The organism is Streptomyces sp. NPDC001787 (assembly GCF_040297465.1).
Taxonomy (GTDB): domain Bacteria; phylum Actinomycetota; class Actinomycetes; order Streptomycetales; family Streptomycetaceae; genus Streptomyces.
The window spans coordinates 1-230,686 of record NZ_JBEOZE010000011.1 but is presented as its reverse complement, the minus strand read 5'-3'; the positions used below and the strand labels follow the sequence as shown (position 1 = coordinate 230,686).

192 protein-coding genes (1 of these 192 cut by a window edge) are annotated in these 230,686 nt (G+C 71.4%); 92 read left to right on the top strand and 100 right to left on the bottom strand.

All coding sequences use genetic code 11. From position 1 onward, the window contains the following. Positions 1-425, top strand: partial view of a response regulator gene (locus ABT170_RS18220; protein ID WP_351868452.1) — the 3' portion only. 238 nt of this gene lie to the left of the window's left edge; only the last 425 of its 663 coding nucleotides appear in the window; the start codon falls outside the window, past its left edge; its stop codon occupies positions 423-425. A 73-nt stretch (positions 426-498) separates the two neighbouring features. Here the strand turns inward: ABT170_RS18220 and ABT170_RS18215 are convergent, their stop codons facing one another. The 8 genes from ABT170_RS18215 to ABT170_RS18180 all read right to left on the bottom strand — a co-directional run bounded on the left by ABT170_RS18215 (position 499) and on the right by ABT170_RS18180 (position 8,131). After that, positions 499-1,110 (bottom strand): response regulator, encoded by a 612-nt coding sequence (locus ABT170_RS18215; protein ID WP_329946252.1) that lies wholly within the window; start codon positions 1,108-1,110, stop codon positions 499-501. Further along, positions 1,107-2,291, bottom strand: coding sequence for a sensor histidine kinase (locus ABT170_RS18210; RefSeq protein ID WP_351868479.1), 1,185 nt, complete (start codon positions 2,289-2,291; stop codon positions 1,107-1,109). Before ABT170_RS18210 ends, ABT170_RS18215 begins: the two co-directional genes overlap by 4 nt. 14 nt (positions 2,292-2,305) lie before the next feature. Then, positions 2,306-3,061 carry an ABC transporter permease gene (locus tag ABT170_RS18205; protein ID WP_351868448.1) on the bottom strand — a complete coding sequence of 252 codons (756 nt, stop codon included), beginning with the start codon at positions 3,059-3,061 and terminating at the stop codon, positions 2,306-2,308. Beyond that, positions 3,058-3,990: an ABC transporter ATP-binding protein gene (locus tag ABT170_RS18200; RefSeq protein WP_351868446.1), complete on the bottom strand. Its 933-nt coding sequence runs from the start codon at positions 3,988-3,990 to the stop codon at positions 3,058-3,060. The genes ABT170_RS18205 and ABT170_RS18200 overlap by 4 nt, the downstream gene beginning before the upstream one ends. Positions 3,991-4,169: 179 nt before the next feature. Beyond that, positions 4,170-6,176, bottom strand: a complete 2,007-nt coding sequence (locus ABT170_RS18195) for a hypothetical protein (protein ID WP_329946256.1) — start codon at positions 6,174-6,176, stop codon at positions 4,170-4,172. Between the two features lie 175 nt (positions 6,177-6,351). Then, complete coding sequence (locus tag ABT170_RS18190) at positions 6,352-6,816, bottom strand: DUF6113 family protein (protein WP_329946257.1); 465 nt, start codon at positions 6,814-6,816, stop codon at positions 6,352-6,354. Next, positions 6,813-7,808, bottom strand: a complete 996-nt coding sequence (gene mshB, locus ABT170_RS18185) for an N-acetyl-1-D-myo-inositol-2-amino-2-deoxy-alpha-D-glucopyranoside deacetylase (RefSeq protein ID WP_351868441.1) — start codon at positions 7,806-7,808, stop codon at positions 6,813-6,815. Before mshB ends, ABT170_RS18190 begins: the two co-directional genes overlap by 4 nt. Positions 7,809-7,936: 128 nt before the next feature. Further along, a complete protein-coding gene (locus ABT170_RS18180; protein WP_003966517.1) occupies positions 7,937-8,131 on the bottom strand; it encodes a hypothetical protein in 195 nt (64 codons plus the stop codon). A 165-nt stretch (positions 8,132-8,296) separates the two neighbouring features. On the opposite strand from ABT170_RS18180, the gene ABT170_RS18175 reads away from it, so the two are divergent. Next, entirely contained in the window at positions 8,297-10,414 is a 2,118-nt protein-coding gene (locus ABT170_RS18175) for a S9 family peptidase (protein WP_351868437.1), read from the top strand. 91 nt (positions 10,415-10,505) lie between these two features. Here the strand turns inward: ABT170_RS18175 and ABT170_RS18170 are convergent, their stop codons facing one another. The 13 genes from ABT170_RS18170 to ABT170_RS18110 form a co-directional block, all read right to left on the bottom strand. Then, positions 10,506-11,663, bottom strand: a complete 1,158-nt coding sequence (locus ABT170_RS18170) for a hypothetical protein (RefSeq protein ID WP_329946260.1) — start codon at positions 11,661-11,663, stop codon at positions 10,506-10,508. A gap of 358 nt (positions 11,664-12,021) precedes the next feature. After that, positions 12,022-13,308, bottom strand: coding sequence for an ABC transporter ATP-binding protein (locus ABT170_RS18165; RefSeq protein ID WP_351868434.1), 1,287 nt, complete (start codon positions 13,306-13,308; stop codon positions 12,022-12,024). Then, positions 13,298-14,275: an ABC transporter ATP-binding protein gene (locus tag ABT170_RS18160; RefSeq protein ID WP_329946262.1), complete on the bottom strand. Its 978-nt coding sequence runs from the start codon at positions 14,273-14,275 to the stop codon at positions 13,298-13,300. The genes ABT170_RS18165 and ABT170_RS18160 overlap by 11 nt, the downstream gene beginning before the upstream one ends. Before the next feature lie 13 nt (positions 14,276-14,288). Further along, complete coding sequence (locus ABT170_RS18155) at positions 14,289-15,266, bottom strand: ABC transporter permease (RefSeq protein WP_329946263.1); 978 nt, start codon at positions 15,264-15,266, stop codon at positions 14,289-14,291. Further along, complete coding sequence (locus tag ABT170_RS18150) at positions 15,259-16,182, bottom strand: ABC transporter permease (protein WP_329946264.1); 924 nt, start codon at positions 16,180-16,182, stop codon at positions 15,259-15,261. The genes ABT170_RS18155 and ABT170_RS18150 overlap by 8 nt, the downstream gene beginning before the upstream one ends. Before the next feature lie 108 nt (positions 16,183-16,290). Then, positions 16,291-17,922 carry a peptide ABC transporter substrate-binding protein gene (locus tag ABT170_RS18145; protein WP_351868430.1) on the bottom strand — a complete coding sequence of 544 codons (1,632 nt, stop codon included), beginning with the start codon at positions 17,920-17,922 and terminating at the stop codon, positions 16,291-16,293. A gap of 153 nt (positions 17,923-18,075) precedes the next feature. After that, entirely contained in the window at positions 18,076-19,218 is a 1,143-nt protein-coding gene (locus ABT170_RS18140) for an ABC transporter ATP-binding protein (protein ID WP_329946266.1), read from the bottom strand. Beyond that, positions 19,211-20,269, bottom strand: a complete 1,059-nt coding sequence (locus tag ABT170_RS18135; protein WP_329946267.1) for an ABC transporter ATP-binding protein — start codon at positions 20,267-20,269, stop codon at positions 19,211-19,213. Before ABT170_RS18135 ends, ABT170_RS18140 begins: the two co-directional genes overlap by 8 nt. An 11-nt stretch (positions 20,270-20,280) precedes the next feature. Continuing rightward, the gene (locus ABT170_RS18130) at positions 20,281-21,234 is read right to left on the bottom strand and encodes an ABC transporter permease (RefSeq protein WP_329946268.1); all 954 of its coding nucleotides are present in this window, start codon (positions 21,232-21,234) and stop codon (positions 20,281-20,283) included. Beyond that, complete coding sequence (locus ABT170_RS18125) at positions 21,227-22,156, bottom strand: ABC transporter permease (RefSeq protein WP_266923438.1); 930 nt, start codon at positions 22,154-22,156, stop codon at positions 21,227-21,229. The genes ABT170_RS18130 and ABT170_RS18125 overlap by 8 nt, the downstream gene beginning before the upstream one ends. 131 nt (positions 22,157-22,287) lie before the next feature. Further along, a complete protein-coding gene (locus ABT170_RS18120; protein ID WP_329946269.1) occupies positions 22,288-23,904 on the bottom strand; it encodes a peptide ABC transporter substrate-binding protein in 1,617 nt (538 codons plus the stop codon). 511 nt (positions 23,905-24,415) lie between these two features. Continuing rightward, a complete protein-coding gene (typA, locus tag ABT170_RS18115; RefSeq protein WP_266923434.1) occupies positions 24,416-26,290 on the bottom strand; it encodes a translational GTPase TypA in 1,875 nt (624 codons plus the stop codon). A gap of 358 nt (positions 26,291-26,648) precedes the next feature. Then, positions 26,649-29,147 (bottom strand): ABC transporter family substrate-binding protein, encoded by a 2,499-nt coding sequence (locus ABT170_RS18110; protein ID WP_351868423.1) that lies wholly within the window; start codon positions 29,145-29,147, stop codon positions 26,649-26,651. Positions 29,148-29,433: 286 nt separating this feature from the next. On the opposite strand from ABT170_RS18110, the gene ABT170_RS18105 reads away from it, so the two are divergent. The 5 genes from ABT170_RS18105 (at position 29,434) to ABT170_RS18085 (ending at position 34,840) form a co-directional block, all read left to right on the top strand. Then, the gene (locus tag ABT170_RS18105) at positions 29,434-29,670 is read left to right on the top strand and encodes an Rv0250c family protein (RefSeq protein ID WP_329946271.1); all 237 of its coding nucleotides are present in this window, start codon (positions 29,434-29,436) and stop codon (positions 29,668-29,670) included. Between the two features lie 9 nt (positions 29,671-29,679). Continuing rightward, entirely contained in the window at positions 29,680-30,576 is an 897-nt protein-coding gene (gene sdhC, locus ABT170_RS18100; RefSeq protein WP_502970533.1) for a succinate dehydrogenase subunit SdhC, read from the top strand. Between the two features lie 73 nt (positions 30,577-30,649). After that, on the top strand, positions 30,650-32,566 hold the full coding sequence (locus ABT170_RS18095) for a fumarate reductase/succinate dehydrogenase flavoprotein subunit (protein WP_351868420.1): 1,917 nt from the start codon (positions 30,650-30,652) through the stop codon (positions 32,564-32,566). Next, on the top strand, positions 32,563-33,339 hold the full coding sequence (locus ABT170_RS18090) for a succinate dehydrogenase/fumarate reductase iron-sulfur subunit (protein WP_329946273.1): 777 nt from the start codon (positions 32,563-32,565) through the stop codon (positions 33,337-33,339). Before ABT170_RS18095 ends, ABT170_RS18090 begins: the two co-directional genes overlap by 4 nt. Positions 33,340-33,769: 430 nt before the next feature. Continuing rightward, complete coding sequence (locus ABT170_RS18085; RefSeq protein WP_329946274.1) at positions 33,770-34,840, top strand: LacI family DNA-binding transcriptional regulator; 1,071 nt, start codon at positions 33,770-33,772, stop codon at positions 34,838-34,840. Positions 34,841-34,875: 35 nt separating this feature from the next. Here ABT170_RS18085 and ABT170_RS18080 read toward each other — a convergent pair whose 3' ends face one another. Then, complete coding sequence (locus ABT170_RS18080) at positions 34,876-35,862, bottom strand: acetylxylan esterase (RefSeq protein ID WP_351868416.1); 987 nt, start codon at positions 35,860-35,862, stop codon at positions 34,876-34,878. A gap of 235 nt (positions 35,863-36,097) precedes the next feature. Between ABT170_RS18080 and ABT170_RS18075 the strand changes: the two genes are divergently transcribed. The 7 genes from ABT170_RS18075 to ABT170_RS18045 all read left to right on the top strand — a co-directional run bounded on the left by ABT170_RS18075 (position 36,098) and on the right by ABT170_RS18045 (position 45,638). Beyond that, positions 36,098-37,342, top strand: a complete 1,245-nt coding sequence (locus tag ABT170_RS18075) for a sugar ABC transporter substrate-binding protein (RefSeq protein ID WP_329946276.1) — start codon at positions 36,098-36,100, stop codon at positions 37,340-37,342. A gap of 5 nt (positions 37,343-37,347) precedes the next feature. Beyond that, positions 37,348-38,337 carry a carbohydrate ABC transporter permease gene (locus ABT170_RS18070; protein WP_329946277.1) on the top strand — a complete coding sequence of 330 codons (990 nt, stop codon included), beginning with the start codon at positions 37,348-37,350 and terminating at the stop codon, positions 38,335-38,337. Further along, positions 38,334-39,233: a carbohydrate ABC transporter permease gene (locus tag ABT170_RS18065; protein WP_329946278.1), complete on the top strand. Its 900-nt coding sequence runs from the start codon at positions 38,334-38,336 to the stop codon at positions 39,231-39,233. The genes ABT170_RS18070 and ABT170_RS18065 overlap by 4 nt, the downstream gene beginning before the upstream one ends. 207 nt (positions 39,234-39,440) lie before the next feature. After that, entirely contained in the window at positions 39,441-40,643 is a 1,203-nt protein-coding gene (locus ABT170_RS18060; protein ID WP_351868412.1) for a glycoside hydrolase family 1 protein, read from the top strand. 389 nt (positions 40,644-41,032) lie between these two features. After that, on the top strand, positions 41,033-42,556 hold the full coding sequence (locus tag ABT170_RS18055; protein WP_351868409.1) for a glucoamylase family protein: 1,524 nt from the start codon (positions 41,033-41,035) through the stop codon (positions 42,554-42,556). Positions 42,557-42,681: 125 nt separating this feature from the next. Further along, positions 42,682-44,802: a TPM domain-containing protein gene (locus ABT170_RS18050; RefSeq protein ID WP_351868406.1), complete on the top strand. Its 2,121-nt coding sequence runs from the start codon at positions 42,682-42,684 to the stop codon at positions 44,800-44,802. Between the two features lie 122 nt (positions 44,803-44,924). Then, the gene (locus ABT170_RS18045) at positions 44,925-45,638 is read left to right on the top strand and encodes a PspA/IM30 family protein (RefSeq protein WP_351868403.1); all 714 of its coding nucleotides are present in this window, start codon (positions 44,925-44,927) and stop codon (positions 45,636-45,638) included. Between the two features lie 28 nt (positions 45,639-45,666). Here the strand turns inward: ABT170_RS18045 and ABT170_RS18040 are convergent, their stop codons facing one another. The 6 genes from ABT170_RS18040 to ABT170_RS18015 form a co-directional block, all read right to left on the bottom strand. Next, complete coding sequence (locus tag ABT170_RS18040) at positions 45,667-48,240, bottom strand: SpoIIE family protein phosphatase (protein ID WP_351868474.1); 2,574 nt, start codon at positions 48,238-48,240, stop codon at positions 45,667-45,669. A 193-nt stretch (positions 48,241-48,433) separates the two neighbouring features. Next, entirely contained in the window at positions 48,434-48,961 is a 528-nt protein-coding gene (locus ABT170_RS18035; RefSeq protein WP_329946283.1) for an ATP-binding protein, read from the bottom strand. 207 nt (positions 48,962-49,168) lie between these two features. Beyond that, positions 49,169-49,570 (bottom strand): (deoxy)nucleoside triphosphate pyrophosphohydrolase, encoded by a 402-nt coding sequence (locus ABT170_RS18030; protein ID WP_329946284.1) that lies wholly within the window; start codon positions 49,568-49,570, stop codon positions 49,169-49,171. Between the two features lie 62 nt (positions 49,571-49,632). Then, a complete protein-coding gene (locus tag ABT170_RS18025; protein WP_329946285.1) occupies positions 49,633-49,833 on the bottom strand; it encodes an SPOR domain-containing protein in 201 nt (66 codons plus the stop codon). A gap of 535 nt (positions 49,834-50,368) precedes the next feature. Then, positions 50,369-51,121, bottom strand: a complete 753-nt coding sequence (locus tag ABT170_RS18020) for a GntR family transcriptional regulator (protein WP_266927771.1) — start codon at positions 51,119-51,121, stop codon at positions 50,369-50,371. A gap of 519 nt (positions 51,122-51,640) precedes the next feature. Continuing rightward, entirely contained in the window at positions 51,641-53,224 is a 1,584-nt protein-coding gene (locus ABT170_RS18015; RefSeq protein ID WP_329946286.1) for a S8 family peptidase, read from the bottom strand. A gap of 235 nt (positions 53,225-53,459) precedes the next feature. On the opposite strand from ABT170_RS18015, the gene ABT170_RS18010 reads away from it, so the two are divergent. Further along, complete coding sequence (locus tag ABT170_RS18010; RefSeq protein WP_351868399.1) at positions 53,460-54,554, top strand: pyridoxal-phosphate dependent enzyme; 1,095 nt, start codon at positions 53,460-53,462, stop codon at positions 54,552-54,554. A gap of 85 nt (positions 54,555-54,639) precedes the next feature. Here the strand turns inward: ABT170_RS18010 and ABT170_RS18005 are convergent, their stop codons facing one another. Then, positions 54,640-55,122: a cupin domain-containing protein gene (locus tag ABT170_RS18005; RefSeq protein ID WP_329946288.1), complete on the bottom strand. Its 483-nt coding sequence runs from the start codon at positions 55,120-55,122 to the stop codon at positions 54,640-54,642. Positions 55,123-55,224: 102 nt separating this feature from the next. Here ABT170_RS18005 and ABT170_RS18000 point away from each other — a divergent pair, with 102 nt between their 5' ends. The 3 genes from ABT170_RS18000 (at position 55,225) to lanL (ending at position 61,022) form a co-directional block, all read left to right on the top strand. Further along, positions 55,225-57,888 (top strand): discoidin domain-containing protein, encoded by a 2,664-nt coding sequence (locus tag ABT170_RS18000; RefSeq protein WP_351868395.1) that lies wholly within the window; start codon positions 55,225-55,227, stop codon positions 57,886-57,888. A 283-nt stretch (positions 57,889-58,171) separates the two neighbouring features. Continuing rightward, positions 58,172-58,354: an SflA family class IV lanthipeptide gene (locus ABT170_RS17995; RefSeq protein ID WP_266923395.1), complete on the top strand. Its 183-nt coding sequence runs from the start codon at positions 58,172-58,174 to the stop codon at positions 58,352-58,354. Position 58,355: 1 nt separating this feature from the next. Next, positions 58,356-61,022, top strand: coding sequence for a class IV lanthionine synthetase LanL (lanL, locus tag ABT170_RS17990; protein ID WP_351868392.1), 2,667 nt, complete (start codon positions 58,356-58,358; stop codon positions 61,020-61,022). A gap of 97 nt (positions 61,023-61,119) precedes the next feature. Here the strand turns inward: lanL and ABT170_RS17985 are convergent, their stop codons facing one another. Further along, on the bottom strand, positions 61,120-63,309 hold the full coding sequence (locus ABT170_RS17985; protein ID WP_351868389.1) for a DEAD/DEAH box helicase: 2,190 nt from the start codon (positions 63,307-63,309) through the stop codon (positions 61,120-61,122). Positions 63,310-63,494: 185 nt separating this feature from the next. On the opposite strand from ABT170_RS17985, the gene ABT170_RS17980 reads away from it, so the two are divergent. Beyond that, positions 63,495-64,616 (top strand): PP2C family protein-serine/threonine phosphatase, encoded by a 1,122-nt coding sequence (locus ABT170_RS17980; protein ID WP_329946292.1) that lies wholly within the window; start codon positions 63,495-63,497, stop codon positions 64,614-64,616. 78 nt (positions 64,617-64,694) lie between these two features. Here ABT170_RS17980 and ABT170_RS17975 read toward each other — a convergent pair whose 3' ends face one another. From ABT170_RS17975 to ychF, 3 genes are all read right to left on the bottom strand, one after another. Beyond that, on the bottom strand, positions 64,695-68,084 hold the full coding sequence (locus ABT170_RS17975; protein WP_351868386.1) for a S8 family serine peptidase: 3,390 nt from the start codon (positions 68,082-68,084) through the stop codon (positions 64,695-64,697). A gap of 359 nt (positions 68,085-68,443) precedes the next feature. Then, entirely contained in the window at positions 68,444-69,487 is a 1,044-nt protein-coding gene (locus ABT170_RS17970; protein ID WP_329946294.1) for a helix-turn-helix domain-containing protein, read from the bottom strand. A gap of 403 nt (positions 69,488-69,890) precedes the next feature. Then, a complete protein-coding gene (gene ychF / locus ABT170_RS17965) occupies positions 69,891-70,979 on the bottom strand; it encodes a redox-regulated ATPase YchF (RefSeq protein WP_266923379.1) in 1,089 nt (362 codons plus the stop codon). A 369-nt stretch (positions 70,980-71,348) separates the two neighbouring features. Here ychF and ABT170_RS17960 point away from each other — a divergent pair, with 369 nt between their 5' ends. Then, a complete protein-coding gene (locus tag ABT170_RS17960; protein ID WP_329946563.1) occupies positions 71,349-71,891 on the top strand; it encodes a DUF6542 domain-containing protein in 543 nt (180 codons plus the stop codon). A gap of 45 nt (positions 71,892-71,936) precedes the next feature. On the opposite strand, the gene ppgK is transcribed toward ABT170_RS17960, so the two are convergent. Further along, the gene (gene ppgK, locus ABT170_RS17955) at positions 71,937-72,674 is read right to left on the bottom strand and encodes a polyphosphate--glucose phosphotransferase (RefSeq protein WP_329946295.1); all 738 of its coding nucleotides are present in this window, start codon (positions 72,672-72,674) and stop codon (positions 71,937-71,939) included. A gap of 38 nt (positions 72,675-72,712) precedes the next feature. Continuing rightward, positions 72,713-73,702 carry a 4-hydroxy-3-methylbut-2-enyl diphosphate reductase gene (locus ABT170_RS17950; RefSeq protein ID WP_351868382.1) on the bottom strand — a complete coding sequence of 330 codons (990 nt, stop codon included), beginning with the start codon at positions 73,700-73,702 and terminating at the stop codon, positions 72,713-72,715. Positions 73,703-73,789: 87 nt separating this feature from the next. On the opposite strand from ABT170_RS17950, the gene ABT170_RS17945 reads away from it, so the two are divergent. The 4 genes from ABT170_RS17945 (at position 73,790) to ABT170_RS17930 (ending at position 77,670) form a co-directional block, all read left to right on the top strand. Beyond that, on the top strand, positions 73,790-75,178 hold the full coding sequence (locus ABT170_RS17945; protein ID WP_329946297.1) for an APC family permease: 1,389 nt from the start codon (positions 73,790-73,792) through the stop codon (positions 75,176-75,178). Between the two features lie 210 nt (positions 75,179-75,388). Continuing rightward, positions 75,389-76,600, top strand: a complete 1,212-nt coding sequence (gene xseA, locus ABT170_RS17940) for an exodeoxyribonuclease VII large subunit (RefSeq protein WP_329946298.1) — start codon at positions 75,389-75,391, stop codon at positions 76,598-76,600. A 43-nt stretch (positions 76,601-76,643) separates the two neighbouring features. Further along, positions 76,644-76,898 carry an exodeoxyribonuclease VII small subunit gene (locus ABT170_RS17935; RefSeq protein ID WP_329946299.1) on the top strand — a complete coding sequence of 85 codons (255 nt, stop codon included), beginning with the start codon at positions 76,644-76,646 and terminating at the stop codon, positions 76,896-76,898. Positions 76,899-77,079: 181 nt separating this feature from the next. Further along, complete coding sequence (locus ABT170_RS17930) at positions 77,080-77,670, top strand: malonic semialdehyde reductase (RefSeq protein ID WP_329946300.1); 591 nt, start codon at positions 77,080-77,082, stop codon at positions 77,668-77,670. A gap of 163 nt (positions 77,671-77,833) precedes the next feature. On the opposite strand, the gene ABT170_RS17925 is transcribed toward ABT170_RS17930, so the two are convergent. Further along, complete coding sequence (locus ABT170_RS17925) at positions 77,834-78,364, bottom strand: DUF4245 domain-containing protein (protein ID WP_329946301.1); 531 nt, start codon at positions 78,362-78,364, stop codon at positions 77,834-77,836. A 160-nt stretch (positions 78,365-78,524) separates the two neighbouring features. On the opposite strand from ABT170_RS17925, the gene glpX reads away from it, so the two are divergent. Further along, on the top strand, positions 78,525-79,556 hold the full coding sequence (gene glpX / locus ABT170_RS17920; RefSeq protein ID WP_266923364.1) for a class II fructose-bisphosphatase: 1,032 nt from the start codon (positions 78,525-78,527) through the stop codon (positions 79,554-79,556). A 105-nt stretch (positions 79,557-79,661) separates the two neighbouring features. Here glpX and ABT170_RS17915 read toward each other — a convergent pair whose 3' ends face one another. Both ABT170_RS17915 and ABT170_RS17910 read right to left on the bottom strand, forming a co-directional pair. Continuing rightward, complete coding sequence (locus tag ABT170_RS17915; RefSeq protein WP_266923363.1) at positions 79,662-80,033, bottom strand: WhiB family transcriptional regulator; 372 nt, start codon at positions 80,031-80,033, stop codon at positions 79,662-79,664. A gap of 157 nt (positions 80,034-80,190) precedes the next feature. Beyond that, positions 80,191-80,871, bottom strand: coding sequence for a DUF1707 SHOCT-like domain-containing protein (locus ABT170_RS17910; RefSeq protein ID WP_329946302.1), 681 nt, complete (start codon positions 80,869-80,871; stop codon positions 80,191-80,193). A 220-nt stretch (positions 80,872-81,091) separates the two neighbouring features. Here ABT170_RS17910 and ABT170_RS17905 point away from each other — a divergent pair, with 220 nt between their 5' ends. Then, positions 81,092-82,759: a fumarate hydratase gene (locus ABT170_RS17905; RefSeq protein WP_329946303.1), complete on the top strand. Its 1,668-nt coding sequence runs from the start codon at positions 81,092-81,094 to the stop codon at positions 82,757-82,759. A 69-nt stretch (positions 82,760-82,828) separates the two neighbouring features. On the opposite strand, the gene ABT170_RS17900 is transcribed toward ABT170_RS17905, so the two are convergent. After that, complete coding sequence (locus ABT170_RS17900) at positions 82,829-83,944, bottom strand: LuxR C-terminal-related transcriptional regulator (protein WP_351868375.1); 1,116 nt, start codon at positions 83,942-83,944, stop codon at positions 82,829-82,831. A gap of 268 nt (positions 83,945-84,212) precedes the next feature. Between ABT170_RS17900 and ABT170_RS17895 the strand changes: the two genes are divergently transcribed. The 5 genes from ABT170_RS17895 to ABT170_RS17875 all read left to right on the top strand — a co-directional run bounded on the left by ABT170_RS17895 (position 84,213) and on the right by ABT170_RS17875 (position 96,661). Beyond that, complete coding sequence (locus ABT170_RS17895; protein ID WP_443034387.1) at positions 84,213-85,469, top strand: MFS transporter; 1,257 nt, start codon at positions 84,213-84,215, stop codon at positions 85,467-85,469. Then, entirely contained in the window at positions 85,414-88,665 is a 3,252-nt protein-coding gene (locus ABT170_RS17890; RefSeq protein ID WP_351868372.1) for a type I polyketide synthase, read from the top strand. The genes ABT170_RS17895 and ABT170_RS17890 overlap by 56 nt, the downstream gene beginning before the upstream one ends. Continuing rightward, complete coding sequence (locus ABT170_RS17885; RefSeq protein WP_351868370.1) at positions 88,662-94,574, top strand: MupA/Atu3671 family FMN-dependent luciferase-like monooxygenase; 5,913 nt, start codon at positions 88,662-88,664, stop codon at positions 94,572-94,574. The genes ABT170_RS17890 and ABT170_RS17885 overlap by 4 nt, the downstream gene beginning before the upstream one ends. Beyond that, complete coding sequence (locus tag ABT170_RS17880; protein ID WP_351868367.1) at positions 94,571-95,872, top strand: M18 family aminopeptidase; 1,302 nt, start codon at positions 94,571-94,573, stop codon at positions 95,870-95,872. The genes ABT170_RS17885 and ABT170_RS17880 overlap by 4 nt, the downstream gene beginning before the upstream one ends. Before the next feature lie 66 nt (positions 95,873-95,938). Then, a complete protein-coding gene (locus ABT170_RS17875; protein WP_329946308.1) occupies positions 95,939-96,661 on the top strand; it encodes a thioesterase II family protein in 723 nt (240 codons plus the stop codon). 113 nt (positions 96,662-96,774) lie between these two features. Here the strand turns inward: ABT170_RS17875 and ABT170_RS17870 are convergent, their stop codons facing one another. Beyond that, positions 96,775-98,310, bottom strand: a complete 1,536-nt coding sequence (locus tag ABT170_RS17870) for a ricin-type beta-trefoil lectin domain protein (protein ID WP_329946309.1) — start codon at positions 98,308-98,310, stop codon at positions 96,775-96,777. A 106-nt stretch (positions 98,311-98,416) separates the two neighbouring features. On the opposite strand from ABT170_RS17870, the gene ABT170_RS17865 reads away from it, so the two are divergent. From ABT170_RS17865 to ABT170_RS17850, 4 genes are all read left to right on the top strand, one after another. Continuing rightward, a complete protein-coding gene (locus ABT170_RS17865) occupies positions 98,417-99,820 on the top strand; it encodes a class II fumarate hydratase (protein ID WP_329946310.1) in 1,404 nt (467 codons plus the stop codon). Between the two features lie 144 nt (positions 99,821-99,964). Further along, positions 99,965-100,651 (top strand): cytidylyl-2-hydroxypropylphosphonate hydrolase, encoded by a 687-nt coding sequence (gene fomD, locus ABT170_RS17860; RefSeq protein WP_266923344.1) that lies wholly within the window; start codon positions 99,965-99,967, stop codon positions 100,649-100,651. 370 nt (positions 100,652-101,021) lie between these two features. After that, positions 101,022-102,953 (top strand): SpoIIE family protein phosphatase, encoded by a 1,932-nt coding sequence (locus ABT170_RS17855; RefSeq protein WP_329946311.1) that lies wholly within the window; start codon positions 101,022-101,024, stop codon positions 102,951-102,953. 188 nt (positions 102,954-103,141) lie between these two features. Beyond that, positions 103,142-104,605, top strand: coding sequence for a catalase (locus tag ABT170_RS17850; RefSeq protein ID WP_351868362.1), 1,464 nt, complete (start codon positions 103,142-103,144; stop codon positions 104,603-104,605). Positions 104,606-104,689: 84 nt separating this feature from the next. Here ABT170_RS17850 and ABT170_RS17845 read toward each other — a convergent pair whose 3' ends face one another. Continuing rightward, positions 104,690-106,924, bottom strand: a complete 2,235-nt coding sequence (locus ABT170_RS17845; RefSeq protein ID WP_351868359.1) for a transglycosylase domain-containing protein — start codon at positions 106,922-106,924, stop codon at positions 104,690-104,692. A gap of 222 nt (positions 106,925-107,146) precedes the next feature. Between ABT170_RS17845 and ABT170_RS17840 the strand changes: the two genes are divergently transcribed. From ABT170_RS17840 to ABT170_RS17820, 5 genes are all read left to right on the top strand, one after another. Beyond that, positions 107,147-108,127: an SPFH domain-containing protein gene (locus ABT170_RS17840; RefSeq protein ID WP_351868356.1), complete on the top strand. Its 981-nt coding sequence runs from the start codon at positions 107,147-107,149 to the stop codon at positions 108,125-108,127. Continuing rightward, a complete protein-coding gene (locus tag ABT170_RS17835; protein ID WP_351868353.1) occupies positions 108,124-108,498 on the top strand; it encodes a type II toxin-antitoxin system antitoxin in 375 nt (124 codons plus the stop codon). The genes ABT170_RS17840 and ABT170_RS17835 overlap by 4 nt, the downstream gene beginning before the upstream one ends. Positions 108,499-108,588: 90 nt before the next feature. Then, positions 108,589-109,113: a PadR family transcriptional regulator gene (locus ABT170_RS17830; RefSeq protein ID WP_329946316.1), complete on the top strand. Its 525-nt coding sequence runs from the start codon at positions 108,589-108,591 to the stop codon at positions 109,111-109,113. Then, on the top strand, positions 109,110-109,796 hold the full coding sequence (locus ABT170_RS17825; protein ID WP_329946317.1) for an ABC transporter ATP-binding protein: 687 nt from the start codon (positions 109,110-109,112) through the stop codon (positions 109,794-109,796). The genes ABT170_RS17830 and ABT170_RS17825 overlap by 4 nt, the downstream gene beginning before the upstream one ends. Then, on the top strand, positions 109,793-112,186 hold the full coding sequence (locus ABT170_RS17820; protein WP_329946318.1) for an ABC transporter permease: 2,394 nt from the start codon (positions 109,793-109,795) through the stop codon (positions 112,184-112,186). Before ABT170_RS17825 ends, ABT170_RS17820 begins: the two co-directional genes overlap by 4 nt. Positions 112,187-112,242: 56 nt before the next feature. Here the strand turns inward: ABT170_RS17820 and ABT170_RS17815 are convergent, their stop codons facing one another. Then, on the bottom strand, positions 112,243-113,208 hold the full coding sequence (locus tag ABT170_RS17815; RefSeq protein ID WP_329946319.1) for a hydrogen peroxide-inducible genes activator: 966 nt from the start codon (positions 113,206-113,208) through the stop codon (positions 112,243-112,245). A 132-nt stretch (positions 113,209-113,340) separates the two neighbouring features. Between ABT170_RS17815 and ABT170_RS17810 the strand changes: the two genes are divergently transcribed. Next, positions 113,341-113,895 (top strand): peroxiredoxin, encoded by a 555-nt coding sequence (locus ABT170_RS17810; protein WP_003966619.1) that lies wholly within the window; start codon positions 113,341-113,343, stop codon positions 113,893-113,895. A 12-nt stretch (positions 113,896-113,907) separates the two neighbouring features. Next, positions 113,908-114,441, top strand: coding sequence for an alkyl hydroperoxide reductase (locus ABT170_RS17805; RefSeq protein ID WP_329946320.1), 534 nt, complete (start codon positions 113,908-113,910; stop codon positions 114,439-114,441). A 96-nt stretch (positions 114,442-114,537) separates the two neighbouring features. Here the strand turns inward: ABT170_RS17805 and ABT170_RS17800 are convergent, their stop codons facing one another. From ABT170_RS17800 to ABT170_RS17785, 4 genes are all read right to left on the bottom strand, one after another. Continuing rightward, positions 114,538-115,941: an AI-2E family transporter gene (locus ABT170_RS17800; protein ID WP_351868347.1), complete on the bottom strand. Its 1,404-nt coding sequence runs from the start codon at positions 115,939-115,941 to the stop codon at positions 114,538-114,540. A gap of 144 nt (positions 115,942-116,085) precedes the next feature. Further along, a complete protein-coding gene (locus ABT170_RS17795) occupies positions 116,086-116,790 on the bottom strand; it encodes an aggregation-promoting factor C-terminal-like domain-containing protein (RefSeq protein ID WP_329946322.1) in 705 nt (234 codons plus the stop codon). A 391-nt stretch (positions 116,791-117,181) separates the two neighbouring features. Beyond that, entirely contained in the window at positions 117,182-118,504 is a 1,323-nt protein-coding gene (phoH2, locus tag ABT170_RS17790; RefSeq protein ID WP_266923318.1) for an RNA 5'-3' helicase PhoH2, read from the bottom strand. A gap of 396 nt (positions 118,505-118,900) precedes the next feature. After that, positions 118,901-119,662: an isoprenyl transferase gene (locus tag ABT170_RS17785; protein ID WP_329946323.1), complete on the bottom strand. Its 762-nt coding sequence runs from the start codon at positions 119,660-119,662 to the stop codon at positions 118,901-118,903. A gap of 220 nt (positions 119,663-119,882) precedes the next feature. Here ABT170_RS17785 and mgrA point away from each other — a divergent pair, with 220 nt between their 5' ends. Together mgrA and ABT170_RS17775 are read left to right on the top strand one after the other, a co-directional pair. Then, positions 119,883-120,920 carry an L-glyceraldehyde 3-phosphate reductase gene (gene mgrA, locus ABT170_RS17780; RefSeq protein WP_329946324.1) on the top strand — a complete coding sequence of 346 codons (1,038 nt, stop codon included), beginning with the start codon at positions 119,883-119,885 and terminating at the stop codon, positions 120,918-120,920. Between the two features lie 308 nt (positions 120,921-121,228). Next, on the top strand, positions 121,229-122,419 hold the full coding sequence (locus tag ABT170_RS17775) for a winged helix DNA-binding domain-containing protein (RefSeq protein WP_351868343.1): 1,191 nt from the start codon (positions 121,229-121,231) through the stop codon (positions 122,417-122,419). Between the two features lie 39 nt (positions 122,420-122,458). Here the strand turns inward: ABT170_RS17775 and ABT170_RS17770 are convergent, their stop codons facing one another. The 3 genes from ABT170_RS17770 to ABT170_RS17760 form a co-directional block, all read right to left on the bottom strand. Next, positions 122,459-122,902 (bottom strand): hypothetical protein, encoded by a 444-nt coding sequence (locus ABT170_RS17770; protein WP_329946326.1) that lies wholly within the window; start codon positions 122,900-122,902, stop codon positions 122,459-122,461. 204 nt (positions 122,903-123,106) lie between these two features. Further along, positions 123,107-123,973 (bottom strand): class I SAM-dependent methyltransferase, encoded by an 867-nt coding sequence (locus ABT170_RS17765; RefSeq protein ID WP_351868341.1) that lies wholly within the window; start codon positions 123,971-123,973, stop codon positions 123,107-123,109. Between the two features lie 213 nt (positions 123,974-124,186). Next, positions 124,187-125,116, bottom strand: a complete 930-nt coding sequence (locus tag ABT170_RS17760; protein ID WP_351868338.1) for a prepilin peptidase — start codon at positions 125,114-125,116, stop codon at positions 124,187-124,189. Between the two features lie 105 nt (positions 125,117-125,221). Between ABT170_RS17760 and ABT170_RS17755 the strand changes: the two genes are divergently transcribed. Then, on the top strand, positions 125,222-125,599 hold the full coding sequence (locus ABT170_RS17755; RefSeq protein ID WP_329946329.1) for a DUF192 domain-containing protein: 378 nt from the start codon (positions 125,222-125,224) through the stop codon (positions 125,597-125,599). Between the two features lie 590 nt (positions 125,600-126,189). Here ABT170_RS17755 and ABT170_RS17750 read toward each other — a convergent pair. Beyond that, positions 126,190-126,783 (bottom strand): hypothetical protein, encoded by a 594-nt coding sequence (locus ABT170_RS17750; protein ID WP_329946330.1) that lies wholly within the window; start codon positions 126,781-126,783, stop codon positions 126,190-126,192. 430 nt (positions 126,784-127,213) lie between these two features. Between ABT170_RS17750 and ABT170_RS17745 the strand changes: the two genes are divergently transcribed. Continuing rightward, positions 127,214-129,235, top strand: a complete 2,022-nt coding sequence (locus tag ABT170_RS17745) for a hypothetical protein (RefSeq protein WP_329946331.1) — start codon at positions 127,214-127,216, stop codon at positions 129,233-129,235. 47 nt (positions 129,236-129,282) lie between these two features. Next, a complete protein-coding gene (locus tag ABT170_RS17740) occupies positions 129,283-129,873 on the top strand; it encodes a hypothetical protein (protein ID WP_351868334.1) in 591 nt (196 codons plus the stop codon). Between the two features lie 343 nt (positions 129,874-130,216). Here ABT170_RS17740 and ABT170_RS17735 read toward each other — a convergent pair whose 3' ends face one another. From ABT170_RS17735 to ABT170_RS17670, 14 genes are all read right to left on the bottom strand, one after another. Then, the gene (locus ABT170_RS17735) at positions 130,217-130,846 is read right to left on the bottom strand and encodes an OmpA family protein (RefSeq protein ID WP_351868331.1); all 630 of its coding nucleotides are present in this window, start codon (positions 130,844-130,846) and stop codon (positions 130,217-130,219) included. A gap of 8 nt (positions 130,847-130,854) precedes the next feature. Beyond that, entirely contained in the window at positions 130,855-131,472 is a 618-nt protein-coding gene (locus ABT170_RS17730; protein ID WP_351868328.1) for a hypothetical protein, read from the bottom strand. 32 nt (positions 131,473-131,504) lie between these two features. Next, complete coding sequence (locus tag ABT170_RS17725; protein WP_351868324.1) at positions 131,505-132,116, bottom strand: pilus assembly protein TadG-related protein; 612 nt, start codon at positions 132,114-132,116, stop codon at positions 131,505-131,507. Next, on the bottom strand, positions 132,116-132,346 hold the full coding sequence (locus ABT170_RS17720) for a Flp family type IVb pilin (protein WP_351868321.1): 231 nt from the start codon (positions 132,344-132,346) through the stop codon (positions 132,116-132,118). The genes ABT170_RS17725 and ABT170_RS17720 overlap by 1 nt, the downstream gene beginning before the upstream one ends. A 200-nt stretch (positions 132,347-132,546) precedes the next feature. Continuing rightward, positions 132,547-133,611 (bottom strand): response regulator, encoded by a 1,065-nt coding sequence (locus tag ABT170_RS17715; protein ID WP_351868318.1) that lies wholly within the window; start codon positions 133,609-133,611, stop codon positions 132,547-132,549. A 21-nt stretch (positions 133,612-133,632) separates the two neighbouring features. After that, complete coding sequence (locus ABT170_RS17710; RefSeq protein ID WP_351868316.1) at positions 133,633-134,961, bottom strand: sensor histidine kinase; 1,329 nt, start codon at positions 134,959-134,961, stop codon at positions 133,633-133,635. A 49-nt stretch (positions 134,962-135,010) separates the two neighbouring features. Further along, positions 135,011-135,898 carry a DUF5936 domain-containing protein gene (locus ABT170_RS17705; RefSeq protein WP_351868313.1) on the bottom strand — a complete coding sequence of 296 codons (888 nt, stop codon included), beginning with the start codon at positions 135,896-135,898 and terminating at the stop codon, positions 135,011-135,013. A 22-nt stretch (positions 135,899-135,920) separates the two neighbouring features. Continuing rightward, positions 135,921-136,865: a type II secretion system F family protein gene (locus tag ABT170_RS17700; RefSeq protein WP_351868310.1), complete on the bottom strand. Its 945-nt coding sequence runs from the start codon at positions 136,863-136,865 to the stop codon at positions 135,921-135,923. Positions 136,866-136,875: 10 nt separating this feature from the next. Next, on the bottom strand, positions 136,876-138,213 hold the full coding sequence (locus tag ABT170_RS17695) for a TadA family conjugal transfer-associated ATPase (RefSeq protein ID WP_351868307.1): 1,338 nt from the start codon (positions 138,211-138,213) through the stop codon (positions 136,876-136,878). Positions 138,214-138,319: 106 nt separating this feature from the next. Then, positions 138,320-138,751 (bottom strand): TadE/TadG family type IV pilus assembly protein, encoded by a 432-nt coding sequence (locus tag ABT170_RS17690; RefSeq protein WP_351868305.1) that lies wholly within the window; start codon positions 138,749-138,751, stop codon positions 138,320-138,322. A gap of 3 nt (positions 138,752-138,754) precedes the next feature. Beyond that, positions 138,755-139,141 (bottom strand): TadE/TadG family type IV pilus assembly protein, encoded by a 387-nt coding sequence (locus tag ABT170_RS17685; RefSeq protein ID WP_329946340.1) that lies wholly within the window; start codon positions 139,139-139,141, stop codon positions 138,755-138,757. 174 nt (positions 139,142-139,315) lie between these two features. Beyond that, on the bottom strand, positions 139,316-140,605 hold the full coding sequence (locus tag ABT170_RS17680; RefSeq protein WP_329946341.1) for a CpaE/TadZ family protein: 1,290 nt from the start codon (positions 140,603-140,605) through the stop codon (positions 139,316-139,318). A 7-nt stretch (positions 140,606-140,612) separates the two neighbouring features. After that, on the bottom strand, positions 140,613-141,320 hold the full coding sequence (gene cpaB / locus ABT170_RS17675; RefSeq protein ID WP_329946342.1) for a Flp pilus assembly protein CpaB: 708 nt from the start codon (positions 141,318-141,320) through the stop codon (positions 140,613-140,615). Between the two features lie 406 nt (positions 141,321-141,726). Next, complete coding sequence (locus tag ABT170_RS17670) at positions 141,727-142,593, bottom strand: hypothetical protein (protein WP_329946343.1); 867 nt, start codon at positions 142,591-142,593, stop codon at positions 141,727-141,729. A 692-nt stretch (positions 142,594-143,285) separates the two neighbouring features. Here ABT170_RS17670 and ABT170_RS17665 point away from each other — a divergent pair. Further along, positions 143,286-144,980 (top strand): chitinase, encoded by a 1,695-nt coding sequence (locus tag ABT170_RS17665; protein WP_502970531.1) that lies wholly within the window; start codon positions 143,286-143,288, stop codon positions 144,978-144,980. Positions 144,981-145,130: 150 nt separating this feature from the next. Here the strand turns inward: ABT170_RS17665 and ABT170_RS17660 are convergent, their stop codons facing one another. The 4 genes from ABT170_RS17660 to ABT170_RS17645 form a co-directional block, all read right to left on the bottom strand. After that, on the bottom strand, positions 145,131-146,606 hold the full coding sequence (locus ABT170_RS17660; protein ID WP_329946344.1) for a GntP family permease: 1,476 nt from the start codon (positions 146,604-146,606) through the stop codon (positions 145,131-145,133). A gap of 122 nt (positions 146,607-146,728) precedes the next feature. Next, positions 146,729-147,139, bottom strand: coding sequence for a RidA family protein (locus tag ABT170_RS17655; protein WP_329946345.1), 411 nt, complete (start codon positions 147,137-147,139; stop codon positions 146,729-146,731). A 6-nt stretch (positions 147,140-147,145) separates the two neighbouring features. Next, positions 147,146-147,904 (bottom strand): IclR family transcriptional regulator, encoded by a 759-nt coding sequence (locus tag ABT170_RS17650; RefSeq protein ID WP_329946346.1) that lies wholly within the window; start codon positions 147,902-147,904, stop codon positions 147,146-147,148. Continuing rightward, positions 147,901-149,010: a sugar kinase gene (locus ABT170_RS17645; RefSeq protein ID WP_351868295.1), complete on the bottom strand. Its 1,110-nt coding sequence runs from the start codon at positions 149,008-149,010 to the stop codon at positions 147,901-147,903. Before ABT170_RS17645 ends, ABT170_RS17650 begins: the two co-directional genes overlap by 4 nt. Before the next feature lie 138 nt (positions 149,011-149,148). Here ABT170_RS17645 and ABT170_RS17640 point away from each other — a divergent pair, with 138 nt between their 5' ends. Together ABT170_RS17640 and ABT170_RS17635 are read left to right on the top strand one after the other, a co-directional pair. After that, positions 149,149-150,441 carry an alanine racemase gene (locus ABT170_RS17640; protein WP_351868293.1) on the top strand — a complete coding sequence of 431 codons (1,293 nt, stop codon included), beginning with the start codon at positions 149,149-149,151 and terminating at the stop codon, positions 150,439-150,441. Positions 150,442-150,458: 17 nt separating this feature from the next. Further along, positions 150,459-152,093, top strand: coding sequence for an N-acyl-D-amino-acid deacylase family protein (locus tag ABT170_RS17635; protein WP_351868290.1), 1,635 nt, complete (start codon positions 150,459-150,461; stop codon positions 152,091-152,093). A gap of 31 nt (positions 152,094-152,124) precedes the next feature. Here ABT170_RS17635 and ABT170_RS17630 read toward each other — a convergent pair whose 3' ends face one another. Beyond that, entirely contained in the window at positions 152,125-152,973 is an 849-nt protein-coding gene (locus ABT170_RS17630) for a siderophore-interacting protein (protein WP_351868287.1), read from the bottom strand. Between the two features lie 82 nt (positions 152,974-153,055). Here ABT170_RS17630 and ABT170_RS17625 point away from each other — a divergent pair, with 82 nt between their 5' ends. Continuing rightward, the gene (locus ABT170_RS17625) at positions 153,056-153,904 is read left to right on the top strand and encodes a TetR/AcrR family transcriptional regulator C-terminal domain-containing protein (protein ID WP_351868284.1); all 849 of its coding nucleotides are present in this window, start codon (positions 153,056-153,058) and stop codon (positions 153,902-153,904) included. Positions 153,905-153,955: 51 nt separating this feature from the next. Here ABT170_RS17625 and ABT170_RS17620 read toward each other — a convergent pair whose 3' ends face one another. Continuing rightward, on the bottom strand, positions 153,956-154,834 hold the full coding sequence (locus ABT170_RS17620) for a S1 family peptidase (protein WP_329946352.1): 879 nt from the start codon (positions 154,832-154,834) through the stop codon (positions 153,956-153,958). Between the two features lie 427 nt (positions 154,835-155,261). Between ABT170_RS17620 and ABT170_RS17615 the strand changes: the two genes are divergently transcribed. From ABT170_RS17615 to ABT170_RS17605, 3 genes are all read left to right on the top strand, one after another. Continuing rightward, a complete protein-coding gene (locus tag ABT170_RS17615; RefSeq protein ID WP_329946353.1) occupies positions 155,262-156,074 on the top strand; it encodes an arylamine N-acetyltransferase family protein in 813 nt (270 codons plus the stop codon). Between the two features lie 377 nt (positions 156,075-156,451). Then, the gene (locus ABT170_RS17610) at positions 156,452-157,663 is read left to right on the top strand and encodes a pyridoxal phosphate-dependent aminotransferase (RefSeq protein WP_329946354.1); all 1,212 of its coding nucleotides are present in this window, start codon (positions 156,452-156,454) and stop codon (positions 157,661-157,663) included. A gap of 81 nt (positions 157,664-157,744) precedes the next feature. Then, positions 157,745-158,158 (top strand): SCO4983 family protein, encoded by a 414-nt coding sequence (locus ABT170_RS17605; protein WP_351868279.1) that lies wholly within the window; start codon positions 157,745-157,747, stop codon positions 158,156-158,158. 64 nt (positions 158,159-158,222) lie between these two features. Here ABT170_RS17605 and ABT170_RS17600 read toward each other — a convergent pair whose 3' ends face one another. Next, positions 158,223-159,953, bottom strand: a complete 1,731-nt coding sequence (locus ABT170_RS17600; RefSeq protein WP_351868276.1) for an Ig-like domain repeat protein — start codon at positions 159,951-159,953, stop codon at positions 158,223-158,225. 324 nt (positions 159,954-160,277) lie between these two features. Then, entirely contained in the window at positions 160,278-162,113 is a 1,836-nt protein-coding gene (locus tag ABT170_RS17595) for a phosphoenolpyruvate carboxykinase (GTP) (RefSeq protein ID WP_351868273.1), read from the bottom strand. A gap of 211 nt (positions 162,114-162,324) precedes the next feature. On the opposite strand from ABT170_RS17595, the gene trhA reads away from it, so the two are divergent. Continuing rightward, positions 162,325-163,014 carry a PAQR family membrane homeostasis protein TrhA gene (gene trhA, locus ABT170_RS17590; RefSeq protein WP_329946358.1) on the top strand — a complete coding sequence of 230 codons (690 nt, stop codon included), beginning with the start codon at positions 162,325-162,327 and terminating at the stop codon, positions 163,012-163,014. Positions 163,015-163,130: 116 nt separating this feature from the next. Here trhA and ABT170_RS17585 read toward each other — a convergent pair whose 3' ends face one another. After that, a complete protein-coding gene (locus ABT170_RS17585; protein ID WP_351868270.1) occupies positions 163,131-165,152 on the bottom strand; it encodes a thioredoxin domain-containing protein in 2,022 nt (673 codons plus the stop codon). A 402-nt stretch (positions 165,153-165,554) separates the two neighbouring features. On the opposite strand from ABT170_RS17585, the gene ABT170_RS17580 reads away from it, so the two are divergent. Continuing rightward, a complete protein-coding gene (locus tag ABT170_RS17580) occupies positions 165,555-168,773 on the top strand; it encodes a tetratricopeptide repeat protein (protein ID WP_351868267.1) in 3,219 nt (1,072 codons plus the stop codon). A 107-nt stretch (positions 168,774-168,880) separates the two neighbouring features. Here the strand turns inward: ABT170_RS17580 and ABT170_RS17575 are convergent, their stop codons facing one another. Together ABT170_RS17575 and mca are read right to left on the bottom strand one after the other, a co-directional pair. Next, positions 168,881-169,117: a hypothetical protein gene (locus tag ABT170_RS17575; protein ID WP_329946361.1), complete on the bottom strand. Its 237-nt coding sequence runs from the start codon at positions 169,115-169,117 to the stop codon at positions 168,881-168,883. 1 nt (position 169,118) lies between these two features. Then, entirely contained in the window at positions 169,119-170,000 is an 882-nt protein-coding gene (gene mca, locus ABT170_RS17570; RefSeq protein WP_329946362.1) for a mycothiol conjugate amidase Mca, read from the bottom strand. A gap of 98 nt (positions 170,001-170,098) precedes the next feature. Here mca and ABT170_RS17565 point away from each other — a divergent pair, with 98 nt between their 5' ends. Further along, positions 170,099-170,509: a DUF4307 domain-containing protein gene (locus ABT170_RS17565; protein WP_329946363.1), complete on the top strand. Its 411-nt coding sequence runs from the start codon at positions 170,099-170,101 to the stop codon at positions 170,507-170,509. 182 nt (positions 170,510-170,691) lie between these two features. Then, positions 170,692-171,189: a transcription elongation factor GreA gene (gene greA, locus ABT170_RS17560; RefSeq protein WP_266923244.1), complete on the top strand. Its 498-nt coding sequence runs from the start codon at positions 170,692-170,694 to the stop codon at positions 171,187-171,189. A gap of 153 nt (positions 171,190-171,342) precedes the next feature. Here the strand turns inward: greA and ABT170_RS17555 are convergent, their stop codons facing one another. From ABT170_RS17555 to ilvA, 3 genes are all read right to left on the bottom strand, one after another. Continuing rightward, positions 171,343-172,197 carry an ABC transporter permease gene (locus tag ABT170_RS17555; RefSeq protein ID WP_329946364.1) on the bottom strand — a complete coding sequence of 285 codons (855 nt, stop codon included), beginning with the start codon at positions 172,195-172,197 and terminating at the stop codon, positions 171,343-171,345. Further along, the gene (locus ABT170_RS17550; RefSeq protein WP_329946365.1) at positions 172,194-173,183 is read right to left on the bottom strand and encodes an ATP-binding cassette domain-containing protein; all 990 of its coding nucleotides are present in this window, start codon (positions 173,181-173,183) and stop codon (positions 172,194-172,196) included. Before ABT170_RS17550 ends, ABT170_RS17555 begins: the two co-directional genes overlap by 4 nt. 142 nt (positions 173,184-173,325) lie before the next feature. After that, positions 173,326-174,555 carry a threonine ammonia-lyase gene (ilvA, locus tag ABT170_RS17545; protein ID WP_351868260.1) on the bottom strand — a complete coding sequence of 410 codons (1,230 nt, stop codon included), beginning with the start codon at positions 174,553-174,555 and terminating at the stop codon, positions 173,326-173,328. Positions 174,556-174,711: 156 nt separating this feature from the next. Between ilvA and ABT170_RS17540 the strand changes: the two genes are divergently transcribed. The 4 genes from ABT170_RS17540 (at position 174,712) to ABT170_RS17525 (ending at position 176,341) form a co-directional block, all read left to right on the top strand. Further along, positions 174,712-175,242: a MarR family winged helix-turn-helix transcriptional regulator gene (locus tag ABT170_RS17540; RefSeq protein ID WP_329946367.1), complete on the top strand. Its 531-nt coding sequence runs from the start codon at positions 174,712-174,714 to the stop codon at positions 175,240-175,242. A gap of 83 nt (positions 175,243-175,325) precedes the next feature. Then, on the top strand, positions 175,326-175,820 hold the full coding sequence (locus ABT170_RS17535) for a sigma factor-like helix-turn-helix DNA-binding protein (protein WP_329946368.1): 495 nt from the start codon (positions 175,326-175,328) through the stop codon (positions 175,818-175,820). Then, the gene (locus tag ABT170_RS17530; protein WP_329946369.1) at positions 175,817-176,077 is read left to right on the top strand and encodes a hypothetical protein; all 261 of its coding nucleotides are present in this window, start codon (positions 175,817-175,819) and stop codon (positions 176,075-176,077) included. The genes ABT170_RS17535 and ABT170_RS17530 overlap by 4 nt, the downstream gene beginning before the upstream one ends. A 72-nt stretch (positions 176,078-176,149) precedes the next feature. After that, on the top strand, positions 176,150-176,341 hold the full coding sequence (locus tag ABT170_RS17525) for a DUF1059 domain-containing protein (protein WP_329946370.1): 192 nt from the start codon (positions 176,150-176,152) through the stop codon (positions 176,339-176,341). A gap of 92 nt (positions 176,342-176,433) precedes the next feature. Here the strand turns inward: ABT170_RS17525 and ABT170_RS17520 are convergent, their stop codons facing one another. Continuing rightward, entirely contained in the window at positions 176,434-177,579 is a 1,146-nt protein-coding gene (locus ABT170_RS17520; protein WP_329946371.1) for a cystathionine gamma-synthase, read from the bottom strand. A 66-nt stretch (positions 177,580-177,645) separates the two neighbouring features. Between ABT170_RS17520 and ABT170_RS17515 the strand changes: the two genes are divergently transcribed. The 4 genes from ABT170_RS17515 (at position 177,646) to ABT170_RS17500 (ending at position 181,058) form a co-directional block, all read left to right on the top strand. Continuing rightward, a complete protein-coding gene (locus ABT170_RS17515; RefSeq protein ID WP_351868254.1) occupies positions 177,646-178,749 on the top strand; it encodes a hypothetical protein in 1,104 nt (367 codons plus the stop codon). A gap of 195 nt (positions 178,750-178,944) precedes the next feature. After that, on the top strand, positions 178,945-179,616 hold the full coding sequence (gene msrA, locus ABT170_RS17510) for a peptide-methionine (S)-S-oxide reductase MsrA (RefSeq protein WP_351868251.1): 672 nt from the start codon (positions 178,945-178,947) through the stop codon (positions 179,614-179,616). 196 nt (positions 179,617-179,812) lie between these two features. Beyond that, entirely contained in the window at positions 179,813-180,451 is a 639-nt protein-coding gene (locus ABT170_RS17505) for an ATP-dependent Clp protease proteolytic subunit (RefSeq protein ID WP_329946374.1), read from the top strand. Between the two features lies 1 nt (position 180,452). After that, positions 180,453-181,058 (top strand): ClpP family protease, encoded by a 606-nt coding sequence (locus ABT170_RS17500; protein ID WP_329946375.1) that lies wholly within the window; start codon positions 180,453-180,455, stop codon positions 181,056-181,058. A gap of 134 nt (positions 181,059-181,192) precedes the next feature. Here the strand turns inward: ABT170_RS17500 and ABT170_RS17495 are convergent, their stop codons facing one another. The 3 genes from ABT170_RS17495 to ABT170_RS17485 all read right to left on the bottom strand — a co-directional run bounded on the left by ABT170_RS17495 (position 181,193) and on the right by ABT170_RS17485 (position 183,559). Next, positions 181,193-181,609: a helix-turn-helix domain-containing protein gene (locus tag ABT170_RS17495; RefSeq protein ID WP_329946376.1), complete on the bottom strand. Its 417-nt coding sequence runs from the start codon at positions 181,607-181,609 to the stop codon at positions 181,193-181,195. 146 nt (positions 181,610-181,755) lie between these two features. Further along, positions 181,756-183,135, bottom strand: coding sequence for an NADP-specific glutamate dehydrogenase (gdhA, locus tag ABT170_RS17490; protein ID WP_329946377.1), 1,380 nt, complete (start codon positions 183,133-183,135; stop codon positions 181,756-181,758). 253 nt (positions 183,136-183,388) lie between these two features. Continuing rightward, a complete protein-coding gene (locus ABT170_RS17485) occupies positions 183,389-183,559 on the bottom strand; it encodes a hypothetical protein (protein WP_329946378.1) in 171 nt (56 codons plus the stop codon). 199 nt (positions 183,560-183,758) lie between these two features. Between ABT170_RS17485 and ABT170_RS17480 the strand changes: the two genes are divergently transcribed. Both ABT170_RS17480 and ABT170_RS17475 read left to right on the top strand, forming a co-directional pair. Next, on the top strand, positions 183,759-185,462 hold the full coding sequence (locus ABT170_RS17480) for a DUF8823 domain-containing protein (protein WP_502970530.1): 1,704 nt from the start codon (positions 183,759-183,761) through the stop codon (positions 185,460-185,462). A 346-nt stretch (positions 185,463-185,808) separates the two neighbouring features. Next, the gene (locus ABT170_RS17475; protein ID WP_329946379.1) at positions 185,809-186,312 is read left to right on the top strand and encodes an RDD family protein; all 504 of its coding nucleotides are present in this window, start codon (positions 185,809-185,811) and stop codon (positions 186,310-186,312) included. A 168-nt stretch (positions 186,313-186,480) separates the two neighbouring features. Here ABT170_RS17475 and ABT170_RS17470 read toward each other — a convergent pair whose 3' ends face one another. Beyond that, positions 186,481-187,749, bottom strand: a complete 1,269-nt coding sequence (locus ABT170_RS17470; protein ID WP_329946380.1) for a L,D-transpeptidase — start codon at positions 187,747-187,749, stop codon at positions 186,481-186,483. Positions 187,750-187,982: 233 nt separating this feature from the next. After that, the gene (locus ABT170_RS17465; protein ID WP_351868244.1) at positions 187,983-188,468 is read right to left on the bottom strand and encodes a hypothetical protein; all 486 of its coding nucleotides are present in this window, start codon (positions 188,466-188,468) and stop codon (positions 187,983-187,985) included. A 108-nt stretch (positions 188,469-188,576) separates the two neighbouring features. Here ABT170_RS17465 and ABT170_RS17460 point away from each other — a divergent pair, with 108 nt between their 5' ends. Then, positions 188,577-188,882, top strand: coding sequence for a hypothetical protein (locus ABT170_RS17460; protein ID WP_329946382.1), 306 nt, complete (start codon positions 188,577-188,579; stop codon positions 188,880-188,882). Positions 188,883-189,013: 131 nt separating this feature from the next. On the opposite strand, the gene hutH is transcribed toward ABT170_RS17460, so the two are convergent. From hutH to ABT170_RS17435, 5 genes are all read right to left on the bottom strand, one after another. Further along, on the bottom strand, positions 189,014-190,564 hold the full coding sequence (hutH, locus tag ABT170_RS17455; RefSeq protein ID WP_329946383.1) for a histidine ammonia-lyase: 1,551 nt from the start codon (positions 190,562-190,564) through the stop codon (positions 189,014-189,016). Positions 190,565-190,640: 76 nt separating this feature from the next. Next, entirely contained in the window at positions 190,641-191,795 is a 1,155-nt protein-coding gene (locus tag ABT170_RS17450; RefSeq protein WP_351868241.1) for a GGDEF domain-containing protein, read from the bottom strand. 101 nt (positions 191,796-191,896) lie between these two features. Then, positions 191,897-192,709 carry an enoyl-CoA hydratase/isomerase family protein gene (locus ABT170_RS17445; protein WP_351868238.1) on the bottom strand — a complete coding sequence of 271 codons (813 nt, stop codon included), beginning with the start codon at positions 192,707-192,709 and terminating at the stop codon, positions 191,897-191,899. Positions 192,710-192,829: 120 nt separating this feature from the next. Next, positions 192,830-194,029: an adenylate/guanylate cyclase domain-containing protein gene (locus ABT170_RS17440; protein ID WP_329946386.1), complete on the bottom strand. Its 1,200-nt coding sequence runs from the start codon at positions 194,027-194,029 to the stop codon at positions 192,830-192,832. 182 nt (positions 194,030-194,211) lie between these two features. After that, positions 194,212-195,075: a biotin--[acetyl-CoA-carboxylase] ligase gene (locus ABT170_RS17435; RefSeq protein WP_351868235.1), complete on the bottom strand. Its 864-nt coding sequence runs from the start codon at positions 195,073-195,075 to the stop codon at positions 194,212-194,214. 146 nt (positions 195,076-195,221) lie between these two features. Here ABT170_RS17435 and ABT170_RS17430 point away from each other — a divergent pair, with 146 nt between their 5' ends. The 4 genes from ABT170_RS17430 (at position 195,222) to ABT170_RS17415 (ending at position 197,913) form a co-directional block, all read left to right on the top strand. Continuing rightward, on the top strand, positions 195,222-196,802 hold the full coding sequence (locus tag ABT170_RS17430; protein ID WP_329946388.1) for an acyl-CoA carboxylase subunit beta: 1,581 nt from the start codon (positions 195,222-195,224) through the stop codon (positions 196,800-196,802). Positions 196,803-196,816: 14 nt separating this feature from the next. Continuing rightward, complete coding sequence (locus ABT170_RS17425) at positions 196,817-197,023, top strand: acyl-CoA carboxylase epsilon subunit (RefSeq protein ID WP_351868232.1); 207 nt, start codon at positions 196,817-196,819, stop codon at positions 197,021-197,023. 114 nt (positions 197,024-197,137) lie between these two features. After that, the gene (gene mmpB / locus ABT170_RS17420) at positions 197,138-197,266 is read left to right on the top strand and encodes a morphogenic membrane protein MmpB (RefSeq protein WP_266923195.1); all 129 of its coding nucleotides are present in this window, start codon (positions 197,138-197,140) and stop codon (positions 197,264-197,266) included. A gap of 35 nt (positions 197,267-197,301) precedes the next feature. After that, a complete protein-coding gene (locus ABT170_RS17415) occupies positions 197,302-197,913 on the top strand; it encodes a Maf family protein (RefSeq protein WP_329946390.1) in 612 nt (203 codons plus the stop codon). A 61-nt stretch (positions 197,914-197,974) separates the two neighbouring features. Here the strand turns inward: ABT170_RS17415 and ABT170_RS17410 are convergent, their stop codons facing one another. Continuing rightward, a complete protein-coding gene (locus ABT170_RS17410; RefSeq protein ID WP_329946391.1) occupies positions 197,975-198,442 on the bottom strand; it encodes a hypothetical protein in 468 nt (155 codons plus the stop codon). A gap of 352 nt (positions 198,443-198,794) precedes the next feature. Here ABT170_RS17410 and ABT170_RS17405 point away from each other — a divergent pair, with 352 nt between their 5' ends. Together ABT170_RS17405 and ABT170_RS17400 are read left to right on the top strand one after the other, a co-directional pair. After that, entirely contained in the window at positions 198,795-200,549 is a 1,755-nt protein-coding gene (locus ABT170_RS17405; RefSeq protein ID WP_329946392.1) for an acetyl/propionyl/methylcrotonyl-CoA carboxylase subunit alpha, read from the top strand. 160 nt (positions 200,550-200,709) lie between these two features. Further along, positions 200,710-201,276, top strand: coding sequence for a TetR/AcrR family transcriptional regulator (locus ABT170_RS17400; RefSeq protein ID WP_443034388.1), 567 nt, complete (start codon positions 200,710-200,712; stop codon positions 201,274-201,276). 131 nt (positions 201,277-201,407) lie between these two features. Here ABT170_RS17400 and ABT170_RS17395 read toward each other — a convergent pair whose 3' ends face one another. Together ABT170_RS17395 and ABT170_RS17390 are read right to left on the bottom strand one after the other, a co-directional pair. Then, positions 201,408-202,367: a DeoR/GlpR family DNA-binding transcription regulator gene (locus ABT170_RS17395; RefSeq protein WP_329946394.1), complete on the bottom strand. Its 960-nt coding sequence runs from the start codon at positions 202,365-202,367 to the stop codon at positions 201,408-201,410. Positions 202,368-202,543: 176 nt separating this feature from the next. Then, positions 202,544-203,983 (bottom strand): NAD(P)H-quinone dehydrogenase, encoded by a 1,440-nt coding sequence (locus ABT170_RS17390; RefSeq protein WP_329946395.1) that lies wholly within the window; start codon positions 203,981-203,983, stop codon positions 202,544-202,546. A gap of 239 nt (positions 203,984-204,222) precedes the next feature. Here ABT170_RS17390 and ABT170_RS17385 point away from each other — a divergent pair, with 239 nt between their 5' ends. From ABT170_RS17385 to ABT170_RS17375, 3 genes are all read left to right on the top strand, one after another. After that, the gene (locus ABT170_RS17385; protein WP_073718187.1) at positions 204,223-204,660 is read left to right on the top strand and encodes a gamma-glutamylcyclotransferase family protein; all 438 of its coding nucleotides are present in this window, start codon (positions 204,223-204,225) and stop codon (positions 204,658-204,660) included. Positions 204,661-204,789: 129 nt separating this feature from the next. Next, positions 204,790-205,614 carry a purine-nucleoside phosphorylase gene (locus tag ABT170_RS17380; protein ID WP_329946396.1) on the top strand — a complete coding sequence of 275 codons (825 nt, stop codon included), beginning with the start codon at positions 204,790-204,792 and terminating at the stop codon, positions 205,612-205,614. 241 nt (positions 205,615-205,855) lie between these two features. Next, positions 205,856-207,496, top strand: a complete 1,641-nt coding sequence (locus ABT170_RS17375) for a phospho-sugar mutase (RefSeq protein ID WP_329946397.1) — start codon at positions 205,856-205,858, stop codon at positions 207,494-207,496. A gap of 46 nt (positions 207,497-207,542) precedes the next feature. Here ABT170_RS17375 and ABT170_RS17370 read toward each other — a convergent pair whose 3' ends face one another. Then, positions 207,543-208,226 (bottom strand): PH domain-containing protein, encoded by a 684-nt coding sequence (locus ABT170_RS17370; RefSeq protein ID WP_351868223.1) that lies wholly within the window; start codon positions 208,224-208,226, stop codon positions 207,543-207,545. A 158-nt stretch (positions 208,227-208,384) separates the two neighbouring features. Here ABT170_RS17370 and deoC point away from each other — a divergent pair, with 158 nt between their 5' ends. The 3 genes from deoC to ABT170_RS17355 are packed head-to-tail and all read left to right on the top strand — an operon-like array spanning position 208,385 to position 211,681. After that, entirely contained in the window at positions 208,385-209,332 is a 948-nt protein-coding gene (gene deoC / locus ABT170_RS17365; RefSeq protein ID WP_329946567.1) for a deoxyribose-phosphate aldolase, read from the top strand. Positions 209,333-209,337: 5 nt separating this feature from the next. Further along, on the top strand, positions 209,338-210,777 hold the full coding sequence (locus tag ABT170_RS17360) for an aldehyde dehydrogenase family protein (RefSeq protein ID WP_329946399.1): 1,440 nt from the start codon (positions 209,338-209,340) through the stop codon (positions 210,775-210,777). Next, positions 210,767-211,681, top strand: coding sequence for an aldehyde dehydrogenase family protein (locus ABT170_RS17355; RefSeq protein ID WP_329946400.1), 915 nt, complete (start codon positions 210,767-210,769; stop codon positions 211,679-211,681). The genes ABT170_RS17360 and ABT170_RS17355 overlap by 11 nt, the downstream gene beginning before the upstream one ends. A gap of 114 nt (positions 211,682-211,795) precedes the next feature. Here ABT170_RS17355 and ABT170_RS17350 read toward each other — a convergent pair whose 3' ends face one another. After that, positions 211,796-212,242: a hypothetical protein gene (locus tag ABT170_RS17350; protein ID WP_329946401.1), complete on the bottom strand. Its 447-nt coding sequence runs from the start codon at positions 212,240-212,242 to the stop codon at positions 211,796-211,798. A gap of 64 nt (positions 212,243-212,306) precedes the next feature. On the opposite strand from ABT170_RS17350, the gene ABT170_RS17345 reads away from it, so the two are divergent. Further along, the gene (locus tag ABT170_RS17345; protein WP_351868217.1) at positions 212,307-213,008 is read left to right on the top strand and encodes a uridine kinase family protein; all 702 of its coding nucleotides are present in this window, start codon (positions 212,307-212,309) and stop codon (positions 213,006-213,008) included. Positions 213,009-213,221: 213 nt separating this feature from the next. Here the strand turns inward: ABT170_RS17345 and ABT170_RS17340 are convergent, their stop codons facing one another. Beyond that, positions 213,222-214,022 (bottom strand): SigE family RNA polymerase sigma factor, encoded by an 801-nt coding sequence (locus tag ABT170_RS17340; RefSeq protein ID WP_351868214.1) that lies wholly within the window; start codon positions 214,020-214,022, stop codon positions 213,222-213,224. A 182-nt stretch (positions 214,023-214,204) separates the two neighbouring features. On the opposite strand from ABT170_RS17340, the gene afsQ1 reads away from it, so the two are divergent. The 5 genes from afsQ1 to ABT170_RS17315 all read left to right on the top strand — a co-directional run bounded on the left by afsQ1 (position 214,205) and on the right by ABT170_RS17315 (position 218,151). After that, complete coding sequence (gene afsQ1 / locus ABT170_RS17335; RefSeq protein WP_266927752.1) at positions 214,205-214,882, top strand: two-component system response regulator AfsQ1; 678 nt, start codon at positions 214,205-214,207, stop codon at positions 214,880-214,882. Then, the gene (locus ABT170_RS17330) at positions 214,879-216,432 is read left to right on the top strand and encodes an ATP-binding protein (RefSeq protein ID WP_329946404.1); all 1,554 of its coding nucleotides are present in this window, start codon (positions 214,879-214,881) and stop codon (positions 216,430-216,432) included. The genes afsQ1 and ABT170_RS17330 overlap by 4 nt, the downstream gene beginning before the upstream one ends. Then, the gene (locus ABT170_RS17325; RefSeq protein ID WP_351868211.1) at positions 216,429-217,070 is read left to right on the top strand and encodes a hypothetical protein; all 642 of its coding nucleotides are present in this window, start codon (positions 216,429-216,431) and stop codon (positions 217,068-217,070) included. The genes ABT170_RS17330 and ABT170_RS17325 overlap by 4 nt, the downstream gene beginning before the upstream one ends. A gap of 233 nt (positions 217,071-217,303) precedes the next feature. Then, positions 217,304-217,852: a VanZ family protein gene (locus ABT170_RS17320; RefSeq protein ID WP_329946406.1), complete on the top strand. Its 549-nt coding sequence runs from the start codon at positions 217,304-217,306 to the stop codon at positions 217,850-217,852. Between the two features lie 92 nt (positions 217,853-217,944). After that, positions 217,945-218,151, top strand: a complete 207-nt coding sequence (locus tag ABT170_RS17315; protein ID WP_329946407.1) for a PspC domain-containing protein — start codon at positions 217,945-217,947, stop codon at positions 218,149-218,151. 95 nt (positions 218,152-218,246) lie between these two features. On the opposite strand, the gene ABT170_RS17310 is transcribed toward ABT170_RS17315, so the two are convergent. Further along, positions 218,247-218,540 carry a hypothetical protein gene (locus tag ABT170_RS17310; protein ID WP_329946408.1) on the bottom strand — a complete coding sequence of 98 codons (294 nt, stop codon included), beginning with the start codon at positions 218,538-218,540 and terminating at the stop codon, positions 218,247-218,249. Between the two features lie 135 nt (positions 218,541-218,675). Next, on the bottom strand, positions 218,676-219,830 hold the full coding sequence (locus ABT170_RS17305) for an adenosine deaminase (RefSeq protein ID WP_329946409.1): 1,155 nt from the start codon (positions 219,828-219,830) through the stop codon (positions 218,676-218,678). 103 nt (positions 219,831-219,933) lie between these two features. Here ABT170_RS17305 and ABT170_RS17300 point away from each other — a divergent pair, with 103 nt between their 5' ends. Further along, complete coding sequence (locus ABT170_RS17300; RefSeq protein WP_329946410.1) at positions 219,934-220,692, top strand: dienelactone hydrolase family protein; 759 nt, start codon at positions 219,934-219,936, stop codon at positions 220,690-220,692. 98 nt (positions 220,693-220,790) lie between these two features. On the opposite strand, the gene ABT170_RS17295 is transcribed toward ABT170_RS17300, so the two are convergent. Continuing rightward, positions 220,791-221,744 carry a LysR family transcriptional regulator gene (locus ABT170_RS17295; protein ID WP_351868206.1) on the bottom strand — a complete coding sequence of 318 codons (954 nt, stop codon included), beginning with the start codon at positions 221,742-221,744 and terminating at the stop codon, positions 220,791-220,793. A gap of 62 nt (positions 221,745-221,806) precedes the next feature. Between ABT170_RS17295 and ABT170_RS17290 the strand changes: the two genes are divergently transcribed. The 3 genes from ABT170_RS17290 (at position 221,807) to ABT170_RS17280 (ending at position 225,102) form a co-directional block, all read left to right on the top strand. Then, positions 221,807-223,135 carry an MFS transporter gene (locus ABT170_RS17290; protein WP_329946412.1) on the top strand — a complete coding sequence of 443 codons (1,329 nt, stop codon included), beginning with the start codon at positions 221,807-221,809 and terminating at the stop codon, positions 223,133-223,135. A gap of 161 nt (positions 223,136-223,296) precedes the next feature. Continuing rightward, positions 223,297-224,013: a L,D-transpeptidase family protein gene (locus ABT170_RS17285; RefSeq protein ID WP_329946413.1), complete on the top strand. Its 717-nt coding sequence runs from the start codon at positions 223,297-223,299 to the stop codon at positions 224,011-224,013. 93 nt (positions 224,014-224,106) lie between these two features. After that, entirely contained in the window at positions 224,107-225,102 is a 996-nt protein-coding gene (locus ABT170_RS17280) for a sigma-70 family RNA polymerase sigma factor (protein WP_351868202.1), read from the top strand. Between the two features lie 49 nt (positions 225,103-225,151). Here ABT170_RS17280 and ABT170_RS17275 read toward each other — a convergent pair whose 3' ends face one another. After that, positions 225,152-225,535, bottom strand: coding sequence for an STAS domain-containing protein (locus ABT170_RS17275; RefSeq protein WP_351868466.1), 384 nt, complete (start codon positions 225,533-225,535; stop codon positions 225,152-225,154). A gap of 241 nt (positions 225,536-225,776) precedes the next feature. Between ABT170_RS17275 and ABT170_RS17270 the strand changes: the two genes are divergently transcribed. Then, positions 225,777-229,112: a S8 family peptidase gene (locus ABT170_RS17270; RefSeq protein WP_329946415.1), complete on the top strand. Its 3,336-nt coding sequence runs from the start codon at positions 225,777-225,779 to the stop codon at positions 229,110-229,112. Positions 229,113-229,246: 134 nt separating this feature from the next. Here ABT170_RS17270 and ABT170_RS17265 read toward each other — a convergent pair whose 3' ends face one another. Further along, entirely contained in the window at positions 229,247-230,524 is a 1,278-nt protein-coding gene (locus tag ABT170_RS17265; RefSeq protein WP_329946416.1) for a thymidine phosphorylase, read from the bottom strand. Between the last annotated feature and the right edge of the window lie 162 nt (positions 230,525-230,686).

Below are 230,686 nucleotides of genomic sequence, written 5' to 3'. Positions count from 1 at the left end.
TCGTCCTGACGACGTTCGACGACGACGAGTACGTCTACGGGGCCCTGCGCGCCGGTGCTTCCGGCTTCCTGGTCAAGGACATGGCGCTGGACGGCATCCTCGCCGCGATCCGGGTCGTCGCCGCCGGGGATGCCCTGATCTCGCCGAGCGTCACCCGCCGTCTGATCAGGGACTTCGCCGGTATCCCGGCCGCGCCGTCCGCCGCCGCGAAGCCGCTCCCCGCGGTCACCGAGCGGGAGCGCGAGGTGCTGACCCTGGTCGGGAGCGGTCTGTCCAACACCGAGATCGCCGAGCGGCTCAACATCAGCGTCGCCACCGCGAAGACGTATCTGTCCCGGCTGCTGGCCAAGCTGGACGCCCGGGACCGGGTGCGGCTGGTGATCATCGCCTACGAGGCGGGGCTGGTGTCGGCCACCGGCCGGTGAGCCGCCCGGACCCGCGCGACGGGACCGCCGCGGCCGGGCCCGTCGCCCGCCCGGCCCGTCGCCCGCCGGCCCGCTACAGCCAGCCCTTCTCGCGGGCGATCCGGACGGCCTCCGCCCGGTTGCGGGCCACCATCTTCTGGATGGCCGTGGAGAGGTAGTTGCGCACGGTCCCCTGCGAGAGGTGCAGCGCGCTCGCGATCTCCGCGTTGGTGGAGCCGTCGGCCGCCGCGCGCAGCACATCACGCTCGCGGTCGGTCAGCGGGCTCGCCCCGTCGGCGAGCGCGGCGGCGGCGAGGGCCGGGTCGATGACCCGCTCCCCGGCCAGCACCTTGCGGACGGCTTCGGCGAGTTGGGCCGCCGGAGCGTCCTTGACCAGGAAGGCGTCGGCGCCCGCCTCCATCGCCCGGCGCAGATAGCCGGGGCGGCCGAAGGTGGTGACGACCACGATCCTGACCCCGGGCAGTTCGCGGTGCAGTTCGGCGGCGGCCTCGATCCCGGTCATCCCGGGCATCTCGATGTCCAGGAGCGCGACATCGACGCGGTGTTCACGGGCGGCGGCCAGGACCTCGTCACCGCGGGCGACCTGGGCGGCCACCTCGATGTCGGGTTCCAGGCCGAGCAGGGCCGCGAGGGCCTCGCGGACCATGGACTGGTCCTCGGCGAGGAGAAGCCTGATCATGCTCATTCCGCGGATCCTAGTGCGACCGGGACCCGCAGCGTCAGGGCGAACCCCTTGCCGCCCGGGGCCGGATCCGTGGACAGGGTGCCGTCGACCGCGGCGAGCCGTTCGGCGATGCCGCTGAGGCCGTTGCCCGCCCTCGTACCCGACGGGCCCCGGCCGTCGTCGGCCACGCACAGTTCGAGGAGCGGCCCGGCGAGGGTCTGGCGCGGGGTGAGGGTGACCGTGCAGTGGCGGGCGCCGCTGTGGCGCACAACATTGGTGACGGCCTCCCGCAGCCCCCACGCGAGCACCTCCTCCTGCTGCCCGGGTACGTCCTCGGGGGCCTGTGCCGGGACGGCGGCGGCGATTCCGGCGGCGGCCAGCGCCGTACGGGCTCCGGCCAGTTCGCCGGGGAGCGTGGGGCGGCGGTAGCCCGTCACCGCGTCGCGCACGTCCACCAGGGCCTGGCGGCTGACCTGTTCGATGTCCGCGATCTGGGCGGCGGCCCGGTCCGGATGGTCCGGCAGCATCCGGCCGGCCAGCTCGCTCTTGAGCGTGATGAGGGAGAGCGAGTGGCCCAGCAGGTCGTGCAGATCACGGGCCAGGCGCAGCCGTTCCTCGTTGGCGGCGAGCTGGGCGACCGTCGCACGGGCCTCGCGCAGCTCGATCGTCGTACGGATCATCTGCCGTACGCCGGTCATGGCGAACCCGCCCAGCAGCGCGGGGAAGACGAGAGCCGTGATGACCTCGCGCGGATGGTCGCCGGTCAGGCCGATGAGCACCAGCACCCCCGTTGTGAGCGGGATCAGCCGGGCGGCGAGCCGCATCGGGAGCGTGGCGCCCGCGGAGACCGCGACGTACACGAACAGCACCAGCCAGGGCGTGCCGAGCGTCAGCGAGAGGGTCACCGCCAGGGCACCGAGGAACGCGATCGTCGCGAGGACCTTGGTGCGGGCGAGCGCCTTGGAGGTGTGCCGGAAGACCAGGACCAGGTAGGCGGCGACGAAGACGACCAGACCGAGCGCGCCGAGCGCGCGGGCCCACGCGGTGTGGTCGCCCTTGACCACGTCGGTGACGGGCGCGCCCATGAAGGCGAGCCAGATGCCGATCCACAGCAGCTTGACGAAGAACTGCCGGCGGTCCTGGGGCGGGCGGCCCGGCCCCGCGTACGCCTCTTCCACGCCGCTCTCCCCCGCACCGCTCACACTGCTCACGCCACTCACGCCTTCAGGGTGTCCTTCCGGTAGAGCCGGGCCGCGCCGCCCGCGAAGAGCAGGAAGTAGCCGCAGAGGATCGCGATGTCCCTGGCCTCCGGCGCGCCGCCCGTCCCGACGGACCGGCCGACAGCAGCGTACGCATGGGTGGGCAGCCATACGGAGATATTCTGGAGCCACTGCGGGAAGGTGGCGGTCGGCATCCACAGCCCGCCGAGGATCGAGAGCCCGAAGTAGAGGATCATCGTGATCGGGCGGACCGCGTCACCGCCGGCGAGATAGCCGATGGCGACCCCCAGCGCGGCGAAGACCAGCGACCCGGCCCAGATGAGACCGGTCAGGGCGAACCACTGCCAGGCGTCGAGGGTGACGTGTCTGACGGACGCGGCGACGACGAACACCACCACGACGCAGGGCAGCGAGACGATCGCGGCACCGGCGGTCTTGGCCAGGACATAGCCGATGCCGGGCAGGGCCGTCAGCCGCAGCTGGCGCACCCAGCCCCGCTCGCGCTCCTTGGCGATGCGTTCGCTGTTCCCCATGAGCACGGCGGTCAGCGCGCCGAAGGAGGCCATCGAGACCATGAAGAAGGCCTGCGTCGTCAGGTCCGAGCCGGGCACGGTGCCGGTGGTGTTCCGGGTGCCGGAGACCAGCAGGTAGATCACCGACGGATGGATCACCGAGAAGAACATGAACTTCTTGTTGCGCAGGGTGCGGGTCACTTCGAGCCCGATGAGGGCACCCGGGAAGGAACCGGTCATGCGGCTTCGGCCTCCTCGGCCCCGGTGAGGGCGACGAAGGCCTGTTCCAGGCCGAGCCCGGTGACTTCGAGGTTGCGGGGGTGGAGCCCGAGGCCGTACACCGCGTGCACGGTCGCGTCGGCGTCGTGCGACCGGATACGGACCCGGTCGCCGGTGATGTCCAGGGCGGCGAGCGCGGGCAGCGAGCGCAGGGCCGCCGGGTCCGCCCCGTCCTCCAGCTCGAAGGAGATCCGGCGGGCCCCGGCCCGGGCCTTGATCTCGGCCGCGCTGCCGTCGGCGAGGAGGCGGCCCTTGTGCAGGACGAGGACACGGTCCGCGATCGCGTCGGCCTCTTCGAGGTAGTGGGTGGCGAACAGGACGGTACGGCCCTGGCCCGCCCGCTCGCGCATGGTGGCCCAGAAGGCCTGGCGGGCGATGACGTCCATGCCGGTGGTCGGCTCGTCGAGGACGATCAGATCGCTGTGCCCGGCGGTGGCGAGCGCGAACCGTACGCGCTGTTCCTGGCCGCCGGAGAGCTTGTTGACCATCCGTCCGGCGATCCGTGCGACCCCGGCCCTGGCGAGCACCTCGTCCACCGGATACGGCTCGGGATGCAGCCCGCAGACGAGGCGGACCAGTTCCCCGACGGTGACGTCCTCCATCAGGCCGCCGCTCTGGAGCATCGCGCCGACCCGTCCCGCGGCGATCGCCTCCTGGGGACCGGTGCCGAAGAGCCGGACCGTACCGGAGTCGGGCGTGCGCAGTCCGAGGAGCAGATCGAGGGTGGAGGACTTGCCGGCGCCGTTGGGGCCGAGGAGCGCCACGGTCTCGCCGGGGTGCAGGTCCAGTGTGAGCCCGTCGACGGCGGTCACCTCCCCGTAGGCCTTGCTGACGCGGTCGAACCGTACGGGGACGGCTCCGGCGGTGCGCGCGGCGGCTGTTGGTGTCATGTGCCCAGGCTCGCCGTCGGGGGGCGCGGGCGGCAGGGCCGGCTGTCGTGGATGCGGGATGACAGATGTCATGCCGGGCCGGCGACGGGGCGTACGACGCCGCCCCCGGCCGGAGGGTTCCGGCCGGGGGCGGGGCGGGTGCGCGAGTGCGTACGCGGGTGCTTACGGGCGGCGGGCGGTCAGCCCTGGCCCGTCAGATCGATCGTGACGGTGCGCTCGGCCGCGGTCTTCCCCGCCAGTGCGGTCTTCATGGCCTGGGCCACGTCGTCCGCGCTGACCTGGTGCTTCTTGCCGTCGCCCTTGACCGCCATGACACCGTCGAAGACTCCGTCGCACAGGGTGTCGATGGCCTGCTTGTCGTAGTGGTCGACGAGCCGGCCGTCGACCGCCTTCATGGACAGGATCTTCGGCAGGGACCTCGTCGGGCCGAACAGGATCTCCTTGGGACCGGCCTTGATGAGGATCAGACCGGACATCGCGGGCTCGGCGAACTCCTTCATCGCCCGGTCCAGTTCGGCCTGGGTGATGGTGGGTTCGTGCGTGGCGACGGGCAGTTCGACGACGCCCGCCTTCCCGGTCTGCACCTGGGCCCGGTAGGCGTCCCGTACGGAGATCAGGGACTGGCCGACGTCCAGCGCCTTGCCCGCCTTGCCCGGTACGGCGACCGCCTTGTCCGGCTCGAACTTGATCGTGCCCTCGGTCACGGAGCCGGAGACGCCCGCCAGGTCGGTCAGCGCGACCCCGAGCTTCTCCTCGTCGACCGGGATCACCGGGTCGGCGGGACGCTCGCCGCCGAACAGGGAACCGATCACCGACACCGGGTTGTAGTCGCTGCCCGCGGCGGCACGCACGGTCGCCTGGCTGTCCAGGGTGAGACCGGCCTTCTCCGGGACCAGCGTCTCCTTCTTGCCGTCCACGGACAGCTGGAGGGGAGCCTGGGCACGCTTGCCGAGGGCGGCTTCGAGCTTGCCGACCGCCTCCTCCTTCGTGCCGCCGCCGATGTCGACGCCGAGCACCGTGGTGCCCTTGGGAACCTCGGAGTGGTTCATCACGAGCCCCGCGCCGTACGCGACACCGAGCAGCACGACGGCACCCGCACCGAGCAGGACCAGCTTGGAGCGGCCCTTCTTGGCGGGCGCGGCCTTCGGGGCCGGGCGGGCGGCGGGTCCGGGCGCCGGGACGGACGCACCGGCGGGTCCACTGCCCATCGGGCCCGGTCCCGTGCCGTCGGCTCCGGCGGGCCTGCTCGGGAACGACGAGCGGGGCTCGCTGGGCACGACGGGGATGCCGCTGGTGAGCGTGTCACCGGAGACATGGCCGCCGGGTCCGGGCTCGGGGGCCGGGGCCTGCGGGGTCAGTATCGCGGTGTCGTCCGACATCCGCGGCGGTACGCCGCCGGGGGCACCGGGCACCATCGGACCGGGGCCCGCCGGGCCGCCGATGCCGTGGGCCCCCCCGAGGTCGGGGGTCAGGAACGAACTGCCGGTGGCCGGGCCCGTGGTGGGACCGGACGGGCCCGGGGTACGCACCCCGAGGTCCGGGGTGGCCCTGGGGCCGCCGCCGGGAGCCCGGTCGCCGAACGCGTCCAGGGCGCTGGCGCCGGACTGCGGGCCGTCCGAGAAGTACGGCAGGTCGGCACGGGGCGGGGTGGCGCCCCCGGCCCCCGTACCGGCTCCGGCGGCGCCGGTGTCACCGCCGCCGGAGGGGGTGGCGGGGCCGGCCACCGAGGTGGTCGTCGGGGTCTTGCGCGGGGCGAACCAGTCGCTGCCGCTCTTCTCCTTGCCCGGCCTGGCGGCGGGCGGCTCGGCGGCGCCGTCCCGCGCCTCCGTGTCCGGGCCGCCGGACGCCGCGGGCGCGAACCCGGGCGGGAGCGTGCCGGGACGCACGGTGCCGCCCGTGCGCTCGGACTCGGGGCGGGCGCCGGAGGTGTCGCCCTCGCCCATCGGCGTACGCATCACGACCGGCGGGATGGGGCGCGAACCGGGGATGTTGATCCGGATACGCGTCGTCAGCGTCGTCTCGGTCCTGGGTTCCTCGGGCCGGGGCGGGTCCGCAGGGTCCGGGGTCTCGCCCGGACCGTCCTGCGACGGATACTGGCGGGATCCGTACGGCGGCGTACCCGACGGGTACGCGGCTCCTCCGCGCCCCTGGGGCCCGGAGGACGAACTGTCAGTTTCACGACTCAAAGCAGGTTCTCCCGATTGGCTCCGCCGCCCGTACTTCCCCCATGCCGCAGGCCAGGGGACGGCTCGGCGCGCGCACCACCATACTGGCCGCCGCCGAGGGACACTTCGCGACCGGGGGAAACCTCCACCCCCGCATCACACCCGTGAATGTCATTCCGGGATCGGACATCGCACATCACGTACCGGACCGGCCCGTGTCGGTGACCGATCGGGGCAGCCTGGAGGTAGTGGCGCAGATCACAGCGACGGCCGTCCCGCCGAGCAGGAAGAGCGTCAGGCCGAGTTCGTCCCCGAAGACGTAGTCGCCCTCGGGCCGTCCGCCCAGCAGGACGATCACCGCGACGAGCCAGCCCGCGCCCGGTGCCAGCGCGCCGAGCTGGGTCCCGAACAGCGTCCGGCCGCCGTAGAAGACTCCCGCGGACGCGGCCAGGGCGAGCAGCAGTCCGCCGGGGAACCAGGCCGCCTGGACGAACGATCCGGCCAGCGCGACCAGCGCCCCCAGCACCGCGAGCCCGGCGTAGGCGGCGATCCGGGAGGGGTTCAGCGGCGCGGCGAGACCGGTGGGCCGCGGGCTCCTGGGCGGTGCGTCGGTGCGCGGCGAACGTGCCTGGGCCCGCGCCTTGTCCTTGCCGTTGCTCATGCCCGCGCTCCCGGTGCCGGTGCCGTGTCCGGCACGCCTTCCGGCCCGTGCGCCGTGCCCGACGGTCCGTGCTCCGGGTCCGGGGATCCGTGCTCCGCGTCCGGCAGACCCGCGAAGAGGTCCGTCTCCCGGGCCTCCGCCCCGGCCCCCGGAACCCCGTGCACCAGCTCGTAGTACTCCGTCGTGAAGACGGGCTGCCCGAGGTCGTTGGAGAGGGCGAAGAAGGGGCCCTGGAGCGCGATCTGGGTGGCATGGGCGCGCAGGGCGGCCGTCTTCGCCTCCGCGTACGCCGAGCCGTCGATCTCCGCGGTGATCCGCGCGTCCTCGACCACACCCGGTACGTCGTCGACGGCGGCGATGCCCGCGAAGGCGTCCGGGGCCATGGCCCTCAGCCGCTCGAAGCCCGCCTCGGCCACCGGCCGGGGCACCCGGTTCCAGTAGATCTTCGCGATCGCGTGGGGTGCGGCGGTTCCGGGGCCGGTGCCGTACGCCGGGTCGGCGGCGAGCTCCGCGGCGCGCGTCGCGACCCGGTGCGCCTGGATGTGGTCGGGGTGCCCGTAGCCGCCGTCGGGGTCGTAGGTGACGAGGACCTGGGGGCGGACCTCCCGGATCACCTCGACGAGCGGGGCGGCGGCGTCGTCGACGGCGGTGTCCCAGAACGCGCCGGACCGGTGGTTCTGCGCGGCGCCCATCATGCCGGAGTCGCGGAACCGTCCCGGGCCGCCGAGGAAGCGGTGGTCGGACACGCCGAGCTCCCGCATCGCGGCGGTGAGTTCACCGATGCGGTGGGCCCCGAGTGTGTCGTCCCGGTCGGCGGCGAGGTGGGCGAGCGCGGGCGGGATGATCTCGCCCTCCTCGCCCAGGGTGCACGTCACCAGCGTGACGTGGGCGCCCTCGGCCGCGTACCTGGCCATGGTGGCGCCGTTGTTGATCGACTCGTCGTCGGGGTGCGCGTGCACCAGGAGCAGCCGGCGCGCGGGAAGGTCCTTCATGAGGACCACCCTACGAGCCCGGCCCCGGGTCCGGGGCCCGGCGTCCGGGGCTGGGGCTCAGATACCCGGCATCGACCGGTGCGCGGGCAGAAGCCGAGCGCACACGGTCAGAAGACGGGCGCGCACGGTCAGAACTTGATGCTGCCGATCATCCCCGCCACGTTGCTCGTCAGATCGGAGATGGTCGGCGCGATGGACGAACTCGCGATGTAGAACCCCAGCAGCATGCAGACCACCGCGTGTCCGCCCTTCAGTCCGGATTTCCGGATCAGCAGGAAGACGATGATCGCCAGCAGCACTACCGCCGAAATCGAGAGCGCCACGGCGGTTCACCTCCATCAGTACGGTCGGGACGGGCAGCACACGTGGAGCCAGCAGGTTCATACCCACCGAGCGCTACGGATCATAACTATCCGTGCCAAGGCATTGATCGGGGCACAGCAGCACGAGGGGCGCACGAACCGTTCCCCGGGGCTAAGTTCGGAGCCATGACCTCGCAGAAGCTGTCCTTCCCCCGCCAGCACGCACGGACCCAGCGGTTCACTCTCGGCGCACCGCGCGCGTTCACCGTCTCACCGGATGAGACGCGGGTGATTTTCCTCCGCTCGTCCTCGGGCACCGACCGGACCAACCGGCTCTGGGTACTGGACCCGGCGACCGGCGAGGAGCGCCTGGCCGCCGACCCCGAAGCCCTGCTGGGCGGTTCGGCGGAGAAGCTGTCGCCCCAGGAGCGGGCCCGCCGTGAGCGGACCCGGGAGGGTTCGGCGGGCATCGTCGGCTACGCGGTCGACAGCGCCGCCGAGTTGGCGGCGTTCGCCCTCTCCGGAAAGGTGTACGTGGCCGAATTGCGGGCCGGGACGGCACGGGCGCTGCCGGTGCCGGGTCCGGTGATCGACCCGCGGCCCTCCCCCGACGGACGGCACATCGCCTATGTGACGAAGGGTGCGCTGCGCGTCGTGAGCGCGGCGGGCGAGGACGACCGGGCGGTCGCCGAACCGGAGGCCCCGAACGTCACCTACGGCCTGGCGGAGTTCGTCGCGGCCGAGGAGATGCACCGCTTCCGGGGCTTCTGGTGGTCGCCGGAGTCGGACCGGCTCCTGGTGGCCCGCGCCGACGACAGCCCCGTCCAGCGTTGGTGGATCGCCGATCCGGCGCATCCGGACAGCAGGCCCGCCGAGGTCGCGTACCCGGCCGCGGGGACGCCCAACGCCGATGTGCGGCTCTTCCTGACGGACCTGGACGGGGCCCGCACCGAGGTGGTCTGGGACCGGGCGCAGTACCCGTATCTCGCCCAGGTGCACTGGTCGTCGGCGGGCGCCCCGCTGCTGCTGGTGCAGGCCCGGGACCAGCGCGGCCAGCGCTATCTGGCGGTGGACACCGAGAGCGGTGCGACGCGGACCGTGCACGTCGACGAGGACCCGGTGTGGCTTGATCTTTTCCCCGGAGTGCCCGCGTGGGCACCGGACGGGCGGCTCGTACGGATCGCCGACGAGGGCGGCGCACGGGTGCTCGCGGTGGGCGACCGGCCGCTGACGGGGGCCCAGTTGCACATCCAGGCGGTGCTGGACATCGGTGAGTCGGACGTCCTGGTGTCGGCGACGGCGGGCGAGGAGGCGGCCGTCCCGGAAACCGGGCAGAGCCATGTGTACCGGGTCAACGAGCTGGGCGTCGAGCGGATCTCCGAAGGCGAAGGGGTGCATTCGGCGGTCCGGTCCGGTGCGCTGACCGTGCTGGTCTCGGCGTCGCCGGAGCGGCCGGGGGCCACCGTGGAGGTGCTGCGGGACGGCAAGCGGATCGCCCGGGTCGCGAACTTTGCCCAGGAACCGGTGCTGTCCGCCCGGGTGACACTCACCGAGGGGGGCGCACGGCGGATTCCGTGCGCCGTGCTGCTTCCCACGGGTTATCAGGAGTCGGACGGTCCGCTTCCGGTTCTGATGGATCCGTACGGGGGGCCGCACGGCCGCCGGGTGGTCGCCGCGCACAACGCGCATCTGACGTCCCAGTGGTTCGCCGACCAGGGGTTCGCGGTGGTCGTCGCGGACGGCCGGGGCGCACCGGGCCGTTCGCCGGGCTGGGAGAAGGCGGTCCGGGACGACTTCGTGCTCACGCTCGACGACCAGATCGAGGCACTGCACGCGCTCGCCGGGCGCTTTCCGCTGGATCTGTCCCGCGTCGCGATCCGCGGCTGGTCCTTCGGCGGCTATCTCGCGGGGCTCGCGGTGCTGCGGCGCCCGGACGTCTTCCACGCGGCGGTGGTGGGCGCTCCGGTCACCGACTGGCGGCTGTACGACACCCACTACACCGAGCGCTATCTCGGCGACCCCGCCGAGCAGCCCGAGGTGTACGCGCGCAACGCCCTGATGACGGACGACGGGCTGTCCGAACCCGCCGACGAGATGCGGCCGATGATGATCGTGCACGGTCTGGCGGACGACAACGTGGTGGTCGCCCACGCCCTGCGGCTGTCCTCGGCGCTGCTCGCCGCGGGCCGTCCGCACGAGGTGCTGCCGCTGAGCGGGGTGACGCACATGACCCCGCAGGAACAGGTGGCGGAGAACCTGCTGCTGCTCCAGGTGGACTTCCTCAAGCGGTCCCTGGGCCTCTGAGGCCCGCCCGGGAGCCCGGCCGGGCCTCCTTGGGGCCGCCGCAGGGCCTCCCCCGGGCCTCCGGGCGCCCTCGGGCCTCCCGGAGGCCCCGTCACCAGCCGGGCGGCGGGGAGGAGGGCGGCGGCGGGCCGTAGCCGGGCGGACCGGCGGGCGGGGTGCCCGGTGCGGCGGAAGGTCCGCCCTGCGGGTGGCCGGGGACGGGCGGGTAGCCGTATCCCGGCCCCTGCCCGGCCGGCGGCGCGTATCCCGGTCCGTACCCCGGTCCGGCTCCCTGACCGGGCGCGGCGCCGGGGCCCCAGCCCTGGCCCCAGCCGCCGGGGCCGTAGCCCTGGTTCCCGCCGGGGACCTGCTCGACGCCCCCGCGGGCCAGGGCGATCAGTGTCACCGCCCCGGCGAGGACCGAGAAGAACATGGTCAGCATGTTCAGCTGGAGCTCGGTCCCCATGTCGGCGAAGTCGTCCAGCATGTCGTGGTGGACCGTGCGGGCGACGCCCAGGGCGCCCGAGGAGAGCACGAACCCGCCGGCGATCAGGCCCAACGGCCGGGTGTGGACCGCGTGGACGAGGGCGCTGAAGGCGGCGACCAGACAGAGCAGGGCGACGGACACGCTGCTCCAGCCGGGCGGCGCGTCGGTCAGCGCCACCCGGATCCGTTCCCCTCCGGTGTACCAGTCGGGGTAGACCGAGGACGGCAGGGTGAACGCCTGCCGGACCTCCCACGCGAGGTAGACCGCCCCCATGGCTCCCAGCACCAGGAAGGCGAGGGCCGAGGCGCCCCGGCCGGGACGGGTGGGCCGCTCCCCGCCGGTCTCGTCCGCGGGACGGCGGCCCGCCGCACCGGTGACGATCAGCGCGAGCGCCGCCGCCAGGGCCACGAAGGTGCCGATCATCGCGCGGGTGCGCAGCTCGTCCGCGTAGGAACCGTCCATCCAGGAGGCGCCGATGATCCAGATGCCGGGGAGCCGCACGACCAGGGTGACCACCCCGGTGGCGACCAGCACCGAGGCGGCGACGGAGGACCGCAGCGCGGCGACGGCGGCCAGCGCGTAGACCACGAGCAGCACGGCGCCGTCCTGCGAGGTCGCGGGCACTCCCTTCGGCCGGGAGTCCATATAGCCGGCCCAGTACTCCCACAGCTCGGCCGGTCCGCCGAGGGCCCTGAGGTCGCGCACTATCCAGCCCGCCGCGATCAGCGCGAGCACCGCGCACAGCACAGCGCCGGTGATTCTTGCTCCCCGTGTCAACGTCACACCGGCGATACTCCACTGCCCCGTGGAGATGAACAAGGGGATCCGGAGGGAATCGCGTTCAGGGGTACGGGAACGGGCAACCGGCCGGGGCGACATGACGACACTCCGGCCGGTTCACGGCACCCGCACGGCCGTACGCTGTTCATCGTGGGGCGTTCGTATATCGGTGCGGCGACAGTCGAGTTGCCTCTGTGTTAACGCATTTGGTGCGTGTTCATCGCCGTTTGCCGCCCGGCTCCGCATTCCGGTTCGGAACCGTTCGGGATTCCGGCCGGATTCCGCCCGGATTCCGGCCGCGAGATATCCGTCCGGCGGCTCCCCGTAATCCGCGGACCGTTTCCGGCATTGACGAGCGGGGTCACGGTCCGTTTTCCGGCTCCGGCTCGGAAGGGTCCCCGTCCTGCGGCGGCCGGCCCTTCCTGAGCGCCGTGCCGGGTGCCTCCACATCCGGGCCCGGGGTCCCGTCCTGAGTCCCGCCCGGGGTCCCGTCCTGAGTCCCGCCCTGGGTATCCAGCTGCCCCTCCGGCGGCACCACCCGCTTCTCCTCCGCGAAGTGGCACGCCGAATCGTGCTTCGCCGGACTGTCCACCAGCCGGAACACCGCCGGGACCGCCAGCAGCGGCACCTCCAGCTCGCACCGCTCCTGGGCCTTCCAGCACCGGGTGCGGAAGCGGCAGCCGGACGGCGGGTGCGCGGGCGAGGGCACGTCGCCGTGCAGGATGATCCGCTCGCGGTACTCGCGGGCCATCGGGTCCGGCACCGGGACGGCCGACAGCAGCGCCTGGGTGTACGGGTGCGTGGGGTGGTCGTAGATCTCCGCGTCGGTGCCGATCTCGACGATCCGGCCCAGATACATCACCCCGACCCGGTCGGAGATGTGCCGGACGATCGACAGGTCGTGCGCGATGAACACGAAGCTGAGGTTGAACTCCGTCTGGAGCCGGTCCAGCAGGTTGACCACCTGTGCCTGGACGGAGACGTCGAGCGCGGAGACCGGCTCGTCGGCCACGATGATCTCGGGGTTGAGCGCGAGGCCGCGGGCGATGCCGATGCGCTGGCGCTGACCGCCCGAGAACTGGTGCGGATAGCGGTTGATGTACTCCGGGTTGAGCCCGACGACGTCCAGCAGGTCCTGGACCTTCTGGCGCCGGCTGCCCTTGGGGGCGACCTCGGGGTGGATCTCGTACGGCTCCCCGATGATGTCGCCGACCGTCATCCGCGGGTTCAGCGAGGTGTACGGGTCCTGGAACACCATCTGGATGTTGCGGCGCACGGCCTTCAGCGCCCGGCCGGACAGCTTGGTGATGTCCTCGCCCTTGTAGCGGATCGCGCCCGCCGTCGGCCGTTCCAGATGGACCAGCATCCGGGCCACGGTCGACTTGCCGCAGCCGGACTCCCCCACGATGCCCAGGGTCTCGCCGCCCGCGAGATCGAAGCTGACCCCGTCGACGGCCTTGACGGCCCCGATCTGCTTCTTGATCAGGATGCCCTGGGTCAGCGGGTAGTGCTTGACGAGGTCGCGGACCTCCAGGATCGGGTCGCCGTTCGCGTACGCCGTCCGCTCCCGGGCCTTGGACAGCAAAGTGGCGGCCACCTCGCCCTCCTCGCGTGCTTGCTTGCGTCCGCCGGAGTGGTCAGCGTGCATCGAGCGTCTCCTTCCAGAAGTGGCAGGCGCTCTGACGGTCCTCGGCCACGTCGTACAGCGGCGGCTCGTCGGTGCGGCACACCGCCTGGGCCATCGGGCAGCGGGGGTTGAAGGCGCAGCCGGGCGGGATGTGCAGCAGGTTGGGCGGCAGGCCCTTGATCGCGTACAGCTCCCGGCCCTTCTGGTCCAGCCGCGGGATGGACCGGAGCAGGCCCTTGGTGTAAGGGTGGGCGGGGGCCCGGTAGATCTCGTGGACCGGGGAGGTCTCGACGATCCGGCCCGCGTACATCACGGCGATCTTGTCCGCGACGTCGGCGACCACGCCGAGGTCGTGGGTGATCAGGATCAGGCCCATGTTCAGCTCGCGCTGGAGCTCGGCGAGCAGATCCATGACCTGGGCCTGCACCGTCACATCGAGCGCGGTGGTGGGCTCGTCGGCGATGATCAGGGAGGGTTCCAGGGCCAGCGCCATGGCGATCATGATGCGCTGGCGCATACCGCCGGAGAACTGGTGCGGATAGTTCCCGACCCGCTCCTTGGCGGCCGGGATACGGACCCGGTCCATCAGCTCGATGGCCTTGGCGCGGGCGTCCTTCCGGGACATCCCCCGGTGCACGACGAACATCTCGCCGAGCTGCTCGCCCACCGTCAGGACCGGGTTCAGCGATGACAGCGCGTCCTGGAAGATCATCGCCATCTCCTGGCCGCGGACCTTGCGGCGCTCCTCCGGCTTGAGCTTCAGCAGATCGCGGTCCTTGAAGAGGATCTCGCCGCCGCCGATCCTCCCGGGCGGCATGTCGAGGATGCCCATGATCGCCTGGGCGGTGACCGACTTCCCGGAGCCGGACTCGCCCAGGACGGCGAGCGTCTCCCCCTCGGAGACCGAGTAGTTGACCCCGTTGACGGCCTTGGCCACGCCGTCGCGGGTGTGGAACTCCACGTGCAGATCGCGCACTTCCAGCAGCATGGCAACGGGCTCCTCAGCGCAGCTTGGGGTCGAGGGCGTCGCGCACCGCGTCGCCGAGCATGATGAACGCGAGCACGGTCACCGCCAGCGCTCCGGCGGGCCAGAGCAGCATGTGCGGGGCGTTGCGGATGTAGTTGGAGGCGGCGGAGATGTCGATGCCCCAGGACACGGCGGGGTCCTTCAGACCGACCCCCAGGTACGAGAGGGTCGCCTCCAGCGAGATGTACGTACCGAGCGCGATCGTCGCGACGACGATGACCGGGGCGATGGCGTTGGGGGTGATGTGGCGCAGCATCATCCGGGAGTTGGAGGCGCCCAGCGCGCGGGCGGCCTGGACGTAGTCGTTCTGTTTCGCGGTGATCACCGAGCCGCGGGCGATACGGGCGATCTGGGGCCAGCCCAGCAGGACGATGAAGCCGACGACGGGCCAGACGGTGGAGCTGGTGACGACGGAGAGGAAGACGAGGCCGCCGAGGACCACCGGGATGCCGAAGAAGACGTCGGTGATCCGGGAGAGGATCGCGTCCCAGAAGCCGCCGAAGAAGCCGGCCAGGCCACCGAGCACGCTGCCGAGGATCGCGACGCCGAGGGTGGCGCAGACGCCGACGGTCACCGAGGTCCGGGTGCCGTAGACGACCCGGGTGTAGACGTCGCGGCCCTGCGGGTCGAAGCCGAAGGGGTGGCCCGGTTCGGAGCCCTTCTGGGCGTCGTCCAGGTTGGCCTGGAGCGGATCGCCGCTCGCGATCAGCGACGGCCAGATGGAGATGATGACCAGGAAGAGGATGACCAGCCCGGAGATGATGAAGACGGGGTTGCGGCGGAGGTCCCGCCAGGCGTCGGACCACAGGCTGTGCGGTTTGCCGGACGGGCCCGTTCCCTCGGGTCCGCCCGGTGTCTTCTCCAGGGTCACCCCCTCCTCCAGGGCGAGATCCATCGCGCCGCCGGCTCCCGCCGGGGAGATCGCTCCGTCCGATGACAGCGGCTCAGGCATAGCGGATCCTCGGGTCGAGTACGGCGTACAGGAGGTCGACGATCAGGTTGGCCGCCAGGAAGACGAGGACCAGGACGGTGACGAACCCGACGACGGTCTGGGAGTTCTGGCGCAGGATGCCCTGGTAGAGCTGATAGCCGACGCCGTGGATGTTGAAGATCCGCTCGGTGACGATCGCCCCGCCCATCAGGGCGCCCACGTCCGTGCCGATGAAGGTGACGACGGGGATCAGCGAGTTGCGCAGCAGGTGCCGGACGACCACGCGGCGCCGGGGCAGCCCCTTGGCCACGGCGGTGCGTACGTAGTCGGCGCGGGCGTTCTCCGCGATCGAGGTCCGGGTGAGCCGGGTGACGTAGGCCAGCGAGACCGAGGCGAGCACGAGTCCGGGGATGAGCAGTTCGTTGACGGGGGCCTCGGGTGACACGGAGGGCTTGATGATGCCCCATTCGACGCCGAGGAGGAGCTGGAGCAGCAGGCCGGTGACGAAGGTCGGGACGGAGATGACGACGAGGGTGAGGATCAGCACGGTGGTGTCGATGGGGCGGCCCCGGCGCAGGCCGGTGACGACGCCGAGGCTGATGCCGATGACGATCTCGAAGACGATCGCGATGATGGTGAGCCGGATGGTGATGGGGAAGGCGGTGGCCATCAGCTCGGTGACCGGCTGCCCGTTGAACGCGGTGCCGAAGTCGCCGGTGAAGACGTTGCCCATATAGGTCAGGTATTGCTGCCAGACCGGCTTGTCGAGGCCGAACTCCGCCTCCAGTTGCGCAGCGGTGGCCGGGTCGCACTGGCGGTCGCCGCAGAGGCCCGCGATGGGGTCGCCCATCACGTTCACCATGAGGAAGATCAACAGCGTGGTGCCGAAGAAGACGGGGATCATCTGCAGCAGCCGCCGGATCACATAACGTCCCATGAGGGGCTCCGGGGGTCGGGGCGAACAGGCGGGGGGAAGGGGACCGTGGCGTGCCCCGGGCCGGGCGGCGGAGGCGCTCGGGACGCCCCGCCACCCGGTGTCAGCGGGTCACTTGACCTTGATCTCTTCGTAGACCGGGACGCTGAAGGAGTTCAGCGCGACGTTGGAGACCCGGTCCGAGTAGCCGGCGCTGCCGTTCTGGTACCAGAGCGGGATGACGGGCATCTGCTGGACGAGGATCCTCTCCGCGTCCTGGAAGGTGGAGACGGCCTTCGCCTTGTCGGTCTCGGCGTTCGCCTGGTCGACCAGGTCGTCGAACTTCTGGTCGCTCCACTTGCCGTCGTTGGACGGGGCGTTGGTGTAGTACACCGGCTGCAGGAAGTTCTGGATCAGCGGGTAGTCCATCTGCCAGCCGGCGCGCCAGGCGCCGGACAGCTTCTGCTGGGAGACCTGGCTGCGGAAGTCGGCGAAGGTGCCGACCGGGCCGCCGACACAGGCCTTGTTGTTGCCCATGACGTTGTTGATGCTGTTGCAGACGGCGTCGACCCATTCCTTGTGGGAGCCGGTGTCCGCGTTGTACGAGATCTTGAGCTGGCCGCCGGGGATGCCGCCGCCCTCCTCGATCAGCTTCTTGGCCTCGGTCTTGTCGTACGTGCACTCCTTGCCGCACAGCCCCTTCTTGAAGCCGCCGTCCGCGCCGAGGACCGGGGAGGTCCAGTCGGAGGCGGGGGTGCGGGTCTTCTGGAAGATCTGGTCGGTGATCTGCACCCGGTTGATCGCCATCGACAGGCCCTGGCGGACCTTGGCCCCGTCCGGGGTGTCCCAGGCCTTCTCGTAGAAGGGGAAGGCGAGGGTCTGGATGATGCCGGCCGGGGTGTTGATGTAGCGGTCGCCGAGGTCCGCCTTGACGTTCTTGAGCTGGGAGGCGGGCACATCGTCGACGAGGTCGAGGTTGCCGGCCGTCAGGTCGGTGTAGGCGGTGTTGTTGTCCGTGTAGACCTTGAGGTCGATACCGCCGTTCTGCGCCTTGTCGTCGCCGGGGTACTCGTCCCACTTGCGCAGGTTCATCGACGAGCCCTTGGCGTACTTGTCGATGGTGTACGGGCCGTTGCCCACCGGCTTGGAAAGCCAGGCGTCGTGGTCCGTGAAGAACTGCTCGGGCAACGGGGCGAACGCCGGGTAGCCGAGGGTGTCGGGCCACAGCGAGAACTTCTGGCTGAGCTTGGCCGTGAAGGTCCTGTCGTCGACGATCTTGAGCCCGGTGAGGGAGGCCGCACTGGCGGCACCGCTCTCCGGGTGCACCTTGTCGTAGCCGTCGATGTACTGGAAGAAGTAGGCGTTCTTCTGGTTGTTCTTCAGCGCGGCGCCGTAGTTCCAGGCGTCGACGAAGGACTTGGAGGTGATCTTCTCCCCGTTGGAGAAGGTCCAGCCGTCCTTGATCGTGATCGTGAAGTTCTGCGAGTCCGTCGTCTCGATCTTCTCGGCGAGCATGTCGGTGGCCTCGCCGGTCTTCGGGTCGTACCTCTTGAGACCCCGGAAGACCATGTCGAGGACCTTGCCGCCCTGCACCTCGTTGGTGTTCGCGGGCTCCAGCGGATTCTGCGGATCGCCCCAGGAGGAGCTCACGATCCCGTCGGCGCCACCACCGCCACTGTCGCTGTCCCCGCCGCCGCAGGCCGTCGCTGTCAGGGCGACAGCCACCGCACATGCGGCCCACCTGGCCTGTGTGGCTCCGCGCATGAAGTGCCTCCTAGAGTCCATTGAGTAGCTCAATGCCCTATATCACCCCATTTGACGGCCTATCGCATTTTCGCTTACCCCGTACGGGCACACGCGAAGGCGCCCGGCCCCCCAAGGGGGACCGGGCGCCTTTCGCTCACGTACGCCGGAGGGTCACGCCGCGTGCACGACGTCCCTCTCCTCGGCGAAGTGGCACGCGGACTCGTGCGCGGCCGGGGTGGTCGAGGACGCGAAGCGCTCGGGGATGGCCAGCAGGGGCATCTCCGTGGCGCACTTGTCCTCCGCCTTCCAGCAGCGGGTACGGAACCGGCAGCCGGACGGCGGGTTCGCCGGTGACGGAACGTCACCGCTCAGGATGATCCGCTCACGGCCTTCGCGCGCCGACGGGTCCGGCACCGGGACGGCCGACAGCAGCGCCTGGGTGTACGGGTGCGTCGGGTGGTCGTAGATCTCGGTGTCCGTACCGATCTCGGCCATCTTGCCGAGGTACATGACGCCGACCCGGTCCGAGATGTGCCGCACGATCGACAGGTCGTGCGCGATGAAGAGGTAGGACAGGTTGAACTCGTCCTGGAGCTTCTCCATCAGGTTGATGACCTGGGCCTGCACCGACACGTCGAGCGCGGAGACCGGCTCGTCGCAGATGATGATCTCCGGGTTGAGCGCGAGGCCGCGGGCGATGCCGATGCGCTGGCGCTGACCGCCGGAGAACTGGTGCGGGTACCGGTTGATGTACTCCGGGTTGAGCCCGACGACGTCCAGCAGCTCCTGCACCCGGCGGCGGCGGTCACCCTTCGGGGCCACCTCGGGGTGGATCTCGAAGGTCTCCCCGATGATGTCGCCGACCGTCATCCGCGGGTTCAGCGAGGTGTACGGGTCCTGGAACACCATCTGGATGTTGCGGCGCACGGCCTTCAGCGCACGGCCGGACAGCTTGGTGATGTCCTGGCCCTTGTAGAAGACCTCACCGGCGGTGGCGCGCTCCAGCGTCATCAGGAGCTTGGCGACCGTGGACTTGCCACAGCCGGACTCGCCCACGATGCCCAGGGTCTCGCCCGCGTAGAGATCGAAGGAGATCCCGTCGACGGCCTTGACCGCGCCGACCTGCTTCTTGAAGAGGATGCCCTGGGTCAGCGGGAAGTGCTTGACCAGGTTGCGCACCTGGAGGATCGGCTCCCCCTGGGAGACCGGCGCGTCGATGGCGGCGACCGCCTCGGCCTCGGTCGCGGCGTGCACGGTCTCGACGTCGGAGACGTTCGGGGTGGCGTCCACCGGCTCCTTCTTGAGCTCAGCCATGGATCGTCTCCTTCCAGAAGTGGCACGCGCTGCCGCGGCCGTCCAGCTCGGTGCCGTCCTGCTCGGTCACCGGGAGCAGGGCCGGGGTGTCCGTACGGCAGATGTCCTGCGCCTTCGGGCACCGCGGGCTGAACGCGCAGCCGGAGGGGATGCGCGTGAGGTTCGGCGGCAGACCCTTGATCGCGTAGAGCTCCTGGCCCTTCTGGTCCAGGCGCGGGATCGAGTCCAGCAGACCCTTGGTGTACGGGTGCGCCGGGCGGCTGTACAGCTCGCCGACCGGTGCCGTCTCCACGATCCGGCCCGCGTACATCACGGCGATCTTGTCCGCGACATCGGCGACCACGCCGAGGTCGTGGGTGATCAGGATCAGGCCCATGTTGTACTCGCGCTGGAGCTCCGCGAGCAGGTCCATGACCTGGGCCTGCACCGTCACGTCGAGCGCGGTGGTCGGCTCGTCCGCGATGATCAGGTCCGGCTCCAGGGCCAGCGCCATGGCGATCATGATGCGCTGGCGCATACCGCCGGAGAACTGGTGCGGGTAGTCGGAGATACGGGCCGCGGCGGCCGGGATCTTGACCTGGTCCATCAGCGCGATGGCCTTGGCCTTGGCGGCCTTCTTGGACAGGCCCTGGTGGACCCGGAACATCTCGCCGAGCTGGTAGCCGACGGTCAGGACCGGGTTCAGCGAGGAGAGGGCGTCCTGGAAGATCATCGCGATCTTCCGGCCGCGGATCTTCCGGCGCTCCTCGTTGGACATCTTGAGCATGTCCTGGCCGCGGAAGAGGATCTCACCCTGGGTGATCTTGCCGGGCGGCATGTCGAGGATGCCCATGATGGTCTGCGCGGTCACGGACTTGCCGGAACCGGACTCGCCGAGCACCGCGAGCGTCTCGCCGGCGCTGACGGTGTAGTTCACACCGTTGACCGCCTTGGCCACACCGTCGCGGGTGTGGAACTCCACGTGCAGATCGCGGACGTCCAGCAGCGGACCGTCGCCCTTGACGGAATCCCGCGGCTCGGGGACGTGTGCCGTCTTGTCGATGATAGTCACGAACGCCTCCCTCAGCGCATCTTGGGGTCGAGGGCGTTGCGGACCGCATCGCCGAACATCAGGAAGGACAGCACCGTGACCGAGACCATCACCGAGGGGATGACCAGGACGTACGGAGCATTGCGGAGCTGGTCCTTCGCGGAGGACACATCGATGCCCCACGAGACCGTCGGCTCGGCGAGGCCGATACCGAGGAACGACAGGGTGGCCTCGGCGGCGATGTAACCACCGAGCGCGATGGTGGCGACCACGATCACCGGAGCGATGGCGTTCGGCAGGATGTGCCGCGTCAGGATCCGGGTGGTGGAGGCGCCGAGCGCCTTGGCGGCGACCACGTAGTCGGACTGCTTGATCGTGATGACCGAGCCTCGGGCGACACGGGCGATCTGTGTCCAGCCGAGGAAGGCCATCGACAGGATCACGACCCAGACCGAGCGCTCCTCGAAGCTGGTCAGGATGACCATGGCGCCGACGATGAACGGAACACCGAAGAAGACGTCGGTGATGCGGGAGAGGATCGTGTCGATCCAGCCGCCGAAGTAACCGGCGATCATGCCGACCACCAGGCCGGTGACGGTGACCGCGATGGTCACGACCACACCGACGGTGATGGAGGCTCGGGCCCCGTACACGACACGCGCGTAGATCGAGCGGCCCTGGACGTCGTAGCCGAGCCAGTCGGGGGCGAAGAAGTTGCCCCACTTCGGGTGCTGGAGGTAGTGCTCGGCCAGGTTGGCGTCCCGCGGCGAGGCGCTGGTGAACAGGCTCGGGAAGATCGCCATGACGGCGAGCAGCAGGATCAGCGCCATCGAGATGATGAACAGCGGGTTGCGGCGCAGGTCGTGCCAGGCGTCGGACCAGAGGCTGCGCGGCTTGCCGGGAGCGGGCCCGGAGTCCGTCACGGCGGGCGCTTCCACGCCGGTGGCCGGAGCGTCGGTGCTCTTGAGTGCGGTGGTGTCAGGCATACCGGATCCTCGGGTCCAGGACCGCGTAGAGCAGGTCGACGAGCAGGCTGCAGACGAGATAGACGATGACGAGCAGCGTCACAACGCCTACGACGGTGGCGCCCTCACGCTTGGCGAGCGCCTCGAAGACGAGCGATCCGACGCCCTTGATGTTGAAGATGCCCTCGGTCACGATCGCGCCGCCCATCAGGGCACCGATGTCGGTGCCGAGGAAGGTGATGACCGGGATGAGCGAGTTGCGCATCAGGTGGACGCCGATGACGCGGCGGCGCGGCAGGCCCTTGGCGACTGCCGTGCGCATGTAGTCGGCGCGGATGTTCTCGGCGACCGACGTACGCGTCAGACGGGCCACATAGGCGAGGGACAGCGACGCCAGGACGATGGCCGGCATGATCAGCTCGGTCGGCGTCGGGTCGATGCTCACGTTCGGGTTGGCGATGCCCAGCTTGAACGCGACGAAGTACTGGACGAGGAAACCCAGCACGAAGGACGGCATGGAGATCAGCACCAGCGTCAGGCCGAGCAGACCGCGGTCCCGGAGGGACTCGGCCTTCAGCCCGGCGATGATGCCGAGGGAGATGCCCGCGACGACCGTGAAGACGAAGGCGAAGAGCGCCAGCTGGATCGTGACCGGGTAGGCGTCGGCGATGACTTCGGAGACCGGACGCTGCGTTCCGATCTGCGTGCCGAAATCGCCCTGGAACAGATTGCCCAGGTAGTTCAAATACTGCTGCCAGATCGGCTTGTCGAGCCCGTACTCCGCCTTCAGCGCGGCGATCTGAGAGGGATCGACATGCTGTTCACCGGCCAGCGCTCTGACGGGGTCGCCGGGCAGTGCGTACATCATCAGGAAGACCAGTAGGGTCGACCCGAGGAAGACCGGGATCATCTGGAGCAGTCGTCGTGCGACATAGCGCCCCATGGGTGCCTCCGTGTGGGGATAACTGCGGCTCGGGGGCCGCCTCTTCGCAGAGACGACCCCCGAGCCTCCGGCACCGCTGAGGGGCAGCTGTACCGGATAACGGCCAAGTGGGGAAATGACCCGCCGGCGTACTACTTGGTGGTGACGCCGGTCAGTTCGAGGTCACCGTGGAAGTCGACCTTGACGTTGTCGACGTTCTTGCCGTGGCCGCCGTTGATGGCGTAGTACCAGAGCGGAATGGCCGGCATCTTGTCGACGAGCTTCTTCTCGACCTCCTGGTAGGCGGCGACCGAGGCCTCGAGCGAGTCGGCCTTGTCCCCCTTCGCCATCAGGTCGTCGATTTCCTTGTCGTTGAAGCGGCCGTTGTTGGACTCCGCCTTGGAGTGGTAAAGCTCCTTGAGGAAGTTCACGTTGACCGGGTAGTCGGCCACCCAGCCACCGCGGTAGAAGCCCTTGACCTCGTCGTTGTCACGGGCTTCGAGGTCGGTCGGGAAGTCGGGCTTGGCGTCGCCCACGCAGTCGACCCCGGTGGCGTTGCGGATGGACTCGCAGACAGCGGTCACCCACTCCTTGTGCCCGCCGTCGGCGTTGTACTGGATGAAGATCTTGTTCTCAGGGACGCCGCCGCCGTCCTTGATCAGCTGCTTCGCCTTGGTCGGGTTGAACTTCAGGATGTCCGAGTCGAGCGTCTGGTTGCCCTTGACCTGCGGGGGCGTGAAGCTCGTCGCCGGGGTGCGGGTGCCGTTCAGGACGGTCTTCGTGATCGTGTCACGGTCGATCGCCATGGACAGACCCTGGAGGACCTTGGGGTCGATGTCCTTGAACGTCTTGGAGTAGAACGCCGGGTTCAGCGACTGGATCGCGGCGTACGGCTGCTCGATCGCGCCGTCACCGAGGTCCGTCTTGTACTTCGGGAGGTCCTTCGGACCGACCTGGCGGATCATGTCCAGGTTGCCGGAGAGGACGTCCTGGTAGGCGGCCTCGACGGTCGAGTAGTTCTTGAACTGGATGCCCTTGTTGGCAGCCTTGTTCGGACCCTGGTACCCATCGAAGGCCTTGACCTGGATGAGCTTCTTGTGGGTCCACTTCTCGAACGAGTACGGACCGTTACCGATCGGCTTCTGGCCGAACGCCTTCGGGTCGTCGTAGAAGACCTTGGGCAGCGGCGCGAACGTCGCGTAGCCGAGCTTGTAGTTGAAGTACGGAACCTTCTCCGACAGCTCGATCGTGAACGTGGTGTCGTCCACGGCCTTCAGACCGGACATGGCCTCGGCCTTCGGGTCACCCTTGTCCGGGTGGACGTCCGCGTAGCCCTTGATGTCCGAGAACCAGAACGCGTTCTGCTGGGCGTTCTTGACGTTGGCGTACCAGTTCCACGCGTCGATGTACGACTGCGAGGTGACGGCCTCACCGTTGTGGAACTTCCAGCCCTTCTTGAGCTTGACGGTCCACGTCTTGGAGTCCTTGGTCTCGACGGACTCGGCGTTCGTGAGAACGATGTCGCCCTTGTCGTCGAAGTCCAGCAGCTGCGTGAACAGCGACTGGATGACGTAGGAGCCGTTGCTCTCGTTCGTGTCGGCCGGCATCAGAGGCTTCTGCGGCTCGCCGACGTCGATCGAGACGTACCCGGCGGGCTGTCCCGACGTGTTCTTCTTGCCTTCGTCACTGTCGCCGCCACCACAGGCAGTCGCGGCCAGGGCGATGATTGCCGCTCCCGCGACCCACTTGGCGCTCTTGGCACCGCGCATGGGTTTCCTCCTCATGAGTCCACTTTTGACTACAAGAGGGGCACTGGAGAGATTCACCGACACCCCTGACGGTGATCGTTCAGTGCCCCGAGTGTGCTCGTGAGTCGGCACTCCCCACAGTGCGTGACCCATTGACCCGAGCTCAATGGAGCCAACTATTGGGTACGGCCGGGCTGTAAACCACACTTAAAGGGTCTCGGTTTGACAACATCAGACCACCGCGTGTGCCCGAAATCCGGACAAAGTGATCCCAGACAGACACGCCCGAAACGGACTGTTAACACATGTTCCGGAGAGCGACGCCCGATATCCGGACAGCACGGTCAGGAAATATGGTTGACGGAAAGGTCCGGCCCCCCACAGTCTCTGCGAGGGGCCGGACCTTCTGTCAACGCCCGTGCCGAAAGTACGACTGTACGACCAGAAGAGGCCCTGGCCGCGCCGGACGATCTGCACATGCGGAACGCCCGCTCCGGTCACCCGGAGCGGGCTCGGCCCGCTCGTGGCGCGGTCAGCCGTTCTTGGCGCGCGAGGCCGTGCGGCCGCGCTGCTTCGCGTCCAGGACGACCTTGCGGATGCGCACGGTCTCCGGGGTGACCTCGATGCACTCGTCCTCGCGGCAGAACTCCAGGGACTGCTCCAGCGACAGCTTGCGGGCCGGGACCACGTTCTCCGTGGTGTCCGCGGAGGCCGCACGCATGTTGGTGAGCTTCTTCTCCTTGGTGATGTTCACGTCCATGTCGTCGGCGCGGGAGTTCTCGCCGATGATCATGCCCTCGTAGACCTCGGTGCCGGCCTCGGTGAAGATGACACCGCGCTCCTGGAGGTTGACCATCGCGAACGGCGTGACCGTTCCCGAGCGGTCGGCGACCAGCGAGCCGTTGTGACGGGTGCGCAGCTCGCCGAACCACGGCTCGTGGCCCTCGAAGATGGAGTGCGCGATGCCCGTGCCGCGGGTCTGGGTGAGGAACTCCGTACGGAAGCCGATGAGGCCGCGGGAGGGAACGATCCACTCCATGCGGACCCAGCCCGAACCGTGGTTCGTCATGGTCTCCATGCGGCCCTTGCGGGTCGCCATCAGCTGCGTGATGGCGCCGAGGTGCTCCTCCGGCGAGTCGATCGTCATGCGCTCGATCGGCTCGTGGGTCTTGCCGTCGATCTGCTTGGTGACGACCTCCGGCTTGCCGACCGTCAGCTCGAAGCCCTCACGGCGCATCTGCTCGACGAGGATCGCCAGCGCGAGCTCACCGCGGCCCTGGACCTCCCAGGCGTCCGGGCGCTCGGTGTCCAGGACGCGGAGCGAGACGTTACCGATCAGCTCACGGTCCAGCCGGTCCTTCACCTGGCGGGCGGTGACCTTGTGGCCCTTGCCGCCCTTGCCGACGAGCGGCGAGGTGTTCGTGCCGATGGTCATCGAGATGGCCGGCTCGTCGACCGTGATCAGCGGCAGCGCGATCGGGTTCTCGGGGTCGGCCAGGGTCTCGCCGATCATGATGTCCGGGAATCCGGCGACGGCGCAGATGTCACCCGGGCCCGCCATCTCGGCCGGCTTGCGGGTGAGCGCCTCGGTCATCAGAAGCTCGGTGACACGGACGTTGGACATCGTGCCGTCGCGCTTGATCCACGTGACGGTCTGGCCCTTGCGCAGCTCACCCTGCTCGACGCGGCAGAGCGCGATACGGCCGAGGAAGTTGTCGGCGTCCAGGTTGGTGACGTGGGCCTGGAGCGGCGCGTCCGCGTCGAACTCCGGCGCCGGGACGTGCGACAGGATCGTGTTGAAGAACGGCTCCAGGTTCTCGCTGTCGGCCGGGACGGTGCCGTCCTCCGGCTTGGTCAGCGAGGCGACGCCGTCACGGGCGCAGGCGTAGACGATCGGGAACTCGATCTGCTCCTCGTCCGCGTCCAGGTCCAGGAACAGGTCGTACGTCTCGTTGACGACCTCGTCGATCCGGGAGTCGGGGCGGTCCGTCTTGTTGATGCACAGGATGACCGGCATCTTCGCGGAGAGTGCCTTGCGCAGCACGAACCGGGTCTGCGGGAGCGGGCCCTCGGAGGCGTCGACGAGCAGCACGACCGCGTCCACCATCGACAGACCGCGCTCGACCTCGCCGCCGAAGTCGGCGTGGCCGGGGGTGTCGATGATGTTGATCGTGATCGGGTCCCCGCCGTCCTTGGGGTGATACTTCACCGCCGTGTTCTTGGCGAGGATCGTGATGCCCTTCTCACGCTCCAGGTCGTTCGAGTCCATCATGCGATCGTCGAGGTGCTCGGCGGCGTGCGCGGCGAACGCGCCGGCCTGCTTGAGCATGGCGTCGACCAGCGTGGTCTTGCCGTGGTCGACGTGGGCGACGATGGCTACGTTACGGATGTCGTGGCGCGTGGGCATGGGTGGCTTGCGCTTCTCTCGGATCGTGGGATCAGGCGTCTCAGTCGGTCTCGAGTCCTCGTACGCCCGCCGGGCGGACACGCCACGGCTCGTCCAATGGTACGGGCCCGGCGCGTCGCGGGCTTCCCGGCCCGTTCCGCGAGGCCGCTCTTCCACGGGGATTCAGCCGATATTCAGCCGATATTCAGCCCGTATCCGGTCACTGGCCGGCTGCTCGGCAACCGGGTGAAAAGGGTGGATCAGGGGGTGTGGGGGGAGGAGAACAGCCCGGGTCGGGACGGACACCACCTTGCCCGCCGGGCAACCGGCGGGCAAGGGAATTGAGCAGCTCCTGAGCTTTGAGTGCGGCCTTGACCTGCTACTTCTTACGGTTCGCGGGGGAACCCGCCGCTTGCGTCTTCTTGAAACCGATGTCCTGGTAGCGGGGTGCGGCGAAGCCGAAGGCACCGATGTTCGCGAGCTTCTTGTCGACCGCCACGAGCTGCGGTCGCTGATAGAGCGGAATGGATCCGGCGGCGGCCCAGATCCGTGCGTCCGCCTGCTTCATCAGGTCCCGGGCGGCGTCCTCGTCGAGCTCGGAGACCGCCTGGTCGAAGAGCTGGTCGATGTGGTCGGTGCCGACCCGGGTGTAATTCTGCTCGACGAGCAGCGATCCGTCGGTGGCGGGCTCGGGCTTGGCGTAGATCGGGCGCCCGTCGGTCGCCGGGTAGGCGGTGGCGGGCCAGGAGTACAGCGCCAGGTCGTAGTCGCCGGAGGCGATGTGGTCCTTGAAATAGCTGTCGTCGGGGACCTTGGTGATCTCCGTGCCGATGCCGATCGAGTCCAGCATCGCCGCGATCTTCTCGCCGACGCTGCGCAGCGGCTGGGAGCCGGGCCCCGACGGGAGGACGAAGCGCAGGGTCAGCGTCTTGCCCTCCTTGCCGAGCGGTCCCCGCACCGAGGCGGGGGCCGGTGCGGCGGTGCCCGCGGGGGCGTACGCGCCGGCGGCGCCGCCCGGCTGCTTGTCCTGGGCGCTGACCCTGGAGGGCTGCTCCTCGGCGGCACCGTCGGCCCTGGCCTCCGTACCGGACGCGGGCTTCGCGTCCGTGAGGGCCCCGGCCTGGCGCAGCAGGGCGGCGCTCTGGTCGGCCGCGGCGGGGGCGGGGGCGAGGATGTGGACGGCGGCGCCCGGCCGGGAGCCGTTCGCGTCGCCCGGACCCTCGCCCGGCTTGTTGTCCTCGCCGACGATGTAGGTGCCCTCGTCGGAGGCGGACTCGTCCTTCCTGCCCGCGCCCCCCTTCTCCTTGTCCGCCGCCGTGTCCTGCGTCCTGTCCGCCGCCGTGTCCGAGGCCTTGCCCTCCGTGCCGTCCTCGGCCTTCTTGCTGGCGTCGGGCCTCTCTCCGGCCGCCCCCTCCTTCTCCGCCGCCCCTCCCGCCTCCTTCTCCTTCTCCTTCTGCTGTGCCTTCTCCTTCTCCGCCTCGCTGCCCGCCTTGGTGTCCTTGGGCTTCTGGGCCGCGCCGCCCCGGGTCCAGCCCGCGTCGGCCAGGAGCGCCTGGGCCTCCTTGGTGTTCTGGTCGCCGAGCGCGCCGCTGCCGTCCTTGTACCCGGGCTGTCCGGCGAGGGCCAGGTGACTGCCGGGCGGGTTCGCGGGGAGCCCCAGCGGCGCCAGTACGGTGTCGGCCAGCTCCTGGCGGTCCAGGGCGCGGGCCACCGCCCGGCGTACCCGGTCGTCCGCGAGCGGCCCGGTCTCGCCGTTCAGCGCGAGCTGGGTGTAGGCGGGCTCCAGGGATTTGCGGACGGCATAGCCGCGCAGGGCCTTCTGCTCGGCCCCGTACGCCGCCGCGGCCACCCTGTTCCGCTCCCTGGCGGCCCGTGCGGTCTCCGCCTCCTCCTCGTCCGAGCCGTGCGCCAGAGCCCAGGAGCGCAGGGCGTCGGCGGGCGTCATGCCGGACCCGGGGCCGTGCGTCAGCGGCTGCCCGGCCGCGCCCCCGTCCCGGGCGGCCAGCGCGATACGGTGCGCCGCGGCCGGGTCGATGTCGGCGATGTCCAGGGTGCCGGCGGCGAGGGCCTCGGCGCGTTCCTGGGGCTTGACGGCACGCAGGACGAGCGTTTCGAGCTTCGCCTCGTCGCCCCACCAGCGCGGGTCGCGGGCGAGCGTGACGGTCCCCTCCTCCTTGCTCACACTGCGCAGCCGGAACGGTCCCGCCGATGTCTTGAGCGAGGTGCGCGTGCCGTCGTTGAAGGCGTCCGGGGAACCGGTCACCTCCTTCGGGTACAGCGGCGAGAACAGCGCGCGCCAGTCCGCGTACGGCTTGGAGAAGGTGACCCGGACCTGGAGGTCGTCGGCGCCGCGCTCGATCTTCTCGATCCGGTCGTAGCCCGCGTTGCGGGCGGTCCAGAACGCCGAGTCCTTGCCGCTCAGCGCGCGCCACTGGGCGACGAAGTCGGGCGCCCCGATCTCCCGGCCGTTGCTCCACACGGCCTGCTGGTTGAGCTTGTAGAGCACGACCTGCTTGGGCTCGCGCCCGATGACCTTCGCCGACTCCAGATAGTCCGGGTTGAGCCGGGGCCTGCCGGTCACGTCCAGCGGGAAGAGGGTGGGCAGCACCGCTCCGGTGATCCGTGCGGTGGTGCTGTCGGCGTCCGCCTGGAAGGCGTTGAAGGTGGCGGGCAGCGCGTCGACCGCCCAGTTCACCGAGGAGCCGTCGGCGACCAGGTCACGGGCGGCCGGGGCGATGTCCTGCGGGAAGGGCCGCGCGCTGTCCCGGGTGCCCGAGCTGCATCCGGCCAGCACCGGGATCGTGAGCACACCGGCCGTGAGGAGGGCGAGAGAGCGGCGCTTTCGGACTGTCCCGCGCGGGACGCCGACGTGGGACATGGCTGATACCTCCGGGGCCGGCCCGGACCACCCCGTACCGGAATGGGCCGGATTGTGCGTTTTGGTGGCATTTGCAGTTGATCACACTGGTTTCGTGCATCCACTGAAGGCGCCCCCGCGCGGGAGGCGGCGCAGACACGGCGCACGGCCCCGCAACCTCACCCGAGCGGAGGAACGTTCCACCAAGACCGGACGCCCCCGCTCCCTTCACAAAGGCGATGTGACGCGCGACACTCGCAACCGCATGAGCATTGCCACCCGCCCACCGCGGAAGTGAGGGCAAGTCATGTCCCTGCACAAGGAATTGACGGCTGTTCAGCACTGCCTCGACGACCTGGTCCGCACCGTCGGACAGCTGGAGCGGAGTCTCGCGCGACTGCGCGAGGCCGATGCCGCGGACGGCGCCGGAGCGCCGGAGCGCCGCGCCGGCATGGTCACCATCAACGACGCGCCGTACGACGCCACCCTGTGGACGGACTCGGACGACGAGGGTCTGGGCGTCCGCGGCAGGCACGCCCCCTAGGAGAGCCCCTTGGCCACCGGTACGGAATCAGGCACGGATTCGGATACGGAACCAGGCACAGGACCGGGCACGGGACCGAAGGCGGGACCGGGACCGAAAGCGGGACCGGGCACGGGGCGGGGCGTCGGGCACCCCTCGCGCGCCGCCATCCCCGCCCGCCATCTGCGGACCGACCGCTGGTGGCTGGCACCCGCCGTGACCGCCGCGGGACTCCTGGCCTTCATCGTGTACTCGACCTGGCGGGCCTTCGCCAACGCCGACTACTACGCCGCCCCCTATGTGTCGCCGTTCTACTCGCCGTGCCTGGCGGAGAACTGCGCCCCCATGCGGTCGGGCCCGAACTGGGAGATCCTCGGCAGCTGGTGGGGCCTCTCCCCCGCCCTGCTGATCCTGATCTTCCCCCTGGGTTTCCGGCTGACCTGCTACTACTACCGCAAGGCCTACTACCGGGGCTTCTGGGCGTCGCCCCCGGCCTGCGCGGTCGCCGAGCCGCACGCCTCGTACAGCGGCGAGACCCGCTTCCCGCTCGTCATGCAGAACATGCACCGGTACTTCTTCTACGCCGCGGTGCCGGTCGCCGGAATCCTGACGTACGACACCGTGCTGTCCTTCCGCGACGAGCACTACGCGTGGGGACACATGGGGCTCGGCTCGCTGATCTTCCTGGTCAACATCGCGCTGATCTGGGCGTACACCCTCTCCTGCCACTCGTGCCGGCACATCATCGGCGGCCGGCTGCGGCACTTCTCCCGGCACCCCGTGCGCTACCGGCTGTGGGGGTGGGCCGGAAAGCTGAACGCCCGGCACATGCAGCTCGCCTGGGCCTCGCTGATCAGCGTGGCGGTCGCCGACTTCTACGTCTATCTCGTCGCGTCCGGGGCCTTCGACGACCCGAGATTCTTCTAGTGCCCCGCCCGGCGGGACGTGCCGTGACCGTACTGATGACCGTGAGCTTCCTCCAGACCGTGAGGTTCTTCCTGTGACTCAGCTCGAACGACAGCAGTGGGACGTCGTCGTGGTCGGTGCCGGGGGCGCCGGACTGCGCGCCGCCATCGAGGCCCGGGAGCGCGGCGCGCGCACCGCGGTCATCTGCAAGTCGCTGTTCGGCAAGGCCCACACCGTCATGGCGGAGGGCGGGATCGCCGCCTCCATGGGCAATGTGAACTCCGGCGACAACTGGCAGGTCCACTTCCGCGACACGATGCGCGGCGGCAAGTTCCTCAACCAGTGGCGGATGGCCGAGCTGCACGCCAGGGAGGCACCCGACCGGGTCTGGGAACTGGAGACCTGGGGCGCCCTCTTCGACCGTACGCCGGACGGGAAGATCTCCCAGCGCAACTTCGGCGGCCACGAGTACCCCAGGCTCGCGCACGTCGGGGACCGTACCGGCCTCGAACTGATCCGGACGCTCCAGCAGAAGATCGTCGCGCTCCAGCAGGAGGACTTCCGCGAGACGGGCGACTACGAGGCCCGGCTGAAGGTCTTCCAGGAGTGCACGGTCACCCGGATCCTCAAGGACGGCGAACGGGTCTCCGGCACCTTCTGCTACGAGCGGGAGTCCGGCCGCTTCTTCGTCCTCGAAGCCCCCGCGGTCGTCCTCGCGACCGGCGGCATCGGCAAGTCCTTCAAGGTCACGTCGAACTCCTGGGAGTACACGGGCGACGGCCACGCGCTCGCCCTGCTGGCGGGCGCTCCCCTGCTGAACATGGAGTTCGTGCAGTTCCACCCGACCGGCATGGTCTGGCCGCCCTCGGTGAAGGGCATCCTGGTCACCGAGTCGGTGCGGGGCGACGGCGGGGTGCTGCGCAACTCCGAGGGCAAGCGGTTCATGTTCGACTACGTCCCCGATGTGTTCAAGGAGAAGTACGCGCGGTCGGAGGCCGAGGGCGACCGCTGGTACGAGGACCCGGACCACAACCGCCGCCCGCCCGAACTGCTGCCGCGCGACGAGGTCGCCCGCGCCATCAACGCCGAGGTCAAGGCGGGCCGCGGCTCGCCGCACGGCGGGGTGTTCCTGGATGTGTCGACCCGGATGCCCGCGGAGACGATCCGGCGCCGGCTGCCGTCGATGTACCACCAGTTCAAGGAGCTGGCCGATGTCGACATCACGGCGGAGGCGATGGAGGTCGGACCGACCTGCCACTACGTGATGGGCGGCATCGCCGTCGAGTCCGACACCACAGCCGCCCTCGCCGTGCCCGGACTGTACGCGGCGGGCGAGGTCGCGGGCGGCATGCACGGCTCCAACCGGCTCGGCGGGAACTCCCTCTCCGACCTGCTGGTCTTCGGCCGGCGGGCGGGCCTGCACGCCGCCGCCCACGCGGCGGGACCCTCAGGACGCCCCGAGGTGGACGAGGAACAGATCGACGCGGCGGCGGCGGAGGCGCTGCGCCCCTTCGGCGCGGAGGACCCCGCGGCCCCCGGGGAGCCCGCGGAGAACCCGTACACCCTCCACCAGGAACTCCAGCAGACGATGAACGACCTGGTCGGCATCATCCGCCGCGAGGCCGAGATGACCGAGGCCCTGGAGCGGCTGGCCGGGCTGCGGGCACGCGCCCGGCGCGCCGGGGTCGAGGGCCACCGGCAGTTCAACCCGGGCTGGCACCTCTCCCTGGATCTGCGCAACATGCTGCTGGTCAGCGAGTGCGTCGCGCGGGCGGCGCTGGAGCGCACCGAGAGCCGGGGCGGTCACACCCGGGAGGACCGCCCCACGATGGAGCGCTCCTGGCGTCCGGTCAATCTGCTGTGCCGGCTCGCCGGTGGGGCGGCCGAGCCGCTGAGCGGGCGCATCGAGCTCGTACGGAGAACGACCGAACCCATCCGTCCGGACCTGCTCTCCCTGTTCGAGAAGGAGGAGCTGGTCAAGTATCTCGCCGAGGAGGAGCTGTACGAATGAGCGGCTACGAGGCCCGGTTCCGGGTGTGGCGCGGCGACACCGGCGGCGGCGGTCTGGCGGACTACACGGTCGAGGTGAACGACGGCGAGGTGGTCCTCGACATCATCCACCGCATCCAGGCCACCCAGGCGGGAGACCTCGCCGTGCGCTGGAACTGCAAGGCGGGCAAATGCGGTTCGTGCAGCGCGGAGATCAACGGGCGCCCGCGGCTGCTGTGCATGACCCGGATGTCGGTGTTCAGCCAGGAGGAGACGATCACCGTCACCCCGCTGCGGGCCTTCCCGGTCGTCCGCGACCTGGTGACGGACGTGGGCTTCAACTACGCGAAGGCCCGCGAGGTGCCCGCCTTCGTGCCGCCCGCGGGGGTGAAGGCGGGCGACTACCGGATGCATCAGGTCGATGTGGAGCGCTCGCAGGAGTTCCGCAAGTGCATCGAGTGCTTCCTGTGCCAGGACACCTGCCATGTGGTGCGCGACCACGAGGAGAACAAGGAGGCCTTCGCCGGGCCGCGCTTCCTGATGCGGGTCGCCGAGCTGGACATGCACCCCCTGGACTCCGCCGCCGAGGCGGGCCTGGACCGCAGGGCCGCGGCGCGGGAGGAGCACGGCCTCGGCCACTGCAACATCACCAAGTGCTGTACGGAGGTGTGCCCCGAGCACATCAGGATCACCGACAACGCGCTGATCCCGCTGAAGGAGCGGGTGGTGGACCGCACGTACGACCCGCTGGTGTGGCTGGGCAGCAAAATCGGAAGGCGCCGGAACGGGAGCTGACCGGGCGGCCGGCTCTCCGCGGCGCGACCCGGGGCTGTCCCGTCATCGCTTTTTGGCCAGGGCTCACGGGGCAGCCCTCGGTCCCGGGGCAGGGATCATGAACCGGCGGGACGACGCGCGTGGGTGTCGGCGATCAGTGGGGCATCGGCGCGGCGGCGGCCGGCCGTGCACCGGCGCCGGCATCGCGCGGGTGCCGCAGGGCTGCGCCCCGGACCGCGCGGAGGACCGGCCCGGCCTGCGGCCCTTGGCCTGAACCGGTGCACACCGGGTCGGATGGTCTTGCCCGTGCGACAGGGCACGATCTAGGGTGAATGCGCTTTCAAAAGCCAGGGTGAACAGCATCACCCCGGACAAACCAGCACGAACCAGCACACGCAGCAGCACACGCTCAGGCGCGTCGCTACGGAAGCAGAAGCGGACGGTCGGTCGAGTGAGCGCCCCCACGGTGTACGACGTCGCCGAGCGATCGGGCGTCTCCATTGCCACGGTCTCGCGGGTCTACCGGAATCCGGACTCCGTACGCCTCCAGACCCGCGAAAGGGTCCTGGACGCGGCCCGCGAGCTCGGCTACGTACCGAGCGGGAGCGCCCGGGGGCTGGCCAGCCGCACCACGGGCGTCCTCGGTCTGTGTTTTCCCGACTACGCGGACCCGGACGCCGAATCCGCGGCGGCGATGAGCGACGCGGACGACGACCAGGCCGTCATGCTCTACTCCGACCAGATCATCCGGGGCATGGAGCGGGCGTCCCGGCGGCACGGCTACGCGCTCCTGATCGCGGCCTCGCTGGACGGCGGACCCGAGAGCCTGGTCGCGAAGGTCGCGGGACGGGTCGACGGCTTCGCCGTACTGGCGCAGACCGTACCGACCGAGGACCTGGAAGTGATATCGCGCCGGCTGCCCGTGGTGATGATCGCCGGGCCGCGCGAGATCGACCACCTGGACCACATCGTGGTCGCCAACGCCGACGGGGAGCGCGAGCTGGCCCGCCATCTCGTCGAGGACCACGGACTGCGCAGGCTCGCGTTCATCGGCGGCGAGGTGCGCTCGCCGGACGCCGACGCGCGGTTCCACGGCTTCCGGGAGGCCTGCCGGGAGGCCGGGCTGCCGGTGCCGGACGAGCCGGACCTGCGCGCCGGGACGATGACGCAGGCCGAGGGCGCCCGGACCGCCGAGGCACTGCTGGACCGGGCGGACGCGTCGGGCCTGCCCCGCCCGGAGGCGATGCTGTTCGCCAATGACCAGATGGCGGTGGGGGCGCTCCAGGCGCTGGAGCGGCGCGGGGTGCGGGTGCCGCGGGACATCGCGGTGACCGGCTTCGACGGGATTCCGCTCAGCCGGATGGTCCGCCCGCCGCTGACGACCGTGCGGCAGCCGATACGGCAGCTCGGCGAGCAGGCCGTGGAGCTGCTGGTGCAGCGCCTCGCCGACCGCGACCGCCCTCCGGTGTCCCTGGAGCTCCCGGTGTCCATGGCCCGCCGCGCCAGCTGCGGCTGCGGCTGACCCACCACCCGGCCGCCGGCGGGCGGGCCCGCCCCCTACGCCCCCAGCCGCTCCCCGAAGAAGCGCCGCCGGTTCGCGTGCAGCTCCGCCGTCTCCGCGGCCTGCCCGTCGTGCACGAAATGCCCCGCGCTCAGCACCTGGAGCTCACGCACCCCGCCGAGCGCGTTGTACACGGCGAACTGCCCCGGCGGCGGGACCGAGGGGTCGAAGAGGGCGGCGGCCACCAGGGTCGGCCGCTCCACCCGCGCCGCGGCCGTCGCCGCGTCGAAGTACCGCAGCACATCGGTGACTTCGGGGTGCTCCCGGTGGTACGCGCGCACCGGCTCCCCGCTTCCGGTGCACGGCAGCGTGAGCCGCAGCGGATGGTTGCCGAACGTCGGCACGGTGAGCTGCGCGGCACCGAAGCGGTCCTCCCACGGCAGCGCGAGGGCTCCGAGCCCGCCCCCGAAGCTCTCCCCGAGATAGCCGAGGCGCGGCGTGTCCCCCTCCGCCAGTTCCGGTACCAGTTCCCCGAGGGCCGAGGCGGCGCACCAGAGGTCGGCCACACAGTCGCCGATGACGTACGTCTCGCGGGATTCGATGCCGTGCAGGACGTGCTCGAAGGACACCTCCGGGATCCCCTCCCACCGCCCGCGGTCGCCCTGTCCCCGTACACACGGCAGGATCGCGGCGGAGTGGGGCAGGGGCAGCGGCACATCGGGGCCGGGCTCCTGGCGGCCTCCGTAGCCGTGCCCGATGACGAAGCCGTGCCGGGCGGGCCCCTCGACGGGCAGGGCGAGCCAGCCGCCCAGCCGTACCCCGCCCACGGAGGTGTACGTCACACCGTGGATGCGGACGCCGTCGCGCTCCTCCTCGACGGGCCCGAGCTCCGGCTCCGTGGCGACCGCGCGGGCCGCCGCGTACCGGGCCCTCCAGAACGCCTCGAAATCGTCCGGGGCCCCGGGGGCGGGTATGCGCAGGAGCTCATCGAGCGTGCGCCCGTGAGCCGGATCGAAGGGGAAGTCATGTACGTACGTAGACATGATCGCGACAGTAGACCGGCCCCTCGGGCACGTCCACAAACAAGCGGAATCGGTCACATCTACTGTTTTTCCGCAAACCGTACGTTTACCGTTCAGTGGCCGGACATCCAGATGTCGAGCACGTTGCGCGAGTGTGACCTAGCACCCTCTTGCGGATTCCCGAATGTCTGGCGCAGAGTGATGTATGCGCTTACAGGCAGCGCATACATTCGGATTGCTCAAGGAGGAGCCCTCCATGTCCCGCACCGCCAGAACCGCCTCCGTCAGCATCGCTGTCGCGCTCGCCTTCGGCATCACCGCTTGCGGCAGCTCCGGCGGCGACGACGTCGCCGCGGACAAGAAGCAGACGCTCACCGTCTGGGCCATGGGGGCCGAGGGCGAGAAGCTCGCCGATGTGGCCAAGGTCTACGAGAAGGCCAACCCGAACATCACCGTGAAGGTGACCCCGGTGGGCTGGGACGTCGCCCACCAGAAGCTGGTCTCCGCCGCCGCCGCCGGCACCATGCCGGACGTGGCGCAGATGGGCGGCAGCTACATGGGCGAGTTCTCCGAGCTCGGTGTCCTGGAGCCGGTCGACACCAAGGTCTTCGACAAGAAGGACTTCTTCGAGTCGGGCTGGAACCAGGGCGAGGTGGACGGCACCGCCTACGGCGTGCCGTGGTACGTCGACACCCGTGTCCTCTACTACCGCACCGACCTGGCCGAGAAGGCGGGCATCGACAAGGCTCCGACCAACTGGAAGGAGATGCAGGACCTCGCGACCGCGTACCAGGAGAAGACCGGTACCAAGTGGGGCCTGTCCATCCAGCCGAGCGGCCTGGACACGGTGCAGAACTTCTACTCCTTCCTGTACTCGGCGGGCGGTGAGATCGTCAATGACAAGGGCGAGGCCGTCATCGACAGCCCCGAGGCCGTCAAGGCGCTGAAGGAGTACGGCTCGTACTTCGACAAGGGCCTCTCCAACAAGTCCGTGCAGCCCGGCTACGACGTCGTGAAGGACTTCGGCAACGGCCGCGTCCCGATGTTCTTCGGCGGCCCCTGGCACGTGACCCTCCTGAACGAGGGCCAGCCCCAGCTCAAGGGCAAGTGGGCCGTGGCCAACGTCCCGGCGGACAAGTCCTCGGTCTCCATGGCCGGCGGCTCCTCCCTGGTGATCTCCAAGGACAGCGAGCACAAGGCCGCCGCCACGGAGTTCATCAAGTACCTGACCGACACCAAGGGCCAGGCCGACTGGTACGAGCGCACCAAGGACCTGCCGGCCAACACCTCGGCCTGGACCTCCGGCTCGCTCGCCGACGACACCAACCTCCAGGTCTTCAAGAAGCAGATGGACACCGCCAAGTCCTCGCCGTCCATGGCCAAGTGGACGGAGATCACCGACAAGGTCGACCAGGCCATCGCGAAGGTGACGCAGGGCAAGGCTTCCGCCGAGGACGCGCTGAAGACGGCGCAGTCCCAGATCGAAGGCCTCGTGAAGTAGGAGCCATGAGCACCACGACCGGAAAGGCCGCACAGCCGGCCAAGGTGCCGGCCGGGCCGGGGACCGTGACGTCCCCGGCCGCCGGGCCCAAGGATCGCCGGGGCCGCAAGAAGTCGATGGGTGTGCAGAACGCGGCCGGCTGGCTGTTCTCCACCCCCTTCATCGTCCTCTTCACCGTCTTCATGGCGTTCCCGATCCTCGCCACGCTGGTGATGAGCTTCACGGACTTCGGGCTGCGCAATGTGACGCGCCCGTGGGAAGCGAACTTCATCGGCTTCGAGAACTACGTCAAGCTGTTCGGCGACGAGAAGTTCCTCAAGTCGCTTTTCAACACGGCCTACTTCGTGGTCATCGGAGTCCCGCTGACGATCGGTATCGGCCTTGTCGTCGCGGTGCTGCTCAACAACGGCATCGACCGGGCGCGGACCTTCTTCCGCGTCGGTTTCTACGCCCCGGTGGTCACCACCATCGTCGCGGTCGCCGTGGTCTGGCGGTTCGTGCTCGACCCGAGCGACGGGCTGATCTCCGGTCTCTTCGCCGAAGTCGGCCTCACCTCACCCGACTTCCTCGGTTCCGAGACGCTCGCCATGCCCTCGATGATCGCGATGGCGGTCTGGCGCAACGTCGGCACGGTCATGGTGCTCTTCATCGCGGGCCTTCAGGCCATTCCCACCGAGGTCCGGGAGGCCGCGAAGCTCGACGGCGCCGGGGTCTGGCAGGAGTTCAGAGGCATCACGGTGCCCCTGCTGCGGCCCACGCTGCTGTACGCCACGGTGATCACCACCATCGGCTACCTCAATGTCTTCGAGGAGCCGTTCGTGATGACCCAGGGCGGCCCCTCCGACTCCACCCTCACCGTCTCGCTGAACATGTACCGCGAAGGCTTCAACTTCTTCCACATGGGCTATGCGAGCGCCATGGCGTATGTCCTCTTCGTAGTGATCATGGGCATCACGGTGCTCCAGCTCCGACTGCTGAAGGACAACACCAAATGAGCGCCAATGCACCCGGTGCCGTGCGGACGGCGCCGTCGAAGAAGCCCGAGCAGACCTCCGTACCGAAGCGGAAGCGGAATCTGAAGCGCCCGCTCGTCTACGTCCTGCTGTCGGTCGGACTGCTGATCATGTCCGCGCCCTTCCTCTGGATGGGGCTCTCCGCCTTCAAGACGCAGAGCGAACTGTCGGCCAGCCCGCCGGTGTGGATTCCGACCGAGTGGACGCTGGAGAACTTCCGGCAGCTGCTCGACGAGCTGAACCTGCCGCTGTACTTCATGAACTCCGTGATCGTCGCGGTGCTGGTCACCGTCTCGAACCTGGTGTTCTGCTCGATGATGGGGTACGCGCTGGCCAAGCTGAACTTCGTCGGCAAGAACAAGATCTTCGGCCTGGTCCTCGGCGCTCTGATGGTCCCCGGCAACCTGATGCTGCTGCCGCTCTTCGTGCTGATGAGCAAGCTCCAGCTGATCGACTCGTACGCGGGTCTGGTGCTGCCGTTCGCCGCCGGAGCCTTCGGGGTCTTCCTGATGCGGCAGTTCATGCAGTCGATCCCGGACGAGCTGCTGGAAGCGGCCCGGATGGACGGCGCCGGTGAGTGGTACATCTTCTGGCGGATCGTGATGCCGCTGGTGAAGCCCGCCCTCGCGACGCTCTCGATCTTCACCTTCCTCGGCTCCTGGAACAACTTCGTCTGGCCGCTGATCGCGACCAACGACCCCGACAAGTACACGCTCCCGGTCGCCCTGGCGACGTTCGCCACGGACCCGAACAAGGCCGGCGGCTCCAACGGCATGCTGATGGCCGGAGCGTTCCTGGTCGTGCTGCCGGTGCTGATCCTCTTCATCGCACTGCAGCGGCACTTCACCCAGGGCATCGCCACGGCGGGCATGAAGTAGCCCGCCCGCCCGGCCGCCCCGCCGGGCAGCCCGCGCGACCGCCCGCCGGCGAACCGCGCGACCGCCCCGTCCGGCGGCTTCCGGAACACCCGGCCGCCCCGGACACCCCGGACACCCCGGACACCCCGGACACCCCGGACACCTATGAGGCCGTGCCCCACGCACCCCTACGGCCACACCCCTTACGCAGCAGAAGGACATCTCGCCATGACTCACACCACGGTCCCGTTCCCCGACAACTTCCTGTGGGGCGCCTCCACGGCCGCCCACCAGATCGAGGGCAACAACACCAACAGCGACTGGTGGGTCAAGGAACACTCCACCGGCACCCACATCCAGGAGCCCAGCCTGGACGCCTGTGACAGCTACCACCGCTGGAACGAGGACATGGACGTCCTGGCCTCCCTCGGCTTCACGGACTACCGCTTCTCCATCGAGTGGGCGCGGATCGAGCCCGCCGAGGGCCAGTTCTCCCGGGCCGAGCTCGCCCACTACCGGCGCATGGTCGAAGGTGCCGTCGAGCGCGGTCTGCGCCCGATGATCACCCTGCACCACTTCACCGTGCCGCAGTGGTTCGAGGCGCGCGGCGGCTGGACGGCCGAGGGCGCGGTCGAGCTCTTCGCCCGCTACGTCGCGGCCTGCGCACCGGTGGTCTCCGAGGGTGTCAGCCACGTCTGCACCATCAACGAGCCGAACATGATCGCCGTGATGGCCGGCCAGGCCAAGCGCGGGGACATCGGCTTCCCGCCCGCCGGTCTGCCGACCCCGGACGACGAGACCACCCAGGCCGTCATCGCCGCCCACCACGCGGCCGTCAAGGAGGTCCGGGCGATCGACGCCGGCATCCAGGTCGGCTGGACCATCGCCAACCAGGTCTACCAGGCGCTTCCGGGCGCCGAGGACGTCACCGCCGCCTACCGTTACCCGCGCGAGGACATCTTCATCGAGGCCTCCCGCGGCGACGACTGGATCGGCGTCCAGTCGTACACCCGCACCAAGATCGGTCCCGAGGGCCCGATCCCGACCGCGGACGACGTCGAGCGCACGCTGACCCAGTGGGAGTACTACCCCTCCGCCGTCGGCCACGCCCTGCGCCACACCGCCGCGATCCTCGGCAACGACATCGCCCTGATCGTCACGGAGAACGGCATCGCGACCGATGTCGACACCCGCCGGGTCGACTACTACACCGGGGCCCTGAACGAGGTCGCCTCCGCGCTGGAGGACGGTCTCAACATCCAGGGCTACCTGGCGTGGAGCGCGCTCGACAACTACGAGTGGGGCTCCTACAAGCCCACCTTCGGCCTGATCGGCTGGGACCCCGAGACCTTCGAGCGGCTGCCGAAGCCGTCCGCCGTCTGGCTGGGCGAGATGGGCCGCACCCGCACCCTCCCGCGCATCACCGGCTGAGAGCCTGCCGGGCGGCCCTCGACCGTAGGTCGCCCCGGCAGGCTCCGGCACCACCCCAAGGACGGGGAGCCACCTGACGGCTCCCTCCGGTGCGGGAGCCGGCGCACCTGACGGCCGCCGGCTCCCGCACCACCCAGGCGTTCGGCGCGCCGTGCCCCGCTACCGCCGTTCGCCGTCCGGTGCGGCCGGAGCCCACAGCTCCGGCCGCCCGCGCGCATCCGGGGCGTCCCGCACTGCCGGGCCGCCCCGCCCTCCGTCACCTCGCGTCGCCTCGCGCCCTGTGACACCCACAGCTGCCGCCGTCGTTCCGACTCGGCCCGGACGGTTGCAGCACCCAGCACGCCACGAAATTCCCCCTTCCCCCTTCTGCCACCGGGAGCTGGACCTTCATGGACCGTCGCACATTCATCACCGCCGCGGGAACGGGGGCCGCCGCCCTCTCCCTCGGAGCCGTAACGGCGCACTCCGCCACCGCCGCGTCCCCGACCGCCGGCACCGCGGGGGCCGTGGCCGGAGCCGGCCGCGGCGCGCACTCCCCGTACTCCGCCGACGACCGGCAGCTGCTGCGCTGGTTCCGGGACACCTACCGGTCGATCGAGGCGATGACGACCGATTTCGGTCTCGCCACGGACAAGATCGACCTCAGCGGCTCCGGCGCCCCCGTGCAGTCGCGCCAGACCTCGCCCACCAACATCGGCTGCGGACTGTGGTCGACCGTCGCCGCCGCCGGACTCGGGGTGATCAGCGAGACCGCGATGCGCCGCAAGCTGGCGCACACCGTCTCCGCCGTCGAGAAGCTGGAGCGCCACCACGGCTTCTGGCTCAACTGGTACGACGCGCACGACGGTTCGGTGCTGACCCAGTGGCCCGGCACCGGCGACCCCGTCCGCCCGTTCCTCTCCTCGGTCGACAACGCCTGGCTGGTCACCGGTCTGCGGATCGCCGCCGACGCCGCGCCCTCGCTGCGCCCCCGCATCGCGCGGATCCTCGCGGACGCCGACTGGTCGTACTACTACACGCCGTACGACCCGGCCGACCCGGTCGCGGGCCCCGGCCAGCTGCGCGGCGGGTTCTGGACCGATACGGAGGAGCCGACCGGCCACCACTACGGGGCGCTGAACACCGAGCCCCGCATGGCCAGCTACCTGGGCATCGCCGATGGTTCACTGCCCGGCGACCACTACTGGCACCTGCTGCGCACGATGCTTCCCGAGCACGGCCAGGAGCAGTACCCGCAGGGCGGTTACGTCGCCATGGACGGCGCACGCGTCTGGCAGGGGCACTACACCCACCGCGGCCGGAAGATCGTCCCCACCTGGGGCGGCTCCATGTTCGAGGCCCTGATGGTCCCGCTGTTCGTGCCGGAGCCGGAGTGGTCGCCGCGGTCCTGGGGCCGCAACCACCAGCGGTACGTACGGAGCCAGATCGACCACGGCATGCGGGAGGCGGAGTACGGGTACTGGGGGTTCTCCCCCTCGAACATCCCCGAGGGCGGCTACCAGGAGTACGGCGTGGACGCGCTCGGCATGCAGGTGGACGGCTACGCCTCCAACACCGACCGCACGTACACGACCGACGGAGCGCCGCTGCCGCCCGCGTCCGCTTTCACCAACGGTGTGGTCACGCCGCACGCCTCGTTCCTCGCGCTGCCGTACGCCCCGCGGGAGGCGGTGGCCAACCTGCACGCGCTGGACCGGGACTTCGGCGCCTACCACGACGGATACGGCTTCCGGGACTCGGTGAACGTCGGCACCGGCCGGGTCAGCGACTTCATGCTCGCCCTCGACCAGGGCATGATCGCGGCGGCGCTGGCCCAGGCGATCCGTCCCGGTCTGCTCCAGACACCGTTCCGGACCGGCGGCTTCCGCTCCCGGGTGCGCCCACTGCTCGCCAAGGAGCGTTTCTCCATCTGACGGCGCACGGACCGTGAGGGCCGACGGCGCGTGGACCGCGAGGGCCGCCGCGGCCGGCCCTCGCGGTCCACGTCGGGTAGCGGGTCACCGAGGGTGGACATAGCCTCACAAATGTGATGCCGCCCGTGAGTCGTACCCGGAGCCCCATACCCGGCGGGGCCGCGCTCACCGCGCTGCTGGCGGTGTGCTGGCTGGTCCTGTCCCCCGCCGTGACCGCCCGCGCCGACGACCCGGTCACGCTCTCCCGCGACGGGCAGATCACCGACCGGGTGGGAGCGCTCGGCGACCGCGAACCGCAGGTGAAGGCGGCCCTCGACCAGCTCTTCGACGACCGCCGCGTCCAGCTCTTCGTCGTGTACGTGCGCGACTTCTCCGGCCGGTCCGCGCAGACCTGGGCCGATGAGACCGCCAACCGCAACGGTCTGGGCCAGGAGGACGTGCTGCTCTCCGTCGCCACCCACGACCGGCAGTACGCCTACTCCGTCGACGCGGGCTCCCGGCTCACCGACGCCCAGCTCCGGGACGTGGCGGGCACCGCGATCGAGCCCGCCCTCCGGGAGAACGACTGGGCCGGCGCCGCCATCGGGGCGGCCAACGGCTACTCCGCCGTACTGGCCGGGCAGCCGGTACCCACGCCGACCCTCACTCCGGGCCCCGCCGACCCCGGAACGGGAGACTCCGACCCCAGCAGCGCCGGGGACCTCGTCCTCCCCCTGGTCCTCGTCGGCGGCGCGGGCGCGGTCGCCGCCTACGCGTACACCCGGCGCAAGCGGCGCATGTCGGGCCGCACCACCCCCGCCGCGAGCGGATGGGGCGGCGCGGGCGGCGGGCCCGAGCCGTCGCTCCCGCTCCCCGAACTCGACGCACGGGCCAAGGGCGTGCTGGTGGACACCGATGACGCGGTGCGCACCAGCGAGGAGGAACTCGGCTTCGCCACAGCCCAGTTCGGCGAGGAGGCCGCCGCGCCCTTCACCGAGGCCGTCACCCGGGCGAAGTCCGAGCTGACGGCCGCGTTCCGGCTGCGCCAGCAGCTCGACGACGCCTTTCCCGAGGACGACGCGACGCGCCGCCGCATGCTCGACGAGATCATCAGCCGCTGTGCGACCGCCAACGAGGGACTCGACACGGTGTCCGAGGACTTCGACCGGCTGCGCGCCCTGGAACGTACCGCTCCGCAGGCCCTGGCCACGGTCGAGACCACCTTCCGCGAGCTCACCGGACGGATCACGGCGGCGGAGGCGACGCTGAGCGGTATGCGCGCCCGGTACGCGGAGTTGGCCATCGCTCCCGCGGCGGCCGGCATCGAACAGGCCAAGGACCGGCTCGTCTTCGCCACGTCCAGCCTCAACCAGGCCCGCCAGGCGGTCGACGACGGCGACAACGCCAGGGCCGCGGTCTACGTACGGGCCGCCGAGGGCGCGGTCGGGCAGGCAGCCACCCTGGCCGACGCGGTGGACCGGCGGGCCGCGGAGCTGGACGAGGCGGCGGAACGGCTGCCGGCCGCGCTCACCGAGACGGAGACGGACCTGGCGGACGCGGGGGGTCTGCTGGAGGGCACCTCGGAAGGGGTCCCGACCGCGGATCTGCGCGGCCGGATCGCCCGCGCCGAGACGGTGCTCGGTGGCGTACGGGAGGAGGTGGCCGCCGGACGTCACGACCCCATCGACGCACTGCGCCGGGTGGAGGAGGCGGACACCGCGCTGGACGAGGCGCTGGCCGGGGCCCGCGAGCAGGACCAGGGCAACCGCCGGGCCCGTTCGCTGCTCGATCAGGCGATGCTCACCGCCCGTTCCGCGATCGCGGCGGCGGCCGACTACATCACCACCAACCGGGGTGCGGTCGGCAGCCAGGCCCGCACCCGGCTGGCGGAGGCCCAGCGGCGCTGGGAACGGGCCCGGGAGCTGTCCGCCACGGACGACGCCCGGAGCGCGCTGGACGAGGCACAGCAGGCGGACGCGCTGGCCGGGCAGGCGCGGAGCCTGGCCGAGCAGGACGTACGCGGCTTCGACGGCCCGCAGGGTCCGGGCGGCGGTGGCCGGTCGGGCGGGGGCGGCATGGGCGGGGGCGGCATGGGCGGCGCGGTGCTCGGCGGCATCCTCCTCGGCGGGCTCCTGGGCGGAGGCGGCCGGGGCGGCATGGGCGGCGGCTTCGGTGGCGGGGGCCTCGGTGGCGGCTCGCTGGGCGGACCGGGCAGTTTCGGCGGTGGGGGTACCCGTGGCCGGCGGGGCGGCGGGGGCCGCTTCTGACGCCTCTCGCCCGCGCATCTCTTCCCCGTACCTCTCGCCCCGTACCTCTCGCCCCGTACGTCTCCCCTTGCCTCTCCCCGTATCCCCTCCCGTCCTCCGTTCGTCGTCGAAGGAGCAGTGCCATGACCAAGCAGACCATTCTCGGCCGCGTCACTCAGCTGGCGAAGGCCAACATCAACGCCCTGATCGACCAGGCGGAGGACCCGCAGAAGATGCTGGACCAGCTGATCCGGGACTACACGAACAACATCGCGGAGGCCGAGCAGGCGGTGGCCACCACCATCGGCAACCTGCGGCTGATGGAGCAGGACCACCGGGAGGACGTCGACGCGGCGGCGGAGTGGGGCGGGAAGGCCCTCGCGGCCAGCCGGAAGGCGGACGAGCTGCGCGCGGCGGGCTCGGCGGCCGACGCCGACAAGTTCGACAACCTGGCCAAGGTCGCGCTGGGCCGGCAGCTCCGGGCGGAGCAGGAGGCGAAGACGACGGAGCCGGCCATCGCCTCGCAGACGGAGGTGGTGGACAAGCTCAAGACCGGGCTGGACCGGATGAGGAACAAGCTCACGGAGCTGATGTCCAAGCGCGACGAGCTGGTCGCCCGCGCCAAGTCCGCACAGGCGCAGAACCAGATGATGGACGCCGTCAAGAACATCGACGTGCTCGACCCGACGAGCGAACTGAGCCGCTTCGAGGACAAGGTCCGGCGCGAGGAGGCGAAGGCCCTGGGCAAGCAGGAGCTCGCCGCCTCGTCGCTGGACGCGCAGTTCGAGCAGCTGGACAGCCTGGGCGAGAGCGCCGAGGTTCAGGCGCGGCTCGCGGCCCTGAAGACGGCCTCGTAGCGGGGCCGGACCGCCCCGCCGGCCGGGTTCAGTACATGCTCAGCAGCTGCTCCACCGAGAGTTCGGCGGGCCGTTCGCCGTCGGGCAGCGGCAGTTCGAACCAGACGGTCTTGCCGCGCGGGGTCCGCCGGGACCCCCAGGCGGCGCTGAGCAGTCCCACGAGCTGCAGCCCGCGCCCGCCCTCGTCGGTGTCACGGGCGCGGCGCCGCCGGGGCTGGACGAGCCCCGCGTCCCATACCTCGCACACCAGCGTACGGTCGCGCAGCAGCCTGATCCGGATCTCGCCCTCGCCGTAGCGCAGGGCGTTGGTGACCAGTTCGCTGACGAGGAGTTCCGTCGTGTCGACCAGGTCGTCGAGGTCCCAGGCGAGCAGCTGGGAGCGGGCCAGTTCACGGGCGCGGCCCACGGAGCGGGGCTCGGGAGGCAGCCGCCAGTCGCCGACCGCGTCCACCGGGAGCCCCTGGATACGGGCCATCAGCAGGGCGATGTCGTCCTCGCCGTGCCGGGTGTCCAGGGTGCTCAGGACGTGGTCGCAGACGTCTTCCAGCGCCTGGCCCGGCGCGGTGAGGGCGTCCCGGAACGCCTGGAGCCCCTCGTCGAGCGGATGCTCCCGGGACTCGACCAGGCCGTCCGTGTAGAGGGCGAGCAGGGCGCCCTCCTTCAGCTCCACCTCGACCTCCTCGAAGGGCTCGCCGCCGACGCCCAGCGGCATCCCGGGCGGGACGTCGAGCATCGCGGCGGGCCGGCCCGGCTCGGCCACGACCGGGGGGAGGTGGCCGGCGTTGGCGAAGGTGGCCCGTCGGGTGACCGGGTCGTAGACGGCGTAGACGCAGGTCGCCAGGTAGACCTCGGACAGGTCCGCCTCGCGGGACTTGTGCGCGACCCGGGAGGGCCACTGGGCGCCGCCGCCGCGACCGGATCCCGAGGTGCCGGGGGTGCCGAGGCCCCGGGCGACCTCGTCCAGGGCGGCGAGCACCTCGGCGGGTTCCAGGTCGAGCAGGGCCAGGGTGCGCACCGCGGTGCGGAGTTCGCCCATGGCGACGGCGGCCCGGAGCCCGCGGCCCATGACGTCCCCGACGACCAGGGCCGTGCGGTGTCCGGGCAGCTCGATCACGTCGAACCAGTCGCCGCCGACCTCGGTGGCGGTGTTGCCGGGCAGATAGCGGCAGGCGATGTCCAGCCCCGCGGCCTCCGGATCGCCGGGCGGGAGGAGGCTGCGCTGGAGGATCAGCGCGCGCTCGTGCTCGCGGCGGTAGAGGCGGGCGTTGTCGATGCAGACGGCGGCGCGGGCGGCGAGTTCGGTGGCCAGTACCCGGTCCCGCTCCCCGAAGGGCTCGCTGCCCTTCGTGCGGGAGAACTGGACGAGGCCGACGACGGTGTCGTGGGCGACCATCGGCACGGCGAGCGTCGACTGGACGAAGCCGAGGCCGTCGCCGGGTACGTCCTCGACGTGGCCGGTGCGCAGGGCGACGGCGCAGGGGGAACCGAAGGGGAAGCGGTGGACCGAGCCGAGTGCGGGCGGCAGGCCGTCCGCCCCGGTGCCGCACTCGGTGCCGGACGCGGCGCGGGGTCCGGCCGTCGCGGTGGGCATCGCGTCGGCGACGGCGCTCGCATGGGCCACCCTGCGCAGTTCGGCCGAGCCGCCTGACTCGCCGTGCGGTGAGCCCCAGCTGCCGGGCGGGGCCTCGTCGCCGGAGAGCAGCCCTTGGTACAGGTCGACGGAGGCGAGGTCGCAGAAGCCGGGGACGGCGACGTCGAGGAGTTCGCGGGCGGTGGTCTCCAGATCCAGTGAGTTCCCGATCCGGACACTCGCCTCGTTGAGAATGGCGAGATTGCGCCGGGCGCTGGCCGCCTCCCGGGCGGCTATGTGCCGGCGGGTGACATCGGTGGCCAGTCCGGCGATCCCCACGGGCCGGCCCGATCCGCTGTGCACCCGGTAGAGGTTCATGGACCAGTGCCGGCGGCCGGATTCACCCGGTGCGGTACCGATCAGCTGGAGGTCGGTGACGGATTCGCCGGTGTCCAGGACCCGCTTGAGGGTGGCCGAGAGCCGTTCGGCCTCGGGTCCGGCCAGATAGTCGTCCACCGTGCGGCCCCGGTGGTCGTCCGCGGCTCCGCCGAAGACCGTCGCGAACCGCTGGTTGGCCCGTACGACGGTGAAGTCCGTGCCGAACAGCACAAAGGCGAATGGCGACTGGCCGAAAATGGCCTGCGAGGCGGCGAGGTCCGTCTCGATACGGCGCAGCGCCCGTACGTCCACGACGATACAGAGCGCGGCCCGTTCGCCCTCCGCCGTCAGACTCGGCATGACATAGATCTCGGCGAGCCCGTGCGCACCGCCCTCGCCCGGCATCCGGAACGGGACGAGGCCCGTCCACTCCTTGCCGTCGAGGATCTCGCCGACCCGCCGATGCCCCTCCGAGCGCAGCTCGGCGGGCATGAACGCGTCGACCGGGTCCCTGCCGACCGCCTCGTGCGAGGCCATGCCGAACAGACCGGCGGCCCGCCGGCTCCACTGCTCGATCAACCCGTCGGGTCCGATCGAGAAGGAGGCGACCCTGATGTAGTCATAGATCGAGCCAGGCGGGCTGCTCTGCCACACGATGTCGCCCGCTGTCCCAGGTATTTCGCTCACGCGACCGTCCCCTCCAGCTCACACACCGGACCGGTCCTGCCCGCAGTATTCAGCACTACGGCCCCGTCCGACACGGCGTTCACGATCACAGCAAGGTCTCAGTCCCTTTCAGCCAGGTGCTGCCCGACCTCCGGTGATCGCTGTGCGTCCCTCCCCTCTCCTAACCAGGGAGAGCCAGCTCGAACCACACCGTCTTGCCGGTCTTTCCGCGCCGGGTCCCCCAGCGGCATGCGGAACAAGCCACGAGCTGAAGCCCCCTGCCCCCTTCGTCCTCGGGGCCCGCACTGCGTTCGGTGGGTGGATCCGGAAGCGGATCGGAGACTTCCACGAGCAGTCCGTGGGGGGCGGGCGGGGAGCCGGCGGCCCTCCCGGAACCCTTCTCACCAAAGCCTTCGCGACCGTTTCCGCCGGAACCGTCCGGCACACCGGCCGCCCCGCCGGACGCCCCTCCGGCCTCCCCGTCCGGGTAGGGCCGCACCAGCCGCACGCCGATGGGACCGGAGGCGTACCGCAGGGAATTGGTCACCAGCTCACTGACGAGCAGCACGGTCACATCACCGAAGGCCGCGTCGAGTCCCCAGGCGCGCAGCGCGTCGCGGACCGCGTGCCGGGCGCTGCGCACGGAACCGGGTGCCGCCGGAAAGGTCCACTCGGCGCAGTCGTCCTCGGTATCGATCACGCCGATCACTTCCCAAGATCAGCAACGGGGCACACCCCTCACATGGGGACATTCAGCACATACCCGCTAACTCATCCGCACTATCCCGAATCACGACGCGTGGGTCGTACGGGTGTATGACACAGGCAGACGGCCGCCGCCATGCGCACAGGGCCGCCGCCGCCCCGGCGCGGAGCGGTAGCGCGGCGCGTCAGGGCCTGGTGGGAATGCGGCGCGTCAGGGCCGGGCGGGAATGCGGCGTACGACTTCCTCGACTGCGGGCCGGTCCTGGTCCAGCCAGTCGACCTGGTCCACCTCGTCGGGCGCGAGCCAGCGCAGCTCGTCATGGTCCTCAAGCGGCTCGGGCACCCCGGACAGCAGCCGCACGGTCCATACGTGCAGCACATACCCGGGCTTCAGGGGCCAGGCGCCGGGAATGCGCTCCAGCGCCTCCGTCTCCACGCCCAGCTCCTCGCGGAGTTCCCGTACGAGCGCCTGCTCGCCGCTCTCGCCCGGCTCCACCTTGCCGCCCGGGAGCTCCCAGCGGCCGGCCAGCTCGGGCGGCGCGCTGCGGCGGGCGGCCAGCAGCCGCCCCTGGTCACAGACGGCTCCGGCCACCACCACCACGGAATCGTTCATACGGCGGAGCGTAGCCGTCCCCGCCGCCCGCGCCATGCCCGGTCCCGGACCGGATCGGCCCCTCAGGGCCGCGCGCGCCGGTCCATCCGCTCGACCCAGTACAGCTGCTTGTGGCCGTGGACATCGAGGCCTTCGGCAATCTTCCGGGCCTCGTCCTCCGTGGCATATCTGCCGACGCGGTAGCGATTGCCGTTGTCGTCCTGCCGTATCACCAGCCACGCGAGCGCGGCACCGCTGTCGCTCATCGTGTCGCTCCCCCGCATATCGCCCCTCTCCCCACCGGCGTGCACGTCTCTAAGGATCCCCAGGAAACCGCAGTACGCATATGCCGGAGCCTACGCCTGACCTTCACGCTGCGGAGGCGGATTTACACAAAGAGATACACATCCCATCCGGCGCGAGGGGGCGCACGCCTTCGAGTGCGCCCCCATCGGTCCGGTCTGCGGGCAGCGAACGGGAAATGAGGAGCCGGACGGACAGGCCGTTGCCGCGAGGCCGCCGCCCCGGAGTCACGGGATACGGCGCCACGGAACACGGCGTCACGGGATACGGCGCTACGGAACGCGGCGTCACGGGATACGGCGCTGCGGGACGCGTAGTCGCGCGACGCGGAGCCGCGGCGGCCGAGGGGGCGTCAACTCGGCATCACGGGCACCGGACAGGCCGTCCCGGTCTCGGCAGCGCGACGGGAACACCGCTCCGGCGCCGCCCCGGACGCCGCCGTGAGCCCGTCCGGCCCGCGGTGGGCCCGGAGCTCCGGCCCCGCTGGCAGCGAGGCGCACCGCGGATGACGGGAGCTCACCTGACCGGCAGATGGTAGGCGACGCGATAGCGGTCGGCCGGGACCACGACATCGGCCGTCTCGACCGCGCGCCCCGAGGCGAAGTACGTCCGCCCGATCACCATGACCACATGGCCCGGTACGCCGCCGAGCGCCAGGAGCTCCTCCGCCAGCCCCGGGCGCGCGCCGACCTCTTCGGTCATGTTGTCCACGACGACATCGATCGCCGCCATCCGGTCGACCACCCCGCAGCCCCCCAGCGGGCCCTCCTCCGGCAGCATCACCGGGGTGCGTCCGGTGACCGCGAGCGGCTCCCAGGAGGTGGAGAGCATCATCGGCTCGCCCGCCTCCCGGAACACGTAGTGCGTACGCATCACGCGGTCGCCCGGCTCGATCCCGAGCCGCTCGGCGATCTCCGGCCCCGCCTCCTCCTGCTCGCTGCGCGACTCCCAGGTCCCGCGCGCACCGTCCGCCGTCTGCTCCTGGCGGAACGGACTGGCCCCGGCACCCGGCCGGTAGCCGGAGCGGGCGATCCTGCGCGGCACGGGACGCTCCCGCACATACGTACCCGAACCGGAACGCCCCTCCACCAGCCCCTCGGCCATCAGGACCTTCCGCGCCTCCAGGGCTACGGTGTCCGAGACTCCGTACTCCTCGCGGATACGGGCCTGGGACGGCAGGCGGGTATGGGGCGGCAGCGCGCCGTTGACGATCTTCTCTCTGAGATCGCTGGCCACGCGCAGATAGGCGGGCTGCTCACCGAAAGTCACAGGCACTCCCAACAGGTTGACAGTCTGCAACAGACTGACAACCGTGGGTTGTGGACCGCAAGCACAGGCCAAAGTTTCACTCGAAGTGATGATTCGCCTGCGACCGGCGCATATACCGAACGTGAGCGCCACAGGGGTCCCAGCCTTTTCCTGCCCCCGCCCACCCCCTTCCACACGGCTCACCCGATCAAAAATCGCCAAACCCGTGACCATTTCTGGTCCAGACAAATAACTTCCCGTGCGCAGAAGGGCTTTCGCGCACCCAAATCGCCGACATACAGCCTCAGTTCACGGACCGGAACGAGCTTCAGGCGTCGAGATCCACGGTGAGCCGATGCGCCCCGTCGGCCGCGGCCCCAAACCCCCGCCGAGCGGGCCACGCGCCGGGCGGAGGGAACACGGATGCGGGGCGGTCGCCCGACGCGACCGCCCCGCACTCGTCACTCACTTACTCACTTACTCACTTACTCACTCACATGTTCATGCGCACACGGCTTCCACCGCTTGCCGGAACGCCCGTCAGAACTGCAGCGCCCAGGAGTTGATCCGTCCGGTGTCCGCGGCGGCGTTGTCGCTGACCCGCAGCTTCCAGGTGCCGTTGGCCACCTCCGACGAGGCGTTCACCGTGTAGGTGGTGTTCACGTTGTCGGTGCTGCCGCCGGTCCCGTACGCCTTCAGGTTGTAGACCGAACCGTCGGGCGCGACCAGGTCGATCTTCAGGTCACCGGAGTAGGTGTGCGTGATGTTGACCGGCACGCTCAGCGCGGAGGGAGCGTTGCCCGCGATGCCGGTGACGGTGACCGGGGCCTCGACGGTCGCGTTGTCGGCGATGGCGTATCCGGTCGTGTTCTCGAACTTCTTGCCGGGCGGCGTGGTGGTGCCGGTGCCGACGTACAGCAGCCGGTTGGGGGAGCCGGTGCCCGGGTTCGTCACCACTCCGGTGGTCGCCGCGGCGACCAGACCGGCGGAGACCTGCGCCGGGGTCGAGCCCGGGTGGTCGGCGAGGTACAGGGCTGCCGCGCCGGCCACGTGCGGGCTCGCCATCGACGTACCGGAGATGGTGTTCGTGGCGGAGTCGCTGGTGTTCCACGACGAGGTGATCGAGGAGCCCGGGGCGAAGATGTCCACGATGCTGCCGTAGTTGGAGAAGCTCGAACGGGCGTCGGTGCTGGTGGTGGAGCCGACGGTGATCGCCTCGCCGACACGCGCCGGCGACTTGGTGGAGGCGTCGGTCGACTCGTTGCCCGCCGCGACGGCGTAGGTGATGCCGGACGCGATGGAGTTGCGCACGGCGGTGTCGAGCGCGGAGTCCGCCCCGCCGCCGAGGCTCATGTTGGCGACGGCCGGCTTGACGGCGTTGGCCGTCACCCAGTCGATGCCCGCGACGACCTGCGCGGTGGTGCCGGAGCCGCTGTTGTCGAGGACCCGGACGCCGACGATCTTGGCCTTCTTGGCGACGCCGTACGAGGACCCGGCGACGGTGCCCGCCACGTGCGTGCCGTGACCGTGGCCGTCCTGCGCCGTGTTGTCGTTGTCGATGGCGTCGTAGCCGTTCGAGGCGCGTCCGCCGAAGTCGCTGTGGCTGATCCGTACACCGGTGTCGATGATGTACGCGGTGACACCCTCGCCCGCCTTGTCGGGATAGGTGTAACTCTGGTTCAGCGGAAGGTTCTTCTGGTCGATCCGGTCCAGGCCCCAGGAGGGCGGCGAGGGCTGGGTGCCGGAGACCGTGAAGGTCCGGTTCTGCACCACGGACGCCACGGCCGGGTCGGCGGCGAGCTTCCTCGCCTCGGCGGCCGAGGCCTCGACCGCGTAGCCGTTGAGGGCCGAGCGGTAGGTCTTCTTGATCTCGGCGCCGTACTCCTTGGCCAGCGCCTTGCCGCGGGCGGAGCCCGCGTCGGGAGCCGACTCGTCGAGGGTGACGATGTAGCTGCCGCTGATCGCGCCCGGGGCGCCCGCGTTCTCGATCACTCCTTCCGCCGCGCGCTCGGACGCGGTGGCCGGGAAGGCCGCGGCGGTGGAGAGAGCCAGGGCGGCACCGGCTATGACGCTCGCCGCGGCGAGTCTTCGACGGGCCTGGGGGGTGTGACGCGTCACTGACATGTGAGGGGTCCTCCTCATGGGCGTGTACTGGTGGGGGCACTGGAGCCGCGCCGCGATTCCAGTCATGGGCATGACAAACCAGACACCGTGGCGCCACGTTTTCTGCGCCGTCCGCGATCGGCCTGCCGTACTGCCAGGCGAAACTTTGACCGATCCATGGCAAACCCACAAGGGTGCCTTGAGGTGCGCCATACATTCGACATTCATCCGCCATCCGCCTGACATGCTGGCGGGCATGGCCATGTACCGCTGCCCGCAGGACGGGACCCGTGCCGACATCACCGACCTGACCTGGTGCTGCCCCCGCTGCCGGGGCCCCTGGGACCTCGATTTCGAGACCTCGGCGGGGCTCTCGCTGAACTCCCTCGCCGGGCGCGTCAATTCACAGTGGCGTTACGAGGAGGCGCTGCCCCTCTCCGCCCCCGCGGTCTCCCTCGGTGAGGGCCGCACCCCGCTGGTGCCGCTCACGGGGACGGTCTCCGCCAAGCTCGACTACCTGATGCCGACGCTCTCCTTCAAGGACCGCGGCGCCGTGATGCTCGTGGAACTCGCCCGGCGGCTGGAGCCCGCCCGTGTCGTCGCCGACAGCAGCGGCAACGCGGGCACCGCCGTCGCCGCGTACTGCGCGCGGGCCGCTCTGCCCTGCACGGTGTACGTCCCCGAGGGGACCTCCCCGAAGAAGACCGAACAGATCCGGGCCCACGGCGCCCGGCTGGAGGTCGTCCCGGGCGGCCGGGAGGCCACCGCGCTGGCCGCCCGCGCCGCCGCCGACGCCCCCGGCACCTTCTACGCCTCGCACGTCTTCAACCCGTACTTCCTGCACGGTACGAAGACCTATGTGTACGAGCTGTGGGAGGACCTCGGCGGCCGGCTGCCGGACGCGCTCGCCCTGCCCGTGGGCAACGGCACGCTGCTGCTCGGCGCGGCACTCGCCACCGCCGAACTCCACGCCCGCGGCCTGATCGAGCGGCGCCCGGCCCTGATCGCCGTCCAGGCCGAGGCGGTCTCCCCGCTGGCAGCCGCGTTCCACGCGGGCGCGCGGGAACTCCCGGCCACCGCCGCCGACGCGGCCCCCACGCTCGCGGAGGGCATCGCCATCCCGCGCCCGCCGCGCGCCCGTCAGATCCTGGCGGCCGTCCGTGCGTCGGGCGGCACCTTCCTCACCGTGACGGAGGACCGGATCCGGGCCGCCCAGCGGGACCTGGCGTCCCGGGGCTTCTTCGTGGAGACGACCGGGGTCGCCTGCTGGGCGGCGGTGGGCGGCTGGACGGACCGCGAGGTCGTCGTACCGCTGTGCGGGGCGGGGCTCAAGACGGGCCTGGCCGCGTAACGAACGTGAGCCGCCGGCCGGTCGGCCCGTGAGCCGGCCGGCCGGTCCGTGAGGCGGCCGGCCGGTCCGTGAGGCGGCCCGTGAGTCAGTCCGTCCAGTGGGTGTCGTGCTTGACGAAGAACTCCGTCCGCTCCTCGGGCGACCACTCGGCGGCCTCGGCCACCTGCTCGAAGTACTCCTCGCGCGGCGCCCCCGGTGTGAAGAGCAGCAGCATCGACGCGGGCTCGTCCGCGTCGTTGCGGAAGGCGTGCAGACCGCCCTGCGGTACGTGGACGAAGTCGCCGCGCGTCGCGTCCGTCCAGCGCTCACCGTCGTAGATCCGTACGGTCCCGTCAAGGATGAAGAAGGACTCCGAGATCGACCGGTGGAAGTGTGTCGCGGGGCCGCCTGCCCGGGGGGCCATGTCCATCCGGTACAGCCCGAACTCACCATGGGTCGACTCCGTGGTGGCCAGGTAGTGCGTCCGTCCGCCGCCGGGCGTCAGCAGCTCCGGGGCGGTGTCCGAGGGCCGGTACGAGGCGCTGATCTCGCCCGCGCCGACGGTGTAGGTGGGGTCCGGGTACGACATGCCGCTCTCCTCTGCTCCATCCGGCCGCTTCGCGCCGCGGCCGTCCGCCGTTCACGCGCGCCGTGCCCCCGACCGCGCCGTCGCCTTCCCTACCTTCATGACGTGAGCCTCTCGCGCATCCCTCTCCTCGCGTCCTTGGCCGCGGGCGCCCTGATCGCGCCCCTGCCACTCCTCTCGTACGCCGCCGAAGCCCCGCACCGCACGGCCCCGCACGCCACCGCGCGGAACGGCACGGCGCCGCCGGTCTGCGGCGGGACGGACGTCCCGGACGCCTCCTGGGCACCGAGCTCCACCCGCTTCGGTGAGGCCGCAGGCTACGACCCCTATGTCGGCAACGGATATCTCGGACACCGCGTCCCCGCAACCGGGGCCGGGTACGACACCTCGGGCGAGAAGACCGGCTGGCCCCTGTACACCCCCCGCTACGACGGCGCGTTCGTCTCCGGGCTGTACGCCAGGGAGGAGGGCACGGCCGAGGGGCGCGAGGTCATCGCGGCGCTGCCGAGCTGGACGACCCTCGATGTGCGCGTCGGCGGGGAGACCTACGGCCCCGGCACCCCGGCGGGCCGGATCTCGCGCTACCGGCAGACCGTGTTCCTGGCCTGCGGGCTGGTCCGTACGTCGCTGCGCTGGACCACCGCGGACGGCCGGGCGACCGACCTGACGTACGACGTGCTGACCGACCGGTCCGACGTCCACACCGGAGCGGTACGGCTGCGCATGACCCCGCGCTGGAGCGGTACGGCGACCATCACCGGGCGCCTGGACGAGCGGGGCGCGCGCCGGATCACGATGGCCTCGGACGGCACGTTCCGCACGCTGGGCACCGGGACGGAGGGGGCCATCGCCCAGACGATGCGACGCGGCTCGGGCATCGTCGAGACACTGCGGCACCAGCCCGGGAAGGCCCTGCAGCCGACCCCGGTGCGCGAAGGGATCACGTACACCTTCGAGAAGTACGTGGGCGTCGACACCGCGCTCACGTCCTCCGCCCCGCGCCGGTCCGCCCTCGACGCCGCGCACCGTGCGGCCCGGCGCGGCTGGACGGGCGTCTTCGAGGCGAACGCCGCCGCCTGGCGGCGGGCCTGGGCCGCCGATGTCACCGTACGGGGCCGCCCCGAACTCCAGGGCTGGCTGCGGTCCGCGCAGTACGGGCTGCTCGCGAACACCCGGCCGGGCTCCTCCGACAGCATCGCCCCGGCCGGTCTGACCAGCGACAACTACGCGGGCATGGTGTTCTGGGACGCCGAGACCTGGGTGTACCCGGGGCTGCTCGTCACCCGGCCGGAGCTCGCGCGCTCCGTCGTCGAGTACCGCTATCGCACCCGCGACGCCGCCCGCGCGAACGCGGAACGACTCGGCTACGACGGCCTGTTCTACCCCTGGACCAGCGCGAGCAGGGGCCGGCTGGACTCCGAGTGCCAGAGCTGGGACCCGCCGCACTGCCTCACCCAGAACCACCTCCAGGGCGATGTCGCGCTCGCCGTCTGGCAGTACTACCTGGCCACCGGCGACCGCGACTGGCTCGCGGAGCGCGGCTGGCCGCTGCTGCGGGGCATCGCCGAGTTCTGGCGGTCGCGCGCCACCGCGAACGGCGACGGCAGCTACTCGGTGCGGAACGTGGCGGGCCCGGACGAGTACAGCAACGGGGTCGACGACGGGGTCTTCACCAACGCGGTCGCCGCCACCGCGCTGCGTCACGCGACCCGCGCCGCCGAACTGCTCGGTCACCCGGCACCGGCCGCCTGGACGCGGGTCGCGGACGGTCTCCGCATCCCGTACGACGCGGAACGGAAGGTGTTCCTCCAGTACGCGGGCTACAACGGCTCCACCATCAAGCAGGCCGACGCCGTGCTGCTGATCCATCCCCTGGAGTGGCCGATGGAGCAGGGCGCTGCCGCCGCCACGCTCGACTACTACGCGGCCCGCACCGACCCGGACGGCCCCGCCATGACGGACTCGGTGCACGCGGTCGCCGCCGCCGCCATCGGGGAGCCGGGCTGTGCGACATACACCTATCTCCAGCGCGCCGTGCGGCCGTTCGTCCGCGGCCCGTACTCCGTGTTCTCCGAGGCACGCGGCGAGAAGTCCGGTGCGCAGGACCCCCTCTCCGGCTTTCCGGCCGACGACTTCATCACCGGGAAGGGCGGCTTCCTCCAGGTCTTCACACACGGGCTGACGGGGCTGCGGCTGCGCGAGGACGGGGTGCGCCTCGACCCGATGCTGCCCCCTCAGCTGCACGAGGGCGTCACGCTGACGGGCCTGCGCCATCAGGGCCGTACGTACGACATCGTCATCGGCGCCCGGACGAGCACGGTGCGGCTGACGTCCGGCGCCCCGTTCACCGTCCACACCCCGGCGGGCCCGCGCCGGCTGTCCACCACCCTCACCCTGCCCACGCGCCGCCCCGACCTGGCCCCGACGGCCGACGCGGCACGCTGCCGCCCGGCCACGGCCACCTCCGAGACCCCCGGCCTGTACGCGGAGGCGGCGGTGGACGGCAGCCCGGCGACGGTCTGGTCCCCGGACGGGGCGACGGGATCGCTCACGGTGGACCTCGGCCGGCCGCTCGGCGTGACCTCCCTCGTACCGGAGTGGGGCGATGTGCCCCCCGCCTCGCACACCCTGGAGACCTCGGCGGACGGGCGCGCGTGGCAGCCGTACGTGGCCGGGGACAGCGCCAGGATGGTGCGGGTGACCGTCCGTTCGCAGGACGCGGGCAAACCGCCGGGCATCGCCGAACTGCGGGTCGGCACGGCGAACTGACCAGGGGTGGCCGGGCATCGGCCGCCCTGGGGGCGCGCCGCCCCCGCCCTCCGTGCGCGCGCCGCCCCCGCCCTGCGTGCCGTCCCGGCGGGATGCGGCGGTTTTCGGCCGTGCCGTCGAGGGGCGAATACGGGTATCCGCAGCGGCATCGGGCCTCTTGTCACCCGGATCCCCGCTGCCTACCTTCGTGATCAGCACCTTGGAACAGCGGGCACCCCGGACGGTCCCCACCGGCCGGAACCCGTTTCATCAGCGCATGCTCGACAAGACACGGAGGCGTCACATGCCCACAGCCATGCTGGAACTCCCGAAGGTCGACGAAGTCCGCGACGCGGGGCCGCTGGCGGTCGACGACGAGGCGATCGTGTTCGAGGACGACGACCGCAGCGACCGCGAGCACACGGCCTGCCTCTCCGACCCCTGGGTCACCGCCACCACCCGTTTCGAGTGCCAGAAGAACTCGTAGCGTGACCGAATCCATCGCCGGCCGCAGCGGATGGTGCGACCGGTCCGACGACATCTGGTCGTACCTGAACGATCCGCGGATGCCGGCGATGGACCACGGCTGGAAACTGCACATCACCGCGCGGCCCGCCGAACTCGACGATGTGACCGCTCTCGTGCTGCCGGTGCTGCGGCGGTACGTCTGCCACGCGAAGTTCGCCCGGGACGCGGAGACACTGCGCACCATCAACTCCGGTGTGCCGGACGCGGGCATCGTGGGGAAGGCGATCACGGTCTATCCCCTGCCCGGCGCCGTCGTGGAGATCGCCGGGGAACTGGTCGCCGTACTGCGCGGCCGGGAGGGCCCGCAGGTCGTCAGCGACCGGCGGGTCGATCCGGACTCCCCCGTCTACTACCGCTACGGGCCCTTCACGGGCGAGTACCGGACCGGCCGGAGCGGACGGCTGGAGTCGGTCATGACCGGACCGGACGGCCGGATCTTCGACGGGCTGGCCGCCGGCTCGTACCGCTGCCCGCCCTGGGCCGAGGATCCCTTCGCGGCCGGGTCCGGGGCCGGGGCCACGGCCGGGTCCGGGGCCGCCGCCGGGTCCGGGGCCGGGCCTACGGGCGAGCCGTCCCCGCCCGGCCTGGGCGGCGGACGCTATACGGTCACCGCCGGCATCGTGCGCAAGCCGGAGGGCAACGTCTACCGGGCGGTCGACGTGTCCACGGGACGGTCCGTGGTGGTCAAGCAGGCGAGGGCGTTCGTGGCCGAGGACGAGTCGGGCGCGGACACGCGTGACCGGCTCCGCAACGAACGTACGGTCCTGGCCGCACTCGGCTCCGTCGACGGTGTGCCCCGGGGGCTGGACTACTTCCGGCACCGCTCGGACGAGTACCTGGTGATGAGCAGTTGCGGCGGCCGGAACCTGCGCCGGGACGTCCAGGACAACGGCCCCTACCGGGACGACCCCGCCGATCCGGCGCGCACACTCCCCGCACTCGCCACGGGTCTCCTGCGCATCGTGGACGACATCCACCGCCGGGGCGTCGTCGTCCGTGACCTCAAGCCGGACAACGTGGTCCTCGACGACACGGGCCGGTGCCATCTGATCGACTTCGGGATCAGCGAGCTGGGCGGTACCGGCCCGGGAGGGGCGACCCCCGGCTACAGCGGACCCGTTCAGCGCGGGAACGGACCGGCCGCGCCCGCCGACGACTACTACGCGCTGGGCGCGACCCTGTTCTACGCTGCCACGGGCCTGGACCCGGTGATCGCCGACGCCGACGACGGGGTCAACCTGGAGCGGTCCCTCGACGCCCTGGCCTGGGCGCTGCCCGGCCGTGACCACCGGGAGACCCGGTCCACCATCACCGGCCTGATGAACCTCGACGCGACCGCGCGAACCGCCGGTGCCGGCCGGCTCCGGACGGGGAAACCCGGGGCGTCCGGACCCTCCCGGCAGCCTCGGCGGCGGCGGCTGGACGACGGCCTGCTCCAGGAGATCATCGAGCACACGACCGCCTACTGCGCCGAGGAGGCGCGCGGGATCGTGGACCCGGTGCGCGCCGCCCGCCTGAACATCCCCACGCCGGTCGATGTCTACGGCGGAAGCTCGGGGCTCGGCCTGGAACTCCTCCACCACACCGGGCGCCCCGGGGTGCGGGAGGCCGTCGACGCACTGGCCCGATGGACCGCCCAGCAGACGAGGAGCATGTCGCCGGGCTTCTACGCCGGCCGCACCGGCGTGGAACTGTTCCTCGCGGCGGCGCATGCGGGTACGGGCACAGGCACGGGTACGGGTACGGGCCCGGCGGCGCCGGCCGGGGAGTCGGACCTTCTGGTCCCTTCGGCCCACCCGGTCCTGCCGGCCCACCCGGTCCTGCCGGTCCGGACGCCGGACGGCGGACCGCCGGAGGCGGACCTGATCGAGGGCGCCGCGGGAATCGGCCTCGGCCGCCTGCTGCTCGCCCGGCAGGCCCTCGCGGCGGGCGACCGCCTCGCGGCCGACCGGCACCGGGCCATCGCCGCCGCGTGCGACCGGATGCTGGAGTCCGGCGAGGCCGGGCTGACGGCGACGGGCACCGGCTCACCCGGCAGCGCCGCGCTGGGCGCGGGCCTCGCGCACGGCGAGGCGGGCGTCGCGTACTTCCTGCTCGAACACGGCAGCGCGACGGGCGACCCGGCCGTGATCGGCAGGGCCCGGAAGGCCTGCGCGCACCTCGCCGCCGCCACACCGGGCATCATCACGGCAGCCGGCGAGCCGCGGGCGACCCGTCGGTACGGCTCATGGTGCCGCGGCCTCGCCGGGATCGGAGCCGTACTCCTGCGCGCCGCCGACCGCCTGGGCGAACCCGAGTACCTTCGCCTCGCACAGCGGACGGCGCACACCTGCGCCGCACTGGCACCACGCATGCCGCTGGTCACGCAGTGCTGCGGCCTGGCAGGGGTGGGCGACCTGCTGGTGGACGTCGCGGAGGCGTCCGGGTCCGAGGAGGTGTGGGACGCCGCCGGAGACGTAGCGATGATCATCCTGAGCCGCAGCGGCGGCACGCGGTCCCGCCCGACGTTCCCGGACAGCGGCCTGACCGGCCCGAACGCCACCTGGGCCGGTGGCTCGGCCGGCGTACTGGCCTTCTTCCGGCGGCTGCGCGACCGGGGCGGGGAGCGGCTGGGCCTGATCGGCTGACGTGAAGCGCGGGGCGGCGATCCGCCACCGCACGGCCGGTCCACCGCCCGCCCGGCTCACGGCAAACGGCAAACGGCTCACCGCTCACGGCAAACGCCTACGGGTGCCCCGGGGACGGTGCGGGGACCGTTCCCGCTCCCAGCCGCGCCTGCTCCTCCTCGACGATCCGGCGGGCCATCGCCGTGTCCGACACATCGACGGCATCCGGCGTCGACTCGGCGACCGCGCTGCGGCGCGCGTACGCGTCGAACAGCCGGGACTTGTTCTTCAGCATCCGCACCATCCGCTCGTCCACCCCGCCCGTCGCGAGCAGCCGGTGCACCCGGACCGAACGCAACTGCCCCATGCGGTGGGCCCGCGCCACTGCCTGATGCTCCAGGGTCGGCTTGATCTGGGGCTCACAGATGATCACCACGGACGCGGCCTGCATGTTGAGTCCCACGCCCCCCGCCTCGATCTGCGCCACCAGCACCGCGTGCCCCGGTGCGGCGGTGAACCCGTCGACCAGTTGCTGGCGGCGTACGGGCGGCACGCTCCCCGAGAGCGGGCCGAACACCTGACCGCCGCCGGGGCCGCGGGCACCGTCCAGCGCTTCCTTCACCGTCGCCAGGACATCCCTGAAGTGGGAGAACACCACCACTTTCAGCCCGTTCTCGGCGGCGTCCTCGACGATCTCGGCCAGCCGGTCCAGCTTGGCCGACTTCTCGGGGTGTGCGTAGGCCGCTCTGCGCATCGCCATGAAATTGCCCTCGCGCACCGCCTCGCGGTAGGCGGCCTCGTCCGACGCGCTCAGCTCCTCCCACTCGTCCGTGTGCTGGAGCGTGGGCAGTTCGGTCAGGACGTCCTGCTGGTTGCGGCGCAGGTAGACCGGGGCGACCGCCCGGCGGAAGCTCTTGGCGCCGGCCGCGCCGTCACGGTCGCCGATGGCCTCGGCCAGCTCCGGCTGAAGGATCTGGACGAGGCTGCGGAACTCGGCGACGCGGTTCTCCATGGGCGTACCGGTCATGAAGAGAACGCGTTCGCAGTGCCCGGACCAGGCCGTCACGGTCCGGGAGCGGCGCGCCTGCGGGTTCTTGACGTAGTGGGCCTCGTCGACGACCAGCATCCCGAGCTCCCCGCTCGCGGGGACGGGAAAACCGCTCAGGGCGGTGAAGGTCGTCACTCCCACCCCGCCCCGGCTCCGCCAGTCGGCGAACGCCTCCTGCCGGTCGGGGCCGTGCAGTGGCATCACGCGCAGCTTGCTGCGGGCCTCGATCTCGCGTGTCCAGTTGATCAGGACGCCGGCCGGGCAGACGACCATGAAGTGGCTCTGCCCCTCGGCGGCGAGGTGGGACAGGGCGGCGATGGCCTGGATGGTCTTGCCGAGCCCCATCTCGTCGCCGAGGATCACCTTGCGCTGGGTGAGGACGAAGCGTGCTCCGAAGGCCTGGTAGCCGCGCAGCGACACCCGGCGGTGGGTGTCGTCGAGCAGCTGGCCGCGGACCCGTTCGGCGACCTCGTCGGGCAGGAACCCCTCGGCGGCGTCGGGGTCGGGTCCGCCGCCGGAGATTTCCGCGAGCAGGCTGTAGTACTCGGCGGAGCGCAGCTCGAAGTCGACCCAGGCCGCCACGTCGGAAGGGGTACCGCGCAGCAGATCGACCGAGGCCTGGGCGAGCAGTTCCGGCACCGCGCCCCGTACCGCCTCCTCGGTCGCCGCGCGGACCTCGGCGACCGCCGTGAGCGCCCGTTCCCGTTTGGCCCGCCCGGCCAGCAGCATGCGCAGCCGCCCGCCGGCGGTCCTGGCCTCGGCCAGCAGCGGTCCGAGGCGCGCCGAGAGCACCGCGGCGGCGTCGACGGCACGCCGCGCGTCGGGCCCCGCCTCCACCAGGACGTGCAGGGCCTCGACGAGCGCCGTGGTGCGGGGCTCCGGCGCGTCCACGTCGATGTGGACGGCGACGGTCTCACGTACGGCATCGGATATCCGACGCGCCGCCGCGACGACCTGATCGGCGGTCCGCTGTCCCACGCCCGGAATCTGCCGCAGCCGGTAGGGGCCCGCGTCGAGCACCTGCCGGACCGACCGCAGCCCGCTCCGCTCGATGTCGCCGAGCCTCACCCTGCCCTCGGTGACCTCCTTCAGCCTGGCCACGGGGATGGCGTCGAGCGCCTGCTCCACCGACTCGTCGTGGATCGGCTTCAGCGCCGCCCTGACCGCCTCGACGGCCCGCCCGTGGTCACCGGCCACCGCCTGCGCGGCGTCGTACAGCCGCACGCCCTCCGCGACCGCTTCCCGCTCACCGCGCCCCATCCCGCCCCGGCCCTTCTCACTGTGTCCCCGAATACCGCGGGCCATCCGATCATGACCGCCATCGGGGCGCGCCTCTTCCTCACCGCCACGGCCGCGCCCCGCCGGACCCCGTCCGGCGGGGCGCGGCTCGCTCGCGGCTGTGCCTGCCTAACGTACGGGGAACACACCACTTGCCAGGAGGTCCCGTGCCCCGTACGCGTCCGAGGAGATTCGCACGTCCCTTCGAGGCCATCGAGCCGCCGCGCAATACCGAGGTCGTGATCGGCGTAGTGTCGATGACGGCTCTGGTGCTGGCTCTCGGCGCCCTGTCCGGGTCACTGGTGTGGCTTCTGGGGCTCCTGGTGTTCCTGCCGGGAACGGCGTCGGCGCTGTGCACCGTACGGCAGACACTGTTCGTCTCCGCGTGGACCACGCTCGTGGTCATCGTCACGGTGGTGCTCCGGCACGGCGACGGGGCGTCGTGGGTCGACAGGATCCTCATGATGCTGCTGACGCTCACCCTGGGCGCGGCCTCCGTCTACGCTTGCGACCGCCGCATCCACCGGGAGCACGAGATGCTGCGGATCCGCTCCACCGCCGCGGCGATGCAGCGCCACATCCTGCGCCCGCTGCCGCTGCTCACCGATGATGTCCTGGTCGACGGCGTGTACGAGCCCGTGCAGGAGGACCGGCTCGTCGGCGGCGACATCTACGACGTCGTCGCCTCCCCGTGGGGCACCCGGGTCCTGATCGGCGATGTCCAGGGCAAGGGCCTGCCCGCGGTCGGCGCCGCGTTCGCCGTCATCGGCGCGTTCCGCGAGGCGGCCCACCGGGAGCCCACCCTGACCGCGCTCGCCGACGCGCTCGACGCCTCTGTCGTACGGCACAACTCCTATGCCGCGCAGACCGGTGACGACGAACGGTTCGTCACCGCCCTCGTCGTCAACATCGACGCGCACAACGACGTGCAGGTCATCAACTGCGGGCACATTCCCCCGCAGCTGCTCCATGACGCCACGGTCAGCACCCCGGCCCTCGAATCCGGTGTCCCCCTCGGCCTGGCCGAACTCGCCGTCGCACCCGCCACCGTCGACTGGTTCCCCTTCCCGCCCGGCGCGACGCTCCTGCTGACCACCGACGGACTCACCGAGACCCGCGCCGCCGACGGCACGTTCTACCCCCTCACCGAACGGCTCGCCGAGCGCGTCTCGCTCTCCCCCACGGACCTGCCGCGCGCCCTCTACGACAACGCCCGCGCGTTCGCCGGGGACGGCAGCCAGCACGACGACGTCGCGGTCCTGTCCGTCCGCCGTTCACCGCTGCGCTGAGCGCGGCCCCGCGGGCGACGGGAAAAGGGCCGGGCGGGTCCCCCTGTGGAGGGAGACCCGCCCGGCCCTTCCGTGTGGCTATCGGACGTCGTAGGCGCGCGTGATGGTCTGGGTGACCGCGTTGTCGCCGGAGTCCGTGAGGGTGGTCCTCAGCATGACCTGCTCACCGGTGGCACCGGTGTGGTCGAGCGTGGCCGTCCACTTGCCGGCCCGCTGCTCGGTCGGCGCCTGGGTCCAGGTGGTGCCGCCGTCGTAGGAGTAGGACAGTGAGGCCTCCGTGATCCTGCCCGGTGTGTACCCGGCGTGGCCCTCGGCCGACAGACCGACCTTGATACCGCTCCGCGCGGGCAGCGTCTTCATGCCGTCCACCGGCAGGTCGTAGTCCGGGAAGAGGATCGGTATGCCGCGGGAGTAGACGTCGGGCTCCAGGTGGGAGCGGAAGCTCCAGGTGGTGGTGACCGCGGTGGAACGCAGCCAGTTCCGGTCCGAGGTGTCGATCTTGGCCAGGTTCTGGGTGAGTTCGTACGCGGAGTCCTCGGCAGGCACCTTGAACGCGTCGTACGGGTAGGCGCTTCTGGCGATCTCCTCGCCGTTGCGCTTCAGCAACAGGTTGCCGAGGTCACCGAAGGACCCGCCGTAGGACCAGTGGTCGTCCGAGCCGTCGAGCCAGAGCGCACTCTGGAAGCCGATCAGTTCGCCCTGCCGCTCGGCGGCCAACGCCAGGTCGCCCTCCGTGTCGCGCGCCGCGGCCGGCCGCATGAGCCCGCCGTACCACTCCTCGGTGCGCCGCTCACGGGGCTGGTGGACGCGGTACTGGTCGGTCATGTACGCGGCAAACGGGAAGCTGGTCATCGCGCCGTGGAGCCAGGTGTCGCCGCCGGTCGTGTAGTACGCGGTACGGGTGCCCGGCACCTTGACCGGAGTGAGCAGGCTCACCGGGATGGCGATGTTCGTGTTCCAGGCGGGGAGGACGAACAGCCCGTCGAGGTAGTCGGCCTCCTTGCCGAGGGCGTTCCACTTCTCGGTGACCCGGGCCAGCGCGGCATCGCTCTGGCGGTAGACCCGGTCGGACCGCAGCGGCCCCCCGGTCGGGAACGAGAGGTTGTAGACGTAGGACGAGCCGTCCTGCGAACCGGTGGCACGCCAGGTGGGCCGGAACTCGAAGAAGCCCTTCTGGGCGCGCCCTTCGACGGAGGCGTAGAACTTCTGCACCTTGCTGCCGGAGGTGAGCGATCCGCTCAGCTGCCAGGTGTCCTCCCACGTACGGCCGTAGCTGAACGTGGTGCTGTTCACCTTGGCAGGACGGTCGGTCCGCGGGCTGATCCGGTGTGCCTTGCGGGCGTCGAGGACGACGGTGGTGTCACGGGTGATCCGCAGCTGCGGGCGGCCGAGATAGCCGATCGACTCGGCCGCGTTGTCCGCGCCGTAGGTGGTCACGAAACCGGAGAGCGCGTAGTCACCGGGGCGCACGCTGTACGTCTGCTCGGCCGCGCCCTGGTTGCCGCGGCGCTCGCCCCGGTCGGTGTCGAGGCTGACCAGGTCCAGCGAGGAGGCGCCGCTCGCGGGCTTGCCGTTGCGGTCGACGACCTTGACCCGGAGGGTGACCGTTTCCGGCTGGACGTGGAGCGTGACCGGCACACTGACGTGCGTGTCGCCGCCGGTGGCGATGATGCGGCCGGTGACGGCACCGTACTGGGAGGCCTTGAGCCGGGCGGTGGGGTCGATACGCAGCGGCACCTGGACCGTGGCGCCCGCGGGAACGGTCACCTTGCTGTGCTCAAGTCTCATGATGGCGGAGCTGACATCGCTGCCGTCGTTGCCGTGCACACCGCTCACCCCGAGCTTCAGGGTGATCGCGTCGGTGCCGGTGTTGGTGAAGGGCACCTGCACGGTGGTGCGGTCGGAGGTGTGCTGCGGCCAGTTGTAGCTGCCGCCCTGGACGGCCGGTGCGGACAGCACCTTCTGGCGGACCGCGTCGAACACATCGAGCACGCCCGCCCCGGTCTGGTCGGCACCGGCGACCTTCCCGCCGGTACGGGCGGAGGAGACGAGGGCCGCCTTGATCTGCTGCGCGGTCCACTCCGGGTGGGCCTGGCGGACGATGGCCGCGGCGCCCGCGACATGCGGGGCCGCCATCGAGGTGCCCGACATCTCCCGGTAGGCGTAGGGGCCGCGTCCACCCGCGCTGGCGGCCGAGATGCCGACGCCGGGGGCGGCGATCTCGGGCTTGAGGGTGTGCGTGACGGCCACCGGGCCACGGCTGGAGAACCACGCGGTGGTGTCGTCACGGTCGACGGCGCCGACGGTGAGCACACCGGGCACACAGCCGGGCGAGGAAACGGTCTCGATGCCCGAACCGGCGTTGCCCGCGGAAACGACGAACAGGCTGTGCGTGGTCTGCGAGAGCTCCTTCGCGGCCTCCGCCAGCGGGTCGGAGCAGGTGCCGATGGCCGGGTTGCCCAGGCTCATGGAGACGACGTCGGCCTTCTGGTCGACGGCCCACTGCATACCGGCGATGATCCAGGAGCTCGCGCCGGCCCCCGTGTCGTCGAGGACCTTGCCGACGAGCAGGGAGGCCCCGGGGGCGACGCCCTTCCTGCGGCCGTGGTCGGCGGCTCCGGTGCCACCGACGGTGGACGCGGTGTGCGTGCCGTGCCCCTGGCGGTCCGCGGTGCTGTCGGAGTCCGTGAAGTTCTTGGACACGGCGATCCGGTTCACCAGGTCCGGGTGCTCGGCGTCCACGCCCGTGTCCAGCACGGCGACCTTGGTGCCCTTGCCGTCGTAGCCGGCGGCCCAGGCCTCCGGCGCGTGCACCTGCTTGGTGGACCGGTCCAACGTGGCCTCGACCTTGCTGTCCAGCCACAGCTTCTTGAGCGTGGAGGCGGCACGCGAACGGGTGTTGGTGATGTCCTGCCAGAAGGCGGCGGCCGTGTCCTTGCCCGCCTTGAGCGCGACGCCGTTCACGGCGGGGAGCTCAAGGCCCCGCTTCGCCCCACGAGGAGCCACCGGCAGGCTGTCGGCGACGTCGACACCGCTCCGGTACGTGGCGATGAGCGGCAACGTATCGGTGTTCGTGTCGTCGTACCCCTGACGTATCAGGCCGGTGACGTTGAACAGCTGCTCGTCGACCCTGCCCTCGGCGATCGCCCGGGAGGCGCCCTCCGGGTAGACGTAGAGGTCCTTGCCCAGCTGGAAGGTCTCCACGAGCGGCTGTGTGCCGTCCTCGTGGGGCAGCAGGGCCGCGGAGCTGCGGCCCGACGGGTCCGTGGTGACCAGCACCTTGTCGCCGGTGACGAGCGTGACCGTCACCTGCTTTCCACCCGTCGGCGGGGTCCCGCCGCCGACGATGGGCTTCTCTCCCGAAGCACCGTCAGGCGGTGCGGTCGCCGCCCCGGACGGTGCGACAGCGGTGACGCCCAGGACTGCGGCGGTTGCCGCGCCCAAGGCCATGCGCGCTATGGGATGCATGAGTCTCCCCTACTTGACGCCGTGAACATGCCAGGCTTGCGGCTGAATCCTGGCAGACATACGGAGCACATAGGCGCGCCGCGCATGGCGGGTTCCCCACGTGACGGCATTCCGTCACGAGGTCATCCCCACCGCTCACCGGCTTCGGGAACCGCCGCCTCGTACGGTCGCGGGGGCGCGGCCCACCCTCCCGCCCGACGCCCTCCGCCGGAACGTCGCCGTGGGGCCGCACCGCCGCCCGCCACCGACCGTCGCCGCTGGTCCCGTCGTCACTCGTCCCGGGGCCGCTGATTCCGGGGCCGTCGGGAACGCCGGGAACCACCCGGAACGCCGGCGCCAGTAACGAGTTCCTCGGGCTCTCAGGCGGACGAAGAGGGCGGGCACAGCCAGCCCGCACGTGCCGCGTGCCAGCCGAGCTGCAAGCGCGAGTCCACTCCGGCGAGGTCCATCAAACGGCGTATCCGCCGCTCCACCGTACGTACGGAGAGACCGAGCTGGGATGCCGTCCGCCGGTCCGAGATACCCGCCAACAGCCGTGCGAGGACCTCCAGTTCCCCCTCGGTCGGCTGATCGGCCGCAGGTTCCTCGGGGGTCCCCGTGTTCGTGTACATCGGCCGGGCCTGGGCCCATTCCTTCTCGAAGAGATGGACGAGGGCCGTCAGCAGGCCGCTGCGATGCACCACGATCGCGCTCGGCTCACCACCGGAGTCCGCCATGTCCAGTGGCACCATGGCGCGTTCCCGGTCCGACACGACCATCTTCAGCGGCAACGAGTCGACCAGGCGCAGGTCGAGGCCCGCCATGACCGCCGTCCGCACGTCCCGCACGATGTCGTGACCGTCCAGATAGTCCTTGGCGGCGACGACCCGGAAGTCGACTCCGCGATCCAGCGCGGAACTCTCCGCCGTATCGGTGTCCTCGCGCGGCACCGCGATGGGCTCGCCGACGAGGAAGACGAGCAACTCCCGCTGGGCCCCACTCTGCAATTGGTGGAACCGGTGCGCGACCTGCTCCACACCGACGACCACCTCCACGACACCCCCCGCGGTCTGTGCGGCGGTACTGCGGTACTGCTCGCTCAGGATCGAGAACGCGGTCTCGGCGTGGTGCAGCGCGTTGCGCTGCTCGACGAGGAGCGGAGCCAGGGCCACCGAGGGCGGTGTGAGCCGATAGCGGGCGGGCGGCGGGCCGGCCTCGCCCTCGGCGGGTTCGGGCGCCCCGCTCGCGGCCTCCGCCACGACGGCCACCAGGCCCCGCGCCGCCAGGTCATCGAGGATCCGCACGCTCTCGGCCCCGTCGAGTCCGGTCTGCCGGGCCAGGTCCCGCGCGGAACCTGTGGGTGTGGCCAACAGCGCCGTATAGATGGCCTCTTCGCCCGGACCCAGTCCCAGCGCCTGCAACATCCGGCTCCTCCTCGGGGCGGCCACCGTATCGTCCTGGCGCGACTCACCTGCGCCGAGCGGATCTTCTCGGCCGAACCCTATGCCTCCGTCAGGAGACCGCCACCGGCCGTTCACCCGGCAGGTCCACGACGGCCACTGCCGGACGCGGCGGACCGCCCCGGGCTCGCTCCCCCGAGTCCGCCCACCGCGACCGGACGGCCGAGCTGCGCAAGTAGGTGATCACAGCGGCGAAAACGGCGGCTGCACGCGTCAAAGCGGCCGGGTAGGTCGCGCCATCGAGGCGGGCCAGTATGGAGGCTGATTCAGCCGGAGAGAACAGGAAGGGGCCAGACCCGAAGATCTGGCCCCTGACCTGGGGTTTCTCGCCCTAACCAGCCACTTCAGCCGATCAGGGAATCAGGCACTACACGTTGAAGCGGAACTCCACCACGTCGCCGTCCTGCATGACGTAGTCCTTGCCTTCCATGCGGGCCTTGCCCTTGGCGCGGGCCTCGGCGACCGAGCCTGTTTCGACGAGGTCCTCGAAGGAGATGATCTCCGCCTTGATGAAGCCCTTCTGGAAGTCGGTGTGGATCACACCGGCCGCCTCGGGGGCCGTGGCGCCCTTCTTGATCGTCCAGGCGCGGGCTTCCTTCGGGCCTGCCGTGAGGTAGGTCTGGAGGCCCAGGGTGTCGAAGCCGACGCGGCCGAGGGTGGCCAGGCCGGGCTCTTCCTGGCCCATGGACTGGAGGAGTTCCAGGGCCTCGTCGTCGTCCAGCTCGATGAGCTCGGACTCGATCTTGGCGTTCAGGAAGATGGCCTCGGCGGGGGCGACCAGGGCGCGCTGGGCGTTCTTGAAGTCCTCGTCGACCAGCTCGTCCTCGTCGACGTTGAAGACGTAGAGGAAGGGCTTGGTGGTGAGCAGGTGCAGCTCGTGCAGGAGGCGGCCCTTCTCGGTGGACGCGGTGATGCCCGCGGCGAAGAGCGTCTCGCCGGACTCCAGGATCTTCTGGGCCTCCTCGACGGCGGCGAGCACCGCCACCTTCTCCTTCTGGAGGCGGGACTCCTTCGTGAGGCGCGGGACGGCCTTCTCGACGGACTGGAGGTCGGCCAGGATCAGCTCGGTGTTGATCGTCTCGATGTCGTCCTTGGGCGAGACCTTGCCGTCGACATGGACGACGTTCTCGTCCTTGAAGGCGCGGATGACCTGGCAGATCGCGTCGGACTCGCGGATGTTCGCGAGGAACTTGTTGCCCAGGCCCTCACCCTCGCTCGCGCCGCGGACGATGCCCGCGATGTCGACGAAGTCGACGGTGGCGGGGAGGAGCTTCTGCGAGTTGAAGATCTCCGCGAGCTTGTTCAGGCGCGGGTCCGGGACGCCGACCACGCCGACGTTCGGCTCGATCGTGGCGAACGGGTAGTTGGCCGCCAGCACGTCGTTCTTGGTCAGGGCGTTGAACAGGGTCGACTTGCCGACATTCGGCAGACCGACGATTCCGATCGTGAGCGACACTTTGGCGACTTCCTGGAGTGAGGAGGTGAGGAGGGGTCGTGCTGTTCGGGCCAGGCCTCGGAGTGGACCGATTCTCCAGTTTACGGGCGGCGGCGCGCGGCCCGGCACGGGTCCGCCGGAGGCCTGCCGGAGGTCCCCGGCGGGTCGCCCGGCGGGGCCGAACAGGTCGGTATTCGGCCGTGTGACATCGAACTCAACCCCAAGGTCGGCCAAAGCGCGTGTCCAACGCCTGATTCCTCCCGCCTCGCGACCTACGTTGTGAGGGTGGAGCAGCACAGGACACGACCCCCGCAGCGCAGGCAGCCTCAGCAGGCCCCGCCGGCCCCGTCCCCGCAGGGCGCACTCGGCGAGAGTGCCGCCGTCTACCGGGTGACGGGTACGCCGGGAGCCCGGACCCGCTCGCTGCCGCCCGCGGTGGCGGTACTGCGCAGGTTCCCCAACCCCCGGCTGACCGGCATCGGGGCGGGGCTCTTCGCCGCCGTCACCATGTTCGTCCTGGCCTGCCTCGACCGGCTGCTGTTCGACAGCTCGGAGATCGTCTACGGGCTGCTGTTCCTGCCGGTCAGCGCGCTCACCGCGCTCTGGGTACGCCCCGCCGACCTCGTCACCGCCCCGATCAGCGTGCCGATCGCCTTCGCCGTCGGTGTCATCCCCGTCTCCGGGGGCACCGGAGGTCTGGGCGGTCAGACGATGGCCGTCGTCACCGCGCTCGCCGTGCACGCCGGCTGGCTGTACGGCGGCACTCTCGTCGCCGGGCTCATCGCCACCGTGCGCAAGGTCCGGCACATGCGGGCCAGGCGGCGGCATCCGGTCCCGGCGGTCCAGCCCGTCCGCGCCGCCCAGGCCGCCCAGGCCGCCGCCCGTACCGGACAGTCCGTCGCGGGCACCGCGCGCCGCCCCCGGCGCCCGTAGCCCCGCGAGCCGACGGCCGCGGGACCCAGCGGCGCGCGGCGGGGACTACTTCCCCGCCGCCGCCATCGCCGCGCCCACGATCCCCGCGTTGTTCTGCAGCTCCGCCGGGACGATCTCGGCCCGTACGTCTTCGATCAGCGGCAGGAACTTGTCCGCCTTACGGCTGACACCGCCGCCGATGATGAACAGCTCGGGCGAGAAGAGCATCTCCACGTGCGCCAGATACTTCTGTACCCGGTGCGCCCAGTGGTGCCAGCTGAGGTCCTCGTCCTCCTTGGCCTTCGTGGACGCGTGCTTCTCCGCGTCGTGGCCGTGCAGCTCCAGGTGGCCGAGCTCGGTGTTGGGGACGAGGCGGCCGTCCGTGAAGACCGCGCTGCCGATGCCCGTACCGAAGGTCAGCATGATGACCGTGCCCCTGCGTCCCCGTCCCGCGCCGAAGGTCATCTCGGCGACTCCCGCCGCGTCGGCGTCGTTGAGGATCGTGACGGGCTGCCCGATCCGGTCGCCCAGCAGGGTGCGTGCGTCCGTGTCGATCCAGCCCTTGTCGACATTGGCCGCGGTGCGGGTGACGCCGTCCGTGACGACCCCCGGGAATGTGACGCCGATCGGGCCCGACCAGTCGAAGTGGCCGACGACCTCGGCCACGCAGTCGGCCACGCCCTTGGGCGTGGCCGGCTGCGGTGTCAGTACTTTGTGGCGCTCCTGCGCCAGGTCTCCGCGGTCCAGGTCCACGGGAGCGCCCTTGATCCCGGATCCGCCGATGTCCACGCCGAAGATCTGCATGGAATCCACCGTACGGGCAGGCCGGACGCCGCGCCCGCCTACTCGGCGGAAAGGGCTGCCGCCTCGGCCCGCAGGTCGCGGCGCAGCTCCTTGGGCAGCGAGAAGGTGATCGACTCGTCGGCCGTCTTCACCGTCTCGACATCGGCGTAGCCGCGCTCGGCCAGCCATTCCAGCACGCCGTCCACCAGTACGTCGGGGACGGAGGCGCCGGAGGTGAGGCCGACCGTGGTCACGCCCTCCAGCCAGGCCTCGTCGATCTCGCTCGCGAAGTCGACCAGATGGGCGGCCGGGGCGCCCGCGTCGAGGGCGACCTCGACCATGCGGATGGAGTTCGAGGAGTTCTTGGAACCGACGACGATGACCAGCTCGGCGTCCTGGGCCAGCTTCTTCACCGCGATCTGGCGGTTCTGCGTGGCGTAGCAGATGTCGTCGCTGGGCGGCGAGAGAAGGTTCGGGAACTTGCCCCTGAGAGCGTCGACCGTCTCCATCGTCTCGTCGACCGAGAGCGTGGTCTGCGAGAGCCAGACGACCTTCGACTCGTCGCGGACCTTCACGTTCGCCACGTCCTCGGGGCCGTCGACCAGGGTGATGTGGTCCGGGGCCTCGCCGCTCGTGCCGATGACTTCCTCGTGGCCCTCATGGCCGATCAGGAGGATGTCGTAGTTCTCCTTGGCGTACCGGACGGCCTCCTTGTGGACCTTGGTGACCAGCGGGCACGTGGCGTCGATCGTGGCGAGCTTGCGCTCGGCGGCCTCGGCGTGGACGGTCGGCGCGACACCGTGCGCGGAGAACATCACGATGGAGCCCTCGGGGACCTCCGCGGTGACGTCGACGAAGATCGCGCCCTTCTTCTCCAGGGTCTGCACGACGTACTTGTTGTGCACGATCTCGTGCCGCACGTAGATCGGGGCCCCGTACTGCTCCAGGGCCTTCTCGACGGCGATCACGGCACGGTCCACGCCCGCGCAGTAGCCACGGGGAGCGGCGAGCAGGACACGGCGGGCAGGAGTTGCAGTCATGCGTCCCATCGTAAGGCCGTACCGAACAGGCGCCGGTCCGGCCGGGTCGGGAGACTGTTGGCGACGTGGGTGTGCACGGACGGCGATGGAGGTCGGATGTCGGGAAGCAGCAGCACGGAGCGGGCCACATTGCGGCGCACGCTCGGCTTCCGGGATCTGGTGGTCTACGGGCTGCTGTTCATCGCTCCGATGGCGCCGGTCGGGGTGTTCGGGACGCTCGACGCGAAGTCCGACGGCGCGGTCGCGCTCGTCTACATCGCGGCGACCGTCGTCATGGCGTTCACCGCCTTCAGCTACGCCCAGATGGTGCGGGTCGCCCCACTGGCGGGTTCGGTGTTCGCGTATGCCCGCAAGGGGCTCGGGGAAGGGCCGGGATTCATCGCCGGGTGGATGGCGATGCTCGACTATCTGCTGATCCCCGCGGTCGCCTACCTCTTCTCCGGGATCGCGATGAACGCGCTGGTCCCCGAGGTGTCGCGCTGGGTGTGGACGGCCATCGCGGTCGTGCTGACCACCCTGCTCAACCTGTGGGGGGTACGGGCCGCGGCCCGGGTCGGCTTCGCCGTGCTGGCCATGGAGATCGCGGTGCTGCTGGTGTTCGTGGTGTCGGCGGTGGTGGTGCTCGTACGCGACGGCGCGCAGCGCGGCTGGCTGTCGCCGCTCACCGGCGATTCCGGCTTCTCGATGACGGCGGTGCTGGGGGCGGTGTCGGTCGCCGTGCTCTCGTATCTGGGCTTCGACGCCATCGCCTCGTTCGCCGAGGAGGTGACCGGCGGTTCGGCGAAGGTGGCGCGGGCGGTGCTGTTCTGCCTGGTGCTCGCGGGCGTGCTCTTCATCGCCCAGTCCTATCTGGCCGCGCTGCTGGAACCGGTCAGCTCGGCGGAGCTGGCGGCCGATCCGGCGCAGCAGGGGTCCGCGTTCTACGACGCGGTCGACGCCTCGGTCGGGACCTGGCTGCACGATCTGGTGGCCGTCAGCAAGGCGATCGGTGCGGCGTTCGCCGCGCTGGCGGGGCAGGCGGCGGCCGGGCGGCTGGTGTTCGCGATGGCGCGCGAGCGGCGGCTGCCGCCGTTCCTGGCGAAGGTCGACGCGAAGTCCGGCGTGCCGCGGGTCGCGATCCTGGGCGCGGCCGTGGTGACGCTGGTGGCCGCGGTGTGGGCGGCCCGGCGCGACGACGGGCTGGACCATCTGGTGTCGGTCGTCGACGTGGGCGCGCTGACGGCGTTCGTGCTGCTGCACGCGTCGGTGGTCGGCTGGTTCGCCGTACGCCGGATGGAGGGGCCGCCGAGCTGGTGGCGCCATGTGGTCATCCCCGTGGTGGGTGCCGCGGTGCTGATCGCGGTGATCGTGGAGGCGACGGCGAGCGCCCAGGTGGTCGGGCTGTGCTGGCTGGCGGTGGGGCTGGTGGTGCTCGCGGTGCAGTGGGGACGGCGCCCCGGGGCCGGCGCGGGTGCGGGGAGCCCCGGTGGGAGCGGCGGGAGCTGAGGCAGGGAGAGGGCTGGGGCGAGGGACGGCGCTGAGCAGAGGAGGAAGCGGCGGGAGCCCGAGGGAGCGGCGGGCTGTGGCGGGCAGCGGCGGGAACCGTACGGCGGTGGGGACGGTGGTGCGGGGTGGTGGCGGCAGCGGTGAGCGCGTGAGCGGGATCGAGTGCCTGTCCGCCCCTTCCTGTCGGCGCCTGCCGATACGCTCCTTCGCATGGCTCTCAATACGTCCGCGGAAGCACCGCTGCCCGTCGGCGAGGTGTCCCGGCTCATCGGGGGGTGGATCGACCGGCTCGGTGCGATCTGGGTCGAGGGGCAGATCACCCAGCTGTCGCGGCGGCCCGGTGCCGGGGTCGTCTTCCTGACCCTGCGCGATCCGTCGCACGACATCTCCCTGAGCGTGACCTGCTACCGGCAGGTCTTCGACCGCATCGCCGATGTGGTGACGGAGGGCGCGCGGGTCGTCGTTCTCGCCAAGCCGGAGTGGTACGCGCCCCGGGGGCAGCTCTCCCTTCGGGCGACGGAGATCCGGCCGGTCGGGATCGGGGAGCTGCTGGTCCGGCTGGAGCAGCTGAAGAAGTCGCTCGCCGCGGAGGGGCTCTTCGCGCTGGACCGCAAGAGGCCGCTGCCCTTCCTGCCGCAGTTGATCGGTCTGGTCTGCGGGCGGGCCTCCGCGGCCGAGCGCGATGTCCTGGAGAACGCCCGCCGTCGCTGGCCCGCGGTGCGGTTCGAGGTGCGCAACACCGCGGTGCAGGGCGTTCACGCGGTGAATCAGGTGGTCAAGGCGGTCGAGGAGCTGGACGCCCTGGACGAGGTCGATGTGATCGTCGTCGCCCGCGGCGGCGGCAGCGTGGAGGACCTGCTGCCGTTCTCCGACGAGCAGTTGATCCGGGCGGTGGCCGCGTGCCGTACGCCGGTGGTGTCCGCGATCGGGCACGAGCCGGACTCCCCGCTGCTGGACCTGGTGGCGGATCTGCGGGCGTCGACGCCCACGGACGCCGCGAAGAAGGTCGTCCCCGACGTGGGCGAGGAGCTGGACCGGGTGCGGCAGCTGCGGGACCGGGCGCTGCGCACCGTACGGGGCGTCCTGGACCGGGAGGAGCGGGGACTGGCCCATGCGCTGGGCCGCCCGTCGATGGAGCGTCCCCACCGGCTGGTGGACGAGCGGGCCGCCGAGGTGGACGCGCTCGTCGGGCGCAGCCGCCGGGTGCTCGGCCATCTGCTGGACCGCGCCGATTCGGAGCTCGCGCACACCCGGGCCCGGGTGGTATCGCTGTCGCCCGCCGCGACGCTGGAGCGGGGTTACGCCGTGCTCCAGCGGCCGGACGGCCATGTGGTGCGCTCCCCCGCCGACGCCGGGGCGCCCGGCGAACCGCTGCGGGCGCGGGTGTCGGAGGGCGAGTTCACCGTACGGGTGGAGGGGTGAGCCCCTCACGTTGTTTTCCCAGCTCACGAATAGGGTGGATCACATGACGGACGACGGGACGGCGACGGCCGCCGCGACAGGCACGCTCGGGTACGAGCAGGCGCGGGACGAGCTGATCGAGGTCGTGCGGCGCCTGGAGGCGGGCGGCACGACGCTGGAGGAGTCGCTGGCCCTGTGGGAGCGGGGCGAGGAGCTGGCCAGGGTCTGCCGGCACTGGCTGGAGGGCGCCCGCGCCCGGCTGGACGCGGCTCTGGCCCGCCCGGAGGATCCCGCGCAGGCTCCGGGCACCGACGGCTGAGCCCGTACGGCGGACAGCGGCCCGGCGGGCGCGGAGGAAGCGCGGGGCGGCCCCTCGGGCAGCCTTCCGTGCTGTGGAGTGGATCACTCCGGAAGAGGTTTAGTTGAAAGTTAACCTACTTCTCGGATACGGTGACGCCATCGCTTGATCCCCCCTGTTCGTCCGGAAGGTAATCCGCAAGATGTCCCTCGCTCTTGACCCCACCGCCCAGGACCTCCTCTTCCGTGAGGCCCGTACCGCCAACACGTTCACCGACGAGCCGGTGACCGATGAGCAGGTCCAGGCGATCTACGACCTGGTCAAGTTCGGCCCCACGGCCTTCAACCAGTCGCCGCTGCGCGTCGTCCTGGTCCGCTCCGCCGAGGGCCGCGAGCGCCTTGTCCAGCACATGGCCGAGGGCAACCAGCCGAAGACCGCCACCGCACCGCTCGTCGCGATCCTCGCCGCCGACAACGAGTTCCACGAGGAGCTCCCGGCGCTGCTTCCGCACTTCCCGCAGGCCAAGGACGCGTTCTTCTCCGAGCGCCCGGTCCGCGAGTCGGCCGCCCTCCTGAACGCCGCGCTCCAGGCCGCGTACTTCATCATCGGCGTCCGCGCCGCCGGTCTGGCCGCCGGCCCGATGACCGGTTGCGACATCGCGGGCATCCAGAAGGAGTTCCTGGACGACGACCACACCCCGCTGATGGTCGTCAACATCGGCAAGCCGGGCGAGGACGCCTGGTTCCCGCGTCTGCCGCGCCTGTCGTACGACGAGGTCGTCACGACCGTCTGAGCCGTACGGGACCCGCGGGTTCCGGCAGCACCGGATCCCTCCGGATCCGCGCGACCGCTCCGCGGAGGTCCTGAACGAAGGAGCCCGGCCGGGAATGCCCGGCCGGGCTCTTTCGCGTGTGCGCCCCGACGCCCGTCAGGGAGTGGTCTTCAGGGGACGCCCGTCAGGGAGTGGTCTTCAGGGCGGCGGCCATTTCCACCAGCCGCGCCATGGGCGCCGAGCCCGTGACCACGGTGGTCGATCCCTTGTCGTGGAACACGAGGGCGTCGTACTTCGGGCCCTCCCAGTGCTGCCAGGTGCGGCCCGCCACGTCCTCGGTGCGCCCGGTGTCCTTCGCGTTCCGGGTGACCTCGGCGACGTACTTCTTCGCCGGGGAGGTGGACTGCTCGACCGCGACGTACTTCTTGTCCGGGTCGAGGAAGCCGAGGTGCCAGTTGTCGCCCGCCGCACCCTCGTACGAGACGGAGGTCGGCCTCCAGCCCTTCCCCAGGTCGTCCGGGGCGGCCACCGGATACGGCGCCGCGCGCCTGGCCGTCGCGAGTTCCACCCGGAAGTCGACGGCCTTGACGGGATCGGCCTTCTCGTCATGCGGAACGAAGACGTAGATGACCCCCGCGGCCGCGGTGATCACCATCATCGACAGGAACATGTCCCGGACCGTCTGCTTGCCTCGCTTGCTCGCCACGCGCTCCATGGTGGCATGAGGCCCCGGGCGTCCGACCACGGGGCGGCCACTCGCGCCCGACCCGGCGCGGGGCGCTCATACGTGACCCGCTCTGCTCATTTTATCGACCTACCGATAGAGTCACAGCACCCTCTTTTCCGGTCGTCGTCGTACAGAAAGGTGCGCTCCGATGTCCGAGCATCATCTGCCGTCCCAACTGGAGGTCTCCCCGGAGGCCCCCGACCGCAACCTGGCCCTTGAACTGGTCCGGGTCACCGAGGCCGCCGCCATGGCCGCCGGGCGCTGGGTGGGCCGCGGCGACAAGATCGGCGCCGACGGCGCCGCCGTGAAGGCCATGCGCACCCTCGTCTCCACCGTCTCGATGAACGGCGTCGTCGTCATCGGTGAGGGCGAGAAGGACGAAGCCCCCATGCTGTTCAACGGCGAGCGCGTGGGCGACGGCACCGGCCCGGAGGTCGACATCGCCGTCGACCCGATCGACGGGACCACGCTCAACGCCAAGGGCATGCCGAACGCGATCGCCGTCCTGGCGGCGGCCGACCGCGGCGCCATGTTCGACCCGTCCGCCGTCTTCTACATGGACAAGCTGGTCACCGGCCCCGAGGCCGCTGACTTCGTCGACATCAACGCGCCCGTGGCGGTGAACATCCGGCGTGTCGCGCGGGCCAAGAACTCCACGCCCGAGGACGTCACCGTCGTCATCCTCGACCGCCCCCGCCACGAGGGCATCGTCAAGGAGATCCGGGAGACGGGCGCCCGGATCAAGTTCATCTCGGACGGCGATGTCGCGGGCTCGATCATGGCGGCCCGCGAGGGCACCGGCGTCGACCTGCTGATGGGCATCGGCGGAACACCCGAGGGCATCATCTCGGCGTGCGCCATAAAGTGCCTCGGAGGTGTCATCCAGGGCAAGCTCTGGCCCAAGGACGATGCCGAGCGTCAGCGTGCGCTGGACGCCGGGCACGACCTGGACCGGGTGCTGTCGACCGACGACCTGGTCAGCGGCGACAACGTGTTCTTCGTGGCGACCGGAATCACCGACGGCGAACTGATGCGCGGTGTGCGGTACCGCGCGGAGACGGCGACCACCGAGTCGATCGTCATGCGTTCCAAGTCGGGCACGATCCGGAAGATCGACTCGACCCACCGGCTCTCGAAGCTGCGCGCCTACAGCGCGATCGACTTCGACCGCGCGAAGTAGCGGCCACGCACAGCGGCGGCGACCACGCGTGGCGTCAGGGGTGAAGCAGTCGAGGGAGGGGGAGGGGCCGCCGGTCCGGCGGCCCCTCCCCCTCCCTCGGCGGCCTCAGCCGGCCGCGGCTATCCGTCCCGTCGGCGCCGCGGACTTGAGCTCGATGTCGCGCCTGCGGCGCCGGGCGAGCACCACGCGGCGTTCGGCGGCGGTCAGTCCGCCCCACACCCCGTACGGCTCGGGTTGCATCAGGGCGTGCTCCTGGCACGCCTCCATCACCGGGCAGCGGGCGCAGACCCGCTTGGCGGCCTCCTCGCGGGACAGTCGGGCAGCAGTCGGCTCCTTCGACGGGGCGAAGAACAGCCCGGCTTCGTCCCGGCGGCACACCGCCTCCGAATGCCAGGGACCCGCCTGGTCTTCCCGAGCGGGAGTGCGCTGGGAAGGAACGGCGGCGACCTGCAGAGTCTGATGCGGCGGTTGCAGCACGGCCTACTCCTGACGACGGCTTCGCGAGCAAGAGACGATGCAGCATTCCCTACCCGCTGTGCGCGTGCCTAAGCACTGCGTGGCACCGGCTTCCGGAGCACGAAATTGCACCCGGCGCGCACTTTGGCCGGAACCAGAAGCCCGCCCGCCGCCCCGCTCAGCGGCCCAGATGTTTGCGAAGTTGGTCGTGGAGGTCGGCAATGAACTTGCCCCGCTTGGGCTTTGCCTCCACGTTCCCGAAGACGGAATAGCCGTTCACCACGACAACCGGTGCTTCCGGGTCGGCGGATTCCAGAGTCATCACTTCGAAATTACCGAAAACACCCGTCCCGTTGCCGCGCAGCGAGATGTTCTGCGGCACCTTGATCTCGACACTGCCGAAGATGGACGTCGCGTTGATGACGGTGAGTCGTTGGCCGAAAAGCGCCTCCGTCAGATCGATCTCCACGCTGCCGAACAGCGCGAAGGCGTTCGTCCGGCCACCGACCCGCCAACGCCCCTTCCTGGTCGAGCTGCTGAAGACCGCCACGAGGTTGTCCGCCGGTCCGGCGGGGGCCTCGGGGCCGTACGCGTAGGGGCGGGCCTGCGCACCGGCCTGCGGGGCGGCGGCGCCGGTCGCGGGCAGGTCACGGACGAGGGGTTCGAGTTCACCGACGGTCTTGGCGCGGTAGACCAGATCGATCCGCTCGGCGTGCTCCTCGGCGGTCAGCCGGCCCTCGGCCATGGCGTCCCGGAGGATGTCCGCGATCCGGTCGCGGTCGGCGTCGGAGGCCCGGATGCCGGCCGGCGCGGGTTCAGCCGGGGCGACGGGCTGCTGGGGCTGCTTTTCGAGGTCCACCGAACCAGCCTACCCAAACGCGATAGATCGCGACTAGGGGCTGTCCCGGCGATCCAGCCAATCCGTCCGCCGCCTCCCTCCGGGGCGCTCCGCCCCGGACGCTCCGCAGTCCTCCAGGTGAGCCCTACCTCACAGGGTCGGCAGCCGCACAGGGTTCTACCCTGGTGGGTGCGCTGCCCGAGGGAGGCCAGCCACCGTCGCCGAGTGAGGAATGGCCGTAATGCCAGAGTTTGCGTACTCCGATCTGCTCCCCCTGGGAGAGGACACCACGCCCTATCGTCTGGTGACCGCCGAGGGTGTCTCCACCTTCGAGGCCGACGGCCGTACGTTCCTCAAGGTCGAGCCGGAGGCCCTGCGCACGCTCGCCGCCGAGGCCATGCACGACATCTCGCACTTCCTGCGCCCCGCCCACCTCGCGCAGCTGCGCCGGATCGTGGACGACCCCGAGGCCTCGTCGAACGACAAGTTCGTCGCACTCGACCTCCTCAAGAACGCGAACATCTCCGCCGCCGGCGTCCTGCCGATGTGCCAGGACACCGGTACGGCGATCGTGATGGGCAAGCGCGGCCAGAACGTGCTGACGTCGGGCGGTGACGAGGAGGCCCTGTCGCACGGCATCTTCGACGCGTACACCAAGCTCAACCTGCGCTACTCGCAGATGGCCCCGCTGAACATGTGGGACGAGAAGAACACCGGCTCCAACCTCCCGGCGCAGATCGAGCTGTACGCCGCCGACGGCGGCGCGTACAAGTTCCTCTTCATGGCGAAGGGCGGCGGCTCGGCCAACAAGTCGTTCCTCTTCCAGGAGACCAAGGCGGTTCTCAACGAGGCCTCCATGATGAAGTTCCTGGAGGAGAAGATCCGTTCGCTGGGGACCGCGGCCTGCCCGCCGTACCACCTGGCGATCGTCGTCGGCGGTACGTCGGCCGAGTTCGCGCTGAAGACCGCGAAGTACGCCTCCGCGCACTACCTGGACGAACTGCCCGCCGAGGGCTCCCCGGCCGGGCACGGCTTCCGGGACCAGGAGCTGGAGCAGAAGGTCTTCGAGCTGACGCAGAAGATCGGGATCGGCGCGCAGTTCGGCGGCAAGTACTTCTGCCACGACGTGCGCGTGGTCCGCCTCCCCCGGCACGGCGCCTCGCTGCCCGTCGCCATCGCCGTGTCCTGTTCCGCGGACCGCCAGGCCACCGCGAAGATCACCGCCGAGGGCGTCTTCCTGGAGCAGCTGGAGAAGGACCCGGCGCGCTTCCTGCCGGACACCACCGACGACCACCTGGACGAGGCGGCGGATGTCGTCCGGATCGACCTGAACCGGCCGATGGACGACATCCTCGCCGAGCTGACCAAGTACCCGGTCAAGACCCGGCTCTCCCTGACCGGCCCGCTGGTCGTGGCGCGCGACATCGCGCACGCCAAGATCAAGGAGCGGCTGGACGCGGGTGAGGAGATGCCGCAGTACCTGAAGGACCACCCGGTGTACTACGCGGGCCCGGCGAAGACGCCCGAGGGGTACGCCTCCGGCTCCTTCGGCCCGACGACGGCCGGCCGTATGGACAGTTATGTCGCGCAGTTCCAGGCGGCGGGCGGCTCCAAGGTGATGCTGGCCAAGGGCAACCGGTCCCGGCAGGTCACCGACGCGTGCGACGCGCACGGCGGCTTCTACCTGGGCTCGATCGGCGGCCCGGCGGCACGTCTCGCGCAGGACTGCATCAAGAAGGTCGAGGTCGTCGAGTACGAGGAGCTCGGCATGGAGGCGGTCTGGAAGATCGAGGTCGAGGACTTCCCCGCGTTCATCGTGGTCGACGACAAGGGCAACGACTTCTTCACCGAGCCCGCCCCGGCGCCGACCTTCACCAGCATTCCGGTACGGGGTCCCGGCCTCGGCTGACGGGCCGGCGGCTGACGCACTGACATGCCGACGGGGGCGTTCCGGACGGAGCGCCCCCGCCGCACGCTCTCAGCCGCCCGAACCCCCCTCGCCGGGGCGGCCTCCCTCGCCGGGCCGGCCGTCCTGGCCCGCCCCGTCCTCCCGCGCCTCCGCGCCCGGCGGCCCCGGGCCACCCGGCACGTCCGAGCCGTTCAACAGGCCCGATGTGGCGACCAGATACCCGAGCTGGGCCCGGCTGTTGCTCCCCAGCTGCTCGGAGACCTTGCGCATGTGCTCGGCGACGCTGCGCCGGCTCATGCCGATGCGCCGGGCGATCGCCGCGTCCGTCTCGCCGTTGACGACCGCCCGCAGGATCGTGCGCTGGAGGTCGGAGGTGATGACCGGGGTGCGCAGCGGCGCGCGTTCCGGGCGGACGGGGACCGAGCGGGCCCACGCCTCGTCGAAGTGCCGGACCAGGAAGCGGACCAGGGGCGGATGCTGGATGCGCAGCGCGTGGTGCGGCTCGTCGGAGAACGGGATGAACGCGAGGTCCCGGTCGAACACGATGATCCGGTCGACGACTTCGGGGAGCGTCCTGACCTCGGCGCCCGCCGCGGTCACCTGCTCGATGTACGAGAGAGTCGTGCGGTCCGAGCGGACGGTGTGCTGGTAGATCGTGCGCTGCCGGATGCCCCGCCGCAGGTTGCGCAGGTCCCGGGGCAGCGACTCCGCCAGGACGTGTGCCGGGCGTCCGCCGCCCGGGTGGGCGGTGCGTACCGACTCGCGGCAGCCGCTGACCCCCGCGTCGAGCGCCTTGCTGATGACGGCGTGACCGGAGAGCCGGGTGAGGGCGGGCTGTTCGAGCCGGTGCACATCGGCGTACAGACCCTCGAAGGCGGCGAGGGTGGCGCGCGCCGAGCGGAGCGTGCGACGCCGTTCGAGTATCGCCTCCTCGATGGGGGCGAGTGCGGCGAACGAGGCGGTCTCCGGCGGTACGGGGATCATGAAACCGGGTGACTCCCGGTCGGCCACCATCAGGTGCAGGGCACGCAGACAATCGGCCACCTCGTCCTGCGGCAGGCTGCCCTCGACGAGGGCGCGCCGGTAGGTCGCCAGTGACGCCTCGCAGGGCCGCTCCGGATTCGGGCGGTCCGGCGACGATTCGCGGCAATCACATACCGGTGGGAGGGAATGATCGTGCTGCACAAGTATGCAGATTACCTTTGTACAAACGGGGCGACATCGGTGAGCGCCGCGGCTGGACGAGTATGTGCGGGTGACGCCCGGTATCAACGGCACCGACAGCCAATCGAACAGTCCATCGGAGAACGAGGCGGGCAGCGAAGCGGACGGAAAAACGGACATCGGTACGCGGATCGTGGCCGAAAGCGCACGCGGCACGGCCCGTTCCGAGCGGCGTTATCGATTCCTGGTCGCCGGTTACGCGGTCTCTTCGTACGGCACGTTCCTGAATATGGTGGCGCTCAATCTCTTCGTCTATGAGACGACGGGCAGAGCACTCGCCATGGGCCTGTTCATGGCCGTACGTCTGGCTTCCGGATTTGTCGCCGGACTGGTCGCGGGCGGGCTGCTCGCCCGTTTTACGGCGAAAAGCGTCATGCTGTGGACGAATGTCGCGCAGGCGGCGGTGATGCTGCTGCTCATCGTGGCTCCGGGCGGTCTGCGGACGGCCTCGCTGATGGCCGTCTCGGTGGTGATCGGCGCGTGCGGGACGCTGTTCATGGTCTCGTTGCGCAGCTCGATCCCGGAGATGGTCCGCGAGGACCGCCGGCCGTGGGCGAACTCCCTGTCGATCACGGGACGTTCGCTGGCGATGGTGGCGGGCTTCGCCTCGGCGGGTGTGGTGGTGTCCCTGGTCGGGTACACCGCGGCGTTCGTGGTCGACATGGCGACCTTCGTGGCCTGTGCGGTGACGGTGGCCCTGCTGCCGATCGCGGGGGGCGGCAGGGGCGCGGGTGCCGCACCGGATCCGGAGGGGGATGCCGAAGGACGCGCGGACGGGGAGACGGCGGGAGGGCCCGGCGAGGCCGCGGCGGCCCGGAAGCCGGGGCGGCGGATGCCCGTCGCCGTGCTGGCGCTGGCCGCCGCGCCCGGTATGGGGCTGATGGTGGCGCTGCGCGGGGTGGACGCGTTCGGTTCGTCCTCCCACAACGCGGCGCTGCCGGTCTACTCCACCGAGCTGGACGCGTCCAACCCCGCGGTGTTCGTCTCCGCCTTCTGGTGTGTGTGGGCGGTCGGCAACATCGCCGCGCAGCAGGTGATCCAGCGGTACGCGAAGCGCGCCGGGCGCTCCGTGGGCGCCCTCGGCTTCGGCTACGGGACCATCGTGATGTCCGCGGCCTTCATCCTGGCCTTCGCGGGGTTCCCGCTGGGCGTGACGGCGGTGATCGCGCTGGTCGCGGGCGCCGCGGACGGGCTCACCGAGGTGTCGTACACCTCGCATCTGCAGACTCTTCCGACCGCCTTGCGCGGTCATGCCTTCGGGCTCTCCGCCACGTTCGAGAACCTCGGCTTCGGGGTCGGCATGATCCTCGTGGCCGCCGCCCTCGACCGGTACACCTCCTTCACCGTGGTCGCGTGGTCCCATGGGGCTGCCATCGTGGTCGCCCTGGCATTCCTGCTGCGGGTGGCGGGGCTGCGGAGGGGAGAGGCAGTTGAAGGAGAACCGCATCGCGGTGATCGGGACGGCGCTGAGGTTTCCCGGAGCTGACAGCACGGAGTCGTACTGGCGCGACATCCGCGCCGGTGTGAGCCGGGTACGCCGTTTCACCGACGCCGAGTTCGCGGCGGCGGGGGTGCCGGAGTCGGAGTACGGCGCCCCCGGGTACGTCGGCGCGAGCGCGCTGCTGGATTCCGTGGACGGCTTCGACGCCGCCTTCTTCGGGATGAGCGGGCGGGAGGCCGCGCTCACCGATCCGCAGCAGCGGCTGTTCCTGGAGTGCTGCTTCCACGCGCTGGAGGACGGCGGGTACGCGCGGCCGGCCGAAGCGGTACGGATCGGGGTGTACGGGAGCGCGGGCTACCGGCTGTACTCGCTGCACAGTTATCTCGCGGAGAATCTGGGCGAGGAATCCCGCTCCGGCGACTGGACGACCGTCAAGCAGGTACAGGTCGGCAACTACCCGGATTTCACCGCGAACCGGGCAGCGTACCGGCTCGGGCTGACCGGTCCCGCGGTGAACGTGGCGACGGCCTGTTCGAGCGCGCTGGTCTCCGTGCACCTGGCCTGCCAGGCGCTGCGGGCCGGGGACGCGGAGCTGATGCTGGTGGGCTCCTCGGCCCTGCATCTGCCGCAGGTCACCGGGCACCTCCCGGTGAAGGGTTCCACGCTCTCCCCCACCGGTACGGTCCGGGCGTTCGACGCGGACGCGGACGGCACGGTGGGCGGCAACGGGGTCGCCGCCGTCCTGCTGAAGCCGCTGGAGCGCGCGCTGGCCGACGGGGACACCGTGCGCGCCGTGATCCTGGGGTCGGCCGTCACCAATGACGGGGCGGACAAGGCGGGGTTCGCCGCGCCGGGCGTCGCCGGGCAGCGCGACGCCGTGCTCGGGGCGCTGCGCGCGGCCGGGGTGTCCGCGGAGTCGGTCGGCTATCTGGAGGCGCACGGTACGGGCACGCTCAAGGGCGACCCCATCGAGTTCGCCGCCCTGACGGAGGCGTTCCGCCGGTACACCGACCGGACCGGGTTCTGCGCGCTGGGCTCCACCAAGCCCGCCATCGGTCATCTGGACAGCGCGGCCGGGCTCGCCGGGCTGATCAAGGCGATCGAGGTGCTGCGGCACGGAATCGTCCCTCCGCTGGTGAACTTCTCCCGCCCCAACCCGGCGCTGGCGGTGGGGACGAGCCCTTTCGTCCTGCCGGACCGCGAGCTGGACTGGCCGGTGGGCGGAGTGCGGCGAGCCGGTGTGCACTCGATCGGCATGGGCGGTACCAATGCGCACGTGATCATGGAAGAGGCGCCCGACGCGCCCCGGCGTACGGAGCGGACGCCCCGGCGTGCCGAGGGGGCGTCCCCGCGTGCCGCGGAGGCGCCCCCGGTCTCCCCGCCGGTGCCCGCGCTGCTTCCGGTGTCCGCCGCGAGCGCGTCCGCGCTCGTGGCGTACGCCCGCTCACTGCGTGACCATCTCGTCCGCCACCCGGAGACCGCCCCCGCCGATCTGCTGGTCACCACCGCGCTGGGACGACGGCTGCTGCCGCACCGGCTGGTCGTCACGGCGGCGGACCCGGTGGCGGGGCTCGACGCGTTCCTGCGCGACGGCACGACGGGCGACAGGAGCACGGCGGGGACAGCGGACGGCGCGGGGGCAAGCGGGACGTATGTGACGGGTGTGGTGGATGAGGGTGGCGGCGCGGTGGCACCGGTCTTCCTGTTCAGCGGGCAGGGCAGCACCCGCCCCGGCATGGGCGCCGAACTGGCGGCGCGCTTCCCGGTGGTGGCCGCGACACTCGCCCTCTGCGCCCGGCTGTACGAGGAGGAGACCGGTCACCGCGACTTCCTGGCACGGGTCGTGGACGGCCGGGGGCCGGACCGCTGGGACACGGCCTTCGCGCAGCCCGCGCTCTTCGCCCTCCAGATCGCGCAGGCCCGGCTCTGGGAACGGCTCGGCGTCACTCCGGCGCGGGTCGCCGGACACAGCGTCGGCGAGTACGCCGCGCTGTGCGTGGCCGGGGCGATGGACGTCGAGGACGCGATGCGGCTGGTGTGCCGGCGCGGCCGGCTGATGCGGGACGCGGTGGCGCCCGGGGCCATGCTCGCCGCCTTCGTGACACGGGAGCGGGTGCGGGAGCTGCTGGCCGGGGTCGACGGCCTGGAACTCGCCGCGGTCAACGGCGCCGCCCTGCATGTCCTCGCCGGCCCCCCGGCGGCGGTCGCGGCGGCACGGTCCCTGCTGGCGGAACGGGGCGAGGCCCACGAGCCGCTGGCCCTGGACCGGGCCTTCCACACCGCACTGCTGGACCCGGTCCTCGACGAGCTCCGGGCCCTCGTCGACAGGACGGAACTCCGCCCGCTGCGCACGGAGTTCGTCAGCGGACTCGACGGTGCCGCACGGCCGGCCGGGTGGCTGCCCGACGCCGATCACCTGGTCCGGCAGGCCCGGAGACCGGTCGACTTCGCCGCCGTACTGGCCACCCTCGGCGACGCCCCCGTCCTGCTGGAACTGGGGCCCTCCGCCACGCTGACCGGGCTGGCCCGCCGGGCCCTGCCGGACGCCGTGCGGGTGTCGACCCGGCAGTGGGAGCACGCGGTGGCCCGGCTCCACTGCGCGGGAGCGGCCGTCGACTGGACGGCGCTGCTTGCCGGGAGCGGCGGCCGGCGGGTGCCGCTGCCGACGTACCCGTTCCGGCACCAGTCGTACTGGGCGGGCCCGGAGCCGGTCCGCCTCCCCGCGCCCCCGCAGCACATATCCGCACGCACGACGGAGGATGGCATGACCGAACAGGCCGTACTGGACCGGGTGCTGGAACTGGCCGCCCGCCACCTGGGCCACCGCCCCTCGGCGGCCGACGCCGACCGCACGTTCGTGGCGATGGGCGCGGACTCGCTCCAGCTGATCGGCATGGTCCGCCAGTTGGAGGCGGAGTTCGGCGTGGAGCTGGCCATGCGGGAGATCCTGGAGGAGGCCGGTACCCCGAGGCTGACGGCCCGGCTGATGGCGAGCCGCATGGAGAACGGCCCGGCGGAGGAGCCGCCGGAGGAATCGGTGCGCGAGCCGATACCCGTGCGGACTCCGGTGCCGGCGCCCGTGACCGCCGCGGACCGGGAGCCCGCCCTCGCCACCCGCGCCGAGGTCGAGGAGCTGTCCCGCCAGATACGCCTGCTGGCCGAGACCCAGGCCGCGATGCTGACCCAGCTGTCCGACGCGGTCGCCCTGCTGACCGGCCGCACCGAGGTGGCGGACCGATGAGCGCCCCGCACACCGGCGGCCGGGACACGACGGCCGCCGCGGTGGACAGGGCCGCGGAGCTCTCCCGGCAGCTGACCCGGCAGCTCAAGGCCGCCGCAGAGGACCGCGCCCGGCGGACGCCGTCACAGACACCCCGGCGGACGCCGTCGCAGGCAGCCCGGCCCACGCCCGAGCGACGTCCCACGCCCGCCCGACAGCCCACGCCCGCCCATGAGCAACCGTGGCGGGAGAGCCCCCCGCCCCCGGCGGCCCCGTCCCACGGCCCCCGCCTCGTCGTCGACGCGGCGGGCGGGATGGCCGGAGCCGGCCGGGCCGATGCCGCTCGGCGGGCCCACACCGACTCGCTCGTCCGCAGGTTCACCGAGCGGACCCGCACCTCCAAGCGGCTCGCCCAGCAGCACCGTTCCGTACTCGCGGACAGCCGGGCCGTCGTGGGGTTCCGCGACGCCACCAAGGAGATGCTGTACCCGATAGCCGCGCGTGCGGCGCACGGCTCCCGGCTCACCGATGTCGACGGCAATGACTACACCGACATCACCATGGGCTTCGGCGCCCTGCTCTTCGGTCATGAACCGGAGTTCGTCACCGAGGCCGTGCGGCGCCATCTCTCCCAGGGCCTCCGCTTCGGCCCCCGCTCCCCCGACACCGGCGAGGCCGCGGCGCTGCTCGCCGGGCTGACGGGGATGGAGCGGGTGGCCTTCGCCGCGTCCGGTACGGAGGCGAACTCGGCGGCCGTACGGCTGGCCCGCGCCGCGACCGGCCGCGACAAGATCGTCATGTTCCGGGGCTCGTACCACGGGCACATCGACTCCGTGCTCGGCCGCCCCGGCGGTCCGGACCGGCACGCCGTCCCCGTCTCGCGCGGCATCCCGGCGAGCGCCGTCGCCGACCTGATCGTGCTGGAGTACGGGGACCAGGAGTCCCTCGACACCATCGACGCGCTGGGCGACCGCATCGCCGCCGTCCTCGTCGAACCCGTCCAGTGCCGGAATCCCGGCCTGCGGCCGGTGGACTTCCTGCGCTCCCTGCGCGAACTGACCGCCCGCCGGGGCATCGTGCTGCTCTTCGACGAGATGCTGACCGGACTGCGCCCGCACCCGCGCGGCGCCCAGGACCACTTCGGTGTCGTCCCCGACCTCGCCACGTACGGGAAGGCGCTCGGCAGCGGCTTCCCCATCGGGGCGGTGGCGGGGCGGGCCGATCTGCTCGACGGGGTCGACGGCGGTTTCTGGCAGTACGGGGACGGCAGCCGGCCCCCTCGGGAGACCACCTTCATCGGCGGCACGTATATGCAGCACCCGCTCTCGATGGCGGCGGCGAGAGCGGTGCTCACTCATCTCAGGGACCGGGGGCCGGGGCTCCAGGAGGGGCTCAACGCCCGCACGACGGCCCTCGCCGGACAGCTCAACGCCTTCTTCCGGGACGAGGAGTTCCCGCTGGAACTGGCCCACTTCGGCTCGATGTTCCGCTTCACCCACCGCGCCGACATGGAACTCCTCTACCACCACCTCCAGCTGCGCGGGGTGTACGTCTGGGAGTGGCGCAGCTTCTACCTCTCCACCGCGCACACCGACGAGGACGTGGCGGCGGTGGCGGACGCGGTGAAGGGGTCGCTCCGCGAACTGCGCGAGGGCGGCTTCTTCCCCCGTACGGCACCCGCGGCGAAGCCCGTGCGCCCGCCGGTACGGACGGTGCGCCCCGCCCCCGACTTCGGGGTGTACTTCTTCGGCGACCACCCGGAGAGCGACCACTCGCAGGGCGGCCGTCCGGAGAACGCCGGCCCCGCCGCGGACGGCCCGGACACCGCGTCCGCCGCCGCCCAGGCGTACGAGACGGTCTTCGAGACCGCCCGCTTCGCCGACGAGCACGGCTTCTCCTCGCTCTGGCTGCCCGAGCGGCACTTCCACTCCTTCGGCGGTCTCTTCCCGAACCCCGCCGTCCTGGCCGCCGCCCTCGCCCGTGAGACCGGCCGGATCCGGATCAACGCGGGCTCCGTCGTCCTGCCGCTGCACGATCCGGTGCGGGTGGCGGAGGAGTGGTCGGTCGTCGACAACCTCTCCGGCGGCCGGGTCGGCATCGGGTGCGCCACCGGCTGGCACGCCCAGGACTTCGCGCTGCACCCCGACCGGTTCGCCGACCGCCGCGAGATCGCCTTCGCCCATCTGGACGAGGTCCGCGCGCTGTGGCGCGGGGAGGCCGTCCGGCGGCGTACGGGCGAGGGCGCCGAGACCGGCGTACGCATCCAGCCGCGTCCGGTGCAGGAGGAGCCGCCGATGTTCCTCGCCACCTCCGGGCGGCGTTCCTCGTACGGGGAGGCGGCCCGGCGCGGGCTCGGTGTCGTCACCCATCTGATGAGCCAGACCGTGGAGGAGCTGGCCGCGGACATCGCGTACTACCGGCAGGTCCGCGCGGAGTGCGGGCTGGATCCGGAGACCGGCCGGGTGACCGTCCTGGTGCACACGTACCTCGGTACGGATCACGAGGCCGCGCGGGCCGAGGCGCTGGAGCCGATGGTCCGCTATCTGCGCTCGTCGCTGCTGATGCGGTCGGCCGCCACGGCGCTGGGCCGCAGCCCTCGGGATGTCGCGGAGTCGAGCGAGGAGGACCTCGACTATCTGTTCCGCCGGGCCTACGACCGGTACTGCGACCAGCGGGCACTGATCGGTTCGCCGGAGGGTGTCGCGCCGCTCGTCGACGCGCTGCACCGGGCGGGCGTCGACGAGATCGCCGCGCTCGTCGACTTCGGGATGAGCGCGGAACAGCTGCGGGCGGGGCTCGGTCAGCTGGACCTGCTGCGCCGCCGCACCCAGGAGCGGGCGCACACGAGCACCGCGCCCGCCACCGCCGCGCAGCGCCGGCTCTGGCTGTCCTCCCGGCTGCTCGGCGACCGTGCCGCGTACAACGAGACCCAGGCGGTACGGCTGCGCGGGCCGCTGGACGAAGCGGCGATGCGCACCGCCGTGGACGGGCTGGTGGAACGGCACGCGGGGCTGCGGACCGTGTTCCGGGCCGGGCGGGGCGACGGACCGGGCGAGGAGTCCGTCATGCAGGTCGTCCGGTCCGGGCAGCGCGTTCCGCTCCGGATCACCGATGCCCAGGGGCAGCTGCCCGACGCGGCGATCGGGGCGGTGCTCTCCGAGGAGAGCACCCGTGCCTACGACCTGGCCGAGGGGCCGCTGTTCACTCCCCGGCTGCTCAGACTGGCCGACGACGACCATGTACTGGTCTTCGGGCTGCACCACATCATCACGGACGCGCACTCGGCCCAACTGCTCGCGGCGGACCTCCAGAACCTGTACCGGGCGGCGGCCGAGGGCCGGCCGGCCGTGTTCGACAGGCCCGCCGGGACGGCTCTCGGGGCCCCCGAACCCCCCTGCACCGACGCCGATCTGGCCTGGTGGCGTACGCGGCTGGGCGAGCGGCCCCCCGTACTGGAGCTGCCCACGGACCGGCCGCGCGGGCGCCGGGTGGCGGGGCGCGGCGGGGCGGAGACCCGCACGCTGGACCGGGAGCGGGCGGATCTGCTCCGGGAGTGGAGCGGGGAGCGGGGGGTCACCCTGTTCGCCACGCTGTGCACGGCCTGGCACCTGGTGCTGCGCCGGCGTTCGGGGCAGGACGAGTTCCTGCTCGGCACGACGTTCGGGCGGCGCCTGCCGGAGACGCTGGACACGGTCGGCTTCCATGTGGCGCTGCTGCCGTTGCGGCTGACGGCGACGGACGCGACACCGGTGCCGGAGGCCGTACGGGCCACGGGGCGCGCCCTGTTCGAGGCGGACGCGCACAGCCGGGTGGACCTCGACGCCCTGCTCGCCGCCGTCCGTCCGGCCGCGGCGGGTCCGCGACCGCTGATCACGGTGTCGATCGACCTGGGGACCGCGCCGCTCACCGGCATCGAGCTGCCCGGTCTGCGGGCGGAGGAGGTGGCGGCCGGGACGGAGTCGGCGCCGCTGGAACTGGCCCTGATGGTCACCCGCACGGCGTCGGGGAGCCTGCGGCTGCGGCTGCGCTACGACGCGGACCTGTTCGACGCGGGGACGGCGCGCGGGTATCTCGCGGAACTGGACGACGCCCTGCGGACGATGACCGACGCGCGGGACCCGGAGGGGCCGGGGGTTCCCGGGGAGCGGGAGGTTCCCGAGGAGCGGGGGGAGACCGGTGGCGGCGGGGCACCCGGCACCGCGGCCGTTCTGCGGGAGGTCTGGGAGTCGGTGCTCGATGTGCGCGGCTTCCCCGACGACGCCAACTTCTTCGACCTCGGCGGCAACTCCATCGCCGCGATCCGGCTGGTGAACCGGGTGCGCGACACCCTCGGCGTCGACTACCCGCTGGCGGACTTCTTCTCCGAGGCGACCCTGCGGGCCATGACGGAGCAGTTGACGGGCGGGCCCGCCGGGCCGCCGCGGGACGGGCCGGGCGCGGCGCCCGGGGACCGGCCGGGCGAGGCGCCGGAGGAGACGGTCCTGGACCGCGCTCCCGTGAGCGACCAGCAGGCGCGGATGATCGCCGGTCACCGTGCCGTCCCGCACCCCGAGGTGTGGAACGTACCGACCCGGATCACGTTCACCGGCCCCCTGGACCCGGAGGCGCTGCGGTCCGCGCTGGCCGGGGTGACCGCCCGGCACGACTCGCTGCGGACCCGTTTCGTCCCGGAGGGGAACGCTGCGGACGGGCCCTGGTGGCAGGAGGTCCTCGCGCCGGTTCCACTCGTGCTGCCGGTGGAGGACCTCACCGGACTGCCGCCCGCCGAACGGGAGCCGCGGGCCGAGGCGTTGTGCCGGGAGACCGCCGCGAGCGCCTTCGACCTGGGCCGGTCCGTGCTGCCCAGGCTGCGGCTGCTGCGTGTCGAGGAGGACCGCTGGGCGCTGATGTTCGTGCTGCACCACATCAGCGCCGACGGCTGGTCCCTGTCGCTGCTGCTCGCCGAGATCGCCGAGCTGTACACCGCGGCGGCGGCGGGCGTCCCGCACGCGCTCCCGGAACCGGCCCTGCAGGCCCCGGAGTACGCCCGCCGGCAGCGTGCCGAGCACGACCCGCAGACCGAGGCGGCCAGGGCCGCGTACTGTGCCGCGTACCTGGAGGGGGTGCCGGCCTCCGTTCCCGTGCCCACCGACCGTCCCCGCCCGAAGAAGCTGAGCGGGCACGGGGACACGATCCGCGGGGTCGCGTCGGGCGAGGTGAGGGCGGCGGTGGAGGAGTTCGCGAGTTCCCGGCACACCACACCGTTCGCGGTCGCCGCGGCGGCCCTCGGGGTGTTCCTGACGAGGCTGTCGGGGGAGCCGGACATCCTGCTGAGCGTGCCGTACGCCAATCGCCGGGGCACCGAGTCCGAGTCGCTCGTCGCGATGACGTCGACCGCCGTGATGGTTCGCGTACGACTGGATTCAGCCAATCTCGCGGAGAGCTGCGCGGAGTTCGCCGCCCGCACCGGCGCGGGCGCGATGGGCGCCATGGCACATGTCCTGCCGACCGCGCGGATCATGCAGGCGATGCGGGACGCGGGCGCGGACGGCGTCCCGGACCGGGTGCCGCACGTCCTGGCGTTCCAGAACTCCGTCGACACGGACATCGAGATCCCCGGTCTCGGGGTCGAGGTGGCCGATCTGGCACCGCCTCTTTCCCGCAGTGAGCTGTGCTTCGGGCTTGCGCCGCGCCGGGACCCTGCGATGGGTTATCGAACGTTCCTGGAGTTCTCCTCGGACCTCTGGAACCGGGAGACCGCCGAGGAACTGCTCACCTCGTACACCGGACTGCTCGCGGAGTTCTGTGCCCGGCCCGACCGGCCGGTCCGCGAACTGCTCGGACCACCCGGCGAGGCCACCGACGCGTTGACCGACGTACCGACCGAAGCATCCGCAGCACCCTCACCCCCGCAGTCACTGCCGAACACCGGAAAGGCGGACGCCGTATGACGCCGGCCACCCACCGCAGCCACACCGACGACCTGCTCTCCTTCATCGCGGCCAGCCCCTCGCCGTACCACGTGGTGGCGAGCGCCGCCCAGCGCCTGGAGAAGGCCGGCTTCCGCGAGCTGCGCGGGACGGACGACTGGACCGGGGCGACCGGCGGCTGCTTCGTCATCCGCGCCGGTGCGCTGATCGCCTGGTACGTCCCCGAGGGCGCGCCGGCCCACACCCCGTTCCGGATCGTCGGCACCCACACCGATTCGCCGAACCTGCGGATCAAGCCGTCGCCCGACACCGGGACGGCGGGCTGGCGCCAGATCGGCGTGGAGATCTACGGCGGTGTCCCGCTCAACACCTGGCTCGACCGTGACCTGGGCATCTCCGGCCGGCTCGCCCTGCGCGGCCCGGACGGCACCCCGCGCAACCGGCTCGTCCAGATCGACGAACCACTGCTGCGCGTACCCCAGCTGGCCATCCATCTGGACCGTTCGGTCAACGAGGGTGTGGCGCTCGACCGCCAGCGGCACCTCGCCCCGATCTGGGCGCTCGGTGATCCCCAGGAGGGCGCGCTGCTGCGCCGGGTGGCGGCTGCCGCCGAGGAGGACCCGGCCGATGTGCTGGGCTGGGACCTGATGCTGCACGACATCCAGCCGCCCGGATATCTGGGCGTCGACCGGGAGTTCGTGGTGGCGTCCCGGCTGGACAACCAGATCTCGGTGCACGCGGGGGTCACGGCGCTGGTCGGTGCGGCGACCGGCGTCGAGGAGCCGGCCTACGTCCCCGTGCTGGCCGCCTTCGACCACGAGGAGGTCGGCAGCGGTTCGGAGACCGGTGCGCAGAGCCCGCTGCTGGAGCGGGTCCTGTCGCGTTCCGTCTCGGCCCGGGGCGGCAGCGGCGAGGACTGGTCGCGGGCCCTGTCCGGTGCCTTCTGCGTCTCCGCGGACATGGCGCACGCCGTCCACCCCAACTACGCGGAGCGGCACGACCCGGACCACCGGCCGCTGCCCAACGGCGGGCCCACGGTCAAGGTCAATGTGAACCAGCGGTACGCCACCGACAGCACCGGCATCGCGGTGTTCACGGCGGCGTGCGAGCGCGCGGGGGCTCCGTGGCAGCCGTTCGTCTCCAACAACGCGATGCCGTGCGGCACCTCCATCGGCCCGCTCACCGCCGCCCGGCTGGGCGTCACGACGGTCGACGTGGGAGTGCCGGGGCTGTCCATGCACTCGGCGCGCGAACTGTGCGGCGCGGACGACCCGGCGTATCTCGCGGCCATCCTGGGCGCGATCATGGCCGGGGGCTGACCCGGGCCCCTGGACGCGCCGGACGCCCCGTTCGTACCGCCGGACCGGAAGAAGGACCGAGAGACCGTGGAAGAGACCGTCCTGATCTGCCTGCCCTTCGCCGGGGCGGGTCCGTCGTTCTACGCCCCGTGGCAGGCCCTGGCCCCGGCGGGTCTGCGGATCCTCCCGGTGCAGCTGCCGGGCCGTGAGAAACGGTTCGCCGAACCCGCGTACACCTCGGCGGCTCCGGCCGTGGACGACGCGTACGCGCAGGTCACCGCCGCGCTCGGGGCGGGCGGGCCGGTGGCCCTGTTCGGTCACAGCATGGGCGCGGTACTCGCGTACGAGCTGGCGCACCGGATCGAGCAGGCCCCCGGCACGGCGGGCCCGCGGCTGGAGTCCCTGGTGGTCAGCGGGTCCCCCGGCCCGTGGACGGCCAGGACGGACCGGGCGGGCGGTCTGCCGGACGAGGAGTTCGCGGCGCGGGTGAGGAGCTTCGCCGGGTACGCCCATCCGGCGCTGGAGGACCCGGAGATGCGGGAGCTGCTGCTGCCCACGCTCCGGGCCGACGTACGGCTCCACGAGACGTACGTGCCCTCGTCCGACCGCCCGCTGTCGGCGCCCGTCACCTCGGTGCGGGGCCGTACGGACGCGCTGGTCGGGCCGGGCGACGCGGCGCAGTGGTGCCGGGCGACCACGGGTGTGCTGACCGTGGCCGAACTGGACGGCGGGCACATGTATCTGGCCGATCAGCCCGCCGCGCTGCTGAAGCTGGTGGCCGCCGGGCTGCGTACCGCCCAGGACGGCTGAGACCGGCCGTCCGGCCGGCGGGTCAAGGGGTGGCCGCGGCACCGCGGCCACCCCTTCCCCTTCGCTCGGCACGCCTGTGTCCTGCCCGGCGCAGGTGGCCGGGAGGGCCGTCCCTACACGAACCGCTGCTTCGCGCCGCCGTCGCACGCCTGGAGCCTGAGCGGGTCCTTGGCCCCGGACAGGGTCAGGCAGAGCCCGGTCGCCGCGGCCGGGCGGAGGGTGCCCGACTGCTGGACGAACTTCTGGTTGGCCGCGCCCGAGCAGTCCCACACGACGAGCGTGGCACCCGCGTCGTACTTGGCGCCCGGCACGTCCAGGCACCGGTCGTGGCTGAGTTCGGTGCGGACGGTCCGCTCGGTGGAGTCGTACCACCAGCCCTGGTTGCGGCCGTCGTGGCAGTCCCAGCCGCCGATCGCGGTGCCGTTGCGGGTCTCCGAGGCGGGGACGTCCACACAGGTGCCGGTGGCCTCGTTCTTCAGCGGCTTGAAGACGTCGTCCCAGGCGGCGGGCTGGAGCACCGGCCTGCCCGTGCTGCCGGGGTCGGCGCAGCCGGCCTCACGCAGTCCGGAGTTGTAGATCTGGGTGAGGCAGGACGCGAAGGCGCCGTGGCCGGCCGCGTTGGGGTGGAAGGACTGCCGCACCGAGTTCTCGTCCGGTGTGCCCGGCTTGGTGAGGTCGATGTAGAGCCCGCGCGCCCAGGTCTGCTGGGTGCAGACCTCATGGCCGTGGAAGAGCCGGGAGTTGTCGAGGAAGACGGCTCCGGTCGAGGCCGCGGCCTTGCGCATGCCGACCTCGAACGCGGGGACGGCGGTGTTGCGGCCCCAGACCGTGTCGGAGTCGTAGCCGAGACCGCCGCAGACGAGCTTCCCGGGGAAGTCCGGGTTGTCGCGGAAGTCGGGGCCGATCGGGCTCGGGTAGCCCATGACGACCAGCTTGTAGTCGCTGTTGGCGTAGCCCGCGCCCGTCATGACGGTGCGCAGGTCCCGGACCGTCTGCTCGACCTTGGGGACGAGCGCGTCGACGCGCGCCTGCCAGCCACCGGCGTACTTGGGCTCGCAGGGGCCCTGGAGGCTGATGTAGCGCACCACGCAGTCGGTCATGACCGGACCGAACTGGAGGTCGTCGTTGGCCCCGGCCACCAGCACGATCATCTTGATCCGGGTGTTGCGCGCCTTCACGGCGAGGCTGTCGCTCTGGACCAGTTCATCGGCGTACTGCTTGGATCCGCCGATCTTGATGTTCCCGGTATAGGCACCGGAGCACGAGACGTTGTACGTGACGTCCGCCGCGATGCCCGTGCGGTGGATGGCGGCGTCGGGTGACCGGTGGCACCAGTTGTCCGGGCCGTTGGTGCCGGGCTCGTAGGTGCCGACGCCCTCGCCGGAGATCTCGCTGTCGCCCAGCGAGATCAGCCCGGTCTTGCGGTCGGCGAGCGGCCGTTCGGCGGGGCTGCCGTACAGCTGGGTGGCTTCCGCGGCCCGGACGGCTTCCAGTTCGGGCGGGAGAGGGGTGGATGCGGTAGTGGTGGTACGGGACTCGCTCGCGCCTGCCGGTCCGGCGGCGGCCATGCCACCGACGGCCGCCGCGAGGGCCGCGGCTGCCGCGACCGTACAGCGAAGCCCGCGAAGTCTGAGCCTGGTGCGCCTCATTGCGCCTCCTGGTGAGTTGTTACCCCCGGTATTTACTGGTCGGTAGCCGCCAAGGGAATACATAGAACAAGACAAGTGCTCAACTTTTTCAGGAGGTTTACACACCATGGACGATTCGTCAGGCGCCACGGAGTACCGCATCGAGCACGATTCGATGGGTGAGGTGAGGGTCCCGGCGCACGCCAAGTGGCGTGCCCAGACCCAGCGGGCCGTGGAGAACTTCCCGGTCTCCGGACAGCGGCTGGAGCGCGCCCATATCGAGGCCCTGGCCCGGATCAAGGCGGCTGCCGCCAAGGTCAACGCGGAGCTGGGGGTGCTGGACGCGGACATCGCCGGAGCGATCCGGGAGGCGGCGGCGGAGGTCGCCGGGGGCCGGTGGGACGAGCACTTCCCCGTCGATGTGTTCCAGACGGGCTCCGGCACCTCGTCCAACATGAACACCAACGAGGTCATCGCCACGCTCGCCACCGAGCGCCTGGGCCGCGAGGTCCACCCCAACGACCATGTGAACGCCTCGCAGTCGTCCAACGACGTGTTCCCGTCCTCCATCCACATCGCCGCGACCGCCGCCGTCACCGCCGACCTCATCCCGGCACTGGGCCATCTGGTGGACGCCCTGGAGCGGAAATCGGCCGAATTCTCCGAGGTCGTCAAGTCGGGCCGTACGCATCTGATGGACGCCACCCCGGTGACCCTGGGCCAGGAGTTCGGCGGCTACGCGGCCCAGATCCGCTACGGCGTCGAGCGGCTGCGCGCCTCGCTCCCCCGCCTCGCCGAGCTCCCGCTGGGCGGTACGGCGGTGGGAACCGGGATCAACACCCCGCCCGGCTTCTCGGCCGCGGTGATCGCCGAGGTCGCCGCCGCCACCGGGCTGCCGCTCACCGAGGCCCGCGACCACTTCGAGGCCCAGGGCGCCCGGGACGGACTCGTGGAGACCTCCGGCCAGCTGCGGACGATCGCGGTCTCCCTGACCAAGATCTCCAACGACCTGCGCTGGATGGCCTCGGGCCCCCGCACCGGACTGGCCGAGATCAGCCTGCCCGACCTCCAGCCGGGCTCGTCGATCATGCCGGGCAAGGTGAATCCGGTCATCCCGGAGGCGGTGCTGATGGTGGCCGCCCAGGTGACGGGGAACGACACGACGGTCGCCGTCGCGGGCGCCGCGGGCAACTTCGAGCTGAACGTGATGCTGCCCGTCATGGCGAAGAACCTGCTGGAGTCGGTGCGGCTGCTCACCACCGCCTCCCGGCTGCTCGCCGACCGCACGGTCGACGGCATCACCGCGAACGTGGAGCGGGCCCGCGCGTACGCGGAGTCCTCGCCCTCCGTGGTGACCCCGCTGAACAAGTACATCGGTTACGAGGAGGCGGCGAAGGTCGCCAAGAAGTCCCTCAAGGACGGCACCACGATCCGCGAGACGGTGCTGGCCTCGGGCTATGTCGAGCGCGGCGACCTCACTGTCGAGCAGCTCGACGAGGCGCTGGACGTCCTGCGCATGACACGGCCATGACCTCCCGCTGACGCGCCGCCCGCGCGGTACGGCGTACGGCTCGGGCGGTACGCGCCGTACGTGCCCGTACGTGCCGTACCGCGTACCGCCGACGGGTGACGCGTATCGCAGCGGGCGGGCGGACCGCGTCCGTAGGATCCCTCCATGACAGACACGGGAGAGCACTCACGCTGGGCGCCGGGGGACCGGATCCTCTGGCGCTACCGCGACAACGGCCGGGCCCGCGGGGACTCGGCCGCCCGCCCCGTGCACATCTGCCGCCCGGTCACCGTCGTCGAGGACTCCGAGACGCTGCTCGCCGTCTGGATGGCGCCCGGCACCGAGTGCGTGCGGCCGGTCCTCGCCGACGGCACCCCGGTGCAGACCGAGCCCCTCGCCACCCGCTACACCGCGCCGCGCACGACCGCCCGCTCGACCTGGTTCGGCTCGGGGGTGCTGAAGCTCGCCAGGCCCGGTGACCCCTGGTCGGTGTGGCTGTTCTGGGACCGCGGATGGCTCTTCCGCAACTGGTACGTCAACCTGGAGGAGCCCCGTACCCGCTGGGCCGGAGGGGTCGATTCCGAGGATCACTTTCTCGACATCTCCGTGCACCCGGACCGGAGCTGGAAGTGGCTCGACGAGGACGAGTTCGCCCAGGCGCAGCGGGTCGGCCTGATGGACACGGCCACCGCGGGGCGGGTGCGGGCGGCGGGCCGTGCGGCCGTCCAGGTGATCCAGGAGTGGGGCGCCCCGTTCCGCGACGGCTGGGAGGACTGGCGGCCGGACCCGCGGTGGCAGGTTCCGCCGCTGCCGGATGACTGGGACCGCACCCCTGCCCGTATGCCGTCGTGAGACCCTTGGAAGACCCCGGGGGGCCGACCGTAGGATCGTCCCCCTCAGGGGCCCCGCCACCACAACCGGCGGGCATGGCACAGGACCTGACCACAAGTCATCGCGACGGCCGCGCGCACCGTACGGGACACGGACCCGGACGGACCGTACGGCCGCAGGAACCACTACGAGGGGGTGGAGACATGCTCGCTGTCCGCTGCCCCGTCCCTGGAAACGTTGTCAACCGGCCACCGTGCGGACGCTCGGTTTCGGCCCCGCGAATGCGGGCATCCGGTGACAGCCGTTGTTCTTACCGCTCTTGCCGGGGCACAGTAGCGCCCCACGAGGTGACTGCCTCATACAACCGGCCCGGACGGACGGAATCCCACGCGTGACGGAGCACCCCACCTCCCACGAAGGCCGGCAGCCCCTCGCGGCCCGGCCGCAGGAACGCACCCGGCCGCGGCAGCAGGACGCCGCGGCGGGGGCTGCCCCTGCCACCGCCGCGATCCCCGGCCCGGCCGCCGCGCCCGGACCGGGCCCGCGGACCGCCGCCGGCGCGATCCCCGGCCCCTCCACCGTCACCGACCACCAGGCGGTCGCCCGGCGCGAGGGCGACCGGCTGCGCTTCGTGGGCGCCGCCACCCGGCGCATCGCCCGCGGCATAGACCTGGACGAGATCGTGCTGGGGCTGTGCCGGGCCAGCGTGCCGACGTTCTCCGACGCGATCCTGGTCTACCTCCGCGACCCGCTGCCCGTCGGGGACGAGCGGCCGGTCGTCCCGTTCGTCCTGCGGCTGCGCCGCAGCGACCGGCTGCGGCTCACCGACGAGGAGAGCGAGGGCCTCCCGGACACCGAGCGCCTGCGGCTGCCCGTCACCGACCCGCAGGCCGGTCTGCTGCCCGCCGCCGAGCTGTGCGAGGTCCGCCCCGGCGGCGCGCTGGCCGAGGTGCTGCGCGGCGTACGGCCGGTGTTCGGGGACTCCGCCGCCGCCCGCGCGGCGCTGCCCGAACTGCTCGGGGCGGGTCACACCGTGCCCACCGGGCACCGTGCGATCCTCGCCCCGCTGCGCGGCCGGCGCCGGGTGATCGGGGCCGCCGTCTTCCTGCGCGGGACCGAGCGACCGCCGTTCGAGGCCAATGACCTGCTGGTCGCGGCCCAGCTGGCGACCCACACCGCGCTCGGCATCGACAAGGCCGTGCTGTACGGGCGCGAGGCCTATATCGCCGACGAGCTCCAGCGCACCATGCTGCCGGACTCGCTGCCGCAGCCCACCGGGGTCCGGCTCGCCTCCCGCTATCTCCCGGCCGCCGAGACGGCCCGGGTCGGCGGCGACTGGTACGACGCGATCCCGCTGCCCGGCAGCCGGGTCGCCCTGGTCGTCGGTGATGTGATGGGCCACTCGATGACCTCCGCGGCGATCATGGGCCAGCTGCGCACCACCGCGCAGACCCTGGCCGGTCTCGATCTGCCGCCGCAGGAGGTGCTGCACCATCTGGACGAACAGGCGCAGCGGCTCGGCAGCGACCGCATGGCGACCTGCCTGTACGCGGTGTACGACCCGGTCGCTCACCGGATCACCATCGCCAACGCCGGGCACCCGCCGCCCGTCCTGCTGCACCTGGGCGGGCGCGCGGAGGTGCTGCGGGTACCGCCGGGGGCTCCGATCGGGGTCGGCGGTGTCGACTTCGAGGCCGTGGAGCTGGACGCGCCCGCGGGCGCCACACTGCTGCTGTACACCGACGGCCTGGTGGAGTCCCGGCTGCGCGACGTCTGGACGGGCATCGAGCAGCTGCGCGAGCGCCTCGCCGCCACCGCCCAGCTGACCGGCCCCGACCACTCGCCGCCGCTGGAGGCGCTCTGCGACGACGTGCTCGACATGCTCGGCCCGGGTGACCGGGACGACGACATCGCGCTGCTCGCCGCCCGCTTCGACGGGATCGCGCCGAGCGATGTGGCGTACTGGTTCCTGGAACCCGAGGACGCCGCCCCGGGACGGGCCCGCAGGCTGGCCCGCCGGGCGCTCAGCCGGTGGGGCCTGGACGACCTCTCGGACGAGGTCGAGCTGCTCGTGAGCGAGGTCGTCACCAATGCCGTGCGGTACGCGGAGCGGCCGGTGACGCTGCGGCTGCTGCGGACCGACATCCTGCGCTGCGAGGTCGGCGACGACTCCCCGCAGCTGCCGAGGCAGCGCCGCGCCCGCGAGACGGACGAGGGCGGACGCGGTCTGTTCCTGGTGAACCGGCTGGCCAGGCGCTGGGGGGCGACCCGGCTCTCCACGGGCAAGGTGGTCTGGTTCGAGATGGCGACGCGGGGGCAGTAGGACCTGTCCGCATCCTGCGCCGTCCGCCCGGAGGGGCGGGCGGCGCTTCGTGCTGGGGTTCGTGGTTCCGCTGCGGTGACCGGATCACCGCAGCGGACCGAAATGTTGCCGGTCCGGAATCGCCGGAGTTGACTGCATCTGTGAACGAGGCGACCTGACCGATACCCCCCACCGACGGGAGGACGCTCGTGACCGAGGAAACCCCGCAGCTTCCGTACACCACGAACAACGCCGGGATCCCGGTGGAGAGCGACGAACATTCGCTCACCGTCGGATCCGACGGCCCGATCCTGCTCCAGGACCACTACCTCATCGAGAAGATGGCCCAGTTCAACCGTGAACGGGTCCCCGAACGGGTGGTGCACGCCAAGGGCTCCGGCGCGTACGGCACCTTCAAGGTGACGAACGACGTCAGCCAGTTCACCAAGGCGGACCTGTTCCAGCCCGGCAAACAGACCGACATGCTGGCCCGTTTCTCCACGGTCGCCGGTGAGCAGGGCTCCCCCGACACCTGGCGCGACCCGCGCGGCTTCGCACTGAAGTTCTATACCGAGCACGGCAACTACGACATGGTCGGCAACAACACGCCGGTCTTCTTCGTACGCGACCCGATGAAGTTCCAGGACTTCATCCGCTCCCAGAAGCGCCGCCCGGACAGCGCGGTGCGCGACCACGACATGCAGTGGGACTTCTGGTCGCTGTCCCCCGAGAGCGCGCACCAGGTCACCTGGCTGATGGGCGACCGGGGCATCCCGAAGACGTACCGCCACATGAACGGCTACAGCTCGCACACCTATATGTGGGTGAACGCGGGCGGCGAACGGTTCTGGGTGAAGTACCACTTCAAGACCGACCAGGGCATCGAGTTCTACACCCAGGCCGACGCCGACGCGATGGCGGGGACCGACGGCGATGTCCACCGCCGCGACCTGTTCGAGTCGATCGAGCGCGGTGACCACCCGAGCTGGACGCTGAAGGTCCAGGTCATGCCGTTCGACGCGGCCCCGGACTACCGGTTCAACCCCTTCGACCTCACCAAGGTGTGGCCGCAGGGCGACTATCCGCTGATCGAGGTCGGCCGGATGACGCTGAACCAGAATCCCGAGGACTTCTTCGTCCACATCGAGCAGGCGTCCTTCGAGCCGTCGAACCTGGTGCCCGGCATCGGTCCGTCGCCCGACAAGATGCTGCTCGGCCGGCTGTTCTCGTACCCGGACACCCACCGCTACCGGATCGGCCCGAACTACGCCCAGCTGCCGCCCAACCGGCCGCGCTTCGGGCGGAGCTCGTACGCGAAGGACGGCCCGATGCGGTACGAGCCGGCCCGGACGGGTGCGGTGTACGCACCGAACTCGTACGGGGGTCCGGCGGCCGACACCGATCAGTTCGGCGACCCGGCGGGCTGGGCCACGGCGGGCGAGATGGTCCACGAGGCGTACAAGCTGCACAGCGAGGACGACGACTGGGGCCAGCCGGGCACGCTGGTGCGCGAGGTCATGGACGACGCGGCGCGCGAGCGGCTGGTCTCCAACGCCTCCGGCCATCTGCTGGACGGGGTGAGCCGCCCGGTCCTGGACCGTTCGCTCCAGTACTGGCGCAACGTGGACATGGACCTCGGCGACCGGATCGCCAAGAAGGTGAACGGCGGCTGATCCGCCGGGACGGGGAGAGGGGGGGGGGGGGGGGGGGCGGCCCCCCCCCCCCCCCCCCCTCTCCCCGTCCTCACCCGGCGGCCGTCACCGTCCGGGTCGGTCGTTGTTGCTTCCCTGCCCCTCGCCGGGCCTGCCCTCGCCCTCCCCCGGTTCCGTGGGCAGGATCGGCGACTCGGTGGGAGTCGTCGGCGGGGTCGTGGTCGGCGTGGGCGGCGGGGTGGTCGCGCCCGTGGGCGGGCCGCTGGGCGTCCCGGACGGCGACTTCGTCGGCGCCGAGGGGGTCTCCTCGGGCTTCGTGGACTCGGACGGCGTCGAGGAGGGGCTCTCGGTCACGGTCACCTCACCGCGCTCGACGTCCTCCAGGTCGAACTGGGCGTTCGAACCGCCGCCCAGCGCGCCGAGCGTGTAGTCCGCCCAGATCTCCGCCGGGAAGCCGCCTCCGTTGGCCCGGCCGGAGTTGGCCGTGCCGGTCAGGCTGACCTGTCCGCCGCCGTCCTTGGCCGACTCCCCGAAGAGCGCCACGACCGTGGTCAGCTCCGGGGTGTAGCCGGCGAACCAGGCCGACTTGTTGTCCTCCGACGTACCCGTCTTGCCCGCCGCGTCGTACGCGGAGGTGTTGGCCGCCCGGCCGGAACCGGCGTCGACGACCCCGGTGAGCCCGGAGGTCACGGTGTCGGCCGACTTGCGGCTGATCACCTGCTTGCCGATGCCGTCGACCGTCTTCGCCGTGAGGTCGCGGTGCTCCGCGGACTTCACGATGTGCGGGGTGACCTTCTTGCCGTGGTTGTCCAAGGTGGCGTACGCGCCCGCCATGTCCCAGGTCGAGGCGTTCATCGTGCCGAGGGTGATCGCGGGACGCTCGGGGAAGTTCTTGTCCGGCACGCCGAGGCCGAGCGCGGTCCGCTTCACGGCGGCGGGGGTGACATCGACGACCATCTGCGCGAAGACCGAGTTGACCGAGCTGTTCAGGGCCTTCTGGACGGAGATCGGACCGTAGGACCGGTCGTCCTCGTTCTGCGGCTTGAACGGGGTGTCGCTGCCGACGACGGGGCGTCTGCTGGTTCCGTCGTAGACCGTGTTCAGTCCGATCAGATCGCCGTCCTGGGTCTTCGCCCCGTTCTCCAGGGCGGAGGCGAGCACCAGGGGCTTGAAGGTGGAGGCGGGCTGGTAGTCCTGGCGGGTGGCGTTGGATATCCAGTGCTGGGTGGCTCCGACACCGCCGTACAGCGCGACCACGGCGCCGTTCTTCGGGTTCACGGAGGTGGCGCCCGCCTGGACGGTGGCGTCGACCTTGTTCCCCTCGCGGTCGAGCTTGGACTCCAGTTGGTCCTCGACCGACTTCTCCAGCTGCTTCTGGCGCTTCTTGTCGATGTTCAGGGTGAAGGTCCAGCCGCCGGCCTCACGGGCCTCGTCGCTCAGTCCCTGCTTCCGCAGCTCCTGGTTGGCCGCCTCCACGAGGTAGCCGGTCTGCCCCTCCATCCCGGGCGCGGGCTTGGGCTTCTGCGGGACGGGGAACTTCAGCGTGGCGCGCTCGGCGGCGTCGAGCCAGCCCATCTCGACCATGTTGTCCAGGGTGTACTCCCAGCGGTCGGACACCAGACGCTTGCCGGTCTCGCTGGCGACGGCCCAGTCGTACTGGCTGGGCGCCTGGAGCAGCGAGGCGAGGTAGGCGCCCTGGGCGACGTCGAGGTCCTTGGCGTCGACGCCGTAGTACGCCTGCGCGGCGGCCTGGATGCCGCTGGCCCCGCGGCCGTAGTACGCGGTGTTGATGTACCCGGCGAGGATGTATTCCTTGCTCTTCTTCTGGTCGACCTTGAGGGAGATCACGAGTTCCTTGAGCTTGCGGCTCACGGTCGCGTCCTGCGTCAGGTAGTAGTTCTTCACGTACTGCTGGGTGATGGTCGAGCCACCCTGCTTGCCCTTGCCGCTGAGCGTGTTGAACAGGCCGCGGGCGGTGCCCTTCAGGTCGACGCCCTTGTCGTCGTAGAAGGTCTTGTTCTCGGCCGCGGCGAAGGTGTACTGGACCTTCTTCGGTACGACGGCGAGGTCCACGATCTGGCGGTTGACGCCCTTGCCGTCCCGGGCGAGCAGCGTGCCGTCGCTGTACTTGTAGACGTTGCTCTGCCGCTCGGCCATGGCGTTGGCCTCGGGCACGTCCACGTACACGTAGAGCGCCACGAAGGCCCCCATGACCAGCAGGCACAGCCCGAAGAAGGTGCCGAGCAGCTTCTTCCAGGTGAAGAGTCCGCGTATGCCGCCGCTCTTCGCAGCCCGGCGCGGTCCTCGCGCCTGGGCTCGTCGCGCATCCGCTCGACCCATCGGTGTTGCTCCCTGTTTCTCTGCTCGACCAGCTCCGCTCAGCCCAGCCAGCTAACACCGTCGGCGAGAGCGAAAAGCGAGTGATTCGGTCTTTTCCGGACGTGACAATCAGCACCCGTTCCCGTAGGAACCGACTCCCGAGAGGTGCGCAGGGTTGCGAAAACCGTTAATGTGAAATCACATTGATAGCGCGGCTCGCTGCCGCACGAAACGGGGGACCCCATGACCGAACAGCACGACAGCCCCGGCACGGCCACTCCTGCCACCGCATCGCCCGGCCTCGTCCCGGACGCCCCGGAGATGCCCGCCCCGCAGGTCAGAGAGGTGACGGCGCACTCCATCCCGGGCGGCATCGGCCTGTTGCTGACGGTTCTGGGCGTGTTCCTCGGCGTCGGCCTGGTGATCCTCGGCGCCGTGCTGGGCGCGAACGGGCACAACGGGATCGGCATCCCCCTCCTCGTCCTCGGAATCCTGCTCGTCATCGCCTCCTTCTTCTGCATGAGCGGTGTGAAGATGGTCGCCCCGGGCGAGGCCCGGGTGATCCAGCTCTTCGGCCGGTACGTCGGCACGATCCGCGCCGACGGACTGCGCTGGATCAACCCGCTGACCTCCAGCCGGAAGATCTCCACCCGGGTCCGCAACCACGAGACGGCCGTCCTGAAGGTCAACGACGCCTACGGCAACCCGATCGAACTGGCGGCGATCGTCGTCTGGAAGGTCGAGGACACCGCGCAGGCGCTGTTCGAGGTGGACGACTTCCTGGAGTTCGTCGCCACCCAGACCGAGGCCGCCGTCCGGCACATCGCGATAGAGTACCCCTACGACGCCCACGACGAGAACGGCCTCTCCCTGCGCGGCAACGCCGAGGAGATCACCGAGAAGCTGGCCGTCGAGCTCACCGCCCGGGTACAGGCGGCGGGCGTCCTGATCATCGAGTCGCGCTTCAGCCATCTCGCGTACGCCCCCGAGATCGCGTCCGCGATGCTCCAGCGCCAGCAGGCGGGCGCGGTCGTCGCGGCCCGTCAGCAGATCGTGGAAGGAGCGGTCGGCATGGTCGAGATGGCCCTGACCCGGATCGCCGAGCAGGACATCGTCGAGCTGGACTCCGAGCGCAAGGCGGCCATGGTCAGCAACCTCATGGTGGTGCTGTGCGGTGATCGTGCGGCGCAGCCGGTCCTCAACACGGGCACGCTCTACCAGTGACCGAACAGACACCTCCCCGGCGCGCACCGGTGGCGCGGCCGCAGCAGCGCAAGCAGATGCTGCTGCGGCTCGACCCCGCGGTGCACGACGCGCTGGCCCGCTGGGCCTCCGACGAACTGCGCAGCGCGAACGCGCAGATCGAGTTCCTGCTGCGCCGGGCGCTGGCGGAGGCGGGCCGGCTGCCGGGCTCGGCCGCCCCGATCGCCCGCCGGGGCCGGCCGCCGAAGACCGCCGCGCAGGACAGGCCCGGTCCGCAGGAGAGGCCCGGAGCACCGGAGCCGCCCGGCCCGCAGCCGGGGGCCGGCCCCGGGGACGGGCCGGGTCCGCGTGGCGGTCCGGGCCCGTCGGGACCGGGTCCCGCCGGTGGATGAGGGCTTCGCCCCCGCCCGTTCCCGGGTGGGAGGCGTCCTCGCCCGTCCCGGTATACACCCGGGGTATACACACCATGTAGAGTGCTCGGCATGTCAATCGGCCACACCCTGCTCGGACTCCTGGAGTCCGGCCCCCGCCACGGCTACGACCTCAAGCGGACCTTCGACGAGAAGTTCGGCCACGACCGCCCCCTGCACTACGGGCAGGTCTACTCGACCATGTCCCGGCTGCTCAAGAACGGCCTCGTCGTCGTCGACGGGGTCGAGAGCGACGGCGGTCCCGAGCGCAAGCGGTACGCGATCACCGACGCGGGGATCACGGATGTCTCCAGCTGGCTCGCCCAGCCGGAAAAACCGGAACCCTACCTTCAGTCGACCCTCTACACCAAGGTCGTCCTGGCTCTCCTGACCGGCCGCAGCGCCGCCGAGCTGTTGGACGCCCAGCGAGCGGAGCACCTGCGCCTGATGCGTATCCTCACCGACCGCAAGCGGCGGGGCGACCTCGCCGACCAGCTGATCTGCGACCACGCGCTGTTCCATCTGGAGGCCGACCTGCGCTGGCTGGAACTGACCGCCGCGCGGCTCGACCGGCTCGCCGAGGTGGTGGCCAAGTGATCCCCGACGGCTCCCTGCTCGCCGCCCATGACCTGCGCAAGGCCTATGGTCCGACGCCCGCGCTGGACGGCGCCTCGTTCTCCATCCACCCCGGCGAGGTCGTCGCGGTGATGGGCCCCTCCGGCTCCGGCAAGTCCACCCTGCTGCACTGCCTCGCCGGAATCATCACACCCGACTCGGGCACCATCACCTACGCGGGCCGTGAGCTGTCGGCGATGTCCGACGCCGAGCGCAGCGCCCTGCGCCGCAGTGAGTTCGGCTTCGTGTTCCAGTTCGGCCAGCTCGTCCCGGAGCTGACCTGCGTGGAGAACGTCGCGCTGCCGCTCCGGCTCAACGGGGTCAGGCGCAAGGCCGCCGAGCGCACCGCCCTCGAATGGATGGAGCGCCTGGAGGTCGACGACCTCGGCGCCAAGCGTCCCGGCGAGATCTCCGGCGGTCAGGGCCAGCGTGTCGCCGTGGCCCGTGCGCTGGCCTCCTCCCCGAAAGTGATCTTCGCGGACGAGCCGACCGGCGCGCTGGACTCCCTGAACGGCGAGCGGGTCATGGAGCTGCTCACCGAGGCCGCCCGGTCCGCCAACGTCGCCGTGGTCCTGGTGACGCACGAGACCCGGGTCGCCGCCTACTCCGACCGTGACGTCACCGTGCGCGACGGCCGGGCCCGCGACTTGGAGCACTCCGCATGACACTGCTCGACGAGAAGCGGGGCACGACGGTGCCGCCGCGTCCCGCGCCGCCCTCACGCGGCGCGACGACGCTCCGCGACCTCGGCCTCGGCATCCGGTTCGCCGCCGCCGGGGGCCGCGAGGGCTGGATCCGTACGCTGCTGACCGGGATCGGGGTGGGCCTCGGTGTCGCACTGCTGCTGACCGCCTCCGCAGTGCCGCACATGCTCGACGAGCGGTCCGGCCGCGAACAGGCCCGGGCCGAGGCACAGGTGTCGGATTCCCCCGACGCCCAGGCGAAGAAGTCGGACACCTCGGTGGTCCGCGCCGAGGCCGGGACCGAGTACCACGACCGGACCATCTCGGGTCATCTGATGCGGGCGGACGGTGCGCACCCGGCCCTGCCGCCGGGCGTCGGCCGCTTCCCGGGGCCGGACGAGATGCTGGTCTCGCCCGCCCTGCGAAAGCTGCTGGCCGCACCGGAGAACACCCTGCTCAGGGAGCGCCTGGCGTACCGGACCATCGGCACGATCGGGGACGCGGGCCTGGTCTCCCCCGGGGAGCTGCGGTACTACGCGGGCAGCGGCACACTGACTCCCGCCAATGGCGGGCACCGGATCGCGGGCTACGGCGACGACCGTCCGGGCGAGCCGTTCTCGCCCCTTCTCGTGCTGCTGAGCATCATGGTCTGCGTCGTGCTGCTCGTCCCGGTCGGGATCTTCATCGCGACGGCCGTGCGCTTCGGCGGCGACCGCCGCGACCGCAGACTGGCCGCACTGCGGCTGGTGGGCGCGGACATCCGGACGACCCGCCGGATCGCGGCCGGGGAGGCGCTGTTCGGCTCGCTGCTCGGGCTGCTGATCGGCCTGGGGATCTTCCTGGTGGGGAGGCAGTTCGTCGGTGCGGTGGAGATCTGGGACGTCAGCGCGTTCCCGGCCGACCTGGTGCCCGATCCCCTGCTGGTGGCGCTCATCGTGGTGGCGGTGCCGCTGACCGCCGTGCTCGTCACCCTGACGGCGATGCGGTCCGTGGTGATCGAGCCCCTGGGCGTCGTGCGCCGGGGCCGTGAGCGGGGGCGCCGCCTGTGGTGGCGGCTGCCGGTGCCGCTGGCCGGGCTGGCGGTGCTCGGGTTCACGGGCCGGGTCGGGGCGTACGAGCCGGTGAACCCGGTTCCGATCACAGCCGGTGCCGTACTGGTGCTGGTCGGGCTCGCGCTGCTGCTGCCCTGGCTGGTCGAGGCGTGTGTGAACCGGCTGCGCGGTGGCCCGGTGCCCTGGCAGCTCGCCACCCGCAGGCTCCAGTTGAGCAGCGGGTCCGCGTCACGCGCGGTCAGCGGGGTCACGGTGGCGGTGGCGGGAGCCATCGCCCTGCAGATGCTCTTCGCCGCGATGAACGCCGACTTCAACCGGATCACCGGCCAGGACCCCACGCGGGCCCAGTTCGCCGGCTTCTCCGAGAAGGTCACGGGCGAGGCGGCCACCTCGGCCATCGAGCAGTTCCGCGCCACCAAGGGCGTGGACGTGGTCATCGGTTCGGTGGAGGCGTACGCGACCAGGCCCGGTGTCTACTCCGAGGACGAGATCGAGCCCACCACCTCGCTGACGGTCGGCACCTGCGACACCCTGCGCGAACTGGCCAGGATCGGCGCCTGCGAGGACGGCGACACGTTCGTCGTCCACCCGGCGGGCGACAAGGACATGTCCGCCTGGATCGACAAGACCGCCCGCAAGGGCAAGGAGGTCGAGATCAGCTCCGGGCAGGCGAAGCCGGTGCGGTGGACGCTGCCCGCCGATTCCCCGACCGTGAAGGGCCGCAAGGACCCGATGGGCACGGTCCATTGGGGGATCATGGCCACGACCGGCGCGATCGACGCGGGCAAGCTGCCCGGCGCGACGATCACCGCCCAGATCCGGGTCGACAAGAGCGTGCCGGACGTCGCCGAGTACGTACGCAACACGGCGGCCAGGATCGATCCCGCCATGCGCTTCGTCACCATCGAATCGGTGGAGCGCAACCGGCAGTACGCGAGCATCCAGACCGGCCTCCAGGTGGGCGCGACCGCGACGCTGCTGCTGATCGCCGCGTCCATGCTGGTCTCCCAGCTGGAGCAGCTGCGGGAGCGCAAGCGGCTGCTGTCGGTCCTGGTGGCCTTCGGCACCCGGCGCACCACGCTCGGCTGGTCGGTGCTGTGGCAGACCGCGGTGCCGGTGGTGCTGGGGCTCACGGTGGCGGTCCTGGGCGGACTGGCGCTCGGGGCGATGCTGACCTGGATGATCGAGAAGACGGTCTCCGACTGGTTCCTGTTCCTGCCGATGGCGGGGGCGGGCGCGGGGCTGATCCTGCTGGTGACGCTGCTGTCGCTGCCCTCGCTGTGGCGCCTGATGCGCCCGGACGGGCTGCGTACGGAGTAGCCCGCCCCGGGTCACCGGACGGGAACGGGGGGCGGGCCGAGCAAGGGGCCCGCCCCTCAGCCGCGTCCGGCGTCCGGCACCCGTACCGGCAGCGCCGCCATCGCCTCCCGCAGCGCGGCGGCGAGCTCCTCGAACTCCCCGTGCCGCGCCGTCCCGCTCCGCATCGCGAGCGCCACCCGCCGCGAGGGCGCCGGGTCCGCGAAGTACCCGGTCGCCAGCGCCTCGTTGCGCCCGGTCTCCACGGTCACCGCGGTGCGCGGCAGCAGTGTGACCCCGAGCCCGCCCGCGACCAGCTGCACCAGGGTGGAGAGCCCGGCGGCGGTCGTGGTCACCGGCGCCCCCTCCTTGCGCCCGGCCTCCCGGCAGATGTCCAGGGCCTGGTCGCGCAGGCAGTGCCCCTCGTCGAGCAGGAGCAGCGGCAGCTCGCGCAGCGCCTCGCGCGGAATGTCGGCCCGGCCGCCCAGCCAGTGCTTCCGCTCCATGACGAGGACGAAGTCCTCGTCGAACAGGGGCAGCTCGGTCACGCCGGGCACGCCCAGCGGCACGGCGAGCAGCAGCAGGTCCAGCCGTCCGCCGGCCAGCCCCTCCAGCAGCGAGGAGGTCTGCTCCTCGTGGACCTGGAGGTCGAGTTCCGGGTAGCGCTCATGGACCAGCCGGAGCACGGTCGGCAGCAGATAGGGGGCGACGGTCGGGATCACACCGAGCCGGAGCACTCCGGTGAAGGGCGCCCGGACCGCCTCCGCCTCCTCCATCAGCTCGCCGACGGCCTCCAGCACCGCCCTGGCCCGCCCCGCGAGCCGCTCCCCCGCGGGCGAGAGCAGTACCTTGCGCGTCGTACGCTCGATGAGCTGGACACCCAGTGCCTCCTCCAGTGCCGACACGGCTCCGGAGAGTGCCGGCTGACTCATCCCGATTGCTGCCGCCGCGTCCCTGAAGTGCAGATGTTCCGCCACGGCAGTGAAGGCGCGCAGCTGCGAGAGACTGGGCTGTTTGGGCCTGATGCCCTGATTTCCCTGGGCCACTGATAGGCACCTCCGATCATCACAAACGAGTGTAGCTATTTCCGTGATCAATGCACTCTGTGCCAAGGTAGGACGTGTCCAACCCTCAGGAACTCCCTCAAAAAGGGAATTCCTACGCTGCAAGGAGTGCGCGTGCTCACTGTCGGTGACAAGTTCCCCGAGTTCGACCTGACTGCTTGTGTTTCGCTGGAGAGCGGCAAGGAGTTCGAGCAGATCAACCACAAGACCTACGAGGGCAAGTGGAAGATCGTCTTTGCGTGGCCGAAGGACTTCACCTTCGTGTGCCCCACCGAGATCGCCGCCTTCGGCAAGCTGAACGAGGAGTTCGCCGACCGCGACGCGCAGATCCTGGGCTTCTCCGGTGACTCCGAGTTCGTGCACCACGCCTGGCGCAAGGACCACCCGGACCTGACCGACCTGCCCTTCCCGATGCTGGCCGACTCGAAGCACGAGCTCATGCGTGACCTCGGCATCGAGGGCGAGGACGGCTTCGCGCAGCGCGCCGTCTTCATCGTCGACCAGAACAACGAGATCCAGTTCACGATGGTGACCGCCGGTTCCGTGGGCCGTAACCCCAAGGAGGTCCTGCGAGTCCTCGACGCCCTGCAGACCGACGAGCTGTGCCCCTGCAACTGGACCAAGGGCGAGAACACCCTCGACCCGGTCGCCCTCCTCTCGGGCGAGTGAGCTGACACAGACATGGCACTCGACGAACTGAAGGCCGCCATACCGGACTTCGCCAAGGACCTGAAGCTGAACCTCGGTTCGGTCATCGGGAACAGCGAACTCCCGCAGCAGCAGCTCTGGGGCACCGTCCTGGCCTGCGCTATCGCCTCGCGCTCGCCGAAGGTGCTGCGCGAGCTGGAGCCGGAGGCCAAGGCCGCGCTCTCCGCCGAGGCGTACACCGCGGCGAAGTCCGCGGCGGCCATCATGGCGATGAACAACGTCTTCTACCGGACCCGGCACCTGCTGTCGGACCCGGAGTACGGCACGCTCCGTGCGGGCCTGCGGATGAACGTCATCGGCAAGCCGGGTGTGGAGAAGGTCGACTTCGAGCTGTGGTCGCTCGCCGTCTCCGCGATCAACGGCTGTGGCCAGTGCCTCGACTCCCACGAGCAGGTGCTGCGCAAGGCCGGCGTGGATCGTGAGACCATTCAGGAAGCCGTCAGGATTGCTTCGGTGATCCAGGCGGTCGGCGTGACCCTCGAAGCCGAGGCCGTGCTCGCCGAGTGACACAGCGGCACCCCTGATACGAGAAGGGCCCCGAGGACGACCGACCGTCCACGGGGCCCTTCTTTCTTCTCTTCTCCCGGCCGCCGGGGCCGCTCGTCACTTCTCCGGGTGCGGACCGCCGTGGGCGTCCGCCGCGTCCGCGGAAACCCCGTCCGGGTCGTTCGGGGGCAGCCCCGGTGACGGGATCGGGGCCGTCGCGGGAGCCGGGGCGCCCGGCGGTGCCGAGTGGCGCCGGGCCTCCTCCTGCCCGTACGCCCGCAGATAGCCGACCACCGTATTGGTCACGGCGACCAGCGGTACGGCGACCACCGCGCCGCCGATGCCCGCGATCATGCCGCCCGCCGCGACCGAGAGCACCACGGCCAGCGGATGGACCCGGACGGCGCGTCCGAGGATGAACGGCTGGAGGATGTGGCCCTCGATCTGCTGCACCATGAGGACCACGGCCAGCACCAGCAGTGCAGTGACCACGCCCTCGGTGACCAGTGCGACGACCACCGCCAGCGCCCCGGAGACCACGGCGCCGACCAGCGGGATGAAGGCGAACAGGAAGATGAAGACGGCCAGCGGGACCGCCATCGGCACATCGAGGCAGTAGATCCCCAGCCCGATGAAGATCGCGTCGATCAGCGCGACGATCACCGTGCCGCGCACGTAGGCGGTCAGCGTGCGCCAGGCGCGCGGCCCGGCGCCCGCGACGCCCGGCCGGGCCTGGGCGGGCACGAGCTTCAGCACCCAGTGCCAGATGCGCTTGCCGTCGTACAGCAGGAAGAGCGTCGAGAACATCGCCAGCAGCATCCCGGTGAGGAACTCCACCATCACGGTGACGCCCTGGAGCCCGGCGGAGGTGATCTCCTCCGTGTTGGTGCCGATGGTGTCGCTGAGGTTCTTGGCGATGTCGTTGATCTGCGACTCGGTGACATGGAAGGGGCTGTCGAGCAGCCAGCGCTTCAACTCGTCGATACCGTCGCGGACCTTGTCGGAGAGCGTGTCGAGGTTGTCCATCACCTGCCACACCACGAACCAGCCGACCAGCCCCATGATGACGAAGCCCAGTACGGCGGTGACGGCGGTGGCGAGACCGCGCGGCAGCCCGAGCCGCCTCAGCCGGACCACGGTCGGCTGGAGCATCGCGGTGACGAGCAGGGCCGCCACGAAGGCCAGGACGACGAGCTGTACGGCACTGATGATCCGCATCAGCACCCAGAGCGTGCCCGCCAGCACGAGCAGCCGCCAGCCGGCCTCGGCCGCGACCCGCATCCCCCACGGAATGGCCGCGACCGGGTCGGGTTTGGCGGCGATGGCGGGGGCGTACGCGGGCGGCGCCGGCACCGAGGCGCTGCCTCCGGTGTCCGCCGGCTCACCCACCGCCTCGGCCTGGCTGCGGGACACCCGCTCGTCGGCGTCCGACTCGGCCTGCGCCCGCTTCTCGTCCAGGCGTGCGCCCAGATCGGTCAGTTCGGCGCCGACGCGGCCGAGCCAGCCGGGCAGTTTCGACATGTCTTTCCCTTTCCCCCATCGTGCGCCCCTTCGCTCCCCCGGGGCGCCCGATGGTGACCGTACACGCGCGAAGCCCCCCACCGCAGGACGGTGAGGGGCTTCGCGGGGTGGAGGGCCGAGCCTCGGAAGGCTCCGCCCGTCCCCCTAGTACCAGTGGTTGGCCTGCCAGAAGGACCAGGCGCCGCACGGGCTGCCGTAACGGCCGTCCATGTAGCTGAGGCCCCACTTGATCTGGGTGGCCGGGTTGGTCTGCCAGTCGGCGCCGGCGGACGACATCTTGGAGCCCGGGAGGGCCTGGACGAGCCCGTACGCCCCGGAGGACGGGTTGCTCGCGCGGTAGTTCCAGGTCGACTCGTGGTTCACGATGTTGCTGAAGCACTGGAACTGGTCCGCGGGGACCATCTGCCGTGCCATCGCCTGGACTTCGGCCACGCTGTACGAGCCCTTCGCGGAGAAGGAGGACGCGTCGCGGACGGAGGAACGGCTCGCGCGCTCGGCGCGGTCCTTCTTCTCCTGGCGCTCGGCCTCGGCCCGCTTCTCGGCCGCCGCCTTCTTCGACTTGGCGTCCTTGGCGGCCTGGATGCGGGCCGTCTCCTCGGCGGACTTCTTCGCCGCGGCGTCGGCGGCGGATGCCTGGGCATCGGCCTGCTGCGTCAGCGAAGCAGTCTGCACCTGGGCCTGCTGGCCCGCGGGGATGTCTGCGAGCAGCGTGGTGTCGGCTGCGGTCGCCTCGAAGTTGTTGTCGTCGGCAGCGGGAGTGCTGCCCGAAGCAACGCCTACGACGGCGCCTACGGTGGTGACCGCGGTGGCAGATGCCACGGCGAACCCCCGGACCGAGATCCGGCTCACACGGTGTCCTTCCAGCATCGCCCGCTTAGGTGACCTCGCGGGCGCAATCGTGCCCTTGACACTGGCCTCCCTACTGCTTGGGTCACGGGAGGCACGGGCCCGGTGGGCGACTCCCCCGGGGAGGAGTGCCGCGTGGTGCTCGCGGGCGGCATACGGACGGCGATTGTTGAGTTGTGTGGTGCGTGGCGCCTCTTGAGGTGCCCATGTGCCGTATGCGGGGCCTGACGGAAGCAAGACTCTGCCGGACGGGCACGCCGTGAGGCAATTCTGTGCCGAGTGTGAAAGCTCACACCTCGTTCGGGTCAATCGTTTTTCGGAAATGACGGCGCAGCACAATGCCGCCCGGCTAAGCTCCTTGGCTCGCCGGGCGGCATCAATGGGTCAAGCAAGGTCAGATCTGGCCTTCCTCCAGCATTTCGGTCACCAGCGCGGCGATCTGCGACCGCTCGGATCGGGTGAGCGTGATGTGGGAGAAGAGCGGATGGCCCTTCAGCTTCTCGACCACGGCGACGACACCGTCGTACCGGCCGACCCTGAGGTTGTCCCGCTGGGCCACGTCATGCGTGAGCACCACCCGGGAATTCGCCCCGATCCGGGACAACACGGTCAGCAGGACATTCCGTTCGAGCGACTGCGCCTCGTCCACGATCACGAACGCGTCGTGGAGCGAGCGGCCCCGGATATGGGTGAGCGGCAGAACCTCCAGCATCCCGCGCCCCAGCACCTCCTCGATGACCTCGCGTCCGGCGACGGCCGAGAGCGTGTCGAAGACGGCCTGCGCCCAGGGGCTCATCTTCTCGGCCTCGCTGCCGGGGAGATAGCCGAGCTCCTGACCGCCGACCGCGTAGAGCGGACGGAAGACCATCACCTTCTTGTGCTGCTGCCGCTCCAGCACCGCTTCCAGACCGGCGCAGAGCGCCAGGGCCGACTTTCCGGTGCCCGCCCGGCCGCCCAGCGACACGATGCCGACGTCCTGGTCGAGGAGGACGTCCAGGGCGATCCGCTGTTCCGCGCTGCGGCCGTGGATCCCGAAGGCCTCCCGGTCGCCGCGCACCAGCCGGACGAGGCCCTCGGCCGTGACCCGGCCGAGTGCCTTGCCGCGCTCCGACTGGAGGACCAGCCCGGTGTGCACGGGCAGTTCGGCCGCCTCGGGGACGTACAGCGTCTCCTCGCTGAACAGCAGATCCACCTGCTCCCCGGCGAGGGACAGCTCGGCCATGCCGGTCCAGCCGGAGTCGGTGATGGCGAGTTCGGCGCGGTACTCCTCGGCGAGGAGGCCGACCGAGGACGCCTTGATCCGCAACGGCAGGTCCTTGGAGACGACCGTGACGTCGTACCCCTCGGCCTGGAGGTTGCGCGCGACCGCGAGAATCCGTGAGTCGTTGTCCCCCAACCGGTAGCCGGCGGGGAGCACGCCGGGATCGGAGTGGTTGAGTTCGACACGGAGCGTCCCGCCCAGATCCCCGAGCGGGATCGGGGCGTCCAGCCGGCCGTACCGGACCCGGAAGTCGTCCAGCAGACGCAGCGCCTGCCGGGCGAAGTAGCCGAGTTCGGGGTGATGCCGTTTGGCCTCCAGCTCCGTGACCACCACGATCGGCAGCACGACTTCGTGCTCGTCGAACCGGGCCATGGCGTTGGGGTCGGCCAGCAGGACGCTGGTGTCGAGAACATAGGTGCGCCGGTCGGGCATGCGGCGCTTAGTGCTGGTCACCACGGAAGGACGTACCCCCTCGGACGAGGTCGGGGAGTGCGACGGACGTCGCGGAACTTCCCAAAGGGAGAGGACGGACCGGGTTCTGACCCTCGCGTGAGGACCGAACGCCGGCCCTCCGCGTCGGCCGCACGTTGCGTACGGTCCTTCGTGTGCAAAGGGCCTCCCGGGCGAGCGGGCTGGGAGCCGCTCACTTGGATGCGACATCCGCCCGGTTACTGACCGGATGTCGACCTGTCAGGGGTATTCCCTCGAACACCCGAAGCCATGCCACCGCATATGACACGGTGATGAACAGTCCTGGTGTACGGGCGGTGACGGCCCGGGGCCGTCCGGCCACGCGAAAGCCCTCCCCCGTACAGAGAGGAGGGCTCGGGCCGTCCGGGGGGAGGGGCGCGTTCAGGCCCCGTAGCGCCTGCCGCGGGCCGCGTAGTCGCGCAGCGCGCGCAGGAAGTCGACCTTGCGGAAGGCCGGCCAGAAGACCTCGCAGAAGTAGTACTCCGAATGGGCGCTCTGCCAGAGCATGAAGCCCGACAGCCGCTGCTCCCCGCTGGTACGGATCACCAGGTCCGGGTCCGGCTGCCCCCGGGTGTAGAGGTGTTCGGAGATCAGGTCCGTGGAGACGACCTCCGCCAGCTCCTCGAAGGTCGTGCCCTTCTCGGAGTGCTCCAGCAGGAGCGATCTGACCGCGTCGGCGATCTCCTGGCGACCACCGTAGCCAACTGCGACATTGACGATTATTCCGTCGATGTCGGATGTGGCCGCCTCCGCCTCCTTGAGGACGGTCTGCGTGCCCGCCGGCAGGAGGTCGAGCGTGCCGACGTGATGGACCCGCCACCGCCCGTCCGCCGCGAGGTTGCGCACGGTGTTCTCGATGATGCCCAGCAGGGGGGTCAGCTCGGCCTCGGGCCGGTCGAAGTTGTCCGTGGAAAGCAGCCAGAGGGTGACGACCTCGACATCGGTCTCGTTGCACCAGCCGAGCAGGTCGGAGATCTTGTCCGCACCGGCCTGGTGCCCCTGGACGGCCGAACCGCCGGACGCCTTCGCCCATCGCCGGTTGCCGTCGAGAATGACCCCGATGTGCTTCGGTACCTGGGCGTGGTCCAGGCGGCCTTCCACCCGGCGTGCGTAGAGCCCGTACACCAGGTCACGCAAGTTCACTGAGTTCACCCTCTCGGTTCCGTACGGGCCGCAGGCCCGTCCGCCCCGTCTCCGGGGGGTCCGGGGCCCGTCCCCCGTGGGGAGATCGCCACAAAGGTCCGCACGGTCCGCAGGCTTTCGCCGCGCCGCACATCGGCATTCCCCGAAGCCGCCACATTACTGCGAGCGGGTCACGGGGGCCCAACCCGGTCTGTCACAACACCGTGATAAAGAGACAAACGTGACTCATTCTCTTCCCTACCGCGCTGCCGATTCGCGCTACGACTCCATGGAGTACCGCCGCACCGGCCGCAGCGGCCTCAAACTGCCCGCACTCTCGCTCGGCCTGTGGCACAACTTCGGTGACGACCGCACGCTGGACTCCCAGCGGGCGATCCTCCGGCGCGCCTTCGACCTCGGCGTGACCCACTTCGATCTGGCCAATAACTACGGTCCGCCGCCCGGCTCCGCCGAGCTCAACTTCGGCAAGCTGTTCCGGCAGGACTTCACCCCGTACCGCGACGAGCTGGTCATCTCCACCAAGGCCGGATACGAGATGCACCCCGGCCCGTACGGTGAGTGGGGCTCCCGCAAGTACCTGCTGTCCTCGCTCGACGCCTCGCTGAAGCGCATGGGCCTGGACCACGTCGACATCTTCTACTCGCACCGCTTCGACCCGGACACTCCGCTGGAGGAGACGATGGGTGCGCTGGCCTCCGCCGTACAGCAGGGCAAGGCGCTCTACGTGGGTGTGTCCTCGTACAACGCGGCGCAGACCGCCGAGGCGGCCCGGCTGCTCCGGGAGATGCGCGTCCCGGCCCTGATCCACCAGCCGTCCTACTCGATGATCAACCGCTGGACCGAGGACGACGGGCTGCTCGACACGCTGGAGGCGGCCGGCATGGGCTGCATCTCCTTCGTGCCGCTCGCCCAGGGCCTGCTCACGGACAAGTACCTCAAGGGCATCCCGGCGGGCTCGCGCGCCACACAGGGCAAGTCCCTCGACCCGGGCCTGCTCTCCGACGAGGTGGTCCGCCGCCTCAACGGGCTCGACGGCATCGCCCGGCGCAGGGGCCAGTCGCTCGCCCAGCTGGCGATCAGCTGGGTGCTGCGCGACAGCCGGATGACATCGGCCCTGATCGGCGCTTCGAGCACGGCCCAGCTGGAGCAGAACGTGGCCGCGCTGGCCGGACCGCCGCTGTCCGCGGAGGAGTTGGCGGAGATCGACACCTTCGCCGTCGACACCGCGGGCACCAACATCTGGGCCGGACGGGGCTGACCCCGCGCCGGTTCAGGACCGGCGCACAAAAAACGGGCCGGTCCGTGGGGGGGATACGGACCGGCCCGAGGGGGGGTTTCCACCATAACCCTTCGTAAGTGCTGCTGGGTGCCACGCCACTCCACAACTACTCTCCGGATCCGCCGGACTGCGGTCCGGGCACGGAACCCGGGGGCGCACGGGGCCCCGGAAGGCCTCCGGACCCCCTGCCGGGGACGGCGTACGGCGGTGGGCGCGGGCTTGACGCGGCTGGTGGAACACTCCCAAGAGGGCAGTTTCCGGCCTATTGGCGTCCTAGATTCGGCCGCATGACGACACGAGCCCGCACTGTGACCGTGACCTGGCCCGAGGCGAACGCGCGGCGGCTGTCCCGCCAGCGGCTGTCCCCCGCCCCGGCCCGCCCCCCTGCGGGCGGCCCCTCGTCGGGCGGCACACCCCACGGGGCCGTGGGCGCGATGCTCGGAGCCCATGCCCAGGTGCTCTCCGCCGCCGAGCTCTCCATCGGGGCGCGCGCCGCCGGCGTGACCCGTGCCGATGTCCGCCGGGCCCTGTGGACCGACCGCACCCTGGTCAAGACGTTCGGACCGCGCGGGACCGTCCATCTGCTCCCCGCCGACGAGCTGCCGCTCTGGACCGGCGCCCTGTCCGCCGTACCCACCGGAACAAGTCCGTTCGCCAAGGAAGCCCGGATGACACCGGAGCAGGTGGAGGCGGTCGTCGCCGCCGTGGCCGACGCCCTGACCGGGGCGGAGCTGACGATCGACGAGCTCGGCGACGAGGTCGTCGCCCGTACCGGGCCGTGGGCCGGAGACCCGGTGATGCCCGCTTTCGGGACGATGTGGCCGCGCTGGCGGCAGGTGCTCCACCTGGCGGGCCACCGGGGTGCCCTGTGCTACGCCCCGGACCGCGGGCGCAGGGCCACGTACACCAACCCGGGCGGTACCCCGATGCCCGGCCCGCAGGCACTGGCCGCCCTGGTGGAGCGCTATCTGCACGCGTACGGCCCCGCCACCTCCGGGCACTTCGCGAAGTGGCTCGCCGCGCCGAGGGGCTGGGCCGACGGGCTGTTCGCCTCACTGGCCTCGGCGGGAGCGATCGAGGAGGTGGCGTTCGAGGACGCCGGACCCGCGTGGGTGGTGGCGGGCGACACCGCGTTCCCGGCCGATGCCGCGCGGGGTGTGCTCCTGCTGCCGTACTTCGACGCGTTCACCATCGCCTCCCAGCCCCGTGAGCGGCTGTTCCCGGGTGCCGCGTACGAGCGGGCCCTGGCGCGCGGCCAGGCGGGGAACTACCCGACACTCCTGGTCGACGGCACGGTCGCCGGGGTCTGGCACCAGCGTCGCTCGGGGCGCCGGATCACGGTGACGGTGGAGCCGCTGGACCCGCTGGGGCCCGCGCGGCTGAGGGCCCTGGAGGAACAGGTGGAGCGGGTGGCAGAGGTACTGGAGGGCAGGGCGGAGCTGACGGTGGGAAAGGTGACCGTGGGACCGCACGCGTAACGGGCCGCCCCATGGAGGGAGGGGAGGGCGGAGCCCCGGTCAGTGGCGGACGAAGCGGACCGCCATCGTGTCCCCGCCGATGACCACGAAGTCCCCGTCCTCGCACCGGATGACGGCCTCGCACACCTCTCCCCTCCCGTCGCGGCGCTCGTGCGTACCGGTGACCGTCCAGGCTCCCCCGTACGGCGCCGGGGGCAGGTTCGTCAGGGCGGCGTGCTGCCACCGACTCGCCGGCACACACCAGTCCGGCAGCTCCGGCCAGGCGCCGGGGGTGACCCGGAGTGTCCGGTCGGAGGCGCAGGTCAGCAGGACCGACTGCCCGTCATCGAGCACGAACTCGACGGCCTCGGGTTCGCCCGCGCGGCCCTCCGGCCGGTAGAAGACGCCCTGGACCGCGGTGATCCGGGCGCCCTTGAGCCAGTCGGGGTTGCCGCTCCGCGCCCGGCCGGCCGGTCCGCCGGGCTCTTCCCTCTCCATCGTCATGACCCGCCCACCCCTCTCCGCACGCTCCGTCATCAGGCCCGTACCTCCCAAAGGTAGGACGGCTGCGGCGGCGTTCCCGTTGCCTGCGGGGTCGCGGTGAACTGGCGTACGGAGTACGTACGTTGACGAGAAGGGCTGTTGTGGGCCGCTACGGGGCGGGCCGGGGCACGACGTACGGGACGCCGGCCCGGACAGGTCCCAGCACTACGCGGTGCGCCGGACCGCGGGCGGGAAGGTGCCCGGCTTGCGGGCCTCGATCAGGAAGCGGGTGGTGGTGGCGACGAAGGGGCCCTCCGCCTCGATCTTCCGGTGCAGGGCGAGCAGTTGCGGGCGATGGCGCTCGACCGTGAAGCCGGGGACCATCCAGATGACCTTGCGCAGGAAGTAGACGACGGCGCCGATGTCGAGGAACTCCGTGCGCAGCCGCTCCGGCCGCAGATCGACCACGTCCAGACCGGCCGCCTCGGCGGCGGCACGTGCCTCCCCGGGGTCGCGGGCACCGCGCACCTCGGGCGGCTGCGGGCCGAGGAAGTACTCGACGAGCTCGAAGACGCTCGCCGGTCCGACCTGCTGAGAGAAGTACGTGCCGCCCGGTGCGAGCACCCTGGCGATCTCCTCCCACCAGGTGGTCACCGGATGCCGGCTGACCACCAGGTCGAAGGCCCCGTCGCCGAAGGGCAGCGGCGGCTCGTCGGGGTCCGCGACGACGACGGCGCCGAGCGGGTGCAGCAGGGCGGTGGCCCTGGCGACATTCGGGGGCCAGGACTCGGTGGCCACGGTCAGCCGCGGGAGCTTCGGCGCGGAGGCCAGGACCTCGCCGCCGCCGGTCTGGATGTCCAGCGCGGCATGGGCGCGGGCCAGCCGGTCCGCCATGGCGCGGGCGTAGCCCCAGGAAGGCCGCTGCTCGGTGGCCCGGCCGTCGAGCCACGAGAAGTCCCAGCCGTCCACGGAGACGGCGCCGGCCTCGCGGACGAGCGCCTCGAACCGCTCGTCGGAGTCCGCCGAGGAGGAGCCGGGGAAGGAACCGGGGAAGGAACGGGTGGGGCCGGAGGAAGGGGATTGTTCTGGCATGCGGGAATCGTTCCAGGCGGGCACCGGGACCGCGACCGCATTCCGTACGACCCGGTGCCGGGCGGACGGCGCCCGGCCTGTCGGGCCACGACGGTGAGGTCGCCAGGCGGCCGGGCGGCCGGGCCGTCAAGCGGCTGGGCGGTCGGGCCGTCAGGCGGCTGGGCGGTCAGGCGGCCGGGCCGTCAAGCGGCTGGGCGGTCGGGGTACAGGGGGTCAGGCCGCCAGGGCGCCCAGCAGGAGCCCGGTCAGCGCTCCCGCGATCATGAACGGACCGAACGGGATGCCCGTCCTGCGCCCGGCGCGGCGCAGGATCACCAGTGCGAGGCCGTACACCGCCCCGTACAGGAACCCGGCGAAGGCCCCGACGAACAGCACCGCCCAGCCGTACCAGCCGAGGGCGATCCCCAGGGCCAGTGCGAGCTTCACGTCGCCGAAGCCCATGCCGTTCGGGTTGATCAGGAAGAGCACGAAGTAGAACCCGCCGAGGGCGAGTCCTCCGAGCAGCCCGGAGGTCCAGGAACCCGCGTGTTCGGGAAGAAGGGCGACGGCCCCCAGAAGCAGGACGGCCGCGCCGGCCAGGGGCAGGGTCAGGGGGTCGGGCAGCCGGTGGACCCGGCTGTCGACCACGGCGAGGAGCACGGCGACGGGGGCGAGCAGCAGCCAGGCCGCGAGCTCGGGCCTGGTGCCGGTGCCGGCCGCCAGCGCGGTGCAGGCGAGCGCGGTGATGACGGGGGCGAGGACGCGGGGGGCGTAGCGTCCGCCGGGCGTCACCGGGATACGGTCCGCGCCCGGCACAGGGCCAGGCACCGCGTCCGCCGGCGCGTCCGCCGGCGCGTCCGCCGTCGCCTCCGGTCCTGATGCGGCTTCCCGATCCTCGGTGGCTTCGGGGGCGCGGTCGACGTCCGGACCGTGGTCGGCCGGGGCCGTCGTCCGGGGGGCAGGGGTGAGCGCCACCGACGCACAGGCCGTACACCGCGCCGGGCCGAACCAGCCGCCGCCGGGGCCGGTGAGCGGGTGCCCGGCGGGGCAGGCGTCGCGCCAGACCTCCTCCGGTTCGACGGAGAACCGGTACGCGGCACGCGGGACCAGCAGCCCGGTGGCGGCACCCCAGAGGGCGGCGACGGCGATCAGCGTTGCGTCCACACCAGGGACCTTAATCCGGCGGTACGACAAGGGGCTTGGGCCCTGGGGCCCACCGGAGGCCGTTCGGGACCCATGATCCGCCGCCGGGGGCTACGGTCGGTGCCCATGAGGAAATGGCGCGATGGCGACGCGACGGTCACGGTAGGCACGGACACCGGGGAGTGCGCGGTTCCGCTGCGGATAGCGGCCTCCTACCGGGCCCGGACCCGGGGGCTGCTGGGGCAGGACGGGATCGAGGGGGCACTGATGCTCACACCGTGCGGGAGCGTGCACACCTTCCGGATGCGGTTCACCATCGATGTGGCGTATCTGGACCGGAAGTTCAACGTGCTGGCGGTCCGCACGATGAAGCCCGGCCGCCTCGGGCTGCCGCGCCTGCGCGCCCGGCACGTGCTGGAGTCCGAGGCCGGGGCGATGGAACACTGGGGGCTCCGGCCGGGCGCCCGGGTCGAGGTCCACGTCACGGCCGGGAGCGACGCGTAACGGACCCTCCCGCCCCCGACACCCGCCCGCACGCCAGGGGCTGTGGGCGGGGGATGCGTCAGGCGCCGGTGGGGCGGGGCACGGGTGGGGCGGGGCGCCGGGTCCTCCGGCCGGCCGGAGGACGCCGACGTGCGGATCGGCCGGGCGGATCGGCCGGGCGGATCGGCTTCAGCCGAGTGGGGCGCGGGACGCGCGCCGTGAGGCAGTCGGGCCGTCCCGCCGTCGTGGACCACCCGTACCCGGAGCCGACCGCCTCGCCGGCGAAGGCGCGTTCGGTGGCCGGGCAGTGCCCGCGCCCGGTCCATTCGGGGGCGACGGCTCGGTCGGCGAGCTGTTGCGCCGCCCGTGCTCTGCCCTCACCTTCTGGTAGCCGCCCGGCCCGGCGCCATGGGGGAGCGCCGGGCCGGGCCCTGATCCGTTACGAAGGTGACGCTAACCTCCCAGGTCGCGGGCGTCTTGGGCCCCTGGGCCCACTGAGGGGAAGGGCGCCGCGAGAGGGGGTCGTACCGCACGGGCGCCGCACCGCGCGGAAGTGGTATCGCGCCGGGAGCGGTATCGCGTGCCCTCGCGCGAGGGCCGGCGTCGCCCCGTCACACGCTGAGCACCGAATTCCCGAACACCCGCCACGGCGAGTGCCCGACCGAGTCGAGAAACGCCAACTGCGGGTGTGTCGCCGCGATTTCCTCGCGTACGGCGACGACATCGGGCCACTCGTCGAGAGGGGCCGCGCCGTCGATGACGACCCCGTCCCAGTCGGTCGCCGAGGTTGCGCCACGCCGGTCGACGACGAAGCCGATGCACAGGACGGACGCGCGTCCGATGGTCCGCCGGATGGCGCTCACGGCCCGGTCCTGTTCCTCGGGGGGCAGCTCGCCCAGGCCGAATTCGACGGCCACGGCCCCGCGCCGCGCCCGTCGGACGCGTACGAGGACGTCCGTGGCACCGCCCACCCATAGCCGGAACCCGATCTCATCGAGCCTTTGCAGTCCGGCAATGGACAGCAACTGCTCCCGGGTGACGGGCGAACGCGCCCCGGCCGACGCGGCGTCCTGGCTGACGAGCACGGTGCGCCCGGTCGCCGGATGCGCCAGCCGCAGCCCCTCCGCTTCGAGGTCACCCAGCAGTGTCTGGGCGTCCAGCCGGGTCCAGCCCAGGTGGTACGAGTAGAAGAAGCCGGTACTCATCGACGCCTCACCCCATCACAGCGTGAACATGTGTATTCGCGTGCGCAAATCGAGCATGAGAGGTTGGTGCCCGGTCGAACGTGTGCCACCGGTGGTCGGGATGCCCATGGGTTCGCCCGGATACGGGCCATGGCGAGCGCCCGGATCGCAGGCGTGGACGGCGGCGGTGTCGTGGTCGGCGACGACCGGCACGTTCGAGCGTAATGAGCCGCGACGGCTCCGGCGTGGGCCCACGGACCCACGGACGGCCCAAATGCGGAACCGGCGTACCCGGTGCGCCGGACCGGCGCGCCGGAGCGACACGAACGCGCTGATCACCGGCGTCGGCGTTGGGCCCGGCTTTGGGGCCGGGGGCCCGCGCCACCGCCGCCTTCCGCCCCTACGCTCACGAACGACAGGCAACACCCGTGTGCCGGAGAGAGGTTGAACCGTGAGCGGTGGCGGCGGCTGGGGGGACAGGAGCGCGAGCCACATACCGGTGGGGCATCGCGGTCCGGGCGGGCCCGGCACCTTGTATCAGCGTGAACACAGCAACTGGTTCTTCGCATTGACCCGCAGTTGGGCGACGGGGGCCCTGGTCTACATCGCCGCGGGTTTCATGACCGACCGGGTGCTGGTCGAACTGCTGGGCAGCGGGGAGCGGCTGGAGTCGTTCGGCTGGCGCCTCGCGCTCATGCACGTACCCAGCCTCGTCGTGACCCTGCTGACGGTGCTGGCCGCCGCGCGCGTACTCCCCGACGAGCACCGCGAATCCCGCGTCGTCCTTCTGCTCGGCGCCCTGGCCGTTCCCCTGGCCGGCCTGATGTACGGCTTCGCCGTCTCGTGGAACGTCGTCGGCGTCGAGGGTGTCCTGATGCCGGTCGTCTCGCTGGCCACGGGCGCCGCCGCGGGGGTGGCCGTCGACCGGCTGCTGGAGGAGCGCGCCACACAGCCCCCTCCCCCGCCGCAGTACTCGTACAACTGGCGGGACGGCGGGGCCACCGCCATGGAGTACCTCGGCGTGGTCACCCTCGTCGTCATGCTGATCGGCGCCATGGCGATGGCCGGGGTCGGCGGGAAGATCGGCGAGCGCATCCGGTGCGCCATCAGCTCGCTCGCCGGCGAGGGCGGGTCCTGCTCCACCGGTGGCGGCACGGAGCCGGAGGCCAAGCCGAAGACCGATGCCGACTACGAACCCAAGATGTGCCAGGTCTCCAGTATCTCGGACACGGCGGGCGGCAAGGTCAAGATCGGCTGGTTCGAGTGGGGCGAGGAGTACGGCTTCCAGCAGAAGGTGTCCCGCGCCAACTCCGATGTGAACGGGGACGGCAAGGTCGACGAGAACGACAAGCAGGTCACCATGACCTTCACCGACGCGGCCTCGGCGGGCGCCACGGCCAGCACCCCGGGCGTCAAGCTCGGCAGCCTCGGCAAGGCGGACATCGACATCGGCGGCGGCATCAAGATCACCAACGGTGACACCTGGATCTTCAAGAGCGAGGAAGAGGCTCAGAAGATGCGGGACGACATCGAGGAGATGAAGATGTGGGAGACCGCCACCAAGCACAGCGGCGGCTACGGCGGCGGCTGGTACTCGGGCATGAAGTGGGCCGAGAAGAAGGAAGCCATCGAGAAGAAGATCGGCGACAAGAAGATCTCCTACTCGACCGTCGGGCTCAACGCGTATGCGGACGGCGGGCTCTCCATCAAGTCGGGCGACGACACCGAGCTCGGCGCCAAGCTGGGCGGCAAGGCCAAGTTCTCCCCCGAGGTGACGATCACCAAGGACGACGTGAACGGCAACGAGTCGTACACGTACACCGCCAAGCTCGAACTTGAGGGCAAGCTCAGCGGTAACGCCGGGCCGGTCAAGGGCAGCCTGGGCGGCAAGGAGAACCACACCGGCGCCATCACCGTCACCCGTGACCAGAAGACCGGGAAGATCGTCCGGATCGACATGACGCAGACGGTGGACAAGGGCTCCACCTCCGGCAAGGTCGAGGTGGGCGGCGACAACGGCGAGAAGGGCGAGGACAAGCGCGGCGGCAAGGGCAGCGTCGGCGACTCCTCCGGCGACTCCGGCATCGACGTCCAGACGAACTCGATCATCTTCGGCAAGGACACCGACAAGGCCACCGAGGACAAGCGGGCCATCGCCGAGCAGTGGCTGGACGGTTCCGGCAACAACACCGCGCCGTTCGAGTACATGTTCGGCGACCACGCCATGGACAAGCGGCCCGCGGGCAGTGACCCCTTCGAGCAGATGATGTTCGACGACGGCCTCTCCAGCACGATGCGCTACCACGGTGAGACGGACGCCCAGGAGTTCGGCTTCGAGGTCTCGCTCGGCATGAGCCTCGGCTTCTCCATCTCCGACGAGCACAAGAAGGAAACGCTGACGGACGCGCGGTTCCTCGGCGCCCCGCAGGGCGACAATCGCACGTATCTTCCGTACAGCTACTGCGCGAAGTGAGCACGTCGACCGACCGCACGACGAAGAGGCGAGCACCGATGACGGCCATGACCACATCCACACCGAAGAAGTCCCGGCCGCTCGGCGCGACCGCCGCGGCCGTCATCGCCCTGGCCCTGCTCACGGGCTGCGGCAGTGACGACACCGCGGCGGTCCCGGAGGGCTGGGGCACGCTGGACACCAAGAGCCTGTCCGTCGGCTACCCGAAGAACAAGGGGTACGCCGAGCAGCCGGCGGACAAGCGCAGCAAGAACAACGCCGCCGTCGCGCTCCGGAGCGAGGACGGCATACGCACCGGCATGGTCTCGGTCCAGCTGAACTTCGCCACCGGCGTCAGCACGGCCGGCGAGGCGGCGGCCGCCGCGGGCGCGGGGCTCGGCCTCGGCGCCACCCGCAAGGACACCGAGGACGTACGGCTCGAAGGCGCGGACGGCGCCCGGGAGGCCCGCAGGATCGACTACGAGTTCACCGCCGACGGCAAGGAGGACACCCCGACCGTCGGAACCCCGATGACGGGTGTCGTGGTGGCCGGTGTCGACTCCAAGGGCGTGCCGTTCGCCATCCGCATCAACGCGGTCAAGGACCAGCTGACCGCCGGGGACCTGGACGCGTTCGTCACGTCCATCACCGTCAAGTAGTCCGTCCGGCCCGGTCGGCGCTCCCCCGCAGCGGGGAGGCACCGTCCGGGCCGTTCCGGTTCGCACGGCGGGTTCGGGTTCGGGTTCGGGGTTCGGGTTCGCACGGCGGGTTCGGGTCCGGGGTTCGGGTTCGCACGGCGGGTTCGAGTCCGGGGTTCGGGTTCGCACGGCGGGTTCGAGTCCGGGGTTCGGGATTCGGGTTCGGGGTTCGGGCAGCCCCGCGCCCACAGCGAAGGCCCGGCACCGCGGCCCTGGGGTTCCAGGGGCCTCGGTGCCGGGCCCTTCGCGCGCTGTGCGTGCTGCGTGCGTGCGTCTGCGTCGCTCGCGTGCCTCGCGGAGGAGGTCAGGAAGCGGTGCCGCGCGGGAAGGAGACCTCCACGCGCCGGTTCTTCTTCCTGCCCTCTTCGTTGCTGTTGCTGGCGATCGGGTACTGCTCGCCGTATCCACGGATCTCGAAGGTGATCGTGGAGCCGAGCTCCTTCGACAGGACCCCGTGCACCGCGTCGGCACGCTGCTTGGAGAGCACGTCGCCGTGGGCGGAGGAGCCGAGGTTGTCGGTGAAGCCGAAGACGCGGACCTTGGTCGCGTTCTGCTGCTTGATCTCCGCCGCGATGGCGGAGATACGGGAGTTGGCCGCCGGGCTCAGCTTCGCGCTGTCCTTGCCGAAGAGGACTTCGGCCTGGAGCGCGAACTTGATGTTGGCGTTGCTGTCCTCGCGGCGCTCCTCGCCGCCCATGTCCTCGATCACCTGGATGATGTCGAGGACCTTGCCCGGTGCCAGCGTGCCCCCCTCGGGCATCTTCAGGTCCGGGTCGTTCGGGTCGATCTTGACCGGCGGCTCGGAGGTGGCTTCCGTCCCCGGGGGCACGCTGGGACCGTCATCCGCCAGTGCGGGCGCGGCGCCGAACAACGTCACACTCGACAGAAGCACCGCGGTCGCGAGCGGGACTCCCATCATCCTGATGTTCGCCATGCTCACCATCACCCGGAGATCTTCAGAGAGGTGGTGGCGAACGTCGGCAGCGCCAGATCGACCTCGGTGGTCGTGCTGGGCGGAGCCGGGAACTGCATGAACACGGGCGTCGTCGCGCCGGGAAGAAGCGGACGGATCTTGGTGGTGCACAGGCAGCGTCCATCCGTGTCCCGCAGGACGTAGTAACGCTTCTTGCCCACCTTGTCGACCAGCGTGGCACCGCCCACCGAGTTCATGTTCTTCAGCACGATGGCGGTCTCACCTCCCGCCCACGCCGCCGGGTTGACGGACTTGTCACCCTCGTTCTTGATCTCGCCCTGCACGGTAACGAAGCCGCCGGAGTCACGCAGTACCTGATTGACGACGAGCGTGACACCGGCCTGGCCGCGCATCTCGGCGAGCTTCACATCCGGGTCCACGTTCTCACCAGCAGCCGTGTCCTCCTGGACCACAGTGTCGCTGTCTGCGGTCTTCGAAGGAGCGGCGGCGCCGGAAGGTGCCGAACTGCCGGCATCTCCCTTCCCGTCGCTGTCGCCACCACAGCCGGTGAGCGCGAGGGCAAGCGCCGCAGCCATGGAGGCAGCCGCCATTGCCCTTCGGTTTCTCGTGGTACGCCGAATACTCATGGAATCCGAATCCCTCTACTCGTCGTTCGCTGTCACTTGTCGACCAACCGCACGTCGAAAAGAATCTTGCTGATCTTCGACCAGTCCTTGGGGGCACCCAAAGGCTCGATCTCAACGACCCCGGCCTTGCCGCACGAGAAGACGTACAGGTCCTGGGCACCGTCGTCGTTGAAGTCGAAGGACTGCCAGTCACAGCGGAACTCGATGACGGCAGTGGCTTTGGCGTGGGCGAACTTCCGCTCCGTCCCCGGAATGACCGGCGAGTCCACCGCTTTGCGGCCCTTGACCTCGACCGTGATCCTGTCGAACCGCGGAACGATGGTGGGACTGCCGCACATCATGACGTCCGCATCGTTCTGCGAAGCGAAACTCTGCGCCGCGCCGCACGGCGTGACGAAGGGCGTCGACAGGAACGTGTCCAGCATTTTCCCGGGGAGCGAGGCCATGAACCCTCCCTCGAAACCCGTACGAGCGGTCTGGGCGGCAGCCAGCGCGGCGGAGTCCGCCGCACCCTGGGAACCATTGCGCAAGGCCGATGCCTTGCCGACAGCGAAGAAAGCGAACACGAGGAAGAGCAGGCCCGCCACCATCACAATGTAGATGGGGAAGGCCTGCCCTCGGTCGCTACGAGACCGGACAGTCATTAGCCAGCGGTGATCTCGGAGACCATGCTGTCGATGCGGTTCGAGATGTTGCCGCCGATGCCCGAGGCCGCGACCGCACCGATGATCGCCACGACCACCAGGATGATGCCCAGGTACTCGAACGCCGTCTGACCCCGGTCCTTCGCCGCGTAGCGCTTCTGGATGCTGCTGACGGCGGTGTTGGCCCAGCCGTTGACGCGCACGGCGGTCTTCAGGGTGATGTTCGACATGGTGTTCCCCTCCTGATTCGGCCGACCGCTTGCCGGCCGACTCGCACGTTCCTGGCATGTCGCGCCCGGCTCCGGCTTCCTCCTGGCCGGTGCCGCTTGCGACATGAGAAACATAGAGGGGGGCACCACGCTCACCAGAGGGTCCCAGGACCCATTCCCGGGCCCAAAGCGCGCTCTGGGCCCCCGCGTTGCCGCCTCGTTCAGCCATGACCGCCCGCCCTTCGCGGACCGGATCCCGTCGCGGGCGCCGTGCCCAGCCAGCGGGCGATCGCCTCGCTGCGGCTGCCGCTGTGAAGTTTCGTGAAGATGCGGTTGATGTGGTTCTTCACGGTCTTCTCGCTGATGAAGCAGGTGGCGGCGATCTGCTGGTTGCTCATTCCGGACGCAATCAGCTCCATGACCTCCACCTCCCTCGAACTCAGCCCGTGTTGTTGCCTGTTGGGAGCCGCGCCGGACCCCCTGGTCATGGAAGACTGTCCCACAACAGGTTGCAGTTGCGAAAGACCTTCCGATTCCTGGACCTGTCGCGTCGCCATGGTGAGTGGTGGCGACGGTGTGAAGCCGGGCTGCTCCTCATGTCCGGAGGCCGGATAGGGGACACCCGTCGTCAGGGCGGTGCCCAGTCCCTCCGGGAGCGCTCCGCGGCCCGGGTCCGCCCCGTTGCGCATATGGGCGAGCAGGGCGTTCGCGGCGGTGGCGGTGAAATTGGCCCGGCCCTGCGTGGTGTCGCGTACCGCCTGGACCAGCTGGTCGGCCGTGAACTCGCCGTGCACCAGATAGCCGCCCGCGCCCAGGCGCAGGGCCTCGTGGACGATCTCGCTCTCGCGGCTGTAGGTCAGCATCATCACGGGGGCGATCCGCACCAGGTGCGGCAGGGCGGAGATGCCGTCCACGCCGGGCATCCGGACGTCCAGCAGCACGACGTCAGGACGGTGGCGAAGGGCCATCTCGTAGGCCTGGCGGCCGTCCGCCGCCTCCGCGACGACCTGGATGTCGGCGCGGCCGGAGAGCAGTACGCCCAGACCGGCCCGGACCACGGGGTTGTCGTCGGCGACCACCACCCGGAGCCGGCCGGGTGACTGGTGGCCGGGTGCGGCCGGGAAGGGGGTGGGCAGGGCCTCGGGTGCCGCGGTCCGCTGGGGGACGGGGAACCCGGAGGAGCTGGGTTCCGGGCTGTGCGTTGCGATGTGCGGCGAGGCGGGCGGGGCGGCGTGGTGCTGCGCCACCCAGTTCTGACTCGACGCGCGGGGGACGTCGTCCGGCATTCTGCGACCTCCTCTCAGGAGCTACGGGTGGGGGGCGGATGAAGGGGCGGTGGAGGTGGTGCCAAGAGCGGCGAGGGGTATTTCCAGGCGCACTTCGGTGCCCTGGGCGGCGTCTCCCTTGCCGATCCGGATACGAGCGCCGATGGATGCGGCGCGTTCGACCATGCCGACGAGACCGAAGTGTCCCGCCCGTCTGAGGGTGTCGAGGGTGGTGCCCGCGGGCAGGCCGCGCCCGTCGTCGTAGACGCTGACGCGCAGGACGTCGCCCTTCACTCCGGCGAGGACGATGAGATAGCTGGGGCCCGCGTGCCGGTGGGCGTTCTCCATGGCCTCGGAGGCGACCGTGAGCAGCTGCCGGGCGACCGCCTGCGGGACGGGCGGTACGGGGATGTTCTCCTGGAGCCGGCGGAAGGTCGCGGTGAGACCGTGTCGGACACTGAAGTCGGCAGCGCGGGCCTGGAGTTCACCGACCACGTCCACCCCGCCGTCCAGGCCCGACTCGCGGCGGAGGTCGGTGAGCAGTTCGCGGGACTCGGCGGCGGCGCGGCGGGCGGCGCGGGCGACGAGTTCGGCCTGCTGCCTGACGGTGGGCGGGTCCATCCGGTCGGCGGACGCGGCGAGGCCGTCGGCGGCCAGGGCCAGACCGTGCAGGGTCTTGGCGACGGAGTCGTGCATCTCACGGGCGAGCCGGGTGCGTTCGCCTTCCACGGCCTCGCTCACGGCGAGGCGGGCGCGGGTCTCGGTGAGGGCCTGGCTGGCGGTCCCGAAGCGCAGGAGCAGATTGCGCAGGGTCACCCCGACGGCACCGGCGATCACACAGAAGCCGGGGAGCAGCAGGTTGGTCGCGTCGCCGGCTTCGAGCTTGGGGACGGTGTTGTAGACGCCGAAGACGATGACGACCTGGACTGCGGCGAACACGGCGGCTCCCCGCCAGCCGTAGACGAGGCCGGCGAGGAGCGGGGTGCAGACGGTGACGTACGCGAGCGTGGACTCGGGAGTGGCGGTGATCAGCAGGAGCGCGCCCAGGAACACATCGATGCCGAGCATCCAGGGGTGGCGCAGCAGGCGCGGGCCGAAGCGCTCCCAGTCGCGGAACAGGACATAGCTGCCCATGAACGTGATCAGGATCGCCGCCCCGATGAACCAGGTGGCGAGGCCGCGGGCGGTGTGGCTGATGGCGAACGGGGTGGCTATGGCGATCATCGCCAGCCGGAAGCCGAAGACCTGCCGGCACATCGCCTGGAGGGCGTTGACCTGGATGGCGAGCGCGGGGCGCGACTGCGGGTCGGTGGTGGCCACGGACATGTCCGCGGTGAGTCCGTTATGGACACCGCTGAGCTGAAACGTCATGGGCCTGCCACCTCCCGTCTGTCCCCGTGGTCGCCGTCGTCGGTCATCGTCAGCCGCCCGACATGAAGCCGAGGTCGACGTTGGCTCCGTAGACGAAGCCGACGGTCAGCAGGACGAGCGTGCCGGGCAGGAGGAACGAGGTGACGGCGAAGGTCGCCTTCGGTACCGCCTTCGCCGCCTTCCGGCGGGCGTTCTGGGCGTCGGTGCGGCGCATGTCGTTGGCGATCTGGATCAGCGTCTCGACGATCGGGGCTCCGAGCTCCTCACCCTGCTGGAGCGTGGTGACGAACATCGCGACCTGTTCCGAGTCGTTGCGCCTGCGCAGCTCCTCGAAGGCCTGCCTGCGGCTGACGCCCATGTCCATCTGGCGCAGCGTGATGCGCAGTTCGTCGGCCCAGGGGCCTTCGTACTTCTCGGCGACACGGGCGAGCGCCTGGCGGAAGCCGAGGCCCGCGGAGACGACGACGGCGAGGACGTCGAGGAAGTCCGGGAGGGTGCGCTCGATGTGCTCCCGGCGGACCCGGATGGCGGACCAGATACCGGCCTCCACCCAGAAGAGTCCGAAGGCGATCATGACGAGCGCGAGGAAGAGCTGTCCCTGCAGGAGCATCGCGAACGCGCCGAGGCCGCCGAGGGCCCCGTAGACGGCGCGCCGGGCGGCGTACCGGTCGATGGTGAGGCCGCCGGGGTTGCCGGCCAGGTCGATCTGACGACGCTTCTTGGTGACGGCCTTGGCCCCCATCATCCGGAGCACCATGGGGGCCCAGCGGATGCCGAGCCGGTCGATGCCGGAGCCCACCGCGCTGGTGCGGGTGGCGCCGGACTCCAGGGCGATGGCGAGGTCGCCGGGCAGTTTGGCATCGGCCCGGTACATCCGGATGCCGTGGATGGCTCCGTACACCGCGAGTCCGACGACGATCGCGAGCAACATGTCCATGTCTGCTTCTTCTCCCAGGCCGTCAGACGTCGATGCGGGACAGACGGCGGATCACGATGAATCCGATCGCGTACAGGACGATGGAGACCACGACGGCGATCTGGCCGATGAGGGCGCCGGTCATCCGGTCGAGGGCGCCGGGCATCACGGCGTTCATCAGGAGCATGGCGCCGATGCCGAAGCCGGGTACGGCGTAGGCGGTGACCGTGACCTGGGACAGCTGGGTCTTGACCTCGCGCCGGGTCTCCTTGCGCTCCTCCAGCGTCTCGGTGAGGTTGCGCAGGGAGCTGACGACCGTACCGCCGGCCCGGTTGGACAGGACCAGCGTGGTGACGAGGACGACGAGTTCGCGTGAGGGCAACCGGTCGGTCACCTCGCTGAGCGCGTCCTCCAGGGACTCACCGACGGCGAGGCGGCGGGCGACACGTGCCAGCTCCTCACCGGCCGGGTTCTCCAGCTCGTCCGCCGCCATGGACAGGGCGGTCCGCAAGGCCAAGCCGGCCTGGGTGGCGTTGGCGAGGATGCGGGACAGCTCGGGGAGCTGGTTGATGAAACGTTCGGTGCGCTTGACCCGCTGCCAGTTCAGGAACGCGTTGGTGCCCCAGAGACCGATGAGAGCGGCCACCGGGCCGAAGAAGGCGGCAAGTATCGAGGAGGCGATCATCCACAGCCCGGCCATCGCCAGGAGCGCGTACACCAAGAACTCGCCCGGGGTGAGTTCCATGCCGGTCGCGGCGAGTTTCAGCTCCAGCTTCTTGCCCAGGCCGGTGTTGCGCAGCTTGCGGTCCAGGGTGCGGAACCGGCGGCGTCGGCCCGTCTCGGGCAGATGGCCGACGTGGGAGAGCCGGTCGACCAGCGTGTCGCGGTCCGCCTTGCCGCCCGAGTAGGCGTGCAGGCCCATGACGCCGAGCACGCCGCACAGCAGCGTGACGCCGATCGTGATCAGGGGGAGATTCACATTATCCATGGCTCGGTACCTAGTTGGCCTCTCGGGTGGCGAGCTGTTCGGCGGATGCGGCGACCCCGAACGCCTGCGGGATGGGCTGGCTGGCCATGTAGAGGCGGTCGGCGATCCGGCGGGGCAGGGGGAGGTACTCGAACTCCCCGTGAATCCGGCCGTCGGAGTCCATCGGCCGGGCGTTGAACTTGGCCACGGTGACGATGCGGTACGGGTCCCTGCCGTGCGAGTCCAGCGCCGCGATCTCGGTGACTCTTCGTGATCCGTCCGCGTGCCGGGTCAACTGGACGATGACGTCGACGGCGCTGTTGATCTGGTCGTGCAGCGCCTCGAACGGGATCTTGATCTCCGACATGGAGGCCAGGGTCTGCAGACGCATCAGCGCGTCCTCGGCGTTGTTGGCGTGGACGGTGGCGAGCGACCCGTCGTGACCGGTGGACATCGCCTGGAGCATGTCAAGCGATTCGCCGCCACGGACCTCACCGACGACGATGCGGTCGGGACGCATACGCAGGGAGTTGCGGACCAGGTCGCGGATGGTGATCTGGCCCTTGCCCTCCACGTTCGCCGGCCGGGACTCCAGCCGGATCACATGGCTCTGCTGGAGCTGGAGTTCGGCGGAGTCCTCGATCGTGACGATGCGTTCGCTGTTCGGGATCAGCCCGGACAGGGCGTTGAGGAGCGTCGTCTTCCCGGTGCCGGTGGCGCCGGAGACGATGATGTTGAGCTTGGCCTGGACGAGACCGGCGAGCAGGATCAGCATCTGCTCGTCCAGCGAGCCGAAGCCGATCATCTCCTGAAGGGTGAAGGACCGCGGGAACCGGCGGATGGTGAGGGTCGCGCCGGTCAGGGACAGCGGCGGGATGATCACGTTGACACGTTCACCGCTGGGCAGACGCGCGTCGACCATCGGGTTCGACTCGTCCACACGGCGGTTGACGGTCGACACGATGCGCTCGATCGTCTGCATCAGCTGTTCGTGCGAGCCGAAGCGCATCGGGAGCTGCTCGACCTTGCCGCTGCGCTCGACGAAGATCTGGTCCGGCCCGTTCACCATGATCTCGGTGATGGAGGCGTCCTCCAGGAGCGGTTCCAGGATGCCGAGTCCGAGGGCCTCGTCGACCACGCGGCGGATCAGCTGCGAGCGCTCGATGGTCGAGAGGACCGGACCCTCGCGGCTGATGATGTGCCCGAGGACGCGTTCCAGGCGGGCCCGCCGCTCGGCGGCGGCCAGCGAGGACATCTCCGCGAGGTCGATCTCCTCCAGCAGCTTGGCACGGTAGGTGGCCACCATGTAGCCGTCCTCCCGTGCCCCGCCGTGCTCCTCCGGGGCGGTCATGCGTGCCCGCAGGCTCATGTGCGTAACTCCTCGGTCTCACTGTCCGGTCGAACCTGCGGGTGGTCGGTCCCGCAGACGGTCGTTCCCTCGGGGGCGGGCCGGTGGTTGGACCGGCTCGTGGGCACTATTGCCGAGGCATGGTGGAACTCCGCTCGGCCTTGCCCCACTTGCCCCACTTGCCGTCCATGCCCGGAACCACGTTGGGGACCTTGATCTCGATGGTGACCTCTACCTCGCCCCCATCGTCGTCCTGGCGGTACCGGAAGCCGTCGTTCGCGAGCCACTTGCTCATCGAGTCCCGGGCCGCGGTACGGGGGTTGCCCGAGGGGAAGTCCTGGGTCGCCGTCCTGGCGGCCGCACGGGCCGCCGTACCCGCCTGAGCGGCCGTGTACGCGGCGAGGCCGGCCTGGATGGCGAGGAGGGCGACCAGGATGAGCAGCGGGAGGAAGCCCAGATACTCGATGGCGACCTGGCCGCGGTCGCCGCGGCGGGAGGCTGGACGGCGGCCGTCGGCGCTCTTGCCGCCGGAGCGCTTCACACGTGCGGTTACGGTCATCACTCAGCCCTCCAGCGGCGAGCCGGCATGGCCCGTGATCTTCACGTCCAGGTCGAAGAGACCCGGGACCAGGACAGGGACCTTGAGCTTCACATCGGCCTTGTACAGCTCACGGCTGGACTTGCAGGTGATCTTGACACCGTCGCGCCAGGCGTCCGGCAGGTGCTCCTTCGCACCCTTCTTGCAGGCCCGGCTCTGTGCGTACTCCGCGCCGCTGCCCTTTCGCGCGCCCACGTCCGCCGCGTTGCCCGCGAGGCTCCAGGTGTAGCCGATCAGCGCGCACTCCCAGAGCACGAGCATGATCAGGATGATGAACGGGGTCATCCCCAGGAACTCGATCGCGGTCTGCCCGCGGTCGCGGTCACGGCCCCGCACGTAACGACCCCGCACGAAGCGGCCTCGTACGGGACTGCCGTGCCCGCGGAAACCGCGGGCGGCGGTGCGCCTCAGGCCGCTCCGTGCGGGTGTGAGCCCCTCCGGGGAGTGTGTGGGCCGGCCCCGGGAGCCGCGGGCGTCACGCCTCCCCCGTATCTCGGTGTCCGGTGCCCGGTTGGTAGTCATCGGTCAACGTGTCCCCTCGGTCTTCCCGTGGTCCCGTTCGTCGCCGTCGCGCCGTCGGCGCGGACGTCCGATCGAGCCCCGGTCGTTTTTGAATGTGCCACCGCTCTTCTTCTTGCTCGCACTGACCTTGACGATGCCCAGTTCTCCGGCCAGTCCCCAGAGCGCTTGCTTGACGGTGCTCTTGGCATCCAGTTCGTGCAGGCGCCCGGCGTCCACCGAGGCCTGGAGTTCCTTGAAGTTCGCGGGCACCGCCGCGTTCGCCACCTGGGTTCCGGTGATCTTCTGGATCAGGGGCGGCTGGATCTCGGTGTTGCGGGTGAAGCGGTTGACGAGCGTGATCGTCTCCTCCGCCTTGCGGATCTGGAGCCGTTCCCACATCCGTACGATGCGCTTCGCCCCGCGCACCGCGATGACGTCCGGGGTGGTCACCAGCAGGGCCACGTCCGCCATCTCGATGGCCGCCGCGTTGGCCCCGTTCATCTGGCCGCCGCAGTCGATCACCACGATCTCGTAGCGGGTGCGCAGCGCGCTGACGATCTGGCGTGCGGACCGGTCGCTGACCTCCTCGCCCCGTTCGCCCTCGCCCGGTGCCAGCAGCAGGGCCAGGCCGGTCGAGTGGGAGAACACCGCGTCTGCCAGCACCCGCGGGGAGATCTCCGTGATGAGCGCCAGGTCGACCAGGGAGCGCCGGAACTGCACATCGAGGTACGAGGCGATGTCGCCGGTCTGGAGGTCCATGTCGACCAGGGCCACGGTGTTCCCGGACGCCTGGGCGGCCAGGGCGAGCTGGATCGCGGCGACGGTGGCGCCCACGCCGCCCTTGGCGCCGGTGACGGTGAGGACCATGCCGCCGGGACCGGTGAACACCTCGTTGTTCGCGGTGAGGTGGCGGCGGACACCGGCCGACCACTGGGACGCGGCCTGGACCCGGTTGGCCAGCTCCTCGTAGCTCAGCGGCAGCGTGACGATCCCGCGGGCGCCGGAGTCCATGGCGTCGGCGAACAGCGCGGGATTGGCATCCGCGGTGATCAGGACGACCCCGACGGACGGGAACCGCATCGACACCTCCCGGATGAGCTCCAGGGCCGGTACCGGGCCGATCCGCTCGTGGACCAGCACGACCTCGGGCAGCTCGTCGAGGGACTCGCCCGCCAGGCGGGCCAGGGTGTCGATCAGCTGCGTCGAGTCGCTGACCGGCGCGGCCGGCTCCGCGTCGGGGAGCTGGCTGAGCAGAGTGGTGACCGATCTGGCCGCGTCGAGGTCACCGACGGCCGGGAGGATTCTGGTGGTCATCCCATCCTCACTTGTCCTTGTCGAGCGTGTAGGTGCGGTCCCCCGGGCGGATGGTGCCGTCACTGCCGGGCGCGACGAGGGCGAGCCGTACGTGCTCCGCGAAGGACTCGGCGTACGCCACACGCTGGGTGTCCAGCGTGTTCAGGGCGAAGGTGATCGGCACGGCCTCGGTGCTCTGGGTGCTCCGCTGGTCCCCGCGGGGCTCCAGGGCGGTCAGCTTGCCCACGTCCAGCACCTTGGCGTTGGAGACGATGACCTTGGACTGGGAGACGTCGTCCTGCTGCTCACCGGAGAACGTGGCGTAGATGTTGACCGTGGCGCCGGGCGTGATCTTGCCCGCGACACCGGTCGCCGCGTCGATCATGATGGCGATCTCCTGCTCACCGGCGCGGAGTTCGGGCTTGCGGGCCATCATGTCCGACTGGAGCAGCGAGCCCTTGCGGAGCTGGGTGACGGCGATCTTCGATTCGACTTCCCGCAGGTTGGTCACGGCGTTCTCCGAGAGCCAGCGCTTGGGCATCTTGATCTTCTCGAACTGACCGTCGTTCAGGGCCGTGTAGGGGGCCACGTCGGCTTTCAGCTGATATGCGGTCACCTCGGGACCGACCTTCGAGTTCACATCGCTGATCACCGAGAGCACACCGGCGAAGGCACCGAAGGCACACAGGACCGACAGGAGCAGGAGTATCACGCCGCGGCGCTGGCGGGAGTTCATGGGCCGGACAACCTCGTTCGATTCGGATGCGTGGGGCAGCGGACAGAGAGGGATGCGCGGAGTACGACGTACGGGGCGCGAAGTGCGGTAAAGCAGGAGCACAACGCGCGTAGTGCGATGGTTCGGCGTGCGAAGTGCGGGGTTCGCGGAGATGGCTGTGACGCTGCTGGACGGGACGGCGCTGAGAGTGGTGAGCGCTGGAGGGGGCGCTCGGAGCGGGAGGAGCGGGAGTGCTTGGTCGGGTGGTGCACATGCGGGTGGTGGAGCGGGAGTTGTGCGGTTGAGCCGGTCGGTGCCCGGTGGTACGGATGCTGCTCGGTCGTGCGGCTTGTGCGCGTTGGTGCTGGATGTCCAGTTGTCCGGGCGGTGCGGCCCGGTACTCAGTGGCGCGGGGCGCCCGGCGGCTCTAGGAGGCGGCTGACGCGTTCACCTCTTGATGCAGGACACCTGTGGCGTACGAGCGGTTCTCGGCGGACGCGAGCGGGGAGGAACAGAATCCGCAGCGGTCTCCGATGAGTTCCATTTCGCACCAGTGGCACTTTTCCCTCCGTACGGAGGACACCAGTTGATACAGGACGGAGATGTCCGGGAGGAAGGCGGCGAACTCCACCAGCTTCCCCGTACCCCACCAGCGGGAGGACTCGCCGGGCAGGGTCGCGTCATGAATGGCCTGGACCTTCCAGGCGGGAGCCAGGGTCTCCTGCACCCAGTCGGACTGCGACTGCCCCTTGGCCACCAAAAGATGCGTGCCGAATTCCGGTCCGGTCAGCGGTTCCGCCGCGGGTCCGACCTTGATGAGCTGTGACTCGGGGCCGGCGAGCACGGCGAACTGGGAGCCGGGCACCCAGGACTTCGCATGGCTCTTCAGGCTGACGGCCACCCGGTCCAGCTTGGCCACCGAGTGCAGCAGCGCGCCCGCGTAGATGTAGTGCGACAGCAGCCGGGCGGCGGAGGCGACCACCCCGGGACTGAAGTCGCTCAGTGACAGCTGACGCAGCTGACGCACCAGCACGGCGACGCCGAGCGGCGGCAGGTCCACCTTGACCAGCGCGATCCGGTCGCTCTCCAGGACGGAGCGGATGCCGAACAGCCTTCGTTCGTGGGCCGGCTGGATGCTGGACGGATACACCGCGATCACATACCCGTGCTGCTCCAGCAGCAGGTGCATGTCACCGATGGCGTGTTCCATGGTCTGGGCCTCGGGAGCCTGGAGCAGGGCCGCGGTCGGTGTCTGCTGATCGGTGGGCGGCAGCACCAGATCTGCGCTTGTCACTGCTATTGCGGTCGGCACGCTCTTCCCCGTTCAGCTCCGGCCGTCGCGGTGACGTCGGCCGCATTCGCTCCTGCCCGGTGCTCCTGCTCCAGCACTTTAGCCACGTCTCACCAGGCAGAGAACACTTATCGGGGACCGATACGACAACATGCGAACACCGCCTCGACGGCGCCCGGGTACTAAATAGGACGAAATCGAGACTGGTTAACTCCTGTACCACTGCGGAGTGTTACGGAGCACCGCCGTGGCCGACGGTCCGTCAATTCATCCGCGCACGTCAGAAAGGTCCCGGGGTCGTTCTGGTTCATTTCGACGGCGCGCCTTCGTCACGGTCCGAAGATCTCGCGCGAAGTCACCCACCAGGGGACCACAAGGTGGCCGCGGCGACATCTTCCCGTAAAGAAACGGCTGCCGGAGGGCCCTCCGGGGCCCTTCCGGAGGAGGCGTCGAACACCCGTCCGGGGCACCCATCACTGCCAGAGGTCTTGACAACTTGATTGGTCTGGACCAGTTTATCCGCCAGCGGTGGCCACCGTTCTTCGGCTCCACATCCCCCGTACACCTCTGCGTACGTCCGGCACGTCCCGCACCCCCTGCACGACCCCCCGTACGACCCCGCCGGTATCCCCGTCACGCACCCCCCAACTCCCCCGGAGGCAACAGTGGAACGCTCCGCAGGCAGCAGGCGCAGAATGCGTCACGTCCGGCCCGTCCTCGGCGGTGCCATGGCCGTCGTCGCGGCCGGAGCCCTGACCGTCACCGGTCTCGTCAGCAGCGCCCAGGCGGCCGACGTCAACGTCGCCAAGAACGCCGGGTTCGAGTCCGGACTCGCCAACTGGACCTGTTCCGGAGGCAGCGGCGCCGCCGTCTCCTCCCCCGTGCGCAGCGGTACTTCGGCGCTCAGGGCCACCCCGGCCGGCCAGGACAACGCCAGGTGCGCGCAGACCGTGGCCGTGAAGCCCAACTCGACGTACACGCTCAGCTCCTGGGTCCAGGGCGGTTACGCCTACCTCGGCGCGAGCGGCACCGGCACCACGGACGTCGCCACCTGGTCGCCGGGCTCCACGGCCTGGACCCAGCTCTCCACCAGCTTCAAGACCGGCGCCTCCACCACCTCGGTCACCGTGTACACCCACGGCTGGTACGGCCAGGCGTCCTACCTCGTCGACGACATCTCGGTGACCGGCCCCGACGGCGGCGGCAACGGCCCCGGCCCGTCGATCCCCGGCGCGCCCGCCGGTCTCGCCGCCGGTACGACGACGACGTCCTCGGTGGCCCTCTCCTGGAACGCCGTCTCCGGCGCCACCGGTTACACCGTCTACAAGGACGGCGCCAGGGCCACCGCGGTCACCGGGACCTCGGCCACGGTGAGCGGCCTGGCCGCCGACACCGCGTACCAGTTCTCGGTGAGCGCCACCAACGAGGCAGGCGAGTCGGTCAAGTCCGCCGCGGTCAGCGCCCGTACGGCGAAGGAGAACACCGGGCCCGGCCCGGGGACCTCGGTGCCGAAGCACGCGGTGACGGGCTACTGGCAGAACTTCAACAACGGCGCCGCCGTCCAGAAGCTCAGTGACGTCCCCGCCAACTACGACATCATCGCGGTGTCCTTCGCCGACGCCACGGCGACGCCGGGTGCCGTCACCTTCAACCTGGACAGCGCCGGGCTGAACGGCTACACCGTCGACCAGTTCAAGGCCGACATCAAGGCCAAGCAGGCCGCCGGGAAGAACGTCATCATCTCGGTCGGCGGCGAGAAGGGCTCCGTCTCGGTCAACAGCGACGCCTCCGCCACGGCCTTCGCGAACTCCGTCCACGCGCTCATCCAGGAGTACGGCTTCAACGGGGTCGACATCGACCTGGAGAACGGCCTCAACTCCACCTACATGACGAAGGCGCTGCGCTCGCTGTCCTCGAAGGTGGGCTCCGGTCTCGTCATCACGATGGCGCCGCAGACCATCGACATGCAGTCGACGTCCGGTGAGTACTTCAAGACGGCACTGAACATCAAGGACATCCTGACCGTCGTCAACATGCAGTACTACAACAGCGGTTCGATGCTGGGCTGCGACGGCAAGGTCTACTCGCAGGGCTCGGTGGACTTCCTCACCGCGCTCGCCTGCATCCAGCTGGAGGGCGGTCTCGACGCCTCGCAGGTCGGCCTCGGGGCCCCCGCCTCCACCCGCGGCGCGGGCAGCGGCTATGTCGCCCCGTCCGTCGTGAACGCCGCCCTGGACTGCCTGACCAAGGGCACCAGCTGCGGTTCCTTCAAGCCGGCCAGGACCTACCCGGCCCTGCGCGGCGCGATGACCTGGTCGACGAACTGGGACGCCACGGCGGGCAACGCCTGGTCGAACGCGGTCGGCCCGCACGTCCACGGCCTGCCGTAACCCTCCGCGGGCCCGAGCGACACCCCTGACCAGCAGCGCCGCCGCTCCCCCGGCGGCGCTGCTGCGTGTTCCGGCCCGGACACGGGCGGCCCGAAACCGGCCCGGACACGGGCGCGGCTCCGGCCCGGACCCGGACCCGGACGGGAAGAGCTAGATCACCAGGCTGAGCAGTGCCGCGACCACGAACCCCGCCACCGACAGGACCGTCTCCAGGACCGTCCAGGACTTCAGGGTGTCGCGCTCCGGGATGCCGAAGTACTTCGAGACCATCCAGAAGCCGCCGTCGTTGACGTGCGAGGCGAAGATCGATCCGGCGGAGATCGCCATGATGATCAGCGCGAGGTGCGCCTGGGACATGTCCTGGCCCTCGACCAGCGGGACGACGATGCCCGCGGTGGTGACGATGGCGACCGTGGCCGAGCCCTGGGCGACGCGCAGCACCACGGAGATGAGCCAGGCGAGCAGGATGACCGGCAGGCCGACGTCGTTGAAGGTGTCGGCGAGGGCGTCCGCGATGCCGCTGCCCTTGAGCACGGCGCCGAAGATGCCGCCCGCGCCGACCACCAGCAGGATGTTGCCGACCGGCTTGAGCGAGGACGTGGAGACCGATTCCAGGGACTTGCGGGACCAGCCGCGCCGGATGCCCAGCAGGTAGTAGGCGAGGAGCAGCGCGATCGTCAGGGCCACGAACGGGTTGCCGAAGAACTCGATGACCGAGCGGGGTGTGGAGGGGTCCAGCGCGATGGAGGAGAACGTCGCGGCGAGGATCAGGAGCAGCGGGGTCCCGATGATCGCGAGCACCGTGCCGAGGGCGACGGGGGCCTCGTGCGGAGTGACCCCGGCGGCCCGCTGTTCGGCGACGACGGCGGCCCTGGCCTCCTCGGCGGCCTCGACCATGTCCTGCGGGACCTCGACGAAGATCCGCTTGCCGATCCAGGCGGAGTAGCCCCACGCGGCGAGCACGGAGGGGATGCCGACGACGGCGCCCATCAGGATGACCCAGCCCAGGGACACGTGGAAGAGTCCGGCGGCGGCCACCGGTCCGGGGTGCGGCGGCAGGAACGCGTGGGTCATCGACAGGCCCGCGAGCAGCGGCATCGCGTACAGCAGGATCGATTTGCCGGAGCGCTTGGCGGCGGCGTACACGATCGGGGCGAGGACGAAGATGCCGACGTCGAAGAAGACCGGGATGCCGAAGATGAGGCCGGTGAGGCCCATGGCGAGCGGGGCCCGCTTCTCGCCGAAGAGGTTCAGCAGACGGGTGCTCAGCACCTCCGCGCCGCCGGAGACCTCCAGGATCGCGCCGAGCATCGTGCCGAGTCCGATGATGATCGCGACATGGCCGAGGATGCCGCCCATGCCCGATTCGATGACGGAGACCGCGGCGGACTTCTGGACGGTTCCGAAGAGTTCGGTCACGGAGAGACCGGCGCCGAGGCCGACGGCTATGGAGACGGCGAGCAGCGCGACGAACGGCTGGAGCCTGACCTTGATGATCAGGAAGAGGAGAAGGGCGATGCCGAGGGCGGCGACGGTCAGCAGTCCGGCGGTGCCGTCGATCAGGAGGAGGAGTCCACCGGTGTGGGGTGGCGTCCCGGCCGGCGGTGGGGTGGCGGCGAGCGGCATGGTGACTCCGTGGGGGGCGAGGGGCAGTTCCGGGCAGGGGGGAGCGCGGCACGGCGCCCCCGTGGTGCGGGGCGCCGTGCCGGACGGGTCGCTGGAGCGGTACCGCGGGTGGGGCGAGCCGGTCAGCCGAGGACCGCGAGCGCGTCGATCTCGATGAGCAGGCCCTTGGGGAGGCCGACGTAGACCGTCGTACGGGCCGAGGCGGGGGCCGCGAGGCCCTGCTCCTCGAAGTACGCGTTGTAGATCTCGTTCATCTCGGCGAAGTGGGCGACGTCGGTGAGGTAGACGCGCATCATCATCACGTCGTCCCAGGTGGCGCCGCCCTCTTCGAGGATCGCCTTGACGTTGGCGAAGGTCTGAAGGGTCTGCTCGCGCAGCGTCGGGCCGACGACGGTGGCGGGCTCACCGGCCACGGCGGGCAGGAAGCCGACCTGGCCGGCGACCTGGAGGATGTTGCCCTTCTTCACACCGTGCGAGAACTTCGCGGGCGGGGCGGCGTGGGTGCTGGGCGTGAGGGAGATCTTCTCGGTCATGACTGATCAGGCTTTCTTGAGTGGGGTGGTGCCGGAGTACTCCCGGCTGATCGCGTCGGCGGTGCGGCGCACCAGCGGGAGCAGGGTGAGGAGTTCCTCGGCGGTGACGACCACGTTGGGGGCCGAGACCGACATCGCGGCGACGACCCGGCCGTCCGCGCCGCGGATCGGGGCCCCGATGCAGTTGATGGACTCCTCGTGGCCGCCGAGGTCGGTGGCCCAGCCCTGTTCGCGTACGACGGCGAGCTCCTTGAGGAACGCGCCGGCGCTGGGGACGGAACGGGACGTGTACATGGGGTAGTCGAGCGTCTCGGCGACCGCCCGCCGCTCGGCCTCGGTCAGGTCGGCGAGCAGCAGTTTGGCGACCGCGGCGACGGTGATCGCGACGGGTTTGCCGATCCGTGAGTACATCCGGACCGGGTAGCGGCTCTCGACCTTGTCGATGTAGAGGACCTCGTTCTCCTCGTACACGGCGAGGTGGACGGTGTGTCCGCACCGGTCGTTGAGTTCGACGAGGTGGGGGTGGGCGATCTCGCGTACGTCGAGGTTCTCGACGGCTTCCTGGGCGAGCGCGAAGAGACGGGCGCCGAGGCGGTAGCGCTGGTCCTGCTGGCGGTAGACGAGTCCGTGCTCGTGGAGCGTACGGAGCAGGCGCAGCGCCGTGGACTTGTGGACGCCGAGCCGCTCGGCGACCTGGCCGAGGTCGGCGGGCCCCTGGGCGAGCAGCGGCAGGATGCTCAGCGCCCGGTCGACGGTCTGGCTCATGTCGTACGTACCTCCTGGTCGTCCCCCGTCCACCCGGGGCCGAGACGAAGTCTCCCCCAGGCGTCGTCGTCGAGGGCGGCGAGGCGGTCGGCGCGCTCGCGCGGCGGCGGGTCGGTGAGGTCGCCGGGGACGGTGAGGACGGCGGCGGCCATCAGATGGCCGTGCCGGACGCGGTCGCGGACGGACAGGCCGCGCAGGGTGGCGGAGAGGAAACCGGCGGCGAAGGCGTCGCCCGCTCCGACCGGGGCGACGACGTCGACATGGAGCGCCGGCACGTCGGTGACGGTGTCGGTCGCCGCCGCGGCGGCGGTGTCGGCGCAGGGTCCGGGGCGGGGGCCGAGGTGGGCGCCCGGCCGGGGTGAGGAGTAGACCGTGGCCCCCTCGGCGCCGCGCTTGACGACGAGCAGCGCGGGCTCGGGCAGGGCCGCGCGGATCGCGTCCGCGCCCTTGAGCCCCCAGGCCTCGTCCGCCTCGTCCTCCCCGACGAAGACCAGGTCGGCGCGGCGGGCGAGGTCGAGCAGGACGTCGGGTCCCGCCTCGCTGCCGCGCCACAGGCCGGGCCGGTGGTTCACGTCGAAGGAGATCAGCGGGCGGCCGGACCGGGGTGCGGTCAGTTCGTGGAGCAGGGCCAGACAGTCCGCGGAGAGCGCGGCCGTGATGCCGGACAGGTGCAGGAAGCGGCCGGCGGACAGCGTCTCGTGGGGGACGTTGTGGGGGGACATCGCGGAGGCGGCGGAGCCTGCCCGGTAGTACGCCACCTCGTGGGTGTCGGTGGCCCGGTCCGTGGCGGTGCGGAAGTAGACGCCGGTGGGGCGGTCCGGGTCGCGGCGGACGGCGGAGGTGTCGACCCCGTACGCGGCGATGGCGTCGACGAGGTGGTCGCCGAAGCCGTCGGCCCCGACCCGGCTGACCCACGCCACCCGGTGCCCGGCGGCGGCGAGCGCGCAGGCGACGTTGGACTCGGCTCCGCCGATGCCGCGGCCGAAGGAGGGGACGTCGGCGAGGCGGCCGGGCCGTGAGGGCCGGAACGTCACCATGGACTCACCGAGACACACCACGTCGGTCGTCGCGGCGGCGCTGGTCGTCCCTGCTGCGGGTCCGGGCACTCTGGGGCTCCTCGATGATCGGGCGTGCGGCACCGGCTCTCACCATTGACCCGGCATCGGCTCGGATGTTAGACAGCATCGAGCGATATGCGCAATGGGTGTTGCATATGGTGCAACGAACACTTCGAGGAGTTTGCCTTGGCAGCCGACCGCCCCGCCCTCCACACCGTGTCCGGCCTCGCCGAGGAGCGTGTCGACCACCGGTTCAAGTCGCTGCCGCCCGACGCCGACGGACTGAGTGTCGGCGCCCTGGCCGCCGAGCGCCGCAACCTCTTCACGGGCGGTTTCACCACCCCGGTGCTCGCGCTGTCCGCCGAGTCGGTCGAGCACAACCTCGCGCTGCTGGAGACGTACGCCGAGCGCCACGGCCTTCTGTTCGCCCCGCACGGCAAGACGTCGATGTCGCCGCGGCTCTTCGCCGACCAGCTGGAGCGCGGCGCCTGGGGCATCACGGCTGCCGTCCCGCACCAGGCGCGGGTCTACCGGGCGTACGGCATCCAACGGATCTTCCTGGCCAACGAGGTCGTCGACGCGGTGGCGCTGCGCTGGCTGGCCGGTGAGCTGGCGGCCGACCCGGAGTTCCGCTTCATCTGCTACGTGGACTCGGTGCGCGGCGTCGAGCTGATGGACGAGGCCCTGCGCGAGGCGGGGGCCGGCCGTCCGGTCGATGTCGTCGTGGAGCTGGGCGCGGGCGAGGGCGCGCGCACCGGCGCCCGGAGCGACGCGGACTGCGCGGCGGTCGCGGACGCGGTGGCCGCCGCCGGGACCCTGCGCCTGGTGGGCGTCGCCGGGTACGAGGGCGAGGTCCCGGGCGCGACCCCGGAGCGCGTACAGGAGTGGCTGCGGCGCCTCGTGGCGCTGGCGGCCGGCTTCGAGGCGGAGGGGCGCTTCGCCGGCTGCGAGGAGATCGTGATCAGCGCGGGCGGCAGTGCCTGGTTCGACACGGTGGCGGAGGTGTTCGCCGGGATCCCCGCGCTGAGCCTGCCCGTACTGAAGCTGCTGCGCTCGGGCGCCTATGTCTCGCACGACGACGGCCACTACAAGCGCCTCACCCCCTTCAACCGGGTCCCCGAGGAGGGCACGCTCCAGCCCGCCTTCCGGCTCTGGGCCCAGGTGGTGTCCCGCCCGACCGGCGAGCAGGCCTTCCTCAACGCGGGCAAGCGCGACGCGGCGTACGACCTCGACCTCCCCGAGGCGCAGGTCGTCCGCTCCGGCCGGGACGGCTCGGTGCGGCCCGCGACGGGACTCACGGTCACCGGCCTCTCCGACCAGCACACCTGGGTGCGCACGGAGCCGGGCGCGGAGCTGGAGGTGGGCGACTGGGTCGGCATGGGCCTGTCGCACCCGTGCACCAGCTTCGACAAGTGGCAGCTGATTCCGCTGGTCACGGCGGACGGCACGGTCACGGACTACATCCGCACCTTCTTCTGAGCAGAGGCGACACCCCCATGGACCTGGTCATCCGCGACGCGCTGGTCGTCGACGGCACCGCCGCCCCCGCCCGCCGCGCCGATGTCGCCGTCGACGGCGGACGGATCGCCGAGATCCACGCCGAGGGCACCCCCGGCCCCCGGCCCACCGCCACCCGCGTCCTGGACGCCGGCGGCCTCGCCCTCTCCCCCGGCTTCATCGACATGCACGCCCACAGCGATCTGGCGCTGCTGCGGGACCCGGACCACAGCGCGAAGGCGGCGCAGGGCGTCACCCTCGAAGTCCTCGGCCAGGACGGTCTGTCGTACGCCCCGGCCGACGACCGCACGCTGGCGGAGGTGCGCCGTTCCATCAGCGGATGGAACGGCGGTGCCCCCGAGGACACGGACATCGACTTCGACTGGCGCACGGTCGGCGGCTATCTGGACCGGCTCGACGCGAACTTCGGCGGCCGGGGCATCGCGGTCAACGCCGCCTATCTCGTCCCGCAGGGCACGGTCCGGATGTACGCGGTCGGCTGGGACGACCGCCCCGCCACCGACGCCGAGCTGGACCGGATGAAGGAACTCGTCGCCCAGGGCATGGCCGAGGGCGCGGTCGGCATGTCCTCGGGGCTGACGTACACCCCCGGGATGTACGCGGACGACGCCGAACTCACCGAGCTGTGCCGGGTGGTGGCCCGCCACGGCGGCTACTACTGCCCGCACCACCGCAGTTACGGCGCGGGCGCGCTGGAGGCGTACGAGGAGATGGTGCGGCTCACCCGTACCGCGGGCTGCTCCCTCCATCTCGCCCACGCCACCATGAACTTCGGCGTGAACAGGGGCAGGGCGCCCGAGCTGCTGGCCCTGCTCGACGAGGCCCTGGACGCGGGCGCCGACATCTCCCTCGACACCTACCCGTACACCCCCGGCTGCACGACGCTCGTCGCGATGCTGCCGAGCTGGGCGGGCGAGGGCGGCCCGGAGTCCGTCCTGACCCGGCTCGCGGACCCGGCGACGGCGGAGAGGATACGTCACCACCTGGAGGTACTGGGCTCGGACGGCTGCCACGGGGTGCCGATCGAGTGGGACACCATCGAGATCTCCGGCGTCGGCGTGCCGGAGCTGGCCGGCCATGTCGGCCGTACGGTGGCCGAGTCCGCCCGGCTGCGCGGCGAGACCCCCTGGGCCACCGCCCACCGGCTGCTGGTGGAGGACCGGCTCGGCACGACGATCCTCCAGCACGTCGGCCACGAGGAGAACGTCCGGCAGATCATGCGCCACCGGGTGCACACCGGCGGCAGCGACGGCATCCTCCAGGGCGACAAGCCGCATCCGCGCGCCTACGGCACGTTCCCGCAGTACCTCGGCCGGTACGTGCGGGAGCTGGGCATCCTGTCGCTGGAGGAGTGCGTCGCCCATCTGACGTCCCGTCCGGCCGCCCGGCTGCGGCTGGCGGACCGGGGCCTCATCCACGAGGGCTACCGCGCCGACCTGGTGCTGTTCGACCCGGGGACGGTGGCGGCGGGGTCGACGTTCGAGAAGCCCCGTACGTTGCCGGTGGGCATCCCGCACGTCCTGATCGACGGCCGCTTCGTCATCGAGGACGGCCGGCGGACCTCGGTGCTGGCGGGGCGCTCGGTGCGGAGCACGGACGGCGCACGGCCCTGAGGGACGGGCGCTGAGGGACGGGCACGGCGGCTCAGGCGCCCGAGCCGCCGGCCCGCTCCCGCGCCCAGGCCAGGTCCTCCTCGGTCGGGGCGTCGTCCTGGGTGAGCCTGCGCCGCCAGTAGCCGCTGAACTCGACCGCCTCCTTGGGAAGCTGCCGCTCCTCGACCAGATGGCGCCGCAGCTCCCGGACCGCCCCGGCCTCCCCCGCGAGCCAGGCCGCGCCCGCCCCGTCACCGGGAAGCCGCGCCGCGCGGACCGCCCGGAGCAGCGAACCGCCCCGGTCCCGGTGCACCCAGCGCACCTCCGACCCGGCGGCGGGCGCGAGGTCCTGCTCCTCGGCCGCGTCCGCGACCTCGACGTACGCCAGCGCCCGTGTCCCGTCCGGCAGGGCTTCGAGCAGGGTGGCCATCGCCGGGAGCGCCGTCTCGTCACCGGCGAGCAGCAGCCAGTCCGAGGCGGGCAGCGGGCGGGCGTACGCCGCCGAGGGCCCGACCATGCCGAGCACGTCCCCGGGGCGGGCGGCCGAACCCCACCGGGCGGCCGGTCCGTCGTCGCCGTGGAGCACGAAGTCGACCGCCATCGCGTTGCGTGCGCGGTCGTAGGAGCGGACGGTGAAGCCGCGCATCCAGGGGCGTTCGTCCTCGGGGATCGCCAGATACGCCTCGTACCACCGCATCCCGTAGGTGTCGTCCCCGTCCTGGCTCGGCAGGACGGGGACCCGCTGCCCCGCACGCGGCAGGCAGAGCTTCATCTGCTGGTCGGGGCGCTCGGCCATGATGTCCGGCAGGCCGTCCCCGGTGAAGGTGACGCGCGCCGTCCGGGGGGTGATCCGCCGGACGTCCATGACCGTTACGTATGTGACCGGCAGCGCCTGACTCATCGGGCGAGCCCCTCTCCCACTGATACCTTACGGGGTAAAGAATTACCCGGACGAAGTTACTTTACGGCGTAAGGAGTCGCAAGTGGTGGTCTTTGCCGGACAGGGTGACGCCCGCCGCTCCCTCTCCCTGCTCTGGCGCGGGGACGCCCAGGCCCGGCCGCACGGCGGACCGGGCCCCAAACCCCGGCTGAGCGTGGACGCGATCGTCTCCGCCGCCGTCGCGGTCGCCGACGAGGAGGGCATGGCCGCCCTCTCGATGCGCGCGGTGGGCGAGCGGCTGGGCCGGACGGCGATGGCGCTCTACACCTACGTCCCCGGCAAGAGCGAGCTGCTGGACCTGATGTACGACGCGGTGCACGCCGAACTCCCCTCGCACTACCCGGAACAGGCCCCCTGGCGCACCTCGCTCACCGCCTGGGCGCAGGACCTGCTGGAGTTCTACGTCCGCCACCCCTGGGTGCTCCAGGTCTCCCAGGCCCGCCCGGTGCTCGGCCCGCACGAGTACGCGGGCCTGGACACGCTCGTCCGGCTGCTCCGCGGGACCGGACTCGACGCGCGGCTCCTGCGCCGGCTGGTGGGGACCCTGTTCCACTTCGTGCGCGGGGCGGCGGGGACGGTCGCCGACTCCCGGCAGGCCGCGGCGGCGACCGGCAGCCCGGACGAGGAGTGGTGGGCCGCCCGCGCGGCGGTGCTCGGCGAGATGGTCCCGGACTTCGCGGACCGCTTCCCCGCCGTGAGCCGGCTGGAGCGCGAGGGGACGCCGGAACCGCACATGGCCGACGGCCCGGTGCCGTACCCGGAGCGGGAGGCGCGCGAGACGTTCCGGGTGGGGCTCGGGGTGCTGCTGGACGGCATCGGCGCGTCGGTCACCGCGCACCGGGGGCGGCACCCGGAGCCCGGGGAACACGGCACGGGCGCCGTGCGGGCCTGAGTTCCCGGCCCGCGCGGCGCCCGCGTGGTGACCCTGCGACGCGTACGGAAACTACGGCTTGGGCAGGGCGCAGCCGGCCCGGTTCAGGTCGATCTTGTTGCCGGTGCCGATGCAGGGGACCATGTTGTACGTCTGCTGGGCGTAGTTGATGCCCTCACGGACGGTCACATTGCCGCTCTCGTCAACCTCGCACGGGTTGTTGTCCGTGCACTCCTGTCCGTCCTCATTGCCGGTGTTGTTGACGGCGACCACCTTGCCCGTGGCGTTGTCGACCACCGGGGAGCCCGACGTACCGCCGATGGTCCTGCAGGCGGAGGTGTAGCGGACCGAGTCCTTCCAGGTCCACGCACCCTCCTTGAGGCGGTAGGCGAAGCCGTCGACGTTGCAGCTGTACGTGCGCTTCCAGTAGCCGGAGACGACGGTGATGGCGGATCCGGCCGCCGGGTGGGCGGTTTCGAGCTCCAGCGCCTTGATGCCGTAGCTGCTCTCGATCTGGGCGTAGGTGCTGGTGAGCTGGTACAGCGAGACGTCCGTGTCGGTCATCGTGCCGTAGGCGATCTTGCTGGCCCGCAGGGTGCCGACTCCGCTGCCCGCGGCGTTGAGCAGCGTGAACGAACGGCTGGACGGCTGGTTGAGCACGACCTCGCCGGGGCCCGGGAAGCCGGACTCCATGCAGTGCCCGTTGGAGAGCACGAGGGCGGGGTCGGTGGACTGCGAACCGGGCGCGCGGACGACGGAGCCGGAACAGTTGCTCAGCGCGACGGTCCCGGCGAAGTTGACCGCCTTGGCCTTGGCCGTGGCATGGGCGTCGCCCGCGGCCTTCGCTCCGGTCCCGGCCCCGGACGGGGCCGGGGACGCGGCGGTGGCGGGCGCGACCCCCGCTCCCAGGAGCAGGACAGCGAGGAACGCACCGACGAGAGGCTTCTTCATGTGGGGGGTCCCCTCCAGTGGTGTCAGTAGCCGGAGATCTTCCGACATTTGACATGCGCATGCTGGCGCACATGCGGGGACGCCACAAGGGGCGAATTCAAGCCACCCATTGGCCGGTCGGGGGCGCACCGGTCGCCGTGTTCAGCACGGGGACACCGCGCGCGGCCGTCGGCCGCGGCCCGGACTCGACGCCGCCCCGGCGGACGCGGGCCCGGCCCCGTGCACCTGGCGGACCCGGCGCCCCCTTCAGCGAGACGGCACGTCCGCTCCTTGAGCGCCCACGGGATCAGCGCCTTCCACGTGCCGCCGATCACAAGCGCCCTGCCGGGCGACGGGTGACGGGTGACGGGTGACGGGTGACGGGTGACGGGTGACGGGTGACGGTCATGATGACCCGGTGCCGCCCCCGGCTGCGTACGGTCGGCGTATGACACTCGACCTCGACGCGTACTTCGCCCGCATCGGCTGGAGCGGTGAGCCGGGCCCCACCGCGGAGGTGCTGCGCTCCGTGCACCGCGCCCACATGCTGGGCATCCCGTTCGAGAACCTGGAACCGGTCCTCGGGTCCGCGCCCTCCCTGGCACTCGCCGATCTGGAGGCCAAGCTCGTCCTCGGTGACCGCGGCGGATACTGCTACGAGCACAACACGCTCTTCTCCGCCGTTCTGAGGCAGCTCGGATTCACCGTGACACCGCTCGCCGCCCGGGTGGTGCTGGGGGCCGCCCCCGGAGACATCCGGCCCCGTACGCACATGCTGATGCGGGTGGATGTACCGGGCGGGGACACCCCCTACCTGGCCGATGTCGGCTTCGGCGCGGTCAGCGCGCTGCTGGAGCCGATCCCGATGGTGGCGGGCGCGGAGCTGTTCGACACCCCGCGCCACCACGGTCTCGTCCACACCCCGCACCACGGGCCGCTCGACCTGTGGGAACTGCGGACGGAGAAGGGCGGCGCCTGGGAGCCGCAGTACGTCTTCACGCTGGAGCCGTTCGAGGCCCCGGACTTCGAAGTGATCAACTGGCACATCGCGACCAGCCCGCGCTCGCCGTTCCAGCGGGCCGTGTACGCCCAGCGCACCCGGCCGGGTTCCCATCTGGCCCTGTCGGGGCGCGATCTGATCGAGACGGCCGACGACGGCACGGTGCGGGAGCGCGTGCTGGCGGACTCGGCCGAGGTGCTCCAGGTCCTGCGGGACGACTTCGGCATCCGCCTCCCGGAGGGCACCCGCCTGCCGGAGTGAGGCGGGAGGCCGGGCCGGCGATCCGGGGGGCCGAAGCAGGCCGGGCCGGGGGCGACCCAAGGGGCCGGGCGCGGCAGCCGGCCACGGGACCGGGCCGGGGCGAGGGGCCGCCAAGGGACCGGGCGCGCGGGGGGCCGGCCACGGGACCGGAGTCACCTCGGAGTCGCCCTGCCTCCCTCCACGTGGCCCATCTCACCCGCCCTCCCTCCCCGCGCCCGCATTCCAAGCCGCGGCGGCGTCCCCGCCAGGGTTCCCACGGCGCGGGACGGGGGGACACATTCCGTTGGAAGCCGGGGCGTGCCGGTCTCCCGGCCGGGAGGCGCGACGGACGGGCAATCTCCGCGCACCCCGCGAAACACGGTCGTAAGCTCGCGGACATGCAGGTCATCCAGTCCACGAAGCTCGCCAACGTCTGTTACGAAATCCGGGGCCCCGTGCTGGAGGAGGCGATGCGGCTGGAAGCGGCCGGTCAGCGCATCCTCAAGCTCAACACCGGCAACCCTGCCGCGTTCGGGTTCGAATGCCCGCCCGAGATCCTCGAAGACATACTGCGCAACCTCTCCGGGGCGCACGGCTACGGCGACGCGAAGGGCCTGCTGTCCGCGCGCCGCGCGGTGGTGCAGCACTACCAGACCAAGGGCATCGACCTCGACGTCGAGGACATCTACCTCGGCAACGGCGTCTCCGAGCTGATCCAGATGTCGATGCAGGCGCTGCTCGACGACGGTGACGAGGTGCTCGTACCGGCTCCGGACTATCCGCTGTGGACCGCCTCGGTCTCGCTGGCGGGCGGGACCGCCGTGCACTACCGCTGCGACGAGCAGTCCGACTGGATGCCCGACCTCGCCGACATCGAGCGGAGGATCACCGACCGCACCAAGGCCCTGGTGATCATCAACCCGAACAACCCGACCGGCGCGGTGTACGACGACGAGATGCTGCGCGGGCTGACGGAGATCGCCCGGCGGCACCAACTGGTCGTCTGCTCCGACGAGATCTACGACCGCATCCTGTACGACGGCGCGACCCACACCCCGACCGCCTCGATCGCCCCCGATCTGATGGTGCTGACCTTCAACGGTCTCTCCAAGAACTACCGGGTGGCCGGCTACCGCTCCGGCTGGCTGGCCGTCTGCGGCCCGAAGGCCCACGCCGCCTCGTACATCGAGGGGCTGACGATCCTCGCCAACATGCGGCTGTGCGCCAATATGCCCTCGCAGCACGCGGTGGCCACCGCGCTCGGCGGACGGCAGTCGATCAACGATCTGGTGCTGCCCGGCGGGCGCATCCTGGAACAGCGCGACGTGGCGTACGACCTGCTGACGTCGATCCCCGGGGTGACCTGCGTGAAGCCGAAGGGGGCGCTGTATCTCTTCCCCCGGCTCGACCCCAAGGTCTACAAGATCAAGGACGACCGGCAGATGGTTCTCGACCTGCTGCGGGCCGAGAAGATCATGGTGGTGCACGGGACGGGGTTCAACTGGCCGGAGCCCGATCACTTCCGGGTGGTGACCCTGCCCTCGGTCGAGGATCTGACCGATGCCGTCACGCGGATCGGCAGCTTCCTGGACGGTTACGGACAGCCGTAACGCGACCACTCTCGGATCGCGCATAATTTTAGACTAAATCCAAGCTAGGATGGATCCCACGCATCACGCAGGAGGCCATCCATGTACGAGCCGATCCGCAGCAAATCGGTCCACACACCGGCCGACGACGCCGACTTCCCGCACCGTTCGCGCGAGGAGGAGCTGGACATCCAGCTCGCCGGGCATCTGGCCGCGCTGCTCGCGGTCACCGACGAGCTGGGGCTCGGCGCGGCGGGCGACCGCATCGCCGAGCAGGTGGCCCGGCTGCGCGGCGCACCGCCCGCCCGGCACGCCGGTCTGACGGACGCGCCCCCGGCCGCACTCCACCGCCGCGCACACGCCCTCGCGGGCCGCGCGCTGGTGGTGTCCGCCTCACGCGCCGACACGGCGGCGGCGATCCTCTCCGCGGAGCGGATGGACGCCCACACGGCGGCGCTGGCCGCCCCGGCACCCGAGGCCACCACCACCGCCGCACATCTGGTCGGCGCCCACTGACGGCCCCGGTCCACGGGCCGTCGAGGCGCGTGGACCGGGTGCCACCCACCGGGTGGGCCGCCGGTCAGCCGGCCCTGCGCACCCGTACGGTCGCCGAGGCCGTCGAGCCGCTGTGCAGCTCGTCGCCCGCGTAGCCGACCGTGTACGTCACCTGGCCGGTAGCCCTGGGCAGGTCATTGATCCGGAACGTACCGTCCGCCGCGACCGCCGCCGAGGTGAGAACGCCGGTCCCCTTCTTGTCCGCACGCTCCACGGTCAGGGTGATCCCGGCCGGAAGGGCGCGGCCCTGACCGGTCAGACGGCCGGTGATCTCCAGCCCCTCGCCCTTCACGCCCTCCGCCGGAGCGGTCAGCGCGAGCGCGGTCGGCGCCTTGGCGACGGCGACGGCGAGCGTCACGTCCTGGGCCGGACGATGTGTCAGGTCCCCGGTGTACGAGACCGTGTACGTGGCGTCGCCGACGAGCGCGGGCACGTCCAGGACCGTGAACGAGCCGTCCGCGTCGACCTCGACGGCGGCGAGCCTGCGGTCGCCGTTCGCGTCGTGGCGCACCGCCGAGACCTTCACCGGCTCGGCGGGCGCGGGCCCGTCGAGCTCCAGCCGCCCCCGGATACCGAGGGGTTCACCGACGACGGCCTGTCCCGGGGTGGTGCTGAGCGTCCCGGTGAAGCGGGAGTCGTGCTGCGCGGCCGGGGGCTGGATGATGTGCAGCCAGTACTCGTTGCCGGAGCCGTTGGTGGTGACGGCGAAGAGGCGTGCGCCGTCCCGCGACCAGCCGAGGCCGCGCGGGGCGACCCGGTTCCCCTCCAGCGCCCCGTCGAAGGCGAACTCCAGCGGCGCCGTACGGTCCGCCGGGTCGGCCGGCTGCACCAGCAGGTCGGCGGTGCCCCCGGTGGCGGCGGCGCCCCGGGCGATGTACTTCCCGTCGCCGCTGAAGGAGACGGCCGACGCCGTGGCCCCCTCGGGCAGCGGCTGGTACGCGACCGGCGCGTCGGACAGGTCGGCGGCGTCCAGGAGCCGGGTGCCCGCGGCGGCGTCGGCGACGGCGACGCGCTGCCCGTCGGCGGACTGCGCGACGTCCTTGAGGTCCAGCGCGCCCTTGCCCGCGGCGTCCGCGAACCGGCGCTCCGGGCCGCGGACGAGCGTGCTGCCGGTCGCGTCGAAGGCGGTGAGGAACGGGTCGGTCACGCCCGCGGTGCGCGGCTGCCCCATGAGGAGACGGCCGGGCGCCTCGGGGCCGCTCCACAGGCGCAGCCGTCCCAGATCGTTCCAGCCGGTGTTGACGACCCCGCTGCCCTCGGCCATGTACAGCCGGCTGCTGCGGGTGTCGCAGTCGCTGGTGGCCGCGACCTCGGTGTACCACTGCTTGCCGCCGGCGAAGGCCACGTCACGCGGGCAGTCCACGTAGTAGTTGGCGTACGCCTGGCCGGTGCGGGTCTGTGTCAGGGTGTCGAAGGAGAGGATTCCGGTCGACTGCGACACATAGAGCGTGGAGCCGTCCGTACTGAGCGCCATTCCCGAGGGCGAGGTGTCGGTGGTCAGCGAACCGACCTTCTCCCCCGCGAAGTTGTACACGAGGACCTGGCCCGCGTTGCGGGACCGGGTGTCGTCGCTGATGTAGACCCGCTCGCGGGCGGAGTCGACGGCCATCGCCGAGTACGAGGAGACCGGGAGTTTGGCCACCCGCTCCCCGGCCGCCATCGCGGCGGGAGCGCCCAGCGCGGTCAGGCCCGCCGTGCCGAGTGTGAGTGCGGTCAGGGTCGCCGCCGTACGGATGCGGTGCCGGGAATTCTTCAACTGAGGTCCCCCCACGGACTCGTTGGCGGCCCGCGTGACGAGCGGACCACCTTGTGAAGAATGAGTCAACAGGAGTGAAGATTCCGTGCGCAAGCATCTGGCGATGCATGGACGTTCTCTATAAATGGGGCGGCCCCTGGAGCCATGAGGGGGCTCCAGGGGCCTTACCGCGGCGGGCTGTTGACCCCACAGGTCAGGGCGGATGTCGGAAGACCCGGCCGCGGGGCACATCGCGGGCGCACCCGGGCACCCGGTGGGCACCCGGTGGGCGGCGTCGCGACGGGCGCCGCCCCCGGGCCGTGTCCGGCCGCGTCCCGGTGCGGGTCAGCCGAGGCGTTCGACCAGCGCGTGGTACTCGTCCCACAGCTCCTTGGGCGTGTGGTCGCCGAAGGTCTTGAGGTGCTCGGGGACCAGGGCGGCCTCCTCGCGCCAGACTTCCCTGTCCACGGTGAGCAGGAAGTCCAGGTCGGACTCGGAGAGGTCCAGGCCCTCGGTGTCGAGCGAGCCCTTGGCCGGCAGGATGCCGATCGGGGACTCGACGCCCTCGGCCCGGCCCTCCAGGCGCTCGACGATCCACTTGAGGACACGGCTGTTCTCGCCGAAGCCGGGCCAGACGAACTTGCCCGCCTCGTTCTTGCGGAACCAGTTCACGTAGTAGATCTTCGGGAGCTTCGACTGGTCGGCCTTGTCCGCGCCGACCTTCACCCAGTGGTTCATGTAGTCGCCCATGTTGTAGCCGCAGAACGGCAGCATGGCGAAGGGGTCGCGGCGCAGCTCGCCGACCTTGCCCTCGGCGGCGGCGGTCTTCTCGGAGGCGACGTTGGCGCCGAGGAAGACACCGTGCTGCCAGTCGAAGGACTCGGTGACCAGCGGTACGGCCGAGGCGCGCCGGCCGCCGAAGAGGATGGCCGAGATCGGCACGCCCTTGGGGTCCTCCCACTCCGGCGCGATGATCGGGCACTGGCCGGCGGGGACGGTGAACCGGGCGTTGGGGTGGGCGGCGGGCGTGCCGGACTCGGGGGTCCAGTCGTTGCCCTTCCAGTCCGTGAGGTGCGCGGGCGCCTCCTCGGTCATGCCCTCCCACCAGACGTCGCCGTCGTCGGTGAGCGCGACGTTGGTGAAGACGGAGTTGCCCCACATGGTCTTCATGGCGTTGGCGTTGGTGTGCTCGCCGGTGCCGGGCGCGACGCCGAAGAAACCGGCCTCGGGGTTGATCGCGTAGAGGCGGCCGTCCTCACCGAACCGCATCCAGGCGATGTCGTCGCCGATGGTCTCGACGGTCCAGCCGGGGATCGTCGGCTCCAGCATGGCGAGGTTGGTCTTGCCGCAGGCCGACGGGAACGCGGCCGCGATGTACGTGGGGTCCACCGACTCCCCGGGCGGCGGCGTGAGCTTCAGGATCAGCATGTGCTCGGCGAGCCAGCCCTCGTCGCGGGCCATCACGGACGCGATGCGCAGCGCGTAGCACTTCTTGCCGAGCAGGGCGTTGCCGCCGTAGCCGGAGCCGTAGGACCAGATCTCCCGGTCCTCGGGGAAGTGCGAGATGTACTTGGTGGAGTTGCACGGCCACGGAACGTCCTCCTGGCCCTCCTCCAGGGGTGCGCCCAGCGTGTGGACGGCCTTGACGAAGAAGCCGTCGGCGCCGAGCTCGTCCAGGACGGCCTGTCCCATGCGGGTCATGGTGCGCATGGAGACGGCGACGTACGCGGAGTCGGTGAGCTCGACCCCGATCGCGGAGAGCGGCGAGCCGACGGGGCCCATGCAGAAGGGCACGACGTACATGGTGCGGCCTCGCATGGAGCCGCGGAAGACACCCTGATCACCGGTGAAGATCTCCCGCATCTCGGCGGGCGCCTTCCAGTGGTTGGTCGGGCCCGCGTCCTTCTCCTCCGCGGAGCAGATGAAGGTGCGGTCCTCGACGCGGGCGACATCGCTCGGGTCGGACGCGGCGTAGTACGAGTTCGGGCGCTTGGCCCCGTCGAGCTTGGTGAACGTGCCCTTGACCACGAGCTCCCCGCACAGGCGCTCGTACTCGGCCTCGGAGCCGTCGCACCAGACCACCCGGTCCGGCTGGGTGATGGCTGCGATCTCGTCGACCCAGGAGACCAGCTCCTGGTGGTTGGTGGGGGCAGTGGGGGGAGCCGCGATGTCGCGCGCCACGATCGCTCCTAGTTGAGGGTGTCTGTTGTCAGTTGCCCCGTGGGGGCCGCGACCCGGATGCTTCGAACCTTTCGATTTCCCCTGGCGCTCATCCGGTGCCGACTGCACTCATTTGATCATCCGACCGTTTCGCCCATATGTCCAGGGGGCCGCCCACGTGAGCATCACCACTCATATCCGTTACCTACGGTGGCGTAGGTAGCATGCGGACATGACTTCTGCCGCCGCTGCCGCTGCGCCCGAACCCGTCGCCCTCGACCCCGTACCGGTGAAACCACGGATGCGCGGCTGGCTGCACGCCGGAATGTTCCCCGCGGTGCTGATCGCCGGGGTCACCCTGATCGCCCTGACCGACAGCACCCGCGGCCGGATCGCCTGCGCGGTGTACATCGTGAGCGCGTGCCTGCTGTTCGGCGTGAGCGCCGTCTACCACCGCGGCAACTGGGGCCCGCGCGGCGAGGCCGTGCTCCGGCGCCTCGACCACGCCAACATCTTTCTGATCATCGCGGGCACCTACACCCCGCTGACCCTGCTCCTCCTCCCGGAGTCCACCGGGCGGCCGCTCCTCTGGGCGGTATGGGCTGCGGCGGCGGCGGGGATCGCCTTCCGGGTGTTCTGGGTCGGTGCCCCGCGCTGGCTCTACACCCCCTGCTACATCGCGATGGGGTGGGCTGCGGTCTTCTTCCTGCCCGACTTCCTGCGCACCGGCGGCATCGCGGTGCTGGTCCTCGTCGTCGTCGGCGGGCTGCTCTACAGCGCGGGCGGCGTGATCTACGGGATCAAGCGGCCCAACCCGTCACCGCGCTGGTTCGGCTTCCACGAGGTCTTCCACTCGCTGACCCTGGCGGCCTTCGCCGTGCACTACGTCGGCATCTCGCTGGTGGCCTACCAGCACGGCTGAGCCACCCGGCGCACGCGCCGTCATGAGGAACGCACGCTCCGTCACGGGGAACGCACGCGCCGTCATGGGGAAGGGGCCGCGTCCCGTCGGGATGCGGCCCCTTCCCGTACCGGACCTCAGCCGCCCAGCCTGCGCTCCAGCTCGGCCGCGTCCGTCGTCGGCGCGTCGCAGACGAAGTGCCGGCACACATATGCGGTCGGCTCCCCGCCCACCTGCGGCCGGTCCACCAGCAGCGGGAACTCCGCTCCGGCGTCCGGCCCCTCGCCCGCGGCGACCACCGCACCCGGCGCGCGGCCCAGCAGCGCCGTACGGTGCAGCTCACCGCCCACCGGCCCGGCGACGGCCACCTCGCGCGGCCCGTCGAGCAGCGCCTCCGCGACGGCGAGCCCCCAGCCGATGAACCGGGGCGCACGCGGCGCGAGCGCCTTCACCACCCCCAGGGCGCCTTCGGCGGCGGTGCGATGGGCCTCGGAGCCGGTGTGCGCGGCGTAGGAGAGCAGTGCGCCCGCCGCCGCGGTCCAGCCGGCCGGAGTGGCACTGTCGGTGGGGTCCTGCGGGCGGCGGATCAGCTGCTCGGCGTCGTGCGCGGTGTCGTACAACTGCCCGCCCTCACCGGTGAACTGCTCCAGCACGATGTCCAGCAGGAAGCCCGCGAACTCCAGCCAGACCCCCTCGCCGGTGACGGCGGCCAGCGCGAGGAAGCCCTCGGCGACATCGCCGTAGTCCTCCAGCACCCCGGCGTTGGTGCCCGTCCGCCCGTCCCTGGACGTCCGCGAGAGCCGGGCGACATCGCCCAGGTGGACCCGTACGAGCAGATCGGCCGCCTCGGTGGCCCGCTCGATCAGGTCGGGCCGGCCGAAGTACGCCCCGGTCTCGGCGAGCGCGGCGATCGCGAGCCCGTTCCAGGCGGCGACCACCTTGTCGTCCCGCCCCGGCCGCGCCCGCTCCTCGCGCGCCGCCAGCAGCCTGGCCCGTACGCCCTCGACCCGCGCGGCGTCCGCCCCGTCCCCGCTCTCCGGCAGCCGCAGGACGGAGGCCCCCTCCTCGAAGGTGCCCTCCTCGGTGACGCCGAAGTGCGCCGCGGCGAAGGCGGCGTCCTCCTCCCCGAGCACCTCGCGCAGCTGCGCGGGCGTCCACACGTAGAACGCGCCCTCCACGTGCCTGCCGCCCGCGTCCTCGCTGTCGGCGTCCAGCGCGGAGGCGAAGCCGCCCTCCGCGGTGCGCAGCTCGCGCACCATGAAGTCGGCGGTCTCCAGGGCGATCCGGCGGGCCAGGTCCGAGCCGGTGGCCCGCCACAGATGGGCGTACACCCGGCACAGCAGCGCGTTGTCGTAGAGCATCTTCTCGAAGTGCGGCACGACCCACTCCCGGTCCACCGAGTAGCGGGCGAAGCCGCCGCCGAGCTGGTCGTAGATCCCGCCCCGGGCCATCGCTGCACAGGTGTCGGCCGCCATCTGAAGCGCGCCCTCGGCCCCGGTGCGGGCATGGTGCCGCAGCAGGAACTCGACCGCCATGGACGGCGGGAACTTCGGCGCGCCGCCGAAACCGCCGTACTTCTCGTCGTACTCCCGGGTCAGCCCGAGCAGCGCCTGCGCCGTCTCCGGCTCCCCCGGTACGCCCTCGCCCCCGTGCGCCAGCGACCGCCCCGCGAGGTCCCGCACGATGCGCGCGGCGACCTCGGCGACCTCCTCACGCCGGTCGGTCCAGGCGGCGCTGACCCCTTCGAGGACCTGGAGGAAGGAGGGCGAGCCGTGCCGGGGCTCGGGCGGGAAGTACGTACCGAAGTAGAAGGGTTCGGCGTCCGCCGTCAGGAAGACGGTCATCGGCCAGCCCCCCTGCCCGGTCGCCGCCTGCACCGCCTCCATGTAGACGGCGTCGACATCGGGCCGCTCCTCGCGGTCGACCTTCACCGGCACGAAGTGCTCGTTCAGATACGCGGCCACGGTGTCGTCCTCGAACGACTCGTGCGCCATCACATGGCACCAGTGGCAGCTCGCGTAACCGACGCTGAGGAGCACCGGCACATTCCGCCTGCGCGCCTCCTCGAACGCCTCGGGCGACCAGGGCCACCAGTCGACCGGGTTGCCGGCGTGCTGGAGCAGGTACGGGGACGTGGTCTGCGCAAGTCGGTTGGCCATGGGCCCAATCCTCCCGCACCCTCCCCCACGACGCGCCTGCGCCACGGGGCGGGGGCGGGAACGGGCAGATGGCGGAAGCGGCGACCTCGCGCCCTTCCGCGGTCGGGCGCCCCCGCCTCACAGGAGTCGCGTGTGTACCCCTGTCACGGCGGGACCGGCGAGGACGACGGGCTCAGAGCCCGTCCCCGGGTGTGGGAAGCGCCGCACGGCATCGGCCGGCTCGCCTCGCACCCGGCCCGTTCTAACGACTGGGCGGCCGACAGCCACGCCGAGTCCGCCCGGCTGCTCCGCGCCGCCGCGCTCCCCGAATCCGCGCGCACCCACGGGTGGCGGCTCTCGCGCCCGCGCGCCCCGCGCAGGACACTGGGCGCGTCAGGCCGGAGCTCTCGGAGGGGGACACATATGCGGGACAGCCATCGGGCGGAAGCCGAACGGCTGTTGGTGCGCGCCGTGGAGGAGGAGGCGCGGCGGGCCGGCGGGCCGGCGGACTCCGGCGCGCTGATGGCACGGGCGCGGGAGGCGCTCGGCACCATGGCGGCGGTCGCGGAGGAGGAGTACGCCGCGTACACGCGGGCGCTCGAAGCGGCGGAGGCGGGCGCGCAGCCGCTGTCCCGGCGCTTCAGCAGAACGACGCTCGGAACACCGCTCCTGGTGACGGGAGTCGCCGCCACCGCGGCGTTCGGCGCCGATCTGGCGCTGGGCACGGCGTCCGGGATCGCCCTCGGCGCGGGCGCCGCCGTCGCGGTGGCCGGTGCCGCCGCGACCGTGGCCCGGGTGACCGCGTCGCACTGGCCCGCCGCCCACCGCAGGGCCGGAGCGCTGAACCAGCCCGGCGGCCCCGAACAACTGCGGCTCCAGTGGCTGACGGCACTGGAGGTACGGGGCATCCGCCCGTACCTCGACCAGCAGCGGATGCTCACCGCCACCGCCCGCGCCCCGAAGAAGGCCGCGGCCCCCGTCGTAGGGCAGCTGCGCGGCCAGGACCGCAGCGCCGCCGCCCGCACCCGGGCGCTCCTGGGGCAGTCCTTCGGCCAACTGCCCACCGCCGAGGGCCCGTTCGCCGGACGCCGCGGCGAACTGGCCCGGATCGCCCAGTGGGTGCACACGGCCCGCGCGTCGGCGGAGACCAGGCCGACCGTCGTCCTGCTGCACGGCGCCCCCGGCTCCGGGCGCACCGCCCTCGCCGTACAGGCGGCGCACGCGCTCAAGGACCAGTTCCGGGGGGCGTGCGTCGTCGATCTGCGCGGCGATGTCGCCGGGGAGAGCCCGCTGCCCACCCGTGACGCGCTGCTGCACCTGCTCAACCGGCTGGGCGCGCCCCGCGAGCAGCTGCTGTTCCGGGACGGGGCCTCGGCCGGGCAGCAGGTGCGGCGGCTCGGCGAGCTGTACCACCAGCACCTCGCCGGGACTCCCGTGACGGTCGTCCTGGACGACGCGACGGACGCCGGCCAGGTCCGCGCGCTGATCCCCGAGCGCTCCGACAGCCTGGTGATCGTCACCTCCCGCGAGCCCCTCGATCTGCCGGCGGACACCCCGGCCTGGGTGCACCGGCTGCCGGTCGAGGGGCTCGACGCGGCGGGCGCGGAGGAGCTGCTGCGCGAGAGCGCCCAAGACGAGGAGGACGGCCCGTACGACTACCCGTCGACCGACGCCGTGGTCGAGCTGTGCGGCGGGCTGCCGCTGGCCCTGCGTGTCGCGGGCTCCGCCCTCGGTGGCCGCACCCGTGCCGCGCTCGCCGCCGGTCTCCGCGCGTACGACGGGGCGGGCCCGGTCGAGCGGGCCCTGTGGCTGCGCTACACCGACCAGTCCGAGCAGGCCCGGCGGCTGCTGCGGCGGCTCGCGCTGGCGGGCCGGGCGAGCCTGGGCGCCGCGGCGGCGGCCTCGCTGCTCGCCACCGACGAGCAGGAGGCCGGGCGGCTGCTGACCGGGCTGGCGCGGGCCGGACTGCTGTCCCATGTGCGCGGTTCGCGCTACCGGCTGCACGATCTCGTACGGGCCTTCGCGCTGGCCCGGCTGCTGGACGAGGAGGAGCCCGCCGAGCGGACCGCCGCCCAGGAGCGGCTTCTGACGAACTACGCGGAGCTCGCCGACGCGGTGATCCGGATGGTCGACGGCAAGATGTCCACCCGCGCCGGACAGTTCGGCCCGCACGGCTTCACGTCCCTGGACGCGGCCCTGCGCTGGCTGGACGAGGAGTCGAGCTTCATCACCTCGGCGCTGCGCCACGCGGAGGGTGTGGACCAGGGCGCGGTGCTCCATCTGCTGGGCGCGCTGTGCGACTACTGCCTGCTGCGCGGCGACCTGTACCGGCTGGGCGAGATCAGCGAGCTGACGCAGGCCGTCGACAAGGGGCTGCTGGAGCGCTCCGTGCAGTGGCGCACCGGTATCGCGGCCCGGCAGCTCGGTGAGCTGGACAAGGCCCGCACCACGCTGTCCTCGGTCGTGGGCCTCTACCGCGAGGCGCACAACGACGCCGGGGAGGGGCTCGCCCTGTGCTCGCTGGGCATCACCCTGCACCACCAGGGCAACCTCACGGAGGCGGCGGAACGGCTGCGCGAGGCGCTCGCCCTCCAGGCCCCGGACGAGCAGGCCGGGGACCGCGCCTGGACCCTGCACGCCCTGGCCGCCGTCGAACGCGACCGTGCCGGTCTGGCGGAGGCGCTGTCCCTGCTGGAGGCCGCGCTGGCCCTGCACCGCGAGGGCGAGTCCCTGCACGGCGAGGCCTGGACGCGGTTCCAGCTCGGCCAGGTACGGCTGCGGACCGGCGAGGTGGTGGCCGCCGAGGAGGCGCTGCGCACCGCGCTGGAGCTGTACGGGCGCACCCGGGACGAGCGGGGCGAGGCGTGGGCCCTGACCCAGCTGGCCCGTGCCCGGCTGCTGGACGGCGACCCGGGCACCGCGGTGGAGCGGCTGCGCGACGCGCTGGCCCGGCACCGGGACAACGAGGACGCGCGGGGCGAGGCGTGGACGCTCTACTACCTGGGCCAGGCGCTGGAGGAGGACGGCGACACCGGGCAGGCCGTACGGGAGCTGGAGCGGGCGCGCACGATGTTCTCCCGGATGCGGGACGTGTACGGGCTGGCGTGCGCCCGGCACCATTCGGGCCGGGTCACCCGGGACCAGGGGGCGGCCCGGACGGGGAACCTGCGCAACTCCGGTTTCGCCCGTCAGCTCCTGATGGACGCGCGGGCGGACTTCCGGCGCATCGGCGTGGCGCACGGGGAGGCGTGGGCCTGTCTGGAGCTGGTTCTGGTGGACGCGGGCAACGGCCGGGCGGCCCAGGCGCTGGAGCTGTGCGGGGAGGCGGCCGAGCTGTTCGACTCGTACGGGGACGGGCGCGGCGGCGACTGGGCCCGCTTCCTGCGGTGCACCCTGCTGCCGTACGCCTCGGCGGGCGGCAGTGAGGTGGGCACGGTGGTGGCCCAGCAGGAACTGGCGGAGCTGATCGAGGCCACGCACCCCACGAGGGACCCCCGGCTGGCGGACTGCGCGCGGGCGTACGCCCTGGCCCTGGACCGGGGCGTGGACCTGGACGACGGCTGGCAGGCCTGGCGCCTGGGCCTGACGCCCTCCCGCCACGCCCGGGAGATCATGGGGGTCCGGGTGCCGGCGACGCCATGAGCCGCGCGTAGGCATGAGCTGCGCGTGAGGCATGGGGCCGCGCGCAGGCATGGGCCGGTCTCCGGACGCGCTCGGCCGGCGAGCGCGTCCGGGGACCGGTCACGGCACTATGTGCGCGGCGCGGCGGTCTCCGCCGCCGTCCCGTCCGGGACGGCGTCCGGATCCGGCGCCTCCACGAAGTCGACCTTGCCCATGTGGCGGTTCATCGACTTCATCAGCAGCCACACGCCGACGGCGAGTGCCGCGAAGACGAGGAAGCCGAGAACGCCGGGAGTGACCTTGTTCTTGTCGAGCTCATCGGCGGCGAGCGGGACGAGGTGCGTCAGTGCCTGGGTCGCGTACATATCAGGCATTGTCGCGGATGCCCGCGAAGAGGTCGCTCTCGGGGAGGGAGGTATCGACCAGAGACTTGGCCAGCTCGTACTCCTCGGTCGGCCAGACCTCCCGCTGGATGTCCATCGGCACCCGGAACCAGCCGCCGTCCGGATCGATCTGCGTCGCGTGCGCGATCAGCGCCTTGTCGCGGATCTCGTAGAACTCGTCGCACGGAACATGCGTGGTCAGCGTGCGTTCGTCGCGCTCGAACTCCTTCCAGCGCTCCAGCCACTCGCCGTACGGGGACTCCAGTCCGCGGGCGAGGAGCGCCTCGTGGAGGGCGACGGTGCGCGGCCGGTTGAAGCCCTGGTTGTAGTAGAGCTTCTGCGGCTGCCAGGCGGGACCGAACTCGTCCTCGGGGAACTTCTCCGTGTCGGCCGCACCGTCGAACGCGATCATCGTGATCTTGTGGGTCATGATGTGGTCCGGGTGCGGATATCCGCCGTTCTCGTCGTACGTGGTGATGACCTGCGGCCGGAAGGCGCGGATCTTCGACACGAGACGCCCCGCCGCCGTCTCGTCGTCCTCCAGCGCGAAACAGCCCTCGGGCAGCGGCGGCAGCGGGTCGCCCTCGGGCAGCCCCGAATCGACGAAACCGAGCCACTCCTGCTTGACGCCCAGGATCTCCCTGGCCTCGTCCATCTCCTTCCGGCGCACCTCGTGGATGTTCTCCTCGATGTACGCGTCCCCCTGGAGCTTCGGATTGAGGATGGAGCCGCGCTCGCCCCCCGTGCAGGTCACGACCAGCACGTCCACCCCCTCGGACACATACTTGGCCATCGTGGCCGCGCCCTTGCTCGACTCGTCGTCGGGGTGGGCGTGAACGGCCATCAGGCGCAGCTGCTCAGTCAAAGCTTCGATCCTCAGTGATTGGTCGCATTGTGCGGCTTCTATAGTGACCGAACCGGGGGGTGGAAAATTCCTCGATCCCCGGCACAGGAGGAACGATCATGACGGCGGTTCGTGAGGCCACGCCCGAAGGGCGCTACGGCCGGACCGAGGATCAGCGCGCCGACCGCAGGCTGAAGATCATCGGGGCGTCCCTGGGAGTCGCCCTGCTCGGCGTGGTCGCCTGGATCGGTTTCGACTACGTCGGCGGCCAGGGCATCAGCGCCGAGGTGATCAAGTCCAAGATCGTGTCGGACACCCGGGCCGAGGTCCATCTTGAGGTGCGCAAGGACGGCGGCGGCTACTGCACGCTCCGCGCGCTGAGCGAGGACGGCCGGGAGGTCGCGCGCCGGGACTTCCGCTTCGATCAGCCCTCCGACCGGATCGACGACGTCGTGGCCCTGCGGACGACGTCCAGGGCGACCGCGGTCGAGCTGATGGGCTGCACGGCGGGCGGCGGGTCCTCGCGTTGACGGATCCGGGCCGCCCCTGATCCGCTCCGTCCGGTGCTGACCTGCCCGGATACGGGATTGATGATTTACCTTCTCCCCCTTTTCCTGCGGAATTGTTAGGCTCGTGGTTTCGCCCACCCGTGGAGGCACATGCTTCTGGGTAGGGCGATGCTTTGTATTCCCAGTACCGACGAGGAGCACCTGTGACCCAGACCAGCGAAAACGTCACCTGGCTCACGCCGGAGGCGTACAGCCAGCTCAAGGCCGAGCTGGAGTACCTGTCTGGTCCCGCGCGCACGGAGATCGCCGTAAAGATCGCGGCGGCCCGTGAGGAGGGTGACCTCCGGGAGAACGGCGGGTACCACGCGGCCAAGGAGGAGCAGGGCAAGATGGAGCTGCGGGTGCGCCAGCTCACCCAGCTCCTGGAGCACGCGAAGGTCGGCGAGGCCCCCGCCGACGACGGCGTGGTCGAGCCCGGCATGGTCGTGACGATCGCCTTCGACGGCGACCCGGACGACACTCTGACCTTCCTGCTCGCCTCGCGCGAGTACGCCAGCTCGGACATCGAGACGTATTCCCCGCAGTCCCCGCTGGGCACCGGCGTGAACGGCAAGCGGATGGGCGACGACGCCGAGTACGAGCTGCCGAACGGCAAGACCGCCACGGTGAAGATCCTCAGCGCGAAGCCGTACACCGGCTGAGCGGGGACCTCCCCGTGAAGGAGCCTCCGGTCCGACGGGCCGGAGGCTTCTTCGTGCCCGCGCGGGAACGTCCCGCCCGCGCGGGAACGTCCCGCCCGCGCGCCGGAACGTTCCGGCGCCCCGATGCCCGCCCGCGCGCCGGACCGCCGCCGGTCAGACCGTGGCCCGCCGGTACTTGCGTACGGACAGGGTCCGGAAGACCACCAGGATCAGCAGCGACCACAGCAGCGAGGCCCAGACCGGGTGCACCATCGGCCAGGCGTCCGACGGCGACACGCCCGGGTTGCCGAAGAGTACGCGGCAGGCCTGGACGGTCGCGCTGAACGGGTTCCACTCCGCGATCGGCTGGAGCCAGCCCGCCATGTTCTCGGTGGGCACGAACGCGTTCGAGATGAATGTGACGGGGAAGAGCCAGATCAGCCCGCCCGACGTCGCGGCCTCGGGGGTGCGGACGGTGAGCCCGATGAGCGCCCCGATCCAGGAGAAGGCGTAGCCCAGCAGCAGGAGCAGCCCGAAGGCCCCCAGCACCTTGCCGATGTTCTCGTGGGTGCGCCAGCCGACCAGCAGGGCGACGATCGCCAGGACCACCAGGGTGAGCGTCGTCTGGACCAGGTCGGCGAGGGTACGGCCGGTGAGGACCGCGCCGCGCGCCATGGGCAGCGAGCGGAAGCGGTCGATGAGGCCCTTGTGCATGTCGTCGGCGATGCCCGCTCCGGCGCCCGCGGTGGCGAAGGTGACGGTCTGCGCGAAGATGCCCGCCATCAGGAAGTTGCGGTACTCGGTGGCGTCGGTGGAACCGGCGATCACCATCGAACCGCCGAAGACGTAGCTGAACAGCACGACGAACATGATCGGCTGCACCAGTCCGAAGATGATCATCTCCGGGATGCGTGCCATACGGATCAGATTCCGGCGGGCGATGACGAGCGAGTCGCGTACGGACTGCCCGATGCCGCCTTCCGGCCGGTGGCCCGCCGGCCGGGGCGCGGGCTCGGTGAGAGCGCTCATGTGCCGGACTCCTTCCCGTCGTCCCCGCTGTTGCCGTCCCTCTCCAGCTCGGCGGCATGACCGGTGAGCGAGATGAAGACATCGTCGAGGGTGGGGCGGCGGAGCCCGATGTCGTCGATCTGGACGCCGCGGGTGTCGAGATCGCGGATGACCTCGGCGAGCAGACGGGCCCCGCCGGTCACCGGGACGGTCAGCCTGCGGGACAGCTCGGCGACGGTGACCTCACCCCTGCCCAGCTCGCCGAGCACCGTCCGGGCGGGTTCGATCTGGTCGGGCCGGTGGACGACGACCTCGACGCGCTCGCCGCCGATGCGGGCCTTGAGCTGGTCGGCGGTGCCGCGCGCGATGACCTTGCCGTGGTCGATGACACAGATGTCATGGGCCAGATGGTCGGCCTCCTCCAGATACTGCGTGGTCAGCAGCAGCGTCGTACCGCCCGCCACCAGCTCCTGGATGACCTCCCACAGCTGCTGGCGGTTGCGCGGGTCGAGCCCCGTCGTGGGCTCGTCCATGAACATCACGGGCGGCGACACGACGAGCGCGGCGGCGAGGTCGAGGCGCCTGCGCATGCCTCCGGAGTACGTCTTGGCGGTGCGGTCGCCCGCGTCGGCGAGGTTGAACCGCTCCAGCAGCTCACCGGCCCGGACCTTCGCGTCCCTGGAGCTCATCTGGTAGAGCTGCCCGACCATCCGGAGGTTCTCGCGGCCGGTCAGATACTCGTCGACGGCGGCGAACTGGCCGGACAGCCCGATCGAGCGGCGTACCTCGTTGGGTTTCCTCAGCACGTCGATGCCCGCCACCACGGCCCGGCCGCTGTCCGGCCTGAGCAGGGTGGTCAGCACCCGTACCGCGGTCGTCTTGCCCGCGCCATTGGGCCCGAGGAGGCCCAGCACGGTGCCCTCCGGTACGTCGAAGCCGACGCCGTCCAGTGCTCGTACGTCACCGAAGGTCTTCACCAGATCTTCGGCGTAGATCGCTCCCGGCATAGGGGATCCCCCGGTTGCTCTTGGGTGACTTCCTCTGCCAGATCCTAGGTACGCGGGTCCCGGAGCGCCCGGCGAACGCCGTCGCGGCGGTCCGGGCCCGGCGCGGCCCAGCCCAGCCCGGCCCAGCCCGGCCCAGCCCGGCTCAGCCCATGACGAGGTACCCGGCCCCGCGCAGGGTCGCCGCGACCTCCTCGCAGTGCTCCGGGCCCTTGGTCTCCAGATGCAGTTCCACCTCGGCCTCGGTGAGCCCCAGCCGGGGATCGGTCCGCACATGGCTGACGTCCAGGACATTGGCGTCCGCGAGGGACAGCGCGGCCAGCAGCGTGGCCAGCGCGCCGGGCCGGTCCGTCAGCCGCAGCCGCAGGCTCAGATAGCGGCCCGCGGCGGCCATGCCGTGCCGCAGGATGCGCTGCATCAGCAGCGGGTCCACATTGCCGCCCGACAGCAGGGCGACGACCGGCCCCCGGAACCCCTTCGGATCGCTCAGCAGCGCCGCCACCGGGCTCGCGCCGGCCGGCTCGACGACCAGCTTCGCCCGCTCCAGGCAGAGCAGCAGCGCACTGGACAGCTCGTCCTCGGTGACCGTGCGGACCTCGTCGACCAGCTCCTCGACGATCCCGAACGGTACGTCGCCGGGGCGCCCCACCCTGATGCCGTCCGCCATCGTCTGCGTCGACCGGAGCGACACCGGCCGGCCGGCCTCCAGCGACGGCGGGTAGCAGGCCGCGCCGGCCGCCTGCACCCCGACGATCCGTACGTCCGGGCGCACGGCCTTCACCGCGACGGCGATGCCCGCGGCGAGACCGCCGCCGCCGACGCCGACGACGATGGTGCGGACCTCCGGGCACTGCTCCAGGATCTCCAGGCCGACGGTGCCCTGGCCCGCGATGATGTCCGGATGGTCGAAGGGGTGGATGAAGACCGCGCCCGTCCGCTGCGCGTAGTCCTCGGCGGCGGCGAGGGTCTCGTCGACGACATGGCCGTGCAGCCGGACCTCGGCCCCGTACTCCCGGGTCGCCGCGACCTTCGGCAGCGGCGCGCCCACGGGCATGAAGACCGTCGACCGTACGCCCAGGAGGGACGAGGCGAGGGCGACACCCTGCGCGTGGTTGCCGGCACTCGCGGCGACCACCCCGGCCGCCCGCTCGACGGGGCTGAGCCCCGAGATCCGTACGTAGGCGCCCCGCAGCTTGAACGAACCGGTGCGCTGGAGGTTCTCGCACTTGAAGTGGACCGGCGCGCCCACCAGGCCGGACAGATGGCGGCTGCCCTCCATCGCGGTCACCCTGGCCACACCGGCCAGCATCTTCCGTGCCCCGCGGATGTCGTCGAGGATCACGGGAGGAAAGGAGCCTGGTGCACGGAAGGTCATGACAGCAAGTCTTGCAGCTCGGGCCGATCCGGGCCGAGCTGTCTCACGGCGCCTGCGGTGTTGTCCACGGGTTTGTGCAGCGCTGGTACGCGTTGCCCCGTGGCCGCGTACTCTGTCCCCCACCCATCCGACACCGCACGAAGAGAGCCCCCGGCCATGCCCCCTCAGGACATGACGACTGCTGCGTCTCCTTCCGGGGGCGCCGTCCCCGAACACCCGGGTCCCGACCGCCTTCTCGATGCCCTCCAGCACCAGGTGGCCGTCTTCGCCCGCCGTGCCGAGCAGACCCGCCTCGGCGGTGTCGGCCAGGTCCGCAATTCCATGGACCGGGCGGCGTATCTGCTGCTGAACCGGCTGGACCGGGAAGGCCCGATGGGCGTCAAGGCGCTGGCCGCGGGGATGGGGATCGACTCCTCGACCGTGACCCGGCAGGTCGCCCCACTCGTCGACACCGGCCTGGTCAAGCGCACCTCGCACCCGGAGGACGGCCGGGCCGTCGTGCTCCAGCTGTCGCCGCGCGGCCAGGCCCGCCTGGACGAGGTCCGCGCCTCACGGCGCGAGCTGATGTCCCAGGTCACCGAGGAGTGGAGCGCCGAGGAGCGCGACACCTTCTGCGCCCTGCTGACCCGGTTCAACGCCGCGCTGGCCGCACGCCAGGCCGCCCACCTGAGCCCGCAGGACAGCTGAGGCCCCGGCCCGCGCCGGTCACACCGGCCGCCGGTTCGCGCACGCCTCTTGACCGGGGGGCCGTACGGGGTCTCCGATGAGGCATGCGAGTGCCGCACACGGACCGGCAGCGCCGCCGCGCCCAGGAGTTCGAGGACTTCGTCGCGGGCGCGGCGGGACGTCTGCTGCACACGGCCACGCTCCTCACCGCCGAACCGGCCCACCCGCCCGGCGCCAACGTGCGGGCCGAGGGGCTGCTCCGCGCCGCGCTGGCCCGTACGTACGCCGACTGGGACCGGCTGTGCGGCGAGGACCCCTACGACCGCACCCGGCAGGACCTGGCCGTCCGCTTCGCCCGGGAGGCCCGGCGGCACCACCGTCCGCGCGGCGGCCTCCTGGAACGGCTGACTCCGCAAGAACGCCTCGTCCTCGTCCTGCGCCTGTACGAAGGGGTCGCGGAGGAACAGACCGCGTCGCTGCTCGGACTGCCGCCCGACCGGGTACGGGCGATCTGCACCCGGGCGGTCACGGCGCTGCGCCCCGGCCCCGGGTCCCCGGCGGCCCGGGGACCCGCACGGCGTCCGCGGACCGCGGCATGAGCCCGGGGAGCGGCCCGGACCGCAAGGTGGACCAGGTCCGCCGGATGCTGGCGGGCCCGCATCCACGGGTCCCGGCCGACCTGGCGGTACGGGCGGCGGAGAAGGGGGCCCGGCTGCTGCGGCGCCGGCGGACGGTGCACCGGCTGGCGATGTGCCTGCTGGCCCTGGCGGTGACCGCGTTCGCGGTGTGGGCGGCGGTGGAGCAGCCGTGGGCGATCCCGCCCGCCGAGACGACTCCGCCCCTGGAGGGCTGGTGAACACCTCGGAAGGACCGGTGAGCGGATCTATCCTGGAAGAGCCGGTCGACGCCCCACTCGAAGGAGGCCGTCATGACCAGGAAGATCGCCGACTGCCGCAAGTACCCGAGCGTCTCGAACTGCTCCCTCACCATTTCCGGTGAGGAGGACGAAGTCGTACGCGCCGCGTCCGAGCACGCCGTCTCGGTCCACGAACACACCGACAGCCCCGAGCTGCGTGAGCAGGTCAGGGCCTCGCTGGAGGACGAGAAGGCCGCCGTCTGACATCCCCACGCGGTGCCCGCCCGCGACGGACGGGCACCGCGTGCACACGGACCGGTCCTGATCCGGCCGGCCGGATCAGCCGAGCGCCCGGATCAGCCGAGCGCCTGGGTGAGGTCGGCCAGCAGGTCGTCGCTGTTCTCGATGCCCACCGAGAGACGGACCAGGTCGGCCGGTACCTCCAGCGGCGAGCCCGCGGCGGAGGCGTGCGTCATCCGGCCCGGGTGCTCCAGGAGCGACTCGACGCCGCCCAGGGACTCACCGAGCGTGAAGAGCTTCGCCCGGTTGCAGACCTCCACGGCCGCTTCCTCGCCGCCGGCGACCCGGAACGACACCATGCCGCCGAACGCCTTCATCTGCTTGGCGGCCACCTCGTGCCCCGGGTGCTCCGGCAGGCCCGGGTAGAGGACCTGGGTCACCTTGGGGTGGCGGGTCAGCAGCTCGGTGACCTTCGTGGCGTTCTCCGTGTGCCGGTCCATGCGGACCGCGAGGGTCTTGATGCCCCGCAGCACGAGCCAGGCGTCGAACGGACCGGCGACGGCCCCCATCGCGTTCTGGTGGTACGCCAGCTCGTCGGCCAGCTCCGCGTCGTTGACGATCAGCGCGCCGCCGACGACATCGGAGTGCCCGCCCATGTACTTGGTGGTGGAGTGCACCACGACGTCCGCGCCGAGCGCGAGCGGCTGCTGGAGGTAGGGGCTGGCGAAGGTGTTGTCGACGACGAGGCGCGCCCCCGCCTGCCGGGCCACGCCCGCGACGGCCTCGATGTCGGTGATCCCGAGCAGCGGGTTGGACGGGGTCTCCACCCAGACCGCCTTGGTGCGCGGGGTGATCGCGGCCCGTACCGCCGCCACGTCCGAGGTGTCGGCGACCGAGAACTCCACGCCCCAGCGGGAGACGACCTTCGCGAACAGCCGGAACGTGCCGCCGTACGCGTCGTTCGGGATGACCACATGGTCGCCGGGGGTCAGCAGCGTACGGAGCAGGCAGTCCTCGGCGGCGAGGCCGGAGGCGAAGGCCAGACCGCGCCGGCCGTTCTCCAGGGCCGCGAGGTTCTCCTCCAGGGCGGTACGGGTGGGGTTGGCGCTGCGGCTGTACTCGTAGCCGCCCCGGAGTCCGCCCACGCCGTCCTGCTTGTACGTGGACACCTGGTAAATGGGCGGAACCACGGCGCCGGTGAGGGGATCGGCGGTGTTTCCCGCGTGAATCGCGAGGGTCTCAAAGCTGTGCTGGTCGCTCATGAGGCCGAGCGTAGTTCGTCGGGAGGGCCCGCACGGGCCACTGCGCCGTCCGGGGACAATGGAGCCATGGAGATTCTGTGGTTCCTGCTCGCGCTGTGCATGTTCGCCGCCGTGATCGGCCCGGTCATGCTGCGCCGCCGCGGCGGTATCCGCCAGGTCGCCCCCGGCTCCCCGGACGCGGCCGACCCGGACACGTACGGCTTCGTCCGCCAGGAGGACCTGGACGTCCGGATGCCGGGTCCCGACCAGGACCTGCTCGATGTCCTGGACGTCGTCCAGCGCACCCAGGACTGGCGGGCCGCCGCACAGCTGCTCGCCGGCACGCCGAAGGAGGGCGAGGTCCGCTGGCAGCGGGTGCAGGCCTTCGCGGGCGCGGCCTCGCTGGAGCTGGCCCGGCAGCCGGGCGTGGGCGGGGCATGGCTGCGCAACTGGCGTTCGGAGTCGGCCAAGGACGCGGGCGGCGCCGCGGTGCACGCCGAGTTCCTGGTGCAGCAGGCGTGGCGGTCGTCCACCGCGGGCTCCGACGACTTCCGGATCATCCTGGAGGAGGCCCGCACGGTCTGCGGCGAGGCCGCGCTGCTGGCGCCCGGCGACCCCGTCCCGTACATCGTGGAACTGGCCGCGGCCCGTGGACTGGGCTACTCCCACGAGCAGTTCGACCAGCTCTGGGCGAAGATCATCGACCGGGCCCCGGCGCACATGGGAGCGCACATCGCCGCGCTGCACTTCTGGTGCGAGAAGTGGCACGGTTCGCGCGAGGAGGCCGAACGGTTCGCCACCGCGGCAGCCGCCCGCGCCCCGCGGGGATCGCTGCTCGCCGCGCTGCCGCTGTTCGCGGTGTACGAGCATCTGCCCGAGGTCAATCTGGTGCAGGGCTTCTACCGGGGCGCCGTGGTGACGAAGGCGGTCGAGGGCGCGCTGTTCGCGGTGCACGCGGCCCGTGCGGACGACCCGATGCTCGCCCATGTACGCCATCTCCTGGTGCTGTTCCTCGTCCGGATGGAACGCTGGTCCGAGGCGATGAACCAGATCGTCCGCATCGACGGGCACGTGGGGGCGCTGCCGTGGACGCAGGACCCGGACCCGGCGGCCGAGTACACGGTCTACCGGGCGCTCGCGGTCGCCGGTTACGAGGCGAACGGAGGCAGCCCCGCCACGCTGCCGAACTGACCCGTCACACCACTCCCGTACTCCCGCCCGCCGACTCCTCCTCCGGCACCGCGCCCGGATCGGACCGGTGGGGCACGCGACGCCTCCGCGGCCGGGATCGACCGCCGGGACCCGTCGGCGGGCGGCCCGGAATCCTGACCGCCGCGCCTTTGTTGTACGAATCGACCCGCACCCGGCCCCCGGAGGAGCCCCCGTATGTTCCTGAACAGCCGTACCCCCGAGCTCCCCACCCGCGAGCAGGCCCTGCGCGGCCGTCCCACCCCCGGGTTCACGGTGCCCTCCCGCCACACGGTCCTGGGCAATCCGCTGCTCGGCCCCTACCCCGAGGGCCTGGAGGTCGCGGACTTCGCCCTGGGCTGTTTCTGGGGTGCCGAGCGCAAGTTCTGGCAGACGGAGGGTGTCTGGACGACCCTCGTCGGCTACCAGGGCGGTTACACGGAGAACCCCACGTACGAAGAGGCCTGCTCGGGCCTGACCGGCCACACGGAGGCCGTCCGGGTCGTCTTCGACCCGAGGACCGTCACGTACGCGGAGCTGCTCAAGCTGTTCTGGGAGTCCCACAACCCGACCCAGGGCTTCCGCCAGGGCAACGACGTGGGCACCCAGTACCGCTCGGCGATCTACACCCACTCCCCCGAGCAGGCGGCGGCGGTGGCCTCGTCCCGCGAGGCGTACCAGCGGGTCCTGACCGGCTCCGGCTTCGGGACGATCACCACGGAGATCCTCCCGGCGGAGGGCCGGCCGTTCTGGCCCGCGGAGGCGTATCACCAGCAGTACCTGGACAAGAATCCGGCGGGCTACTGCGGGATCGGCGGGACCGGCGTTTCGTGCCCGATCGGGGTGGCTCCGGCGTCGTCGGGTGAGTGACCGCCCGACGGGGTGAGCACGTGCGGGAAAGCGGTGGCGGCGGGTCCTCGGGCCTGCCGCCACCGCTTTCGTGCTCCGGGCCGCTCTGCCGGTGGCGAATCTGCCGCGGGCCGAGAAATGCCCGGTGGCGGCGCGGGCGGGTCAAGAGTGGAGGGAACGCGGCGGCCACCGCCGCACCACCCCACCGGGAGGACCGATGTCGCCACACCCCGCCCCCCATCCGCGCGCCGCGTCGCAGGACACTCCCTCGACGCGGTTCGACGACCATCTCGCCGCGCAGCTCCTGACCCAGCGGATCGTCTTCCTCGGCACACAGGTGGACGAGGTCTCCGCGAACCGGGTCTGCGCCCAACTGCTCCTGCTGTCGGCGGAGGACCCGCGGACCGATATCAGCCTCTGCATCAACAGCCCCGGCGGCTCGGTGTCCGCCGGGCTCGCGATCTACGACACGATGCGGCTGATACCCAACGACGTCTCCACCCTCGCCATGGGATTCGCCGCGAGCATGGGGCAGTTCCTGCTCACCGTCGGAACGGCCGGGAAGCGTTTCGCGCTGCCCAACGCGCGGATCATGATGCACCAGCCGTCCGCCGGGATCGGCGGCACCGCGGCCGACATCGCGATCCAGGCGGAGAACCTGGAGTTCACCAAGCTGGCCGTCGAGCGAATCACCGCGGAGCACACCGGCCAGAGCCCGGAGACGATCTCCCGCGACGGTGACCGCGACCGGTGGTTCACTGCCGAGCAGGCAAAGGCGTACGGCATGGTCGACCGGGTCGTCGACACGCTGGACGACGTACGGCCGGCGGGTCCGCGGCGACGGGTGGGACTCTGACATGGGCCAGTACACGATTCCGAACGTCGTCGAGCGCACCCCCCAGGGCGAGCGGTCCTACGACGTCTTCAGCCGTCTCCTGTCGGAGCGGATCATCTTCCTCGGTACGGAGATCGACGACGGGGTCGCCAACGTCGTCATCGCGCAGCTTCTCCATCTGGAGTCGTCGAGCCCGGACACGGAGATCGCGATCTACATCAACTCCCCCGGCGGCTCGTTCACTTCGCTGATGGCGATCTACGACACCATGAGCTTCATCGCCTCGCCCATCTCGACGTTCTGCGTGGGACAGGCCGCCTCGACGGCGGCGGTGCTGCTGGCCGGGGGCGATCCCGGGCGGCGGTTCGTGCTCGAACACGCCCGCGTGCTCCTGGGACAGCCGGCGAGCGGCGGACAGCAGGGCACCGTCTCGGATCTGCGCGTGCACGCCAGGGAGATGCTCCGGATCCGCTCCGAGGCCGAGGAGGTGCTGTCCCGGCACACGGGCCACGATCCGGCGACGCTCCGCGCGGACATGGACCGGGACAAGATCTTCACCCCGCACGAGGCGGTGGCCTACGGGCTCGCGGATGAGGTGCTCAGCCGGAGGATCCCGCTCAGGGGCTGACGGCCGCCCGGCGACGGGGAAGCGGAAGGGAGTGCGGCGGAGGGAAGCGGAAGGGCGTACGGCGGCGAGAAGCGAAGGGGCGTACGGCGGAGGGGCGGTACGGGGGTCCGCCCCGCCGCCGTACGTCTCCGCGCTCAGGCCGCCAGGCGCACCTCGCCCATCGGGGCCCTGGACGGGGCGGCGACGCGGACGGGGCGGGTGGCCGGCGGGCGCACCGAGGTCAGCCGGATCAGCTCGCCCCGGGCCAGGCCGAGGAGATCGGCGAGACCGAGGCCGAGCGCGTGGGCGGCTGCCGCGAGGACTTCCGACGAGGCCTCCTTGCGGCCGCGTTCCACCTCGGAGAGATAGGGCATCGAGATCCGTGCGGCGTCGGCGACGTCCTTGAGCGTGCGCTCCTGGGCCAGGCGCTCGCGGCGCAGCACCTCCCCGACGATGTCCCGCCACAGCGGCTCTCTGGGCGCGGGCGCGGCGGGGGCGGCGGTGGCCGGAGGTGTCGCGGGGACCGGGCGCAGGGGGATGACGCGGGCTTGGTTCGTCGCTTGGGTGCTCACCGCTCCAGAGTAGGAGTGCCCCGCCCGGCCCGCACCGCACGGGCGTTGCGCGCCGGGCGGATCTGCTGTCGGCGAAGTCCCGTGACACGCGAGCGCCCCGCGGGAAGGGCATCGGGGCCCTTCCCGCGGGGCGCGTACGCGGGGGATCAGATGAGGCCCTGCGCGAGCATGGCCTCCGCGACCAGTTCGAAGCCCGCGATGTTGGCGCCCACCACGTAGTTGCCGGGGCTGCCGTAGCGCTCGGCGGTCGTGTAGCAGGAGTCGTGGATGTGACGCATGATCTCCGCGAGCCGCTCCTCGGTGTGCGAGAAGGACCAGGAGTCACGGGACGCGTTCTGCTGCATCTCCAGCGCGCTGGTGGCCACCCCGCCCGCGTTGGCCGCCTTGCCGGGGGCGAACGCGACGCCCGCCTCCTGGAGGACCCGGACGGCGTCCGGGGTGGTGGGCATGTTGGCGCCCTCGGCGACGGCCTTCACCCCGTTGCGTACGAGGGTGAGGGCGTCGGCCTCGTGGAGTTCGTTCTGGGTGGCGCAGGGCAGGGCGACATCGACGGGCACGGACCAGACACCCGTACCGGGCACGAACCGCGCGTGCTCGCCGCGGCGTTCGGCGTACTCGGAGACCCGGCCGCGGCCCGCCTCCTTGATCTCCTTGAGGAGGGCGAGGTCGATGCCCTTCTCGTCGACGACATAGCCGTCGGAGTCGGAGCAGGTCACGACGGTCGCACCGAGCTGCTGGGCCTTCTCGATGGCGTAGATGGCCACGTTGCCGGAGCCCGAGACGGCGATGCGCTGGCCGTCGAGGGAGTCTCCCCGGCTGCGCAGCATCTCGGCGGTGAACAGGACGCAGCCGTATCCGGTGGCCTCCGTACGGGCCTGGGCGCCTCCCCAGCCGAGGCCCTTTCCGGTGAGCACACCGGACTCGTAGCGGTTGGTGATCCGCTTGTACTGGCCGAAGAGGTAGCCGATCTCCCGGCCGCCCACACCGATGTCACCGGCGGGGACGTCGGTGTACTCGCCCAGGTGGCGGTGGAGTTCGGTCATGAAGGACTGGCAGAACCGCATGATCTCCGCGTCGGAGCGGCCCTTGGGGTCGAAGTCCGCGCCGCCCTTGCCGCCGCCGATGGGCATGCCGGTGAGGGCGTTCTTGAAGATCTGCTCGAAGCCGAGGAACTTCACGATCCCGAGGTTGACCGAGGGGTGGAAGCGCAGCCCGCCCTTGTACGGTCCCAGGGAGCTGGAGAACTCGACCCGGAAGCCGCGGTTCACGTGGATGTCGCCGGAGTCGTCCGCCCACGGCACCCGGAAGATCAGCTGGCGCTCCGGCTCGCAGACCCGCTCGATGATGCGGGCGTCGACGAACTCCGGCCGCCGCGCCAGCACCGGACCGAGGGTTTCGAGAACTTCGCGTACCGCCTGGTGGAATTCGTTCTCGCCCTGGTTGCGCCGCAGGATCTCGGCGTAGAGCGGTTCGATGACGCTGTGCTCCCCGTCGCGGGGGAATGACGGGGCGGGGCTGGCCTGCATCTGATCAAGACCTTCCATGGGGGTCGGCGACAGGCACGTCGACGCCCCCGTCCCGAGGGGTGACGCACGGACCGTTGTACGACGCAATTGTCCCAGAGCTGGCCGATGATCTTCGAAGGCATCCACATATTGGCCTCCATCGACCGGTTTGGCCGCCACGGGGCGCTCTTCGCCTGTACCCGGTCCGCAGTCTCCGTAGTCACCGGGGCCATGGACCCGGCTGTCGCCGCCGCGTTCGCGTCCCCCGCGCCCGTCAGGATTCGCGCGGTCCGCGCAGCATCCAGAGCCCGATTCCGGAACCGATCACCACGATGCCCGCGACGGAGCTCATCACGATCTGGGGGGCGCCCCCCTCCACGACGAAGTTGCTGAGCACGTTCGCGACCAGCGCGACGCACAGGACGAGCCAGAGCAGAGCCTTCATGATGTCCTCCGGGGTTCGGGTGATGCGTCAAGTCTCCCGACGGGTGGCCGCCGCCACGAGGGAGCCGTCCCCCCGGGTGGGGGTGTAGCCACCTACACCCGGCGGCGCGCGAAGAGGTGCCGCGCCACCGTTCGAGCCCTTTCGGACACCCGTTCCGGTACTGCGGCAAGGGACCGCCGGCCCCGTTAGGGTCTGGGCGATGGGGATCACCGAGGGCGTCCGCACGCACCCGCCCGGCCCGCTCGCCGACGCCGCGGACGACGATCGCGGCGCGCTCCTGCGGGTGCCCCTGCTCGCGACGCTGGCCGTGGTGCCGCTGTACGCGGTGTGGGCGGCCGTCCTGGCCACCGGCGGCGGGGACCTGGCCGCGCAGTTCGCCTGGGCCGAATTCGTGGCGCGGCATCCCTGGTCCGCGTACAACCTCTCCTGGTACGGCGGCACGCACACCGCCAACTACAGCGTGCTGGCACCGGCGTTGATGGGGCTGTTCGGGGTGCGGGCGGTCTCCGTCGCCGCCGGGCTGCTCGGCTCGTGGGCGCTGGGGCGGCTGTGCGTGCGCGGCGGGGTGCCGTGGCCGCTGGCCCCCGCGGTGCTGGGGTCGCTGCTGCTCTGGTGCAATGCCGCCTCCGGGCGGACGACGTTCGCGCTGGGGCTGGCGTTCGGGCTGGTCGCGCTGCTGTATGTGCGGAACCGTCCGGTGCTCGCGGCGGGCTGCGCGCTGCTGACGACGGCCGCCAGTCCGGTGGCGGGGCTGTTCCTGGTGGTGGTGGGTGCGGCCCAGGCGCTCGACCGGCAGTGGCACCGGGCCGCGGCGCTGGTCCTGCCGCCCTTCGCCGTGGTGGCCGTGACCACCGTGCTCTTCCCGTTCACGGGCGAACAGCCGATGCCGGCGGGGAAGTTGTGGATGCCGCTCGCCGCCTGCGCGGCCGTGTGGCCGGCGGCGCCGCGCGACGGCGGCTGGCGGGTGGTGCGGTTCGCCAGCGCCGTGTACGCGCTCGGGGTCGTCCTGACCTTTCTGGTGCCCTCGCCCATCGGGACGAACGTGGAGCGGCTGGTGGGGGTCGCCGGTCCGCCCGTGCTGCTGGCCGCCCTGCTGACGCGCGTCCGCCGCGAACGCGGTACGGGAGGCGCGTGCGATACCGGAGGCCGACGCGGTACGGGACGCGGGACGCGCGCCGCGCGGCGGGGGCGGATCCTGGTGCTGGCGGCGCTGCTCGCCGTCAACACCGGCTGGGTGGTGAACAAGACCGACGACGATCTGGAGGTCTCCAACGCCGTGCCCACCTGGGCCGCGCACACCGAGGGCGTGGTCGCCGCACTGCACCGGCTCGGCGCGGACCGCACCCGCGTCGAGGCCGTCCCGGCCCGCAACCACCGGGAGGCCGCCGTACTCGCCCCCCATGTCGGCCTGGCCCGTGGCTGGAACCGCCAACTGGACGTGGAACGCGGGCGGCTGTTCTACGACGGCACCCTGAACCCCCGCACCTACCGCGACTGGCTCGATCGCTGGGGCGTCGGGCTGGTGGTCCTGCACAGCGGGCGCCCGGACGGTCCGGCGGAGGCGGAGGCGGAGATCGTGCGGCGCGGCACGGACTGGCTGGAACCGGTCTGGCAGGACGCGGACTGGCGGATCTACCGGGTCCGGAACGCGGTGCCGTTGGTGTCCGCGCCCGGTACCGCGGTGCGTGGGGACGCGGCTTCGCTGGTGGTACGGATGCCGGCGGCCGGTTCGGTACGGGTACGGATCGCGTACTCCCCGTGGCTGCGGGCGGACGGCGGCGGGTGTGTGCGCCGGGACGGCCCGTGGTCGCGGCTCACGGTGGACCGGGGCGGTGACTACCGGCTGGACGGGCGGTACAGGCTGCCGGGCACGAACGCGGGTACGGGCACGGGCTGCGGATAGCCACCGCCCCAGGATCCTTGTCCCGGAGGCAAGGAAGTGGGGGCACCGGCCCGCGCTGTGCCATGTTGATCCGATGTGCGAGGACTTACCCGCGGGAACCGGCGCGCAACAGCCGACAATCAGCCATGATGCCGTCATGACGACGCCATGGGAGCACCGGAACGGCCAACGCCCTTACGGACCAAGGCCGTTGGATGTACGCACGGCGACGGCGCGCCCCCCGCGCCGGAACCCCGCGCCGCCCGGTGGCGCGCCCCGCAGCCCCTTCCCCCCGCACCGGACGGCGTCCCCCCGGCCGCCCGGACCGCTGAGACCTCCGCCCCGTCTGCCCTCGGCGGCCGGGGACATGCGGCGGTATCTCGCGGTCGGGCTCGACTCCTACCTCTGTCTGCTGACCGTGGGGCTGCTGGTCCGCCCCTATCCGGACGCGACCGGTGCCGGCCGTACGGCCGCGCTGCTGGTCGTCCAGGCGCTGGCCCTGTCCTTGGCCCTGTCCTTCGCCAACCAGGTGCTCCTGACCGCCGCCGTCCGGGCGAGCGCGGGAAAGCTGATCATGGGGGTCCGGGTGATCGGACTGCCCGACGCGGGCCGGCCCCGCTTCCGGCAGTTGGTGCGGCGCTGGCTGTACGGCCTGTTCTGGCTGCCGTTCCAGCCCTGGCGCGGGCCGCGCGCGCATGCCGCCGGGAAAACCCCCGACCGTCCGGGAGCCGCCGGAACGGGCCCGGCGCCGGGCGTGCTGTGCCCCATCGCCGACGCCGGGCAGCGGCACGAGGACCTGGTGGGGCTCCGCCAGATCAGACACCGGGACCTGCTCTGTTACCGGGCCGCCGTGGCAGCCCGGACGGAGTGAGCGCGGCGCGGCGGGACCCGCACGGCCGGGAACGCCGTACGACGGAGGCGGCACACGCACATCCGGGTACGCCGAAGGCGGCGGCACCGGGGATCCGGGTGCCGCCGCCTTCGTACGGGGTTCGGTACGGGGATACGTACCGGGAAGGGCGGAGAAGCGGGGGCGGGGTCAGCCGGCGGCGGGCGCCGTCCACTCGGCCCAGCTCATGTTCCAGCCGTTGAGGCCGTTGTCCGGGGTGATGGTCTTGTCCGGGGAGTTCTTGACGATGACCACGTCGCCGATGAGCGAGTTGTTGTAGAACCAGGCGCCGGGCTGGCCGGGGTCGCCCGCGCCCTTCACATCGGCGAGGCCCACACAGCCGTGGCTGGTGTTCGCCGTGCCGAAGATGCCCTTGCCCCAGTAGTTGCCGTGGATGAAGGTGCCCGAGGTGGACAGCCGCATGGCGTGCGGCACGTCCTTGATGTCGTACTCGCCCTTGCCGTCGTCGTCGGTGAAGCCGACGGTCGCACCGTTCATCCGGGTCTCCTTGTACTTCTCGGAGATCACCATCTGACCGTTGTACGTGGGGTTGTCGGGCGAGCCGGCGGAGATCGGGATGGTCTTGACGGTCTTGCCGTCCCGGGTGACCGTCATGGTCTTCGTCCGGGCGTCCACGGTGGAGACCTGGTTGCGGCCGATCTTGAAGGTGACCGTCTTCTGCTGGACGCCGAAGACGCCGTCCGCGCCCTCGACACCGTCCAGCGCCAGCTTCAGCGTGACGGTGGAACCGCCCTGCCAGTAGTCCTCGGGGCGCAGGTCCAGACGCTGCGAGTTGAACCAGTGACCGGCGACTTCCTGGCCGCTGCTCGATGTCACGGTGATGCCGTCCTGGACGGCCTTCTTGTCCGTGATCGGCTTGTTGAAGTTGATCGAGACCGGCATGCCGACGCCGACGGTGGAGCCGTCCTCCGGGGTGAAGTTCCCGATGAAGCTGTTGGCGGGCGACACAGTGGTGAAGGAGCTGTTCTCGTGCGCCTCGCGGCCCTTCGAGTCCTTCGCCGTCGCGTTGATCTTGTACGTGGTGGAGCGCTCCAGCTGACCGGCCGGCTGCCAGCTCAGGCCGTCCGCCGCCAGGGTGCCCTGGACCGCCTCGCCGGCCGCCGTGGTCATGACGACCTCGGTCAGCTTGCCCTTGGTGACGGTGACCTTGGCGTCGTTGTTGATGCTGGCGTTGGTGGCGCCGTTCTTCGGCTTGATCGCTATCTGTGCCTCGGAAGCGTCCTCGGCTGCCGCCTTGTCCACCTCCTGCGCCTGCGATGTCTTCGAGCCTTCGGCGTTCGCCCCGCCCTTGTCCCCGTCGTCGCTACAGGCCGAAAGCACCAGCACGCCGCCGAGCAGTGCGGACACGGCCACGAGGCCCCTGCGCCGCTTGCTGTCCGTCATCACACGCTTCTCCATCGTTGCCGATTCCCCAAAAATCCCCGAACGGGGCCGCCGGACGGCGAATACCCGTCAATGTTCCAAGAACACCCGGAACGGGCGCTCGGTTCCTCATCCCCGGCGGATGTGGGGAACACCACTCCATGACGTGGCGGTGGCAGCCGCGATTCCCGGCCGGCCTGTGCTCGCGCGGCCCGGGACACGGTGCGGCCCCGGCCCGCGGGTGAGCGGGCCGGGGCCGTTCTCACACGTCAGCCCTGCCGTACCGCGTCGCTGTTCTCGCCGTCGTCCCTCCCATTGTGCGCGACCTCGCCGCCGCCGCCTCCGCCACCGCCGGTCCCCTCCTCGTCCTCGCCGAGGAGGATCTCCTCCCCGAGGAAGAGCGCGTCCGTGAGGAAGTCCTCGTCCTCGTCGTCGTCCCAGCCCTCCGCCTCGGGGTCGTAGTCGACGCTCTCGCTGCTCCAGGAGGCCTGGGCCAGCTCGACCCCGGGTACCTCACTGACCAGGTCGAAGGGGTCCACCAGGGAGGCGAGCGCCTCCGCGGCGTCGGCCCGGACGGTGGCCTCCGCACGGGTGCGCTCCTCGGCGGTGTCGCCCTCGGCGATCCCGGTGACGGGCTCCCCGTACTCGGCGGCGATGCTTTCGAGCGCGGTGCCGGTCAGGGCGTCGGAGTCGGTGATCTCCAGCACCATCTCCACACGAAGTCGAACAAACCTGGATGTCTCTGAAGTGCTCATAAGCCGGAGCGTAAGGCTCCCGCTCTCCGCGACTTTCCTACGACCCGCTGCTTTGCTTAGCATCGGCCCACGGGGCTAACTCATGGTTGTCGCAAGGGGATCGAATCTGTGTCAGTCACTCGTCGCACACTGCTGACCACCACCGCCGCGGGCACCCTGCTCTGTGCTCTCTGGTTCGTTCCCTCGGCCAACGCGACCGTCGACAGGACGGCACACAGGACCGGGGCGGCCGAATCCGCACCGCGGGGAGCGGGACCCGCCGCCGGCGACGGGAGCCCGGGGGAGACCCTCGCCGACACCGGCACCGGGGTCGACACCACGCCGTACCTGATCGGCGGCACGGCACTGCTGGGGATCGGCGCGGGCTTCGTCACGTACTCCGCGCGCCGGGGGACGGTACGGCCGGCGCTCTGAGCCGGTACGCATGACACACCGGCCTCCCCCCCGGGGGGCCGGTACGCATGACACGGAGGGCTGTCGCACCACCCGGTGCGGCAGCCCTCCGTGCCGTACGGCGCGTTGGTCCGCCCGTCGTGCCCGCGGGCTCAGGCCAGCGGTCCGGTGACCGGTTCCACGGCCTCCACGAGCTTGCCCTCGCGTACGAAGGTGTCCGCGGCGGCCAGGTCCGGCGACAGGAAGCGGTCCGGCCCCGGACCCTGGACTCCGGCCGCCCGCAGCGCGTCGATCGCGGCCCGCGAGGCGGGGGCCGGGGTGAGGCCCCGGGCGGCGCGCAGCTCGACGGCGCGGGTCGCCGCGTACAGCTCGACGGCGACGATCCGGGCGAGGTTGTCGACGGCGGTACGGAGCTTGCGCGCCGCCGACCAGCCCATGGAGACGTGGTCCTCCTGCATCGCGGAGGACGGGATCGAGTCGGCGGAGGCGGGGACCGCGAGCCGCTTCATCTCGCTGACCAGGGCTGCCTGGGTGTACTGGGCGATCATCAGGCCCGAGTCGACCCCGGCGTCGTCGGCGAGGAACGGCGGCAGCCCGTGCGAGCGGTTCTTGTCCAGGAGCCGGTCGGTGCGACGCTCGGAGATCGAGCCGAGGTCGGCGGCCACGATGGCGAGGAAGTCCAGGACGTACGCCACGGGGGCGCCGTGGAAGTTGCCGTTGGACTCGACCCTGCCGTCGGGCAGCACCACCGGGTTGTCGACGGCGGAGGCCAGCTCGCGCCCGGCGACCACGGCCGCGTACGCGAGGGTGTCCCGCCCCGCGCCGTTGACCTGCGGGGCGCAGCGCACCGAGTAGGCGTCCTGGACGCGCGGCGCGTCGTCCTGATGGTGACCGGTGAGGCCGGAACCCGCCAGCACCCGCAGCATGTTGTCGGCGCTGGCGCCCTGGCCCGGGTGGGGGCGGATGGCGTGCAGCTCCGGCGCGAGGACCTTGTCCGTGCCGAGCAGCGCCTCCAGCGAGAGGGCGGCGGTGATGTCGGCCGAGGTGTAGAGGTTCTTGAGGTCGGCGAGGGCCATGACGAGCATGCCGAGCATGCCGTCGGTGCCGTTGAGGAGGGCGAGGCCCTCCTTCTCGCGCAGCTCGACCGGGGTGATGCCGTGTGCGGCGAGCAGTTCGCCCGCGGGGCGCACGGTGCCGTCGGGGCCCTCCGCGTCGCCCTCGCCCATCAGCGTCAGGGCGCAGTGCGACAGGGGTGCCAGGTCGCCGGAGCAGCCGAGCGAACCGTACTCGTGCACGACGGGCGTGATGCCCGCGTTGAGCACATCGGCCATGGTCTGCGCGACCTCGGGGCGTACGCCGGTGTGGCCGGAGGCGACCGTCTTCAGCCGGAGGAACATCAGGGCGCGCACGACCTCGCGCTCGACGTGGGGGCCCATGCCCGCGGCGTGCGAGCGGACGATGTTGCGCTGGAGCTGCGCCCGCAGGTCGGGGCTGATGTGACGGCTGGCGAGGGCGCCGAAGCCGGTGGAGACGCCGTAGACCGGCTCGGGCTTGGCGGCGAGCGCGTCCACGATCCGGCGGGCGGCGGCCAGCGCTTCCACGGCGGCGGCGGAGAGCTCGACCCGGGCTCCCCCGCGGGCCACGGCGATGACGTCCTCGGCGGTGGTACCGGACGTCCCCACCACGACTGTATGCATATCCATATTCAGAAGCGTACGGACTGAAACCCTTCATGTCACTAGTGGTAGCCCGGTTGACCCCTTACCGGCCGGGGACGGTTCACGGCCGGTGGCCGCGCAGCCTGCGCCGGTCGTGGGCGACCTTCGGCGGCGAGTCGGCCAGCCGGATCACCTCACCGTCGCGCCCGGCCACCACCGGCCCGACGGCGCGCGCCGCCTTGGCCCGGTACTGCGCCGCGTCCGCCAGCCGGAACAGCCGCCGCGCCGAGCGCACCTGCCCGATCGGGTCGCCGGTCGACGCGACCCCGCAGGCGACCCCGTCACCGAGTTCGAGCACGGCCGCCCGCTCGCACAGTTCCGTGGCGACCCGGACCACGTCGTCCGCGCCGGGCCCCACGGCGAGCAGGCAGAACTCATCGCCGCCGAGCCGCGCCGCGAGTGCGCCGGGCAGCATCGCCCCGCACCGGGACAGCACCGAGCCGAAACGTTCCAGCAGACGGTCGCCGACCGCGTGGCCATGGGTGTCGTTGACCGTCTTGAGGCCGTTCAGATCACAGACGACCAGGCTGACGACGGCGCCGTCCGCACGGTGGCGCTCCACGGCCTCGTCGAGCCGGATGTCGACGGCGCGGCGATTGGCGAGACCGGTCAGCGGGTCGGTGAAGGCGAGCTTGCGCACCTCCTCCAGGCGTTCGGTCTGGGCGATCCCGGCGGCGGCGACGGCGGCCAGCACGGTCGCGAAGTCCGCGTCGCCCCGGTCGAACACCGGCTCCCCCGCCAGGCGTGCGACATACAGCTCGCCCCAGGCCCGTCCGTGCAGCACGATCGGCGCGACCACGCAGCAGCCGCGCCCCCGCCGCCGCAGAGCCGCGACACGCTGATGGCTGTACGGGCGGGCCCCGCGGGCCGGGCCGCCCGCACCGGGCAGCCCGTCGGCGGTCTCCACCCAGGCGTCCGGCTCACCGCCGCCCGCCCACCGTTCATGGAGGAACTCGGTGATCTCCGGGAACTGATGCACCGGGTACGCCTCTTCCTCGGGGAACTCCTCCTCCCCCTCGGCCCGCTGCCCGGCGTTCACGAGCACCCGGAGCCTGCCCCGGTCGCGCTCCCACACGGAGAGCGCGGCGAAGCTGCCGCCCAGCGCCTCACAGGCCCCCAGCGCCGCCGCCCGCCACGACTCGCGCGGGGTGTAGGCCGCGGCCATCGTCTGCGCCAGCGAAACCACGGCCCGCAGCCGCGTATCGTCACCACCCATTTGCACAGCTTATGTAGATTTGTTCCGTTTTGATCAGTTTGAGGCGTCAATGATCTTTCCGCGCGCCCCGCCCGCGCCCTCGTTCCCCCGGCGCACCGCCGTCACTCACCGGGCCAGTTCGGCCTGCGCTTCTCGTTGAAGGCGGCCACGCCCTCCGCACGGTCCCCGGAGAAGGCCACCGACCGCCAGGCCGAGTCCTCCACTTCGAGACCGGTGCGCAGATCCAGTCCGTGCCCCAGCCGCAGGGCCCGCTTCGCGGCCCGCAGTCCGACCGGGGAGTTGGCCGCGATCCGGCCGCCGAGCGCCAGCGCCTCCTCCCGGTCCCGGCCCGCTTCGACCAGTTCGTCGACCAGCCCCAGCTCCCGGGCCTCGGCGGCCTCCACCCGGCGCGCGGTGAACACCAGTTCGGCCGCCCGCGCCGCACCGACCCGGCGGGGCAGCAGCTGCGTACCTCCGCCGCCGGGGATCACCCCGACCGACACCTCGGGCAGGCCGACCACGGCGGTGCGGTCGGCCACGATCAGGTCGCAGGCGAGGGCGAGCTCGAAGCCGCCGCCGAGCGCGAACCCGTGCACGGCGGCGATCGTCGGCATCGGCAGTTCGAGCACCCCGGTGTACGCGGCCCGCGCGGTGGGCCGCTGCCGCATCAGCTCGGCGTCGGTGAGGGAGTTGCGCTCCTTGAGGTCCGCGCCCACACAGAAGGCCCGGTCATGACTGGAGGTGAGGACGGTGACGCGTACGCCGCGGTCGGCGCCCAGCGCCTCACAGGCGGCCCCGATGGAGCGGGCCATGTCCGTGGACACGGCGTTCATGACCTTGGGCCGGTCGAGCACCAGCTCGGCGACATGGTCCTGGCCCTCGTACCGCCGTACGACGACGAACTCCCCGAACCGCTGCTCCGACGTGATGGTCATGACTGCACCCCTCCGGTTGACGAGCGTTACCGGAGGGATCCTAGACAGGACCGGCGTCGCCGACGAGAGCGCCGGCCGTCCGGAGGCCGGGCCCGTCCGGCCAGGAACGGACCGCGCCCGTCAGCCGCCCGTCTTCCCCCGCCGGGCCAGCAGCCACGGCTCCACGACTCCCAGCCCGCGCACCGGCCGCTGCCACATCGGCTGGAGCCCGAAGCGGTACGTGGGCAGGGGCGGGGCGTCCGCGTCCTTCCGGCCCTCCTTCTCGGCCACCCGGGCCCGCTCCGCGGCGGCGGCGACCTCCTCGGCGGCCTGCGCCTCGGACGCGGGGGCGTCGCCGGTACGGGTCAGCTCCTGGGCGAAGGCCCCGTCGACCAGCACGGCGTCCTTCGGCGCTATGGAGGTGAGCCGGCTGGCGAGGTTCACCGTCGTACCGAAGACATCACCCATCCGGGTGGTCACCGTGCCGAACGCGATGCCGACCCGCAGCGCCGGCATCGTCTCGTCCTGGGCCATGGCCTCGATCAGGCGCAGCGCTATCTCGGCCGCCGTACCCGCGTCGTCGGCCGCGAACAGCACCTCGTCGCCGAGCGTCTTGATGAGCCGCCCGCCATGGGCCGCGACCAGATCGGCGGCGGTGGTCTCGAAGGACTCGACCAGTTCGCCGAGCTCCTCCTCCTCCAGGCGCCGGGTCAGCCGGGTGAAGCCGACCAGGTCGGCGAAGCCGACGGCGAGCCGCCGGTCGACCATCTCGTCGTCGTCCGCGGCCTGCACGACCCGGCCGGTGGCGGCGGCGAGCTGACGCCGCCACACATAGATGAGGAACTCCTCCAGCTCCGGCAGCAGCAGCTCGATCAGCGGATAGGTGACCTCGGTACGGGTCATCCCCGGCTCGGGCGGCTCGGTCAGCCCCTCCAGGAAGGAGTCGATCTGCCACTCCGCCAGCCGGGCGGTGGTCTGCCCGGTCGACCGGGCCACCTGGATCGCCATCGGCTCGCTCAGCAGCCCCGCCTCGACGAGACCCGCGAGCCGGCGCAGCGCCAGCACATCGGCCTCGGTGAGCGCCCTGGCCTGCCCGATGTCGGCGAAGCCCATGGCCCGCCAGAACCGGGACGCCAGGTCCATGGAGACCCCGGCGGTACGGGCCGCCTGGAAGGGCGTGTAGCGGCGGTCGGCCCCGAGGATCAGCTGTTCGAGCCGGATCGCGAGGGGATCGTCGCTCGGCTCGGCCGTATGTTCGACCTCAAGATGCGGTGTGGGGTGGACCGAGGATCCCGGCGGGGGCTCCGCGCCCTCGCCGGAGGTCGTGTCGTCGACGGTCACCAGCCGCCTCCTGCCCGTTCCCTGCGCACTTACCTGCCGATCTGTCGCTGGATCGCCTCAACGATACGGCAGGTGTGCCCTAGCTCACGTCCTCGGTTGCCCGGTACGGGTGCGTCGCGCGTGACATCTCCCGTATTCGCAGTATTCCTTTCCGGTCGACCCCTCGCAGATTCCGCCCGATCTCAGGTCAGACCGCCCTCCACCCCCCGCAGGTGCACGATGTCTCCCGCCGACACCGGCTCCCGGAGCCCGTCGTCGGTGGACAGGACGAGACGGCCGTCGCCGTCGATCGCGACGGCCTCGCCGACGATCGTCCGGTCACCGGGCAGCTGGGCCCGCACGGTCCGGTCCAGGGTGGCGCACCCCGCCGCGTAGGCCGCCTGGAGCCCGGACGCCGCGGCGTCACCGTCCGCCGCGCGCCATGTCCCGTACCACTGCTCCAGGGAACGCAGGACGGCCCGCAGCAGGGTCTCCCGGTCGGTGGAGACCGCGTCGGCGAGGGCCAGCGAGCCCGCTGTCGGGGCGGGCAGCTCGTCGGCCCGCAGGGAGACGTTGAGGCCCATGCCGATGACGACGCCGTCCCCGGCGCGCTCGGCGAGGATGCCGCCCGCCTTGCGCTCCGCGCCCTCCACCGTGACCAGCAGGTCGTTGGGCCATTTCAGCGCCGTGTCGACGCCCGCCGACCTGGCGAGCCCCGTCGCGGCGGCGACCCCGGCCAGCAGCGGCAGCCACCCCCAGCGCTCCACGGGCACCTCGCCGGGCGTCAGGAAGACCGAGAAGAAGAGACCCGAGCGCGGCGGCGCCGTCCAGGTCCGGTCCAGCCGCCCGCGCCCCGCGGTCTGCTCCTCGGCGACCAGCACCGTGCCCTCGGTCAGCGAACCGGCCCGTCGCGCGAGGTCGGAGTTGGTCGAGCCGGTCGACTCCACCACGTCGAGCGAGCTCCACAGCCCCGCGGACCGCAGCAGTCCGCGGCGCAGCGCGGCGACGTTCAGGGGCGGCCGGTCCAGGTCCGACCAGCGGTTGTGTGGCGCATCCGGTGAAGTCATGCAAGCCACCCTAGGTGTGGCAAACGACGCACTGCCGAACCGTATCGGCGCCGATACCCTACGAGTCAGTAGCCGAACGGAGTACTGGCCGTCCCCCGTGACCGGTACTTGTCGTCCCCCGTGACCAGGCAGGGAGCCGCCACCCGATGTCCGAGCCGCAGAGCGACATCCACACCACCGCGGGCAAGATCGCGGACCTACAGCGCCGCATCGAAGAGGCGACGCACGCAGGGTCCGCCCGCGCGGTCGAGAAGCAGCACGCCAAGGGCAAGCTGACCGCACGCGAGCGGGTCGGTCTCCTGCTCGACGAGGGGTCCTTCGTGGAGCTGGACGAGTTCGCCCGGCACCGCTCCACCAATTTCGGCATCGAGAAGAACCGCCCGTACGGAGACGGTGTCGTCACCGGCTACGGCACGGTCGACGGCCGCCCCGTCTGCGTGTACTCGCAGGATTTCACCATCTTCGGCGGCTCGCTCGGCGAGGTCTACGGCGAGAAGATCGTCAAGGTCATGGACTTCGCCCTGAAGACCGGCTGTCCGGTCATCGGCATCAACGACGGCGGCGGCGCCCGTATCCAGGAGGGGGTGGCGGCCCTCGGCCTGTTCGCCGAGATCTTCCGCCGCAATGTGCACGCCTCGGGCGTGATCCCGCAGATCTCCCTGATCGTCGGACCGTGCGCGGGCGGCGCGGTGTACTCCCCCGCGATCACCGACTTCACCGTGATGGTCGACCAGACCTCGCACATGTTCATCACGGGGCCCGACGTCATCAAGACGGTCACCGGCGAGGACGTCGGCTTCGAGGAGCTGGGCGGCGCGCGTACGCACAACACCACCTCCGGTGTCGCCCACCACATGGCGGGCGACGAGAAGGACGCCATCGAGTACGTCAAGTCCCTGTTGTCGTACCTCCCCTCGAACAACCTCTCCGAGGCTCCCGCCTTCCCGGAGGAGGCTGATCTGGCCACCACGGACGAGGACCGCGAGCTGGACACCCTCATCCCGGACTCGGCGAACCAGCCGTACGACATGCACACCGCCATCGAGCACGTGCTGGACGACGGTGAATTCCTGGAGACCCAGGCCCTGTTCGCGCCGAACATCATCACCGGATTCGGCCGTGTGGAGGGGCACCCGGTCGGCGTCGTCGCCAACCAGCCGATGCAGTTCGCCGGCTGCCTGGACATCAACGCGAGCGAGAAGGCGGCCCGCTTCGTCCGCACCTGCGACGCGTTCAACGTGCCGGTGCTGACCTTCGTCGACGTGCCGGGCTTCCTGCCGGGCGTGGACCAGGAGTACGGCGGCATCATCCGCCGCGGCGCCAAGCTGATCTACGCGTACGCGGAGGCCACCGTCCCGCTGATCACGGTGATCACCCGCAAGGCGTTCGGCGGCGCCTACGACGTCATGGGCTCCAAGCACCTGGGCGCCGACCTCAATGTCGCCTGGCCGACCGCGCAGATCGCCGTGATGGGCGCGCAGGGCGCGGTGAACATCCTGCACCGCCGTACGATCGCCGCCGCCGAGGACCCCGACGCGGCCCGCGCCGAGCTGATGGCGGACTACGAGGACGCCCTGCTGAACCCGTACGTGGCGGCCGAGCGCGGATACGTCGACGCGGTGATCATGCCCTCCGACACCCGGGCCCACATCGTCAAGGGCCTGCGTCAGCTGCGCACGAAGCGGGAGTCGCTGCCCCCGAAGAAGCACGGCAACATCCCCCTCTAGAAAGGCGTCTGGCCATGATCAAGGTCGTACGGGGCAATCCGACCCCGGAGGAGCTGGCCGCCGCCCTCGCGGTGGTCCGGGCCCACGCCGCGGCGTCGGCCGCCGTGTCCTCCGGCGCGCCGGTGCCGCCCGAGCAGTGGTCCGACCCGGGCCGCATCGCCCGCCGCGGTCGCCCGCAGCCGGGCCCGCGGTCCTGGGCACGGACGTACTGGCCCGTCTGAGGCGCGCTCCGCGCGTGCGGCGAACGCCCGCGGAACGATCTGGTCCGTATGAACGGTGCCCGGTTGAGTATCCGTACTCAGGCGTGAGTGCGGGCACCGCAGCAGGATCGGAGCATGCTGTGGTCCGATCCCGAGAACAAGCCGCCGAAGGACCTGCGCGACGCTCAGGACATGATGCGCCGCGCGGGTCTGGTGCTCGCGCTCGCCATGATCGTCGCGATGTTCGCCCTGGGCATCCGCTGAGCGTTCGGCCACAGGGGCGTACCGGCCCTTCTACGATGGCCGGTATGACTGATCAGCGCCGCCTTGTGCTCGCCTCCGCCTCGCCCGCCCGTCTCGGCCTTCTCCGCCAGGCCGGTTTCGCTCCCGAGGTGATCGTCAGCGGCGTCGACGAGGACGCCCTGACCGCCCCGACACCGGCCCGGCTGGCGCTCGTCCTGGCCGAGGCCAAGGCGGCGGCCGTCGCCGCCCGTCCCGAGGCCGCGGGCGCCCTGGTGATCGGCTGCGACTCCGTCCTCGAACTGGACGGCGAGGCGCTCGGCAAGCCCGCCGACGCCGAGGAGGCCACCGCGCGCTGGAAGTCCATGCGCGGCCGGTCCGGCGTTCTGCGGACCGGGCACAGCGTGATCGACACCGCGTCCGGGCGCTCCGCCTCCGCGACCGCGTCCACCGTCGTCCGGTTCGGCGAGCCGACCGACGCCGAGGTCGCCGCCTATGTCGCCACGGGCGAGCCGCTCCATGTCGCGGGGGCGTTCACCCTGGACGGCCGTTCGGCACCGTTCGTCGACTCCATCGAGGGCGACCACGGCAACGTCATCGGGCTCTCCCTGCCGCTGCTGCGCCGGCTGCTCGGCGAACTGGACATCTCCGTGACGGAGTTGTGGACCTGACAGCCGCCCGGGGAGCGCGGCGCGGGCCGCACGGCCCGTCGGCTCGCGGCGGGGGCGGCCTTCAGGCGGGCGCGGGGGCGGACGCTTCGGCGCCGTTCCCGTTCTCCCGCCCGCTCCCGTTCCCGCCGGTGTCCGGGCCCTGGGAGCCGTAGGTCACCAGCGTCAGCACGAGCAGCCCCAGCACGGCCATCATGAACGCGAAGGCGGCCCAGCCGACCAGGCCCACCGTGAGGGCCCCCAGCACCCCGTGCACGATCGCGCACCCGATGAGGGCGATCCGGCCCGCCCGCCCCGGCGAGCGGTCGCGTATCCCGGCCACGAGGGCGACGAGACCGCACAGCGCCAGCAGGAGACCGGAGACACCGCCCATCACCCAGGTGCCGGTGGACATGGCCTCCGGGTCCATTCCGGCGAGCGACATGTTCTGGTTCTCCGCGACCGTCGCCAGCACGGCGTTGACGAACACGATGCCCACGGCTTCCCCGAACAGTACGAGCGCGGTCACGACGGCCACCGGTCTGCGCACCACTGCGCCACCCCCTGTTACCTGTAGTACGTGTGATACGGCGGACCCTACTAACGGGTAATCGTTCGAACAAGGGGTCTTACACCTTCGTGGGCCGGGCAAAGAATCCACCGGCCGTTCGTAGGGAGTCCACAAAGAAATGCCCCGAAGCGTTGACTCAAATTACAGAGACCTGCACCACACCTCGTGGCTACTGTGCGCTTGAGGAACGCGGCGTACCGTGGTGCGACAAGGGATTTCACGACTCAAGCAAGCCTCGAATCACACTCCGTGTGGGCAAGCTCACTATTGGGGACGGGTCGTACGGCCGTGTCGGTAGTCCCTAAACTCAGCTTGTTTCAAGGAGGGAGTCATCGTGCGCAAGGTGCTCATCGCCAACCGTGGCGAAATCGCTGTCCGTGTTGCCAGGGCGTGCCGGGATGCCGGTATCGCGAGTGTGGCGGTCTATGCGGATCCGGACCGGGATGCTCTGCATGTCCGGGCGGCTGATGAGGCGTTCGCTCTGGGCGGTGACACCCCGGCCGCGAGTTATCTGGACATGGCCAAGGTGCTCCGGGCCGCGGCCGACTCGGGAGCGGACGCCATTCATCCGGGGTACGGGTTCCTGTCGGAGAACGCCGAGTTCGCCCAGGCGGTGCTCGACGCGGGTCTGACGTGGATCGGTCCGCCGCCGCAGGCGATCCGTGACCTCGGGGACAAGGTCGCCGCCCGGCACATCGCGCAGCGCGCGGGTGCCCCGCTCGTCGCGGGGACGCCGGACCCGGTGTCCGGTGCGGACGAGGTCGTGGCGTTCGCGGCCGAGAACGGGCTGCCGATCGCGATCAAGGCGGCGTTCGGCGGCGGCGGCCGCGGGCTGAAGGTGGCCCGGACGCTGGAGGAGATCCCGGAGCTGTACGACTCCGCGGTGCGTGAGGCGGTCGCGGCGTTCGGGCGGGGCGAGTGCTTCGTCGAGCGGTACCTCGACAAGCCGCGGCATGTGGAGACGCAGTGCCTGGCCGACACCCACGGCAACGTGGTGGTCGTCTCGACGCGTGACTGCTCGCTCCAGCGGCGGCACCAGAAGCTGGTCGAGGAGGCCCCGGCCCCGTTCCTGTCCGAGGCGCAGAACGCGGAGCTGTACGCGGCGTCGAAGGCGATCCTGAAGGAAGCCGGCTACGTCGGCGCCGGCACGGTCGAGTTCCTGGTCGGGCTGGACGGGACGATCTCGTTCCTGGAGGTCAACACCCGTCTCCAGGTCGAGCACCCGGTGACCGAGGAGGTCACCGGCATCGACCTGGTCCGCGAGATGTTCCGGATCGCGGACGGCGAGGAGCTCGGCTACGGGGACCCCGCGCTGCGGGGGCACGCGTTCGAGTTCCGGATCAACGGCGAGGACCCGGGCCGCGGATTCCTGCCGGCCCCCGGCACCGTCACCACCTTCGCCCCGCCGACCGGCCCGGGTGTCCGTCTGGACACGGGCGTGGAGTCGGGCAGTGTGATCGGCCCGGCGTGGGACTCGCTCCTCGCGAAGCTGATCGTGACGGGTGCGACGCGGGAGCAGGCGCTCCAGCGGGCGGCCCGTGCGCTGGGTGAGTTCACCGTGGAGGGAATGGCGACCGCGATCCCGTTCCACCGCGCGGTGGTGGTCGACCCGGCGTTCACCTCGGACCCGTTCACCGTCCACACCCGGTGGATCGAGACGGAGTTCGTCAACGAGATCACGCCGTTCACCGCGGCCGCGGACGCGGACAGCGACGAGGAGCCTGGGCGCGAGACGGTCGTGGTCGAGGTCGGCGGGAAGCGGCTGGAGGTCTCGCTGCCCTCGTCCCTGGGCATGAGCCTGGCCCGGACCGGGCTCGCCGCGGGCGCGAAGCCGAAGCGACGGGCGGCGAAGAAGGCCGGCTCCGGTGCCTCCGGTGACACCCTCGCCTCCCCGATGCAGGGCACGATCGTGAAGATCGCGGTCGAGGAGGGCCAGGAGGTCAAGGAGGGCGACCTCGTCGTCGTCCTCGAAGCGATGAAGATGGAGCAGCCGCTCAACGCGCACCGCGCGGGCACCGTCAAGGGCCTGGCGGCCGTGGTCGGCGCCTCCGTCTCCTCCGGCGCGATGATCTGCGAGATCAAGGACTGACAGCACCGCTGTTTCCCTGGGGGCCCGGTCCGGGTTGTGCGACTCGGACCGGGCCCTCGGCCATGCGGTGGCATCCTGGACCCAGGGATTCTGGGAGGACTGCGCGATGGCAAGGGCGATCTCGATGTCGACGAGCACGGCGCAGGGGCCGGACCGTCCGATGCGCGCGGACGCGCGCCGGAACTACGACCGGCTGCTGGGCGAGGCCCGTACGGCGTTCGCGGAACACGGCACCGATGCCTCGCTGGAGGATGTCGCGCGGCGGGCGGGTGTGGGCATCGGGACGCTGTACCGGCATTTCCCCAACCGGCACGCCCTGATGAACGCGGTGTTCCAGGAGGCCCTGAGCGCGCTCCTGGAGCGCTCCCGTGAGCTGGCGGGCGCCGAGCAGCCGTGCCGGGCGCTGGTGGAGTGGCTGGGCGCGATCGTCACTCATGCGGGTGAGTACCGCGGGCTGGCCCAGGCGCTCATGTCGGCGTCCCGCGACGAGACCTCGGCGCTGGCCCAGTGCCATACGCCCCTGCGGGAGGCGGGCGCCCGGCTGCTGTCACGGGCGCAGGAGAGCGGGTCGGTGCGGGCGGACGTCTCGATCGACGATCTGTTGCAGCTCACGAACGCGATCGCGCTGGCCGCGGAGCAGACGCCGGACGACCCGGCGCTGGCGGACCGCCTGCTGCTCCTGACGCTCCAGGGTCTGAAGGGCCGCGAGGAGCCCGCGCGCGGCTGACCCCGCGGGACCTGAGCCCGCCCCGCAGGGGCGCGCGAGCCCGGCGGCGGGCGGAAGGCCGGGCCGGGCCCGGCGGGTGTCCGACGGGTGACACGGCCCCGGAGGGGCGGTCTCCCCGGGCGGGAGGGCCCTCAGCGCCGGCGGAGGTCCGCCACCCGGGCCCGGTCGCCCTGCTCCGGCATGGCCGCCGCGCTCCGCAGCGGGCTCCCCAGGCCCCCGTTCTGCGTACGGCGTTGCCCCGGCAGGGGCATGTCGCGGCGGGCGGACGGGCGGCCCGGGGGCGCGCCCTCCCCGCCGGAGGTGCCCGGTTCCTGCCCCGCCACCGTGATCTCCACGCCCTGGTCCGCCAGGGCCTGGAGTTCGGCGGCGGCGCGCTCGTCGTGGAGCGGGGGTTCGTCCGTCACCAGCCGGGTGATGAGGTCCGTCGGCACCGTCTGGAACATCGTGTCCGAGCCCAGCTTGGTGTGGTCCGCCAGGACGACCACCTCCGCGGCGGCCTGCACCAGTGCGCGATCGACGCTCGCGGAGAGCATGTTGGAGGTGGACAGGCCCCGTTCGGCCGTGAGGCCGCTCCCGGACAGGAACGCGCGCGAGACCCGCAGCCCCTGGAGGGACTGCTCGGCCCCGCTGCCCACGAGGGCGTAGTTGCTCCCGCGCAGGGTGCCTCCGGTCATCACCACTTCCACCCGGTTGGCATGGGCCAACGCCTGGGCGACCAGCAGCGAGTTGGTGACCACGGTCAGACCGGGGACCCGCGCGAGCCGGCGGGCCAGCTCCTGCGTGGTCGTACCGGCGCCGACCACGATGGCCTCGCCCTCGCCGACGAGACCGGCGGCGAGATCCGCGATGGCCGTTTTCTCCGCGGTGGAGAGGTGGGATTTCTGCGGAAAGCCGGACTCCCGCGTAAAACCGCCCGGCAAGACCGCACCGCCGTGCCGGCGGTCGAGGAGTCCTTCTGCCTCCAGTGCCCGCACGTCCCGCCGTACGGTCACTTCGGAGGTCTGGACGACGCGGGCGAGCTCACGGAGCGATACCGCCCCGTTGGCACGCACCATTTCGAGGATCAACTGACGACGTTCTGCAGCGAACACGGAACTGACAGTAACGTGACCGCCGGATGGTTTTCAGCGGTTTGCGCCGAATAACAGAAGTTGTACGCACAAGGGGCCGCCAAGTGATATAGGCGGCCCCTCTGTTGTCCCGAAGTGATCGCGCGGCGCCCCCGGACCCGCCTGAGTTGCCGGGGGTTGCCGGGGATTGCCGGGTTCTACGCCTCGCCGTTGAGCTTGCGGGTGTGCAGTTGCCGGGCCACTTCGGCGATCGATCCGGACAGGGACGGGTACACGGTGAAAGCGTTTGCGATCTGTTCCACCGTCAAGTTGTTGTCGACCGCGATCGAGATCGGATGGATGAGTTCGCTGGCGCGCGGCGCGACGACACAGCCGCCGACCACGATGCCGGTGCCGGGCCGGCAGAAGATCTTGACGAACCCGTCCCGGATGCCCTGCATCTTGGCGCGCGGGTTGCGCAGCAGCGGCAGCTTCACCACACGGGCGTCGATCTTGCCCGCGTCGACGTCGGCCTGGCTGTAGCCGACGGTGGCGATCTCCGGGTCGGTGAAGACGTTGGAGGAGACCGTCTTCAGGTTCAGCGGGGCCACCGCGTCGCCGAGGAAGTGGTACATCGCGATCCGGCCCTGCATCGCGGCGACCGAGGCCAGCGCGAAGATCCCGGTGACATCACCCGCCGCGTAGACGCCGGGGGCGCTCGTGCGGGAGACCCGGTCCGTCCTGATGTGCCCGGACTCCTTGAGCCGGACCCCGGCCTCCTCCAGGCCCATGCCCGCCGTGTTCGGGATCGCGCCGACCGCCATCAGGCAGTGCGAGCCGGAGATGACCCGGCCGTCGGCGAGGGTGACCTCGACCCGGTCGCCCACCCGCTTCGCGGACTGGGCCCGGGAGCGGGCCATGACGTTCATGCCCCGGCGCCGGAAGACGTCCTCCAGGACGGCGGCGGCGTCCGGGTCCTCACCGGGCAGCACCCGGTCCCGGGAGGAGACGAGGGTGACGCGCGAGCCGAGCGCCTGGTAGGCACCCGCGAACTCGGCACCCGTCACACCGGAGCCGACCACGATCAGCTCCTCGGGGAGCTCGTCGAGGTCGTAGACCTGGGTCCAGTTCAGGATGCGCTCGCCGTCGGGGAGCGCGTCCGGGATCTCGCGGGGGTGACCGCCGGTGGCGACCAGCACGGCGTCGGCGGTGAGCCGTTCCTCCGTACCGTCGGCGGCGGTCACGACGACCTGGCGGGACCCGTCGGCGGCCTGGAGGCCCTCCAGACGGCCCCGGCCGCGCATCACCCGGGCACCGGCGCGGGTGACGGAGGCGGTGATGTCGTGGGACTGGGCGAGCGCGAGGCGCTTGACCCGTCGGTTGACCTTGCCGAGGTCGACGCCGACCACGCGCGCCGCCTGTTCCAGGTGCGGCGTGTCGTCGGCGACGATGATGCCCAGCTCCTCGTACGAGGAGTCGAAGGTGGTCATCACCTCCGCCGTCGCGATCAGGGTCTTCGAGGGCACGCAGTCGGTGAGTACCGAGGCTCCGCCGAGGCCGTCGCAGTCCACGACGGTCACCTCCGCGCCGAGCTGGGCGCCCACCAGTGCCGCCTCGTAGCCGCCGGGGCCGCCGCCGATGATCACGATCCGGGTCACGAAAAGTCCGCCTCGCGTGGTGTCATCCCGCGGCCGTCTGCCGCCCCGGCCGGGGGTCCGGGGGATCGCCCCGGGGGAATGCAGTACGTACTCCATTGTCCCGCACGCGCCAAAGTGCTTCGCCCCGGGGCCCTCCATACGTGGTGCGGGCGCCCGCGCGACGCGCGGAGAACTCCCCGACCGGGGGCTTCCTCGCCGGAATCGGCACTCCCGCGGCCACCTCCCGTACCCTCGACCTCATGTCGCTCTACGCCGCGTACGCCGGCAACCTCGACGCGCGGCTGATGACCCGCCGCGCCCCGCATTCGCCGCTGCGCGGTACCGGCTGGCTCAACGGCTGGCGGCTGACCTTCGGCGGGGAGCAGATGGGCTGGGAGGGGGCGCTGGCCACCGTGGTGGAGGCGCCGCGGTCCCAGGTGTTCGTGGCGCTGTACGACCTCGCGCCGATGGACGAGGACTCCATGGACCGCTGGGAGGGTGTCGGGCTCGACATCTACCGGCGGATGCGGGTGCGGGTGCACACCCTGGACGGCGAGGAGCCGGCCTGGATGTACGTACTGAACGGATACGAGGGCGGGCTGCCCTCGGCCCGGTATCTCGGCGAACTGGCGGACGCCGCGGAGTCCGCGGGCGCACCGCACGACTATGTGATGGAGCTGCGCAAGCGGCCCTGCTGACAGCCGGCGGGCCCACCTTCCGCCCGCTCCCCCTCGTTCACGCGTTCGTATGAAAGTACGACCATGACCGGCCAGACTCTTCGCATGGGCATCTACGCGCGTAGGGAATCACCGGTTACGCTCATCCGCGTGAACGCATCTGTTATTCCGGACAACATCCAGGGCGACCCCCACGCCGCCGCTGCCGGGGCCGCCGCCCGTCTGCGCGAGCTGACCGGCGCCGAGACCCACGACGTCGCCCTCGTGATGGGCTCGGGCTGGGCTCCCGCGGGCGACGCACTCGGCACTCCGGAAGCCGAGTTCCCGGTGACCGAGCTTCCCGGGTTCCCCGCACCCGCCGTCCAGGGCCACGGCGGCACGATCCGCTCGTACAAGATCGGCGCGAAGCGCGTCCTGGTCTTCCTCGGACGTACGCACTACTACGAGGGCCGCGGGGTCGCCGCCGTCGCGCACGGCGTGCGCACCGCCGTCGCCGCGGGCTGCGGAACCGTGGTCCTGACGAACGGCTGCGGCGGACTGCGCGAGGGCATGCGTCCCGGTCAGCCGGTGCTGATCAGCGACCACATCAACCTCACGGCGGCTTCCCCGATCGTCGGCGCCAACTTCGTCGATCTCACCGACCTCTACTCGCCGCGCCTGCGCGCGCTGTGCAAGGAGGTCGACGGGACGCTCGAAGAGGGCGTGTACGTGCAGTTCCCCGGCCCGCACTACGAGACCCCGGCCGAGATCAACATGGTCCGGGTCATGGGCGGCGACCTGGTCGGCATGTCGACCGTCCTCGAAGCGATCGCGGCCCGGGAGGCGGGAGCGGAGGTGCTGGGCATCTCGCTCGTCACGAACCTCGCCGCCGGACTGTCCGGGGAGCCGCTCAACCACGAAGAGGTGCTCCAGGCGGGACGGGACTCCGCGACCCGTATGGGTTCGCTGCTGGCCCGGGTGCTGGACCGCATCTGAGCCGGGGCGCGCGCCCGCCCCGGCGGCCCCGCCCCTTCCCGTGCCGTCCGTAGCCGTCCGTGCCCGCACGTACGACGCCGTACGTCTCCTTACGACACCGTACGAACTCCGTACGACTCCGTACGCCGAGTACGCCGTGTACGCGGTCGTACGCCGCGCACGCCCCGTATGCCCCGGCACTTCCGTGCCCCTCGCACCGCCGGCGCCGCCGGCGCCCCTCGCGTCCCGAAAGGTGGACCCCGTGCAGCACGACCTCATCGCGCAGGCCAGGACCTGGCTGGCCGAGGACCCGGACCCCGAGACCCGTGCCGAGCTCGGCGGGCTCATCGACGCGCAGGACCTGGACGAGCTCGCCGTGCGCTTCGCGGGCACGCTCCAGTTCGGCACGGCCGGGCTGCGCGGCGAGATCGGGGCCGGGCCGATGCGGATGAACCGGTCCGTCGTGATCCGGGCCGCCGCCGGTCTCGCCGCGTACCTCACGGCGCGGGGGCAGAAGGGCGGGCTCGTCGTCATCGGGTACGACGCCCGCTACAGGTCCGAGGACTTCGCCCGGGACACCGCGGCGGTGATGACCGGTGCCGGGCTGCGGGCCGCCGTACTCCCCCGGCCCCTGCCCACCCCGGTCCTGGCGTACGCCATACGGCATCTGGGCGCCGTGGCCGGTGTCGAGGTCACCGCCAGCCACAACCCGCCGCGCGACAACGGCTACAAGGTCTATCTCGGCGACGGCTCGCAGATCGTGCCCCCGGCCGACGGCGAGATCGCCGCCGCGATCGCCGCCGTCGGCCCGCTGGACGGCGTACCCCGTCCCGAGTCCGGCTGGGAGGTGCTCGGCGAGGAGGTGCTGGACGCCTATCTCGCCCGCACGGACGCGGTGCTCGGCGCGCGGACCCCGCGCACCGCCCGGGTCGTGTACACCGCGATGCACGGCGTCGGCACCTCCGTGCTGACGGCCGCGTTCGCCCGCGCCGGGTTCCCCGAACCGGTGCTGGTGGCCGAGCAGGCCGAGCCCGACCCCGCCTTCCCCACCGTCGCCTTCCCCAACCCGGAAGAGCCCGGCGCCATGGATCTCGCCTTCGCGACCGCGCGCCGGGCGGACCCCGATCTGGTCATCGCCAACGACCCGGACGCCGACCGCTGCGCCGTGGCCGTCCCGGACGCCGCCGCCGAGGGCGGCTGGCGGATGCTGCGCGGCGACGAGGTGGGCGCACTGCTCGCCGCCCATCTGGTGGACCGGGGCGCGACGGGGGTCTTCGCCGAGTCGATCGTGTCGTCCTCACTGCTCGGCCGGATCGCCGAGAAGGCGGGTCTCGGCCATGAGGAGACGCTGACCGGCTTCAAGTGGATCGCCCGCGTCGACGGCCTGCGGTACGGGTACGAGGAGGCGCTCGGCTACTGCGTGGACCCCGAAGGCGTCCGCGACAAGGACGGCATCACGGCCGCCCTGCTCGTCGCGGAACTGGCCTCCGTGCTCAAGGAACAGGGACGTACGCTCCTGGACCTGCTGGACGACCTCGCCCTCGCGCACGGGCTGCACGCCACCGATCAGCTGTCGGTGCGGGTCGAGGACCTGTCGGTCATCGCCGACGCCATGCGGCGCCTGCGCGAGGCGCCCCCGACCGCGCTGGCGGGCCTCGCGGTCCTCTCGGCCGAGGACCTCTCCCGGGGCACCGAGCGGCTGCCGCCCACCGACGGGCTGCGCTACCGGCTCCGGGGCGCCCGGGTGATCGTCCGTCCGAGCGGCACCGAGCCCAAGCTCAAGTGCTACCTGGAGGTCGTGGTGCCGGTCGGTTCGACGGCGGAACTGCCCGCCGCGCGGACGAAGGGCGCCGAACTCCTCGCGGGGATCAAGCGGGACCTGGCGGCGGCTGCGGGAATCTGACTCCGGGTGGCCGACGCCGGAGCCGCCGGCCTCCCCGCCGTCCCGCTCATCCCACGGCGAGCAGCACCACCAGGAGCACCGCGCCCGCCGCGGCGGGCGCGATCAGCTCGACGGCCCACCGCACGGACGGGGCCGTGACCGCGGTCGCGGCCGAAGCGGCGTCGCCGGTCCCGCTCCCGGTGGCCGCCGTGTCCCGTACCGCCCCGGCCCGCTCGGCCAGCTCCCGCAGGTCCAGCACGGCCCGGTCGGCCGCCGCGACGCGCGCCTGGGTGTCGCGTACGTCGGCGTGCACGGAGGTCCGGCCGTACGGGTCGTCGTGCGCCTGGCGCGAGGCCCTGCGGGCCGCCCGCTTGCGTTCGCGCAGCGAGACGGGCACCGCCCACAGCTGGTACTTGGTGCCGCCCTGGGTGAAGAGCTCGGTGGAGTACCCGGCCCGCACATCGGCGACCTCGCTCCAGGGCAGGGCGATCGTCCGGAACGGGTTGCGGATCCTGATGTCCCGGTCGGTCGCGAACACCGCGGGACGCAGCGTGAAGGCCACGATCAGCGGCGCCACCATGAGCAGCGCGGCGAGGGCCAGCCACGGCACCTGTCCCTCGCCCCGGAACATGGCGTCCCCGGCGAGCCAGGCGGCCAGCAGAAGCAGCAGCACACCGCAGACCAGCCCCGCGCCCGACCGGAAGGTCCGGGCGGCGTAGGTCGGCTCTGCGGGAGGTGTGGGGCTCGTCATGGGGCCGATTCTGCCTGACGGCCGCCGACGGTGACGGGGCGGCCGGGCCCGGCACCGCGCGCCGCCGGGCCGCGACACCCGGGAATTCCGCGGGACCGCCGGTCCACCGGGGCCCCTGTACAGGTCGCTACGCGCGTAGATATGCTCATCTGGTGACCATGCCCACCACTGCACCCGCATTCTCCGACGCGACCGCGTCCGACGCTGCGCTGCGCCGCTTCCTGTACGGGCTCCCCGGCGTCGACGCCGTCGGCCTCGAAGCGCGCGCCGCCTCCCTCGGGACCCGTTCGATCAAGACGACGGCCAAGGCGTACGCCATCGATCTCGCCATCTCGATGATCGACCTCACGACGCTGGAAGGCGCGGACACCCCGGGCAAGGTCCGGGCACTCGCCGCCAAGGCCGTCAACCCCGACCCCACCGACCGCACGACCCCGCGCACCGCGGCGGTCTGCGTCTACCCCGACATGGCGGCGACCGCCGTCGCCGCGCTGGCGGGATCCGGAGTGAAGGTGGCGTCCGTCGCGACGGCCTTCCCCGCCGGACGCGCCGCGCTGGACGTCAAGCTCGCGGACGTCCGCGACGCCGTGGCGGCCGGGGCCGACGAGATCGACATGGTGATCGACCGCGGGGCGTTCCTCTCCGGCCGGTTCCTCAAGGTGTACGAGGAGATCCTCGCCGTGAAGGCGGAGTGCGGCTCCGCGCGCCTGAAGGTGATCTTCGAGACCGGCGAGCTGTCCACGTACGACAACATCCGCCGCGCCTCCTGGCTCGGCATGCTGGCCGGCGCCGACTTCATCAAGACGTCGACCGGCAAGGTCGGGGTCAACGCCACCCCGGCGAACACCCTGCTCATGCTGGAGGCCGTGCGCGACTTCCGGGCGCAGACCGGCGTACAGATCGGCGTGAAGCCCGCCGGCGGCATCCGCACCTCCAAGGACGCGATCAAGTTCCTGGTGCTGGTGAACGAGACGGCGGGCGCGGACTGGCTGGACAACCACTGGTTCCGGTTCGGCGCCTCCAGCCTGCTCAACGACCTGCTGATGCAGCGCCAGAAGCTCAGCACCGGCCGTTACTCCGGCCCCGATTACGTGACGGTGGACTGATCCCCATGGCATCTGCATTCGAGTACGCACCGGCGCCGGAGTCCCGCTCCGTCGTCGACATCGCCCCGTCGTACGGCCTGTTCATCGACGGTGAGTTCACCGAGGCCGCCGACGGCAAGGTCTTCAAGACCGTCTCGCCGAGCAGCGAGGAGGTGCTCTCCGAGGTCGCGCAGGCGGGCGAGGCGGACGTCGACCGGGCCGTGAAGGCGGCCCGCAGGGCGTTCGAGAAGTGGTCGGCGCTGCCCGGCTCCGAGCGCGCCAAGTACCTGTTCCGGATCGCCCGGATCATCCAGGAGCGCAGCCGCGAGCTCGCCGTCCTGGAAACCCTCGACAACGGCAAGCCGATCCGGGAGACCCGCGACGCGGACCTCCCGCTGGTCGCCGCGCACTTCTTCTACTACGCGGGCTGGGCCGACAAGCTGGACCACGCGGGCTACGGGCCGAACCCGCGCCCGCTGGGCGTGGCCGGCCAGGTCATCCCGTGGAACTTCCCGCTCCTGATGCTCGCGTGGAAGATCGCCCCGGCGCTCGCCACCGGCAACACGGTGGTCCTCAAGCCCGCCGAGACGACGCCGCTCTCCGCGCTGTTCTTCGCGGACATCTGCCGCCAGGCGGGCCTGCCCAAGGGCGTCGTCAACATCCTCACGGGATACGGCGACACGGGTGCCGCGCTCGTCGGGCACCCGGACGTCGACAAGGTCGCCTTCACCGGCTCGACCGCCGTCGGCAAGGCCATCGCCCGCCAGATCGCGGGCACGGACAAGCGGGCCACCCTGGAACTGGGCGGCAAGGGCGCCAACATCGTCTTCGACGACGCGCCGGTCGACCAGGCGGTCGAGGGCATCGTCACCGGCATCTTCTTCAACCAGGGCCAGGTCTGCTGCGCGGGCTCCCGCCTCCTGGTCCAGGAATCGGTGCACGACGAGGTGCTGGACTCCCTGAAGCGCCGGCTGTCCACGCTCCGGCTCGGCGACCCGCTGGACAAGAACACCGACATCGGCGCGATCAACTCCGCGGAGCAGCTCTCCCGGATCACCGCGCTCGTCGGGACGGGCGAGGCGGAGGGCGCCGAGCGCTGGACCGCCCCCTGCGAACTCCCCTCGGCCGGCTACTGGTTCCCGCCGACGCTGTTCACCGGCGTCTCCCAGGCGCACACGGTCGCCCGTGACGAGATCTTCGGCCCGGTGCTCTCCGTCCTGACGTTCCGCACCCCGGACGAGGCGGTCGCCAAGGCCAACAACAGTCAGTACGGCCTCTCGGCCGGCATCTGGACGGAGAAGGGCTCCCGCATCCTCGCGGTGGCGGGCAAGCTCCGTGCGGGCGTCGTCTGGGCCAACACGTTCAACAAGTTCGACCCGACGTCGCCCTTCGGCGGCTACAAGGAGTCGGGCTTCGGCCGCGAGGGCGGCCGCCACGGCCTGGAGGCATACCTCGATGTCCGATAACCGTCTGAGCGTCTTCAAGACCTACAAGCTGTACGTCGGGGGCAAGTTCCCCCGCTCCGAGAGCGGCCGGGTGTACGAGGTGACGGACTCCAAGGGCAACTGGCTGGCGAACGCCCCCCGGTCCTCCCGCAAGGACGCCCGCGACGCGGTCGTGGCCGCCCGCAAGGCGTTCGGCGGCTGGTCGGGCGCGACCGCGTACAACCGCGGCCAGATCCTCTACCGCGTCGCCGAGATGCTGGAGGGCCGCCGGGACCAGTTCGTCCGCGAAGTGGCGGACGCGGAGGGCCTGTCGAAGTCCAAGGCGGCGGCCGTCGTGGACGCGGCGGTCGACCGCTGGGTCTGGTACGCGGGCTGGACCGACAAGATCGGCCAGGTCGTGGGCGGGGCGAACCCGGTGGCGGGCCCCTTCTTCAACCTCTCCACCCCCGAGCCGACCGGTGTGGTCGCGGTCCTCGCCCCGCAGAAGTCCTCGTTCCTGGGCCTGGTCTCGGTGATCGCGCCGGTGATCGCCACCGGCAACACCGCGGTCGTCCTCGCCTCGGCCGGATCGCCGCTGCCCGCGCTGTCCCTGGGCGAGGTGCTGGCCACCTCGGACCTGCCGGGCGGTGTGGTGAACATCCTGTCCGGGGACACCGCCGAGCTCGCGGCCCCGCTCGCCTCCCACCAGGACGTCAACGCCATCGACCTGACGGGGGCGGACACGGCGCTGGCGAAGGAGCTGGAGATCGCCGCCGCGGACAACCTGAAGCGGGTTCTGCGCCCGCGCCCGGTGGACGCGGAGGGCGAGGGCGGCTCCACCGACTGGACGGCGGACCCCGGGACGGACCGGCTGACGGCCTTCCTGGAGACCAAGACGGTCTGGCACCCCACGGGCGCCCTGGGAGCCTCCGGCTCCTCGTACTGACCCGGCCGAGTGCCGGAGTACTGACCGGGCCGGGGTGCCGTGTACCGCCCCGCAGCACCCCGCAGCGCAGCGCAGGGCCGCCCCTCCACGCGAGGGGCGGCCCTGCGCCGTGCGTCAGCCCGCGGCGGGCCCGGTGGTGCCCGGCAGTGCGCTGGTGACCAGCCCGGTGACCTGCCCCACCAGGGGGAGGTCGTTCAGCGCGCCGCCACTGGTCAGCGGATCGGTGAGGACGGCCGTGGTCACCGGCTGGAAGTCGGCGATCTGGGTGCCCACCGCGTTGTCCAGCGGATCCACCCCGGTCCCGGCCAGCGGGTCGAGCTGCATGTCCGTGACGGGCATGAGGGCGCCGGCGAGCGAGTACCCGAGCGCCCCGGTCAGCGCGGGCCCGGCGGCGTCGGTGAGCGCGCCGATCGTGCTGTCGGCCTCGCTGGCCGGCGCGGTGTGCGACGGTGCCGCCTGCGCCGCCGCGGCTCCGCCACCGAGGGCGGCGCCCAGCGCGGTGATGGTCAGACCGGCGCGCAGCAGAACGCGACGTGCGGGCCGGCGTGCATGAAGTCCCATGATTTTCCCACCTGATCGAGTCTGGATGTGTAATCGTGCGTGCGCGCAGAGTAGTTGAGGTGTGATGCTCGATACCAACAAGACCTCCGAGGGATCCCCTGCGCGGGTCAATGCCTCACACTTCTGTTCTGTGAGTTCCCAACCGATCCCGACCCGCGTCGTTCTGCTCGCGGGCCCCTCAGGCTCCGGGAAGTCGTCCCTCGCCGCCCGCACCGGTCTGCCGGTGCTGCGCCTGGACGACTTCTACAAGGAGGGCGACGACCCCTCGCTGCCCCAGGTCCCGGGCAGCGGGGACATCGACTGGGACTCCGCGCAGTCCTGGGACGCGGACGCGGCGGTGCGGGCCATCGAGGAGCTGTGCCGCACGGGCCGTACGGAGGTGCCGGTGTACGACATCTCCATCAGCGCCCGTACGGACCGGGAGGCGTTCCACATCGAGCGTTCACCGCTGTTCGTGGCCGAGGGCATCTTCGCGGCGGACATAGTCGAGCGCTGCCGGGAACTGGGGCTGCTGGCCGACGCGCTGTGCCTGCGCGGCCGTCCGTCGACGACGTTCCGGCGGCGGCTGCTGCGGGACCTGCGCGAGGGGCGCAAGTCGGTGCCGTTCCTGCTGCGGCGCGGGTGGCGTCTGATGCGGGCCGAGCGGCGGATCGTTGCCCGTCAGACGGCGCTGGGCGCGTACCCCTGCGGCAAGGACGAGGCGCTGGGCCGCCTGGCCGCCGCGGCGGCGGGCCGCTGCCGTCGCGGGGCGTCCGCGGGACACTGAGCGACGGGCGCGGGCGCGCTCGCACCCGTCGGCGCTCCCGCGCCCGTGGGCGTACGCGAACGGGGCCGGACAGGACCCCCCGGCCCGTCCGACCCCGCTGCGTTCCCCGTACCGCCGCCTCCCCCGAAGCGCCGGCCTGTTCCCCGTATCCCCGTTCCCCCGTATCCCCGTACCGCCGCCTCCCCCGAGGCGACGACCCGTTCCCCCGTTGCCTCAGGCCACCAGCTCGCCGAAGGACTCCTCCTCGTCACGGCCGAAGCTGAGGACCTCGTCCTCGCGCAGCCGGCGGAGCGACCGCCAGATGCTCGACTTCACCGTGCCGACACTGATGTCGAGGATCGACGCGATCTCCGGATCGGTCCGCCCCTCGTAGTACCGCAGGACCAGCATCGTGCGCTGGAGTTCCGGCAGCCGGGCGAGCGCCTGCCAGAGCACTGCCCGCAGTTCCGTACCGCGCATCGCGTCCGTGTCGCCCACCGTCTCCGGCAGCTCCTCGGTCGGATACTCGTTGAGCTTGCGCCTGCGCCAGGCGCTGATGTGCAGATTGGTCATGGTGCGGCGGAGATATCCGCCGACCGCCGCCTTGTCACTGATCCTGTCCCACGCCCGGTACGTCGAGAAGAGGGCGCTCTGCAGCAGATCCTCGGCCTCGAACCGGTCGCCGGTCAGGTGATAGGCGGTTGCGTACAGGGAGGCGCGGCGCTCCTGGACGTAGGCCGTGAACGCCGCTTCGGCGTCCCCGGTCCCCGTCGAGGCCTTCCGCTCCCCTGTGGCCTCCCCGTACGCGGCTCCCCCGTGATTTCCCCCGTTGGCCCCCGTGGGCGCGTCAACGACCGTCATGAACGACGGATGCTGACGCCCGGCGCCCCGAACGCATCCCCGCGCTCCCCCGAGCTCGCGGCTCCGTTCGGCCAGGGAGGTACCCCCTGCCGCACCGGACTTCTCCGGGCTCCTGCCGACGTCGTGGAGACGCGTGACAACTGCGCTTGAGCTGGTGCTGTGCAGTGCGTTCATCTCGCGCCCCCTGTTCGGTGGAGTCCGTTCGTTCCATGTGCCAACGAGCTTGCCCGGCCAGTTTCATCACGCTGTCCCCCGACTGTCACAGGCCTGTCACAGGGCCCTCTTCTCCCGTGACGTAACGATGGGAGCACTCCAACTGTCGAACTGAGGCACCACCATGAGTCAGAATGACCTCCGTGCCTTTCCTGTTGCTGATCGAGGACGACGACGCCATCCGCACGGCCCTCGAACTCTCGCTGTCACGCCAGGGCCACCGTGTGGCCACCGCGGCGACGGGAGAGGACGGCCTGAACCTGCTGCGCGAGCAGCGGCCGGACCTGGTTGTGCTGGATGTGATGCTGCCCGGGATCGACGGTTTCGAGGTGTGCCGGCGGATCCGCCGGACCGACCAACTGCCGATCATTCTGCTGACCGCGCGCAGCGACGACATCGACGTCGTGGTGGGACTGGAGTCCGGCGCGGACGACTATGTGGTGAAACCCGTGCAGGGCCGGGTGCTGGACGCCCGGATCCGCGCGGTGCTGCGCCGCGGCGAGCGCGAGTCCATCGACTCGGCGACCTTCGGGAACGTGGTCATCGACCGTTCCGCGATGACGGTCACCAAGGGCGGTGAGGATCTTCAGCTGACACCGACGGAGCTGCGGCTCCTGCTGGAGCTGAGCCGCCGGCCGGGCCAGGCGCTGTCCCGGCAGCAGTTGCTGCGGCTGGTGTGGGAGCACGACTATCTCGGTGACTCCCGGCTCGTGGACGCCTGTGTGCAGCGGCTGCGCGCGAAGGTGGAGGACGTCCCGTCCTCGCCGACGCTGATCCGTACGGTGCGGGGAGTGGGCTACCGGCTGGACTCGCCTCAGTGAGCGAATCCGCCGCACGGTCGATTCGCGCGGGTCTTCGCTGGACCAGTCTGCGACTGCGTCTGGTCATCGTGTTCGCGCTGGTCGCGCTGACCGCCGCGGTGTCCGCCTCGGGAATCGCGTACTGGCTGAACCGCGAGGCGGTGCTCACCCGCACCCAGGACACGGCGCTCGGGGACTTCCGGCGGCAGATGCAGGGCACGGCGGCCACGCTGCCCCTGCGGCCCACCAAGGACGATCTGCAGAGCGCCGCCGCGCGGATGGCGAGCAGCAGCCCGGGGTACAGCGTGCTGCTCGTGGACGAGCGCGACAGCGGCAAGCCGATCGTCGGGTACTCGGACCTGGACACGTTCACCCGGGTCAATGTGCCGGACTCGCTCCAGAAGCAGGTGAGCCGGAAGCAGCCGCTGACGTCGAGCAACAAGTTTGAGTACCACCTGTTCTGGCAGCGCACGAGCATCGCGGGCAAGCCGTATCTGGTGGCCGGTACGAAGATCATCGGCGGTGGCCCCACGGGGTACATGCTGAAGTCGCTCGACCAGGAGCGGGCGGACCTGAACTCGCTGGCCTGGTCGCTGGGGATAGCCACCGGCCTGGCACTGGTCGGCTCGGCGCTGCTCGCGCAGGCGGCGGCGACGACCGTGCTGCGGCCCGTCCAGCGGCTCGGCGACGCCGCGCGCAAGCTCGGCGAGGGCAAGCTCGACACCCGGCTCGTGGTCTCCGGCACGGACGAACTCGCCGATCTGTCGCGTACGTTCAACAGGACCGCGCACTCGCTGGAGAAGAAGGTCGCGGACATGACGGCGCGGGAGGAGTCGAGCCGCCGGTTCGTCGCCGACATGTCGCACGAGCTGCGGACCCCGCTGACCGCGATCACCGCGGTGGCCGAGGTGCTGGAGGACGAGGCCGACAGCCTCGACCCGATGATCGCGCCCGCCGTGCATCTGGTGGTGAGCGAGACCCGGCGGCTGAACGACCTGGTGGAGAACCTGATGGAGGTCACCCGCTTCGACGCGGGTACGGCCCGCCTCGTGCTGGACACGGTCGATGTCGCCGACCAGGTCACCGCCTGCATCGACGCCCGTGCCTGGCTGGACGCGGTGGACCTGGACGCGGAGCGCGGGATGATGGTGCGGCTCGATCCGCGCCGGCTCGATGTGATCCTGGCGAATCTGATCGGCAACGCGCTCAAGCACGGCGGTTCGCCGGTACGGGTGTCGGTGCGGACCGAGGGCGAGGAGCTGGTCATCGAGGTGCGCGACCACGGCCCCGGCATTCCCGAGGACGTCCTGCCGCATGTCTTCGACCGCTTCTACAAGGCGAGCGCCTCACGGCCGCGTTCCGAGGGCAGCGGCCTGGGGCTGTCCATCGCCATGGAGAACGCCCATGTCCACGGCGGTGACATCACGGCCGCGAACTCCCCGGACGGCGACGGCGCCGTGTTCGTACTGAGGCTGCCGCGCGACGCGGAGAAGCTCACCGGGCCCGCCGGTCCGGCCGGGCCCGGAACACCGGGGCCGGACGGCCGCGACGAGGAGAGTGGGCCGACGTGACACACGCCGACCGTGCGCCAGGCGCACCCCGCACCGGCCGCCCTCGGCGGGCCGCTTCGGCGCTGGCCGCCGCCCTGGCCTGCGCGGCGCTGGCGGCCGGCTGCGGGATCCGGAGCACCTCGGTGCCGGTGGACGCGGGGGCGGCGCCGTCCCGGGTGCCGTGCCGGCTGTCCTCCGGGGGCGCCTCCACGGAGGCGCTGGACGGCATCCGGGCCGATGTCTATCTGGTGTGTGCCTCGCAGCTGGTGACGGTCGAGCGCACGGTACCCGTCCCGGACACGGGCTCCGACCGGCTGCTGGTCGCACGGGTCCTGCTGGACGAGGTGCGGTCGCCGCCGGCCGCGGACGAGCGGCGGGCCGGGTTCACCACGGCGGTGCCCTCGGACCTGCGGGTCACCGGGGGCCGCGCGGGCGACCCCGCGGGCACACTGCGGCTGAACATCCAGCCCGAGGACCTGTCGGCGGAGGCGCTGGCGCAGCTGGTGTGCACGTACGCGGAGAACAAGGTGCTCGTCTCCGCCGGCACCGTCGTCCTCGGCGGACCCGGGAACTACGCGCCGCGGGGCTATCTGTGCACCGCCGAGACGAAGGCACGGCCGAGGGACGTGCCGACGCTCGGCGCGGTCGAACTGCGCTGAGCGGCCGGCCCCGGGCCGCGGGGCCGGCCAGCCGCACAGGGCGGCACGGCACCGCGCGGGACGTCACGGCGTCGCACGGGGCGGCACGGCGTCGCACAGGGCGGGCACGGCGCCGCGCGGGGCGGCACGGCGTCCTCGGCCCCGTGCCGGGGCACAGAGGGCCCCCCGCGCGCCCCGCGACCTTCCTGCGACTGCGCGGAACCGATCCTGCCGGTCGTGACGTCTTGGTGGGCGTGCGTCAAGGTTCGGGCGGCCAGACCGTCATCCGCTTCCGCGCGACCGGGGTCCTTTTCCTCTTCGCGCATCTGCTGCTCGTCGGGTGGCTGACCCTGCGCCCGCTGGACGTTCCCTGGATGACCGCCGCGAATTTCGAGCCGCTCGCCGGTATCAAGGCGGATCTGGCGCTCGGCCCGGTCGAGGCGGCACGCCGCATCGGTGAGGGGCTGCTCCTGCTGGCGCCGCTGGGTGTGCTGCTGCCGATGGCCGGGGGGCGGCTCTTCGTCTCCCCGTGGGCCTCACTGCTGCGCACGGTGGCGGCCGGTGCCCTCATCTCGCTCGCCATCGAACTCGCGCAGACGGCGGTGCCCGGTCAGGTCGTGGACATCGACTCGCTGCTGCTGAACACGGCCGGAGTGGGGCTGGCCCATCTGCTCGTCGTCCCGGTCTGCCGGGCGCGGCTGCGCCGCCGCGAGCAGCCGGGGGTGCGCAACGCCCCCCGACTCAGGGACGAGGCTCCTGGGGGTTCGACCCCGACGATTACCAGGGTCGGCATCGCACCGTAGAGCGATGCTCCGCACCCCTTCGGCGAGCCACTATGGATGCATCGGGAGCACACACGATGCTCCCTCCGCAACGGTTCGCGAAGGAGCCCACCATGGCCGCACTTGTCCGCCCCCGCGAAGGACGCATGATCGGTGGAGTGTGCGCGGCGCTGGCACGGCGCTTCGGCATGTCCGCCGGGACGATGCGCATCATCTTCCTCGCCTCGTGCCTGCTCCCCGGCCCGCAGTTCCTGCTGTACCTGGCGCTCTGGGTGCTGCTGCCGTCGGAGAAGTCCGCCACCTCCGCGACGGCCTGGTGATCCGGGCACCACGGGGAGAACGCACGGTGGGGCACGCACCCGGTCCGGGTGTGTGCCCCACTGGCCGTTGCGGTGATGTTCCGCGGCGGTGCTGATCAGCCGCCGAGCGGGATTCCGTTCGCCGACAGGCCCTTGGTGGGCAGGCCGCCGAGCAGGCCGGTGACGGGCGCGACCGCGTCGGTGGCCTCGCCGCCGAGCACCTTGCCCGCGGTCTCCTGGACCGGGAGGGACTTGGCGACGGTGTCCAGCGCGCTGGTGGAGACGGGGAGCGCACCGGCCACCGCGTCGACCGGCAGAGCGGTGACGGCGGAGGCACTGCCGGCGGCGGCAGCGGCGAAAGCGGCACCGAGAGCGGCGACGCCGAGGGTCCTGGCAGCAGACTTCTTCATGGCGAATTCATCCTTGGGGGAAGGGAATGTGAGCGGCTCTGCAACGTAGCCAGCTCATTACCTCCACCGCAAACATGGCGACACGCGGAAAACGGCCGGGATACCGGGCTCCCGACCGTTTCCCTTTTGGTTCGCTCAGCCCCCGAAGGATGAAGAACCGCTGGTCGCAGCGGTCTGACGGAACAGCCATTCGGACTTCAGTTCCGCGTATCCGGGCTTGACGACGTCGTTGATCATCGCCAGACGTTCATCGAAAGGAATGAACGCTGATTTCATCGCATTGACTGTGAACCACTGCATGTCATCGAGCGTGTATCCGAAGGTCTCGGTCAGCCGCTCGAATTCCTGGCTCATGCTCGTCCCGCTCATCAGCCGGTTGTCCGTGTTCACCGTGGCGCGGAAATGCAGCTTCCGCAGCAGCCCGATGGGGTGCGTGGCGTAGGAGTCGGCGGCGCCGGTCTGGAGGTTGGAGGTCGGGCAGAGCTCCAGCGGGATGCGCTTGTCGCGTACGTAGGAGGCGAGGCGGCCGAGGGTCACGGTGCCGTCCTCGGCGACCTCGATGTCGTCGATGATGCGAACGCCGTGGCCGAGGCGGTCGGCGCCGCACCACTGGAGCGCCTGCCAGATCGACGGCAGGCCGAACGCCTCACCCGCGTGGATGGTGAAGTGGTTGTTCTCGCGCTTGAGGTACTCGAACGCGTCGAGGTGCCGGGTGGGCGGGTAGCCCGCCTCGGCACCCGCGATGTCGAAGCCGGCGACGCCCAGATCGCGGTAGCGGTTGGCGAGTTCGGCGATCTCCAGGGCGCGGGCGGCGTGCCGCATCGCGGTGAGGAGCGCGCCGACGCGGATGCGGTGGCCGCCCGCGCGGGCCCGGCGCTCCCCCTCGCGGAAGCCCTCGTTGACCGCTTCGACGACCTCTTCGAGGGTGAGGCCGCCGGTCAGGTGCTGCTCGGGGGCGTAGCGCACCTCGGCGTACACGACGCCGTCCTCGGCCAGGTCCTCCGCGCACTCCGCGGCCACCCGGAACAGCGCGTCGCGGGTCTGCATGACGGCGCAGGTGTGGGCGAAGGTCTCCAGATAGCGCTCCAGCGAACCGGAGTCGGCCGCCTCGCGGAACCAGATGCCGAGCTTGTCGGGCTCGGTCTCGGGGAGGCTGTCGTAGCCCTGCTCGCGCGCCAGGTCCACGATCGTGCCGGGGCGCAGGCCACCGTCGAGATGGTCGTGGAGTAGCACCTTGGGGGCGCGGCGGATCTGGTCGGGGTCGGGGACGTTCAGGGTCTGGCTCGTCATTTTGGCACTCTAGCGCCTACGCGCGTAGAGCGCTGGTCGCCGATGCGTAACAGTGACCGCGAAGTCGGGTGGCGTACACCTCTCCTTCTGACACTGTTCTGTCATGGCACAGCGCGCACTTCCCCTGCCTGCTGCGAGGCTGGGACGGGCCGTCAACACGGCCGGAGCACCACCTGAGGTCAGCGGCGTGGTTCTGCTGCTCCCGGACGGCGAGGCGGATTCGCGCCGCCGTCCTTCCCCCTTCTCGTACGCGGCACAGCTGCCGTTCGCCCGGACCCTGGCCCGTGCGGGCCGGGGCGACGGTCTCGCGGTGCACGTGCTGCGCTACCGGGCGCGCGGCTGGAACGGCGACGCGGCCCCGGCCGCCGACGCCGGGTGGGCCGCCGACGAGGCCGTACGGCGCTACGGGGACGTCCCCGTCTGTCTCGTCGGCCACGGCATGGGCGGCCGGGCCGCGCTCCGGGCGGGCGGGCACGACGCCGTCAACTCCGTACTGGCGATGGCCCCCTGGCTGCCGGAGCAGGCCACCGACGAGCTGGAGCCGGTGAAACAGCTGGTGGGGCGGCGGGTGCTGATCGTGCACGGCACGAACGACGCGCACACCGACCCGGAGCTGTCCTACCGGCTGGCCGAGCGGGCCAAGAAGGCCAACCGGGACACCTGCCGCTTCGAGGTCCACTCCGACGGGCACGCGCTGCGCCAGCACCGGTCCGAGGTGGAGGCGCTGGCCGCCGACTTCGTCCGGGGGTCGCTGTTCGCCCGGTCCTACGCCCGGCCGGTGGCCGACGCGCTGGCGGCGCCGCCGCCGCTGGGGCTGCGGATGCCGCTGGCGGCCGGATTCGGGAAGTCGCTGCGGGCGTGAGGCCGGTGAGTCCCGTGCGGATCACGGCACACGCGGTGCCGTGATCGGCCGGATCACGGGCGCGCCGGACCGCGAGCGGCCGGAACGCGGCGCGCCGGTCAGTCCGGCAGCAGGTGGCCCCGGCGGGAGAGCAGGAAGCGCTTGAAGGCGGCGACGGGCGGGGTGTCCGGGTGGCCGTCCAGCCACGCGACGCCGATCTCCCGGGCGGCGCGCGGCGCCGTGACCGTCAGCTCGACCACCCCGGGCCTGGCCACGGCGGGCGGCGGCAGCAGGGCCACCCCGAGCCCGGCCGCGACCAGCCCGCGCAGTGTCTCGGCCTCCTCGCCCTCGAAGGCGATGCGCGGGGTGAAGCCCGCCTCCGCGCAGAGGTCGTCGGTGATCCGCCGCAGACCGTAACCGGGTTCCAGGGTGACGAAGGCCTCGTCGGCGGCCTCCGCGAGACGGACGCGGCGGCGCCCGGCGAGACGGTGGTCGTCGGGGACCACCAGGCGCAGCCGCTGTTCGTCGAGGCGGCGGGCGACCAGGTCCGGGGCGTCGGGGACGGGCGAGGTGAGACAGAGGTCCAGGCCGCCCGCGCGCAGGCGCTCGATCATCGCCTCGCCGTAGTTCTGGACGAGCTGGAAGCGGACCCCGGGGTGGTCGACCCGGAAGGCGCGGATCAGGGCGGGCACGGTCTCGGAGCCCATGGTGTGCAGAAAGCCGAAGGAGACCCGGCCCGCGGTCGGGTCGGCGTCCGCCCGTACGGAGTCGGCGGCCTTCTCCACCTCGGCCAGTGCCCGTTCCGCCGAGCCGAGGAAGGTGCGGCCCGCCGGGGTGAGCGAGACGGTGCGGCCGTTGCGGGCGAACAGGGCGACACCGAGGTCCTGTTCCAGCCGGACCATGGCCCGCGACAGGGTCGACTGCGGGACCCCCAGCTCGTGCGCGGCGCGGGTGACGTGCTCGTGCCGGGCCACCGCCTCGAAGTACGCGAGCCTCGGCGCGAGGACGGCGCGGATGTCTTCTTCGTAACTACTCGGTGACAGCCGAGGCCGTGAACTGCGTTCATGCACCATGGGAACGATTATGACGAGTTCGTGCATTGGACGCATGAAACGCGGCGTCCTACTTTCGACGTATGCCTCCTGCCAGTACCGGGGCATCCACCCTCGCCGTGGATGCCGCAGCCCCGTCGTCGCCCGCCGCCTCGTCGCCCGCCCCCGCCGCCTCGTCCGGCACCGCCGCCGAGGCCCCGTCGCGGCTCGAACCCGGCCGTCCCGGCTACCGCCGGATGAGCTTCGCGCTCTTCGCCGCCGGGGTCGCGACCTTCGCACTCCTCTACTCCACCCAGGCCCTGCTGCCCGCCGTCTCCGCCTCCTTCGGCGCCACGGCGGGGCAGGCGAGCTGGACGGTCTCCGCGGCGACCGGGGCACTGGCGCTGTGCGTGCTGCCGCTGAGCGCGCTCTCCGAGCGGTTCGGGCGGCGGCAGATGATGACCGCCTCGCTGGCGGTCGCCGTACTGGTGGGGCTGCTCGTACCGTTCGCCCCCTCGCTCGGCTGGCTGATCGCGCTGCGCGCCGTGCAGGGCGCCGCGCTCGCCGGGCTGCCGGCCTCCGCGATGGCGTACCTGGCCGAGGAGGTACGGCCCAAGGCGCTGGTCGCCGCGATCGGACTGTTCGTGGCGGGCAACAGCATCGGCGGCATGAGCGGGCGCATCCTCACCGGCTGGGTGGCCCAGCTGTGGGGCTGGCGGGCCGCGCTCGGCGCCGTCGGGCTGCTCGCCGCGCTCTGCGCGGTGGTCTTCCACTTCATGATCCCCAAGGCCCGGAACTTCACGCCGGGTTCGCTCGACCCGAGGGCCCTGGCGAGGACCGTCGGCGGGCACCTCGCCGACCCGCTGCTGCGCCGGCTGTACGCGATCGGCGCCCTGTTCATGACGGTGTTCGGCGCGGTCTACACGGTGATCGGCTACCGGCTGGTCGAGGCGCCGTTCAGCCTGCCGCAGGGCATCGTCGGCTCGATCTTCCTGGTCTACCTGGTCGGTACGGTCTCCTCCGCCGCGGCCGGGCAGCTCGTCGCCCGGCTCGGCCGCCGCGGGGCGCTCTATCTGGCCGTCTCCACCACGGCGGCGGGACTGCTGCTCTCGCTGGCGGACCGGCTCGCCGCCGTCCTGCTGGGCCTGGTGCTGATCACGGCCGGGTTCTTCGCCGGGCACGCGGTCGCCTCGTCCTCCGTGAGCCGTACGGCGACCACCGGCCGCGCCCAGGCGTCGGCGCTCTACCAGTCCGCGTACTACCTGGGCTCCAGCGCGGGCGGCACGCTCGGCGCGGTCGCCTTCCACGCCGGGGGCTGGGCGGGGACGGTGGCACTGGGGCTGCTCGCGGTCCTCGGCGTCGTATCGATCACGCTGTACGGGACCCGGGCCGCGCGGGCCGAACGGCGCGCGCTGGTCCCGGCGACCCGCTGAACAGCGCTCAGGCCCCGGCGACCGGCTGAACCGGGGCACGGCGATGCGGCCGGATCCGAACCGCAACGCAACCGAGACGTCACCCCGAGCAACCGTCCGCTCCCCTTCACGCGTCTAGCAGACGAGACCAACGCACTGCTCGTGAAGGGGAGTTGGCGTACATGGGAGTGACGCAGAGGATACGCACCGTACGGCTGCGGCGCGGAGTCGCGCTGTCCGTCGCCGGTCTGGTGGCGGCACCCGCGCTGGTCCTGGGCACCGGGTCCGCGGCCCAGGCGGCGTCCTGCACGAAGTCCACCGGGCCGTACCAGAAGAAGGTGGAGAAGTTCCTCGGGCGGCCCGCCGACGGCAAACAGTCCACGGCCGACTGCAAGGCGATCCGGAAGTTCCAGAAGGCCCACGGGATCACGCCCGCCATCGGGTACGCGGGGCCGCTCACCTGGCGCACGATGAACACGATGCTCGCCCAGAAGGCCGCCGGGAAGAACCCGAACAAGGCCAAGAAGTGCCCCACCGACAAGGGCCGCGTCGCGTGCGTGGACCTGACCCGGCAGCTGAGCTGGATCCAGGACGGCAAGAAGCTGAAGTTCGGTCCCGTGCCGGTGCGGACGGGACGCGACGGCGCGGAGACGCGTACCGGCGCGAGCAAGGTCTACTGGCGCGACATCAAGCACTGGTCGACGATCTACAAGGTCTGGATGCCGTACTCCCAGTTCTTCGACGGCGGCCAGGCGTTCCACTCCGTCACCAAGTCCATGTACAACCCTCCGGGGTCGGGCGGCTGCGTCAACATGCGGCCCGCGGACGCGAAGGCGTACTGGAAGATGCTGAAGAAGGGCGACGACGTCTTCGTGTACGGACGCAAGCCCGGTACGTGAGGGCTTTGGCGCTTCCCACCCCCGTTGTCAGTGGCCTGCGGTAGCTTCCGGAGTGCTGAACGATAGGTGTCACAGCGCAACTGGGGTGGAGCGATGAGCGATCTGACGACGACGGCCGCGGCGAGTGTCGACAGCCGTCTGGAAGGACACCGGGTCGAGCTGACCGGCTACTGCTACCGGATGCTCGGCTCGGCCTTCGAGGCCGAGGACGCGGTCCAGGACACGCTGGTGCGCGCCTGGCGCAACTTCGACAAGTTCGAGGGCCGTTCCTCGTTGCGCTCCTGGCTCTACCGGATCGCGACGAACGTCTGTCTGGACATGCTGAACGCGGGCAACAAGCGGGCCAGGCCGGTGGATCTGACCGGCCCGACCCCGCTGGCGCAGGCGGCGCTCAACCCGCTGCCGGAGAACACCTGGCTGGAGCCGATGCCCGACGGCCGGATCCTGCCCTCGGTGGCCGACCCGGCGGAGGCCGCCGTGGCCAAGGAGTCGGTGCGCCTGGCGTTCGTCGCCGCGCTCCAGCATCTGCCGCCCAAGCAGCGGGCCGTGCTGATCCTGCGCGAGGTCCTCGCCTGGAAGGCGAGCGAGGTCGCCGAGCTGCTCGACACCTCCGTCGCCTCGGTCAACAGCGCCCTCCAGCGGGCACGGGCCACGCTCACGGACACGGACCACCGCGCCCCCGACACCGCGAATCCGCTCGACGCGGAACAGCAAAAGCTCCTGGAGCGCTATGTATCGGCCTTCGAGGGCTACGACATGACGGCCCTGACCGCACTGCTCCACGAGGACGCGGTGATGACGATGCCGCCGTTCGACCTGTGGCTGAAGGGGCACGACGACATCACGGGCTTCATGCTCTCCTACGGCGCGAGCTGCGCGGGCTCCCGTCTGGTGGCGACCGAGGCCAACGGAACACCGGCGTTCGCCCACTACAAGCCGAATCCCGAGGGATCCGGCTTCGTGCCGTGGGCGTTGCAGATCATCGACATCACGGACGGGGCGATCTCCGGGATGCACTGCTTCCTGGACACGCCTCGCTGGTTCCCGCTGTTCGGACTGCCCGACCACCTCGCGGCCGACGCCGCGTGAGCAGGCGCCCCGGCCGCGGCCGGGGCGCCGCTCCCACGGCCCGCGCCGCTCACGGGACCCGTTCCCCGGGGATCTCCGGCGGCTCGGGGGCCTCCAGCGCCACCACATCCGCCAGCCCCACCAGGTCCAGCAGCGACCGGAGTTCGGGCGGCACCCGGCGAAGGCGCAGTCGCCCGCCGCCCTCCCGGCGCGCGACCAGCGCCAGCCGGGCCACCGCCTCGACCAGGGCCAGGTCCGGTCCGACGACATCGCCCACGTCGCAGTCCACCACCCCGGCCGGTTCGAGGGAGGCGGCCCGTGGGCTCCGCAGCAGCGCCTCCAGCTCCGCACAGAGCCCCGGCACGGCGGACCGGGTGACGCGGCCCGCGACGACGAGAACGTTCGGGTTCATGGCATCCACACCAGGCAGACCCCTTCGGCGGCCGAAACTCATCTGCACCCGGTGAAAGTCCCGCCCGAGCCCGCCGTCCCGGCCGTCCGTCCCCGCGCACGCGTCCGGCCATTCACCCGCGTGTTTCCGTCAACTCCGGACCCGGACACCGCTTGCGTGAACCTGTCCGCCGCATTTTCCCTCTTGGTGGATGAACCAGCGGGCACCGGCAGTTCACCGGCTCCCGCGGACCGACGGTTCCCAGGAACCGCCTCATTCTCCAGGGGGAGAGTTGCGCAGACACGTGAATCGCGCGTGTGTTTCGACCATCGCCGCGGCGGCAGCCGTGGCACTCGCGGCGGGGATGGCCACACCCGCCGCGGCACAGCCGGACCGGGCCCGGCAGACCGGCGCCGGCACGGGCACCACGGCCCGGGCGGCACACCATCTGACGCTCATCACCGGCGACCGGGTCGCGGTCGACGCCAAGGGCCGCGTCGTGGGCTTCGAGCCCGCGAAGGGCCGCGCCGGGATACCGGTGCAGAAGCGGATACGCGACGGGCACACGCTCGTCATACCGGCCGACGCCCACCGGCTGATCACCTCCGGCAAGCTGGACCGGCGGCTCTTCGACATCACGGAGCTGAACCGCCCGGAGAACCGCCGTGCCCAGAAGCAGGGCCTGCGGCTGATCGTCGGCTACCGGGGCGCGCACGCGGCCGCCGCGAAGGCCGAGGTGCGGGACGCCGGTGCCACCCGGGTCGGCCGGAGCCTGACCTCGCTGAACGCCGAGTCGCTGCTCACGCCGAAGCGCGACGCCAAGGACATCTGGCAGGCACTCACCAGCAAGCAGTCCCACAGCCCCCAGCGCACCACGGCGGCGGGCATCGACCGGGTCTGGCTGGACGGGGTGCGCCGGGCGAGCCTGGACCGGAGCGTCGGCCAGATCGGCGCACCGGCCGCCTGGAAGGCCGGGTACACCGGCAAGGGCGTGAAGATCGCGGTCCTGGACACGGGTGTGGACGCCACGCACCCCGACCTCAAGGATCAGATCCTCGCGTCGAAGAACTTCACGGCCTCGCCCGACACCAAGGACCGCGTCGGGCACGGCACGCATGTCTCCTCGATCGCGGCCGGTACGGGCGCCAGGTCGGCCGGAAAGTTCAAGGGTGTCGCCCCGGACGCCAAGCTGCTCGAGGGCAAGGTCCTCGACGACGACGGCTTCGGCGACGACTCCGGCATCCTGGCCGGCATGGAGTGGGCGGTCGCGCAGGGCGCCGACATCGTCAACCTGAGCCTGGGCGGCAGCGACACCCCCGAGATCGACCCGCTCGAAGCGGCGGTCGACAAGCTGTCCGCCGACAAGGGCGTCCTGTTCGCCATCGCGGCGGGCAACGAGGGCGACGGGGCCGGCACGGTGGGTTCGCCGGGCAGCGCGGACGCCGCGCTGACCGTCGGTGCCGTCGACGACAAGGACGTACTGGCGGACTTCTCCAGCCGCGGTCCGCGCATCGGTGACGGCGCCATCAAGCCCGATGTGACCGCCCCCGGGGTGGACATCACGGCCGCCGCCGCCCCCGGTTCGGCCATCGACCAGGAGGTCGGCCAGAACCCGCCCGGGTATCTGAGCATTTCCGGTACGTCGATGGCGACCCCGCATGTCGCGGGCGCCGCGGCACTCCTCAAGCAGCAGCACCCCGACTGGAAGTACAGCGAGCTGAAGGGCGCGCTGACGGCCTCCACCAAGCCGGGCGCGTACAACCCGTTCCAGCAGGGTTCGGGGCGGATCGCGGTCGACAGGGCGCTCGGCCAGAGCATCGTGGCCGACCCGGTCTCGGTGAGCTTCGGCGTGCAGCAGTGGCCGCACACCGACGACACCCCGGCCACGAAGAAGGTGACGTACCGCAACCTCGGTACGAGCGATGTCACCCTCGATCTGACGGTGACGGGCACCGGCCCCCAGGGCAAGCCCGCCCCGGCCGGATTCTTCACCCTCGGCGCCGACAAGGTCACCGTCCCGGCGGGCGGCAGCGCCGATGTGGCGCTGAGCACCGACACCCGGCTCGGCGGCACGGCGGACGGCACGTACTCCGCGTATGTCGTGGGCACCGGCGGCGGGCAGACCGTCCGCACCGCGGCCGCCGTCGAGCGCGAGGCCGAGTCGTACGACGTGACGCTGAAGGCCCTCGGCCGCGACGGAAAGGCACCCGCCTTCGCGGAGGCCGGTCTGGACGCGCTCGGCGGCGCGCTGTCGCTCGCTCCGGTGTTCAGCGACGGCGTGGTCAAGGTGCGGGTGCCCAAGGGCACCTACACGCTGAACGCCAACCTCTATGCGAGCGAGGACCCCGCGGCGGGCGTCGACTGGATCTCCCAGCCGAAGCTGACCGTCGGCAAGGACACCACGGTCACCCTGGACGCCCGCACGGCGAAGCCGGTCTCCTTCACGCTGCCGGAGAAGGGCACCAAGTCCCGCGGCCTGCTGACCGAGTACACGGTCTCCACCAGGAACAGCGAGGCGAGCTACGGCTGGATCCTGGAGGACACGAAGGGCTTCGGCACCGCCCACCTCGGCCCGAGGATCACCGACGGCTCGCTCTCCCAGAGCTGGACGGGCAGCTGGGACAAGGGCGCGTCGAGCGAGTACAACCTCGCGCTCGGCGGACCGGTGCAGCAGGTCGCGACGGGCTACAGCCGTAAGTTCACGGCCAAACAGTTCGCCACGCTGAAGGTGTCCATGGGCGTCGGTGCGGTCACCCGTAAGACGGGCCAGATCTACGCCTGGGCCGCGCTGCCCGACAGCGATCAGTTCTTCGGCACGGCGACCGAGCAGAAGCTGCCCGGTACGCGCACGGTCAAGGTCTCCACCCTCGACAAGGCCCGCTGGAGCTTCGACTTCGCGCAGGCCGGCGGGCACAGCCCGGAGGGCTTCCCGCTGACGGAGGCGTACTACACGATCGGCGACCAGGCCGCGTACAAGGGCGGCAAGAGCTACACGAAGACCGTCAACACCGGGGTCTTCGGGCCGCTGGTGTCCAAGGAGTCCGGCATCTTCCGCAGCGGCAACGAGATCACCGCCGCCCTGCCCGTCCTGGCCGACGGCAAGGGCAACTACGGTTCCCCGGACCTCACCTCGGTGAAGACGGTGCTCCACCGCAACGGCAAGAAGATCGCCCAGAACGAGGACCCGCTGACGGGCGACGAGTTCTTCAAGGTCCCCTCGGCCGCCGCCGACTACAAGCTGACGACCTCGGTCCGGCACAGCGCGAAGATCGGCGCGCTGTCCACCCGGGTCGACGCGAGCTGGTCCTTCCGCTCCAAGAAGACCGCGGACGCCCAGCTCCCCGCGTCCACGGTCCGCTTCACCCCCGCCCTGGGCACGGACGGCCGGGCGAAGGCGGGCAAGGCCGTCTCGGTACCGGTGGAGGTGCAGGGCGCAGCCGCGGGCAAGAACCTCAAGTCGCTGACGGTGTACGTGAGTTACAACGACGGCAAGACCTGGAAGAAGGTCACCGTCAAGAAGAACAAGATCTCCGTGAAGAACCCGGCGAAGGGGAAGGCCATCTCCTTCAAGGCCAATGTCACGGACAAGAAGGGCAACAAGTCGTCGGTGACGATCCACAGCGCGTACCTGGGCAAGTGACCGGGGACGGCAGACGCTGAGGCCCGGCGAGGGCCGACGCTCCGTACGACAGCGGCCCGCCGCACGGATCTCGAAGATCCGTGCGGCGGGCCGCGCGTATTGCCCCCCGGTCTCCCGGTCCGCCGGTCCCCGGGTTACGCGATGCGCTCGCGCACCACGGGCAGCGGGGCGAAGTCCGTACCGGCCGGGGCGATGTCGTACGCCCCGGGCAGGGCCTTCAGCGCGTAGCCGAACTTCTCCGGGGTGTCCGTGTGCAGGGTCAGCAGCGGCTGCCCCTCGGTGACGGCGTCCCCGGGCCGGGCGTGCAGCTCGACGCCCGCGCCCGCCTGCACCGGGTCCTCCTTGCGGGCGCGGCCCGCGCCCAGGCGCCAGGCGGCGACACCGATGTCGTACGCGTCCAGGCGGGTCAGTACGCCGGTGGCGGGCGCGGTCACCACGTGCTGCTCACGGGCGACGGGGAGCGCGGCGTCCGGGTCACCGCCCTGGGCGGAGATCATGCGGCGCCACACGTCCATCGCGGAACCGTCGGCCAGGGCCTTCTCCGGGTCTGCGTCCTTGAGCCCGGCGGCGTCCAGCATCTCGCGGGCGAGCGCCAGGGTGAGGTCGACGACGTCCCTGGGGCCGCCGCCGGCCAGCACCTCCACCGACTCCCGTACCTCCAGGGCGTTGCCCGCGGTGAGTCCGAGCGGGGTGGCCATGTCGGTGAGCAGGGCTACCGTCCGTACGCCGCTGTCGGTGCCGAGCGCGACCATGGTGGAGGCCAGTTCGCGGGCGTCCTCGATGGTCTTCATGAAGGCGCCGGAGCCGACCTTGACGTCCAGCACGAGGGCGCCGGTGCCCTCGGCGATCTTCTTGGACATGATCGAGCTGGCGATCAGCGGGATGGCCTCGACGGTTCCGGTGACATCGCGCAGCGCGTAGAGCTTCTTGTCGGCGGGGGCGAGCCCGTCACCGGCGGCGCAGATGACCGCGCCGGTGGTGTCCAGCACGTGGCGCATCTCCTCGTTGGAGAGATGGGCGCGCCAGCCGGGGATGGACTCCAGCTTGTCGAGGGTGCCGCCGGTGTGGCCGAGGCCGCGCCCGCTGAGCTGTGGCACGGCGGCGCCGCAGGCGGCGACCAGCGGGGCGAGCGGCAGCGTGATCTTGTCGCCGACACCGCCGGTGGAGTGCTTGTCGGTGGTGGGCCGGGAGAGTTCGGAGAAGCTCATCCGCTCGCCGGAGGCGATCATCGCGGCGGTCCAGCGGGCGATCTCGGTGCGGTTCATGCCGTTCAGCAGGATCGCCATGGCCAGCGCGGACATCTGCTCGTCGGCGACCTGGCCGTGGGTGTACGCGTCGATGACCCAGTCGATCTGCTCGGGGGTCAGTTCGCCGCGGTCCCGCTTGGTGCGGATGACGGAGATGGCGTCCATGTTCTGGAGTCCTTCCGGCCGTGTCGTTCGTACGTGAGGGTCGCGTACATGAGGGTTTGCGTACGGGGGGGGTGGCGGGCGGGCCCCCCGGGGGGGGGGGGGGGCGGCGGCGCACGATCAGAAGGGCGCGGCCGCCTGGGGGGTGGGGGGGGAAGCGCGAGG

Excerpts from the sequence above, each read along its gene's own strand:
- ABT170_RS18140 (WP_329946266.1), bottom strand. The coding sequence starts at position 19,218 with ATGGCTGAGCTCAAGAAGGAGCCGGTGGACGCCACCCCGAACGTCTCC.
- ABT170_RS18010 (WP_351868399.1), top strand. The coding sequence starts at position 53,460 with ATGGCCATGTACCGCTGCCCGCAGGACGGGACCCGTGCCGACATCACC.
- ABT170_RS17300 (WP_329946410.1), top strand. The coding sequence starts at position 219,934 with ATGGCACAGCGCGCACTTCCCCTGCCTGCTGCGAGGCTGGGACGGGCC.
- ABT170_RS17530 (WP_329946369.1), top strand. The coding sequence starts at position 175,817 with ATGAGCCCGGGGAGCGGCCCGGACCGCAAGGTGGACCAGGTCCGCCGG.
- ABT170_RS17605 (WP_351868279.1), top strand. The coding sequence starts at position 157,745 with ATGTACGAGCCGATCCGCAGCAAATCGGTCCACACACCGGCCGACGAC.
- msrA (WP_351868251.1), top strand. The coding sequence starts at position 178,945 with ATGTTCCTGAACAGCCGTACCCCCGAGCTCCCCACCCGCGAGCAGGCC.
- ABT170_RS17650 (WP_329946346.1), bottom strand. The coding sequence starts at position 147,904 with ATGAGCCAGACCGTCGACCGGGCGCTGAGCATCCTGCCGCTGCTCGCC.
- ABT170_RS18030 (WP_329946284.1), bottom strand. The coding sequence starts at position 49,570 with ATGAACGATTCCGTGGTGGTGGTGGCCGGAGCCGTCTGTGACCAGGGG.
- ABT170_RS17870 (WP_329946309.1), bottom strand. The coding sequence starts at position 98,310 with ATGAGGCGCACCAGGCTCAGACTTCGCGGGCTTCGCTGTACGGTCGCG.
- ABT170_RS18080 (WP_351868416.1), bottom strand. The coding sequence starts at position 35,862 with ATGTCTACGTACGTACATGACTTCCCCTTCGATCCGGCTCACGGGCGC.
- fomD (WP_266923344.1), top strand. The coding sequence starts at position 99,965 with ATGACAGACACGGGAGAGCACTCACGCTGGGCGCCGGGGGACCGGATC.
- ABT170_RS17740 (WP_351868334.1), top strand. The coding sequence starts at position 129,283 with ATGACCACATCCACACCGAAGAAGTCCCGGCCGCTCGGCGCGACCGCC.
- ABT170_RS17765 (WP_351868341.1), bottom strand. The coding sequence starts at position 123,973 with ATGCCAGAACAATCCCCTTCCTCCGGCCCCACCCGTTCCTTCCCCGGT.
- ABT170_RS17805 (WP_329946320.1), top strand. The coding sequence starts at position 113,908 with ATGGCACTCGACGAACTGAAGGCCGCCATACCGGACTTCGCCAAGGAC.
- ABT170_RS17370 (WP_351868223.1), bottom strand. The coding sequence starts at position 208,226 with ATGACGAGCCCCACACCTCCCGCAGAGCCGACCTACGCCGCCCGGACC.
- glpX (WP_266923364.1), top strand. The coding sequence starts at position 78,525 with ATGTCCGAGCATCATCTGCCGTCCCAACTGGAGGTCTCCCCGGAGGCC.
- ABT170_RS17565 (WP_329946363.1), top strand. The coding sequence starts at position 170,099 with ATGACGGCGGTTCGTGAGGCCACGCCCGAAGGGCGCTACGGCCGGACC.
- ABT170_RS17265 (WP_329946416.1), bottom strand. The coding sequence starts at position 230,524 with ATGGACGCCATCTCCGTCATCCGCACCAAGCGGGACCGCGGCGAACTG.
- ABT170_RS18015 (WP_329946286.1), bottom strand. The coding sequence starts at position 53,224 with ATGTCAGTGACGCGTCACACCCCCCAGGCCCGTCGAAGACTCGCCGCG.
- ABT170_RS17275 (WP_351868466.1), bottom strand. The coding sequence starts at position 225,535 with ATGAGTTTCGGCCGCCGAAGGGGTCTGCCTGGTGTGGATGCCATGAAC.
- ABT170_RS17480 (WP_502970530.1), top strand. The coding sequence starts at position 183,759 with ATGGGGATCACCGAGGGCGTCCGCACGCACCCGCCCGGCCCGCTCGCC.
- ABT170_RS17840 (WP_351868356.1), top strand. The coding sequence starts at position 107,147 with ATGACCGAACAGCACGACAGCCCCGGCACGGCCACTCCTGCCACCGCA.
- ABT170_RS17820 (WP_329946318.1), top strand. The coding sequence starts at position 109,793 with ATGACACTGCTCGACGAGAAGCGGGGCACGACGGTGCCGCCGCGTCCC.
- ABT170_RS17385 (WP_073718187.1), top strand. The coding sequence starts at position 204,223 with ATGTCGCTCTACGCCGCGTACGCCGGCAACCTCGACGCGCGGCTGATG.
- ABT170_RS17400 (WP_443034388.1), top strand. The coding sequence starts at position 200,710 with ATGCGCGCGGACGCGCGCCGGAACTACGACCGGCTGCTGGGCGAGGCC.
- ABT170_RS17895 (WP_443034387.1), top strand. The coding sequence starts at position 84,213 with ATGGTGGCGCTCAATCTCTTCGTCTATGAGACGACGGGCAGAGCACTC.
- ABT170_RS17290 (WP_329946412.1), top strand. The coding sequence starts at position 221,807 with ATGCCTCCTGCCAGTACCGGGGCATCCACCCTCGCCGTGGATGCCGCA.
- ABT170_RS18205 (WP_351868448.1), bottom strand. The coding sequence starts at position 3,061 with ATGACCGGTTCCTTCCCGGGTGCCCTCATCGGGCTCGAAGTGACCCGC.
- ABT170_RS18045 (WP_351868403.1), top strand. The coding sequence starts at position 44,925 with ATGACCAAGCAGACCATTCTCGGCCGCGTCACTCAGCTGGCGAAGGCC.
- ABT170_RS18150 (WP_329946264.1), bottom strand. The coding sequence starts at position 16,182 with ATGGGACGTTATGTGATCCGGCGGCTGCTGCAGATGATCCCCGTCTTC.
- ABT170_RS18065 (WP_329946278.1), top strand. The coding sequence starts at position 38,334 with ATGAGCGCCAATGCACCCGGTGCCGTGCGGACGGCGCCGTCGAAGAAG.
- hutH (WP_329946383.1), bottom strand. The coding sequence starts at position 190,564 with ATGGATATGCATACAGTCGTGGTGGGGACGTCCGGTACCACCGCCGAG.
- ABT170_RS17690 (WP_351868305.1), bottom strand. The coding sequence starts at position 138,751 with ATGACCGTAACCGCACGTGTGAAGCGCTCCGGCGGCAAGAGCGCCGAC.
- ABT170_RS17540 (WP_329946367.1), top strand. The coding sequence starts at position 174,712 with ATGCCCCCTCAGGACATGACGACTGCTGCGTCTCCTTCCGGGGGCGCC.
- ABT170_RS17635 (WP_351868290.1), top strand. The coding sequence starts at position 150,459 with ATGGACCTGGTCATCCGCGACGCGCTGGTCGTCGACGGCACCGCCGCC.
- ABT170_RS17695 (WP_351868307.1), bottom strand. The coding sequence starts at position 138,213 with ATGAGCCTGCGGGCACGCATGACCGCCCCGGAGGAGCACGGCGGGGCA.
- typA (WP_266923434.1), bottom strand. The coding sequence starts at position 26,290 with ATGCCCACGCGCCACGACATCCGTAACGTAGCCATCGTCGCCCACGTC.
- ABT170_RS17985 (WP_351868389.1), bottom strand. The coding sequence starts at position 63,309 with ATGGGGCGCGGTGAGCGGGAAGCGGTCGCGGAGGGCGTGCGGCTGTAC.
- ABT170_RS17585 (WP_351868270.1), bottom strand. The coding sequence starts at position 165,152 with ATGGCCAACCGACTTGCGCAGACCACGTCCCCGTACCTGCTCCAGCAC.
- ABT170_RS18055 (WP_351868409.1), top strand. The coding sequence starts at position 41,033 with ATGGACCGTCGCACATTCATCACCGCCGCGGGAACGGGGGCCGCCGCC.
- ilvA (WP_351868260.1), bottom strand. The coding sequence starts at position 174,555 with ATGACCTTCCGTGCACCAGGCTCCTTTCCTCCCGTGATCCTCGACGAC.
- ABT170_RS17775 (WP_351868343.1), top strand. The coding sequence starts at position 121,229 with ATGACGACACGAGCCCGCACTGTGACCGTGACCTGGCCCGAGGCGAAC.
- ABT170_RS18200 (WP_351868446.1), bottom strand. The coding sequence starts at position 3,990 with ATGACACCAACAGCCGCCGCGCGCACCGCCGGAGCCGTCCCCGTACGG.
- ABT170_RS17755 (WP_329946329.1), top strand. The coding sequence starts at position 125,222 with ATGAGGAAATGGCGCGATGGCGACGCGACGGTCACGGTAGGCACGGAC.
- ABT170_RS17435 (WP_351868235.1), bottom strand. The coding sequence starts at position 195,075 with ATGACTTCACCGGATGCGCCACACAACCGCTGGTCGGACCTGGACCGG.
- ABT170_RS17525 (WP_329946370.1), top strand. The coding sequence starts at position 176,150 with ATGACCAGGAAGATCGCCGACTGCCGCAAGTACCCGAGCGTCTCGAAC.
- ABT170_RS17845 (WP_351868359.1), bottom strand. The coding sequence starts at position 106,924 with ATGGGTCGAGCGGATGCGCGACGAGCCCAGGCGCGAGGACCGCGCCGG.
- ABT170_RS17930 (WP_329946300.1), top strand. The coding sequence starts at position 77,080 with ATGTCCCTCGCTCTTGACCCCACCGCCCAGGACCTCCTCTTCCGTGAG.
- ABT170_RS18070 (WP_329946277.1), top strand. The coding sequence starts at position 37,348 with ATGAGCACCACGACCGGAAAGGCCGCACAGCCGGCCAAGGTGCCGGCC.
- ABT170_RS17340 (WP_351868214.1), bottom strand. The coding sequence starts at position 214,022 with ATGAACGCACTGCACAGCACCAGCTCAAGCGCAGTTGTCACGCGTCTC.
- mshB (WP_351868441.1), bottom strand. The coding sequence starts at position 7,808 with ATGAAGGACCTTCCCGCGCGCCGGCTGCTCCTGGTGCACGCGCACCCC.
- ABT170_RS17730 (WP_351868328.1), bottom strand. The coding sequence starts at position 131,472 with ATGAGTATTCGGCGTACCACGAGAAACCGAAGGGCAATGGCGGCTGCC.
- ABT170_RS17680 (WP_329946341.1), bottom strand. The coding sequence starts at position 140,605 with ATGACCACCAGAATCCTCCCGGCCGTCGGTGACCTCGACGCGGCCAGA.
- ABT170_RS18110 (WP_351868423.1), bottom strand. The coding sequence starts at position 29,147 with ATGTCCCACGTCGGCGTCCCGCGCGGGACAGTCCGAAAGCGCCGCTCT.
- ABT170_RS17630 (WP_351868287.1), bottom strand. The coding sequence starts at position 152,973 with ATGAGTCAGGCGCTGCCGGTCACATACGTAACGGTCATGGACGTCCGG.
- ABT170_RS18215 (WP_329946252.1), bottom strand. The coding sequence starts at position 1,110 with ATGAGCATGATCAGGCTTCTCCTCGCCGAGGACCAGTCCATGGTCCGC.
- ABT170_RS18120 (WP_329946269.1), bottom strand. The coding sequence starts at position 23,904 with ATGCGCGGTGCCAAGAGCGCCAAGTGGGTCGCGGGAGCGGCAATCATC.
- ABT170_RS17485 (WP_329946378.1), bottom strand. The coding sequence starts at position 183,559 with ATGAAGGCTCTGCTCTGGCTCGTCCTGTGCGTCGCGCTGGTCGCGAAC.
- trhA (WP_329946358.1), top strand. The coding sequence starts at position 162,325 with ATGACTTCTGCCGCCGCTGCCGCTGCGCCCGAACCCGTCGCCCTCGAC.
- ABT170_RS17360 (WP_329946399.1), top strand. The coding sequence starts at position 209,338 with ATGGCATCTGCATTCGAGTACGCACCGGCGCCGGAGTCCCGCTCCGTC.
- ABT170_RS18005 (WP_329946288.1), bottom strand. The coding sequence starts at position 55,122 with ATGTCGTACCCGGACCCCACCTACACCGTCGGCGCGGGCGAGATCAGC.
- ABT170_RS17905 (WP_329946303.1), top strand. The coding sequence starts at position 81,092 with ATGCCAGAGTTTGCGTACTCCGATCTGCTCCCCCTGGGAGAGGACACC.
- ABT170_RS17950 (WP_351868382.1), bottom strand. The coding sequence starts at position 73,702 with ATGGGACGCATGACTGCAACTCCTGCCCGCCGTGTCCTGCTCGCCGCT.
- ABT170_RS17620 (WP_329946352.1), bottom strand. The coding sequence starts at position 154,834 with ATGAAGAAGCCTCTCGTCGGTGCGTTCCTCGCTGTCCTGCTCCTGGGA.
- ABT170_RS18075 (WP_329946276.1), top strand. The coding sequence starts at position 36,098 with ATGTCCCGCACCGCCAGAACCGCCTCCGTCAGCATCGCTGTCGCGCTC.
- ABT170_RS18190 (WP_329946257.1), bottom strand. The coding sequence starts at position 6,816 with ATGAGCAACGGCAAGGACAAGGCGCGGGCCCAGGCACGTTCGCCGCGC.
- ABT170_RS17720 (WP_351868321.1), bottom strand. The coding sequence starts at position 132,346 with ATGTCGAACATCACCCTGAAGACCGCCGTGCGCGTCAACGGCTGGGCC.
- ABT170_RS17610 (WP_329946354.1), top strand. The coding sequence starts at position 156,452 with ATGCAGGTCATCCAGTCCACGAAGCTCGCCAACGTCTGTTACGAAATC.
- ABT170_RS17660 (WP_329946344.1), bottom strand. The coding sequence starts at position 146,606 with ATGCCGCTCGCCGCCACCCCACCGCCGGCCGGGACGCCACCCCACACC.
- ABT170_RS17280 (WP_351868202.1), top strand. The coding sequence starts at position 224,107 with ATGAGCGATCTGACGACGACGGCCGCGGCGAGTGTCGACAGCCGTCTG.
- ABT170_RS18105 (WP_329946271.1), top strand. The coding sequence starts at position 29,434 with ATGTCCCTGCACAAGGAATTGACGGCTGTTCAGCACTGCCTCGACGAC.
- ABT170_RS17295 (WP_351868206.1), bottom strand. The coding sequence starts at position 221,744 with ATGGTGCATGAACGCAGTTCACGGCCTCGGCTGTCACCGAGTAGTTAC.
- ABT170_RS17505 (WP_329946374.1), top strand. The coding sequence starts at position 179,813 with ATGTCGCCACACCCCGCCCCCCATCCGCGCGCCGCGTCGCAGGACACT.
- ABT170_RS17445 (WP_351868238.1), bottom strand. The coding sequence starts at position 192,709 with ATGACCATCACGTCGGAGCAGCGGTTCGGGGAGTTCGTCGTCGTACGG.
- ABT170_RS18175 (WP_351868437.1), top strand. The coding sequence starts at position 8,297 with ATGACCTCGCAGAAGCTGTCCTTCCCCCGCCAGCACGCACGGACCCAG.
- ABT170_RS17470 (WP_329946380.1), bottom strand. The coding sequence starts at position 187,749 with ATGGAGAAGCGTGTGATGACGGACAGCAAGCGGCGCAGGGGCCTCGTG.
- cpaB (WP_329946342.1), bottom strand. The coding sequence starts at position 141,320 with ATGAACTCCCGCCAGCGCCGCGGCGTGATACTCCTGCTCCTGTCGGTC.
- ABT170_RS17925 (WP_329946301.1), bottom strand. The coding sequence starts at position 78,364 with ATGGAGCGCGTGGCGAGCAAGCGAGGCAAGCAGACGGTCCGGGACATG.
- ABT170_RS17735 (WP_351868331.1), bottom strand. The coding sequence starts at position 130,846 with ATGGCGAACATCAGGATGATGGGAGTCCCGCTCGCGACCGCGGTGCTT.
- ABT170_RS17550 (WP_329946365.1), bottom strand. The coding sequence starts at position 173,183 with ATGCCGGGAGCGATCTACGCCGAAGATCTGGTGAAGACCTTCGGTGAC.
- ABT170_RS17535 (WP_329946368.1), top strand. The coding sequence starts at position 175,326 with ATGCGAGTGCCGCACACGGACCGGCAGCGCCGCCGCGCCCAGGAGTTC.
- ABT170_RS17520 (WP_329946371.1), bottom strand. The coding sequence starts at position 177,579 with ATGAGCGACCAGCACAGCTTTGAGACCCTCGCGATTCACGCGGGAAAC.
- ABT170_RS17285 (WP_329946413.1), top strand. The coding sequence starts at position 223,297 with ATGGGAGTGACGCAGAGGATACGCACCGTACGGCTGCGGCGCGGAGTC.
- ABT170_RS17880 (WP_351868367.1), top strand. The coding sequence starts at position 94,571 with ATGACGCCGGCCACCCACCGCAGCCACACCGACGACCTGCTCTCCTTC.
- ABT170_RS17425 (WP_351868232.1), top strand. The coding sequence starts at position 196,817 with ATGATCAAGGTCGTACGGGGCAATCCGACCCCGGAGGAGCTGGCCGCC.
- ABT170_RS18145 (WP_351868430.1), bottom strand. The coding sequence starts at position 17,922 with ATGCGCGGAGCCACACAGGCCAGGTGGGCCGCATGTGCGGTGGCTGTC.
- ABT170_RS17310 (WP_329946408.1), bottom strand. The coding sequence starts at position 218,540 with ATGAAGAAGTCTGCTGCCAGGACCCTCGGCGTCGCCGCTCTCGGTGCC.
- ABT170_RS17935 (WP_329946299.1), top strand. The coding sequence starts at position 76,644 with ATGACGGACGACGGGACGGCGACGGCCGCCGCGACAGGCACGCTCGGG.
- ABT170_RS17450 (WP_351868241.1), bottom strand. The coding sequence starts at position 191,795 with ATGGGTGGTGACGATACGCGGCTGCGGGCCGTGGTTTCGCTGGCGCAG.
- ABT170_RS17430 (WP_329946388.1), top strand. The coding sequence starts at position 195,222 with ATGTCCGAGCCGCAGAGCGACATCCACACCACCGCGGGCAAGATCGCG.
- mmpB (WP_266923195.1), top strand. The coding sequence starts at position 197,138 with ATGCTGTGGTCCGATCCCGAGAACAAGCCGCCGAAGGACCTGCGCGAC.
- xseA (WP_329946298.1), top strand. The coding sequence starts at position 75,389 with ATGGCTCTCAATACGTCCGCGGAAGCACCGCTGCCCGTCGGCGAGGTG.
- ABT170_RS17665 (WP_502970531.1), top strand. The coding sequence starts at position 143,286 with ATGCGTCACGTCCGGCCCGTCCTCGGCGGTGCCATGGCCGTCGTCGCG.
- ABT170_RS17500 (WP_329946375.1), top strand. The coding sequence starts at position 180,453 with ATGGGCCAGTACACGATTCCGAACGTCGTCGAGCGCACCCCCCAGGGC.
- ABT170_RS17345 (WP_351868217.1), top strand. The coding sequence starts at position 212,307 with ATGCTCGATACCAACAAGACCTCCGAGGGATCCCCTGCGCGGGTCAAT.
- ABT170_RS17865 (WP_329946310.1), top strand. The coding sequence starts at position 98,417 with ATGGACGATTCGTCAGGCGCCACGGAGTACCGCATCGAGCACGATTCG.
- deoC (WP_329946567.1), top strand. The coding sequence starts at position 208,385 with ATGCCCACCACTGCACCCGCATTCTCCGACGCGACCGCGTCCGACGCT.
- ABT170_RS17315 (WP_329946407.1), top strand. The coding sequence starts at position 217,945 with ATGGCCGCACTTGTCCGCCCCCGCGAAGGACGCATGATCGGTGGAGTG.
- ABT170_RS17305 (WP_329946409.1), bottom strand. The coding sequence starts at position 219,830 with ATGACGAGCCAGACCCTGAACGTCCCCGACCCCGACCAGATCCGCCGC.
- ABT170_RS18155 (WP_329946263.1), bottom strand. The coding sequence starts at position 15,266 with ATGCCTGAGCCGCTGTCATCGGACGGAGCGATCTCCCCGGCGGGAGCC.
- ABT170_RS17575 (WP_329946361.1), bottom strand. The coding sequence starts at position 169,117 with ATGTACGCGACCCAGGCACTGACGCACCTCGTCCCGCTCGCCGCCGAT.
- ppgK (WP_329946295.1), bottom strand. The coding sequence starts at position 72,674 with ATGCAGATCTTCGGCGTGGACATCGGCGGATCCGGGATCAAGGGCGCT.
- ABT170_RS17555 (WP_329946364.1), bottom strand. The coding sequence starts at position 172,197 with ATGAGCGCTCTCACCGAGCCCGCGCCCCGGCCGGCGGGCCACCGGCCG.
- ABT170_RS17615 (WP_329946353.1), top strand. The coding sequence starts at position 155,262 with ATGACACTCGACCTCGACGCGTACTTCGCCCGCATCGGCTGGAGCGGT.
- ABT170_RS17945 (WP_329946297.1), top strand. The coding sequence starts at position 73,790 with ATGTCGGGAAGCAGCAGCACGGAGCGGGCCACATTGCGGCGCACGCTC.
- ABT170_RS18130 (WP_329946268.1), bottom strand. The coding sequence starts at position 21,234 with ATGCCTGACACCACCGCACTCAAGAGCACCGACGCTCCGGCCACCGGC.
- ABT170_RS17515 (WP_351868254.1), top strand. The coding sequence starts at position 177,646 with ATGGAGATTCTGTGGTTCCTGCTCGCGCTGTGCATGTTCGCCGCCGTG.
- ABT170_RS17710 (WP_351868316.1), bottom strand. The coding sequence starts at position 134,961 with ATGACGTTTCAGCTCAGCGGTGTCCATAACGGACTCACCGCGGACATG.
- ABT170_RS17830 (WP_329946316.1), top strand. The coding sequence starts at position 108,589 with ATGTCAATCGGCCACACCCTGCTCGGACTCCTGGAGTCCGGCCCCCGC.
- ABT170_RS17725 (WP_351868324.1), bottom strand. The coding sequence starts at position 132,116 with ATGACTGTCCGGTCTCGTAGCGACCGAGGGCAGGCCTTCCCCATCTAC.
- gdhA (WP_329946377.1), bottom strand. The coding sequence starts at position 183,135 with ATGCAGGCCAGCCCCGCCCCGTCATTCCCCCGCGACGGGGAGCACAGC.
- ABT170_RS17885 (WP_351868370.1), top strand. The coding sequence starts at position 88,662 with ATGAGCGCCCCGCACACCGGCGGCCGGGACACGACGGCCGCCGCGGTG.
- ABT170_RS18165 (WP_351868434.1), bottom strand. The coding sequence starts at position 13,308 with ATGCACGCTGACCACTCCGGCGGACGCAAGCAAGCACGCGAGGAGGGC.
- ABT170_RS17705 (WP_351868313.1), bottom strand. The coding sequence starts at position 135,898 with ATGGACATGTTGCTCGCGATCGTCGTCGGACTCGCGGTGTACGGAGCC.
- ABT170_RS17800 (WP_351868347.1), bottom strand. The coding sequence starts at position 115,941 with ATGTCGAAACTGCCCGGCTGGCTCGGCCGCGTCGGCGCCGAACTGACC.
- ABT170_RS18160 (WP_329946262.1), bottom strand. The coding sequence starts at position 14,275 with ATGCTGCTGGAAGTGCGCGATCTGCACGTGGAGTTCCACACCCGCGAC.
- ABT170_RS17995 (WP_266923395.1), top strand. The coding sequence starts at position 58,172 with ATGCCCACAGCCATGCTGGAACTCCCGAAGGTCGACGAAGTCCGCGAC.
- ABT170_RS18090 (WP_329946273.1), top strand. The coding sequence starts at position 32,563 with ATGAGCGGCTACGAGGCCCGGTTCCGGGTGTGGCGCGGCGACACCGGC.
- ABT170_RS17975 (WP_351868386.1), bottom strand. The coding sequence starts at position 68,084 with ATGCATCCCATAGCGCGCATGGCCTTGGGCGCGGCAACCGCCGCAGTC.
- ABT170_RS18025 (WP_329946285.1), bottom strand. The coding sequence starts at position 49,833 with ATGCGGGGGAGCGACACGATGAGCGACAGCGGTGCCGCGCTCGCGTGG.
- ABT170_RS17355 (WP_329946400.1), top strand. The coding sequence starts at position 210,767 with ATGTCCGATAACCGTCTGAGCGTCTTCAAGACCTACAAGCTGTACGTC.
- ABT170_RS17415 (WP_329946390.1), top strand. The coding sequence starts at position 197,302 with ATGGCCGGTATGACTGATCAGCGCCGCCTTGTGCTCGCCTCCGCCTCG.
- ABT170_RS17465 (WP_351868244.1), bottom strand. The coding sequence starts at position 188,468 with ATGAGCACTTCAGAGACATCCAGGTTTGTTCGACTTCGTGTGGAGATG.
- ABT170_RS18125 (WP_266923438.1), bottom strand. The coding sequence starts at position 22,156 with ATGGGGCGCTATGTCGCACGACGACTGCTCCAGATGATCCCGGTCTTC.
- ABT170_RS18060 (WP_351868412.1), top strand. The coding sequence starts at position 39,441 with ATGACTCACACCACGGTCCCGTTCCCCGACAACTTCCTGTGGGGCGCC.
- ABT170_RS17475 (WP_329946379.1), top strand. The coding sequence starts at position 185,809 with ATGCGGCGGTATCTCGCGGTCGGGCTCGACTCCTACCTCTGTCTGCTG.
- ABT170_RS17715 (WP_351868318.1), bottom strand. The coding sequence starts at position 133,611 with ATGCCGGACGACGTCCCCCGCGCGTCGAGTCAGAACTGGGTGGCGCAG.
- ABT170_RS17580 (WP_351868267.1), top strand. The coding sequence starts at position 165,555 with ATGCGGGACAGCCATCGGGCGGAAGCCGAACGGCTGTTGGTGCGCGCC.
- ABT170_RS17350 (WP_329946401.1), bottom strand. The coding sequence starts at position 212,242 with ATGGGACTTCATGCACGCCGGCCCGCACGTCGCGTTCTGCTGCGCGCC.
- ABT170_RS17750 (WP_329946330.1), bottom strand. The coding sequence starts at position 126,783 with ATGAGTACCGGCTTCTTCTACTCGTACCACCTGGGCTGGACCCGGCTG.
- ABT170_RS17970 (WP_329946294.1), bottom strand. The coding sequence starts at position 69,487 with ATGTTGCAGGCGCTGGGACTGGGTCCGGGCGAAGAGGCCATCTATACG.
- ABT170_RS17700 (WP_351868310.1), bottom strand. The coding sequence starts at position 136,865 with ATGGATAATGTGAATCTCCCCCTGATCACGATCGGCGTCACGCTGCTG.
- ABT170_RS17770 (WP_329946326.1), bottom strand. The coding sequence starts at position 122,902 with ATGACGATGGAGAGGGAAGAGCCCGGCGGACCGGCCGGCCGGGCGCGG.
- ABT170_RS17655 (WP_329946345.1), bottom strand. The coding sequence starts at position 147,139 with ATGACCGAGAAGATCTCCCTCACGCCCAGCACCCACGCCGCCCCGCCC.